This window comes from Mucilaginibacter psychrotolerans, assembly GCF_004519315.1.
GTDB lineage: Bacteria > Bacteroidota > Bacteroidia > Sphingobacteriales > Sphingobacteriaceae > Mucilaginibacter > Mucilaginibacter psychrotolerans.
In genome coordinates this window covers 57,672-219,153 of record NZ_SOZE01000007.1, presented here as the reverse complement: position 1 = coordinate 219,153, position 161,482 = coordinate 57,672, and the positions used below count along the sequence as shown (strand labels likewise).

At 47.0% G+C, this 161,482-nt stretch carries 138 protein-coding genes (1 of these 138 running past the window's edge); 98 read left to right on the top strand and 40 right to left on the bottom strand.

From position 1 onward, the window contains the following. Positions 1–3,420: methylmalonyl-CoA mutase family protein (locus E2R66_RS09820; RefSeq protein ID WP_134737919.1), on the bottom strand; the 3,420-nt coding region annotated here is incomplete at its 3' end. A gap of 165 nt (positions 3,421–3,585) precedes the next feature. Between E2R66_RS09820 and E2R66_RS09815 the strand changes: the two genes are divergently transcribed. Beyond that, positions 3,586–3,927 carry a hypothetical protein gene (locus E2R66_RS09815; RefSeq protein ID WP_134737918.1) on the top strand — a complete coding sequence of 114 codons (342 nt, stop codon included), beginning with the start codon at positions 3,586–3,588 and terminating at the stop codon, positions 3,925–3,927. Positions 3,928–4,066: 139 nt separating this feature from the next. Here the strand turns inward: E2R66_RS09815 and E2R66_RS09810 are convergent, their stop codons facing one another. After that, positions 4,067–4,459 (bottom strand): DoxX family membrane protein, encoded by a 393-nt coding sequence (locus E2R66_RS09810; protein ID WP_158288367.1) that lies wholly within the window; start codon positions 4,457–4,459, stop codon positions 4,067–4,069. Positions 4,460–4,627: 168 nt separating this feature from the next. On the opposite strand from E2R66_RS09810, the gene E2R66_RS09805 reads away from it, so the two are divergent. After that, complete coding sequence (locus tag E2R66_RS09805; protein WP_133230099.1) at positions 4,628–5,734, top strand: acyltransferase family protein; 1,107 nt, start codon at positions 4,628–4,630, stop codon at positions 5,732–5,734. Positions 5,735–5,788: 54 nt separating this feature from the next. Beyond that, positions 5,789–6,751: a TIGR01212 family radical SAM protein gene (locus E2R66_RS09800; protein WP_133230097.1), complete on the top strand. Its 963-nt coding sequence runs from the start codon at positions 5,789–5,791 to the stop codon at positions 6,749–6,751. A 100-nt stretch (positions 6,752–6,851) separates the two neighbouring features. Here the strand turns inward: E2R66_RS09800 and ispF are convergent, their stop codons facing one another. Both ispF and porV read right to left on the bottom strand, forming a co-directional pair. Continuing rightward, positions 6,852–7,334, bottom strand: a complete 483-nt coding sequence (gene ispF, locus E2R66_RS09795; protein WP_133230095.1) for a 2-C-methyl-D-erythritol 2,4-cyclodiphosphate synthase — start codon at positions 7,332–7,334, stop codon at positions 6,852–6,854. A gap of 2 nt (positions 7,335–7,336) precedes the next feature. Beyond that, a complete protein-coding gene (gene porV / locus E2R66_RS09790; RefSeq protein WP_133230093.1) occupies positions 7,337–8,497 on the bottom strand; it encodes a type IX secretion system outer membrane channel protein PorV in 1,161 nt (386 codons plus the stop codon). Positions 8,498–8,713: 216 nt separating this feature from the next. On the opposite strand from porV, the gene E2R66_RS09785 reads away from it, so the two are divergent. The 17 genes from E2R66_RS09785 to sov all read left to right on the top strand — a co-directional run bounded on the left by E2R66_RS09785 (position 8,714) and on the right by sov (position 34,025). Next, positions 8,714–10,363, top strand: coding sequence for an SUMF1/EgtB/PvdO family nonheme iron enzyme (locus tag E2R66_RS09785; RefSeq protein ID WP_133230091.1), 1,650 nt, complete (start codon positions 8,714–8,716; stop codon positions 10,361–10,363). A gap of 292 nt (positions 10,364–10,655) precedes the next feature. Continuing rightward, complete coding sequence (locus E2R66_RS09780; RefSeq protein WP_204985899.1) at positions 10,656–11,438, top strand: M15 family metallopeptidase; 783 nt, start codon at positions 10,656–10,658, stop codon at positions 11,436–11,438. 24 nt (positions 11,439–11,462) lie between these two features. Next, complete coding sequence (locus E2R66_RS09775) at positions 11,463–12,584, top strand: hypothetical protein (protein WP_133230089.1); 1,122 nt, start codon at positions 11,463–11,465, stop codon at positions 12,582–12,584. A 21-nt stretch (positions 12,585–12,605) separates the two neighbouring features. After that, positions 12,606–13,814, top strand: coding sequence for an amidohydrolase family protein (locus E2R66_RS09770; RefSeq protein WP_133230087.1), 1,209 nt, complete (start codon positions 12,606–12,608; stop codon positions 13,812–13,814). A 309-nt stretch (positions 13,815–14,123) separates the two neighbouring features. Beyond that, entirely contained in the window at positions 14,124–14,399 is a 276-nt protein-coding gene (locus tag E2R66_RS09765) for an acylphosphatase (RefSeq protein WP_133230085.1), read from the top strand. 25 nt (positions 14,400–14,424) lie between these two features. Further along, the gene (locus E2R66_RS09760) at positions 14,425–15,927 is read left to right on the top strand and encodes a lipopolysaccharide biosynthesis protein (protein WP_133230083.1); all 1,503 of its coding nucleotides are present in this window, start codon (positions 14,425–14,427) and stop codon (positions 15,925–15,927) included. Continuing rightward, complete coding sequence (gene dut, locus E2R66_RS09755; protein ID WP_133230081.1) at positions 15,924–16,358, top strand: dUTP diphosphatase; 435 nt, start codon at positions 15,924–15,926, stop codon at positions 16,356–16,358. Before E2R66_RS09760 ends, dut begins: the two co-directional genes overlap by 4 nt. A 5-nt stretch (positions 16,359–16,363) precedes the next feature. After that, the gene (locus E2R66_RS09750) at positions 16,364–18,106 is read left to right on the top strand and encodes a tetratricopeptide repeat protein (protein WP_133230079.1); all 1,743 of its coding nucleotides are present in this window, start codon (positions 16,364–16,366) and stop codon (positions 18,104–18,106) included. Continuing rightward, a complete protein-coding gene (locus E2R66_RS09745; protein WP_133230077.1) occupies positions 18,084–18,875 on the top strand; it encodes a DUF4292 domain-containing protein in 792 nt (263 codons plus the stop codon). Before E2R66_RS09750 ends, E2R66_RS09745 begins: the two co-directional genes overlap by 23 nt. A gap of 18 nt (positions 18,876–18,893) precedes the next feature. After that, complete coding sequence (locus tag E2R66_RS09740; RefSeq protein ID WP_133230075.1) at positions 18,894–20,216, top strand: murein hydrolase activator EnvC family protein; 1,323 nt, start codon at positions 18,894–18,896, stop codon at positions 20,214–20,216. Between the two features lie 55 nt (positions 20,217–20,271). Further along, the gene (locus tag E2R66_RS09735) at positions 20,272–20,754 is read left to right on the top strand and encodes a Sec-independent protein translocase subunit TatA/TatB (protein WP_133230073.1); all 483 of its coding nucleotides are present in this window, start codon (positions 20,272–20,274) and stop codon (positions 20,752–20,754) included. A 36-nt stretch (positions 20,755–20,790) separates the two neighbouring features. Then, entirely contained in the window at positions 20,791–20,970 is a 180-nt protein-coding gene (gene tatA / locus E2R66_RS09730) for a twin-arginine translocase TatA/TatE family subunit (protein WP_133230071.1), read from the top strand. Between the two features lie 105 nt (positions 20,971–21,075). After that, entirely contained in the window at positions 21,076–22,500 is a 1,425-nt protein-coding gene (gatA, locus tag E2R66_RS09725) for an Asp-tRNA(Asn)/Glu-tRNA(Gln) amidotransferase subunit GatA (RefSeq protein ID WP_133230069.1), read from the top strand. Positions 22,501–22,561: 61 nt separating this feature from the next. Next, positions 22,562–23,857, top strand: coding sequence for a lytic transglycosylase domain-containing protein (locus E2R66_RS09720; RefSeq protein WP_133230067.1), 1,296 nt, complete (start codon positions 22,562–22,564; stop codon positions 23,855–23,857). 101 nt (positions 23,858–23,958) lie between these two features. After that, complete coding sequence (locus E2R66_RS09715; protein ID WP_133230065.1) at positions 23,959–26,265, top strand: NADP-dependent malic enzyme; 2,307 nt, start codon at positions 23,959–23,961, stop codon at positions 26,263–26,265. Between the two features lie 3 nt (positions 26,266–26,268). Next, entirely contained in the window at positions 26,269–26,853 is a 585-nt protein-coding gene (gene ruvA / locus E2R66_RS09710) for a Holliday junction branch migration protein RuvA (protein WP_133230063.1), read from the top strand. A 23-nt stretch (positions 26,854–26,876) separates the two neighbouring features. Beyond that, positions 26,877–34,025, top strand: coding sequence for a T9SS outer membrane translocon Sov/SprA (sov, locus tag E2R66_RS09705; protein WP_240049275.1), 7,149 nt, complete (start codon positions 26,877–26,879; stop codon positions 34,023–34,025). Between the two features lie 137 nt (positions 34,026–34,162). Here sov and E2R66_RS09700 read toward each other — a convergent pair whose 3' ends face one another. Continuing rightward, positions 34,163–35,974, bottom strand: a complete 1,812-nt coding sequence (locus tag E2R66_RS09700) for a hypothetical protein (protein ID WP_133230061.1) — start codon at positions 35,972–35,974, stop codon at positions 34,163–34,165. A 149-nt stretch (positions 35,975–36,123) separates the two neighbouring features. Here E2R66_RS09700 and miaB point away from each other — a divergent pair, with 149 nt between their 5' ends. From miaB to E2R66_RS09655, 9 genes are all read left to right on the top strand, one after another. Further along, complete coding sequence (miaB, locus tag E2R66_RS09695) at positions 36,124–37,572, top strand: tRNA (N6-isopentenyl adenosine(37)-C2)-methylthiotransferase MiaB (protein WP_133230059.1); 1,449 nt, start codon at positions 36,124–36,126, stop codon at positions 37,570–37,572. 47 nt (positions 37,573–37,619) lie between these two features. Further along, positions 37,620–37,988, top strand: coding sequence for a four helix bundle protein (locus E2R66_RS09690; protein WP_133230057.1), 369 nt, complete (start codon positions 37,620–37,622; stop codon positions 37,986–37,988). 68 nt (positions 37,989–38,056) lie between these two features. Then, complete coding sequence (locus E2R66_RS09685) at positions 38,057–39,307, top strand: sigma-54 interaction domain-containing protein (protein WP_133230055.1); 1,251 nt, start codon at positions 38,057–38,059, stop codon at positions 39,305–39,307. A 13-nt stretch (positions 39,308–39,320) separates the two neighbouring features. After that, positions 39,321–39,836 (top strand): LptE family protein, encoded by a 516-nt coding sequence (locus E2R66_RS09680; protein ID WP_133230053.1) that lies wholly within the window; start codon positions 39,321–39,323, stop codon positions 39,834–39,836. Positions 39,837–39,857: 21 nt separating this feature from the next. Further along, positions 39,858–41,630, top strand: coding sequence for a hypothetical protein (locus E2R66_RS09675; RefSeq protein WP_133230051.1), 1,773 nt, complete (start codon positions 39,858–39,860; stop codon positions 41,628–41,630). Between the two features lie 12 nt (positions 41,631–41,642). Continuing rightward, complete coding sequence (gene secG, locus E2R66_RS09670; RefSeq protein ID WP_133230049.1) at positions 41,643–41,999, top strand: preprotein translocase subunit SecG; 357 nt, start codon at positions 41,643–41,645, stop codon at positions 41,997–41,999. 221 nt (positions 42,000–42,220) lie between these two features. Further along, positions 42,221–42,517 carry a co-chaperone GroES gene (locus tag E2R66_RS09665; RefSeq protein WP_133230047.1) on the top strand — a complete coding sequence of 99 codons (297 nt, stop codon included), beginning with the start codon at positions 42,221–42,223 and terminating at the stop codon, positions 42,515–42,517. A gap of 115 nt (positions 42,518–42,632) precedes the next feature. Then, entirely contained in the window at positions 42,633–44,270 is a 1,638-nt protein-coding gene (groL, locus tag E2R66_RS09660; RefSeq protein WP_133230045.1) for a chaperonin GroEL, read from the top strand. Between the two features lie 392 nt (positions 44,271–44,662). Further along, positions 44,663–45,448, top strand: coding sequence for a mechanosensitive ion channel family protein (locus E2R66_RS09655; protein ID WP_133230043.1), 786 nt, complete (start codon positions 44,663–44,665; stop codon positions 45,446–45,448). Positions 45,449–45,587: 139 nt separating this feature from the next. On the opposite strand, the gene E2R66_RS09650 is transcribed toward E2R66_RS09655, so the two are convergent. Then, a complete protein-coding gene (locus tag E2R66_RS09650; protein ID WP_133230041.1) occupies positions 45,588–47,225 on the bottom strand; it encodes a S8 family serine peptidase in 1,638 nt (545 codons plus the stop codon). Positions 47,226–47,247: 22 nt separating this feature from the next. After that, entirely contained in the window at positions 47,248–48,789 is a 1,542-nt protein-coding gene (gene amaB, locus E2R66_RS09645; protein WP_133230039.1) for an L-piperidine-6-carboxylate dehydrogenase, read from the bottom strand. Positions 48,790–49,026: 237 nt separating this feature from the next. Between amaB and E2R66_RS09640 the strand changes: the two genes are divergently transcribed. The 4 genes from E2R66_RS09640 to E2R66_RS09625 all read left to right on the top strand — a co-directional run bounded on the left by E2R66_RS09640 (position 49,027) and on the right by E2R66_RS09625 (position 52,548). Further along, the gene (locus E2R66_RS09640) at positions 49,027–50,430 is read left to right on the top strand and encodes a tetratricopeptide repeat protein (RefSeq protein ID WP_133230037.1); all 1,404 of its coding nucleotides are present in this window, start codon (positions 49,027–49,029) and stop codon (positions 50,428–50,430) included. 480 nt (positions 50,431–50,910) lie between these two features. Next, on the top strand, positions 50,911–51,669 hold the full coding sequence (locus E2R66_RS09635) for a phosphosulfolactate synthase (RefSeq protein WP_133230035.1): 759 nt from the start codon (positions 50,911–50,913) through the stop codon (positions 51,667–51,669). A 46-nt stretch (positions 51,670–51,715) separates the two neighbouring features. After that, on the top strand, positions 51,716–52,225 hold the full coding sequence (locus E2R66_RS09630) for a hypothetical protein (RefSeq protein WP_133230033.1): 510 nt from the start codon (positions 51,716–51,718) through the stop codon (positions 52,223–52,225). Positions 52,226–52,299: 74 nt separating this feature from the next. Next, positions 52,300–52,548 carry a hypothetical protein gene (locus E2R66_RS09625; protein WP_133230031.1) on the top strand — a complete coding sequence of 83 codons (249 nt, stop codon included), beginning with the start codon at positions 52,300–52,302 and terminating at the stop codon, positions 52,546–52,548. Positions 52,549–52,610: 62 nt separating this feature from the next. On the opposite strand, the gene E2R66_RS09620 is transcribed toward E2R66_RS09625, so the two are convergent. The 9 genes from E2R66_RS09620 to E2R66_RS09580 form a co-directional block, all read right to left on the bottom strand. Then, entirely contained in the window at positions 52,611–53,411 is an 801-nt protein-coding gene (locus E2R66_RS09620; RefSeq protein WP_133230029.1) for a carboxylesterase family protein, read from the bottom strand. 109 nt (positions 53,412–53,520) lie between these two features. Continuing rightward, positions 53,521–54,870, bottom strand: coding sequence for a glucoamylase family protein (locus E2R66_RS09615; RefSeq protein ID WP_133230027.1), 1,350 nt, complete (start codon positions 54,868–54,870; stop codon positions 53,521–53,523). 17 nt (positions 54,871–54,887) lie between these two features. Then, the gene (locus tag E2R66_RS09610) at positions 54,888–56,558 is read right to left on the bottom strand and encodes a glucoamylase family protein (RefSeq protein ID WP_133230025.1); all 1,671 of its coding nucleotides are present in this window, start codon (positions 56,556–56,558) and stop codon (positions 54,888–54,890) included. Between the two features lie 358 nt (positions 56,559–56,916). After that, positions 56,917–57,750, bottom strand: coding sequence for a LamG domain-containing protein (locus E2R66_RS09605; RefSeq protein ID WP_133230023.1), 834 nt, complete (start codon positions 57,748–57,750; stop codon positions 56,917–56,919). Positions 57,751–57,770: 20 nt separating this feature from the next. Beyond that, a complete protein-coding gene (locus E2R66_RS09600) occupies positions 57,771–59,255 on the bottom strand; it encodes a RagB/SusD family nutrient uptake outer membrane protein (RefSeq protein WP_192901957.1) in 1,485 nt (494 codons plus the stop codon). An 11-nt stretch (positions 59,256–59,266) separates the two neighbouring features. After that, a complete protein-coding gene (locus E2R66_RS09595; RefSeq protein ID WP_133230021.1) occupies positions 59,267–62,284 on the bottom strand; it encodes a SusC/RagA family TonB-linked outer membrane protein in 3,018 nt (1,005 codons plus the stop codon). A gap of 261 nt (positions 62,285–62,545) precedes the next feature. Beyond that, complete coding sequence (locus E2R66_RS09590; protein WP_133230019.1) at positions 62,546–65,434, bottom strand: triple tyrosine motif-containing protein; 2,889 nt, start codon at positions 65,432–65,434, stop codon at positions 62,546–62,548. Positions 65,435–65,813: 379 nt separating this feature from the next. Continuing rightward, positions 65,814–66,773, bottom strand: a complete 960-nt coding sequence (gene trhO, locus E2R66_RS09585) for an oxygen-dependent tRNA uridine(34) hydroxylase TrhO (protein WP_133230017.1) — start codon at positions 66,771–66,773, stop codon at positions 65,814–65,816. A gap of 150 nt (positions 66,774–66,923) precedes the next feature. After that, complete coding sequence (locus E2R66_RS09580) at positions 66,924–69,407, bottom strand: DUF5686 family protein (RefSeq protein WP_133230015.1); 2,484 nt, start codon at positions 69,405–69,407, stop codon at positions 66,924–66,926. A 275-nt stretch (positions 69,408–69,682) separates the two neighbouring features. Between E2R66_RS09580 and kbl the strand changes: the two genes are divergently transcribed. From kbl to E2R66_RS09510, 14 genes are all read left to right on the top strand, one after another. Continuing rightward, the gene (gene kbl / locus E2R66_RS09575) at positions 69,683–70,873 is read left to right on the top strand and encodes a glycine C-acetyltransferase (protein WP_133230013.1); all 1,191 of its coding nucleotides are present in this window, start codon (positions 69,683–69,685) and stop codon (positions 70,871–70,873) included. Between the two features lie 49 nt (positions 70,874–70,922). Next, the gene (locus E2R66_RS09570) at positions 70,923–71,207 is read left to right on the top strand and encodes a DUF6364 family protein (RefSeq protein WP_133230011.1); all 285 of its coding nucleotides are present in this window, start codon (positions 70,923–70,925) and stop codon (positions 71,205–71,207) included. Further along, on the top strand, positions 71,197–71,613 hold the full coding sequence (locus E2R66_RS09565; RefSeq protein ID WP_133230009.1) for a type II toxin-antitoxin system VapC family toxin: 417 nt from the start codon (positions 71,197–71,199) through the stop codon (positions 71,611–71,613). The genes E2R66_RS09570 and E2R66_RS09565 overlap by 11 nt, the downstream gene beginning before the upstream one ends. Beyond that, on the top strand, positions 71,613–72,650 hold the full coding sequence (gene pheS, locus E2R66_RS09560) for a phenylalanine--tRNA ligase subunit alpha (protein ID WP_192901956.1): 1,038 nt from the start codon (positions 71,613–71,615) through the stop codon (positions 72,648–72,650). Before E2R66_RS09565 ends, pheS begins: the two co-directional genes overlap by 1 nt. After that, positions 72,647–73,138, top strand: a complete 492-nt coding sequence (locus E2R66_RS09555) for a Rieske (2Fe-2S) protein (RefSeq protein WP_240049274.1) — start codon at positions 72,647–72,649, stop codon at positions 73,136–73,138. Before pheS ends, E2R66_RS09555 begins: the two co-directional genes overlap by 4 nt. A 3-nt stretch (positions 73,139–73,141) precedes the next feature. Beyond that, positions 73,142–73,723, top strand: a complete 582-nt coding sequence (locus E2R66_RS09550; RefSeq protein ID WP_133230005.1) for a TetR/AcrR family transcriptional regulator — start codon at positions 73,142–73,144, stop codon at positions 73,721–73,723. Between the two features lie 66 nt (positions 73,724–73,789). Then, positions 73,790–74,857 (top strand): AAA family ATPase, encoded by a 1,068-nt coding sequence (locus tag E2R66_RS09545; RefSeq protein WP_133230003.1) that lies wholly within the window; start codon positions 73,790–73,792, stop codon positions 74,855–74,857. Positions 74,858–74,865: 8 nt separating this feature from the next. After that, positions 74,866–75,528, top strand: a complete 663-nt coding sequence (locus E2R66_RS09540) for a DUF4276 family protein (RefSeq protein ID WP_133230001.1) — start codon at positions 74,866–74,868, stop codon at positions 75,526–75,528. A 184-nt stretch (positions 75,529–75,712) separates the two neighbouring features. Continuing rightward, positions 75,713–77,029, top strand: a complete 1,317-nt coding sequence (gene creD, locus E2R66_RS09535; protein ID WP_133229999.1) for a cell envelope integrity protein CreD — start codon at positions 75,713–75,715, stop codon at positions 77,027–77,029. 74 nt (positions 77,030–77,103) lie between these two features. Continuing rightward, positions 77,104–77,841 carry a ferritin-like domain-containing protein gene (locus E2R66_RS09530; RefSeq protein ID WP_133229997.1) on the top strand — a complete coding sequence of 246 codons (738 nt, stop codon included), beginning with the start codon at positions 77,104–77,106 and terminating at the stop codon, positions 77,839–77,841. Between the two features lie 499 nt (positions 77,842–78,340). Continuing rightward, complete coding sequence (secA, locus tag E2R66_RS09525; RefSeq protein ID WP_133229995.1) at positions 78,341–81,649, top strand: preprotein translocase subunit SecA; 3,309 nt, start codon at positions 78,341–78,343, stop codon at positions 81,647–81,649. Between the two features lie 215 nt (positions 81,650–81,864). Continuing rightward, entirely contained in the window at positions 81,865–82,338 is a 474-nt protein-coding gene (locus tag E2R66_RS09520) for an SPOR domain-containing protein (RefSeq protein WP_133229993.1), read from the top strand. Further along, positions 82,331–83,515, top strand: a complete 1,185-nt coding sequence (locus tag E2R66_RS09515; RefSeq protein WP_133229991.1) for a M20 metallopeptidase family protein — start codon at positions 82,331–82,333, stop codon at positions 83,513–83,515. Before E2R66_RS09520 ends, E2R66_RS09515 begins: the two co-directional genes overlap by 8 nt. 103 nt (positions 83,516–83,618) lie before the next feature. Continuing rightward, positions 83,619–84,548, top strand: coding sequence for a hypothetical protein (locus E2R66_RS09510; RefSeq protein ID WP_133229989.1), 930 nt, complete (start codon positions 83,619–83,621; stop codon positions 84,546–84,548). Positions 84,549–84,683: 135 nt separating this feature from the next. Here E2R66_RS09510 and asnS read toward each other — a convergent pair whose 3' ends face one another. Both asnS and E2R66_RS09500 read right to left on the bottom strand, forming a co-directional pair. Continuing rightward, entirely contained in the window at positions 84,684–86,120 is a 1,437-nt protein-coding gene (gene asnS / locus E2R66_RS09505) for an asparagine--tRNA ligase (protein WP_133229987.1), read from the bottom strand. A gap of 106 nt (positions 86,121–86,226) precedes the next feature. Next, positions 86,227–86,709, bottom strand: a complete 483-nt coding sequence (locus E2R66_RS09500) for a DUF6252 family protein (protein ID WP_133229985.1) — start codon at positions 86,707–86,709, stop codon at positions 86,227–86,229. A gap of 205 nt (positions 86,710–86,914) precedes the next feature. Between E2R66_RS09500 and E2R66_RS09495 the strand changes: the two genes are divergently transcribed. The 6 genes from E2R66_RS09495 (at position 86,915) to E2R66_RS09470 (ending at position 92,272) form a co-directional block, all read left to right on the top strand. Continuing rightward, complete coding sequence (locus tag E2R66_RS09495) at positions 86,915–87,775, top strand: DMT family transporter (RefSeq protein WP_133229983.1); 861 nt, start codon at positions 86,915–86,917, stop codon at positions 87,773–87,775. Positions 87,776–87,817: 42 nt separating this feature from the next. After that, on the top strand, positions 87,818–88,138 hold the full coding sequence (locus E2R66_RS09490) for a type II toxin-antitoxin system HigB family toxin (protein ID WP_133229982.1): 321 nt from the start codon (positions 87,818–87,820) through the stop codon (positions 88,136–88,138). Between the two features lie 5 nt (positions 88,139–88,143). Then, positions 88,144–88,524, top strand: coding sequence for a helix-turn-helix domain-containing protein (locus tag E2R66_RS09485; protein WP_133229980.1), 381 nt, complete (start codon positions 88,144–88,146; stop codon positions 88,522–88,524). Positions 88,525–88,580: 56 nt separating this feature from the next. After that, positions 88,581–90,527, top strand: a complete 1,947-nt coding sequence (gene dnaG, locus E2R66_RS09480; protein WP_133229978.1) for a DNA primase — start codon at positions 88,581–88,583, stop codon at positions 90,525–90,527. A 273-nt stretch (positions 90,528–90,800) separates the two neighbouring features. Then, positions 90,801–91,169: a YraN family protein gene (locus tag E2R66_RS09475; protein WP_133229976.1), complete on the top strand. Its 369-nt coding sequence runs from the start codon at positions 90,801–90,803 to the stop codon at positions 91,167–91,169. 2 nt (positions 91,170–91,171) lie between these two features. Then, entirely contained in the window at positions 91,172–92,272 is a 1,101-nt protein-coding gene (locus tag E2R66_RS09470) for a glutaminyl-peptide cyclotransferase (RefSeq protein ID WP_133229974.1), read from the top strand. A gap of 312 nt (positions 92,273–92,584) precedes the next feature. Here E2R66_RS09470 and E2R66_RS09465 read toward each other — a convergent pair whose 3' ends face one another. Continuing rightward, complete coding sequence (locus E2R66_RS09465; RefSeq protein ID WP_133229972.1) at positions 92,585–93,463, bottom strand: CPBP family intramembrane glutamic endopeptidase; 879 nt, start codon at positions 93,461–93,463, stop codon at positions 92,585–92,587. 169 nt (positions 93,464–93,632) lie between these two features. After that, positions 93,633–94,604, bottom strand: coding sequence for a GlxA family transcriptional regulator (locus tag E2R66_RS09460; protein ID WP_133229970.1), 972 nt, complete (start codon positions 94,602–94,604; stop codon positions 93,633–93,635). Positions 94,605–94,775: 171 nt separating this feature from the next. Here E2R66_RS09460 and E2R66_RS09455 point away from each other — a divergent pair, with 171 nt between their 5' ends. From E2R66_RS09455 to E2R66_RS09445, 3 genes are read left to right on the top strand one after another with little or no spacing between them, the layout of a single operon-like run. Continuing rightward, positions 94,776–95,345, top strand: coding sequence for a dihydrofolate reductase family protein (locus tag E2R66_RS09455; protein ID WP_133229968.1), 570 nt, complete (start codon positions 94,776–94,778; stop codon positions 95,343–95,345). 53 nt (positions 95,346–95,398) lie between these two features. Next, positions 95,399–95,770, top strand: coding sequence for a DUF805 domain-containing protein (locus tag E2R66_RS09450; protein ID WP_133229966.1), 372 nt, complete (start codon positions 95,399–95,401; stop codon positions 95,768–95,770). Positions 95,771–95,821: 51 nt separating this feature from the next. Next, positions 95,822–96,136 carry a DUF805 domain-containing protein gene (locus E2R66_RS09445; RefSeq protein WP_133229964.1) on the top strand — a complete coding sequence of 105 codons (315 nt, stop codon included), beginning with the start codon at positions 95,822–95,824 and terminating at the stop codon, positions 96,134–96,136. A 157-nt stretch (positions 96,137–96,293) separates the two neighbouring features. Here E2R66_RS09445 and pgi read toward each other — a convergent pair whose 3' ends face one another. Then, complete coding sequence (gene pgi / locus E2R66_RS09440) at positions 96,294–97,940, bottom strand: glucose-6-phosphate isomerase (RefSeq protein WP_133229962.1); 1,647 nt, start codon at positions 97,938–97,940, stop codon at positions 96,294–96,296. Positions 97,941–98,205: 265 nt separating this feature from the next. Here pgi and E2R66_RS09435 point away from each other — a divergent pair, with 265 nt between their 5' ends. From E2R66_RS09435 to E2R66_RS09415, 5 genes are all read left to right on the top strand, one after another. Beyond that, positions 98,206–98,637: a hypothetical protein gene (locus E2R66_RS09435; RefSeq protein ID WP_133229960.1), complete on the top strand. Its 432-nt coding sequence runs from the start codon at positions 98,206–98,208 to the stop codon at positions 98,635–98,637. Positions 98,638–98,813: 176 nt separating this feature from the next. Next, a protein-coding gene (gene prfB / locus E2R66_RS09430; protein WP_133229958.1) for a peptide chain release factor 2 occupies positions 98,814–99,906 on the top strand; the annotation gives its coding sequence in 2 pieces (ribosomal slippage) (positions 98,814–98,873 and positions 98,875–99,906; 1,092 coding nt in all). Between the two features lie 173 nt (positions 99,907–100,079). Further along, complete coding sequence (locus tag E2R66_RS09425; protein WP_133229956.1) at positions 100,080–101,831, top strand: sensor histidine kinase; 1,752 nt, start codon at positions 100,080–100,082, stop codon at positions 101,829–101,831. A 3-nt stretch (positions 101,832–101,834) separates the two neighbouring features. Further along, positions 101,835–102,596, top strand: coding sequence for a LytR/AlgR family response regulator transcription factor (locus E2R66_RS09420; RefSeq protein ID WP_240049273.1), 762 nt, complete (start codon positions 101,835–101,837; stop codon positions 102,594–102,596). Between the two features lie 34 nt (positions 102,597–102,630). After that, complete coding sequence (locus E2R66_RS09415; RefSeq protein WP_133229952.1) at positions 102,631–103,545, top strand: alpha/beta hydrolase; 915 nt, start codon at positions 102,631–102,633, stop codon at positions 103,543–103,545. 99 nt (positions 103,546–103,644) lie between these two features. Here E2R66_RS09415 and E2R66_RS09410 read toward each other — a convergent pair whose 3' ends face one another. The 3 genes from E2R66_RS09410 to E2R66_RS09400 form a co-directional block, all read right to left on the bottom strand. Then, entirely contained in the window at positions 103,645–104,325 is a 681-nt protein-coding gene (locus E2R66_RS09410) for a LytR/AlgR family response regulator transcription factor (protein WP_240049272.1), read from the bottom strand. A gap of 4 nt (positions 104,326–104,329) precedes the next feature. Then, positions 104,330–105,859: a sensor histidine kinase gene (locus E2R66_RS09405; protein ID WP_204985897.1), complete on the bottom strand. Its 1,530-nt coding sequence runs from the start codon at positions 105,857–105,859 to the stop codon at positions 104,330–104,332. 220 nt (positions 105,860–106,079) lie between these two features. Next, on the bottom strand, positions 106,080–106,937 hold the full coding sequence (locus E2R66_RS09400; protein ID WP_133229950.1) for a transglutaminase-like domain-containing protein: 858 nt from the start codon (positions 106,935–106,937) through the stop codon (positions 106,080–106,082). A 53-nt stretch (positions 106,938–106,990) separates the two neighbouring features. On the opposite strand from E2R66_RS09400, the gene E2R66_RS09395 reads away from it, so the two are divergent. Continuing rightward, a complete protein-coding gene (locus E2R66_RS09395; RefSeq protein ID WP_133229948.1) occupies positions 106,991–107,776 on the top strand; it encodes an O-methyltransferase in 786 nt (261 codons plus the stop codon). A 102-nt stretch (positions 107,777–107,878) separates the two neighbouring features. Here E2R66_RS09395 and E2R66_RS09390 read toward each other — a convergent pair whose 3' ends face one another. Then, complete coding sequence (locus tag E2R66_RS09390; protein ID WP_133229946.1) at positions 107,879–109,015, bottom strand: BamA/TamA family outer membrane protein; 1,137 nt, start codon at positions 109,013–109,015, stop codon at positions 107,879–107,881. Positions 109,016–109,130: 115 nt separating this feature from the next. Between E2R66_RS09390 and E2R66_RS09385 the strand changes: the two genes are divergently transcribed. The 21 genes from E2R66_RS09385 (at position 109,131) to E2R66_RS09285 (ending at position 131,781) form a co-directional block, all read left to right on the top strand. After that, positions 109,131–110,111, top strand: coding sequence for a deoxyhypusine synthase family protein (locus E2R66_RS09385; protein ID WP_133229944.1), 981 nt, complete (start codon positions 109,131–109,133; stop codon positions 110,109–110,111). A gap of 252 nt (positions 110,112–110,363) precedes the next feature. After that, entirely contained in the window at positions 110,364–111,635 is a 1,272-nt protein-coding gene (locus E2R66_RS09380) for a c-type cytochrome (protein ID WP_133229943.1), read from the top strand. A 45-nt stretch (positions 111,636–111,680) separates the two neighbouring features. Beyond that, positions 111,681–114,770 (top strand): TAT-variant-translocated molybdopterin oxidoreductase, encoded by a 3,090-nt coding sequence (locus E2R66_RS09375; protein WP_133229942.1) that lies wholly within the window; start codon positions 111,681–111,683, stop codon positions 114,768–114,770. Positions 114,771–114,792: 22 nt separating this feature from the next. Next, positions 114,793–116,262: an NrfD/PsrC family molybdoenzyme membrane anchor subunit gene (gene nrfD / locus E2R66_RS09370; RefSeq protein WP_133229941.1), complete on the top strand. Its 1,470-nt coding sequence runs from the start codon at positions 114,793–114,795 to the stop codon at positions 116,260–116,262. Between the two features lie 2 nt (positions 116,263–116,264). Then, positions 116,265–116,801, top strand: coding sequence for a DUF3341 domain-containing protein (locus tag E2R66_RS09365; protein WP_133229940.1), 537 nt, complete (start codon positions 116,265–116,267; stop codon positions 116,799–116,801). Continuing rightward, a complete protein-coding gene (locus E2R66_RS09360) occupies positions 116,794–117,375 on the top strand; it encodes a c-type cytochrome (RefSeq protein WP_317130764.1) in 582 nt (193 codons plus the stop codon). Before E2R66_RS09365 ends, E2R66_RS09360 begins: the two co-directional genes overlap by 8 nt. An 11-nt stretch (positions 117,376–117,386) precedes the next feature. After that, positions 117,387–118,646 (top strand): quinol:cytochrome C oxidoreductase, encoded by a 1,260-nt coding sequence (locus tag E2R66_RS09355; protein ID WP_133229938.1) that lies wholly within the window; start codon positions 117,387–117,389, stop codon positions 118,644–118,646. Between the two features lie 47 nt (positions 118,647–118,693). Beyond that, a complete protein-coding gene (locus tag E2R66_RS09350) occupies positions 118,694–119,875 on the top strand; it encodes a cytochrome c oxidase subunit II (RefSeq protein WP_133229937.1) in 1,182 nt (393 codons plus the stop codon). Positions 119,876–119,894: 19 nt separating this feature from the next. Then, complete coding sequence (locus E2R66_RS09345; protein WP_133229936.1) at positions 119,895–121,784, top strand: cytochrome c oxidase subunit I; 1,890 nt, start codon at positions 119,895–119,897, stop codon at positions 121,782–121,784. Positions 121,785–121,928: 144 nt separating this feature from the next. Next, on the top strand, positions 121,929–122,990 hold the full coding sequence (locus E2R66_RS09340) for a COX15/CtaA family protein (RefSeq protein ID WP_133229935.1): 1,062 nt from the start codon (positions 121,929–121,931) through the stop codon (positions 122,988–122,990). Then, positions 122,987–123,883: a heme o synthase gene (gene cyoE, locus E2R66_RS09335; protein ID WP_133229934.1), complete on the top strand. Its 897-nt coding sequence runs from the start codon at positions 122,987–122,989 to the stop codon at positions 123,881–123,883. The genes E2R66_RS09340 and cyoE overlap by 4 nt, the downstream gene beginning before the upstream one ends. After that, positions 123,880–124,464 carry a cytochrome c oxidase subunit 3 gene (locus tag E2R66_RS09330; protein ID WP_133229932.1) on the top strand — a complete coding sequence of 195 codons (585 nt, stop codon included), beginning with the start codon at positions 123,880–123,882 and terminating at the stop codon, positions 124,462–124,464. The genes cyoE and E2R66_RS09330 overlap by 4 nt, the downstream gene beginning before the upstream one ends. Positions 124,465–124,471: 7 nt before the next feature. Further along, entirely contained in the window at positions 124,472–125,185 is a 714-nt protein-coding gene (locus tag E2R66_RS09325) for a cytochrome c oxidase subunit 3 (RefSeq protein ID WP_133229930.1), read from the top strand. A 21-nt stretch (positions 125,186–125,206) separates the two neighbouring features. Next, positions 125,207–125,554, top strand: coding sequence for a cytochrome C oxidase subunit IV family protein (locus E2R66_RS09320; RefSeq protein WP_133229928.1), 348 nt, complete (start codon positions 125,207–125,209; stop codon positions 125,552–125,554). 1 nt (position 125,555) lies between these two features. Beyond that, positions 125,556–126,260: an SCO family protein gene (locus tag E2R66_RS09315; RefSeq protein WP_240049271.1), complete on the top strand. Its 705-nt coding sequence runs from the start codon at positions 125,556–125,558 to the stop codon at positions 126,258–126,260. A gap of 94 nt (positions 126,261–126,354) precedes the next feature. Further along, on the top strand, positions 126,355–126,930 hold the full coding sequence (locus tag E2R66_RS09310; protein ID WP_133229926.1) for a DUF420 domain-containing protein: 576 nt from the start codon (positions 126,355–126,357) through the stop codon (positions 126,928–126,930). A 13-nt stretch (positions 126,931–126,943) separates the two neighbouring features. Next, complete coding sequence (locus tag E2R66_RS09305) at positions 126,944–127,219, top strand: hypothetical protein (RefSeq protein ID WP_133229924.1); 276 nt, start codon at positions 126,944–126,946, stop codon at positions 127,217–127,219. Between the two features lie 47 nt (positions 127,220–127,266). Beyond that, complete coding sequence (locus E2R66_RS09300; RefSeq protein ID WP_133229922.1) at positions 127,267–127,929, top strand: DUF2461 domain-containing protein; 663 nt, start codon at positions 127,267–127,269, stop codon at positions 127,927–127,929. Between the two features lie 19 nt (positions 127,930–127,948). Continuing rightward, the gene (locus E2R66_RS09295; protein ID WP_133229920.1) at positions 127,949–128,776 is read left to right on the top strand and encodes an OmpA family protein; all 828 of its coding nucleotides are present in this window, start codon (positions 127,949–127,951) and stop codon (positions 128,774–128,776) included. A 280-nt stretch (positions 128,777–129,056) separates the two neighbouring features. After that, complete coding sequence (locus E2R66_RS09290) at positions 129,057–130,733, top strand: ATP-binding cassette domain-containing protein (protein ID WP_133229918.1); 1,677 nt, start codon at positions 129,057–129,059, stop codon at positions 130,731–130,733. Continuing rightward, positions 130,726–131,781 carry a glycosyltransferase gene (locus tag E2R66_RS09285; RefSeq protein ID WP_158288366.1) on the top strand — a complete coding sequence of 352 codons (1,056 nt, stop codon included), beginning with the start codon at positions 130,726–130,728 and terminating at the stop codon, positions 131,779–131,781. The genes E2R66_RS09290 and E2R66_RS09285 overlap by 8 nt, the downstream gene beginning before the upstream one ends. Here the strand turns inward: E2R66_RS09285 and E2R66_RS09280 are convergent. The 5 genes from E2R66_RS09280 to E2R66_RS09260 are packed head-to-tail and all read right to left on the bottom strand — an operon-like array spanning position 131,769 to position 136,131. Beyond that, positions 131,769–132,872, bottom strand: coding sequence for a glycosyltransferase family 4 protein (locus E2R66_RS09280; protein ID WP_133229914.1), 1,104 nt, complete (start codon positions 132,870–132,872; stop codon positions 131,769–131,771). The genes E2R66_RS09285 and E2R66_RS09280 overlap by 13 nt on opposite strands. A gap of 15 nt (positions 132,873–132,887) precedes the next feature. Next, entirely contained in the window at positions 132,888–133,853 is a 966-nt protein-coding gene (locus E2R66_RS09275; protein ID WP_133229912.1) for a GNAT family N-acetyltransferase, read from the bottom strand. Next, positions 133,828–134,223, bottom strand: a complete 396-nt coding sequence (locus E2R66_RS09270) for a polysaccharide deacetylase family protein (RefSeq protein WP_133229910.1) — start codon at positions 134,221–134,223, stop codon at positions 133,828–133,830. The genes E2R66_RS09275 and E2R66_RS09270 overlap by 26 nt, the downstream gene beginning before the upstream one ends. Further along, on the bottom strand, positions 134,223–135,386 hold the full coding sequence (locus E2R66_RS09265) for an amidohydrolase family protein (RefSeq protein WP_133229908.1): 1,164 nt from the start codon (positions 135,384–135,386) through the stop codon (positions 134,223–134,225). The genes E2R66_RS09270 and E2R66_RS09265 overlap by 1 nt, the downstream gene beginning before the upstream one ends. Next, positions 135,373–136,131 carry a class I SAM-dependent methyltransferase gene (locus E2R66_RS09260; protein ID WP_133229906.1) on the bottom strand — a complete coding sequence of 253 codons (759 nt, stop codon included), beginning with the start codon at positions 136,129–136,131 and terminating at the stop codon, positions 135,373–135,375. The genes E2R66_RS09265 and E2R66_RS09260 overlap by 14 nt, the downstream gene beginning before the upstream one ends. A 239-nt stretch (positions 136,132–136,370) precedes the next feature. Here E2R66_RS09260 and E2R66_RS09255 point away from each other — a divergent pair, with 239 nt between their 5' ends. The 5 genes from E2R66_RS09255 (at position 136,371) to E2R66_RS09235 (ending at position 142,131) form a co-directional block, all read left to right on the top strand. Next, positions 136,371–137,873 carry a B12-binding domain-containing radical SAM protein gene (locus E2R66_RS09255; protein WP_133229904.1) on the top strand — a complete coding sequence of 501 codons (1,503 nt, stop codon included), beginning with the start codon at positions 136,371–136,373 and terminating at the stop codon, positions 137,871–137,873. A 9-nt stretch (positions 137,874–137,882) separates the two neighbouring features. Continuing rightward, entirely contained in the window at positions 137,883–138,626 is a 744-nt protein-coding gene (locus tag E2R66_RS09250; protein ID WP_133229902.1) for a class I SAM-dependent methyltransferase, read from the top strand. Then, positions 138,623–139,663 (top strand): radical SAM protein, encoded by a 1,041-nt coding sequence (locus tag E2R66_RS09245; RefSeq protein ID WP_133229900.1) that lies wholly within the window; start codon positions 138,623–138,625, stop codon positions 139,661–139,663. The genes E2R66_RS09250 and E2R66_RS09245 overlap by 4 nt, the downstream gene beginning before the upstream one ends. A 192-nt stretch (positions 139,664–139,855) precedes the next feature. Continuing rightward, on the top strand, positions 139,856–141,316 hold the full coding sequence (locus E2R66_RS09240; RefSeq protein WP_133229898.1) for a B12-binding domain-containing radical SAM protein: 1,461 nt from the start codon (positions 139,856–139,858) through the stop codon (positions 141,314–141,316). Further along, positions 141,313–142,131 (top strand): class I SAM-dependent methyltransferase, encoded by an 819-nt coding sequence (locus E2R66_RS09235; protein ID WP_133229896.1) that lies wholly within the window; start codon positions 141,313–141,315, stop codon positions 142,129–142,131. Before E2R66_RS09240 ends, E2R66_RS09235 begins: the two co-directional genes overlap by 4 nt. Here E2R66_RS09235 and E2R66_RS09230 read toward each other — a convergent pair whose 3' ends face one another. The 8 genes from E2R66_RS09230 to E2R66_RS09195 form a co-directional block, all read right to left on the bottom strand. Beyond that, a complete protein-coding gene (locus E2R66_RS09230; RefSeq protein WP_133229894.1) occupies positions 142,132–143,052 on the bottom strand; it encodes a hypothetical protein in 921 nt (306 codons plus the stop codon). Positions 143,053–143,262: 210 nt separating this feature from the next. Next, positions 143,263–144,591: an O-antigen ligase family protein gene (locus tag E2R66_RS09225; protein WP_133229892.1), complete on the bottom strand. Its 1,329-nt coding sequence runs from the start codon at positions 144,589–144,591 to the stop codon at positions 143,263–143,265. Next, positions 144,551–145,684, bottom strand: a complete 1,134-nt coding sequence (locus tag E2R66_RS09220) for a DUF1972 domain-containing protein (protein ID WP_133229890.1) — start codon at positions 145,682–145,684, stop codon at positions 144,551–144,553. Before E2R66_RS09220 ends, E2R66_RS09225 begins: the two co-directional genes overlap by 41 nt. Then, positions 145,681–146,760, bottom strand: coding sequence for a glycosyltransferase family 4 protein (locus tag E2R66_RS09215; RefSeq protein ID WP_133229888.1), 1,080 nt, complete (start codon positions 146,758–146,760; stop codon positions 145,681–145,683). The genes E2R66_RS09220 and E2R66_RS09215 overlap by 4 nt, the downstream gene beginning before the upstream one ends. Further along, positions 146,757–147,707, bottom strand: a complete 951-nt coding sequence (locus E2R66_RS09210; protein ID WP_133229886.1) for a glycosyltransferase family 2 protein — start codon at positions 147,705–147,707, stop codon at positions 146,757–146,759. The genes E2R66_RS09215 and E2R66_RS09210 overlap by 4 nt, the downstream gene beginning before the upstream one ends. Further along, positions 147,700–149,376 carry a hypothetical protein gene (locus E2R66_RS09205; protein WP_133229884.1) on the bottom strand — a complete coding sequence of 559 codons (1,677 nt, stop codon included), beginning with the start codon at positions 149,374–149,376 and terminating at the stop codon, positions 147,700–147,702. The genes E2R66_RS09210 and E2R66_RS09205 overlap by 8 nt, the downstream gene beginning before the upstream one ends. A 133-nt stretch (positions 149,377–149,509) precedes the next feature. Further along, complete coding sequence (locus E2R66_RS09200; RefSeq protein WP_133229882.1) at positions 149,510–150,925, bottom strand: oligosaccharide flippase family protein; 1,416 nt, start codon at positions 150,923–150,925, stop codon at positions 149,510–149,512. A gap of 2 nt (positions 150,926–150,927) precedes the next feature. Beyond that, complete coding sequence (locus E2R66_RS09195) at positions 150,928–151,737, bottom strand: glycosyltransferase family 2 protein (protein WP_133229880.1); 810 nt, start codon at positions 151,735–151,737, stop codon at positions 150,928–150,930. A 278-nt stretch (positions 151,738–152,015) separates the two neighbouring features. On the opposite strand from E2R66_RS09195, the gene E2R66_RS09190 reads away from it, so the two are divergent. The 10 genes from E2R66_RS09190 (at position 152,016) to E2R66_RS09145 (ending at position 160,216) form a co-directional block, all read left to right on the top strand. Then, the gene (locus tag E2R66_RS09190; protein ID WP_133229878.1) at positions 152,016–152,663 is read left to right on the top strand and encodes an RNA polymerase sigma factor; all 648 of its coding nucleotides are present in this window, start codon (positions 152,016–152,018) and stop codon (positions 152,661–152,663) included. Continuing rightward, on the top strand, positions 152,660–153,952 hold the full coding sequence (locus tag E2R66_RS09185) for a hypothetical protein (protein ID WP_133229876.1): 1,293 nt from the start codon (positions 152,660–152,662) through the stop codon (positions 153,950–153,952). Before E2R66_RS09190 ends, E2R66_RS09185 begins: the two co-directional genes overlap by 4 nt. 1 nt (position 153,953) lies before the next feature. Continuing rightward, entirely contained in the window at positions 153,954–154,505 is a 552-nt protein-coding gene (locus E2R66_RS09180) for a YceI family protein (protein WP_133229874.1), read from the top strand. 20 nt (positions 154,506–154,525) lie between these two features. Further along, positions 154,526–155,470: a DUF5777 family beta-barrel protein gene (locus E2R66_RS09175; RefSeq protein WP_133229872.1), complete on the top strand. Its 945-nt coding sequence runs from the start codon at positions 154,526–154,528 to the stop codon at positions 155,468–155,470. Between the two features lie 22 nt (positions 155,471–155,492). After that, positions 155,493–155,918 carry a QcrA and Rieske domain-containing protein gene (locus E2R66_RS09170; protein WP_133229870.1) on the top strand — a complete coding sequence of 142 codons (426 nt, stop codon included), beginning with the start codon at positions 155,493–155,495 and terminating at the stop codon, positions 155,916–155,918. Positions 155,919–156,040: 122 nt separating this feature from the next. Next, positions 156,041–157,024: a DUF2157 domain-containing protein gene (locus E2R66_RS09165; RefSeq protein ID WP_133229868.1), complete on the top strand. Its 984-nt coding sequence runs from the start codon at positions 156,041–156,043 to the stop codon at positions 157,022–157,024. Continuing rightward, positions 157,011–158,081 carry a DUF4401 domain-containing protein gene (locus E2R66_RS09160; RefSeq protein WP_133229866.1) on the top strand — a complete coding sequence of 357 codons (1,071 nt, stop codon included), beginning with the start codon at positions 157,011–157,013 and terminating at the stop codon, positions 158,079–158,081. The genes E2R66_RS09165 and E2R66_RS09160 overlap by 14 nt, the downstream gene beginning before the upstream one ends. Next, entirely contained in the window at positions 158,068–158,565 is a 498-nt protein-coding gene (locus E2R66_RS09155; RefSeq protein ID WP_133229864.1) for a GDYXXLXY domain-containing protein, read from the top strand. Before E2R66_RS09160 ends, E2R66_RS09155 begins: the two co-directional genes overlap by 14 nt. A 253-nt stretch (positions 158,566–158,818) precedes the next feature. Further along, positions 158,819–159,457 carry an START domain-containing protein gene (locus E2R66_RS09150; protein WP_133229862.1) on the top strand — a complete coding sequence of 213 codons (639 nt, stop codon included), beginning with the start codon at positions 158,819–158,821 and terminating at the stop codon, positions 159,455–159,457. A 66-nt stretch (positions 159,458–159,523) separates the two neighbouring features. Next, a complete protein-coding gene (locus E2R66_RS09145; RefSeq protein WP_133229860.1) occupies positions 159,524–160,216 on the top strand; it encodes a hypothetical protein in 693 nt (230 codons plus the stop codon). Here E2R66_RS09145 and E2R66_RS09140 read toward each other — a convergent pair. Both E2R66_RS09140 and E2R66_RS09135 read right to left on the bottom strand, forming a co-directional pair. Beyond that, positions 160,213–160,434, bottom strand: a complete 222-nt coding sequence (locus E2R66_RS09140; RefSeq protein WP_133229858.1) for a hypothetical protein — start codon at positions 160,432–160,434, stop codon at positions 160,213–160,215. The genes E2R66_RS09145 and E2R66_RS09140 overlap by 4 nt on opposite strands. Positions 160,435–160,556: 122 nt before the next feature. Next, positions 160,557–161,482 carry the 3' portion of a sensor histidine kinase gene (locus E2R66_RS09135; protein ID WP_158288365.1) on the bottom strand. 163 nt of this gene lie beyond the right edge of the window, so 926 of the gene's 1,089 nt are visible here — the last part of the coding sequence; the start codon falls outside the window, past its right edge; its stop codon occupies positions 160,557–160,559.

The window sequence follows — 161,482 nt, the reverse complement described above, 5'->3', positions numbered from 1 at the left end:
GTACTGCCCCCCAACCTCGTAAAGTGCATGGCTTATTTGCCCAAGGCTGCAATATTTGCAGGTTTCCATCAGGCTTTCGAAGATGTTTTCTCCGGCTATGGCACGCTGTTGTAATTCTTTTAATAAAGCGGGAGCCTTTTCTTGATTCCGTTTCTGGAACAAGTGCAGGGCTTCTATCTGGTACTGTTTTTCTTCTTCGGTAGCGCGTATCACTTCCGTTGGTATCAGCGTGGGTGAGCCTTTTTTGTTGAGGAAGGTATTTACACCGATGATGGGGTATTCGCCGGTATGCTTTAGTGTTTCGTAGTAGAGGGATTCTTCCTGAATCTTGCTGCGCTGGTACATGGTTTCCATGGCTCCAAGCACACCGCCACGGTCGTTAATGGCTTTGAACTCGGTTAACACGGCTTGCTCTACCAGGTCGGTTAGTTCTTCTATGATGAACGCTCCCTGTATCGGGTTCTCATTTTTAGCGAGGCCCAGTTCGCGGTTAATGATGAGCTGTATCGCCATTGCCCTGCGGACAGATTCTTCCGTTGGCGTGGTTATCGCCTCGTCGTATGCATTGGTATGCAGCGAATTGCAGTTATCATAAATAGCATACAGGGCCTGTAGCGTGGTGCGGATATCGTTGAAATCAATCTCCTGCGCATGCAGCGAGCGTCCGCTGGTTTGGATATGGTACTTCAGCTTTTGCGACCTGTCGTTCCCCTTATATTTATTTTTGATAGCCTTCGCCCAGATGCGCCTCGCCACCCTGCCGATAACGGAATATTCCGGGTCGATGCCGTTGCTGAAGAAGAACGAAAGGTTGGGCGCAAAATCATCAATGTGCATACCCCGGCTGAGGTAATATTCTACGTAAGTAAAGCCATTACTCAGCGTAAAGGCGAGTTGGGTAATCGGATTTGCACCTGCCTCTGCGATGTGATAACCCGAAATAGATACCGAATAAAAATTCCGAACTTTTTCCTTAATGAAGTACTGCTGTATATCGCCCATCATCCGCAGCGCAAATTCGGTACTGAAGATGCAGGTGTTCTGCGCCTGGTCCTCCTTTAAAATATCCGCCTGCACCGTACCGCGCACAGTGGCAATGGCGTACGCTTTTATCTTTTCATAAACATCTGGAGGGAGGATTTGGTCGCCGGTGAGGCCGAGGAGCATTAAACCTAAACCACTATTTCCGGCAGGCAAGTCGCCCCCCTGATATTGAGGACGGATTAGATTTTTATCATCGTACAACTCCTTATACTTCGCTTCCACCAAATGCTCCAGTTTGTTTTCGGCGATATATTTTTCGCATTGTTGATCGATGGCGGCGTTCATAAAAAAGCCGAGGAGCATTGGAGCTGGTCCGTTGATGGTCATGCTTACGGAGGTGCTGGCATGGCATAGATCGAAACCTGAGTAAAGTTTTTTGGCATCATCCAGCGTGGCAATGCTTACGCCCGAGTTGCCTATTTTGCCGTAGATGTCCGGGCGGATGTGCGGGTCTTCCCCATACAGCGTAACCGAATCGAAAGCTGTGGATAATCTGTGTGCGGGCTGCCCCAGCGATAAATAGTGGAAGCGCTTGTTAGTGCGCTCGGGGCCGCCCTCGCCGGCAAACATGCGGGTAGGGTCTTCGCCTTCGCGCTTTAGCGGGAATACGCCTGCCGCGTAAGGAAATTCACCGGGGACATTCTCGGTAAGGAGCCAGCGCAGAATATCGCCCCATGCCTCGTATTTGGGCAGGGAGATCTTGGGGATGCTGAGTTGTGAGAGTGAGGTGTAAAATAAAGGTTGTTTTATTTCCTTATCGCGTACTTTATAGATGAAGTTTTCTGCTTTGTATTTAGCAACAGTTGCGGGCCATTCCTTTAAAAGACGTTTGCAATCCGGGTGCAGGTGGCTTTCGAGGTGGGTGTAAATGTCCCGTAGAGTCGCAATATTTTGCGTCTCGATACCTTGCATTGTGGGAGACACAAAATATTGTGTCTCTACTATTTTGTTTCCCTCTTGAGAGGGGTTAGGGGTGTGTTCCGTCAACAGATCCATAGTTCCTTGAACCTGAAATAGCTGCTGCGCTATCTTGCATTGCTCATTCACCCATTCGGTGTAAGTGGCGCTGCTTTCGGCAATTTCTGCCAGGTAACGTATCCTATCCGGCGGGATGATATAGATTTTCTCCGATTCGTTTTCTTGGTTCTTAATTCTCGACTCTTGATTCTTTAAAAGATCAACACTCGTTTTAGCCTGTACCGTTTTCATGATCGCTACAAAAAGCGTGTTCATGCCCGGGTCGTTAAATTGTGAGGCCATGGTTCCGTAAACGGGCAGGTCTTCGTCTTTGGCATCAAATAGCACATGATTGCGCTTATATTGCTTCTGCACATCGCGGATGGCGTCTAAAGCGCCGCGCTTATCGAATTTGTTGAGGGCCACCAGGTCGGCAAAATCCAGCATATCAATTTTTTCCAGCTGGGTAGCTGCACCGAATTCGGGAGTCATCACATATAAAGATAAATCGCAGTAGTCGGTAATCATCGTGTCTGATTGTCCGATGCCGGAGGTCTCCACAATAACCATATCGTAGCCCGCCGCTTTGCAAATATCTATGGCCTCCTGTACATGCTTGCTTAAAGCGAGGTTAACCTGCCGCGTAGCCAGCGAGCGCATATAAATACGCGGATTATTGATGGCGTTCATCCGTATCCTGTCGCCCAATAACGCGCCACCCGTTTTTCTTTTAGAAGGATCTACCGAGATAATGGCCAGCGTTTTATCCGTTTCTATCAAAAACCGGCGCACGAATTCATCTATCAGAGACGACTTGCCCGAGCCGCCCGTACCTGTAATGCCGAGGACTGGGGTATTAGTGGCGGTAGCAGTTGCAGTTGGCAGTTGTATTGCCTTACCGTTTTCGGCTGTAGTTATGAGCTTGGCAATCGACCTGGGGTCGCCTGCTACCGCTTCTGCCACTTCAACTTTTTCGCTAAGGTCAAAATCACAAGCCTGCATCATATCGTTTATCATGCCTTGCAGGCCCATGGTGCGGCCATCATCGGGCGTGTAAATACGACTGATACCGTAGGCGTGTAGTTCGGTAATCTCGTGCGGCAAAAACACGCCGCCACCACCACCGAAAATCTTGATATGCTGTGCGCCACGCTCGTTAAGCAAGTCGCGCATGTATTTAAAGTACTCTACGTGGCCGCCCTGGTAGCTGGTGAGCGCAATGCCCTGTACGTCTTCCTGTATAGCACAGTTCACCACCTCATCTACGCTACGGTTATGGCCAAGGTGTATCACCTCGGCACCGGTGCTTTGCAAAATGCGGCGCATGATGTTAATGGTGGCATCGTGCCCATCAAAAAGCGAGGCGGCAGTTACGAAACGGATCTTATGCTGAGATTTATACGGCGCTATGCTTTCCATGCAGGGCAATTGGTTTGCAGGTAAAATTAGTCAAATTTTGCCGAGGCAAAAACTATGCGTGCATAATAAAAACGCAAAGCAATCTCCCACGGAATTTATTTTCAATACCCGTTAAACCTATTTGCAGGCAGTCGCTCTAACAACAAAACAGCAACTGTTGTGCCTATGAAAAACCTGTTACTTTTATCCTCAATGGCAATGCTGCCTTTCTTAGCTATTGCACAAACCGATGCCCTGCGTACCGATACTGTTAAAACTGTTGAAGCCTATTGCGCCGTGATGCCCGTTGGCAAAGTGTTCAGCAGCCGTATAGAACTGGAGGCCGATTACGGTAAACCTGGCGTTGCTATAGATAATAGAATTACAGATGAGCGTGGCCGCCCTTTAAACTTTGGCTCGGTGGTAGAAGCACTTAACTATATGGCCCTAAAAGGCTGGCTGTTCGTAAATGTTTATAGTGATAGCCACGGTCAGCATTACCTGTTACACCGTAGCGCGGCCCGATAAATTCAACCCTACATCCTAAACACCTATATCGCAACATGAATGCCCCGTTACTATTGCAAACGCTTTTCCAGTGAAGATGATTAAGGCTGGCGAGGAATAGCGCGCGCAAAAGTAACAAAATGCAAAAAGGCAGTGGTCATCAGGCCGCTGCCTTTTGTATAAACATGCTTTTATAATATTTCCAATACCCCCAGCCCAAAAGCAGGTTGGGTAACAGCAAAATTGCGCCCATTTGCCACGCCTCTGGCGCCAATAGGGTATGGAACAGGAAAACATTCAAACTGATAGGGAACAGTACCACCGCCGATAGCGGCGCATAGCGATTGATCAAAAGCGAAAGCCCGCCCAGTACCTGTATCGTTTTTTGCATGGGATAAAAATAGCCTGCGGCCACCAGGCCTGCTTTGAATACGCCCGCCGCGCCCGGATGCAATGGCGGCTGATAGGGGATGAAATGCAGGAAATAATCAAGGCCGAACACGAGGTATAAGGCACCCAGCAACAGGCGCGAGATCAATACGGTAATTTTCATGAGAGCAATGCTAAAATGATATACTCCAAAATTTGATAAATACATTGGTATTGGCAAACGATTGTTGGCTTTAGCCGGATTTAAAGACTCGTTTTAGGTTTAAACACTGCTTTTCCATTGCGCAAGCATTGATTATCCGATTTTTTTTATGCTACTTAGTGTGCATTAATGGAGAGAGATACCAATACTTTATATATTATCAGGTTTTTTGCGGCACTTGTGGTGGTACTGTTCCATTATACCCCCGCTGGGCTGCAGCAACATATCACCTTCCTGATAAAGAATGGGGGCGAGGCTGTTAACCTCTTCTTCTTTATTTCGGGCTTTGTGCTAACGGTTTCCAATGCCCGCTTTTTTAGTAACAAGCAAAGCCAATTCAATAAAAAAGATTTTTACATAAAGCGGGTGGCGCGTATTTATCCGCTGTATATACTTGCCTTGCTACTACTGGCGGCTTTTCATTACGGTATAAAAGCCATCGATACGCCATCTGTTAAATACCGTCTGCCTTTCGAGGTGGTCGGTATACAGCGCTGGCTGTACGCTGGCTCGTTCAATTACCCTGGCTGGTCGGTTTCCTGCGAGTTTTTCTTCTACTTGTTTTTCCCCTTTATTGCGCAATACCTTCGCGCCAGTCGCCAGGCATTTCCCAGGTTGGTATGGCTGTATTATTTTGCGGCTGTTTTTGCCACCTACATGCTGTCGGTATCGGTAAAGGCCGACCTTCCCTCAGTAGAAAAAAAGCTTGTGGTTGCTCTTTATTTAAACCCATTATTTCTGATATCAACCTTCTTGTTCGGGGTATTGGCAGGCAAGTGTTTTTTAGAAAACAGCATTGCGTTTTTTACACGCGGCCGCAATAACTTCATAGCCGGCATTGCCTCGTTGGCTATAATAGTATTGGCCAAATACTATGCGCCCAATGGTTCGGCCTTATTAAAAGGGGGGATTTTGGCACCTGTTTATTTTGTGTTTATACTGGCCATAACCAGCTTCACCAAAAAGCAGGCGAGGTTTGTTACCGGGGGGGCATGCGTGTTTTTAGGCGAGATAAGCTACTGTATGTATATTGTGCAATACCCCGTATATGTGTTTTACACGCGTTACATTCAGCAGGTAACATCATTTGCAAGCCTGTTCAACTACACCATTGCACTTATTTGTTTCAGTAGCTTAGTGCACCTGGCGGTGGAAAAGCCGTTGCGAAAACTAATAACTGCTTATTACTTAGGCTCGCGCAAAGCGGAAGAAATTGCTGCGGCACATCCATTGTAATAGGCTGTGGACGGCCAAACCGGCCAAAACCAATTATTTTGTACCTTTGCAGGAATGCAAGTAACAGAACCTCAAATACCACAAACCGAATCTCCCTGGGAAAAGGGCTACAACAACTACGGCCCTTGGCTAAAGGAGAAGTACAAGGGTCACCGCGTGTTTAAGGTTATTGTTGATGGTGGCTTTACTTGCCCCAACCGCGATGGCAGCAAAGGCTACGGCGGCTGTACGTATTGCAATGTAGATTCGTTCACGCCATCTGTTAGTCGCAATGCACCAACCGTGCGCGAGCAGGTAATGCAGGGTATGGAGCGCGCCCGCAATGGCAACAAAGCCGATAAATTCATTATTTACTTTCAGCCTAATACAAATACTTACGCCCCCGCGCATTATTTAAAGATGCTATACGACGAGGCGCTGAGCTACGGCACCGAAGACATCGTGGGCCTAAGCGTTGGCACCCGGCCCGATTGTATCGATGCCGAGAAAATCGCATTGCTGGAAAGCTATACTGACCGCTTTGATGTGGACCTGGAGATGGGTATGGAAAGCATTTACGATGAAACCCTTAGCCAGATAAATCGTGGCTGCAGTCACGATGAATTGCTAAAGGCTCTTAAACTCACCGAGAACACTAAACTGGATGTTTGCGTGCACACTATCTTCGGTTTCCCCTGGGAAACTAAGGAGATGATGCTGAAATATGCCGACGAGATAAACCGACACGCACAGATAAAATTTGTGAAGTTTCACCACCTGCATATTGTAGAGGGTAGCGTAATGGGCGTAAAGTACAAACGCGAGCCATTCAAGCTTTTTGGGCTAGATGAATATGCCGAGTTTTTATGCGAACTGCTACCCTTGGTGCGCCCGGATATCATTATCCAGCGCCTCTTCGGCCTGAGCGACCGCGAACTGCTTATCGCACCTAACTGGGGCCTCAAAAAATCAGAGATACAATACTATATCGACCAAAAGATACTAACCCGCGGCGTAGTGCAGGGAAGTAAGATTTGATGTGAGATGATTTATGCTTAGTCATTTCCAGCATCTGCACACCTGCACATTTGAAATCTGCACATCTATTCTATCGGCTGCATATCTATAATCTGTACATCTAAACGCGCTCTATCAAACACACTGCATAAGCTACAACGCCTTCTTCGCGGCCTATAAAGCCAAGGGTTTCGTTGGTGGTAGCTTTTATGGAGATATCCTCTACATCAATGCCCGCTGCTTTGGCAATGTTGGCCTGCATGGTGGGGATGTGTGGGTTTATTTTTGGCGCTTCCAGGCATACCATGGCATCTATATTACCTATCTGCCAATTTTTTTCGGCTAATAAGGCTACCACGTGCTGTAATAATATCAGGCTGCTGATACCTTTCCAGCGGTCGTCTTTATTAGAGAAATGGAAACCGATGTCGCGCAGGTTAGCCGCGCCTAAAAGGGCATCGCAAATAGCGTGCAGCAATACATCCGCATCAGAGTGGCCGTAGGCACCACTGGTATGCTCCAGGTTTACACCGCCCAATATAAAGGGATGTTGTGCTTTCAGTTGGTGCACATCAAAACCAAAACCTACTTTTATTTTAGCCATTATTATTTTAAAGAGCGGGTACCGCCAAAGCTGGCCGATAAAGTGAAACGAAGGGTATTAGCCAGCGGACTGCTTTGCTGGCTGGCTGCCAAATAAGCAAAATCGAAAGTAAATGCCTGGTATTTAAGCCCTACGCCAAAGGTAGCATAGCGTTGTGTGCCCTTACTGGGGTTGCCGTAAAAATAACCGGCGCGCAAAGCTATCAGGTTATTATACCAATACTCCAGCCCGGGCGATAAGGAAATTTCTTTCAGTTCTTCGCTAAAGCCGCCGGGCGCATCGCCAAATGATTGAAATATGCCTGCTGGTACCGAAACATCGTCGTCTTTGCCTGATGTGATGTTGCCATCGCTATCGCGCAATGGCGGGGTAGGTACCAAAAGCTTATTAAAATCTAGCGTGGCGGTAATTTTGCTCGCATCATCCAGTCGCCAGGTATTGGCAACACCAAGCTTTAAATTGGCCGGCAGGAAGTATTTGGCACCCGCATCGCTGTAAGCAATTTTAGAACCGATATTGGATATGTTTGCGCCAAAGGCGAAGGTAGAGCTATCGCCATAATCCTTTTTATAGTATAACGATACCCCTGCGGATATAGCATTACCCGCCTTGTTTTGTACCGTGTTTCCGCCGGATACGAATGCAGCGTTATCGAAATTGGAATTGATATACCGCATAGTTAAGCCGAGCGAGAAATTGTTGCCAAACTTGCGCGCAAAAGAGGCATCCAGGGAGAATTCGCTTGGTTTATAAGTGCCCTGGTCGTTCTGGTCTCTATCTATCAATTGTATGCTACCCAGGTTAAAGTAACGCAACGATGCGCCGAAGGTGTTGCGGTCATCAATTTTGTGTGCAAAGCTCAAATAAGCCAGGTTAATATCGGGCACTAAATGGCGCAGCCAGGGGCTGTACGATAAAGCGATATCGTTACTGGTTTCCATAAAGGCAAGCTTGGCGGGGTTCCAGTAATTGGCATTTACATCTGGCGAAAGGGCCACCCCCGCCTCGCCCATAGCTCCCGAACGCGAATCCGGCGTTATATTAAGGAAGGGTACGGCCGTAGACCTATTGATGCTGCCATCGGTACCTGTTTGTGCCGAAGCCACTACCGGAAGCATTAATGATACGTATATAGCAAATCTCTTAGTGTACAGATACTTCATCGGTGCAATTTAGTTCTAATATTTAAAATAATAAAACTAAGGTTTCGTTAAGCGTTTGGGTTAAAACCAATAATACATCAAATTATTGTAACTCAACAAATAATTAATCCGTTTAAACGATTAGTATTTAGGCATCGATTTTAAAATTGATGTTTATTGCGCCGTTTTATTGTTGATTTTTATTAGATTTACCTCCAAATAGATATTTTGTAAAGTATGAAACCACTTTTTACTAATACTGCTTTAGTGTTGTTGGGTTTAGGCACATTGCTGAGCAGCTGCGGTAATAAACCACAATCGCAAAAAACGGGGATGACCTATAACGACCGTAGCAACGGAGGTTACCTGCGTTTTAAGCAAACACATCCTACCCCGGGCCCGGGCCTGGTACCCATAGAAGGCGGTACTTTTGTTTTGGGCGGCAGTGCCGATCAGGACGTTACCTATGATTACAATAACATACGCCGCAGAGTTACCGTGCCATCGTTTTATATGGACGAGACCGAGGTAAGCAACCAGGACTGGCTTGATTATCTGCACTGGATAAACATTACGTTCCCCAACGATGGCGAATTATACTATAACGCCCTGCCCGATACCCTGGTGTGGCGCAAACCATTATCATACAACGAGCCCTACGTAGAGAATTACCTGCGCCACCCCGCTTTTCAGGATTACCCTGTGGTGGGTGTTAGCTGGGATCAGGTGCAGGATTACTGCGTTTGGCGCACCGACCGTACTAACGAGAATATACTACGCGAGAACCAGTACATGACCAGCTGGAAACAAGCTGCAGGCAAAAAAGGTGCGACTACCGGTGGCCCTGGCTTGAAAGATCCTTTCAATACCGATATTTACTTAAACGGCCAGATACGCGGTGCCGGTATAGATGGCAAGAACATGCCAAAGGATATCAACCCCAACGCAGCAGCCGGTAACGGCAAAGGTGGTCCGCGCAGGCCCGTACGCATTGAGGATGGTGTTTTGAAACAAGGCTACCGCCTGCCATCTGAAGCGGAGTGGGAATACGCAGCATTATCGCTTGCAGGTAACACCGAATTCGAAAACATCAACGATGGTAAAGTTTACCCGTGGAACGGCCTTGGTGTACGCTCACCTAACCGCAAAACACGTGGTTTGATATTAGCCAACTTTAAACGTGGCGCCGGCGATAACGCGGGTGTTGGCGGTGGCTTGAACGATAAGGCAGATATTACAGCACCAGTACGTTCATACGAGCCTAACGATTTTGGCTTGTACAATATGGCCGGCAACGTAAACGAATGGGTAGCCGATACTTACCGCCAGACATCGTTTGATGAGGTGGAAGATTTCAACCCGTTCCGTGGTAACGAATTTACCAATAAGCGCCTTGCCGATCCGGCTAAGGGACTTTATGCTAAAGACAAATACGGTCGCCCTATTAAAGACCCGGCGCGTTCTAACAAAAAACAAAAATACAGCGACATGATAGCGCAGCAGCAGGGCCTAAATGGCGGTGGTGTTGCGGGTGGCAACCCAGCCCCCGGCACAGGTGCTACCGTGCCATTGACTACGCCAAATACCATCAAATACAGCGGCAAAGCTTACAACCCCGATTTTCGCGGTGCGGCCGACTCGGTGAATGTTGCCCTGTACGGTACCACTACACTGGTTAACGACCACTCGAAGATATTTAAAGGCGGATCGTGGAATGACCTGGCGTTTTGGATGAACCCGGCAACCCGCCGTTTTATGGATGAGGACGAAAGCAGCGCCGAGGTTGGTTTCCGTTGCGCCATGACCATGGTTGGCGCGCCTGAGATACACCCCGAAGGCAAACCGCACCTGCCGGTTAAAAAACCAAAACCTTACAAAGCCAGATAAGATATTACGGGCATATACCCCAAGCGAGCCGTTCCTGCATACAGGAGCGGCTTTTTTGATTTCGGGCGGTGCATAAACAATACGTGTTTTCTGAAAAAAATTACCGTGAAAACACCTGTTATAGCGTCTTTTTTAATCCCTAATTTTAGTTGTTATTTAAGTTTAACCGTTTGTATTGCAAAAGGTTAAATGCCCTGGGCGATGTAGTGAGATCGCCTACCTCAAAAATAACATACAAAGGCAAAAGCAGCCGGTGCTTATACCGTTAACCTATTTCTTAAAACAAAAAAATATGTCTAAACTAACATTGATCAAATTGGGGAGCAAAGGTGCTGAGGTAGAGGCCTGGCAGGATTTTTTGATAGGGCTGCATTTGCTCGGTGCGCCGTCTGACGGCGATTTCGGGCCGAAAACCCTTGCCGCCACTATCAAATTTCAGGCAGACCATGGCCTTAACCCCGAGGGGGTAGTGGGTAACAGGACTTATGGCGTTGCCTTACAATTAGACTTTAACGGCGTGCAGGACCCCAGGCCCGGAGTGGAGGGCGCAAACTGGCCGCCTAAGCCTGCGTTTCCGCCTTTAGTAACCAATGCCGACCGGCAGGCTGTTTTTGGAACTTTTACCTATGTGCCCGCTCCCTTACCCGGCGACCCGGAGCATATTAGGGTAACTGATAATTGGGCTAAAGAAAATATCAAATCTGTACCCATCCCGCAGTTAAAGAAGATAAATGGTGAAAGCCATATTGAGTTCCACAAACTTGGCGCTGCACAATTGACCAGTCTTTGGGCTGCATGGGAGGCCGCCGGGCTATTGCATTGGATACTCCGTTGGGATGGATCTTACAACCCAAGGTTTGTGCGCAAAAGTCATACTACGCTCAGCAACCATGCATTCGGTTCGGCTTTTGATATAAATGAACCCTGGAATGGTTTTGGGAAGCAACCCGCCCTGGTTGGCCAAAAAGGCTGCGTGAGAGAATTGGTGGCTATTGCCAACGAGAATGGGTTTTACTGGGGTGGTCATTTCAACAGCCCCGATGGTATGCACTTTGAGTTAGCGAAGATATTATAACACAAACCAAATAAACCTTAAACCATGCAATCTGTGTATTTAGATACAGCAATAGCCACCGTATTTGTGGTGCTGCTGTTTAGTATATTAACGTACTCTATACAAGAGTGGCTGGCCGCAGTGCGGCAGCTTCGGGGCAAGATGCTCGAGAAGGCCATTTTTGAAGCCTTTAACGATTCGCTTAACAAAAGCTTCGGTGTGTTGATTTATGAACACCCCAATATCGATCTGTTAAAAAGGAATCAGGACTCGTTGCCGGCCTACATGCCGTCGGCTAATTTTGCAACTGCTTTAATTGATTTGATCAGCAGGGAAAGCACTACGGTTTCTTATGTGGTTAATGCCGAAACCAAATTACTTGAAGAAAGGGTTGCCGGGTTTTCAAACATTCCGTATGATAACTTTAAGGCCGGCGTCGAAACGCTGAAACACAGCGACCTGAAAGTGCTTTTGCAATCGTTTTTACTGAGCACGAATACCTACACCGATCTTCAAAACACCATCGAAATTTGGTTTAACCAGTATATGGACAGGGTATCTGGCTGGTACCGGAAAAAAACAAGCTACACCGTGGGTGTTATTGCCGCCCTGTTGGTTTTGGTGTTTAATTTTGATGCCATCTTCCTGGTGAAAAGGATATATAATGATTCTAACTTGCGCGGTACACTGGTAGCTGATGCCACTAATGCTGTTAATCATCCTGATGAAATTAATGCTGTTTTAGGAAAGAGCGTAGAAAAACAGATAAGTGTTAACGATGCTGTTTGGCAGGCGAAAATTAAACTAGCTGATAGCACTCACCAGGGCAACCCGGATACGCTGCGGGCACTAAACGCAGCCTGGCTTGCCGAACGTAACAAAATTGCCGACTCGGCAAGGGTAGCTACTCAAAAACAAATTAAAAGTGAAATCGAAACCATCAATGGACTGAATTTACCTATCGGCTGGAAAGTTGATGACAAAGGGATCGACTTCGCATCAACCTTCCGCACAAAAGGTAGGCCGGTATGGTCTATACTGGTGGGTTGGGTGCTGGCTGGCATATTAATATCTTTTGGCGCGCCTTTTTGGTTTAACCTGCTCATAAAACTGGTGCCACTTAGAAAAGCCGGCGTTAAACCGGCGGCAGAAAGTTCGAAAAAATAACCTCTTTAAAGCAACAACACTATGGCTACTAACCGTATATATAATGTCCATACCCACATTTTTGATTTTAAATGTGTGCCATCGGGCTTTTTAACTAATTATTTGCCCCGGGCCCTGGTAACTGTATTAACGCCTTTGTTGCGGTGGTATCCTACTGCCTGGCTGCTATCGCGCGTACTTGGCCTGGTACCCGTACGAATGGTGAAGAAATACAAAGCGTTTTTGGCTGTCGGTATCCGCAATACACCGCAGCTGATATTTGAGGATATGGCGAACGCCTATACCGACGAAAACGTAGGCTTTGTTGTATTGCCCATGAATTTTGAGTACATGGGCGGCGGGGTGTCTCCGGCAAACTATGCCACGCAGCTGCAGCTGGTGGCCGATGTAAAGCGGGCCTACCCCAACAAATGCTTCCCCTTCCTCGGTGTAGATCCGCGAATGGGGAGCGCGATAGAGGTGCTCAATTTCGTAAAAAGCTATTTCGAGCCATCTTTCAGGGGATTTCAGGGTATAAAGCTTTACCCTGCCCTCGGCTTTTTCCCAACGGATGAACGGTTAGAGCTGATGTACGCTTATGCGGAAGAAAAGGGCATCCCGGTGCTTACACACTGCACACGTGGTGGCGCTTTCTACGCAGGCCGCACGGTGCCGCCAGCGCTTTTACAGTACCGCACGTTCAACCCTACACCGGTAACTACTGCCTGGCATAACCAGCCCTTTTATAACCAACTAACTACCTTGCCTCCCAAAGATTCCTGCGACGCGTTCCTGGATCCGGTGAACTATTATGACATATTGCATCGTTTCCCAAACCTTAAACTTTGCTTTGCCCACTTTGGCGGCGACGACGAGATACTGAAATTTTTAAAGAATCCGGCTGCCAGCACGGGTAATATAGTTACGGGTTACAACATAACGACCTCGTGGTACTATATCATTAAAGATTTGATGGCCAAATTCCCAAATGTGTACACAGATATATCCTATACTTTGTTCGACACCGAAACCAAAGATGGTATTGTAGCCGCAATTAAGAGCGATCTGCAATCAGCCATTGGCTCCAGGATATTATTCGGGACGGATTTTTTCCTCGCCTTGCAGGAGAAGGACGAAAAATCTTTATACACCGAATTCCGCACGGCATTAGCCAGTGGGCCACTTTGGGATCAGCTAACCTACATAAACACCAAAAATTTCCTAAGTACTTCGTTCTACACCATGCCATAACCTGGCAAAAGGTAAGACAAAAACCGGGGCACTATTCACAAGGAACCGTTTACCTACAAGCATTTATTCTTAAAAAAAACGGCATATACGGGCACCACATCGGCGGCCCGTATTTTTTTATGGCTTGCCTCAAAACCGTTAATTTAAAGGGAGTATGTTTAGGCCTCTCTGCAAACATGGGGGGGAATGAAGCTGTTTTAGATTGCTTTACTTTGTAATACCGGCAGTATTGGCTTATTTTGCAACGCGTGATTGTTTAGCAACGCGGTTAAGCATCAGACAGGCGGACTCAGTAATTAATCCTATTAAATGAAAAAACATCTCGATATAACTATAAAAGGCAAGGTGCAGGGCGTATCCTTCAGGGCAGGTGCTAAAGCCGTAGCCGATCAGCTTGGCGTAAAGGGCATTGTACGTAATATGCCAAATGGGGATTTATTTATAGAAGCCGAAGCCGATGATATGATGATGGAGATGTTTTTGGAGTGGTGCCACGAAGGTGCCGAGCATGCCGTGGTTGCCAGCGTAGAAACCCATGCTGGCGAATTAAAAAACTATCGTAATTTTGAGATAGTAAAAAGATAATTACGCAACCTTAAGCAGCACCCTATTGTCAACCGCAAAAAAATTCGCCGGGCAAACCTTCGTTTATGGTTTAAGCACCATTGCCGGCCGGGTACTCAGTTTTTTCCTCACCCCAATATATACCCGCACTTACGCAACCCGGGTTTACGGCATATTTGGTAACCTGTACAGCTATGCATCCATGCTCAGCGCCCTGCTGGCTTTCGGTATGGAAACCACCTTCATGAGGTATGTAAACAAACGGCCCGAGGATAAGCAGGTTGTTTACAATAATGCGTTCGGTGCCATATTAATGATATCGCTCACGTTTTTGGTGCTTACCTTCCCGCTGGCCAGCCTTATTGCCGGCTGGATTCGTATAGATGCCTCCACGCCGCTGCCCGAGTACATATTATTCATCAAATTTTTTATCGGCACGCTGGTGGTCGATGCCCTCAGCGTGATACCGTTCGCTAAAATACGCGCCGATGGCCGCCCCGGCCGTTATGGCATGCTCAAGTTTGTAAACGTGCTGATGTTTGTGGGGCTCAACCTTGCCTTTATATATGTGTTACCGGCTATCGTTAAGCATAACTGGTTAGGAGCGGGCATAATTGCACCCTGGTTTAAGCCGGGCTGGATAGGGTACGTTTTCCTGTCGAACTTTATCGCCAACTCAATCACCGCCTTAATGCTGCTGCCCGAATTTGTAAAGCTTCGGCCGAAATTTAGTAAAACATTGATGGGCGAGATGCTGCTCTACAGCTGGCCCATTCTCATCGCTAACTTTTCCTATTTGGTAAACGAAAATCTGGATAAGATACTGCTGGGCAAGCTATTGCCTATCAAGCAAAGCGCAACGCAGGTGGGCATTTATACGGCCTGCGCTAAAATATCCATCTTCTTAAGCATCTTCGTCAACGCGTTCAGGCTGGGGGCCGAGCCCTTCTTTTTTAGCCATGCCAAAAACAAAAATGCCACGCAAACCTACGCCCGTATCATGCATTATTTCATTATTGCAGTTTGCTTGATATTCGTGGCCTTGGTAGCCAATATCGAACTGCTGAAGTATTTCATCAAAGGCAAGGATGCCACGCAAACTGCCTTGAACTGGTCGGGCATTGGAGTAATACCGGTGCTGTTGTTTGGTTATGTAAGCCTGGGTATTTATATGAACCTATCGGTGTGGTATAAATTGACCGATCAAACCAAATATGGTCTATATATATCGGGCATCGGCGCGCTGGTCACCATCGTGCTCAACGTCATATTCATCCCGTCGTACGGCTACATCGCATCTGCCTGGATTTCGCTGGCAGCATATACCACTATGATGGTGCTATCGTATGTATGGGGGCAAATACATTATCCCATCCCATACCTGCTAAAAAAGAACCTGGCGTATATCATCGTGTCGGTTGCGGTCGTTTATATATCATTCAGCCTGTTCAAGCGCAACCTGTTCATCGGCAACGGGCTGCTGATTTTATTCGGCCTGGGCACATTATACATCGAACGGAAAGAACTAAAAGCTATATTTAGCAAATGAACATCAAAGTAATCAACAAATCGGCCAACGCGTTGCCTGCCTACGAAACCCTGCATGCTGCGGGTATGGATCTGCGTGCCGATCTGGAGGAGAGCATCACCCTGAAACCGCTCGAACGCCGCCTGATTCCCACCGGCCTTTATATAGAACTACCCATAGGTTACGAGGCCCAAATACGGCCGCGAAGCGGTCTGGCCTATAAACATGGCATAGGCATCGTCAATTCGCCGGGGACTATAGATGCAGATTACCGCGGCGAGATCAAAGTATTGCTGGTAAACCTGTCTGATACCCCCTTTGAGATAAACACCGGCGACCGCATTGCCCAGATGGTGGTTGCCAGGCACGAGCAGGTGCAATGGCAGGAGGTAGGCGAGTTGAATGAAACGAGTCGTGGTGCCGGCGGTTACGGGCATACCGGTAAAAGCTAAACTAAATGAAGAAGGCAACGCTGTTGATTTTATTGCTGGCAGGCACAATGCCCACGCTGTATGCTCAAAAGCAGAGCAATAACACCAGCGTGCCCGGCAAACGCCTTAGTGCGATGGACAGCCTGAGGGTGAAAGACCTCTTCTTCTCGGCCATCCGCCAAAAAACGATAGATAATACCAGGCTCGCATCCGAATTGTTTAGCCAGGTGCTGGTGATAGATCCGAACAACGATGCCTCGATGTATGAGTTGGCTAGGCTGCAAAAGAGCCAGAATAATTACCAGGCGGCCGAGCCCCTGCTTGAACAGGCAACCACCCTAAGCCCCGATAATGAATGGTACTGGCTGGCCCTGGCCGATAGTTACGAAAAAACCAACAATATCCCCAAGCTACAGGTTACTATGGATCAGCTGATACGCATCAGCCCCGATAAGCCGGCCTATTACCTGGAAAAAGCCAATGCCTATTTCCTGCAAAAAGATTATCCCGAAGCACTGCAGCAGTTAGCAAAAGTAGAAACCATAACCGGCCTTACCGATGAACTGCAAATGACCCGGCAGCGTGTTTACCTGGCCCAGGGTAAAATAGATAGAGCCGCGGATGAGCTGCTAAAACTCATTACCGCCGACCCCAACCAGTTGAGGTATTACTTGCAGCTGGCCGAGCTTTATAACTCAAATGGTTTAAACGATAAGGCCATTGCTATTTTGAATAAAGCCGCCGCCCTGCCGCAAACTACTAACGGCGCAACAGGCGGCATGCTGCATATGGCCCTGGCCGATGTTTACCGCGATAACAAAAACCAGGAGCAAAGTTTTGCCGAGCGCCGCATAGCCTTTGCCAACCCCGATGTAGATATTGAGCAAAAGATACGCGTGGTGCAATATTACGTGCCACGTTTAACAGACCCAAAGATAAAGCAATCCGTTTTGGAGCTTGCGCGCCTGCTTACCGTGGCGCACCACGATAGCGATAAGGCCTATGCCATATATGGCGATATGCTGGTGCAGGATGCCCAGTACCGCGAAGCTAAGCCTGTTTATAAAAAATCGGTGGCTATAAATGCGCAATCGTACCAGGTGCATGAGCAATTGGTGCGAATTGATATGGCCGAGAGTGATTTCGAGGGGGCCATAAAAGATGGTGAATACGCCCTTAGCTACTTCCCCAACCAGGCCTGGATGAATTATTTGGTGGGCGTAGCGTGGCAGCAAAACAAAAATTACAACAAGGCGCTGGGCTATTTGAAGAACGCCGCAGGCCTGGAATCCAGCGATAGAGACATGCTTTCGCAATGCTATTCGGTAATAGGCGATTGCTATCATGCTATTAGCAACAACAAGCTGTCTGATGATGCATACGATAAAGCATTGACCTATAACCCCGATAATGCGTTTACGCTGAACAATTATGCGTACTATTTGTCGTTAAGGAACGAGCAGCTGGATAAAGCCGAGGCAATGTCGGCCCGTAGCAATACGCTGCAGCCGAATACGGCCTCGTTTGAAGATACTTACGCCTGGATATTGTTCAGGCAAAAGAAATACAGCGAAGCCAAAACGTGGATAGAAAAATCGCTGCAGCACGATAAGGACAATAGCGCGGTAAAGACCGAACATTACGGCGACATTTTATATTTCAATGGCGACGAGGCCGGTGCCCTGAAAAACTGGCAAAAAGCCAAAGCGCAGGGAGGCGCATCGCCTGCAATAGATAAAAAGATAAATGACAAAAAATACACTGAGTAAGATAACCCTATTACTTTTGTTGATTGTAGCGGCAAGCTGCAAATCTAAAAAGCTGGTGGAGGTTAGCCGCCCTACAAAAGATACGGCAACGGTAGTACCCAACAACAAAGCCGAAAAGCTGGCGGATATACGTTCCAGGCAATCTACCTTCAATACGTTTAGCGGTAAGGCCAAAACCAAGCTGGATATCAACGGCAATGATAACGACTGTACCCTCAACATCCGCGTAAGCCGTGATCAAAAGATATGGGTTTCTATTACCGCTATTGCAGGCCTTGAAGTTGCCCGTGCGTTGATAACGCCAGATAGTATACAAGTAATAAACCGTTTTCAAAGCATTTACCTGAGCAAGCCATTTAGCTACATACACAGGTTTGCCGGCAGGCAGATAAGTTTTAAAACGCTGCAAGCCCTATTAGTAGGAAATGCAATAGACGGCTTGCTTAACCAGGATGCCCTGCTTACGCCGGATGGCAGTAACACCGTTATTACCGGCAACCTGCAAGGTATGGTGTATAAACTACTGTTGGGTCCAGATATGAAAGCCACTCAAACCAACCTGGCTAACGAAGCCGCAGGGCAAACTTTGGAAGTTGCCAACAGGGTATTTATACAGGCCGATAACCGGATAGTGCCATCGCAGATTGATATTGCATCGGCTGTGCCGGGTAATAAAGTATTAGTAAATTTACGTTATACACAAGTGGAGTTCGATCGCGTTTTAGAGTATCCGTTCAGTATTCCAAAAAGTTACGAACCAGCTAATTAAAAATCCTATTTTTGGTAGATGAAATTTTTTAGAGTAGCCGCTGTTGTTATCGCTGTATTTATCGTATCGGGCTTTTTTGGGCAAAGCGCATTTGCGCAAACCAGTGCCGAACTCAAAAAGCGTAAAGATAAGCTAACCGAGGAATTGCAGCAGCTTAACCAGGAGTACGAAGCAACTGCCAACAATAAAAAGGTTTCGTTAAAGCAGCTCAATAACCTCAAGATACAGATAAACCTGCGCCAGGAAAAGATACAGAATATCAATGCCGAGGTGCGAAATTTAGATAATCAAATCTCTGAGAGCAATAATACCGTACATAACTTACAAAGTCAGCTGGATCAGCTGAAGAAAGAGTATGCAGGTATGGTGCTTTTTGCCTACCGTAACCAAAGTGCCTATAATAAGCTGATGTTTATTTTCGCATCAAAAGATTTTAACCAGGCTTACAGGCGTTTGAAGTACCTGCAGCAGTTTGGTACCTACCGTGAACGGCAGGCCGGTTACATACAAGGAACGCAAAAGGAGCTGGGCATAAAAATAGTACAGCTTGATAAAAATAAAAAGGAAAAAAGTACGCTGCTTACCGAGCAGGAAAAAGAAAAAAACGAACTTGGTAAAGCTAAACAAACGCAGGTAAAAGTAATATCAAGTTTAAGCCAGCATCAGAACGAGCTTAAGCAGCAGCAAAAAGATGTACAGGCAAAAATTGCCAAAACCACCCGCGAAGTGAATAGGGCCATTGCCCGCGAGATAGAGGATGCCAGGCGCAAGGCCGAAGAAGATGCCAGGCGCAGGGCCGAAGACGCCGCACGTATAGCGGCGGCAAAAGCCAAAGCCGACAATGCGCCGGCACCCGTAGCAAAGAAGCCGGTGCCTGCAAAACGTACCACCGATAGTGAGGCATTAAATGCAACACCGGAAGCAGCCAAACTGTCTAACGACTTTTTGGGTAATAAAGGCCGCTTGCCATGGCCGGTGGCAAACGGGCAGCCGATACACTATTTTGGTATATATACGGAAGACGGCATACGTAATGAGAACAACGGCTGGGAAATAAGGGCAGCTGCTGGTGCGGGCGTAAGGGCGGTATTTGATGGCGAAGTGAAAAAGGTGATGGACATAAGCGGGACATATTTGGTTATAATTAACCATGGTGAATATTTTACCTCATATTCGAACCTCCGTACCGTGAGTGTTTCAGCGGGGCAAAAAGTAAGTACCAAGCAAACCATAGGCACGGTGGCAACCGATCAGCTAAGTGGAGAGTCATCTATTAACTTTACGCTAAATAAGGGGAGGACATTTGTAGATCCTAAAGTATGGCTTACCCCGGCAAACTAAAATGCACGCGATAGCGTTGTAATATATATATTTGTAACCTTAATTGTGAGATAAGATGTTAAGCACAGTTTTTTTATTCCTGAATATCGGCTCCGGCGAGATGATTTTGATCGTTTTTGCGGCGCTGATGCTGTTTGGTGGCGAAAAACTGCCCGAAATAGCGCGTGGCCTTGGTAAAGGTATCCGCGATTTTAAAGATGCCTCAGAAGATGTTAAGCGAGAGATAAACAACCAGATAAACAATTACGAGGACAAAAAAACCGACCTCAAAAAGTCGCTGGAAGAAAAAAACGAAGAAAAACAACCCGATCCGGCTCAACCTGCGTATGTACCCATAGAAGGTACCCTACCTGCTTTTGAGGGCCACTCTGCTACCGATGTGGTGGCAGACGAAACACCGGACTATGTACACCCTGTTTATGAAGGCTTGCCTGAAGCAGAGCATACTACTGTTGCCGCGCATGATAATGGCTCATCCATAAACCTTACTAAGGCAGAAGAGCCCGTTAAAAAGACTATCGAAGAAGAATATAAATAGTAATAAAAATATTAACGTACATAAAAACTTAAAAAAATGGGATTAGGCGCACCGGAAATCATTCTGATCATTATCGCGATACTGATATTGTTTGGAGGTAAAAAAATTCCTGAACTGATGAAAGGTTTGGGTAAAGGCGTAAAGGAATTTAAAGACGCTCAAAACGGCGAAAATACTGCATCAACTTCATCGTCTGAAGAGAAGCCGAAGCTATAATTTAAGAGCCAATATCTACCAACCAGCCTTACCGCTGGTATGCTTATAAAACTTATCTGTTGAAATTGTTATGCTTCAACGGATAAGTTTTTTATTTTAGGCCCCATGTCTAAAAATTATTCCTCTTACGCAGATGTTAAGAGAGGTTTGCAAAACGGTGAGCTAACGGCCGAAGGCCTGGTAAAAAATTATCTGAAAAAGATAAAGGCAAACACCCGTTTAAATGTTTTCAACGAGGTGTTTGAGCAGGATGCGCTGGCATCGGCAAAAAGTATTGATGCCCGCATCAAAAGCGGCACTGCCGGCAAATTGGCCGGTATGGTTATAGCCATTAAAGATAATATCTGCTACAAAGGTCATAAAGTAAGTGCATCCTCGCGCATACTGGATAATTTCACTTCTATTTATTCATCAACTATTGTAGAGCGCTTACTTGCGCAGGATGCCATTATTATAGGTCGCGCCAATTGCGATGAGTTTGCCATGGGCGCATCTAATGAGAACTCGTTCTATGGCCCTGTCAAAAATGCTGCCGATGAAACCCGCGTATCAGGCGGTTCATCGGGCGGCTCGGCAGTGGCGGTGCAGGCGGGCATGTGCCATGCGGCCATTGGTACAGATACTGGTGGTTCGGTAAGGCAGCCGGCATCATTCTGCGGGGTGGTAGGTTTCAAACCTACTTACGGGCGCATATCCAGGCATGGCATTATTTCTTATGCGTCCTCATTCGATCAGGTGGGTACGTTAACTAAATCTATTAGCGATGCAGCTCTGCTCTTCGAGGTAATGGCCGGTCCCGATGATTTCGACAGCACCTTGTCGCACAAGCCTGTGCCAGCGGCAGCAGAGCATACCACCGATAAGGGCAAAAAGAAGATCGCCTATTTGCAGGAAGCATTATCGAGCCCAGGCGTAGATGCCGAGGTGAAGAATACACTGATAAACGCCATAGAAAAACTGCGTGCCGATGGACATACCGTTAAAGCCATATCCTTTGAGTACCTGGAATACCTGGTGCCCACCTACTATATTTTGGCCATGGCCGAAGCATCTAGTAACCTCGCGCGGTATGATGGCGTGCATTACGGCTTTCGCAGCCCCAACGCTACCGACCTTACTAGTACCTACAAGCTATCCCGTTCAGAAGGTTTTGGCAAGGAAGTAAAACGCCGCATTATGCTGGGTACATTTGTGCTGAGCGCGGGCTACTACGATGCCTATTACGCCAAGGCCCAAAAAGTGCGCAAACTCATTAGGGAACAAACCCGCAAGATACTGCAGGAGTACGATTTCCTGCTCACCCCAACTGCTCCCGAACCTGCCTTCCCGATAGGGAAAAAAGAGAAAGACCCGGTGGTTACCTACTTGCATGATATTTTTACCGTACAAGCTTCGTTGGCTGGTCTGCCTGCTATCTCGTTGCCGGCGGGCAATAACAGCAAGGGTTTGCCGTTAGGTTTGCAACTCTTAGCCGGTGGGTTTGCCGAGGAGCAATTGTTGAATTTCTCCGAATATTTCTCGGAGCTATAGGAAGTTTATACTTTAGTAAATAAATCTACCGGCAAACCTATAGCCCGGCATAACCCGCTTTATGAAGAAGTTCTTTACGTTGATTGTTTGCGTGGCGTTATTCCTGTTAATTAAGGTTGATTGCGCGGATGCACAATCCTTCAATGCGGATACCTCTGCTTTGCTGCCTATAAAAGAAGTAACCTCATCTAAATACCAGGATGTGATTTTCAAACGCCGGCTGGATTCTATGCAGCGCGATGTGCCCATGGATTACAATGTTTACGTGCAAGGCTATATAGACAACTACCTGAGCCGCCGCGACGAGATGGCACGCTTGCTGGGTCTCTCCAAATACTACTTCCCCATTTACGAAAGCGCTTTTGTAGCAGCGGGCGTTCCCGATGAGATAAAGTACCTTTCTATCGTAGAATCGGCACTTGACCCCAACGCGGTATCGCGGGTGGGAGCAGCCGGTCCATGGCAGTTCATGTCGGAAACGGCCAAAATATACGGCCTGAAAATGACCGACTATGTAGATGAGCGCCGCGACCCTATCCAATCGAGTGCCGCCGCTGCCGCCTACCTGCGCGATGCCTACCAGCAATTCGGTGATTGGCTGCTGGCCATAGCATCATACAATTGCGGTAAAAGCAATGTAGAGAACGCCATGGCCAAAACCGGCGCTACGGATTACTGGTCTATCCGCCAGCTGTTGCCCGCCGAAACCCGCGGTTATGTACCTGCTTATATTGCTGTAAGCTATATCATGAATTATTATAAGCGGCACGGCATCATTCCGCAACCTACCACCATAGCCCTGCAAACCGATACGCTGCTGGTGAATAAATTTGTGCCGATGAACCGTATTTCCGCCGCGCTTGGGTTGGATATTAAAGAAATGATGGTGTTAAACCCATCGTATCGGCAGCTCATCGTAAACGGCACCACTGCCGAGCCCCGAAGGATTATAGTCCCCCAAAACCGTAAAGACCGTTACGCTATACTGACTGATGCTATCAACAATCCTAACGCTGTGATACCGCCGTATCACCCGGTGTACGTACCGCCTCCGCCAAAACCTAAGCCGGTACTGGTGGCGCAAGCAAAGCCACCGGTTACACAGACTGCTTCACCGCCAATCACGCAGCCTGCGCAAACAGCAGTCACCACAACAACACAGTCGGCGGCTTTGGCTGCTGCGCCTCGTAATATACCCGCCTTCCATATAACCAAACTGGGCGAAACCCTGGTAGATATTGCCACCAAATATGGCATACGGGTAGAAGATTTGATGCTATGGAACAAGCAGTTGGGCAACAACCGGAATATTAGGCTTGTAGCCGGGCTCACCGTTAACCTAAACAAAAACCAGTGATATTCAGCGCTCCGGTTACCGGCCAATGCGGAATCGGGTTTTTTATTACCAGCTTTCAAAAAAAGTAATCGTAGTTTTGGGGGCTTGAACCAGATAAGAAGATGAATAAACCAAATCGTAAACAGGACGCCCTTAATTACCACTCCAAAGGCCGCCCCGGTAAAATACAGGTAGTACCAACCAAGCCTACCAATTCTCAACGCGACTTGACTTTAGCCTATTCGCCAGGTGTTGCAGAACCCTGCCGCGCCATTGCAGAAAACGTTGACGATGTATATAAATACACGGCAAAAGGCAACCTGGTAGCGGTTATCAGCAATGGTACCGCAGTGCTTGGCCTGGGCAATATTGGTCCGGAGGCCAGCAAGCCGGTTATGGAGGGCAAGGGCCTGCTGTTTAAGATCTATGCGGATATCGACGTGTTCGATTTGGAGGTTAACGCCAAAAGCGTAGACGAATTTGTAACCATAGTAAAAGCCCTCGAGCCAACCTTCGGCGGGGTAAACCTTGAAGATATATCGGCACCAACTTGTTTCGAAATAGAGCGGAGGCTGAAGGCCGAGATGAAAATCCCGGTGATGCACGATGATCAGCACGGCACGGCCATCATATCCGGAGCAGCGTTGATGAATGCCTGCGAGATACAGGGCAAAAAGCTGGATAAGATAAAATTAGTGGTGAACGGCGCGGGTGCCGCTGCGGTTTCCTGTACAAAAATGTATCTGTCGCTGGGTGTGAAGAAAGAAAATCTGGTGATGTTCGATATCAACGGGGTATTGGATACCAACCGCACCGATCTCGACGATATACGCATGGAGTTTGCTACCGAGCGCAAGGATGTTAAAACCCTTGCCGATGCCATGAAGAATGCCGACGTTTTCGTGGGCTTATCCGCAGGCAATGTGGTTACCCCGGCTATGCTGTTAAGCATGGCCAAAAACCCCGTAGTATTTGCCATGGCCAACCCCGAGCCGGAGATACAATACGATTTGGCTGTGGCCGCCCGTAAAGACATTATTATGGCTACAGGCCGGTCCGATTATCCTAACCAGGTGAACAATGTATTAGGCTTCCCCTACATTTTCCGCGGGGCGCTTGACGTAAGGGCAACCGCTATTAACGAAGAAATGAAGATTGCCGCAGTACATGCTATAGCCAATATGGCTAAAAAGCCGGTGCCCGAAGCGGTTAACTTAGCATATAACATCACCAACCTGAAGTTTGGCAGGGATTACATTATTCCCAAGCCGATGGACCAAAGGTTGATAACCGAAGTGTCTTCGGCAGTGGCCAGGGCCGCCATGGAGAGTGGCGTTGCCCGTAAGGCTATTACCGATTGGGACGCTTATAACGAAGAATTACTATCGCGCCTGGGTACCAGCAATAAGCTGATGCGCGATATTACCAACAAGGCCAAGCAGAACCCGAAACGCGTTGTTTTTGCTGAAGCTGATACTTACAAGATACTTCGCGCAGCGCAAATAGTAAAAGACGAAGGTATTGCAACGCCGATTTTGCTGGGTAATATCGAAAAGATAAAAGCCATCATGCGCGAGAACGAATTGGATTTGGGCGACGTGCAGATGATAGATACACGCGACGATTGCGACCGCGCGCACGATTTTGCCGACTACCTTTTCAAAAAACGCCAGCGCCGGGGCATCACCAAAAACGAGGCAAAAAAACTGATTGTCGACCGTAACTACTACGGAGCCTGTATGGTACAATTCGGCGAGGCCGACGCGCTGATATCCGGCCTTACCAAAAACTACGTAGATACCATCAAACCCGCCCTGCAAATCATCGGCACAGATGAGGGCGTAAACCGGGTGGCGGGCATGTACCTGATGATTACCCCAAAAGGCCCTGTATTTTTTGGCGATACTACGGTAAACGTAAACCCAACCGTGCAGGAACTGGTAGATATAACCGTGTTGATAGAAAAAGCAGTATCGTACTTTATACCTAAGCCTAGAGTAGCGCTGCTTTCTTATTCAAACTTTGGTTCTAACGAGGGTGCAATACCCGAAAAAACCCGCGAGGCGGTGCGCATACTGCACGAAAAATACCCCAATATGGTGGTAGATGGAGAGATGCAGGCCAACTTTGCCCTAAACGCCGAACTATTGAAAGAGAATTTCGAGTTCAGTACGTTGACAGGTAAGCCCGCAAATACGCTTATTTTCCCTACATTAGAGTCGGGTAATATTGCCTACAAATTATTGCAGGAAATTGGCGGGGCCGAAGCCGTTGGCCCTATTTTGCTTGGCCTTAAAAAGCCGGTGCACGTTTTGCAATTGGGTAGTAGCGTAAGGGAAATAGTGAACATGGTTACCATTGCCGTGGTTGATGCGCAGGAGAAAAGCCGCGCGGAAGCGTCATCAGCCAAGGCACGAAAAATTAAATAGTATATGTACGATTATATTGATGGGAAGCTGGCGTTTAAAAGCCCGGCGCATGTTGTAATAGATGCGGGAGGGGTGGGGTACCATATCAATATTTCGGTAAATACCTTTTCACAACTCCCGGCCGGGGAGCGCTGCAAGCTGTTTGTTTGGCTGCACGTGAAAGAAGATGCCCACACCCTTTATGGCTTCGTAAGCGAGGGAGAGCGTAAGCTTTTCCTCCACCTGGTTTCTATATCCGGTATTGGGCCAAATACCGCCCGCATGATGTTGTCGTCTATCACGCCCGATGAGATACGCAACGCTATAGTGCAGGGCAATGTGCCGCTCATCCAGCGGATAAAGGGCATCGGCCCGAAATCTGCCCAGCGTATTATTTTAGAGCTGCAGGATAAGCTGCGCAAAGAGGGCCCGGATACGCTTACAGTAATAACAGGGTTAAAAACGGTAAAAGAAGAGGCACTTTCAGCCCTTGTAATGTTAGGTTTTGTACGTAATGTTGCCGAGAAGACACTGGACAGCGAGATCAACAAGAACGGCGGTACCTTAACCGTTGAACAGCTTATTAAGCTGGCACTGAAAAGTTTATAAAAACGATAAAATTGTGATACCCCTTGGTTAGAAAACTTACTTGTAAATTTTTTATAGGTACGCTTTTGCTATCTGCTTTTTGCGGAACCGGGGAACTATTGGCCCAGCAGCAAATACCCGGACAAACTACCATTGCCCGCCCGGGTAGTACCCAGCCGGGTGCCCAACAGCAACAGCCCGGCCAGCAACGCCCCCAGGCGCAAACGCAGCAGCAAACCAATAACCCCGTCGATACCACCAAACCAAGAAATACCACACCCCTAAGCGGCGCGCCCAAGCTAACCAAAACCCGTAACCAGCTGGCTTTGGATGGGTACTTTGATACCGACCCGCCTGGAGTGGTGCGCACCGTGGTGTATGATCCGCTCACCAACACGTACATTGTTTACAAAAAGCTGGGCAATTTGAATTACGGTTTCCCGCAGTACCTTACTGTTGCCGAGTATTTAAAACTGCAGCAAAAAGGCGTGCAGCGCGAATACTACCGACAACTGGCAGATAACTATGCCTACGATTCGCAGCAGCCAGGTTTTATACCGCAGATAAAGGTGCGCAGCAAAACATTTGAGCAGATTTTCGGCAGCTCTAACATCAACATTCGCCCGCAAGGTTCGGCAGAAGTGATTTTGGCAGGGCAGATAAACAAGAACGAGAACCCGCTTTTTAATACCCGCCAGCGCAGCCAGTTCAACTTTAATTTCGACCAGCGGATACAGCTGAACGTTACCGGCGATATTGGCGATAAGCTGAAGATAAGCACCAATTACAATACCGAGGCGCAGTTTCAGTTCGAGAACCAGATAAAGTTGGATTATACCGGCCACCCCGATGAGATCATCCAGAAGATAGAGGCCGGTACCGTAAGCATGCCACTGAATACCTCGCTTATTACGGGCAGCCAGGCGCTTTTCGGCGTGAAGACTAAACTGAAATTCGGCAAGCTGGATATCACCACCATCCTGTCGCAGCAGCGTTCGCAATCAAAAAATATTACCATAACCAACGGCTCGCAGCAGGGTAATATATCCCTCACCCCAGCCGATTACGAGGCCAACAAGCACTACTTTTTATCGCAATATTTCCGCAATAACTATAACCGCGCGCTGGCCAATATCCCCATCATCAGCTCCAACATCAACATCACCAAGATAGAGGTTTGGACAACCAACCGCACCAACGTAACCACCGATAGTCGCGACATACTGGCCTTTTTGGATTTGGGCGAGAACAGGCCATACAATCCCACTGTACAAGGCGGTGCGGGCTTTAGTGGCTTGCCTGCGGGTTTCAGCGGGCCTGGTTTTACCCAGCAATCCAACAATTTATTGGCAAACCTGCCCGCCGGTTCCCGTGCCACCAATTCCAATGATGTGGCTAATTACTTCCGCGCAACGGGTGCAACCGATAACTACGCCAAGCTTACCTACGCCCGCAAGCTCACCGAAAAGGAATACACCCTGCATCCGCAGTTGGGTTATATCTCGCTGAATTACCCTTTGAATAACGACGAGGTTTTGGCTGTGGCCTACCAATACTCATATAACGGGCAGCAATACCAGGTGGGCGAGTTCAGTAGCGACCAAGCCGTTGACCCCGCCACGCCGAAGGTACTCTTCGTGAAATTATTGAAGAACGAATTGCTGAAAACCAATCTGCCTACCTGGGATTTGATGATGAAGAACATCTACTCGCTGGGCGCGTATGGTATCAGTTCGAATGATTTTAAACTGAACATCAGTCGCCTGGATGATAAATCGGGCATCGAGAAAACGATAATGGATGAGGGTACGAACACCAAAAGCAAGCGGTGGCTGCAGCTAACGAGCGTGGATAATCTGGATCAGCAGAGCGATAAGCGGCCCGATGGCTTCTTCGACTTTTTGGAGGGGATAACCATTGATTCGCAGAATGGGCGCATTATGTTCCCGGTGCTGGAGCCTTTCGGCTCCGACCTCGCGAAGCAATTTACCCCCGGCGAGGCCGACCTTGCCGCGCGGTATGTGTACCAACCCTTGTATGATTCTACCAAAACCATCGCACAACAGCTTTTCCCCAAGCTGAACAGGTATTTGATAAAAGGAACATACACCTCAACCCAGGGCTCTGAATACCAATTGAATGCTGTGAATATACCGCAGGGCTCGGTGGTGGTTACGGCAGGCAATTTAAAATTGAATGAGGGGGCGGATTACACCGTCGATTATAGTTCGGGCCGTATTAGGATATTGAATCAGGCACTGCTTTCCTCGGGCCAGCCCATTAATATCAAGTTGGAGAATAACGAGCTTTTTGGCGTACAGCAAAAATCGCTTTGGGGCACCCGGCTCGATTACCGCGCAAGCGATAAGCTTGCCCTCGGCGCAACCTTTATGCACCTTACCGAGCAACCTATTACGCAGAATGAGTTGGTGGGCGAGGAGTCTATCTCCAACAGCATCTTCGGTTTCGATGCCAATTATACTACTACATCACGCTTTTTAACCCGGCTGGTAGACAAGATACCGCTAATTAATACCAAGGCACCATCTACTATCAACCTAAGCGGCGAGTTTGCGAAGCTGATGCCCGGCAGCCCGGGCGCATTGAACTTTGCAGGCTCGAAGAACGGTACTTCGTATCTTGATGATTTCGAGAACAGCCGTTCGGTTATCGATGTGAAAAGTGCCGTGAGCTGGCAAATATCCGGCACGCCGCAGATGTTCAACGAGTCGCAGCTGTTTAACGATTTAAGCTACGGCTTTAACCGCGCGCGTTTGGCGTTCTACAATATCGACCCTATATTTTATACCAACTCCGGCAATATCCCCATTAACCGCACCGACCTATCGAACCATTACGTAAGGCAGGTGATAGAACAGGAAGTGTTCCCCTACAAGCAATCGGTAACCGGGCAGCCGTTAACTTTGGCCACGCTGAACATGGCTTTCTACCCAACAGTACGCGGGCCATATAACTATACCACCACGGGCATCAACAGCGATGGTTCGCTGCAGAACCCTAAAACCCGCTGGGGAGGTATGTTCCGTAAGCTGGAGACCAACGATTTCGAATCGTTGAACGTAGGCTATATCGAGTTCTGGGTAATGGACCCATTCATCTATAAGCCCGCATCGCAGGGCGGCGACTTGTTTTTTAACCTCGGCAGCGTATCTGAAGACGTGCTGAAAGATGGCCGCAAGAGCCTAGAGAACGGCCTTCCTATTGACGGCGCTACCGATAAAACCGACGACACTAACTGGGGCAGGGTATCTAAACTGCAGCCGGTTATTAACGCTTTTGACAACGACCCCAATTCGCGCGCATTGCAGGATGTGGGCTTAGACGGTTTGAACAGCACTGATGAGCAAACGAAGTTCTCCAGCATAGTAAACCAGGTGAAAGCTGTATTGAGTCCGCAGGCCGCCGCCGCTTTCGTAGCCGACCCATCATCTGATGATTATCGCTATTACCAGGGCCCTGATTTGGACCAGTCGCGCGCAGGCATCATGGAGCGTTATAGCCGCTACAATGGCACTGAGGGAAACTCCAAAACAGCAGAGCAATCGCAGGCAGAGCTTGGCCTGCAAACCTCAGCATCGACCTCCCTGCCCGATGGTGAGGACATCAACAAAGATAACAACATGAGCCAGACAGACGAGTACTTCCAGTACCGGGTGTCTATCCGCCCGCAGGATATGCTGGTTGGCCAAAACTACATCAGCGATAAGGTAACCTCCAACGTAAAGCTGGCCAATGGCCAAACGGAAGCCGTTACCTGGTACCAGTTCAGGATACCGATAGCCGATTACCAAAGCAAGGTAGGCAACATACAGGATTTTAAGGCCATCCGCTTTATGCGCATGTTCATGACCAATTTTGCCGATACTTCGGTACTGCGTTTTGCTACCCTGCAGTTGGTACGTGGCGAATGGCGCAGCTTCAACGCCGCTAACAATCCTTTGAATGTAATTGCCGACCCAGCCATACAAAATCCAACAAACGATAACTCGGTGCTGGATGTGCAGGCGGTGAACATTGAAGAGAACGGTAACCGCACGCCTATACCTTACGTAGTGCCGCCGGGCATAAACCGCCAGCGCAACTATAACAACCTGCAAACAGATACCAAGCTGAACGAGCAATCCTTATCGATAAAGGTTACCAACCTGCGCGATGGTTACTCCCGCGCCGCGTTCCGCACATTTTATAATGATTTGCGTTCGTACAAAAAGATTCAGATGTTTATCCATGCCGAGGGTGACCAGTTGGTGGATAATGACCTGAACGCCTTTATCCGTTTGGGGGTAGACTATCAGGATAACTATTATGAATACGAAGTACCTCTGGCTATAACCCAGCCCGGTACCCGCGACCCTGGTGCCATATGGCCCGCCGGCAACGAATTGGATTTGCAGCTGGACCTGTTAACCAGTGCCAAACTGGCCCGTAACAACGCCAAGTTGAATGGCTTGCCATGGCCATTTACTACGCCGTTTGTCTATACCGACGGGCGCAACAAAGTAACCATAAAAGGCCAGCCCGACCTCAGCCGTCTGCGTACCATTATGGTGGGCGTGCGTAACCCTTATAAGGGAAGCAATGCGGGGTCGGATGATGGTTTGGATAAAACGGGAACGTTGTGGTTTGATGAGCTGCGGTTGACAGATTTTGACCAGCGCGGCGGATGGGCGGCAACTGCAAGGGCAGATTTTGCCCTGGCAGATTTTGCCAACATCACCGTATCGGGGAGTAAAAGTACCGTTGGTTTTGGTTCGCTAGATTCGCGCGTGAGCGACAGGAGCCGAAGCGATAATCAGTTGTACGATATATCGGGCAGCGTGGAACTGGGCAAATTCTTCCCGGCCAAAAGCGGTATCAAGATACCGGCCTATATAAACGTGAGCAACGCAGTAGCCACCCCGCAGTACGACCCGCAATCGCCGGATGTGGAACTGAAGAAAACCCTCGCCGCTGCACCCACGTCGCAGGCCCGGGATTCTATCCGCAATGTATCTATCGATTACACCATGCGCAAGAGCATCAACTTTACCAATGTGCATAAAGAGCGAACGGATGCCAACGCGCCGGTACGTGTTTATGATATTGAGAACTTTAGCGCCACCTACGCTTATACCGAATATACACACCACGATTTCATTGTACAGAGCGATCTTGCGCGCACATATCGTGTAAGCCTGGCTTATAACTACAGCAACCAGCCTAAATATTATTCGCCTTTTGAAAAAATTATCAAAAGTAACCTGCTGGCTTTGGCAAGGGATTTTAATTTCAGTCTGTTGCCATCCAGGCTGAATTTCAGCATCAATTTCGACAGATATTATTCGGAAAACACGTTGCGGAACAACGACCCTAATAACTATATACCCATACCCACCAGTTTCAATAAAAATTTTAATATTACCCGTGTTTACGGTATCGGCTGGAATTTATCCAAATCTCTGCAGATGGATATTGATGCTACCAATTTATCTGTAGTAGATGAACCTGCGGGCCGCATCAACGGGCTGAAGCGGGATACCCTATGGGAGAACCTAAAAAGGCTTGGCCGCACCACCAACTATAATCACACCATCAACTTTAACTATACCACGCCGATAAATAAAATACCGGGTATGGATTGGACGGCCCTGATAGCCCGCTACAGCACGCACTTCAACTGGCAAACCCAGCCCGAATTTGCTATTAACAACCCCGACTATAACGTTGGTAACAGTATCCAAAACTCGCGCACCATACAACTGAACCCAACGCTGACGTTCACCACGCTTTACAATAAGTTTAAGGCATTACGCAAAGGCACTGCGGATAAAGGTGGCATTGGCGGCGTGCTGCTGGGCATATTGACGGGCATCAAAAACGTAAGCGGTACCTACACCCGCACCGAGGGTACCTTTTTACCTGGCTATTTGCCGCAATCGAATTTCTTTGGGCAGGATTTTACGTATGATTCGCCGGGCATTGGCTTCCTGTTGGGCAGCCAGGCCGATTTGCGTAACCGTGCCGTTGCCAATGGCTGGATAACCAGCGATACGCTGCAAAACCAACCCTATGTGCGCACCTTCAACTCCGATTTGCACCTGCGCAGCATTATAGAACCATTTAAAGATTTGCGGATAGAACTGATAGCCTTTAAAACGCAGGACCGTAACTATCAAACCAACTTTAAATATCTGGCCAGCAGCAATAGCATAGAAAACCTTAGCCCTACCACCTCGGGTACGTACAGCGTATCGATCTTATCATTGGCTACAGCGTTCTCTAAGTCCACAGGGGTTAGTAATAAATCGACCACCTTCCAGCAATTTTTAGATAACAGGGCGGTAATCTCTAAACGCCTGGGGGCTGCAAACCCTAACTCGGGTGTTAGTACCACAGACTTTGCCGATGGCTACGGGGCCAATGCGCAGAATGTATTGGTGCCGGCATTTTTAGCCGCTTATATGGGTAAAGATGCAACCAGTGTTTCGCTTAGCCAGTTCCCCTCTACACCTATACCCAATTGGCAAATAACCTACAACGGACTAGGCAAGATTGCCTTTCTTACCGAGATTTTCGATTCCTTTGATATTCGCCACGGTTACCGTTCTTCGTACAACGTAAACGGGTATACTACGCTGCTGCAATACCAGGAAGCCAATGGCGGCGTAACATCGCGCGATGCCAATGCCGATTTCCTGCCCTTTTACCAGATGACGCAGGTGAGTATATTTGAGCAATTTGTGCCGCTGCTGGGCGTGGATGTACGTTTTAAGAACAGCATGACCGCCAACCTCGAGTTCCGCAAAACGCGTTCACTGGCCCTCAGTTTACTGAACAGTCAATTGGCCCAGCAAAGCGAGAATATCGTGGTGTTAGGTTTTGGTTACCGCCCTAAGAATTTCAAGATGCCGTTTGGCTGGTTTGCCAGCAAGGCCAACAACGATATCAACTTTAAGCTGGATGTGTCCATCCGCGATAACAAAACGCTAATATACCGCGCTGACGTGGAGGAGGCAGAGGTATCGTCGGGTTCCAAGAATATCACCATGCGCCCATCCATCGATTACGTCATCAACCAGCGTTTCAATCTCAATATCTTTTACGACAGCAATATTACCAAACCTTATACCTCGCAAACATTTAATACCTCGTTTACCAACTTTGGGATTAACTTGAAGCTATTGTTGCAGTAACGCTCCTCACCGCTGCGAGGAGCGGCAGAAGGCATAGAGCGGGGGCTACGTAGCAATCCCCGTTAAGCAGTGCCGCTCTGCATATCCGAACTACTTGCCAATAGTTGCCGCGCTATCGCTCGTAGTGACTCGATGGTTTATCCTTTCTTCTTCTCTTCCTCGTTCTTCTTTTTCAACGCCTCCTTAAACTTCTTATCCTCTTCTTCCTTCTTTTTCTTGGCATCCTTCAGCAAATCTTCCTGTTCTTTGCGGGCGTCATCGGCATTTTGCTTGTTGAATTTGTCTTCCTGAGTTTTGCCCACGCCTGCGCATGGTTTCATGCCCGCCAAAATGGTTTGCCAAACGGTTTTAAAGAAAGGGAAGTTTGCAGGTCGGATGAACGCCACCTTTGCCAGTCGCGGCGTATTGCCGCCATCGTCCGGGTTATCATGTTTGAGGATGAATGTATTTGCCAACGTGGTGATGACGGATTTTTTGGTGTAATCTTTCCGCAGCACATCTACCTGCAAATTATTGTATAACAGCGACACCGTCCCCGTAGAAGTTTTTTGTGTGCTGTGAATATTAAAATCGAGGCTCTTTACTCTTCCGGAAGTGATTTTGACCAGTGATAAGGGCATCAGTGAAGGGTTGGCCTCTGCCATATCAATTGGTCCAAGGTACCCTTTGTAACTGTAGCTGTAAGCCGCATCAGTTAAATTAAAGTTGAAGGATATGTTGAACTTTCCCTTTCCCATAAAATAGCTGCTGACGTTGGCGGTTGCGATTTTGTTTTTCTGGAGCTTTTCTGCTTTGTTGGTAAGGTTGAGGAACCGGGTGTTGATACGGTTAAAACATATCATTCCCGTTTTCATGGGCACTTTGTTGAGTTGCTTGTAGGTTACGGCAAAATTTTTCAGGTCGAGCGTATCGATGTTCAGCTTTGCTTTGATGGCATGGCGGATGGCCCAGTTGGGGAAGGTAACCAACCTGTCTGTTGTTTGTAACTTGCCGTTATAGTTGCTGTACACCTCAAAAAAACCTTTATACAGGGTGATTTTCGATACATCCAAATCATGTTTTTCACGGTAGTTCTGGTAATCGAATTTGTTGAATATGGCCGAATCTATCCTCAGGGTAAAGCGGTCGTCCTTTACGGTATTGAAGAATTTAACATGGTCTGCGGGTTGTAAGTTTAGGCCGGTAATAATTAAGCGGGAAGTTTCTGTAGATAGCTTTACGGACTTAATTTTGAAGTTGTAGAGCCCATTTGCCGATTTACTGCTGTAATTGAATAACTCGGTAGTAATGTCCTTGCAAAATAAAAACCTGCTCGTGTCTTTTTGCGTTGCCGAGTCTATCAGCATGCTGGTGGCTTTAAGGTTGAGTTGCTTAAACTTCGATATGGCTACTTTAGGCCCCGAGTAATCTTTATACTTCAACTTTACATCGTTCAAAAAAATCTCGCCCACGTTAACCAACTTAAGCGATTTGGATATTTTTTGCCAAAGCGTGCGGTTATCTTTTCTAGCCGTATCGGGTTGGTTGACATGGTAGCCAATCTCTACTTCGGGAGCGTTCAGGGTTATCCTGCCGATATTCAGCTCCTTTTTTAAATATAGCTTAAGCAGCTGCATGTGCGATACCACTAAGCGGTTTACCTGCAATTGGTACAGGCTGTTCGGTGCGGTGCCTTGTTTTTTCTTGAGATTGTAAACACTGGTATCTACACTCAGTTTGATATCGTAGAGGGTGGCGGTGCCGCGGAGGATGTGCAATTCGGTATTGCCGATATTTATACAGTAGAGGCTATCGCTACTTTTAAGTACCTCGGCTTTTATCTTATCGGCCAATTTTGGCGCAAAGTAGCTATTGGCGAATAGTGCGGCTATAATCGTAACGCCGAACATGGCGAGCAAAGCAATTAGGGTGATTTTTTGCCAGCGGTGCTTTAATAGTTTAAAGGACATTTCCAGTGCGATTTGTTTTACCTTCTATTATCCTCCAATATCAGAGGCATTTACTTAACAATAAAATATTCATTTTGTTAGTCGCTGACAAACTGTCACATCATTAACTAAAATTTTGTATTTTTGCCCTTCAATTTTTAAGGATGACGATGGATTTGCTTATACTGGATAAGGCACATGACGAGAGCAGGCAGGGCGAGGCTTTGGTATTGAAACCTGTTGGCAAAAATAACGGGCGCAAGCTTTATATAGAAAGCTACGGCTGCGCCATGAATTTTTCTGACAGCGAGATAGTAGCTTCGATACTGGCCGACAGCGGGTTTGAAACAACCGGCGATTTCAACAACGCTGATGTGGTTTTCATCAACACCTGCTCTATCCGCGAGAATGCGGAAGTACGCGTGCGTAACCGCCTAAAAGAATTCGCCGGAGCAAAATTCAAAAACCCGGGCATGGTGGTTGGCGTATTGGGCTGCATGGCCGAACGCCTTAAAGCTAAATTTTTAGAGGAAGAAAAACTGGTAGATGTAGTAGTAGGCCCAGATGCCTACCGCGACCTGCCAAACCTGATAGAGCAAGTAGATGGTGGCCAGCGCGCTGTAAACGTATTGCTTAGTCGCGAAGAAACTTATGCCGATATCAGCCCGGTGCGCCTGAACAGTAATGGTATCAACGCCTTTGTTTCCATTATGCGTGGCTGCGATAATATGTGTTCGTTCTGCGTGGTGCCATTTACCCGTGGCCGCGAGCGTAGCCGCGATGCGGTTTCGATAGTAAAGGAATGTACAGATTTGTTTAACCACGGCTACCGCGAGGTAACCTTGCTGGGGCAGAATGTGGATTCGTACAAGTGGAGTAGCCAGTTGGCAGATAACAGTGATCAGTTGGCAGTAGTAAGCGAAGTGAAGATTGTAAACTTTGCCAACCTGTTGGAAATGGTTGCTTTAATTAACCCGGATTTGCGGGTTCGTTTCTCCACTTCACACCCTAAAGACATTACCGACGAGGTGCTTTACACCATTGCCAAGTACGATAATATCTGCAACTATATACACCTGCCAGTGCAAAGCGGCAGCAGCCGCATACTAGAGCTGATGAACCGCACTTACGACCGCGACTGGTACATCAACCGTATCGACGCCATCCGCAGGATAATACCGGAGTGCGCAATATCAACCGATATGATTACCGGTTTTTGCACCGAAACAGATGAGGAGCATAACGACAGCGTAACCATGATGGATTACGTAAAATACGATTTTGCCTACATGTTTAAATACAGCGAACGACCCGGCACTTTAGCCGCCAAACGTTATGCAGATGATATACCCGAAGCCGTAAAACAAGCGCGTTTGGCAGAAATAGTAGCCAAGCAGCAACAGTACTCGTACTACCGCATGCAGGCACGTTTAGGCCGTGTAGAGAAAGTGCTGATAGAGGGCTTCTCTAAAAAATCGAACAACGATTATTGCGGCCGAAGCGACCAGAACGCGATGGTGATATTCCCGGTAACAGAAGGGTACAAGCCAGGCCAATACGCGAATGTGTTGGTGGAGAGGACTACATCGGCAACGCTGATAGGAAGAATAGTGGAATAGAAGCAAGAAGTCAAGAATCAAGAAGCAAGAGAAAAAAGCAGAAAGTCATGATTAGGCACAATTTCAAGAACTTGAAGATTTGGCAGCGGTCTATGGACTTGACGGATTTAACTTTTGATTATTGCAAAGGCTTACCTATTGATGAACGGTTTAATCTAATCGATCAGCTTAACAGGTGTTCTTGTTCTATACCATCAAATATTGCGGAGGGCTCCGGTAAAAGGACCAAAGTGCACTTCGGTGAATTTCTGACGACTTCACTTACATCTTCCTTTGAGGTTGAGACGCAGTTATTAATATGCGAGCGGCGAAAATATGGTTCAAAAGAAAAACTAAATGAATGTTTGGAATTAGTTGTAGAACTTCAAAAAATGAGATATGCTTTCAGAGAGCGCATTATGAATGGAGACGACTAAATCGAATCACGATGACAGAACAAGTCTTTTCTTCTTGCTTCTTGTTGTCTTGAATCTTGCATCTAACTATGGAAATACAAGAAATTAAAAATCGCTTCGGTATTATCGGCAATTCGCCGTTGCTTAACCGGGCCATCAATATAGCTAACCAGGTATCTCCAACAGATATTTCGGTTTTGATAACTGGCGAAAGCGGAAGTGGTAAGGAGGTGTTTTCGCACATCATCCACCAGATGAGTCCGCGCAAACACGGGCCGTTTATTGCCGTAAACTGCGGCGCTATTCCCGAGGGGACTATAGATTCGGAACTCTTCGGGCACGAGAAGGGTGCCTATACCGGTGCCGTTGGCGAGCGTAAAGGCTACTTTGAAACCGTAAATGGCGGTACCATCTTTTTGGATGAGATTGCCGAGATGCCCTTAGGCACCCAGGCCCGTTTGCTACGCGTTTTGGAATCGGGCCAGTATATCCGCGTGGGTTCCTCTAAAGTAGAGAAAACCAACGTGCGGGTGATTGCTGCGACGAACGTAGATGTTTACGATGCGGTTAAAGCAGGTAAATTTCGCGAGGATTTGTACTACCGTTTAAATACCGTACCCTTGCGCATACCACCACTGCGCGACAGGAAAGAAGATATCTTCCTGCTGTTCCGTAAGTTCACGGCCGATTTTACAGATAAGTACCGCACCCCGCCAATTCAGCTGGACGAGGATGCGCAACAGGTTTTGATCAACTATACCTGGCCGGGAAACGTGCGCCAGTTAAAAAACATGGCCGAGCAATTGGCTGTGCTGGAACGCGACCGTATTATTACCGCAGCAACGCTGCTTACCTACATTCCGCACGAAACAGGCCGCAGCAACCTGCCCATGCGCCTGGATAATCAACCCAAAGAAGATTTCTCCGAGCGCGATATCCTGTACAAAGTATTGTTTGATATGAAGCGCGATATGGTGGAACTGAAAAAGTTGGTTGCCGATATCATCGAACATGGCGGGGTGAGCGTTAACCATCAAAATCATTCGCAAACGCTTACGCAATTGTACCGCGATATCGAATTACCGCAAAGCAATCATCAGGAACCACAGTTTACTTTGCAAAAGCCGGTAACAACAGGCATCAACAGCAGCACCGCCGATGCCTATAACATTACGCATGATGCTGAAGAGGTGGAAGAGTCGCTCTCGTTGGTGGATAAAGAATCGGATTTGATACGCAAAGCCCTCAAAAAGCATAAGGGTAAACGCAAGCTGGCTGCAAACGAACTGGGTATTTCAGAAAGAACCTTGTACCGTAAAATAAAAGAGTTAAATTTATAGTTATCATAGGTATATGACTAAAAAACTATTTTTATTGTCGGTTGCGGCAAGCCTGGTAATGCTGTTCAACTCCTGCACGGTGTCGCTCAATGGCTCAGCCGTGCCTAAGGAACTTAAAACCATTAACATACAATATTTCGAAAACACGGCCCCACTGGTAGTAAACACGCTTAGCCAGAGTTTTACAGAAGCATTGAAGAATCGCATACGCACCCAAACCAGCATCAGTATTGTAAGGGGTGAGGCTGATGCCACTATCTCGGGAGCTATAACAGGTTATAATTATGCGCCGATTTCGATACAGGCAACCAATAACAATACTGCGCCAATTGCCGGAGCCAGCCGCCTAACCATAACCGTAACGGTGAAATTTACCTACGATAAGGATAAAAAGCTTAGTTTTGAGCAACCGTTCACCAAATCGAAAGATTTTACGGGCGACCTTTCTTCGCAGGAGCAGGCTTTGATTGCGGAAATCAACAAGCAACTCACGGACGATATTTTTAACAAGGCGTTTAATAATTGGTAAGCATTTTGTAGTTTTAGCAAGGTGGAGCAAAATATAGATAACAGGCATAAGGAAATTTTGTGGGACCTGCTGGCGAACCCGGCCGAGAACGGCCAGTTATATAAGCACAATTTAGAGCGGCTGGTGCAGGATAACCCGCAAAGCGGCCTGTTGCAGGTGATGTACGCACGGTCGGGCCAAACACCCGATATACGAAGGGCGTCTGCCTATTTCAGCCCTAAAACGCTCTATAAGATACTCCACGATGCCGATGACCTGCTGCCCGTAGCACGTGAGCGGATAAATAAAGGCCTCATTAGCGTGCACACTGCCGGGCCTGAAAACTACTTCAACAGCGGCCCGGCTACTGAGTTGGAAGACTCCTTTACCCGCTCCATCAACATCCCTACAAATTATCTTGGTGAACTTGTTTCAACGCCATCTCCTTTAGATGCCGTGCAGAACCTGCCCGCATTTGAGGAAAGCAAAGCCGAGCCGGCAACAGAAAGTATCTTTCCATTCTCCGCGCCTTCACCGGAGCAATCGCCGGTTGATATTAATGAATCTGGCGTTCCGCCTGCCTTACCCGCACACGAACCTGAATATACAGAGGTACTTACTAGTTCGCAAAGTTCGGCATACCAGGATGACGACGACGAGTATGACAACCCCTGGGATTTTTCGAAATTGGATGAGGTTAAACCTGTAGCGGTTGATACCCCGGCACATCCGGAACCCGTTGCAGAGCCAAAGATTGAGCCAGTGTATTTCACACCTGCAACCCCCGCTTTGCCGATTGAGCCAGTCGCTCCAATTATCCCACCCGGGGCAGAGCAATCGCCTGCTGTACCCACACAGCCAATAACGCAGCCAGTAGATGTATCTTCATTTGATACTTATGAGCCTGAGAATGTTTTCCATAAGCAAGACTATGTTGCAGATGAAATTTACAACGAGATAGTAAGCATAGATGATATAGGCGTAGAAAGCCTCAGTAATAAATTTGCCGAAGACGAACTACCCGAAGATACCATAGTAAATGCAGCGGATGAGGACGTAGCCGCCCAGCAATGCTTTATAGATGCCGAAACGGAGAAGCTGATTTATGGCAACATCGCCGCTACAGATTACCTGTCATTCGATAAAAAGCTTGATGAATTGCGCACTGGCGGTACAGCATCGAAAGATGAAACTCTTGCTGAACCGCAGTCGGTTGTTACAGAAGCCCTGGTTGCCGAAGCCTCCCTCGCAGCAGCGCAACAGGCCGAACCTGCAGAAAAAGAGCAGGATATTGTTTCTAAATACAACGATGATACCCTACCCTACAGCTTCATGTGGTGGTTGGATAAAACACGTAAAGAGCATGCCGCTGCTTACCAGCCCTACGCGCCGCCTGCACAAGGCAACACACCAAATAATAATGTTTCTGCCTCAAGGTCGGCTACCGACGAACTACAGCAGCAGTATTTTGCCAATATCTTCAGTCTTACATCTGTCAGCAGTATAGGCGATATTGAGCCGCCGAAAGTAGAATTCGACCCAGGCAAAAAGGAGGATGTAATAATAGAGCGTTTCATACATACCGATCCGCAGATAAAGCCGCTTTCGCCCGATAAGCTGGACAACGAGAATAAAGCCAGGAAAAGCGCCGAAGATCAGGATGCTATGGTGACCGAAACACTGGCCCGCATTTATGGCGACCAGATGCTATACCATAAAGCCATAGCTACTTATAAAAAATTGATGTTGAAAATCCCGGAAAAAAAGCTTTACTTTGCAGCCCAGATTGAACAGTTAGAAAAGAAAATCAATTAATAAATAAAACAAATGTACTTATTCTTAATTATCCTCACCATTATTATATGCGTGCTTTTGGGCCTTATCGTATTGATACAGAACCCTAAAGGCGGTGGCTTGTCATCAAATTTCGCAGGCTCTTCTCAATTGATGGGCGTGCAAAAAACCGGCGACTTTTTGGAGAAAGGTACCTGGGCATTGGCTATCAGCATTATGGTGCTTGCGCTTGTTATCAACGTATCTGTAAAGGGTGGCGTTCAAAAATCGCAGGATCAGGGCCTTACTAAAGAGCAAATCCAAAAAATGTCAAAACCGGCTACTTCTGCACCACAGCAACAGGTTTTGCCGATCGGCCCAACTGCACCAGCTGGCACTAAGAAACCGTAATATTAACCAAGATATTATCAGGAGGCCCTGGATTTTTTCCAGGGCCTTTTTTGGCTAATTACGGGGCTGACACGATGACACCCCCATGTTAAACCAGTGTTACGGTAGGCAGAGCGACCAACATAAATCTGACAATAAAACAGGAAAGGCCGCATTGGCATAATTGATGTGAAAACCATCAGTGAAAACTTAAAATTATAATTTCAACAAATAGTATTACTATGTCATTAAACATTAAACCAAGTGCAGACAGGGTGGTTGTACAAGCCGCTGCTGCCGAAACTAAAACTGCGTCGGGCATCTACGTACCCGAAACAGCTCAGGAAAAACCACAAAAAGGCACTGTAGTTGCTGTTGGCCCCGGTAAATATGCCGACTTGTCTGGCACGTTAATCCCAATGTCCGTTAAAGTTGGTGATGAGATCCTATACGGCAAATACGCCGGTACCGAAGTTACAGTTGACGGTAAAGAGTACCTGATTATGCGCGAATCTGATATTTACGCGGTATTTAATTAAGTTGTAAAAGGTTAAAAACGTTTTAAAAGTTAAAATCAGTAACATCAACTTTTCTAACTCTTACAACTTTTCTAATTCTTCTAACTAAAAATCAAATCATTCAAAAATTAAAATAATGGCAAAACAAGTTAAATATAATGTTGAGGCACGCGACGCTTTAAAACGCGGTGTTGATATACTGGCTAATGCAGTTAAAGTAACATTAGGCCCTAAAGGCCGTCACGTAATCATCGATAAGAAATTCGGTTCTCCGGCTATCACCAAAGATGGTGTAACCGTGGCTAAAGAAATCGAGTTGAAAGACCCTATTGAAAACATGGGTGCGCAAATGGTTAAAGAAGTAGCTTCTAAAACTGCTGATATTGCAGGTGATGGTACTACAACTGCTACCGTTTTGGCCCAGGCTATCGTAACTGCAGGTATTAAAAACGTTGCAGCCGGCGCTAACCCAATGGATCTGAAACGTGGTATCGACAAAGCTGTTGCAGCTGTTGTTGCCGACCTGAAAGCTCAGAAACAAGATGTTGGCGACGATTTCGGCAAAATCAAGCAAGTGGCTTCAATCTCTGCAAATAACGACGAAGTTATTGGCGAGATGATTGCTGATGCGATGAAAAAAGTAGGCACAAGCGGTGTTATCACCGTTGAAGAAGCAAAAGGTACCGAAACTGAAGTGAAAACCGTAGAAGGTATGCAGTTCGATCGTGGTTACCTTTCTCCTTACTTTGTAACCAACTCCGAAAAAATGGAAGTTGAGTTAGATAATCCATACATTCTTATCTACGATAAAAAAATCTCTTCGATGAAAGAGATTCTGCCTATCCTGGAGAAACAAGTACAAACAGGCAAACCATTGTTAATTATTGCTGAAGACCTTGATGGCGAAGCACTGGCTACTTTGGTGGTGAACAAAATCCGTGGCTCGCTGAAAGTTGCTGCTGTAAAAGCACCGGGCTTTGGCGATCGCCGTAAGGCAATGTTAGAAGATATCGCCGTATTGACAGGTGGTACCGTTATCTCTGAAGAAAGGGGCTACAAACTGGAAAGCGCTGACCTGAGCATGCTTGGTCAGGCCGAAAGGATTTCTGTAGATAAAGACAATACAACTATCGTAAACGGTGCCGGCGATTCTGATTTGATCAAGGGCCGTGTAAACGAAATACGTGCGCAGATAGAAACCACAACTTCTGATTACGATAAAGAAAAACTGCAGGAGCGTTTAGCAAAATTAAGCGGCGGTGTTGCTGTTCTTTACATCGGTGCTGCTTCTGAAGTAGAGATGAAAGAGAAGAAAGACCGTGTAGACGATGCTTTACATGCAACCCGTGCGGCTGTAGAAGAAGGTATCGTTGCAGGTGGTGGTGTTGCATTCATTCGTGCAATTGCTGCTTTGGCCGAACTTAAAGGTGCCAACGAGGATGAGAACACGGGTATCCAGATCATCCGTCGTGCTATTGAAGAACCGCTTCGCCAAATTTGCCAGAACTCTGGTATCGAAGGTTCTATAGTAGTGCAAAAAGTTAAAGAGGGTACAGCCGATTTCGGTTACAACGCACGCACCGATGTTTACGAAAACTTAATTGGTGCCGGTGTTATCGACCCAACTAAAGTAAGCCGTGTAGCATTAGAGAACGCTGCGTCTATCGCATCGATGTTGTTAACCACAGAGTGTGTGTTAGCCGACGATCCGGAAGACGAAAAAGGCGGCGGCATGCCACCTATGGGCGGCGGCGGCATGGGCGGCATGATGTAATGCCCCCTAACCCCCCTGTAGCGTGTCGCAATAGCTTTAGCGACGGCGCAAAGAGGGAATAGAATTTTAAAAACCCTGTCTGTTTTTGCAGACAGGGTTTTTATTTGCACAATTTTCTGTACGGTCCAATTGCCCCCCATAAATGGGTAGGGCAGTAGGTTTAAGGTGTTTGGCCTTTCAGAAATCGCTGTATGTGAAATTTTCGTAACTATATTATTATTCGAGGTTTTAGGCACAGCGTTTGAATAAGGCATAGTACTATGAAAAATCTAAAATCTAAAAAAACACAAATACACAGCCGCATAGTAGAGTGGGTGCTGTTTAAAGGCCCGGAGCTGTTCGTGGCGATATATAGCTAATCAGCAAAAAATCCTTAATTTCGGCCCCTGTCTATGGAGCTAAAAGAATTCTATCATAAATTTCATGTTTGGGCGGTTGATAACGGGCCGAAGGTTGTTTTCGGTTTGTTTCTGTTCTTTGTCGGCCTTTGGTTCATCAGGATTTTCCGTTCGCGCATTACCAGGCATATCCATGCTACCGGCGTTCACTCTTCCTTACAGCCTTTTTTCTTAAGCCTTACTGTCACCGCGCTTTATTCGGCCCTTATTTTCACGGTATTAAACCTCATCGGATTTCAACTGACCTTCATGAGCACCATCATCGGTGCTTTTGGTGTTGCCGCTGGTTTGGCGCTATCGGGTACGCTTCAAAATTTTGCGGGAGGGGTATTGATACTGATGCTGAAACCTTTTGAGATCGATGACAGCATAGTTGCACAGGGCCAGGACGGGAAGGTAACCTCTATACAGATATTTTACACCGTGTTGCTTACAGCAGATAATAAAACGGTTATCATCCCCAATGGTAAGCTGTTTAATGAGGTAATCGTAAATGTTACCCGCGAAGGTAAACGTCGCCTTGATTTTGAAATAAAACTGGGCTACGCAGCCAATGTAACACAAGTTAAGCAGATTATTAATGATGCTATAAAAACCATTCCCGCCATTTTGCCAGAACCAGCAACGCGCGTAGGCGTGGTTGCCCTGGAAATTGATGGCGTAAGATTTACCATAAATGTTTGGGTAGAGCCGGCCAACTTCCTGGCCACCAAAATAGAGTTGCAGGAGCGCATTGTAATAGGTCTAGCCGAAGCAGGGGTGAAGCTGCCGGGGGTATAATTGCACGGCGATAATGCCATAGCTGTTACAGGTTTTCTAACTACCGCAAAAGCATATATATGCAGAAAGCCGACCTCCAATAAGGGCCGGCTTTCTGCATTATGTTTATTGCAATTTGTGCTAGCATGCAACCATTGGGTTATATCGCCACTCTTTCGCCTTTTAATTTTGATGCTGCAAGCAATGCCCTGTAAGCGTTTACGATGCCGCCGGTTTTGGATAGAGTAGTAAAAGCTACTTTATTTTTAGTGCCCGGTTTAAGCACCATGGTGCCGGTTAGAGGCGTTGCCGATTCCAGCAGTACCTGTTTCAATTGTTTTGCACTTAGGCTTGGGTAATACTCTAAAACCAATGCTGCAATGCCGGCGGTGATAGGCGAGGCAAAGCTGGTACCATCTGCAGTGTTGAATTCAGCATCGGTATCAACTGAAGTAACTTTTACGCCAGGCGCAAATACATCCACATTGCGTTGGCCGTAATTGCTGAAGCTGCCTGCAAGGTTCTCATCAAATTTAGCCGAAGATGCACCAACGCTTATCAGATTATCCGCATCGGTACCCGTGCCATCGGCAAAAATATCGTTAGGGTACTCGGGGGTGGCATCCATATCCAGATTATCATTGCCAGATGCCTGTATCAGCAGCACATCCTTAGATGCGGCATATTTGATGGCAGCATCAACCCAATCTTTATGCGGCGACAGCTTTTTGCCGAAGCTCATGTTAATGATTTTTGCACCGTTATCTGTCGCGTAGCGGATGGCGTTGGCTATATCCTTATCATACTCGTCGCCATTGGGTACGGCTTTAATGGCCATGATGCGCACGTTATCGGCCACGCCGTTAAGGCCATAGCCATTGTTGCGCACAGCGGCTATCAGGCCTGCTACGCCCGTACCGTGCGATGCATCGGCAAATTTAAGGATGTTGCTGCCGTAGGGCTTGCCATCCTGCACGTTGGGGTCATCGCCTACAATGCGTTTACGGGCATCCAAATCAGGATTAACATCGTTATTTAGTTTGGCCAGGTACTCGCTCAGATCAGTTATGATCTTGGCATTGGTAGCACCGCCGCCCTCCTGATCAAAAACCGATTGCCAAACATATTTGCTTTGGGTAATGGTATCGTTAGTGGTTTTGATTCTTGGAAGGTCTTTCACAGTAAAAGACGCGTCCGGTTTTAAGCCCAGTGCACGTTTAATATAGCCGCTGGTAGCCATCAGCGCGTTCATAGCAGGCTGCAGCTGCTCAATCTCGTCTTTAGATTTCTTTACCGTGGTTTCGTAGGTAAGTTTCACTTTCTCCCAGTAGGCAAAGTCTTTTTCACTGCCCGCAGGTGCGCTCACCAATTTGTCATACTTTTCTTTCAGTCGGTTGTACTCGCGCACTTCCTCGGTAGTTTCGGTAAAATCGCACTTGCCGCCGGGGCCGCCCAAAAAGTTCCAGCCATGTATATCGTCTACATAGCCGTTGTGGTCGTCATCTATGCCGTTGCCGGGAATTTCTTTGGTATTGGTCCAAAGCACGGGTTTCAGGTCGGCTTGCGCGGTATCAATACCGCTATCTATGGTGGCTACTACCACTTGCTTGCTTTTTTTGCCGGCCACAAACAGGTAAGCTTGCTTGGCGCTGATACCGAAAAATCCGTCGGTCTTCAGGTCCATCAGGTGCCAGGCTTTTGGCGGTTCGGGAGCGGATACCTGGGCAAAGCCGCTAAAATTGCTTAAGAGTGCGCCGCACAATACCGCGCCGGAGAATAATCTGCCAAATTTGTGCATAGATCTATACAGGGATTAAATGTTAAAGGTCGAATTTGATGCCTTGTGCTAAAGGCAACGTTTTTGAATAGTTAATAGTATTGGTTTGGCGCCTCATGTACACTTTCCAGGCATCCGAACCCGATTCGCGGCCACCGCCGGTTTCTTTTTCCCCGCCGAACGCGCCGCCTATTTCTGCGCCGGATGTGCCGATATTTACGTTGGCAATGCCGCAGTCAGAACCCGCGTAAGACAAAAATGTTTCTGCCTCGCGCAGGTTTTGTGTCATGATAGCGGATGATAGGCCTTGCGGGACGCCGTTCTGCAATTCTATCGCTTCTTCGATGGTTTTGAATTTGATGAGGTACAATATAGGGGCAAAGGTTTCGTGCTGCACAATCTGGTAATGGTTCTCCACCTCGGCAATGCAAGGCTTTACATAACAACCAGACGAGTACGCATCGCCGTCCAGTTTACCGCCTTCTACCACGAAGTTGCCGCCCTCGGCCTTGCATTTTTCTATCGATGCTAAATACAACGTAACCGCATCCTGATCGATCAGCGGGCCCATGTGGTTGTTCTCGTTAAGCGGGTCGCCAATTTTTATTTGTTGATAGGCATTGACCAGTTTCTGTTTAAAAGCTTCGTAAACATGCTCGTGGATGATAAGCCTGCGTGTACTGGTGCAACGCTGCCCCGCCGTGCCCACCGCACCAAATACTGCGCCGATGAGCGACATGTCCAAATCGGCATTTTCGGTAATAATGATGGCGTTGTTGCCGCCAAGCTCCAGCAGGCTTTTGCCCAAACGCGCGCCTACGGCTGCGCTCACGGCCTTGCCCATGCGGGTTGAGCCCGTTGCCGATACTAATGGCACGCGGGTATCGTTGGCCATCAGCTCGCCAATTTCGCGGTCGCCAATTACCAGGCAGCTTACGCCATCTTCGATATTATTTGCTTTAAAAACGGTTTGTGCTATATGCTGGCAGGCAATGGCCGTCAATGGTGTTTTTTCTGATGGTTTCCAAATGCATACGTCGCCGCAAACCCAGGCCAGCATAGCGTTCCAGCTCCAAACCGCTACCGGGAAATTAAAGGCCGATATAACGCCCACGATTCCCAGCGGGTGATACTGCTCGTACATGCGGTGCTCTGGCCGTTCGCTGTGCATGGTAAGGCCATACAGCTGCCGGCTAAGCCCCACGGCAAAATCGCAGATATCTATCATCTCCTGCACTTCGCCGTAACCCTCTTGCAAGCTCTTGCCCATTTCGTAGCTTACCAATGTACCCAGCTCTTTTTTGTTGACGCGCAATTGCTCGCCTATCTGCCTTACTATCTCTCCGCGCTTTGGCGCAGGTATGGTACGCCAGGTTTTGAAGGCTTTGGCCGCACTTTCCACAACGGCGTTATAATCCGTAGCGGTGGCCATTTTAACTGAAGCTATCTTCTTGCCATCCGTAGGCGAGAAGATGTCTTTCACTGCAGCATCAGGGCTGCTGCCCCAGTTGCTGCCGGTACTAAATGCCTCATTTATGTTATTTATATGTAAATGATGGAGTATATCCGATATTATTAGGCTCATAATTATTACTTTTGTCAAAGGTAAAAATCTTTAGGGCAAATCAGATCAACCCGCCGGCCCACCCGCTCAAATGCTTCCTATTTATTATCAGGCACTTGTATGAGTGGGTGTTGGGAATGTGCGTATGTTGAAAACTTATTTGTTTTAAAGCTGCTTATTGTTGTAATTTAAACACATGTTTTAAGCCTTGCGGGATTAAGACCTCCCAGGGGATGTGTGTTCTGCAAATAAACTTGAATGGAAGAAGAATTTGAATTTGGTTTTACCGAAGATCCAAAGTTTTCGGTAGAACGCTACGAGGAAATGATCCGCAACCATGATCAGTACTTTTTTGATGCGCAGGCTTTTGAAAACATTATCGACTACTACATCGAAAAGAACGATCCGGCTAAGGCCCTGCAGGTATCAGAGTATGCACGCAATCAGCACCCGTTTGCGGCTGTCTTTCTCATAAAACAGGCGCAGCTGCTGGTGGTAACTAACCGCTCTACAGAGGCGTTTGCCGCACTGGACAAGGCCGCTATGCTGGAAGCGAGCGATGCCGATATTTACATTATCCGCGGCAATCTGTACGAGAGTATGGAACGCAATACCGAGGCATTGGAGAACTACGAAAAAGCGCTTGACCTGGCCGAAGAAACCGACGAGATACTACTGCATATCGCCTACGTTTACCAAAACATGGGCGATTACGATACCGCCATTACCTACCTTAAGCTATGCCTTAAGCAGAATATGGAAAATCAGGATGCCCTGTACGAACTCGCCTTTTGCTACGACGTGCTGGACAATCAGCAGGAGAGCGTGCAGTTTTATCAGCAATATATCGATAACGAGCCGTACAGCTACGCCGCATGGTACAACTTGGGCAACGCCTATACCAAGCTGAGCCTGTTTGAGAAAGCAATCGACGCTTATGATTACGCCATACTTATCAAAGACAGCTTTGCATCGGCCTATTTCAACAAAGGCAATGCGCTGGTGAACCTGGAAAAATATGCAGAGGCGATAGATGTTTACCGCGAAACTTTCGAGTACGAGCAACCTAATGCCGATACATACTGCGCCATTGGTGAGTGCTACGAAAAGCTGGAGCAAATGGACGAGGCGCGTTCGTTCTATAAAAAATCGGTTAAGATGGATCCTAAGCTGGCTGATGCCTGGTTTGGCATAGGTGTAACATTGGATTTTGAGGAACGCTATTTTGAGGCCCTGCACTTTTACAAAAAGGCGTTGGATCTTGACATTGCCAATGCCGACTACTGGTTTGCCATTGCCGATGCGGAGTATAAACTTGGCCACCTGCCCGAAGCAGAATCGGCCTATGAAAAGGTAGTGGAGCTGAACCCGCTGGATGTGGATGCCTGGTTGGATTACTCGTCTATACTTTACGAGCAAAAACGACTGGCGAGTGCTATAGAGGTCATTTCCTCGGCAATCAAAAACAACCCGGAGGCAGCAGAACTTTACTACCGCATGGTGGCTTACCTGTTTGCCAAAGGCGAATACAACGAAGCTTTGAACTTTTTGGAAATGGCCCTTACTTCGGATCCGGAGAAGCATTTCATCCTATTTGATTACCTGCCCCAGTTGCAGGATAATAAAGTGATTGTGGATATTATTAATAGATACACTAAGTAGATTCATTGATGTGCAGATTTCAGATTTGCAGATCAATGTCATTTACTTAAGCGATTTCGAAGTGCGCCATAGGTGCAAAAGGTTGGTAGCTAATCGATAATCAGCTACTCGCATGCCATAGGTATGCTACATCGCCAGTATTGTGCCTACGGCACAAAGGTGGTTTTTGCTTGTTTGCTACCGACATTTGGCCCCGATGGGGCCGGGGCTTCCTTAAGTAAACGACATTGATGTGCAGATGATGGAAAATCATCTGCACATTTTTTTTGACTTAACATTTCCGTAATCTGCACATCGTTAAGCATCTGCATATTCGAACATTTGAAATCTGCGCATTGTTAAACTTGTGTTAATTTATCAATAAACCTGTGCATCCTAAAAAATCTGCACATCTGAAATTTGCACATCTGCACATTCAAAGCTTACCTTTGCGCCATTAATACTTTTAGTTATAAGCTATAACCCATTGCGCATCTGTATATGAACTACCATATAAACAACCTGCCCGAACGTACCTCGAAACCCCGTAATAAAGGCCTCACCATGGTAATGGACAAGGGTCTTAGCCTGCGCCAGGCAGAAAATTTTATTGAGATGGGTGCAGGTTATACCGATCTTGTAAAACTGGGTTGGGCAACATCCTACGTATCGCCAAACCTGGATGCCAAGCTGAAGTTGTACAAAGATGCCGGTTTACCGGTTTATTTCGGCGGAACGCTGTTCGAGGCGATGATTGTGCGCGGGCAGTTTGATGATTACTGCCGCATATTGGATAAATATCAGATGGAATATTGCGAAGTGTCTGATGGTAGTATTACCATAGAGCACGACGAGAAATGTGAATACATCCGCAAGCTGAGCAAGCAGGTTACCGTAATATCTGAAGTGGGTTCTAAAGACATTCAAAAAATATTTGCTCCCTATAAATGGATAAAGCTGATGAACGCCGAAATTGAAGCTGGTAGCTGGAAAGTGATTGCCGAAGCGCGCGAGAGCGGCAACGTAGGCATCTACCGCGATTCGGGCGAGGTAAGGCAAGGGCTGGTAGATGAAATACTCACCCAGATTCCCGAAGAAACCATTATTTGGGAAGCACCCCAAAAAGCGCAACAGGTGTGGTTCATTAAACTTATCGGTGCCAATGTGAGCCTGGGCAACATCGCCCCGGCAGATATCATCCCGCTGGAAACACTCCGTTTGGGGATAAGGAGCGATACATTCGAGCATTTTTTGAAGTAGAAACATAATAAATAATTATTCACTTTTGTAACTTTTATCACCGATTATGGGACAAGAGATTACAGCAATACTTACCAACCAAAAACTCAGCATACCCAAAGTTGTAGTCCATTTCCAAGAAGGTGAATGTTTGATTATTCCTGTAAACTTGGGCTTTTCTGCTACGAGCGAACTTATTCAGTCTGCTGCTAATTTTGATAGTTGGACTGATTTTATAGCTTTTGTTAACGATAATGAAAACGGGCGTAAGAGAGATGACGACTCATGGTCAATAGAAGACCTTATTGCGCTCATTCGTTCCTTGGGGCTTCACACTTTTATAATTGAACATTATTCGGAATGGGCAGGCATACCTGCTGACTATTGTTTTGCTGCTGTTATAGAAGATAGTGTTATTCGAGAGTCCATAGTTGATGGACAAACTGATTGGGTTAACTCATCCCGAATAGAATCATACTACGGCTTAATGGGACTATCCGGATACTGGGTGGCAAATGAAGATAGGTATTTTAGTTTCCGCCAAGCAGCCAGGAGTTATCGCAAATTGAATAATTGACTTCGGTACAAAGCCTTTGCTATCATTCAAACAACCCACTCCTCCGCCTGTTATCCTAAAAAATAACAGAACACATGAGCGAGCCCAAAGATAAATCCCCAATACAACACCCAACCGGCGAACCAAAAGTAGACGCCGCCGAACAGGACATAATCACCAATAACGAAGAATCTAACAAAATCGTCAATACAGATGATGCTGTAGCCGATATGGATGGTATTGAAACTACGTTGAGCGAGGATGAACCATCAACCGCCCTCAATGCCGACCGCGACATCACCAATAGTGAGGACGCAGACGGCGATGAACCGGTGGTAAATTAAGTAGCATTGATTTAGCGAAGGCTTTACCGAACAACGGCCCCGAATTTCCGGGGCCGTTATGATTATTTGCTGTGCGAGAATAGCCAGGGTATCAAATCGGGCTCGGCGAAGGCATCATCCCAGCTGTTGTGGCCATCATTTGGATACACAGTGTATTTAGGGCTTGCGCCGGCTTCTTTAAGCGCCGCTACCATCACGTCTGAATGGTCCGGCGGAACTACGTTATCCTTGGCCCCGTGGAAAATCCACATGGGTACTTTTTTGGCATATATAACGGCATTGTTGGTGTTGTCGCCGCCGCAGATGGCAAATGCCGCAGCAAACGTTTTGGGCTTACGCCGAAGTATCTCGAAGGTGCCCATACCACCCATAGACAGGCCGCCGATGTACACCTGCTTTTTATTGATGTAGGGCTTTTCCAGCATTTGGTCTACCAGGGCCAGCAACGCGCTCATGGCCGCGGTAGGTTCGCCACCTTCCTGAAAATGAAACTGCCGTTTGCCTAATGCGCCGGTATCAATTAATACGTTGCTCCAATAACTGTTTTTTGGGCACTGCGGATACACCACAATTGCCGGGTACTTCTTGCGGATAGTATCATCCAGGAACAGTTTTGGCCCGTATGCCAGCTGTATATCGTTATCATTGCCGCGCTCGCCGGCACCATGCAGCACAAAAATGAGCGCGTATTTTTGTTTGGAATTGAATTTTTTGGGGAACAGAATGCGGTAGGGCAGCGTATCTGTTTTGTTGATGAACGAGCCCCTGTCAAAAGCAGAGTTTACCTGCCCAGTGGCTAAAAAAGGCGATGCCAGGCATAATATGCCCAGCATCGCTATAAATAATATCTTCTTTAATGTCATCAGTATCAGTTTAAGGTAAGCCGAAAGGCATATATCAACGTAAACGTAAATAAATTATGCTTTATTCCCGTCTTGCGTCAAAATATTTCCGGTGTGCCTTATACCAATTCTAATTTTTGCCGATATACGGACTTTGAAAATCGAGCTTTTTGAGGCCCTGCTGCACTTCCGGGGCACTCATGAAAAGCTTCCAGAGCAAGCCGCTGCGGTAGTTTTCTATCATTACTACCTCCGGCCCCTGGTCTATCGCCAGGTACGATTTTCCGTACCAGTCTTTCTGCTCGCTAAAGGCATCGGTAAAGCCATATTCGCCCCAAATCTTATCGCCTAAATCGTAATAGAAATGGCGCAGCGCCTGCATCGAATATTTAGGCGTGTATGGGAATGCCGATATAGCCGCTGTTGGCGTTATCACCCCCAAATCGTTGGTGGGCGAGTGGGCGTTGTAGCCCTCGTAGTTATCGCTGGCGGTAAGGCCCCAGCAGTTTTCGCCATAGCCCTTAAACTTCTTGGGATTATCCAGGCAGTACGCACGGTTGATGAGCGTATGATTGAGGTTTTGCTCCCAGTAATCGGCGTAGCGATCTTTAAGCCCCGTAGGATTAAGACCCATGAACGAGTATTGCGAAAAGAACAGCGGACCACCGTAATCAAAACCCAGCGGCAGCCTATAACCATAAAAGGTTTGCCCGTTTTTAAAGAAATCGCTTTGCGCCCAGCCACGGTGGTAAACATCGGCACTAACGGGGTAACGCTCGCCACTTTCGGCCAGGATGTAGGTGATCAAGCATTCGTTGAAACCACGAATGGGGAAGTTCATCACCCAGCCGTTGTTAGGGCTCCAGTGCCAGTACAGGTTATCGCGGCCACCCTGGGTGTACCAGTTCCATTCTATTTCGCCCCACATCCAACTGATCACATCGCGTATGTGGCGTTCTTTTGGGGTGTTGGCCGTAAAGTATTGCTTGGCGCAGATCAAACCCTGGAACAGGTACGAGGTTTCTACCAAATCGCCGCCATCATCTTTACGGCCAAAGCGGATGGTTTTGCCCGTTTCGCCGTTGAGCCAATGCGGGAACACGCCGTGGTAGGCATCAGCCTTCCATAAAAAATCCACCATTTTGGTCATGCGGTCAACCGCCTGCTCATGCGTAACAAATTTGCGGTGGTCGGCAGCAATCAGCGCCATAATGCCGAAACCGCTGCCGCCGGTGGTAACAACTTCGTTGCCGTAATCGAAGGCTACGTTGCTGCGCTCGCGGGCCAGGCCGCTGGTGGGGTGGCCAAAATCCCAAAAGTAACGGAACGTTTGGCGCTGCACCACATCCAGCAGGGCGCTATCACTCAGGTTTTTGATAATGCCTACCGGCTTTATGCCATCGGGCACCTTAATGGCTTTTTGGGCAAAGCTGCCTGTTGCCATTAGCGAAAGCAACGACAGGAGGTATAATTTCTTCATTTCTTCGGTTTATATTGTTATAAATTGGGGCTGGTAAAGCCAAGCCCTTTCATGCCGGTTTTAATTTCGGGGCAACTCATAAATAAGTTCCAGAGCAGGCCGCTGCGGTAATTCTCTATCATTACAATCTCGGGCCCCTGGTCTATAGCCAGATACGAGCTGGCAAACCATGGGTTGGTAAGGTTGAACGCATCTTTGAAGCCATAATCGCCCCACATTTTATCGCCCAGTTTGTAGTAAAAAAAGCGAAGAGCTGCCATCGACTGCGTGGGCGTATAAGGCAGGGAGGATATTGCCGCCGTAGGTGATATTACCCCAACATCGTTTGTGGGCGAGCTGGCTGTATATCCATTTTCGATATCACTTGCGGTGAGGCCCCAGCAGTTGGCACCATAACCGGTGTTGCTATTAGGGTTGGCCACGCAGTAATTGTAATTGATGAGGCTATGCGCCTTAGCCTGGTCCTCGTAATTGGCGTAGGCATCGGCCAGGCCGGTTGGGTTTATGCCCAGGAAGGAGTAATGCTCAAAAAACAACGGACCACCCTGCGCCATGCCTAAAGGCAGCTTTACGCCATAGTAGGTATTACCGTTTTTAATGCTGCCGTTACTGGCCCAGCCGTTATCATAAACTTCCTTGGGGATGCCATGCGTTGGGGAGGAAGCCGCGAGCGCATAAACTACCAAGGCTTCATTCCAGCCGGTAATCTTCATGTTAATGGCCCATCCGTTGCTGGGGCTCCAGTGCCAGTACAGCACGTTTTGGCCGCCCTGCCTAAACCAGTCCCACTCTACGTTATTGTACAGGGTGGTGATATCGGCACGCAGGGTAGTTTCATCGCTACCTGCACCGCTGTAGTATTGGCGTGCGGTAAGCAGGCCCTCCATCAGGAAAGCGGTCTCTACCAAATCGGCACCGTTATCTAAATTACTGAAGGGTTGTACCGCCCCCGTTGCGCCGTTTAGCCAATGCGGGAACGCGCCATGGAATCTAACCGCCTTGGTTTTTAAAAAGCCTACTATCTTTTGCATGCGCGCCAAACCATCGGCACGGGTGATAAATCCACGGTTTACCGCCGCTACCATGCCCATAATGCCGAAGCCGCTGCCGCCGGTGGTTACCACATCGCCGCTGGTGTTGCGTTCGCGGGCCAGGCCGCTGGTGGGGTGGCCAAAGTCGTAAAAGTATTTAACAGTTTGTTTCTGTACCAAATCAAGCAAAGCATCGTCGCTAATCACAGGGAACTTATCTGCCGCATCTATAGCGGTAGTAAGGTTTACATCGATGCCTGATTGCAGGTAGCCACCCTTGGTTGATTTTAGCCCTGTAGCTACGCTAAGGGTGTACTTGCTGATATAGCTAAGCGTGGGCGATACAATAACCGTACTATCGGCATTTTCGTACGTAACGGTGTAGGGTATAGCAGTGCCTGCTTTATCTTTCAGGGTAACAGCTGTGCCAACGGTGCTTTTATCTAAAGCCGCTAAAAAAGACAGCTTGATCGTTGGCGTACTATTTACGTTGACGTAGGTAAAGCCACTATAGGTGCCGTTCACTTTCAGTGTATTGAAACTAAAAGATGTGGTAACCGGTGGCACGGGCGGTGCCGGCGTAGGCGAACTGCTTTTACCACAAGCAAAAAGCAATAATGATAAGTACAACCCCACATAAATCCTCAAATCTCTCATCTGTTTCCTGTTTATTAGCCTGGTAGCAAATAGTGTTCAAAATAGCTCGGTAAGTCCGCGTCGCGAGTTGACTCACCCCTGGTACGCTTCGCTGCCCGACCCTCTCTGCTGCGCAAAGAGGGTTTTAGCTTCAATTCGTTTCACCCTTACTTCTTCACCATCTTTGCAGAGCAGAGAGGGTCGACGCACGGTAGTTCCGTCGGGCCTGCCTGTCGGCAGACAGGGTGAGTCAAATATGCGAGCGATAGGAAGCGAACTTTTCTGTTTTCGAACACTAAGCCTGGTAGCCTGCGTTAAAAAATCATAAAAAAAGGCTGCCCGGCTGTTACGCCGGGACAACCTCAAACTCAATCAAATATTACTTTCCTCTGCCTTCGAGCTTAACCAGCGCACTGATGTCTGCCGCGCTCAAGGCTTTATTATAAACACGTACTTCATCAAGCTGGCCGGTAAGGAAGCTTGCCCATGGCTCTGAACCATGCGACGATGTTTGGCTCGGGCTGGTCATGAACTGAACGGTGCCAAATACAAACTTGCCAACGTTTTTCAATGCCAGCGGACCCGCGAGACCATCAAGCGTACCTGCTTTTAAAAGCGATCCGTTAAGGTAAACGCTAACTGTTGAATTAGCCTGATCGTAAGTAACGGCCATGCTGTTCCATTTATCAAATAGATTTACGGCGTTATTAATTTCAAGCGTCCGGTCGTCTGTTCCGTTAAATACGTGGATGCGGAGCTTGCCTGCATCGTTAGTACTGCCGTTTTCAATAAAAAATTCAATGTTACCCCAAAAGTTGGTGGTATTGGCCAGCGAAAACAGGCCGATGATGCCGTTAGATGGTGCCGGGGTTTTAAACCACTCGGTTACGGTAAAACTGGTAAGGCTGTTTACCGAAGCAGGCGGCGTGCCTACAATATAGCCATTGGTAGCGCCTTGCAAAGCCTCACCCTTTATGCCGGGGGTGTAACCAATGCCGGTAGCGGTACCCGCGGTGTTAGAAACGCTATCTACAGCATTGCCATTGAATGCGTAGTAGGCTACCAGGTTTGAAGGCGCAATCTCCTTGCTGCTGGTGTACCCGCCTATAGATAAAGGCGGGGCATAAGTAGAAGGATCGAACTTTTTTTGGCATGCCGATAGTCCAATCACCAATGCAGATACGGCTACCAATTGATATGTTATTTTTTTCATGACGTTCTCTTTTGAATTGATTAGTAACCTGGGTTTTGAGTTAACACGCCTGCGCTCAGATCTATTTCTGCCTGTGGCACCGGCCAAACTTCGTTTTTGCCTGCTTTCCAGCCTTTAGGACCAAATACCGCAGTACCGCGACCCTGGCGGATAACATCGAAATAACGGTCGAATTCCATAGCAAACTCTACGCGCCTTTCTTTCCATATGGCTGCCTGCAAGGCTGCTTTATCGGTAGTAGTAACCTTTGGCAATATGGCTGCGTTGCCTGCACGTGCACGTGCCCTAACCAGTTCCAGTGAGGCAATGGCCTGCGCGCTGTTGCCGGTTTCGTTTGCTGCTTCGGCATTCATCAGCAATACATCAGCATAACGTATAACGCGGATGTTTTGCTGCACACCCTCGTTGAAACCGCTTACCCACATGCTGAATGGCACGTATGATTTTTGGTTGTACATAGGATTATCGCCTGTAGCCGGTATGGCATCACCTTCGGGCGTGGTTTCTCCACGGAAAATGATGGTTGCATCGCGGCGCGGATCGCCTGCCTCGTATGCATTAGCCAAATCCTGGGTGGGTACATTAAAACCCCAGCCACCGCCGTTAGAACCCCTTACGCCCTGCACCTGGGAGTACTGCGAGTTTGACGCATCGCCGTTGCCCGGTACCAGGTCGCTTTGTATCTCGAATACTGATTCGGAATTGTTTTCGTTGTTGGTGCGGAACAGTTGCTCGTAATTAGGGAACAGCGAGTAACCCAGGCCCATCACCTGGTTAGTAAGCGCCAGCACATCGGCCCATTTTTGCTGGTACATAGCCACTTTAGCATGCAAAGCCAGCGCAGCACCCTTGGTTATACGGCCAGCATCAGCAGCGCCGTAGCTTTGTGGTAGTGTTGCAGCGGCATCGGTCAGGTCCTGCTCAACAGCGGCCCAAACCTGGGCTTTTGGCGTGCGTGGCAGGTTGTATTCAGTTGCATCTTTTGGCACATTAAGGCGCAATGGCACATCGCCAAAGGCACGCACCAGCCTGAAGTAGGCGTAAGCGCGGATAAACTTGGCTTCGGCCAGGTAACGGTTCTTCAGGTTGGCATCCATGCTAATGTTAGGCACGTTATCCAATACCTGGTTGGCAAAGTTGATAGTTTGATACTGCCCGGCCCAGAAATCGGCAATTTGGCCATCGGTAGATGATGCTGTATAGTTATCGAAGTTGTTGAAGAATGATGCATCGTTCACGCTGCTTCCTTTTTCGGCATCGTCAGAAGGTACGCTTTCTATAGCTATAGGCGCAAAAGCGATGTTCTTCCATTCGCGCAGGTTAGCGTACATGGCGTTTACGGCCTTGGTAGCGTCATCCTGCGTTTTCCAGAATTGTACGGCCGGCGTTGCTGCCTGGCGCGGTTCATCAAGGAATGATTTTTTACATGATGGTGCAGTAATTAATACTGCTGCAAAAAGCGCTATACCTGTTACCTTTTGCATATTATATTTTTTGAAGTTCATCTTTGATTCAATTAAAAAGTAACGTTTACACCAAAGTTATAAGTTGCATATAACGGATATACGCTATTATCAATCCCTGCGTTTGTAGGTGCTCCGCCAATTTCGGGGCTAAAGCCGCGGTATTTGAAGAAGCTAATAGGGTTTTGTGCGTTGGCAAAAAACCTTACCTTTTGCATAGCAGCCTTTTTAGCCAATGCCGTTGGCAGGGTGTAACCCAATTGGATATTCCTGATCCTTACGTAAGCACCGCTTTCTACATAGAAAGAGTTTGGTGCCGAGTTGGTGGTTGAGCCAACGTTTACCGATGGGTAAGTATTGGTGCTGTTAGCGCCTGTCCAGCGGTGGTCGTAAAAATCTTTGCTGAAGTTTTCGTTACCGAAACGGTAAGCAATGTTGGCATTGTAAATGCTTACGCCTGCTACGCCCTGTGCATCTATAGCCAGATCGAAGCTTTTGTAGTTGAATGAGGTGTTTAAACCGAAAGTGTATTTGGGGTTAGGGTCGCCAAGCGATATACGGTCTTTACCATCAATGATGTTATCGCCATTTTGATCTACGTATTTAAAGTCGCCCGGTTTAGCGCTCGAAGCTTGTGCCGAAGAAGCAACTTCAGCTGCAGTTTGGAATATACCCGCCACTTTGTAGCCATAAAACTCGCCGATTGGGCTACCCAATACTGTACGGGTTGATAAAGCGCCGTTTGCAAGGCCGCCACCACCTGCATAAATAGGGTTGGCACCCGTTACGGTTGATAATACTTTGTTTTTGTTGTAACCAACGTTACCGCCTATAGTATAGCTGAAATTGCTGTTTACAGTGCCTCTCCAGGTTGCAGAGAACTCTACGCCTTTGTTCACAAAATCGGCCTGGTTACCTACGATGGATCCCGAACCGGTACCTACCGATGACAGGATAGGGATAGCGAAGATGGCCTGTTGGGTTTTACGGTTGTAATAATCCAGCTCAAAGGTTAAACGGTTGTTGAGTACGCCAGCCTCTAGGCCGATATCAGTACCTACGCCGCGCTCCCAGAAAATGGTTGGAGGCACTACCGAGTTAACGCTTGCACCAGTATAAGGCGAGCCGCCGAAAATAGCAGTAAGATATGCTGCCTGTGTTACGCTCAAAGTAGTTGGGTTGAACGGTACGCCCGAGTTACCCACTTTACCCCAGCTGGCTCGTAGTTTAAGGTTATCAAATACCGTTTGGTTTGCCATGAACGGCTCTTTGCTTATTACCCAGCCTGCACCCACCGATGGGAAGTAGCCCCAAACGTTGTTGCCGTAAAACTGCGAAGCACCATCCTGCCTGATAGAGGCATTTAGCAGGTACCTGTCTTTAAACGCGTAGTTTACGCGGGCAAAGTAAGATAAAGCAGTGTTTAACGAACCGCCATCGGTTACGTTACGGCCGGTGGTGTTACCTAACGAAAGGTAGAGGTCGGCATCTCCATTGCTGTATGGCACATTTTGTGCGCTGGCATTAAAGTTGTATGATTTGTAACGCTGTGCGGTATGGCCCAATAACACGGTCAACCTGTGATCCTTAGCAAATGTATTCTCGTAGGTTAAGGTGTTTTCCCATATCCAGTTGCGGGTTTCGGTACGATTTACCGATAGTACGCTCAGGTTGTTGCGCTGCGCAAGCGTTGCGGTGTAAACCGGGGTATAGTTGCGCACTTCGGCCTGGCCTATATCTCCACCAAAGCTGGTGCGTATCTTGAAGTGCTTCAGGAAATTTACCTCGGCATATGCGTTACCGGTAAAGCGGTAGTTCTGCGAACGCTGGTTGTAAAAATCGAGCGTGGCCTGCGGGTTAAAGTTGTTACCGCCACCCAGGTTATAGTCGTTAGGGTCGCCGTAGCTGCCATCAGCATAATATACCGGCAACACAGGGCCCGCAGCATACAACTGGCGGAAGATGCTGTTGGGGATATCGTTGGATTTGCTGTATAAGCCGCTTACGTTATAGCCTAATTTAATAGCGCTAAAAGGGGTGTAATCGTTGGTTAAGCGGGCGGTGTAGCGTTTGTAATTGTTACCCTTAACGTTACCATCCTGATCCAGCATACCTATCGAGAAGTTATACTTCGATTTTTCGGTACCGCCGTTGATAGACACGTTGTGATTGGTTACGAAAGCATCCCGTAAAACCTGCTGGTACCAGTTGGTACCGGTGCCGTAGCTGTTTACATCGGTAAATAAGGGTGCACCGCCGTTAGAAACGGCCAGTTCGTTAATGGCTGTTGCATATTCGGTTGCATTGGCCATTTTTACCTGGTTGGTAACGGTTTGCCAGCCCGCGTAGCCATTGTAATTTACGGTAGCGGTGCCGGTTTTGCCACGTTTGGTGCTAACCAGCACCACGCCGTTTGCTGCGCGGATACCGTAGATAGCGGTGCTTGATGCATCTTTCAGGATACTGATGTTCTCGATGTCGCTGGGAGCTAAAAAGCTGATATCATCATACCAAACGCCATCTACCACGTAAAGTACGTTGGTGTTACCGTAAATAGTACCTGTACCGCGTATCTTAATTTCCGGCGAAGCGCCTGGGGCACCTGAGTTGGTTATCTGTACGCCGGCTACTTTACCCTGTAAAGCAGATACCGGGTTTACCGAGGCTTGTTTGGAAATTTCCTCGCCTTTAACTGATGCTACCGAACCGGTTACATCAAGCTTGCGTTGCGTGCCGTAACCTACTACAACTACCTGGTCTAGTTGGGTTGATGAGGGCTGTAATAAGATAGCAATGCTGGTTTGCCCGTTTACGGCAACCGATTGTGTGGTGTAGCCTATATAGGAGACTTGTAAAGTTGCGTTAGACGCGGCGTTTACTGAAAAAGCGCCATTGACATCGGTTTGGGTACCTGTTGTTGTGCCTTGTATCCCTACACTTACGCCAACCAGCGGCTCGCCGGTTTTAGCGTCAGTAACTTTACCTTTTACGATAATGTTTTGCGCTAAAGCGAAAGTTGAGAAAAAAGTGAACAATAGAAGTAACCCCGAGATAGTATAAATTCTCTTCATAGTGGGTAATGATTTGTAAGTACTTAGATTAATTGGTTTTTTTGACAGGACGAAGTTGCGGAGTTAATACATTTTTAACAAATAATGTTCCTCTACATTATTACATCAACGCTACAATGCTTTCTCAAAAAAGTTTCACAAAAAATATAAATAGTTGATTATTATGAATTTATGATGAACATAGTGTACAGAATACATACTACAGCAACTTCTTAAAACGGCAGGTTGCGGTATAGGTGTATGAGAGGTAATGATGTAGTGTTATAGCTCGATGAGAAACTCTACAAGGTTCTTATCATGTTCTAAATTGAGCTTTTTACGCAGCCTGTAGCGTCTGATTTCTACCCCACGGAGCGAAATATTCAGGAGCGAGGCCATTTCTTTACTGCTCATGTTCATGCGCAGGTAGGCGCACAGTTTTAGATCATTGGGTACCAGGTCGGGGTGGTCTTGTTTTAGTTTTTTGAAGAAGTTTTCGTGCGCCTCGTTAAAACTACTCTCGAAGATGTTCCAGTCGCGCTCGTCGCTCATGCCTTCGTCAATTACTTTGTGTATTTTCTTCAGTTGCTCTTCGGGCAGCTTTTTGCCGGCGCTATCTTTAAAGTTGTTTATCTCTTCACTTATCTTTTGCAGCAACTCGTTTTTGTAAACGATATTCATGGCGCTGTTGGCCAGCTCGCGGTTCTTGCTGGCAAGGTCGGCCTGCAATTGTTCGTTTTTAATGCTAATGATATGTTGCTCATTGGCAATGGCTTCCTGCCGCAGAAACTCTTCTTTTTCGCGCTGTAGTTTCTCCTGTAACTCTACCCGGTGTCGGCGCAGTTTAAGGCGGTAATAATCGCGGATGGCGTAATAGGCCAGTATGAGCATTATAATATAGAAAACGTAAGCAAGTTTGCTGGCGTACCATGGAGGTGAAACCTCGAAAGTAAACACGGTGATATCAGACAATATCTCGTCGTTTATTTTGGCCCTTACTTTAAAATGGTAGGTACCCTGATCCAGGTTGGTGAAATCTTTTTGGCCCTGTGTACTCCATTCCGACCATTGCCGCGAATACCCCTCCAGATAATACTGAAATTTTATTTTGGCCTGTCGGTAGTAAGGCAGGGTGTAAGAGATGCGGATGTTGTTTTCGGCATGGGGTACTTGCAGGTTATCCAGCATACCGCCGTTGTCTGCCATCAACGAAACCAAATCGGTAATGTTCTCAATTTTACGGATAAGTACTTTGGGGCTGTGGATGCGGCTTTGGAGCCGGGCATCCTCATCGTTCAGGATAACGAAGCCATCGTCTACGCTGATGAGGTAAATGGAGTTGTTGATTAGGTTGATGTTTTCGTAATGCTGCACCATTTGCCCGCTCAGGATACTGAAACGGTTAGAATCGATAGACAGCTTACCCGGCGCAGAAAGATCGGCCAGGGAAACGCGGCCATCGTTGATGAACCAATACTTTTTGCCAATGGCGGGTATCAGTTTGCCCGATGCGGCGAAGGTGCCCAACTTGGTATTGAGCTGTTTGTATTTCTCAAAGTGGTCGGCAATATCGTCATACACATAAAAGCCCGCGTCGGATGAGAACACCACGCGGTTATCCAAGTTGAATACGTTTACATTATAGCTGCCCGGCAATCCTTGGTGTTCGTCGTAATATTTTACCGAGGTAGCCTTTTTTAAGTCGGCACTTAAGGTGAGTTTGTAAATACCTTTATATGCGTGGCTCACCCATACCTGCCCCTTGTTGTCCTGCTCTACGTAGCGCGAGGGCTCGCCAAAGCCTGCTATCTTATGATCGAACACCCAGTTGCCCGCAGCATCCTTGCGATATATCACCAGGCCGGTATAGGTGCCTTGTATCAGTTGATAGTCGTTGAGTTTTTTGATGGTCCAGCCGCCGTTTATGCTGGATATTTTGCTGATGGTATTGCCGTTTACCTGGTAGGTGCCATCGTTATGGCCGCAAAGCAGGCGGCCATCTTGTAGGGAAAGGTCCCACACCTGGCCCTGCGAGCCGGGGATAAGCTTAAAATCGAAAGACTGGAACAGCCGCGGGTTACCTGGTATTACCCAATCACTGTAAAACAGCCCCTGGTTGGTACCCAGGTATATTTTGTTGTTGAAAATAATGCTGGAATACACCGTGCCGAAACGCCCCGTTTTATCAAAATAAAAGTATAGCGGCGAGTTTACCTCAATACGGTCGATACCGTTATCCAGGCCAGCCCAAATGTTTTGCTCTGCATCGGTATAAAGGCTTAAAACGGTATTGTTTTGTAAACCGCTCGATTTGTTGATGTGCTGTATAACGTTGCCGGCGGTGTCTATAATGACAACCCCATTGAGAATACTGCCATAGGCAAAGTATTTGCCGGGTATCTGCACGCCGTTGTTAAGCTGGTAGGTTTTCAGGAAATCGTTCGCCTGGTTGGCCCAGGGGGTAATCTGGCTTCCGTTGTAAACAAACAAACCATTTTTTGCTGTGCCGATAAGGAAACAATTGTTCTTAAAGGGCAGGATGGAAAGCACCCCGCTGTTGCCCAATATCTTGCTGCCGGGAATGAACACCAGTTTGCTTCCTTTCAATTCGAACAGGCCCTCGTCTACCTGCTCTATAAAATAGCGTGAGTTACATTTAAGCAGGAACAGGAAAGGTTTGGGGGCTTTTACTACAGTTATTTTGCCGCCCGCGTAGATAAATATAGACCCGAAGGATTGGAAGATGACCCGGTTGCCATCTACATATATCTTCCATATCTCTTCGTTGAGGAGTTGCTTGGCGTTTACCAATCCAATGAGGGAGTGGTATTTTAAAAAGCCGGCCTTATTATCTTCCCAATAGCCAAACTCGCCAAAACCGCCTGCGTATATTTTGCCCTTGCCATCGGCAGCAACCGAGCGCACAATCTGCCCGTTGGGCATATGGTAAAGCTGCCAGTATTTGCCATCGAAGGCCAGCAGCCCCTCGGCATTGCCAAAGTACATAATACCATGCTCATCGCGCGTTACCGACCAATTTTGGTTGCCACTTTGGTACTGCGCCTTGGTATAATTTTGCACATAAGGCACCCCGATGCTTTTGATATCTGCCGCAAAAGCGGCAATATTCATGAAGAGCAGGGTGAAAGCCAGCAGGACGTTTTTGCGCATAGATGATTGATAGCGATAGGTAGCCGCCAAATATTTGTACGAAAATACAGTTTTGGGATGGAATTAAACGAAATAAGCTATTAGGGTAGCTGTGCAACCTTCCGTCTGTTGAAACAGACGGCAATTAAGGTGGGTTGCGAAATATAGTATAGCCACAGATTCACCTTCATTGCCGTTCCATTTATGGAACGTTGGTTGGAAACAGACGGCAATTAAGGTGGGTTGCGAAATAATAGTATAGCCACAGATTCACCTTCATTGCCGTTCCATTTATGGAACGTTGGTTGGAAACCGACGGCAATGAAGGTGTGGAATGTGAAATATAGTATAGCCACAAATGTACCTTCATTGCCGTTCCATTTATGGAACGGTTGAGTATTTATTCCGCTAATTGCATCTTCCCTTTTTTAGCCACATTTACCGGCTGGGGTACTTTTACGTAATAACCCGTACCATCATAAACGCGTTTACGGGGGTGCGCTTTACAGGCATCGCTGCAGCAGCCATCCATGGCGGTGCCGCAGTCGTCGCACTGGGTAAAGTGCTCGTTGCACTCGGGGTTGGCGCAGTTGATCATCTTTGGCGTGGTTTTGCCGCAGTTGAGGCAGGTAGAGATCACTACCGGGTTCACGCTGTTCACATCAACCGAAAGGCGGTTATCGAAAACGTAGCATTTGCCCTCAAAATCTTCGCCGCCGGCTTCTTTGCCATATTTGATAATGCCGCCGTGCAGCTGGTACACATCGGTAAAACCCTCGTGCAACAACAGGGCAGATGCTTTTTCGCATTTGATACCGCCGGTGCAATAGGTGAGTATCTTTTTATCTTTATACTGTGCCAACTCGTTGATCATGGCCGGGAAATCGCGAAAGTTCTCTATATCCAGCGTAAGGGCATTTTTGAATTTTCCCAGGTTGTGCTCGTAGTTAGAGCGCACATCAAGCACCACCACATCGTCGCGATCTTTCATAGCCAAAAACTCTGCGGGCTCTAAATGCTTGCCGGTTTGTTTCTGCGGATTGATCACTTTAGGATCGCGCAGGCCCGAATGCACAATCTCCGATTTATAACGGCAGTGCATCTTCACAAAGGAAGGCTCGTCCACCTCGTCTACCTTGAAGTCGATACCGGCAAAGCGTGTATCTGCATGGAGGGTGTCCATATAAGTACGGCATGCTTCGGCAGTGCCGGAGACGGTGCCGTTCAACCCCTCTTCGGCCACAATAATGCGACCGGTTAAACCTAAGCTTTTACAGAATTTTAAATGATCGGCAGCAAATTGCTCGGCATTGGCTATTGTTGAATAACAATAGTATAGTAGTGTGTTGTATTTTGCCATAATCCATCGATACCGCTGCAAACGGTGTTAAATGAGGCGCAAAGATAGGGATTTTAGAGATTAGTTGGTTGGAGGTTAGAGGTTAGGAAGAAAATATCTTATTTCGGCAATCTTACTAACCTCTAACTTCTAACCTCCAGCCTCTAACGCTTACCTTATCCCGTAAAATATCCTAATGCCCTGCAGGTACTTTTTATTGCCCGCGTAAGAGATGCCATAATCCACCCTAAAGATAAGACGCTGCACACCCACGTAAAACTCGCGGTAGTTGGGGTTGCCCTTGGTGGTTAAGAAGTTGGCACCTATTATTTCTTCTAATTTCAGGCTGCGTAAAAAGGATACTTTGTTCAATATGGAGCCTGCGAAATTATGCTGGTAATGTGCTTCCAGGAAACCGCCGTTAGTGCTATATGTATAAAACGGCAGGAAGTGGAAGCTGCCGATATACGTTGGATCGAACGTGGTGCCCTGGTTACCTAAGTAGTGGTAGTAATCCATAAAATACAGGCGCTTATTGTTGAAATAGCCGCCTGTAGTAAGTTTAAAAGCCGAGTATCCCGCCAGCCCGATGCGGATATTGTACTGCGAAACATCTGCGGAGGCAAAATCATAGTTCACATCAGACCCCAACACACCCTCGAAGCCCTTGTGATAAGTCACCGTAAGCGTTGGGTACTTAGATGGCAGATTGAATTTGCCTGTTGGGCGGGTAATGTATTGCTGATCGAATGTAAAGGTAGCCGCCGTAGTAAACGATAGCGCCTGGTTTTCGGGGAATAAGAAAGAACGGTCATCCGGCGGGGTACCTGCAGGCGCTAAGGGGTTGTTGGAAGTGAACTCTTTGTCCTTAACATCTACCAGGTGCCCCAAATTGGTGTTGTATAATTGCGTGCGACTGGAATAGTTGAGGCTTGCGCTCCATAAAACGCCGTTGGCTACTTCGCGTTGATAGCCGAAGGCACCGAAATGCGAACGGTAATATTTTACGTAGTTGTTTTCGCTCAGGATGGTACTCAACGTGTTAAAATATAGCGAACGCGTACCCACGTTGTTCAGATCCAGCACGTCGCTGCCAAAATTTACCCAATATTTGGAGTTATGGAATGGGTCGTCGCGGTACTCGGCCAGCATATTGGTACTGAATATTTTGTTGGAGAACCCGTAGCGCAGTGCCGGGGTTACCGCAAAAGAATGGAAATCATCAATAATATGGGTGTAGCGTACCTTGGCGTTTATTCCGAAACCTTCCACCGTGTTATAATAAAACGTTTGCAGGAATGGGTAGATATACAGCGAATCCTTTTCGGTACGGTTGCTGGCATTATAACCAAATATTAGGTAGCCGGGGTAGTTGATGCCGTTTTTGGTGTGCTGCAGGGTATCCAGATAGGCTTCGGTTTTATGGTAGGCAGCCGCGCTGTCTTTTTTCTCGTAATCGCGGATTTCTAAGGCGGTTAGGGGCACGGGCCGGTTGGCAACCCAGTAAGCCGGTGTTTTTAAATTGGAGGCGGTATCTATGCGCAACACTTCGCCGGTGAAGAAGCCGTCGGGGTAGGCGGGTTCCAACTTATAGTTATTATAGATGCCCTGGTAATAGCCGCCAAATTTAAAGCCAAGTACCGAGCCCTTGAAATTAAACAGCACCGAAACCGGCATCCACACGCTATCGGTAATGGGGATGTATTGCTGCCTTACCTGCAAGGTATCTACCAAATTAAGCGAGTTGCTTTTGCCCCGCAGCATCAGGTCTACGCTGTAGATGCGCCAATCGCCCTCTACTATGTAGATGTTGCCCTTGAAAAGCTGGCCATATTCATGCTTGGGGATAACCTCAATCTTATCTATAGTTTGCCCGTTTTGTACGGTGCTTCCAATGAGTTTGTAACGGTAGAAATTGAATGCGTTAGATGCCAATGGCGATACGTAGCCTCGCGTACTAAGGCCGGGTATGCTAAATATGTTGTGGTAAAAATTAGCCTGCAGGTCGGATGCTTTGTTGTAGCCGAAGGCTGTGTTGATACCCGCGTTGCGCGAAGCGATGGTGATTTCTTTTACTTTATCGGGCGATTGGTAATTGAAAGCAGATAAAGATTCCGATTGGTACAATATGCCACGACCCAGCGAATCGAGATCCAGCGCACGGGTAACTGCCGCACTGCGCAGGGATTTTGGTGTACTCAATAATTTTTGCACGCCTTTGATATACACGGCGCAGGAGTAGCCTTTTACCTCGTTAAGGTGGGTTTCGCGTTTAGCAATCACCATACGCATAATGGTGTCGCCCGGGTCCTGGTTATTGCGCCATTTATCAGACACCTGGCTAAAGCGGAACTCCTCGTCCTGCATCTGCACATTATGTGCCTCGTCATGGTCGGTAATGGTGATAGTTTCTGCTTTTACGGCATAACCGGCAAGGCGGTAAACTACATTGTAGGTACCCGGGCTAAGCTTAAAGTGATAAACACCTTCCTCGTTGGCAGTAGTACCATAGGTAGAGCTACGGATATATACCGATGCAAAGGCAACCGGTTCGTTTTTTTGCCCGGTGATTTTGCCCGACAGGATATATTGCTGCGCATAGGCACCTAAAACGGTTGACAGCAAACAAACAAGTAGAAGTAAGTATCTTTTCATTGTGTTTAGTTTTTAAGAGTCCCTTCCATGCTTTTGCAATAAACGCTTATAGCCTCACATATATCCGCTTCTTAGAAGAGGACTTGATATGTACTTGCTCTTAGCCTTCTTTTTTGACGAAGGGTTGGGATGAGGCTGTAGATCAACAGGGAACTCTCGTTACTAAATATTTTTTTTACCAAAATGTTTGTTTACAGGCTTAATATATTAAAAATGTTGCAGGTAAGCGGTGGTTTGGCGTTTATGTTTAATTTTGCAGCCTAAACAGCTATTTCATGTACACTACATTGCAACCGGTATTACAGCAAGAACTTGCCGATATAGAAGCCGCAGGATTATATAAAAGAGAAAGAATTATTACCTCGGCGCAGGGTGCGGATATCACCGTGCAAGGCGGCCAGGAAGTGATCAACTTTTGCGCCAACAACTACCTTGGGCTATCCGGTAACCAGCGCGTTATCGATGCCGCAAAAGCAGCTATGGATACGCATGGGTATGGTTTATCATCGGTAAGGTTTATATGCGGCACGCAGGATATACATAAAGAGCTCGAAAAAAAGATAAGCGAATTTTTGGGTACAGAAGATACCATCCTTTACGCGGCGGCTTTCGATGCCAACGGCGGGGTGTTCGAGCCCTTGTTCAACGACCAGGATGCTATCATATCTGATGAGCTAAACCACGCCTCCATCATTGATGGCGTGCGCCTTTGTAAGGCCCAGCGCCAGCGCTATAAACACGATGACATGGCCGACCTGGAAGATAAGCTGAAAGCCACCCAGGGCCTGCGCCACCGTATCATTGTAACCGATGGGGCATTCTCTATGGATGGTACCATTGCCCAACTGGATAAAATTTGCGCCCTGGCCGAGCAGTACAATGCTTTGGTTATGATAGATGAGAGCCATTGCAGCGGCTTTATGGGCAAAACCGGTCGTGGCACGCACGAGCATCATCATGTAATGGGCAAGATTGATATCATCACCGGTACCTTAGGTAAAGCCCTTGGTGGTGCATCCGGCGGGTTTACCTCCGGCAGGAAAGAAATTATCGATATGCTGCGCCAGCGCTCGCGCCCGTACCTGTTTAGCAATACGCTTGCACCAGCTATCACAGGTGCTTCTATAGCGGTATTAGATATGCTGAGCGAAACCACCGATTTGCGCGATAAACTGGAAACCAATACCCAATACTTCCGCGAACAGATGACCGCTGCGGGTTTCGATATCAAGCCAGGTGTGCACCCCATAGTACCTGTAATGCTTTACGATGCCAAACTGGCACAGGAATTTGCCGCGAAGATGCTGGAAGAAGGCATTTACGTAATTGGTTTTTACTACCCTGTGGTACCGCAGGGCAAGGCCCGCATCCGCGTACAGATTTCTGCCGCACACGATAGGGAGCACCTGGATAAAGCTATCGCAGCGTTTACCAAGGTGGGTAAGGAACTGGATGTTATCAAATAAATGTTACGTATAAGTTTTTTATATTTGTACGTATAAAAGAGAGATGGCTATGGAGAATATCAAATTAACGCTTAATGTTAAAGCCGATTCTTTGCGAACCGTTAAAGAATATGCGAAACGCCGCCATACCAGTTTATCTAAAATTGTACAGAAGCTTTTTGATGAAATTGTAGAGCAGGAAGAGAGCGAAGATGCCTTTCTGAACAGACTAAAGCAAGAACCAGTTGCGCCGGAAATAGCAGCCCTAAGGGGGATATTAAAAGGTAAAGTGCCCGATGATGTTAACCTATGGGACTATAAATATGAATATTTGAAGGAAAAGCATGGCCTCTAAAATATTTGTAGATAGTGATACGCTATTAGATTTTCTATTAGATAGATCGCCGTTTGCAGACTATAGCCAATCTCTAATTAGCAAGGGCCTGCAAGGCACTATGGATTTGTGTACGTCGACATTGATTTTGGCGAACGTTCATTATTTGGTTTCGAAAAATATTAACAGGCACGCTGCCCAGATCGCGATCAAAGAAATATTAACTTTCGCAAAAATCCTTGCTTTCGATGAAGGGCACGTTAAGGCGGCTTTAGATAGTGGACATGTGGATTTTGAAGACACCATACAATTCTATATAGCTTTTACAAATCAATGCGACTTAATCATCAGCCGTAATATTAAACACTATAAGAAATTTGACATCCCGGTATTAACTGCCGAACAATTTTTAAGAACAATATTATAATGCAATCAAAAATAGATCAGTACACCGATGAGATAAAGGCTTTTACAGCTGCTAAGGCGGATGAATTGGAAGCTTTTCGTATAAAATTCTTAGGTACTAAAGGCATCATCAAGGATTTGTTCGAGCAGTTCAAAACCGTTAGTGCAGATGAGAAACGCACTTTTGGCAAGGTGCTTAATCAGTTTAAGCAGCTAACCGAAGCACGCTACGAGGAAATAAAAGAATCGCTCGTCTCTGCAACGGTAGATACTAAATCCGAAATCGATTTGACGTTGCCCGGCGATGGGCTGGAGATTGGCTCGCGCCATCCGCTGTCTTTGGTGCGTAACGAGATCATCGATATTTTCAAACGCCTGGGCTTCATAGTAGCCGAAGGGCCGGAGATTGAAGACGACTGGCATAACTTCTCGGCCCTTAACTTCCCCGAAGAACACCCTGCCCGTGATATGCAGGATACCTTTTTCGTACGCAAAGGCGACCAGGAGAATGGCGATATTGCCCTGCGCACACATACCTCATCGGTACAGGTGCGCATGATGGAGAACGGAAAACCGCCGTTTCGCGCCATTATGCCCGGCCGCGTTTATCGCAACGAGGCTATCTCGGCGCGTGCGCATTGCTTCTTCCACCAGGTAGAGGGGCTTTATGTGGACGAGAATGTTTCGTTCTCAGATCTGAAGCAGACGCTTTACCATTTTGTGCAGGAGCTTTATGGCGAAGGCACCAAAGTGCGTTTCCGCCCGTCGTACTTCCCGTTCACCGAGCCGTCGGCAGAGATGGATATCTCGTGTACCATTTGTGGTGGCAGTGGCTGCAATATGTGCAAATACAGTGGCTGGGTAGAGATATTGGGTTGTGGCATGGTAGATCCCAACGTTTTGGAGAACTCTGGCATCAACAGCAAGAAATTTACCGGCTTTGCATTCGGCATGGGTATGGAAAGAATTGCCAACCTAAAATATGTGATAAAAGATTTGCGTTTATTCTCTGAGAACGACGTTCGTTTCTTAAAGCAATTTCAAACAGAGATCATATGATGATTAATAGTGCGAGGAGAATGGTGAGTAGCGAATGGATTGCGTGGTCAATAAAAGCCATTCACCGCTTAATTGCTCACTACTTATCATTAATATTATTTGCCGTGTTGGTATTGGTGGGTTGCGGCAAGCAAGAAAATGTAGTCCCCAGCGTGCCGGTAAACTTCCGTGCATCTAGAACCGATCCTCGTTTTTCCGCACTTAACAGCATAGGCGGTTCGGTAGTCATATCCGGATACGGCGTTGCGGGCCTGTTGCTTTACAAACAGGCAGATGGCACTATAACTTGCTATGATCGCTGTAGCAGCTATCAGCCGGAGAAACTTTGTGCCGTAAGTCCCGATAATACCGGCTTTACGGCTACCGACCCATGCAGCGGAGCAAAATTTTCCCTATCAGATGGTAGCCCGGTAAAAGCACCAGCTACCAAATATCTCAGGTCCTACGTTGTAAATGCCACACAATTTGAGATATTTGTATCAAACTGATACATGGAGGCCGATAAAATTAAAGATAGTATTAAGCGGGCAGCGCAGGATCTGTTCCGAAAATTCGGTTACCATAAAACCAGCGTAAACGAAATTGCCAAGCGCGCAAAAATTGCCAAGGCTACCATTTATAAGTACTTTGAGAGTAAGGAAGCCATTTTGCACGTGCTGCTGATGGATTATATTAAGCTGAGTGTTGATGAACTCATCAACACGGATATCCCCGAAATGGATGAGGAGGCCCACCTCAATAACCTCATCATGAAAACCTGCCGCCTTTCTTACACCGTTTGCAACGAATTTATCGGCTGGGATTTTATCCGCGAAAGCACCAACTCGCAGGATTTTTTAAAGAACCTGAGCAACGAGCTGGAAGACCTGCTGGTAATGAGTTTTACCCAGCTGGCCGGCATACGCAAGCACGAAACCTACCCGCAGCGCCTGCGCTTTCTGATCAAATGCAGCAAAAGCATCGTATTTAGCTTTGCGTTTACCTCGGTAAGCGATAGCGACGTGCGAAAAAACTTCGTATCCTTTCAAAAGGAGATATTGCCTTATTTGGTGAAGGCGGCGATATTGGTTTAGTTTTAGCATTTGCCGATAATAAATCACTATTTTAGCTTTAGTTGGGAAGTTACGTCTTCGATTTGTATGGATTACATTGAAATTAAAGGGTATAAATCAATAAAAAACTGTCGGGTTGAATTTGCTCCGATAAATATACTTATTGGCGCAAATGGAGCTGGGAAAAGTAATTTTCTTTCTTTTTTCGAATTTTTGAATCGTCTTTATCATCAGAAGCTAACTGAGTATGTTGCGCTTTCAGGAGGAGAGGAAAAAATGTTACATAAAGGTAGCAAGGTTACTGATAGAATATATTCTAAAATTAAATTTGGGTTAAATGCGTATTCATTTGAAATAAAAAAAGGCGAAAATTCTTTCATCTTTACCTCCGAGGGATTATGGTACGACAATAACCCCTATGAGGATAATCCAATAAACATTGCCGACTATAATAATGAAGCAAGGATTAAAAGTTATCCTAAACCTCGTGCAAATTATATCAGAAGATATTTAAATTCTTTTACAAAGTATCATTTTCACGACACAGGGAAAAATTCTCCGTTTTCTCAGCTAAGCCATATTGAGAACGATGTATATTTTTTGTACGAAAAAGGTGAAAATCTTGCAGCTTTTTTATTCAATATTCAGCAAAAGCAACGACTAGTATATAATCGAATCGTAAAGACGATTCAAAGTATAGCTCCTTTTTTTTCTGATTTCTTTTTTCAGCCCAACAGTGAGGGTTACCTCCGACTACAATGGCAAGATAAGTATAGTTCGAATGTTTACGGGGTATCCGACCTATCAGATGGAACTATTAGGTTTATCGCATTGACAACTCTTTTCTTGCAGCCCGAATTGCCAATGACAGTAATTATCGATGAACCTGAGCTAGGATTACATCCTTTTGCAATATCCAAACTTGCGGGAATGATACAGAGCGCCGCTTCTAAAAGCGTCCAGGTGGTGATGGCTACACAATCAGCTGATCTTGTAAGTCATTTTGAAGCTCAAGACATAATTACTGTAGACCAAAAAAATGGTGAAAGCATATTTATGAGGCTAAAGGAAGAAGATTTATCAAATTGGCTGGACGAGTACAGTATTGGAGATTTATGGCAGAGAAACATTATAAAAGGCGGTCAGCCAAGTTAAATTAGGTTATGAAAAGAATCATAATCATTTGCGAGGGTCCAACCGAAATGGAGTTCTGTAAAGATGTTCTAAGCCCTTTCTTCAATTCAAAAGATATTTTTTTACAGACTCCCCTTATAAAAAAATCGGGCGGAGGCATTGTACCGTGGAGCAATTTAAAACGACAAATTGAGACCCACTTGTCACAGGATACTAATGCTATTGTGTCTACATTTATTGATTATTACGGAATTCTCCCGAGATTTCTCTTCCCTGAGTGGCAAAACGCACACAAATTAGCCGACAAGTATAGGAGGATGGATTTGCTGGAAAAGGGCATGTCAGATGATATCTCTGGTGTTATAAAGAACAGGTTCATACCATACATTCAATTACATGAATTTGAAGGATTGCTGTTTAATAATCTCCAGTCGTTTGATAATCAAATCGGGTCGAAAGATTTTCTCAATCGTCGAGAATTGGAAGCAACAATCTTACAGTTTCCGAATCCTGAACTCATTAACGATTCACCAAATAACGCGCCTTCTTATCGATTAAGAAGATTGATTAAGGGCTATAATAAAATAGTTTTCGGAAGCATCCTTGCTGAGGATATAGGTTTGAAAAGGATGCGAAAAAAAAGCGTAAGATTTAATGCTTGGTTGAAAGTTCTTGAAAATCAATGGCCATAATTCCGGCGAACTCGAGGAGTTTCGTGTAAAATTTCTTTAATAAATATTTGGAAGAGTGAAATCAATTCTTTTACTTTGTTATTCAAAGTACTTTAAAAGCTATTCATTGAGTCGCTAAAATACATCGGCGATTATTTTTTAAATATATACTTTGAATTGCAAAGAACTTTTTAAATATAAATATATGATAGACCAACTGCAACCTCCACCCCAAAAATGGTACGAAAATTCCATCCTCATCAAATTAACCGTAATCACTTTGATTATCCTGGCGCTGCTTATCCCATCATCCTGGATACAAAACCTGGTAGACGAGCGGGAGGACATTCAAACGAAGATGGGCAGTGCGGTGTCTGATAGCTGGTCGGGGAGCCAATTGATACAGGGCCCGGTTTTGGTTATACCCTACAACAAATTACCTGGTGCCGCATGTAACGCTACAGGTTACATTTACCTGCTACCGGATGATGTACACATTAAAGCAAACCTAAAAACGCAACCGTTTAAGCAAGGGGTTTTTGATGTAACGGTGTATACCTCTGCAACCGGGGTGCAAGGCAACTTTGCCCAACCCAACCTGGCCAAATTGGGTATAACTCCCGGGCAGGTGATGTATGATAAGGCACGTTTACTATTTGGTATAGCTGATATTAAAGGGCTTTTAACTAATCCTTTGGTGAAAATACAAGGGCAAAATTACACACCGGAACCTGCATCAAGCGACGTAAATCCTTTTGTGCAATCATTGCAGGTGGAGTTTCCTTTACCGGTTAACGGCAACATTGCATTCAACTATAACCTCGACTTAAAGGGCAGCAATGACATCAACTTCCTGCACCTTGGTAAAACTACCGATGTACAGTTTAAAAGCGACTGGCCAACACCGCAATACAATGGCCGTTACCTGCCGGATACACGCGACAGTACTTCAAACGGCTCGGGCGCAAAATGGCATAGGCTGTATTACAACAGGCCCTTTCCGCAGCAGTGGCTTAATGATAATTCTGTGCTGAGTAACCCCAAATCAATTGCCGAAGCCACTTTTGGCGTGCGGCTGCAACCGCCGGTAGATGAGTACCGCAAAGTAACCCGGACCAACAGGTACGCTACACTCATTATCCTGCTTACATTCGTCTCCCTGTTTTTAACAGAGCTGATACGTAAGCAACCTATCCACCTGTTTAATTATACGCTGATTGGCGCAGCCATGATTGTGTACTATATACTGCTATTGTCCTTTGCGGAAAAAATTGGTTACAACTACGCGTACCTTATCTCATCTACAGCTACAATAGGTTTAATCTCTTTCTTCACAGCTTCGTTGCTTAAGAACAAAGGAGCCGCAGCGATGTTCGCGCTTATTCTGAGCGTATTCTACGGCTTCATCTTCATCATTATACAACTGGAAGAGTATTCGTTGCTGGTAGGGGCAGTGGCCTTGTTCTTCATCGTAGCGGCATTGATGTATTTCTCCCGTAAGATAAACTGGGACAACCATTAAATATTTACCTAAACCTTATTACCCAACCCTTCACCCGCATGCACCAGCATGCGGGTGATTTAAACCAAAACAACATGCATACAAGCAATTATTGGATTGGGCATTTCAAGACAAATGCCCGGGAAAAACGCATCGACTGGAATTTATTTCCCTCGTTAAGTGCCGAAGAAGTGAAAATTATACTGCCATCGCTGCAGGCCTGGCAATTGGGAGAAACATCGGAGGGTAAGCATTTAATTGCGGCTTCAACCAAATACGCCAACAAAATAGGCGACCCGGATTACGTGGAAGCTGTAAAGCTTTTTATAAAAGAAGAGCAAAAGCACGGCAATAACCTTGGCCGGTATCTTGATGGCATCGGGAAAACGCGTATCAGAAAGGATTGGGGCGATACACTGTTCAGGAAAGTGCGTTATTACAACACCAATATGGAAATATGGACGCTGGCTGTTATTGTAGTGGAAAGCACGGCGCAGATTTTTTACCAGGCACTAAAAGATGCTACTGACTGCGAACTGTTGCAGGCGATATGCACCGATATATTAATAGACGAGGCCTATCACATCACTTTCCAAACCGAACGGCTTGCAACAATTTATGAAAGCAAACCCGAATACTCCAAAGCCTGGCGCAACCTCGCGTTTAAGTCGTTTTTCTTTTTAACCTCCTGCATGGTATGGGCTGCACACCGTACCTTATTTAAAGCCGGCGGCAATACGTTTAATTCATTTACCAGGAAAATGATTTTTAAGTACAGAAAAACCATTAAAACGATAACGGAAAAGCAACAAAAAGAAGTGTCGTGGGAATAATTTAAATTAATTCAAAATACCGTTTTGGTTTTCGGTTCAAATTTTATTATGTTTGCATAGTAAAATCTACTGCCATGAGTGAAGAACTATTAGAATTTTCTGAACTGATAGATGAGCAATTCGAGATGGAAGACATCGCTATCGAGGTTTATATCGATAAACTGCTCAGCATCTTTTTATAAGCATTTGCTGCCTGCCCGTAAAGGCCTTTTGTCTCGGATAATAGGATATGCCTTATGTCCTAAAGGCAATATTGCGCATATCTGCACAGCTGCAAATTCTTGTTGTTGACTTAATATTCGGCTAGCTTTTTAACCAATCAGCCTTTGCGCCTTCGCGTCTTTGCGTGCCAAAATATCCCCTGATTCATCTGCACATCTGAAATCTGCACATCTGCACATCATTTTCAGCCTCAAAGTCGTACCTTTGCCTGTCAATTTGACTTTATAATTACGATGGCGCAATTGTTGCGTTTGCCGTAGTACCATAATACAATAACATGTTAGACTTTTTTAGTAAGCTTTTCGGAAGCAAATCAGAACGGGATGTAAAAAGCATACAGCCTATAGTTGAAAAAATCAAGGCTGAATTTGCCAAATTGGGCGATTTGAGCAACGATGAGCTTAGGGCTAAAACCATAGAATTCAAGGAAACCATAGCCGCAGGGCTCTCCGGCATCGATAGCGAGATACAGGCCATTAAGGCCCGTACCGAAACCGAGCTGGATATGGAAGTAAGCGAAAAGGTGGAGCTTTACACCCAGTTGGATAAACTGGAGAAAGACCGCAACAAAGAGCTGGAAGACATCCTGATCAATATATTACCACAGGCATTTGCCGTAGTAAAAGAAACTGCAAAACGTTTGGCATCAAACCCAAGCATAGAAGTTACCGCTACCGATTTCGACCGCGAACTGGCGGCTAAAAAGAATAACGTTGTCATCAAGGGCGATAAGGCTACCCACAGCAGCACCTGGCTTGCAGCCGGTAACCCGGTTACCTGGAATATGGTACATTACGATGTACAGCTGATAGGCGGTATTGTATTGCACCAGGGTAAAATATCTGAGATGGCAACGGGTGAAGGTAAAACGCTGGTAGCCACGCTGCCTGCATACCTAAACGCACTGGCTGGCCAGGGCGTACACATTGTAACCGTGAATGATTACCTGGCACGCCGCGATAGCGAGTGGATGGGGCCCTTGTACGAGTTCCACGGCCTGTCGGTAGATTGTATAGACAAACATGAGCCAAATTCTGAGCAACGCCGCAAGGCTTACCTGGCCGATATTACTTTTGGCACAAATAACGAGTTTGGCTTTGATTACCTGCGTGACAATATGACACGCAGCCCCGAAGAACTGGTGCAACGCAAGCTGCACTACGCCATGGTAGATGAGGTGGATTCGGTATTGATTGATGATGCGCGTACGCCGCTCATTATTTCGGGCCCTATTCCACGTGGCGACGAGCACGAGTTTTACGAACTGAAACCACGTATAGAGCGTTTGGTGAATGCCCAGAAAGCTTATGTAAACACTGTATTGAATGAGGCCAAGAAGGCTATTAATGAAGGCAAGACCGGTGTTGACGATGGCGGTTTAGCCCTATTGCGTGCACACCGCGCGCTGCCAAAGAACAAAGCACTGATCAAATTCCTGAGCGAGGGCGGTAATAAAACCGTATTGCTGAAAACAGAGAACCACTACATGCAGGATCAGGGCAAGGATATGCCTAAGGTTGATGCTGAACTGTTCTTCATTATCGATGAGAAGAACAACTCAGTAGAGCTTTCTGAAAAAGGTATCGAACTGATAACGGCATCTGGTGAAGACCCGGGCTTCTTCGTGATGCCGGATGTAGGTTCTGAGATTGCACGTATCGAAAAATCTGACTTACCCGCAGATGAGAAAATTGCGAAGAAAGATGAGTTGATGCGCGATTTCTCTATCAAATCAGAGCGTATCCACTCGGTAAACCAATTGCTGAAGGCTTACACGTTATTTGAAAAAGATACCGAATACATCCTGGATGAAGGCAAGGTAAAAATTGTAGATGAGCAAACAGGCCGCGTGTTGGATGGTCGCCGCTACAGCGATGGCCTGCACCAGGCCATAGAGGCTAAGGAAAACGTGAAGGTGGAAGATGCTACCCAAACCTTTGCCACCATTACCCTGCAGAATTACTTCAGGATGTACCACAAGCTTTGCGGCATGACGGGTACCGCCGTTACCGAAGCAGGTGAGTTTTGGCAGATATACAAGCTGGATGTGGTAGAGATACCAACCAATACGCCAACCAGCCGTGCAGATATGCAGGACTTGGTTTACCGTACCATCCGCGAAAAATACAATGCCGTTGCCGATGAAATTGTAAAATTAACCCAGGCGGGCCGCCCGGTACTGGTTGGTACCACTTCGGTAGAAATATCAGAATTACTAAGCCGTATGCTTAAGCTACGCGGCATAAAACATAACGTACTTAACGCCAAGATGCACCAGAAGGAGGCCGATATTGTGGCTGAAGCAGGGCAGGCAGGCACCGTTACCATTGCTACCAACATGGCTGGCCGTGGTACGGATATAAAATTAGGTGCAGGGGTGCAGGCATCAGGCGGTTTGGCCATTGTAGGTACCGAACGCCACGAAAGCCGCCGTGTAGACAGGCAGTTGCGTGGCCGTGCCGGTAGGCAGGGCGACCCGGGTTCTTCTCAGTTCTTCGTATCGTTAGAGGATAACCTGATGCGTTTATTCGGCTCGGAGCGTATCTCAAACCTGATGGTGCGTATGGGTATCGAGGAAGGTGAAGTGATACAGCATTCCATGATATCCAAATCTATCGAGCGTGCGCAGAAAAAGGTAGAAGAGAACAACTTTGGCATACGTAAACGCCTGCTGGAGTATGATGACGTGATGAACTCGCAGCGTACCGTTATCTACGCAAAACGTAAGAACGCCTTGTTTGGCGAGCGCCTGGAAGTGGATTTGAATAACACCGTCTTCGATGTTATGGAAGATGTGGTTACCGAATATAAAGAAGCCAACAACTACGAAGGCTTTAGGCTGGAGGTTATCCGTTTGTTCTCGGTAGATATCGACACTACGCAGGAAGAGTTTGTAGCTACATCGGTAAATAAGCTGGTTGATAAAACCTTTGCCCAGGTAATAGAGTTTTACAAGCGTAAAGCCGAGCAGGTTGCACAACAGGCTTACCCGGTATTGAAAGACGTTTATGATACACGTGGCCAATATGTAGAGAACATTGTAGTGCCGTTTACCGATGGCGTGCATGGTCTGCAGGTTGCTGTCCCACTGAAAAAAGCAATTGAGAACAAAGGTGCAGAGGTGTTCAAATCTTTCGAGAAGAACGTAACCCTTTACCTGATAGATGATGCCTGGAAAGAGCACCTGCGCGAGATGGACGAGCTGAAGCAATCGGTACAGAACGCCGTTTACGAACAAAAGGATCCATTGTTGGTTTACAAGTTCGAAGCGTTTGAATTATTCCGCGCGATGCTTTCTAACGTGAACAAAGAGCTGGTGAGCTTCCTGTTCCGTGGTGGTATTGCGGTACAGCAGGAGCCTGAGCAGGTAAGGGAAGCAAAGCCCGAGCCTAAGATGGATCTGAAGAAGATGCGTACCTCTAAACCGGAGCTGATCAGCGAAGCCAACGGTATGCCAATGGAGGATACCCGCGAGATACAAAAGGCAACACCTGTAAAGGTAGAGCAAAAAATAGGCAGGAACGACCCATGCCCATGCGGTAGCGGCAAGAAGTTCAAAAACTGCCACGGCGTGGGGATGAACTAAGAGTCCCACCCAAACCCTCCCCTGAAGGGGAGGGCTTAAGAAAAAAAAAGACCCGTCATTGCGAGGAACGAAGACAACCGACCAACGGGAGCTCATTAATACCTTAAAGAAAAATTAAAGTATTAATAATCTCCCAATAAGCATATCCACTATGCATAGCTTAGAGATTGCTTCGTTCCTCGCAATTACGGTTAATGGATAAAACAAATACCCCCATGAAAAGAGCAATATTTGATCATAAAGCTATGTTAAGCCTTATCAAATGTTGCTCTTTTTTTATGTTGCTTTTTTTGTCTGCAAGTGCATCGGCGCAAACAAAAGGCAAAGTAGTGGTAGTGCGGTCGGCTTTGTTTGATACTTTGCTGGCCAAACGCGCCCTGCTCAACAGGAATGGCGGCAGCGTTAATGCCGGTGGTGCATACACTTCAAATTATGGCTACAGGTTGCAGGTGTATAGCGGCACCAGCCGCAATGCAGCTTATGCTGCCCAGGCTAAATTCAATAGCGAGTATCCCGAAATACGCTCGTACATGAGTTACCACGAACCCTACTTTAAAGTAAAGGTGGGCGATTTCCGCACGCGGCTCGAAGCCGAAAAGATGAAAGCCGCGCTGCAGTCGTTATTCCAGGCTATGTTCATCGTTTCAGAAAAAATCATTCCCCCTAAAACCGTTATCAATAATGATTAAGGAAAAGATACAGCAACTATCGGCAACTATTTTTGATGATGTGGTAACTACCCGTCGCCATTTGCATGCGCACCCCGAGCTTTCGTTCCACGAGGTAGAGACCTCTGTTTTCGTGGCCAACAAGTTAGAGGAGCTAGGACTCGAATACCACAAAATGGCCGATACCGGCTTAGTGGCCCTGATAAAAGGGGACTTGCCATCTGACAAGGTAGTAGCCCTGCGTGCCGACATGGATGCCCTGCCGATATTGGAAGCCAACGATGTGCCCTACAAATCGCAGAATCCAGGTGTAATGCACGCTTGCGGCCACGATGCGCATACCTCGTCGTTATTGGGCACGGCCAAGATATTGACGGAATTGAAAAGCGAGTTCGGCGGTACAGTTAAACTGATTTTCCAACCAGCCGAAGAAAAACTGCCAGGCGGCGCCAGCCTGATGATCAAAGAAGGCGTATTGGAAAACCCCAAACCACAAGCTGTATTGGGCCAGCACGTAATGCCGCTGATAGATGCCGGCAAGGTGGGTTTCCGCGCGGGTAAATACATGGCTTCAACGGACGAACTATACGTAACCGTGCGCGGTAAGGGCGGCCACGGCGCGCAGCCGCAACAGAATGTAGACCCGGTAATTATCACCGCACATATATTAACAGCCCTGCAAACTATTATAAGCCGTTCTGCCGACCCTAAGAGCCCTTCGGTGTTGTCGTTCGGCAAGGTGATTGCCAATGGCGCAACCAACGTTATCCCCAACGAGGTTTACCTGGAAGGCACCTTTCGCACCATGGATGAAAAATGGCGTAGCGAGGCCCATATCAAAATCAAAAAAATGGCCGAAGGTATTGCCGAAAGCATGGGCGGCAGCTGCGAGTTCAATATTATGCGCGGCTACCCATTCCTCATCAACGAAGAAGTGCTTACCGCTGCAACCCGCGGCCACGCCGAAGATTACCTGGGCAAAGAGAACGTGCTGGATTTGGATATATGGATGGCGGCAGAAGATTTCGCCTATTACTCACAGGCGGCAGCTAGCTGCTTTTACCGCTTAGGCACCCGCAACGAGGCCCGTGGCATTACCTCATCGGTACATACCCCAACCTTCGATGTAGAGGAAGATGCCTTTAAAATAAGCACCGGGCTGATGGCTTATTTGGCCGTGAAGCAATTGGGGAATTAGTCTTTAGTCCATAGACGATGGTCCATAGTCCATGGAAGAATGCAATTTTGTATCGATGATTTCTTAACCATTGTCTATGGACTATCGACCATGAACAAATACCATGAAAAAACTCCTCTTCCTTTTTACCTTCACCCTTTCTGTCATCTGCTCGCAGGCGCAGCAAATCGACCGTTATAACCCCGATACGTTGCGTACCATCGTTATCGATTCGGCGGTGAACATCCGTTCGCACCGTTTGCGGGCGCAGGATTTTATAGATGCGGTAATGCAGGATACCAGTTTTTACCTGGCTTTTCAAAATATGAAGGGCTACGCCTTCACTGCTGAGAATCGTGTTTTTACTTACAACAAAAAGAATAAGGTGGAGGGTAAAATATACCGCAAAATATTCCACAGCAATGTTGCGGGCACGCACAAACTACAGTATTTAGCTAAAGCCGATAGCGGCAACGTATTAAAGAAAAACGGCAAGTACCAATTATATACCGTGGAGATGTTCGATTACATTTTCATGAACGCCTATAACTCCGATTTTGTAAAGGCCGACGCTGCACCCGGAGAAACAAAAGGCAAAAACGAAGGCTATAAAGCGAAACTGAAAACCTTGATTTTTACCCCCGGCCGCAGGGTAAGTGGTATTCCTTTTATCAGCAGTAAAACGGAAATATTTGGAGATGATTTGAAGCAGTTTTACCGCTATGAATTTGCGCGCGGCAAGTACCTGGATACTATCCCCGTTTATCGCTTTAAGGTTATCCGCAAGCCCAGCAGCAGCGTGGATGATGTGATGATACAGGAAATGACCACCATTTTTGATGAGCGTACCTTCCAGATATTAGGCCGCTACATCGATATGAAGTACAGCAACATGTTCTTCGATTTTGATGTGCAGATGAATATCGAGCTCAACTACTTCGGCGGCGAACTACTCCCCACCAAAATTACCTACCAGGGCAACTGGGACATCCCCCTCCACAAAGAAGAACGGGCGAGTTTTTTGATAGTGCATAAAGATTATAAGAAAGAGTAGAAGCCCCCTAACCCCCTGAAGGGGGAACAAAAGTTCCATAACGAAGAAAGCCATCTTAAGGATGGCTTTCTTCGTTATCAAGGATTTCACTATGCTGATCAGAAACTCCCCCTTCAGGGGGCTGGGGGGCTTCGCCTAAAATTCCGCATTCTTCGGGAACCTTGGGAAAGGGATCACATCCCGGATGTTACCCATGCCGGTTACGAAGAGCACCAAACGCTCGAAGCCCAGGCCAAAGCCGGCATGCGGACAAGAGCCGAAGCGGCGGGTATCCAGGTACCACCAAAGCTCATCTTTAGGGATGCCCAGTTCGTCCATACGGGTGGTGAGTTTATCCAGGCGTTCCTCGCGCTGTGAGCCGCCGATGATTTCGCCGATGCCCGGGAATAGGATATCCATCGCTGCAACGGTTTTGCCGTCCTCGTTCTGGCGCATGTAGAAAGATTTTATCTCTTTAGGGTAATCGGTTAGGATTACCGGTTTTTTAAAGTGTTTCTCCACCAGGTAACGCTCGTGCTCCGATTGCAGATCGGTACCCCAGCCCTCTACCGGGTAAACGAATTTTTTCTTTTTGTTAGGGGTAGATTCGCGCAGTATTTCGATAGCTTCGGTATAAGTCAGCCGTTCGAAATCATTGTTCAGGCAAAATTGCAGTTTGTCTAATAGCGACAGTTCCGACCGTTCGTTTTGTGGTTTCTGCTTTTCTTCTTCCAGCAGGCGCTGGGTTAAAAACTCCAGGTCCTCCTTGTTTTTATCCAAAGCATAGCTGATGACGTATTTTAGCAGTTCCTCGGCAAGGTTGGCGTTATCGTGGATATCGTAAAAAGCCATCTCCGGCTCTATCATCCAGAACTCCGCTAAGTGGCGGGTGGTGTTGGAGTTTTCGGCACGGAAGGTTGGTCCGAAAGTATAGATATCGCTCAAAGCCATAGCACCAAGCTCGCCTTCCAGCTGACCGGATACGGTTAAGTTGGTGGATTTTCCGAAGAAATCCTGTTTGTAATCCACTTCGCCGGTATCGGTACGTGGGACGTTGTTCAAGTCGAAATTAGTAACATGGAAAGCCTCACCCGCACCCTCAGCGTCCGACTGGGTAATAACCGGTGTATGCAGGTAAACGAACCCTTTCTCCTGGAAGAACTGGTGCACGGCAAACGATAAGGTGTTCCTCACCCGGAATATCGCCCCGAAAGTATTGGTACGGAAACGCAGGTGGGCGTTCTCGCGCAAAAACTCCAAAGTTTGCTTTTTGGGTTGCAAGGGGAACTCATCCGGGTTGCAATCGCCCAATATCTCTATCTCGCTGGCAATAACCTCTACCGACTGGCCCTGGCCCAAAGAAGGGGCAAGCTTGCCGGTAATGCTTACCGCAGCGCCAAAAGTGATGCGTTTAAGCAAAGCAGGGTCGGTGTTTTCAAAATCGACCACGATTTGCAGGTTACTATTGGTAGAACCATCGTCCAAAGCAATAAAACGATTAGAACGGAACGCCCGTACCCATCCTTTTACCGTTACATCCGTGCCGGTTTCCCCGCTTTGCAGTAGTGCCTTAATCTTTATCCGCTGGCTCATATAGAAATATTTTGAGCGGCAAAAATACGATTTATCATCGGTTGGATGAACCCTAAATTGCAGAAATTAAGCGTGGACTTACCGGTCAACAGGCTAATAACGCAGCCTATTTAGGCAGGTAAACATGGAACATGCCATTGACGAACTGCACCTTTTGCGGGTACGCTGAGGTAGGGTTGGGATAATTCCTTTTAAGCGTAAGGCTATAAGTACCGCTAGCCAGTCTGCTTGTTTCGTTATAGTCGGTTACAGTTAACGTACTGGCAGCGGTTTCGTCAACAATATATTCGCTGGTAAAAACATCACCTCCGATCGTTGTAAAATAAAAAGCCTGTGTGTTTTGAAATGTGTATATGCCTTCACCTGTGAATTTTAAGCGCATAATCAGCCGCTCTTCGGTTTTAGAGCCAATGATTAACAGGGTATCCGTTCCTTGTTTTTCGGCGGTGGCTTCGCCGGTCCATTTTACGGTGTTCTTGTCGGCGCCAATGTAGGGGGTTATAGGCGGCGGCACGCAGCAGTTATGCTTAGTGCATGCGGCAGTAACCAGGCATAAAAAAATTAAGGCAAGTAGTGTAAGTTTTTTCATAAGTGGTGTTTTAGTGGTGTTTTTATGTTATTACGGCCTGTTAGGGCGTAACGCTACAGAGCCATAATTCTTTATGTATTATCATTGTGTTATTTAAGATTAACTCCTGCCTGATTAACTTTCCTGGTATTATTTTAATGGGCTTGCTTTCAACAAATCCTTTAATCAAGCGAATCATGGTTCAGACTTTCCGTAAGTTTGCCGCATGAATCCCAGGTTAAGCCTTATCATAGGCATATTGTGCATATCCTTTTCGCCCATCTTCGTTAAATTGGCGGGCGTATCGCCGCTGGGGGCCGCCTTTTATCGGGTGGCTGTTGCCTGGGCATGCCTGCTGCCATATTGCATTATCAAAAATAAGTTCAGGATAGAGAGGAAACAATTGTTCATCTCCATAGCGGCTGGTGTGGTTTTCGCATCGGATATTGCGGTTTGGAACATTTCCCTGCTCAAAATAAGTGCAACGGTGTCCACACTCATTGCTAACCTTGCGCCGGTATGGGTAGGGTTAATAGGCTACCTGCTGTTTAAGGCAAAATCGGGCAGGCAGTTTTGGATAGGTACGTTCATCGCTATTATAGGCATGGTGGTATTGGTGGGTTATCAGCACATCCTGCATTTAGAATTTAATGCCGGCATTTTGCTGGCACTGCTGGCCAGTTTTTTATATGCCAGTTATATCCTCATCACCAAAAACATCATGGCGGGCATAGATGTGTTTACGTTTATGTTTTACAGCATGCTGAGCTCGGCAGTTTTCCTACTGGCGGTAAGCGGCTTCACGGGCGATAACCTTATCCATTTTCCCATGCGGGTTTGGCTTTGCTTTATCGGCATGGGCCTTATATGCCAGTTGGTGGGTTGGCTCACCATCAATTATTCGTTGCGCTACATGGAATCTACTAAAGTAGCCATCGCCCTGCTTAGCCAAACGGTATTTGCCGGTATTTTGGCGGCATTTTTATTGAGCGAGCATTTGTCCGTTAATGAGATCATAGGCAGTTTAATCGTATTGGCGGGGATTGCGGTGACGTTTTTGAAGGGACAAGAGAAAATTAAAGCTTAGTCAAAATAGTTTTCTAATAGAAAACTTATTATATTTGCTTAGATGAACATTATCACCAGGCGGACACTACTTTATTATATAGAACAGTATCCGCTGGCGGCTAATTCTTTAAAAAGTTGGTATGATGAACTGTTGAAGGCGGGTTTTAACAACTTTAATGAATTAAAAGAAGTTTACGGTAACGCCAGTATAATACCTAATATCCGGATTGTATTTAATATTAAAGGAAATTCTTACCGACTAATTGTATCTGTTCGTTTTGAAACGCAGGCGTTATACGTAATTTGGTTTGGTCCTCATGCTGCGTATGATAAAGTTGATGCCGCCAATGTTAAATTTATTACTAATCCGAACAAAAAATAACACGCATGAAGACAGTAAATTGGAAGGTTTTAAAAACCGAAGCGGAGTATGATAAAGCGCTCGAAAGAACGATTGAAATTTTTCATGCTGATTTGAATACACCGGAAGGTGAAGAACTCGATTTATTGTTGCTTCTGGTTAAAGATTATGAAGACCGTCATTTCCATATACCTTCACCCGACCCAATTGAAATGATAAAACTAAAGTTGGAGGAAAAGGGCCTTAAACAAAAAGACCTCGAACCGATTATTGGTTCAAAAGGATATGTCTCTTCTGTTCTATCAGGTAAAAAAGAACTCACTTTGAAAATGGTTAGGGGATTGCACAAGTTTTTGGGTATCCCGGCAGAGATCTTTTTAGCGGATAATACTAAGCCGGTTCATTAATCGTGTCCGATTTAGTCGCATAGCTCTTATATTTGTCCCCCACTTATTTTTTACCCATGATCACCAAGCCCACCATCGACCGCATAATGGAAGCCACAGATATTGTGGAGGTGATTGGCGAATTTGTGCAATTAAAAAAACGCGGGGCCAACTACGTAGGGCTTTCGCCCTTCGCTAACGAGCGCACCCCTTCCTTTACCGTATCGCCGGCTAAGGGTATCTTCAAAGATTTTTCATCGGGCAAGGGCGGCAGCGCCATTACTTTCTTAATGGAGCTGGAGAAGTTCACCTATCCCGAAGCCTTGAAATGGCTCGCCAAAAAATACGGTATTGAGATAGAAGAAACGGAGATGTCGGCCGAGGACAAAGCGGAGGACAACCGCCGCGAGAGCCTCATGATCGTAAGCGGCTATGCCGCCAAATTTTTCCACGAAAGTTTACTGGAAACCGACGAGGGCCAAAGCATAGGCCTCAGCTATTTTAGAGAGCGCGGTTTTACCAACGATACCATCAAAAAATTCGAGTTAGGCTACTCGCCCGATCAATGGGAGGCCTTTAGCGGTGCAGCCATCCGCAACGGTTACCAGGAAGAATTCCTGGTAGAAAGTGGTCTATCGGTAAAGCGCGACAATGGCACGCTTTACGACCGATACCGCGGGCGCGTGATGTTCCCCATCCACAGTTTTACGGGCAGGGTGATTGCCTTTGGCGGTCGCACACTCAAAACGGATAAAGCAGTACCCAAGTATGTAAACTCGCCCGAAAGCGAGATATACCATAAATCGAACATCCTTTACGGGCTGTACTTCGCCAAAAAATCCATCCGCGAGGAGGATAACTGCTACCTGGTAGAGGGTTATGCCGATGTGCTGTCGGTTTCGCAGGCGGGGATTGAAAACGTAGTGGCTTCATCGGGCACCTCGCTTACGGTAGAGCAGATAAAGCTCATCAGCCGCTTCACCAAAAACATCACCATTTTATACGATGGTGATGCGGCAGGCATCAAGGCGTCGCTACGCGGGCTGGACATGATATTGGAGCAGGGCCTCAACGTAAAAGTAGTTTCCTTCCCCGATGGGCACGACCCGGATTCGTATGTGCGCAAGTTGGGCACCAATGCCTTCAAAAAACACATCGAGGAAAACAAAAAGGATTTCATCCTCTATAAAACCACCCTGCTGCTTAAGGATGCCGGCAACGACCCGATTAGAAAGGCCGAGGTAATACGCGAGGTGGTGGAAAGTATTGCCAAGATACCCGATTCTATCAAAGCATCGGTGTTCATCAAAGAATGCAGCAGTATTATGCAGATTGATGAGCGTGCCTTGCTCTCCGAACTGAATAAGATGCGCCTGGCCAAGGCCAAGAAGGATAGTCAGCAGCAAAACAACCGCCATCATCAGCAGCAATACGACGATGTGGCGCCGCCCGATGAACTGCAGTACCTGGAAGGGTTTACAGAGCAGAAGCCCAAAGAAATTGACACCCAGGAAAAGGAAATAGTGCGCCTGCTGTTACTTTACGGCAATAAGATGATTGATTGGGATGGTATTACCAATACCTACATCGGCCCTTTTATGATGGTGGAACTGAACGACGTGGAATTTGATGTACCTGCCTGCAAGCAATTCGTAGAGATTTACCGCCACGAGGTGGATAACGGCGTACTGCCCGAGGAGCAGCATTTTATACATCACCCGGATAAAGACATTGTAGATTTGGTGGTGAACCTGCTAGCCTCCAAATACACCCTGAGCGAGAACTGGTACGAGATGCACAAGATACTGGTGCCCGATGAGCAGGCCAATATGAAGGCCACCATCCTGGGTGCTATCTTCCACCTCAAAATGCACAAAGTGGGCAAGATACTGGAACAGCTGCGCAACGAACTGCAAACCGCCACCAGCGATGCCGACCAGGATATATTACTGAACCAGTACATGCACATGAAAAAGGTGGAGAAAAGTATATCCGATTATTTAGGTTCGGTGATATTGAAGTAAAGGTATTATGAAGCATTTATATTTTGTAATTTTTGCTATAATCCACCTTTTGATTGCAACATATACTTCCCGGGATTTAACCAATTTGGTCTTTGTAACCCCAGCGTTCACCATAATCTTGTTCGGTGGGTTTGGCTTTTATTTCCATCCTGCTATAAAAAATAAATTCGTGAAAGACCTCGGCTGGGGAATGTTATATGGAAGTATTTTATCGTTATTCATTGAGGGTTTTTTGATCGTCTGTATGTACAACTCTATGAGGGGAGTCCATTAATGGCAACCCACAATGACCTCGGCCGCAAAGGCGAAGCTATTGCCAAAGCCCATCTGGAAGCCAACGGCTACGAAATAATGGACGAGAACTGGGTGCATGGAAAAGCCGAGATTGACCTTATCGCCTATAAAGACAAAACCATTATCTTCGCCGAAGTAAAAACCCGCACGGGCACAGGCTTTGGCCTGCCCGAGGATTTTGTAGATGCGCGCAAGCAGCGTTTGCTGGCTGATGCCGCCGACGAATACATTTATTTGATGAATCACCAGGGCGAAGTGAGGTTCGATATAATATCTATCCTTTTCGACCGTACTAACAACTATAACTTAAAACACATAGAGGATGCCTTTTGGCCCTCAGCCGATTGAATATGAACAAAAGGATTATTTATTCTGCTGCCGCTGCCCTGGCCGGAATTATACTGTTAACCATAGGCTTTAACGGCTGCAAAAATAAAGACGATAGTGCTGCCGATATTACGATTAGTCCGGAAGCGGGTACTACCTATAAATCCGGCGATGCGGTAAGTTTCAGCGTAAAATATCCTGCCTCGGTTAAGCCCGATTCGGTAGTGTACATGCTGGAGGCCCAAAGGCTCGGCTCGGTGAAAGATTCATCGGCCCTTACCATCAAAACAGATACGCTTGTACTGGGTGCACGAGTAATAACCGCCAAAATATACCAGGCCGGCAAGGCTGATGAGGTGACTACCAACATTGTACTGCTGGCCGCTAAAGCGCCCGAAGAACTCACCTTTAAAGTAGAGAAAGTTTTCCCGCATGATACGGCTACTTATACCGAGGGCCTTCTATACCAGGATGGTGCCCTGTACGAAAGCGGCGGCGGCTACCTGGACCCTCCGCCCGGCCAAACCAAAGAAACCCAATCGCGCCTGAAAAAGGTAAACCTGCAAACGGGCAAAGCCGAACGTATGATTATGATAGACCCTAAGGTTTTTGCTGAGGGTATATCCATTGTAGGCAATAAACTTATCCAGCTTACTTACCTCGAAAAGAAGGGCTTTGTTTATGATAAGGATACCTTTAAGCTGCTCGATACTTTCGATAATAATATCGGCATCGAAGGGTGGGGTATGTGTTTCGACGGCAAAAAGCTGTATATGGACGATAAAACCAACCGCATCTTCTTTTTAGATAAAGATACCTACCGCCAAACCGGTTTCATTGATGTTTACGACGATAAAGGCGCGGTAAACGAAGTGAACGAACTGGAAATGATAGACGGCAAACTATACGCCAACGTGTACCAAACCGACAATATCCTGGTGATAGACCCTAAAACCGGAGCAGTACTGCAAAAGATAGATATGAAAGCCCTGTACCCCGAAGCCCAGCGCAACAAGAATGCCGACGTATTCAACGGCATAGCCTACGATAAAGCCACCGGCCGCATATTTGTAACCGGCAAAAAATGGGATAAGCTGTTCCAGGTGAAGTTTGTGAAGAAATAGTGGGTAGTTTGCAGCCACAAACCTCCCAAGCTTGCTCAAGTGTTCACGCGCCGCACTGTGAACACCGTGAACGCTTTTATGTACATGTTAATCAGGGTTTTGTAAATTGCTGCTTGGTGACAAAATCGTGTCAGTGTTGTTGTTTGACACTTTGCAGTGTGTAAGCCGGAAGTTAAAACTTTCAGGATGCCGCAAGCGTTACCGGCTTGTGGCCCGCATGCAAGGTAGCCACAATGTAAACTATGCACTGCGCGAAATGCAAAGCCGCTCTGCTAAGTGGCTACAAGCCGGGAGGTTTGCGGCAGCAATGCATTACAACTCCTCCTCGCCATTAACCTTTTCCTTCATCTCACCGGGCAATAGCCGCTCGTTGGTCTGCTCTAGTACAACATCCAGATTACGCCTGCCTAAGATATAAACACCAATGGCTATCACCAAATAGATAAGCGCCAGTATAGTCCAGGCATTTTGTATCTGTGCCTCATGCCCTTCGCCTACGCGGCTCTCGAAGAATGCCTGTGGGAAATCTACCGATGCATGGGCAATAACCAGTACGAATACGTTACCGCCAACCCTGTCCCACAGCCAGGTAAATATCACCGAAAGCGCAAAAACGATTACAATGAAGGGTAGAACGATGCGCCATCCACTAAAAAATAGGGGCAGGTGCCATAAGGCCCATATGGCAAACACCATCAGCATGGCTTTTTTCAGTGATCGGCCTTCGGCCAGTTTAGGTAGTAGCCATCCGCGCCAGCCCAATTCTTCGCCAAGGCCTAATACCAGGCAGGCGCCGCCAATGTGCATCAACAGCAACATAGGGCTAACAGCCACAACATATTCTGCCAGTTGACCTGGCGAAAAGCCTCCTGCTATAAATGCCAGCAATGTTATGACAATACCCGCCAGCGGGAGGGATATCCACCAGATGATATGATCGGCATGGGGTTCAAGCTTGCCCAGGTACGCTTTAATACCAAGGGTACCATCAGTAATGCTGATGACGATGAGGCCGGCTAAAGCCGGGCCAAAAACCACCAACGTTTTAGAAAAGTAATTCAGTCCCAGTTCCGAATCGGCGAATAAATCGTTCAGCACAAATAACTTCAACGGCAATCCTATCAGTAACGAAATAGCAAATGCTATGACGATAAAGCATGTGATCTGATATTTAACAACAAAAGCTTTCAACCAGGGGATTGGATTTTAATCGGTCTAATATATGATTATACCATCATATTGCTACGATAGCATTTAACGCGATAAATATCTGCTTATAAGTGTTTTTACACAAATGTTTTATTGCACATATTCGACCGCCGCTACATGCATACGCACTGCACCCCGTTTAGTTACAGCTTTATGCCACTTTATTGTACTTGTTGCGGTATTCTACAGGCGATAGGCCGGTTATCTTCTTAAATACCGTCCGGAAAGATTTGGTATCGGTATAGCCAACATCGTACATCACTTCGTTGATGTTTTTGCGGGTGCTTTCCAGGTGTTTCTTTGCGGCTTCTATTTTTACGCGTTGTATATATTCTACCGGAGTATTATTGGTGGCCTTTTTAAACCGGCGTTCAAAGTGCCGCTTGCCTATGGCGTATTTATCGGCCAGGCCCTCAACAGAAATGCGCTCGGCAATATTGGCTTCTATAAATTCCTGCGCTTTTTTTATCGGTTCGTCCTCGTGCCCTTTTTGCCCGTTGAACATAATAAATGGCGATTGGCTCTTACGGTCAATCTCCAGGGCGAACATCTTGGCGGCCATAATGCTCATTTCGCGCCCGGCGTGCTTTTCAACCAGGTAAAGCAGCAGGTTCCAGTACGATGTTGCGCCGCCGCTGCTGTATAGCCCCTGCTGCTCGGTAACTATCCGGTCGTCAACCAGCGTAACATCGGGGAACATGGCGCGGAACTGCTCTGCAAAACGCCAGTGGCTGCTGCACTCCTTGCCCTTAAGCAGGCCCGTAGCAGCCAGCAGGAAAGCGCCTACACAAAGGCTGGCTACCTCGGCACCGCAGCTATATTGCTGCACTATCCAGGGCATAAAATCTTCGTTCTTTTTTATTGCCGCAACCATATCGCCACCCATCGCAGGGATGATGATAAGGTCGGTTTTGGGCACATCTTTCAATACTGCATCGGTATGTACCGAAAATAAGCCGCTATGCAGTCGCACTTCCGGTGATAGCCCTATCAGCTGCACTTTAAACAGAGGAGGTTTACCGGCTGCTTCCAAAAAGTCGTTAATGCCGGTAAACATTATACGCGGGTCGGCAATGCTTGCCAAAACAGCGTCGTTGGTAATCAGGATAGATACGTGCTTCATTTTATGGCTATTGCTTATTGGGTGGCTAAAGATACACCATGGCAAAATACAAAATAATTACCAGTGGAGCTAAAGTCGCAAACAGCCCTTAAAAAAGTCTTTTTTGCACCTTAGGCTATAGGGGATGCTGCGATACCTTTGGGATGTAATTAAAATAAGTAAATAGCGCGAATGCGGAAACTTATCGTATCGTTGAACCTGAGCCTCAACGGCTGCATGGCCGACCCGGACGGCGGGCTGGAATGGCATCACAATCATTGGAGCGAGGAAATGGCGCGGGCACTTACGCAGCAGCTGGCCGATGCGGATACTATTTTGTTGGGGCGGATAACGTACCAGGCTATGGCCATACACTGGCAGGCAGGCATAGGCGATAATTTTAGCGCGAGGCAAGAAATGGATTTTGCTGATATGATGCGTAGCTGCACCAAGGTAGTTGTTTCGGGCACATTGGCCAATACGGGCTGCTGGCCCAACACTGTATTGATTAATGGTGATTTGGCAGATAGGGTGACGGCTTTAAAACAGCAATCCGGCAAAAACATCATCGTGTTTGGCAGTGGCACGCTGGTTGATGCCTTGGCAAGGCTGGGCTTGGTTGATGAGTACCGGCTTTGGCTGCACCCGGTAATTATAAGCGTTGGCCGCCCATTATTTAGTGAATTGAGTGCAAACCTGCAATTAATGGCCAAACAAGCGTTTGAAACCGGTGTATTGTTGTTGTGTTATAGGCCGGTATGAAAAAATCAGGTGCATTTTTTGTAGTTTAGCCAAACCTAATTCAAAGCCACAATATGTTCACCAATCCTTTTGTTTTTTACGGGCGCATCAGGCGCATGGAGTACGGCCTAAGCATATTGATTTATGTTGCCGGATTGTTTTTTATCATTGTACAGGCTGCAGATCATCACAAAGAGATGTACTGGTTTGCGCTTTTCCCGCTAGCCTGGTTCAGGTTTGCACAGGGGGCCAAACGCTGCCATGATCTTGGCAACAGCGGTTGGTTTCAACTGATACCTTTTTATTCTTTTTGGATGCTGTTGGCCGATGGTAACATTGGTCCCAATCAGTATGGCGAAAACCCTAAAGACAATAACTACCCCAATTACCCCGGCGGCGGGCCTTACCATTACCCGGGCGGCGGTGCGGACAAATATGGCAGGTAGCTTTTTTGCAGAACAGGAAAATTGTAAATTAGCAATCCCTAAACATTTGCTATGCACAAGAATCCATTCTCGCTACAAGGCCGCATCCGCCGGGCCGAATATTGCATCAGCTGCTTCGCTTATCTTTTTGTTTATTATTTCATCTGGGGAATGGGCGACGGGCGAGGGGGCGATACCTTCATGATTGCCGTATCCATACCTATACTGTATTTCGCCCTGGCCCAGGGCGTAAAACGCTGCCACGATATCGGCAAAAGCGGCTGGTGGCAGTTTATCCCTTTCTACATCTTCTGGCTCATGGGTGCCAGAGGCCAGGAAGGTCCCAACCCATACGGCCCCGACCCTAAGGTAGCACCGTATGAGTAAGCAGATGCCAGTTTTCAGTAGGCGGTTTTCAGTGGGCAGTTTGCACACAACAAGCAGATAGCAGTCGGCGGTTAAGGTTGTAGATAATTTTTGAATTAAAAACAATGTTTATCCTTTAGCACTTGCCCACTGCCCACTACCCACTGCCCACTGGCACCTACCTCCAGGCCTTATATTGATTGATCAAGCCATTGGTAGACGAATCGTGCGAACTGATTTCTTCGTCGCCTTTTAACTCTGGCAATATTTTACCGGCCAATTGCTTGCCCAATTCAACGCCCCATTGATCGAAACTGTAGATGTTCCAGATAATGCCCTGAACGAAAATCTTATGCTCGTACATGGCAATCAGCGAACCTAAGGCCCTTGGCGTTATCAATTTAACCAATATGGAGTTGGTAGGGCGGTTACCCTCAAATACTTTGAAAGGCGCAATCTTGCTTATCTCTTCTTCCGATTTTCCGGCTTTCTTCAGTTCATCAATAACCACTTCTTCGGTTTTGCCGTTCATGAGAGCCTCTGTTTGGGCGAAGAAGTTAGAAAGCAGCATCTTGTGGTGTTCGCCCAGCGGGTTATGCGATTGCGCGGGAGCAATAAAATCGCAGGGGATAAGCTTAGTGCCCTGATGTATCAGTTGGTAAAAAGCATGCTGACCGTTGGTTCCTGGCTCGCCCCAAATAATTGGGCCGGTGCTGTAATCAACATGTTTGCCGGTGCGGTCTACATGCTTACCGTTGCTTTCCATATCGCCTTGTTGGAAATATGCTGCAAAGCGGTGCATGTATTGGTCGTAAGGCAAAATGGCCTGCGTTTCGGCTTCGAAGAAGTTATTGTACCAAATGCCCACCAAGGCCAGTATCGCCGGGATGTTCTCTTCCAGCGGAGCGGTTTTGAAATGGTTATCCATGGCGTGCGCGCCATCCAGTAATTCGATGAAATTATCGAAGCCGATGCTCAGGGAGATAGATAAGCCTATGGCGCTCCAAAGCGAGTAACGGCCGCCAACCCAATCCCAAAACTCGAACATGTTTTTGGTATCGATACCAAACTTAGCCACACCCTCGCTATTGGTAGATAGCGCAGCAAAGTGCTTGGCCACATCTTCATCTTTACCGCCGCTGGCAATAAACCAGTCGCGGGCGCTGTGGGCGTTGCCCATGGTTTCCTGCGTGGTAAAGGTTTTTGAAGCTATTAAGAACAGCGTAGTTTCGGCATTCACTGTTTTCAGGGTTTCTACGATATGTGTAGCATCCACATTGGATACAAAGTGCAGGTTGAGGTGGTTTTTGTAGGCCTTCAATGCTTCGGTAACCATCACCGGGCCCAAATCAGAGCCGCCAATGCCTATATTCACCACATCGGTAATCGGCTTGCCGGTGTAGCCTTTCCACTCGCCGTTGATAATAGCATGGCTAAAGGTTTCCATTTGTGCCAGTACACGGTTCACGTCGGGCATCACATCTTTACCTTCCACCAATATCGGGGTATTGCTGCGGTTGCGCAGGGCAATGTGCAGCACCGGGCGGCCCTCAGTAACGTTTATGGGCTGACCAGAAAACATGGCGGTAATTGCATCATCTAGGCCACATTCGCGCGCCAGTTGTATCAATAGCGCAAGGGTTTCATCATCTATCCGGTTTTTAGAATAGTCGACAAGGATCTCTTCAAACTGTAAAGAAAATTTTTCAAACCGTTCTGCATCAGCATCAAAAAGTTCTTTCAGATTTTTTGAAACGATGTCGATGTAATGGTCGGCTAAATATTTATACGATTGGGTGGCGGTAAAATCGGTATTTGGTAGCATGGCGGAATAATTTTTGGTAAAAGTAACAAGTTAATTTTGCGGCTGTAAACTAAAATGAAATTTATGGCATAAAGGTGTTATTTAGCGCGTTTTGCACATCAATTACTTAGTGTTGATATGACACTGTTTTCAATTGTCATTATTTTAACATAATTAGCAAATATTTTTAAAATTGGAAACAAATAAATGATATATTTGCTTTGCTGATAAGTTAATCGCTTATTTATCGCCAAATCATCAATACGCTATCTAAAAACTTACTTTTATGTTCGAAAAACTGTTTTTGCTCGTAAAAAATAACGCCGGGACGGCTGTTACCAACAATCCTTTAATTGCCGAAAAATATCGCGAGGCGGTTTTGAATGACGCTTCGAGTTCGATAATAGAGGTAATCAAAGCCCATATAGAGAGTGGTAAGATAAAAGATTTGGTTAAGTACTTCCAAATTGCAGGCGTTTATGATAATCCACTTATCAATAAAGCGGTGAATAAGTTTGCCATAAAGTTGGATAAGTATTATGACATTAGCTCGGCCGATGCGAAACAAATTTCAAACGAACTCATCCGTCCGGTAATGCTGGAGTTGATCCGCCAAAGCAAAACCGAACAAAATAAAGAATTTGCCCTAAATACCCTGCTATCAAAAATAAGCGGCCATGTAGCCGATATGGGCCTGCTGCTTACGCAAATGGCGTAAGGAAGTTAAAGAAGTTAGAAGGGTTATAAGAAGTTAGAAAGGTTGCAAGGCGAGTGCCTTTGCAACCTTTTACGTTTTGAGCACATATACTTCCAATTTTGTCGCCTTAACTTTTCTAACCTTTTTAACCTCTCCAACTTTTCTAACTTTAACCAACCTTTAACTATCTTTGGCGCATGACTAAAGAGAACTTACAGGATTTAAGGGATAGAACAACTTCCCTGAGGAGGCATCTTTGACATCGATACCAAACTCGATGCGATGCAAAAGGAACAGGAAATAACCATTGGCCCAAACTTTTGGGATCATCCTAAAGAGGCCGAAAAGGTACTCGCTTCCATCAAAACAAAAAAAATATGGACCGACGCTTTCCAAAAGGTAGTAACGGCAGTGGAGGATACGGGCGTTTTGTTCGAGTTTTTCCAGGCCGGCGATGCAACCGAAGCGGAAATGAAGGAGCAGTTTGATGCCGCGACAACCGCTGTAGAGGAGCTGGAATTCAAGAACATGTTGAGCGCCGAGGAAGACCAGTTTAACGCCGTGCTGCAAATTACCGCAGGCGCCGGCGGTACCGAAAGCTGCGACTGGGCCGGCATGCTGATGCGCATGTACATTATGTGGGGCGAAAAAAACGGCTACAAAGTTACCGAGCAGGATTACCAACCCGGTGATGTGGCCGGCGTAAAAACCGTTACCCTGCAGTTGGAAGGTGATTTTGCTTACGGATACCTCAAAGGCGAGAACGGTGTGCACCGACTGGTGCGTGTATCGCCATTTGATGCTAACGCTAAGCGCCATACCTCATTTGCCTCGGTATATGTGTACCCATTGGTAGATGATACCATTGAGATAGAGGTGAAGGATGCGGATATTGAATTTGAAACCTTCCGCGCGGGCGGTGCAGGCGGGCAAAACGTAAACAAGGTGGAAACCGCCGTACGTTTGTACCACAAGCCATCGGGCATCATCATCAAAAACCAGGAATCGCGCTCGCAGTTACAGAATAAGGAGAATGCCATCCGCTTGCTTAAATCGCAGCTGTACGAAGCCGAGATGCGCAAGCGCGCCGAAGCATCAAGCGCGGTAGAGGGCAATAAAAAGAAAATTGAATGGGGGTCGCAGATACGCAACTACGTTTTGCATCCGTACAAACTAGTGAAAGACCTGCGTACCGATCACGAAACTTCTAACGCCGCCGCCGTACTGGATGGCGATTTGAACGAGTTCTTAAAATCGTACCTGATGGAATTTGGCGGGCCGAAGAACTAAAGCGGCCGCTACTGATATGTTTTACGATAGCGATAGGCCTTAAAAACCTGTCGCTATTATTGTTTAGTTACCAAATTCTAAATGCTAACAGCAGTACACTCGTTGTGCGTTGATAGGCCTGTTGCACAAACGCATTTTTGTGATGTAATAAATTATACACTTAAACACACATCATGAAGAGAACAGTATTTACGCTATTATTTATCTTAACAATTGGCTGGGGGCTTGCTCCGGCTGCTGTGGCGCAAAAAATGCCGCCCGGCTCATTTGGAAATCAAATTGTGTTCGATTTAGCGATATCAGACTCATTGCGTTCTATGGGGTATATTAGTTCGAGTTTTGGCATAAATGATACCGGTTTAGATGCAGTAGCTTACAGGCCCACTACTACGAAAGACCAAACTATGAAAACGCCCCTGATGCTTGGGGTTAAATTAAACCCTGCGCTGATGAATTATACCATGTCTCCTGTAAGGGCATTTTCTAAAAACTACACTGCTTACCATATTTCAGATAACTCCAACGGTGTGCTGCTGGCCTTAGGTATAACAAAAGATAATGTGGGCAATTATCGTTACAGGGTAGTGCTTAACGATAGCGCGGAAGTGGTGCACTGGTCAAAAATTCCCCGGCTGGAACAAAAGTACGGCGCCGGCAAACCTTACGGATTTATAGGTAGTTTTAACTACCCGGATAAACAGGCGCTGGTAGAGGTTGTGAATATTAACGACTACAGGCTTAGGGATGGTGTCATCTTTGATTGGAGGAAAAACCTGAAACCTGTAATTACTAATATCAGGTTTCAACCACATTTGCCTGCCGGGCAAGCTCGTACCCAATATGGGATCGAACAGATGAAAATACAAGCTCCGCACGAAATAAAATACGATCCCACTACCGGCACCCCCACGGCTATCAGCTTTTATACCGATAGTGTAAATGTTGTGAGTATGCTTGTTAAGGACCACGAAGCAGTGGCTTACAGCGTTATTTTATATAAAACAGAAAACGGAAAACAACAATTTTTTACCGGCGCCGAGGGAAATCCTTTAGGGACGGAGTTTAAATTCAATTTCACAAATTACCCGGTAGGGGATTATGAAATAATTATCCGCCCGCAAGGCGCGGGAGGGTTTAACCTGCAAGATCAGCAATTGCATATCAAGCTTAAAATATTGCCTAACGCGGTTTTAGAAAAAAAAGCATCATTAAAACAGCTCCTGCCCTACGTGGTAGGGGCAGTTGTCTTTTTCGGACTGCTGTTTGGCGGCTATTACAGGCGCAACCAGGTAAAGCTGCTAAAGGCAGCGCAGGCAAAGCAGGTTACCGGGCTTAAATTGCAATCCATTCGTGCGCAGCTGAACCCGCATTTTATGTTCAATGCTTTAACATCTATTCAAAATCTCATTAATAAAAACGATATAGCCGGTGCCAATCATTATCTGGCCAAGTTTGCCGGCCTTACCCGGCAGGTGCTTGCTACCGGTGGAGAAGAATTGCTGAGCCTAAAGGAGGAGCTAAAGCTGATAGACGATTATTTGCAGATGGAGCAATTGCGCTTCGGCTTTAAATATCATATCACAGCAGGCGATGATTTGAACCAGTCGAACATAGAAGTGCCTGCCATGCTGTTGCAGCCCTTTGTAGAAAATGCGGTTAAGCACGGGGTGGCAATTTTAAAGGAAAGTGGGGTGATTAGCCTATCGGTTACACGCAACCAACGGGACCTTGTTTTTACCATAAAGGATAATGGTAGCTGGATAGGCACAACCAATGCTGATGAAAATAGCGGCTACGGATTGAAATTGAGCCAGGAACGCATAGTTTTACTGGGCCAGTTGTTTAAAGAGCAGCCCGTAACATTAGATATACAAAAGAATGCACCGGGGACTGTAGTGAGCATTCGTTTAACCAACTGGATTTAATTTATGCTAATGGATATACGCAGCATTATTGTTGATGACGAGCCTAACAATGTAGAAAACCTGCAGCAGATTATCAAAATACACTTCCCCGAAATTTTTGTGACTGCCGTAGCAAACGATGCAGATAACGCCATTGCTGCCATAAAACAGCATCGGCCCAACCTGTTGTTTTTGGATATACAAATGCCCGGGAAATCGGGCTTCGATGTGCTGCGGGCCTTTGATGAAATTGATTTTGAGGTTATTTTTATCACAGCCTACGATAAATATGGCATCCAGGCCATCAAATTTTCGGCCTTGGATTATTTGCTAAAACCTATCGACGTTGATGAATTTAAATTGGCGATAGAAAAGGCCAGGCCAAAAATAGCCGGCAGGCAGCAAAACCAAAGCATCGAAAACCTTTTGCAGTACATTAAGGCGGGGCAAAACGATACGCCTAAAATAGCCCTGCACACGCTTACCGAGATCATGTACGTGAAAATTACGGACATCGTAAGGTGCGAAGCATCAAACAACTATACTACGTTTTACCTTGGCAGCGGCGAGCAGGTTTTGGTGTGCAAAACACTTAAAGAATTTGCTGATATGCTAAAACCTCACCAATTCATACGCACGCATCAATCGCATTTGGTTAACCTGCATTTCGTAAAGAGCTATTTAAAGGAGGATGGCGGCACGCTGCTGCTGGCAAATAAAACCAAGGTGCCTATATCGCGGCAGAATCGCGAAATGATAAAAAACGCGCTGGCTAAAAGTTTGTAATGAAAAAGGTATAATTGTAATTCAGTAACCAATTATGAAAACTCTTTTAGCAGCCTCCATTCTAATGATTTCAACGATAGCAGCGTTTGGACAGGAACAAAAACCGCTTCTTCTATATCCCGCAGGTGTACCTAACTCCAAACCTATCCCGGCTCGTTATATAGAAGCTATAAACGAAACCAGTTGGATAACCAAGGTGAGCATACCCACTATTACGCCTTACCTGCCCGAAAAAGGCACGGCCAACGGTGCGGCCATAGTGATATTTCCGGGTGGTGGTTATGGTGGTTTGGCCAATAAACACGAAGGTACCGATATTGCGAAAGCGTTTAACAGCATAGGGGTTACGGCATTTTTGGTGAAGTACCGTCTACCATCGGATGAAATAATGGTTGATAAAACCATTGGCCCTTTGCAGGATGCCCAGCGTGCGATACAAATGGTAAGGCAGGGCGCAGCGGGTTGGGGGGTAGACCCTAACCGCATAGGAATCATTGGCTTTTCTGCAGGGGGGCATTTAGCATCAACCGCCGGTACGCACTTTGATAAGGTGGTTATCGAGAATAAGGATAACATCAGTGTACGCCCCGATTTTATGATGCTGATATACCCGGTGATATCGTTCGGGCCGAAAGCGCATGTGGGCTCGCGCGAGAACCTTATCGGTAAAACGCCTTCGCAGGCCATGATAGATTTTTACTCCAACGAAAAGCAGGTAACGGCTAATACACCGCCAACCTTTTTGATCCACGCCCAGGACGATGGCGCGGTACCTGTTGAGAATAGCCTGATGATGTACGAGGCCCTAACCAACGCCAAAGTTAAGGTGGAGATGCACCTGTTCCAGAATGGTGGTCACGGTTTCGGTATGCCAAACCCCACTACTAAGGAAAAATGGTTCGATTGGGCAGCCGCCTGGATGGAAGCTAATGGGTGGTTGAAGAAGTAACAAGATGGCAGCCCCCTCCTCCCCCTAAAGGGATAACTTTTGAATTGCAACTGTCTCGGCCAAGAACTTCGGTTCCCCCTTTAGGGGGTTAGGGGGCTCTTATTTCACCGCCGCCAAATTCTGATAATAACTACTCCCTACCGGCAGTATCGCGCCATTTACAACCAACTGGTGCCGCTCTATTTTCTCCACTTTGTTTACTGCGGCAATGAACGAGCGGTGGATGCGGATGAACTGGTCGGCAGGCAGCAGGTTCTCTACTTCGGAGATGGTCATGCGGGAGAGTAGCTGTTTATCCTTCAGTTCGAAGTTTACGTAGTTGCCTGTGGCTTCCAGGTAGCAGATGTCATCGAACAGTACCTTTACCTGCTCATACCCTGTCTTCAGGAACAGATAATCTTTTTTATCTTCTTTGACGTTGCGGAAGTTGTACAACTCGTAAGCCTTATTGCATGCCTTGGTAAAGCGCGCCAGCGAGAAGGGTTTCAGTAGGTAATCTACGGCATCCAATTCAAAACTGGTTACCGCATGTTCGGTATAGGCGGTGGTGAATATCACCAGCGGTTTTTTGCTGAGGCAGGCCAGCAGGTCGATACCCGATATGTCCGGCATTTTGATATCCAGGAACAACAGGTCGATGGGGTTGTGTTGCAGGTATTCCATAGCCTTAAAGGCATCAGTAAATTCGGCTTTCAATTCTACGAACGGAACCTTGGCCGCATGGGAGCGCACCACGCCAAGGGCCAGGGGTTCGTCGTCGATAGCTACTGCGGTTATCAAAATATCAGGCCAGATTAAGGGTTAAATGTATGAAAAATTCGCTGGCATTCTCGCGGATGATCAACTCGTGTTTGTTATTGTACAGCAGCTTGAGGCGTTGTTTTACATTCACCAACCCTATGCCGCTTTTTCCTTTTTCGGGGTCGTTATCCGGCCGGGTGTGTATGCTGTTATGCACGTCGAAGTAAAGCTTGCCCTCTTTGGTTTGCAGCGTTATTTTGATGTGCGATGGTTCGCGCAGGCTAATGCCATGCTTAAAGGCATTCTCTATAAAGGGTATCAGCAGCATTGGGGCAATTTGCAGCCCCAGTATATGGTCCTCAATCTGCACCTCAATCCGGATATCCGGCGAGGTTTGCGTGCGTAATTTTTGCAGAGCGATGTAGTTGTTGAGGTAATCAATCTCGCGGGTGAGCAATATTTTTTCGTGCATGTTTTCCTGCAGCATAAAGCGCATCATATCGCCCAGCCGCTGTATGCCTTCGCCGGTGCGGTCGGCGTTTTCCTGTAAGGCGGTGCCGTATAGGGTATTCAATGCGTTGAATAAAAAATGCGGGTTTATTTGTGAGCGCAAAAAATCGAGGTTGGCAGCAGATGTGCCGAGTGCAGTTTTAAGGTTAAGTATTTCGGCTTTACCGGCTAGCCGACGTTTATAACTAATCCACGAGAAGGGCGCTACCACCAGCAATTGGAAGGCGGCATTGAAACAAGCAGTAATACCTACTTCTTCGCCCCGGTTTAATACTAAAGCTAAAATAAACAAGGCCGGTATGGAAACCGCAGCAGTTACGATAGCTACCTTAAACCAATAGGTAAAAAAACGTTTGTTAATGGCCAGTGTAGTAGGGATGAGGCTGTAAGTAGATAGCCCATGTACGCCTATCGCTACCGGTATCGTTAAGAAAAACAGGCAGATAACACCTGTATTGGCATCAACCAATAGCAAGCCAAATATCAGCAACATCCAAACCACCAAGGCAATAATGCTATCGCGGGTGAGTACCTTGTATTCCGATTCTATCTTCTCGGTATTGTTGAGCAGGTAATTAGCAACGTGTTTTATTACACTGTACAGCGTTAGCATCATCATTACCCATACGGCATAAACCAGGTTTGTTTTAAACACCAGGTTGTACACGTACCCTGGCGATTTTTTGTAGAACAGGTAACCCTTAAGCCAGGTATCAGTGATGCCGCAGAAGAGCCAAATGGCACCAAATAAAGCAACAGCCAGCAGTATCATCAAAGTGGTTTTCCGCTTTTCTATCAACGAGGGGATGATGACGAAGTTCCAAAGCAAAAAGGCAAGGAAGTACAGCGTGTACCGCGCCACCATCGGGAAGAAATAGTATTTAGAATAGGAGTAGTGCAGGCCATACTCGTTAAACATATAGCGATAGGGTGTCCATACTACGTTTACGTTACTATCTGCCACGCGGGCGAGCAATAGTAGGAGTATAAACCCATATATGCCGGTAGCGGCATAGATCTCTATTTTTTTAATGTCGACGGATTTTCTGATGCGGGTGATCATGGTGATAATGAATTATGCCGCAAGATAAGCCCGGCCAAAAAGCTCCGGAAGCAAATGTGACGAAAGGGCTGTTTGGTGGGACGAAGGGGGAGGAGAAGCAAGAGATAAGAATCAAGAGACAAGACCAGAAATAAGAAAGGAATTAGGAGGTTGATAGCCACAAAAAAAAGATGAGCTCGTGTCTTGATTCTTGGCTCTTGATTTCTTGCCTCTTAAAAAACTATTCCAGTATCCCCAGTAGTTCATTCAATTCATCCACCTTCTCCGATGTGCCTGCATGTTCGTAGGCGCTGATGAGGTTGCGCAGTACGCGTTTGATGATATCGGTATTGGAGCAGGGCTCATAAAATTGCTTATCGAATTTAAGATTCAGCTGTTTCAAAAACATATCTACGTCGCGCCTGCCGAAGATGAACCCCTTGTTGAATGCGTTGATGTAGAACAATATGCCTCCCTCGAATTCAGTTTCCTGGCTTTCGTCCATGTAAGCCAAAATGAAGTGTTGTGGCAGATTTACGCCGTAAACGGGGATGTCCAGCTTTTGGGCTATGATGGAGTAGATAATGGCCAGCGATATCTGGTTGCCTTTTTTGCTTTCTAAAACCTGGCTGATGTAGCTATTCTGCGGGTCGCGGTGGTTGCCGGTATTGCCGCTGAAGCCGTGGATGCTGTAAAAGATATGGTTGATGAGTTTTACCTGCTCTACCGGGCTGCCCTCGTGCATCATCTGTAACCAGATATCGCGTTTGATGGCTTCTATCTGGTTAATCACCTTTTGTTCGTCAAGGTCGGGATATTGGTAGCGGTTGATGATGAGGATGCCCTGCAAAAGGTCGAAAGCGCCGCCATGGAACCATAACTGTAGATCGTTTTTTACCGTGCCGAATTGTATCTCATGTACCAGGTTGGCAATGCGTTCCTGTTGTATGCTGTCGAAGGCTTGCCCAAAGGCGTTCTCCAGATATTCGATGGCCTCGGGGCCGTAGGAGAGGAGTTTTTGATGCACATGGTTGTATATCTCGCTGTCCGGGTCGTCCAGCAAACGAATTAAAGAGTTTACTTCTGTAGAATTTATCATATCTCTATCCGCTAAAATACTAAAGTTTATATACTTTTACGGAATTTAAACCTATGCTCAATCTAACGTTTGCTAAGGATTTCTTGTTTCACAGGTTCAGGTCAAAAAACCGTCACGGCTTGCATTCGCCGTTCGTTTACAAACTGGTAGATGAAGTTATTTACGATTATAAGCACAAGCCCGCTTACGATAAAATAGAAAAAGAGCGCGATAATCTGCTTGTCGACGACCGCGTTATCAACGTAACCGATCTGGGCGCAGGCTCACACCTGAACAAAAACCGCGAGAAAAAGATAAGGGATATCACCATCAACGCCCTCAAATCGCCCAAGCTGGCGCAGTTACTTTATCGTTTGGCAGCTTTTACCAAACCCAAAAGCATCGTAGAATTGGGCACCTGCCTGGGCATCACTACTTTGTATCTGCACGAGGCCGCCCCCAATGCCAAAGTATATACCTTAGAAGGTTGCCCCGAAACCGCTAAGGTGGCGCAGGAGGTATTTAACAGTTCGGGCTTGCGCAACATCAATCTAGTCACCGGTAATTTCGATGATACGCTTGGTGGGGTATTGGACAAGCACGATAAATTGGATTTCGTTTACATCGACGGCAACCACCAGCGCGTAGCCACGCTGAACTACTTTGAGCAATGCCTGCCCAAAGTGCACGAAGATACCATGCTGATATTCGACGATATATACTGGAGTGAGGGCATGAAACAAGCCTGGGCGCAAATAAAGGCTAATCCCCAGGTTACCGTAACAGTAGATTTATTTTGGATAGGACTGGTGTTTTTTAAAAGCGGCCGGGCGAAGGAGGATTTTAAAATCAGATTTTAGATTTCAGATGTGCAGATTTTAGATGGAGCTGCATTGTGTTTCCCATCTGCACACCTGCACATCTGAAATCTGCACATCTGTTTTCGCATCTGCACATCTGGCCTAAAACGCTTCCCCCAGCGCAATATAAAGCCCGCTTAATCTTGGCTCATTAGCCCTTTTCTCACCTATGCCATAATCCACCCGTATGCTCAAGCCTTTCTCCGTATCGAAGAAATAACGCAGCCCGCCGCCGTAGTTGGGTTTAAATTCGCTGAAGCTAAAGTCGTTGTTCCATACCTGTCCGGTGCCAATGAAGCCAACCATACCAATTCGGTTGCTGATGCGGTAACGCAGTTCGGCCTGCCCTGCCAGCAGATTACGGTCGCGGAAACGGCCATTATAATAGCCGCGCATCATTTCGTCGCTGCCTAGCGCAGGCATCAAATAAAATGGCGACTGACTACCGGTCAAACTCTGTTCCTGTATATCGAAGCCCAAAACAAAATGCTTGCTTAGCGAGAAGAACTGCGCGTACTCTACATTTAGCAGCCCGCCGCTGTAATCGCTGTTGCTCCCTATGCCTTTCATCAAATCCAGGTAACTGGTTATTACCGCACCTTTGGTGGTGTAAGTATTGTTGTTACGGCTATCGAAAACTACTGTGGGGCCGGCGTATAGTGTTGTGCCGCCGTGGCGGCCCTGCAGGCTGGCATCGGTTTCAAATATCCCGGCTTTATCGGCATCGTTAAAACGGTAATCAAAACCACCGGCCGCCAGCCCTATGTAAAACTTGTTTCCTACGTTTTTTTTGCCGCTCAAGGCCAACTTAAAGCGCTTCACACCAAGGCGATCTGCATTGCTTTTCAGGGTGTTATTGCCTGTTCCATAAAAATCAACCGGGAAGTTGATATACGATACAGCAGCTATGAAGTGATATTTGTTTTGCGGGGTCCAGTAACTGGTGCTCAGGCTAAAGCGGCTTTGCCCTTTAGTGGTGACGGTTGCATAGGCAAACAGGTTTGATACCCGGGTTTCGCGGTGCGCCGTATCGGTATAAAAGGATAGGAGGCCCGCGCCGCCGAGCTCTACGCCTGTTTCGGGCGCGGTACTTAATACAGGCAGTATCACAAAACTACTCTTCCTGGTGGTATCCTTATCAAAATACATCTTGCGGATAAATTTGGGTAGGAAGCTGTTCTGGGCGAGGGAAGGCTGCAAAAAGGCAGTTAACAGTAATAAAAGGCTAAGTTTTTTCATAAAGATATCGCCGTTAAAGGTAGAGCTTAGGCGTTTGTTTTATCCAATTTTCAAATTAAAATTCTGTTAATGTCAAAATACCTACTTTTGCGCCATAATTAGCATCAATAAAAATATGAGCACAGAAAGAGGCCCTATATCGCAATTTATCGAAAGGAATTACCTGCACTTTAACGCAGCGGCATTAATGGATGCAGCCAAAGGTTACGAAACCCACCTTACCGAGGGCGGTAAAATGATGGTTACCCTGGGTGGTGCCATGAGTACTGCCGAATTGGGCATCTCGCTTGCCGAAATGATTCGTCAGGGTAAGATCGACATCATCAGCTGTACAGGTGCCAACCTGGAAGAGGATATCATGAACCTTGTAGCGCACTCGCACTACAAACGTGTGCCAAATTACCGCGACCTGAGTCCGCAAGACGAGTGGGACCTGCTGGAGAACCACTACAACCGCGTAACTGATACCTGTATCCCCGAGGAAGAAGCATTTCGCCGTTTGCAGAAACATATTTATAAAATTTGGAATGATGCTGATACCGCCGGTGAGCGCTACTTCCCGCATGAGTATATGTACAAGATATTGCTTAGCGGCGAGTTGGAGCAATACTACGAGATAGACCCTAAAAACTCCTGGATGCTGGCTGCTGCAGAGCGCAACCTGCCGATAGTAGTACCCGGATGGGAAGACTCTACTATGGGTAATATATTTGCGTCATACGTTATCAAAGGCGAGATAAAGGCAACCACCATGAAAAGCGGAATAGAATACATGGCATGGCTGGCCGGTTGGTACCCCGAAAACTCTACAGGAAAGGGGATAGGCTTTTTCCAGATAGGTGGCGGTATAGCAGGCGATTTTCCGATTTGTGTTGTTCCGATGTTGTACCAGGATATGGAGATGCCCGAGATACCGTTTTGGAGTTACTTCTGCCAGATATCAGATTCTACCACCTCTTACGGCTCGTACTCGGGTGCTGTACCTAACGAGAAAATTACCTGGGGCAAACTGGATATTAACACGCCAAAATTCATTGTAGAAAGCGACGCAACAATTGTTGCACCACTCATTTTTGCCTGGATATTAAAACAATAATTATTTTTTGAATTAAATTCAAAAAATAATTGCGCGGCGATTTTTTAAGCCGTGGTTAAAAAAGCCCTTTTCCGTATGTTTAAGGGCTTTTTAAACTTGTTTAGAACGATTATAAATTAGATATTACTGTCAGGAATTTGTCAGCCATAGCTTAATAAATTTTACTTTTGTGGCTGAAAAAGTGGGTAAAAAATTCTTCTTTACGTCAGTTTATCACATTAACTACATAATTATTTAGCATAAATACACTTTATGAGAAATATCTCATTCATTTTTAAACAGTTCTCAAAGTCGGTTTTACTGGTTGCGGGTTTAGCACTTTGCGGACTAACTGCAAATGCACAGGCCGACCCCGCCAAAGGTGAAGCGATATTTAAAGCCAAATGTACAGCTTGTCATAAGATCGATGTTCGGATGACCGGCCCGGCGCTTGGCCCACAGTTGGAAGCAGAAACCGACGACGCTTACCTTACCAAGTGGATCCAGAACAACCAGGCGTTGATTGCTGCGAAAAACCCTAAGGCACTCAAAATCTACAACGAGTACAATCAGGCAGGAATGACCGTATTTGCGGAATTGACCGATGCCGATGTTGCAAACGTTATAGCTTATGTGCGTGCCGACTGGAAAAAGCTTAAAGAAGACAAAGCTAAGCCAGCCGCTGGTGGTGCTGTTGCTGCAGAGCAAGGCCCAAGTGATCTGGTGATATTCGGTCTGTTAGGCGTTATCGTTATCGCGTTTATCGTGATTCTGGTGCTGAACAAGGTTATCGCAACGCTTGAGCGTTTATTGCTTAACAAAAGCGGCCTGCTTGTTGACGAAGAAGAAGAGGCTGAAGAAAAAGTAAAAGGCGATAAGTTAGCCCTTGTTAAAAAGGCACTCAAAAACAAAAAATTAGTTTTCTTTATAGTGCTTTGCGGTACCATTGCCATGGGCAGCTGGAGCTGGGTTACCATGTGGAACACCAATGTTCATCAGGGTTACCAACCGGTACAGCCTATCAAATACTCGCACAAGCTGCATGCCGGTGCCATGAAAATTGAGTGCCAGTATTGCCATACCGGTGCATTCAAATCTAAGAACGCCTCTATACCATCGTTAAACGTTTGTATGAACTGCCACAAGGCCGTTAAGACCGAATCGCCGGAGATACACAAAATTTACGATGCTTTGGGTTACGATCCGCAAACTCAGAAATACGATAGCACCAAAGCACAGCCAATTCAATGGGTACGCATACACAACCTGCCGGATCTGGCTTACTTTAACCACTCGCAGCACACTGTAGTTGGTAAAATAGAATGCCAGAAATGCCACGGCCAGATACAGGAAATGCAGGAAGTTTACCAATACTCTCCGCTCACCATGAAATGGTGTATCCAGTGCCACAAACGCACCGAGATAAGCGGTAAAGGCAACGGTTACTATGATAAGATACTTGCCGCTCACGATAAGATCAAAAAAGGTGAAAAAGTTACGCCAGCTATGCTGGGCGGCCTTGAGTGCGCAAAGTGCCACTATTAATAATAAACGGATTTAGAACTTAGCATTACAGTTTATATAACTTAAATGGATAGCAATAAAAAATACTGGAAAGGTTTAGAGGAACTAAACAGAACCCCAGAATTTGTTGAGAAAAATAGACATGAGTTTGCGGAGCCCATCCCAATTGAAGAAGTTTTAAGCGGGGGCGGCTTATCTGCAAAAACGCCTCGCCGCGACTTTCTGAAGGCGCTTGGTTTTGGTGTGGGCGCGGTTACTTTGGCTGCTTGCCAAAAAGTGCCGGTTCACAAGTCTATACCTTACCTGGTTAAACCCGAAGAAATTACGCCTGGTATTGCCAATTACTACTCTTCAACTTATGAAGGTAGCGCGATATTGGTTAAAACCCGCGAGGGTAGGCCTATCAAAGTAGAAGGTAACCCCGGCGACCTTTTATCGAAAGGTGGCTTAAGTGCACAGGCGCAGGCTTCGGTACTTGAATTGTATGATAATAGCCGCGCGCAGGGCCCGTTACTTAACGGTACTGCTACAGGCTGGCCTCAGTTAGATAAATTTGTTAAAGACGAGCTTGCAGCTATCAAAGCAGGCGGCAAAAAGATAAGCCTGGTTACGTCAACCGTACACAGCCCTTCTACTTTAGCAGTTATTGCCGATTTTATTACCGCATTCCCTACTGCAAGTCATGTTACTTATGATGCTGTATCTTATACAGGTATTATTCAGGCAAACAAAAATAGCTTTGGCAAAGCGGTAGTGCCTCACTACAACTTTGATAAGGCGAAGGTTATCGTGAGCTTCGGTGCCGATTTCCTGGGTACCTGGATATCAGGTGAGGAATTCACTACGCAATACGTTCAAAACAGGAACAGCAAGGCACTGGAAGAGAAGAAAGACATGTCTCGCCACATTCAGTTCGAAAGCGGTATGAGCCTAACTGGTACCAACGCCGATGTGCGCCTGCCAATCAAACCATCTGAAGACGGCCTTGCCATTATCAACCTGTATAATGCATTGAATCCGGCAGGTGCTTTGCCTGGTGCAAAAAAACTGACCAACGCAAATGCAGATAAGGCAATTATCCTGGCTGCTAAAGAGCTTCAAAAAGCGGGTGCAGGCAAAGCGCTGGTCGTTTCGGGTTCTAACGATGTATCTGTACAAACTGTAGTAAACGCCATCAACTCATTGTTGGGTAGCTACGGTTCTACTATCGATTTAGATAACCCATCACGCCAGTACGCCGGTAACGATACCGATTGGTTGCAATTTGTTGCCGATGCCAAAAGTGGCGCGGTAGACGCGGTTTTCTTCCTTGATGCCAACCCTGTTTACGATTTTTATATCGCTAAAGATATCGAGGCTGCCCTTAGTAAGGTACGCCTTAAAGTAACGTTCTCTGATAGGGCCGACGAAACTGCTGCCCTTTGTAATGTTGTTGCGCCAAACCACCACTACCTCGAGTCGTGGGGCGATGACAGCGCGGTTGAAGGGTACTACACTATTGTACAGCCAACCATCAACCCGGTTAACAACACCCGCCAGGCTGAAGAAAGCCTGTTGGTGTGGAGCGATAACGCAGTTAAAAGTTACTATACCTACCTGCGCAACAACTGGGATAAAAATCTGTTAGCAAAAGGCGGTTTATCCGGCCAAAAAGGTTGGGAAGCCCTGTTGCAAAAAGGCTTCATCAATGCAACGGCTGTTACCCCTGGTACCTACAACTTTACATTGAGCCTGGGCGGCGTAGCGCAAACTATTCTAAACAATAGCAGCAAAGTAACAGCCTCCGGCGATGGTGGGTTCGAGCTGCAGGTTTATCAAACCCCTGCAATGCGCGATGGTAAGAAAGCCAACAACCCTTGGTTGCAGGAGTTACCAGATCCGGTTTCTAAAGTAACCTGGGATAACTTCGCGGCCATGTCGCCTGCGGACGTTAAGAAAATGGGTCTTGATGAGTTCCAGGTGATCAGTATAAAAGGTGCTAACGGTTATTCGGTAGATTTGCCGGTACTTTCGCAACCTGGCCAGGCAGTTGGTTCTATATCAGTAGCTGTTGGTTACGGCCGTACTGCTGCCGGTTTAGTAGGCAACAATGTTGGTAAAAACGCATATCCTTTCTACAACCTGCTTAGTGGTACATTCCAAACGGTATCGGCAGTCACTGTAGCAAAAACAAGCACTATATTCCCGCTTTCGCAAACGCAAACGCACCACTCTTTTGAGGGGCGTAACGTTATACGCGAAGCTACCCTTGTTGAATATCAAAAGGACCCTGCTGCAGGCAGCGGTAAAGAAGGCGAACACGAAGGGTTTTATGATCTTTGGGAGAACAGCCCACATGATAAACCGGTTTATGACTGGGTTATGGCTATCGACCTTAACGCCTGTACAGGTTGCGGCGCTTGCGTTGTAGCTTGTAGCGCAGAAAACAACATTCCTGTTGTAGGTAAAGACGAAGTTGGCCGCCGCCGTGAAATGCACTGGATTCGTATCGACCGCTATTATAGCTACGAGCAAAACGGTGATGCCAAAACAGATGGCCGCACCGGCATGGTAACCAAGGAGAAGGACATTGATAAATTGGTGAACTTTGATAACGTTACTGTTGTTCACCAACCAATGCTTTGCCAGCACTGCGACCACGCACCTTGCGAAACCGTGTGCCCGGTATTAGCTACCACGCACTCATCGGAAGGTTTGAACATGATGGCATACAACCGTTGTGTAGGTACACGTTACTGCGCAAACAACTGTCCGTACAAAGTGCGCCGTTTCAACTGGTTCAACTACTGGAACGATAGTCGCTTTGATAACTACCTGAGCAACGAGCATACTCAATTGGTATTAAATCCTGATGTTACCACCCGTTTCCGTGGGGTAATGGAAAAATGTTCAATGTGCGTACAACGTATTCAGGCTGGCAAGTTGAAAGCCAAGATAGAGAAACGCCCCTTAGCAGATGGTGAAGTTAAAGTGGCCTGCCAGCAAACATGCTCTGCAAACGCCATCGTTTTCGGTAACAGGAACGATCCTAACTCAGAAGTTTCTAAAGCTTTGAAGAGCGAGCGTACCTACTACGTACTGGAAGAGTTGAACGTAAAACCGGGCATAGGCTACCAGGTAAAAGTAAGGAACACATTATCAGAATTACAGGCTTAATTATTACAAGAGATTTATATATATGGCATCTCACAGTGAATCAATAATCAGGGAACCGTTAATTACGGGCAGGGACATTACCTATGCCCAGATTACTAACGAGGTATTAAACCCTGTAGAAAATAAACCTAACAAAGCCTGGTGGATCGGTTTTACCGTTGCTTCCATGGGCGCGCTATTATGGGTTGTGGCTATCAGCTATACCTTTTGGTTCGGATTAGGTGCATGGGGCTTGAATAAAACAGTAGGATGGGCCTGGGATATCACCGGTTTCGTATGGTGGGTGGGTATCGGTCACGCCGGTACGCTTATCTCAGCTGTACTCTTGCTCTTCCGTCAAAACTGGCGTAACTCTATTAACCGTTCTGCTGAGGCGATGACCATCTTCGCGGTAATTTGCGCGGCTACTTATATCGTAGCGCACATGGGCCGCCCATGGTTAGCGTACTTTACCTTACCGCTGCCAAACCAGTATGTGCTTTGGGTAAACTGGAACTCGGCACTGATGATGGACGTGTTCGCGATATCAACTTACTTCTCGGTATCATTGGTATTCTGGTACACCGGTTTATTGCCAGATATTGCTTCAATCCGTGACCGAGCAACTGGCTTACGCCGCCGTATCTATTCGGTAATGTCGTTCGGTTGGACAGGTTCTGTTAAAACCTGGCAACGGTTCGAGACAGTGTCTCTAATATTGGCCGGTATATCTACGCCGCTGGTACTTTCGGTACACACCATCGTATCTTTCGACTTTGCTACATCTCTTGAACCGGGATGGCACACCACTATATTCCCGCCATACTTCGTTGCCGGTGCAATCTTCTCGGGTTTTGCCATGGTACAAACGCTGTTGCTGGTTACCCGTAAGGTTTTAGGATTAGAAAATTACATCACGATGTTCCACATTGAGTCGATGAATAAGATCATTATGCTTACGGGTTCTATCGTAGGTGTGGCTTACATCACCGAGTTCTTCATCGCATGGTACTCAGGCGTAGAATATGAGCAATATGCTTTTATCAACCGTGCAACCGGACCTTACTGGTGGGCATACTGGAGTATGATGAGCTGTAACGTAATCTCTCCGCAGTTATTCTGGTCGAGCAAGTTGCGCAGGAGTATCAAGTTCTCCTGGTTCCTCTCCATCATTGTAAACATCGGTATGTGGTTCGAGCGTTTCGTAATTATCGTAACCTCATTGCACCGCGATTATATCCCATCGAGCTGGGTGATGTTTTATCCAACCTGGGTTGATGTTGGTGTGTTTATCGGTTCTATCGGGTTATTCTTTACCATGTTCCTGCTATTCATCAGGGTGCTGCCGTCAGTGGCAATGGCTGAGGTGAAACTTTTGCTGAAGACAAGCAGCGAGCAGGCTAAAAAGAAACTGATACTGGAAGGCCATTTAGAGCCGGCTGAGGTTCAGCACTACAAAGAATCGTTAGTGAAGTTTGACAGTATTGACATGTCTGATTACGAAAAAATATAAAAATGAGTAGCACAAAATTTATATTAGGCTTATTTGATGATCCCGATGATATGATGCACGGGATAGAGAAGCTGCAGAAAAATAGCGTCCCTATTTACGATGTTTATACCCCAATGCCTATCCATGGTATCGAGGCTAAATTGGGCATAAAAGAATCCCGGCTTGGTTACGCTGCATTTTGCTTCGGCTGCCTGGGCGCAACAGTAATATTCAGCATATTGTATTATACGCTGGTACACGATTGGCCAATGGATATTGGTGGCAAGCCAAATTTTGCAATGCCCAACTTTGTACCGTTCACCTTTGAGTGGACCATCTTATTCACCGCATTTGGTATGACGTTTACCTTTTTTGCCGCCACCCACCTTTTCCCGGGCCGTGCGCCAAGGGTGATGGACCTGCGTGCAACCGATGACCGCTTCGTTATCGCGATAGACGCAAAGGGCAATATACCACATGACGATATTACCAACTTGTTAAAAGAAGCAGGAGCTGTAGAAGTAAAGCATAACGACAGAAAATATGTTAGCTATGAATAAATTTAGAATATTGGGCACAACGGCCATCGTTATTGCTGCATCGATCGTGTTCACATCGTGCAAGGATAAACGCAGCACCGGTTGGGAATATGCTCCCAATATGTACGAACATACCGCATACGACCCGGATCAGCCAAATAAAAACTTTAAAGACGGGAAAACCGCGCAAGTGCCGCCGGCTGGTACAACGCCAATTGGTTTCAGGAGATTTGATTTCCCTAACTCTCGTGAAGGGTATGATAACGCAAGTGCCAGCTACCACCTGGACAGCCTGATTGCACAAACACCTGGTCATTTGGCTGAAGGTAAGAAGTTGTTTACCACTTTTTGCTCTCCGTGCCATGGTTTAACAGGGCAAGGAGATGGTTTGGTAGTACAACACGGTTACCCGGCTCCTCCTTCTTACTCTACAGGGCAATCATCCCGCGGTGGTGCCATGAAAGACCTTACTGATGGTAAAATTTATCATACTATAACCTACGGTGTAAACTCTATGGGTTCGTACGCTTCGCAGATAGCGCCTGACGATCGTTTGAAAATAGTTATGTACGTTCACCAATTACAAAAATTATAAGATTATTTTTAATGAAGACTCATAATAGTTTTGACGAGAAATTTGAATTCGAGGGCACAGCCAAAACAGGGAGTTTGATAGCTCTTGCAATTGGTTTGGTTGCTATAGTTGCCGGCTTTTTGATGGGCGGCGACCATGTACAGCGCATGTTCAGTAATTTGCTGTTGATGTCATACTACTTTGTGTGCGTATGTACTTGCGGCGTATTCTTTTTATCGTATCAGTACGTTGCGCAGGCAGGTTGGTCTGCGTCGCTCATCAGGGTACCGCAGGCATTTGCCAAAGTGTTGCCTATAGCGAGCATATTATTGCTTGTTGTTGTTAGCGCAGGGTTGTTCACGCAGCACGAAGTTATACACGAAGGCAAGAAACACATGGTGCCATACTTATATGCATCATGGGCAACACATGGCCTTACCGTTGTGGGTAGCGAAAATTACAACGCAGTTATAGCTGGTAAAGCTCCCTTTTTAACAGTAGGTTTCTTTTACGGTGTTCTGGTAGCGTTTTTAGCAGCCTACAGCTACTTTGGTTATGCATTAACAAAATGCTCAACTGATGAAGATACAGAAGGCGGCATGCGCAACTACAATAAGAGCTTCGCATTGGCTTGTACTTTTCTGGTAATATTTGGTTTCACCTTCCCGATATTTGCATTCGGTACCATCATGTCGCTCGAGGCACACTGGTTCTCTACCATGTTTGGTTGGTATAACTTAGCAGCAATGCACGTAAGCGGTGTAGCTATCATGGCTTTAACTATTATCCTGCTTCGGAAGAAGGGTTATATGCAATGGGTTACTTCAGATCACCTGCACGATTTTGGTAAACTGATCTTTGGTTTCTCTATCTTCTGGACCTACGTATGGTTTGCACAGTTCTTCCTTACCTGGTATGCCAACATACCAGAGGAGTCGGTATATTTCTACAAGAGGTGGGAACCTGAGTACAAATTCTGGTTCTGGTTGAACATTGCCATGAACTTCCTGGCTCCTTTATTATTGCTGATGTCTCGCGATGCAAAACGTTTGACCAATCGCATGATGTGGACTTGTATATTGCTGATTGCCGGTCACTGGCTTGATTATTACCTGATGATTATGCCTGGAACTGTGGTGGAGAAGCGTGGTTTTGCTGTTGAAGAGATAGGCACGTTTGTAGCTTTCGCTGGTTTATTCACTTTCCTGATGTTAACACAGTTAAGCAAATTCAAATCGCTTATACCTAAGAAGCATCCTTTCCTGCAAGAGAGCCTGCACCATCACATATAATAATTGTTAAATTTGCACGAAATACAACAATCATAAAAACCAATAAAATGGGATTCAAAAGTTTATTTAGTTCTAAAAAAATGCTCGCGCTTTCGGCGGCTTTCCTGCTATTCGGCACCAACGTGCTGATGGCTCAGGATGCAGCAACCGGTGCCGCAGCAGATGCAGCCAAGCCCAATGTTTGGCTGGGTGCAGCTTATTACGTGCTGCTATTTGTTATTGTATGCTTTGTTGTAGGCATTGTTGGCAAAATATTGCGTGTTTACGATCTTACCCAACAAATACAAAACAAAAAGGCGATCAACTGGGATAATGTTATGGGTGCTTTGTGCCTTATCTTCCTGATAGTGGGTGGTTATGGAGCATACTGGTCATTAACTGTACAGGGTTCAATGATATTACCGGTATCTGCATCTGAGCATGGTGTGAAAATAGACGAAATGTTCTGGACAACAACGGTTTTAACGCTTATCGTGTTCGTAATTACGCAGATATTGTTATTTACATTCTTGTTTCGTTACCGTTACAATGCTAAGCGTCGCGCGCACTTCCTTCCGCATGATAATACTATCGAGAAGGTTTGGACTATCGCTCCGGCAATCGTATTGACTATACTGGTTATCTTCGGTTTCTTTACCTGGCAAAAAATCACCAATAGCACTGATGCTAAAGGTGAGCATTCGCTAAATATCGATATCACCGGCCACCAGTTTGCATGGGAGCTGCGTTACCCTGGTGCCGATGATAAGTTGGGCAAAACCAATTATAAACTGGTAAGTGGTGTAAACAAAGTGGGTGTTGATTTTAAAGATAAATCTGCTTACGATGATTTGCAGGTAGATACCATGTACTTACCTGTGGGTAAAACTGTAAGGTTGAATATCCACGCGCAAGACGTTATACATAGTGTTTACATGCCACATTTCCGTGTACAGCTGAACGCGGTACCGGGCTTGCCTACCTACTTTAAATTTAAGCCAACTATGACTACCGCAGCAATGCGACGCGAAGTAGGCGACCCTGCTTTTGAGTACCTGGTATATTGCAATAAAATATGCGGCGGTGCGCATTACAATATGAAGAAGGTTGTACGCGTGGTAGAAGAAACAGAGTACCAGGCTTGGTTAGCACAGCAAAAACCTTACCTCACAGATCAGATCAAAAAGGATCTGAAGTATGCCGTAGTAAAACCGGCTGAAACACAAAACAGGTTAGCGTTAAACAATTAATTCAAAAAGATTAGCGAGTATGTCAACATTAGCAGTTCAAGATCACGGAGCAGTTCATCACGGCGAAGATCACGGACATCACCATCACGATACGTTCCTGACCAAGTACATCTTTAGCCAGGACCATAAAATGATTGCCAAGCAATTCCTGGTTACAGGTATCACTATGGCGTTCATCGCGATGATATTATCGATATTATTCAGGATTCAATTAGCATATCCTGATAAAGCGTTTCCTTTGATGGAAACATTGCTTGGTCGTTTTGCACCAGGTGGTCGTTTAGATTCTAACTTTTACCTGGCACTGGTTACCATACACGGTACCATCATGGTATTCTTTGTCCTTACCGCAGGTTTGAGCGGTACCTTTAGTAACTTGCTTATTCCATTGCAACTGGGTGCGCGCGATATGGCATCGCCGTTCATGAATATGCTATCATACTGGTTCTTCTTTGCAGCTAGTGTGGTTATGCTATCATCCTTCCTGGTACAAAAAGGCCCTGCAAGTGGTGGGTGGACCATCTACCCGCCGTTATCGGCTTTGCCTAAGGCTATGCCGGGTTCGGGTATGGGGATGACTTTGTGGCTCATTAGTATGGTGCTCTTTATCGCATCATCGTTAATGGGCGCTATCAACTACGTAAGTACCGTATTAAACATGCGTACCAAAGGGATGGACCTTTGGAAAATGCCTTTAACTATATGGGCGTTTTTCCTTACCGCTATCCTGGGTATCCTCGCGTTCCCGGTACTGGTTGCAGGTGTCGTATTATTAATATTCGACCGTAGCTTCGGTACTAGCTTCTACCTGTCAGAAATTGTTATTGGTGGTAGTTCTGTGCAGCCTTTCGAGGGTGGTAGCCCAATCTTGTTCCAGCACTTGTTCTGGTTCCTGGGTCACCCTGAGGTTTACATCGTAATTATGCCTGCGATGGGTATTTCATCCGAAGTGATGTCGGTAAATTCGCGTAAGCCAATATTTGGTTACCACGCCATGGTTTACTCTCTTATAGGTATTACGGTATTATCGTTCATTGTATGGGGTCACCATATGTTTGTAACGGGTATGAATCCTTTCCTGGGCGGTGTGTTCATGATCACTACGCTGATCATTGCGGTACCATCTGCAGTGAAAACATTCAACTGGTTGGCTACGCTTTGGCGCGGTAACATCCGCTTCACTGCGGCAATGCTATTTGCTATCGGCATGGTGTCGTTCTTTATCTCTGGTGGTTTAACAGGTATATTCCTGGGTAACGCTGCGCTGGATATCAACTTACACGATACTTACTTTGTAGTTGCCCACTTCCACCTGGTTATGGGTTCAGCAGCTATATTTGGTATGCTTGCCGGTGTTTACCACTGGTTCCCTAAAATGTACGGTCGTGTAATGAATGAAAAGCTGGGCTACCTGCACTTCTGGTTAACCTTTATAGGTGCTTACCTGGTGTTCTTCCCAATGCACTTTATGGGCCTTGGTGGTGTTCCACGTCGTTACTACGCATTTACCGAATTCGTAGAATGGAATAAATGGCTTTCTGTAAACGTATTTATTACATGGGCGGCTATTATGGCAGCGGTTGCACAGGTTGCTTTCGCGGTTAACTTTATCTATTCTATATTCTGGGGTAAACGCGCAACGCAAAACCCTTGGCAGGCAAACACCCTGGAATGGACGGCTCCGGTAGAGCATGTTCACGGTAACTGGTACGGAGAGATACCAACCGTTTACCGTTGGCCATATGATTACAGCAAGCCGGGTGCAGAAGAGGATTACATCCCGCAAACTGTTCCGCTTTCGCAAACCATGAGCTCTAATGTTCAGCACGATTTTGAAGATAATCCTGCAGGTTTAGATGCTTATGCCAAATTTACCGCCGCTAAAAAGAGCAGCGAAGAAGTAAAATAGTTTTATACTGAATCTTATTTTTTAGGGTAATTATCAAGTTCTAAGTTTAAAGTCAGAGGTTCTAAGTCGGGTTTTAGACTTAACACTTCTGGCTCCAAACTTAGAGTTTTGGAGAGTTACCCTAATTTTTTAGGTATATTTTGAATGAGTAGTAACGCATCCGGGAGCCGATTTATTAAGATAAACCTGTTGACTATCATCTCGCTGTTCGTATTGATACTTGCAGGCGGGGTGGTGCGTAGCAGCGGTTCGGGAATGGGATGCCCCGACTGGCCAAAGTGTTTCGGGCAGTACATTCCACCAACAGATATATCCCAACTGCCCATCAACTATAAGCAGCAGTACGTAGATAAACGGGTAGCCAAGAACCAAAAGTTTGCCAAATTGCTCGATGTTTTTGGATACAGCCAGTTGGCTATGCGCATCCGCAACGATCGCTCGATACTGGTGCCCGAAGAATTCAACAGTGCCCGCACCTGGACGGAGTATATCAACCGCCTGATAGGTGCTATCACAGGTATTTTCCTGCTATTGGTAGCGGTGTTCTCTTTCCGGTATTGGCAGAGTAATAAACTGATACCGATACTCAGCGTGCTTAACGTGCTGTTGGTAGGTTACCAGGCGTGGTTAGGTTCTATAGTGGTATCAACCAATTTGATCGCCTGGATAGTTACCGTGCACATGCTGCTTGCACTGGCCATATTGGCTATCAGTATAGCAACTTACCATATGGCAAGGGTTGAAGGGCGCTATAAGCTAACACCAAAGCCTTTTATCGTTATAATTACTTTTTTGGTACTTGCGTTGAGCATTTTGCAGATAACATTTGGCACCGAAGTGCGGGAAAAAATCGATGCCGTTGCCAGTCATTTAGAAGGCAGCTACCGCGATAGCTGGACAAGCAGGGCCGGGGAGATATTTACGCAGCACAGGGATATGGCTATATTCGTTTTGCTGTTGAACGTTGTGTTGTATGCATTGATACGGCGTACATTCACCAGGCACTCTATGCAACAACAGCTAATGAGCTTTACGTTTTTAATGCTGATGCTACAGATTGTAACGGGTATTATACTATCATACTCGTCGTTACCGCCATATGCACAGGCAACGCATATTATATTGGCAAGTTTAGTTTTTGGCGCACAAGTTTATTTGTTGTTGAATTTATTTAGTTCGGTTAATTTACAGGGGGCACGTAAGTGAAGTGGGGCGACTTTAGCAAACTGATAAAGCTAAGGCTAACCTTTTTGGTTACGTTTTCAGCGTCGATATCGTTCATTATAGCCGTTAAAGCCAACGGAGGCGACACTTGGGGTTCGCTTTATAGCGGCACCATGTGGGCCAACTGGGTCAAACTGGTTATCGGCGGTTTTCTGGTTACCTCGGCGGCTAATTGCTTCAATGAGGTGATAGAAGTAGAAACGGATAAACTGATGAAACGCACTATGGACAGGCCAATGCCTGCCGGGCGCATGACAACCGGGCAGGGCCTTGTTTTAGGACTGGGCATGGGCATGATGGGGACGTATTTGCTGGGCAGCTTAAATATACTTACCGGCTTGTTATCGGTGTTCTCTATACTGTTGTATGCTTTTGTTTACACACCGCTAAAACGTAAATCGGCAATTGCGGTATTTGTAGGTGCTATACCCGGTGCATTACCGGCTTTGATAGGTTATGTTGCAGGGCAACCACACGGAAGGATAGACGAGATAGCGCTGATACTGTTCAGCATACAATTTATATGGCAGTTTGTTCACTTTTGGGCAATAGCCTGGGTGCTTGATGATGATTACAAACTGGCCGGTTTCCGTTTGTTGCCAACCGGCAAAAGGGATAAAGCCAGCGCAGCAATTACCTTTGTTTTTGCCATTATTATGGTGCCGGTGAGTTTACTGCCCACTATATACGGCTACGGCGGGTATTATGTGGGGGGCGTGTCGCTGGCCATGAGCCTGTTGTTTTTATACCAGGCGTTTAACCTGCTGCGCAAAACGGATGTAGCGGCAGCGCGGACATTGATGTTTGGCTCTTTTTATTATTTACCGGTAGTGCAATTAATGTTTTTATTTGATTTTATAGGAAAGGTGAAATGATGATGGCTAATATAGAACAAGAAGATAAACTGCAGCTGGCTCCCAAGAAATTCAACATGTGGATATTCATATTCACTTCGTTTATGCTTTTTGCGGCGCTTACAAGCGGCTTTATCGTTTACAGCGGGGGCCACGGCACCGGCATTAATATTAAATTGCCGGCCATATTTACGTACAGCACTATTCTGATAGCGTTGAGCAGCGTAAGCATGTACCTGGCATCCAAGGCAGCACGCGAACTGCAGTTACAAAAGCAAAGGCTCTTTTTATGGGTTACCATTTTGTTGGGCGTGGCCTTTTTTGCACTGCAAACTTATGCATGGCTGGTACTGTTGCCGCAAATGGGTGTATTTTTCATTAACCCTAATGCGTCGCAGTCATTTATATACGTATTTGTATGGATACACCTGGCGCATATTTTAGCAGGGGTACTGTTATTGGGCAACACCCTTTTGGGCGCGTACCGCAACAAGCCACAGGTTAAGAATTTATTCGGAATGCAGATGTCCTCTATTTTTTGGCATTTTGTCGATATTATATGGATTTATCTGTATGTTTTTTTACTTTTGAACCAATATTAACAAACACATGAGTGCACAAGTATCACCAATCGACGAGGTAAAAACCACTCCCTGGGCAGGCGGAACCTCCCCCTTCAAGGCAGAGTATGGTAAAATAATGATGTGGTTTTTCCTCCTATCGGATGCGTTTACCTTTTCTTCGTTATTGATTTCTTATGGAGCGTTGCGTTTCAGCGCTGATAGCTGGCCCGCAGCCGACCTTATATTCCAATCGGTACCTGGTACCTCTATTTCTCACGGCGCTCCGCTGGTTTTTGTAGGTATCATGACCTTTATACTTATCTTAAGCTCGGTAACTATGGTACTGGCGGTAGAAGCCGGCCACCGTATGGCCCGTAAAGAGGTTACCTGGTGGATGCTTGCTACTGTGTTGGGTGGTTTTGCGTTTCTTGGCTGCCAGGCTTTAGAGTGGTCGCACCTGCACCACGAAGGTTTTTGGTGGGGAAGCATCCCAAAAGAATTAGGCGAGTACTTTCACAAAGGTGCCCACGAATCTACTACTTACACGCAGCAATTTGCCAACCTGTTTTTTACCATTACCGGTTTCCACGGTTTCCACGTATTTAGTGGTGTTATCATTAACATTATCATCACGGTTAACGTATTGCTGGGTACCTACGAAAAACGTGGTAGCTATTTAATGGTTGAGAAAGTTGGCCTTTACTGGCACTTTGTAGACCTTGTTTGGGTATTTGTATTTACCTTCTTCTATTTAGTTTGATAATTTAACCTGATTAAGCATATGTCATCAGAAACAACAGAAGTTCACCACGAAGAGCACGGCGAACACGGCGGAATGGATAAAAAAGCTATCTTTAAGATAGCTGGGTATTTGAGCCTTATCACTGCGGTCGAGTTCATTATAGCACTTTGGGCAGTGCCGAACGAACATATCCCCATGCATTGGGCAAACCCTATATACATCGTTTTAACGTTGTTTAAAGCATTTCTTATTGTTGCATACTTTATGCACCTTAAGTTCGAGAAAGTTGGCTTAATGCTGGCGATCATCGTACCTATCCTGTTTATCATAGGATTGATACTGGTGCTTACTAACGAAAGCCATTACTGGGTTCCATTTATCCGGTAAAGTGGGAAAGCGTAAAGCAGGCATCCTAAAAAAGATAATAGTCCTGGTAATGATATTGGCATTACCGGGATTTTTATATTATTTGCTAACCGTAAAAGGCAAAAATCGTTACAAACCCCTGCCGTTTTACGGCAGTAAACAAGTAGCTAAAACAGGCCATAAGTTCCACGGTAAGTTTATAGCCGATACCATTTACCACAAGCTGGAAGATTTTAAGCTTACAGATCAAAACGGTAAACAGGTATCGTTCAAAAACTTTGATAAGAAGATATTTGTAGCAGCCTTTTTTTATACCCGCTGCCCGGATGTTTGTACTAAGGTGAACAGTTTTATGGATAGCCTGGACGTAAACTATCGTAAGAATGCTATGGTGCAGCTGGTATCTATAACAGTAGACCCGGAGCATGATACCCCGCTTGTATTAAAACAATACGCAGCTAAATATAAGCCAAGCAATAAATGGCTGTTTTTAACCGGCGATACTACCACCATATACAACCTGGCCCACAACGGCCTGCTGCTTAATGCGGCCAAGGTTGGCGAAGGGAACTTTGTGCTGGATGATAAGATGGTACTTATCGATGCCGAAAAGCGCATCAGGGGCTATTACTCCGGCAGTACACGGGCAGACGTTATGCGCCTGAACGACGAGATAAAAGTGCTGGTTTCTGAAGAATTGCGCAAGGTAGATAAAGCACTCTATTAAGCTTTAGAACTTAGCAGCTATCTATAAGAAATTGGATTAAAAAGTAACAAAGAGTCCTGGCTCTCCCGGTCCTGATTCTTGCATCTAAAAAGAAATGACAGATAAATTCATATTCCGTTTCGTTGCGGGCGTTACTATTTTTGTAATAGCCGTGGTGATAGTGCTCAACCGCCACTTAATACCCGGCCCGGCGGTACCACCTTCATTTACCCCTTATTTGCCTTTGCTTAATGCCATACTCAATGGCACCTGTAGCGTGCTGTTGCTGATATCTTTATATTTTATCAAACAAGGTAACATCATTGTTCACAAGAGGGTTAATATCCTTACATTTTGCTTGTCGTCGTTATTCCTGGTATCGTATATCCTGTTCCATTACTTAATGCAGCACGATACGCCTTATGGCGATACCAACGGCGACGGTCTTGTCTCGCCCGAAGAAAAAGCGGCTGTTGGCGGCCTGCGTACCCTTTACCTAAGCATATTGGTGCCCCACATCATCCTGGCAGCGGGTGTATTGCCTTTAATTTTGCTGAGTTTTTACCAGGGACTACAAATGCAGGTACAAAAACATAAGAAACTGGTAAGATGGGCGTTTCCTATATGGTTGTTCGTCACCGTATCCGGAGTTGTTGTATATTTGATGATAAAACCGTACTACCATTTTTAATCGCTTCAAAAACATGAAAAAGGCTTGTTATTTATTCTTTGCGATATTTTCTTGCATTACGGTATTTGGCGTATTGCCCGCTGGTGCCCAGTGCGCCGCCTGTACAGCAGCTGTGGAAACGAGCTCGCAGGGTGGTAGCCATGCTACTGCTGGCCTAAACGCCGGTATCATGTATTTGCTTGCCGCACCTTATTTGGTAGTGGCCGTTGGCGGATACATCTGGTACAAAAAATACCGCCGCCGTAACGTAGTGCTCGACCTGCCTAACGAAAAATTGAATCTTAATTAAGGCCTGCGGCAGTTGAGCCGGCTGTCCTAAGTATTTGAATCAAGAGGATGATCCAACCCCAAACGCTTGGTTTTTTAACCGACCTTGTAGATAACAATAACCGCGAGTGGTTTCAGGCCAATAAAGAACGGTACGATACTGCGCGTGAAAACCTTATCGCCTTCACTACCGAACTCATTAGCAAGGTACATCAGATAGACCCCGGTGTGAGCGCCGATCTCGACCCCAAAAAGAGCGTGATGCGCATTTACCGCGACATCCGTTTCCGCAAGGATAAAACGCCTTACAAAAATAATTTCGGCATCAGCATACCCTCGCACGGCTTAAAATTAGGTGGCGCTGAATATTATTTGCAGATACAACCCGGTAAATCTTTTATAGCCGGTGGTTACTGGATGCCTGAAGCAGAACACCTGAAAGCCATACGCCAGGAAATTGACTACAACGCTGCCGACTTAAAGAAGATCATCGACGAACCCGAATTTGTAAAACTGTTTGGCGACTTTAAGAAACAGGAGCAACTGAAGACCGTACCGCGGGATTATAGTGCCGATAACGAAAATATTGAACTGCTTAAGTTGAAGAGCTTCGTGGTGTTTCACCCGCTTAACGATAAGCAGATTCAAAGTGCGGATGCCGTTAAGCTGATAGCTGGCCTTTGCAGCAAAATATACCCGCTGAATGCATTTTTGAAGAACGCCATAGGTTAACGATCATAAACTAAGCAACATGAAAATCAAACACCTTTTATTAGCCGCAACCTTGATGATGGCGCTGCATTCCTGCGTGGTATTATCGCCCAAAAAGTATAAAGCATTGCTTGCCCAGCGCGATTCGTTGACCACCAGAACGGTTACCCTGGAGACTGAGAAGGCCCAGCTGATGGCAGATACCGCCCGCCTGCACAACCAGATTGCTACGCTAAACGGTAACTACGCGGCACTGGATAGAAAATACAGCAGCCTGGATAAAAACTATAATGCCACCACATCGCAGGTGAGTACCTTATCGAGTGACCTGCAAAAACGTGAAGCCCGCCTCAAAGAAGTAGAAGAAATTTTGCGCAAACGCGATGAGGCAGCCAATGCCCTTAAAAACAAGCTGCAAAGTGCGTTGCTAGGCTTCCAGCAAAGTGGTCTGAGCGTGGATATACGCAATGGCAAGGTGTATGTATCGTTAACAGATAAGCTGCTGTTCCCTTCGGGCAGTATAGTGATAGATGATAAAGGCAAACAGGCACTAAAATCATTAGCCGCCGTTTTAAACAAGGATGCCGACATCAACATAGCCGTAGAGGGCCATACCGACGATAAGAAGGTGAAAAACCTGGGCCAGATAAAAGATAACTGGGATTTGAGTGTGCTGCGTGCCACATCGGTAACGCGCTACTTAACCGAAGTAGAACTGGTAGATCCGCACCGCCTGACGGCCACGGGTAAAGGCGAGTTCCAGCCGATAGATACCGGTGGTACATCTGAAGCACTCTCCAAAAACCGCCGTATAGAGATAGTACTTACGCCAAAGCTGGATGAGTTGTATAACCTCATTACCAAATAAAGGCTTTTACCCAATCAAAAAATCCTCCTGCAAAGGGGGATTTTTTGATTGAGTAGATTTGATTTGCCATTGTCATGCTCCCATCGTCATGCTTGTTTCAGTATACCCCACACGGCAGGTCTACGGCACGCAAGCGGCTTAGCATGGTGGCAGCTACTTTTATGATGGGGTTGAAATAAATCAACTTAACGTCTAATTAACGTTCAGCATCCATCCCCCCGTAATTTTTAAGCAACCATTACCAACTATTTTACGTAACCAATGTAAAAATCCCAAAGCTTTGAAACGCATCATTAAAAGTATCTTCCTAATCCTTTCCCCGCAGGAAAAGGGCAGGCTGCATTGGCTCATTGCTTTTGATGTGCTGGTGGCCTTGCTGGATATTGCTTTTTTGGGCGCTTTATTGCTCATTATCAATTTCTATACGCAGGCATCGGGCAGCAGCAAGCTTAACTGGTTGCCTCCACAACTGGCAGATAGGGAATCCTTGCTGCTTATTGGCATATTCCTGCTACTGTTTGCGCTGAAGAATGTGCTTGGTTTTGTGGTGCAAAAGGCGCAGCATCACTTTTTTTACGCTGTAGCCTCGCGCCTTTCTAAACGCAATATGCTTAACTACCTGCGCGGTAGCTATACCCAATACATCCATACCGATTCATCGGTGCAAACCCGGCGCATCAGCCACCAACCTATCGAGTTTGGCCACCATATCCTCACCAATTTCCAGCAGATGATATGCCAGGCGGTGCTTATCATATTCACCATTGCGGCTATCCTGTTTTATCATCCCTCTTTGTTCCTGATATTGTTTGTACTGTTGCTGCCACCAGTATCCCTATTGGCATGGTTTGGCCGCCGCAAACTAAGGGCGCTGCGCGGGCGAATAAAAGCCGCCAGTGCGCGTTCTATAAAACATGTAAACGAGGCGCTGGCCGGTTACGTAGAAAGCCGGATATACGAAAAGGAAGATTTTTTTAGCAACCGCTACGTAGCCGACCAGCAACAGCTGAATAATACCATTGCTGCCCAGCAAACCTGGCAAGGCCTGCCCTCCCGTTTAATGGAGGTATTTGCGGTAATGGGCTTTTTTATACTGATTGCCGTTAACAAATATACCGCCAACGCGCCTGCGGTAAACCTGCTCACCATTGGCGTGTTTATGGCGGCCGCTTATAAGGTGATACCTGGTATAGTGAAGATAATGAACAGTGCCGGGCAAATGAAAACCTACGAGTTTATCCTGGCCGATTTGATAAACGGTACCGAAGAGGAAGCCCAGCTCTCTGGTACCTCAACGGTAGAAACCATCCGCTCGGTGGAGTTCGATAGCGTGGACTTTAACTATAAAGAGCATGCGATCATCCATGATATCAGCTTCCGGCTTACCAGGGGCGATATGGTGGGCATCTCGGCAGGATCTGGCAGGGGCAAAACCACCATGATCAACCTGCTGCTTGGGTTTTTACAGCAGGATGCAGGCGAAATATGCATCAACAATACAGTGTGCGATGCAGCGGCGAGGCAGGGTTATCAGCATAAAATTTCCTATGTAAAGCAGCAGCCCTTTTTGATCAACGAATCGGTGCTGAAGAATATTACGCTTACCGATGATGATTTCGACGAGGACAGGCTGCGCTATGTGATTGCTTTTTGCGGCCTGGATAGCCTGCTGAAGGCCTATCCCGGCGGCATTTGCAAATTGATTAGTCAGGACGGCAAGAACATCAGCGGTGGGCAGCGGCAAAGGCTGATGCTGGCGAGGGCACTGTACCATCATTTCGACCTGCTGATACTCGACGAGCCCTTCAGCGAACTGGATGCAGAGGCCGAACACGAGCTATTGACCAACCTGCAGGGCCTGGCCCGGCAAGGCAAGATAATTATACTGATAACCCATAACCGCACCAGCCTGGAGTTTTGCAGCCAGGTGATATCGCTTGATGAGGCCTATGCCTGATGCCCTGGTGATACTTAGCCCCGGTTTTGCAGCAAGCGAGGCCGACACCACTTGCCTCCCTGCTCAGCAGGCTTTTGTGCTGGCACTAAAGCAGGAATGCCCCGATCTGGATATCATCATCCTGAGTTTTCAATACCCCTTTAAACGAAGCGAATACTTATGGAACGGCGTGAAAGTATTTGCGTTCGGTGGGAAGAGCAGGAGCGGTTTGTACAGGTTACTAACATGGCTGCGGGTTTGGTTGCGGTTGCGCAAGCTGCACAGGCAATACAGTATTATTGGCCTGCTGAGCTTCTGGCTTGGCGAAGCCGCATTTGTGGGCAGCCATTTTGCCCGACTTAAGGGCTTGAAGCATTACAGCTGGCTTTTAGGGCAGGATGCCAAAGCAGGCAACAAATATGCCCGTTGGATAAAACCACGTGGCGATGACTTGATAGCCCTATCAGATGCCTTGCGCGCCGAATACCAAAAAAATTACGGCATTGCACCGGCGTATGTTATACCCAACGGGGTACTGCCTGGCTCTTTCCCTGATACCGGCGGGGAACGGGATATCGATATTTTAGGTGTCGGCTCATTGATTCCATTAAAACGTTATCATTTATTCGCGGAACTGATACATCAACTGAAAGAAAGCCAGCCCAACATCAAGGCAGTAATATGCGGCGATGGCCCGGAAATGCAAAACCTGAAAAATTTGATTGAAAGGCTGGGCCTTGGCGATAATCTGGTTTTAAAAGGCGAATTACCGCATCCACAAGTATTGGCGCTGATGCAGCGCAGCCGGGTGTTTATGCATACTTCCGAATACGAAGGCTTCAGTACCGTTTGCCTGGAAGCATTGTTTGCAGGCGCACAAGTAGTAAGTTTCGTAAAGGCGATGGATGCTCAGATACCTAACTGGCATGTAGTGGGTACTAGTGCTGAGATGCTGGCTGCAGTTGTAAGCATCTTGCAATATGGCCACCACGACTGCAAGCCAGTAATTCCCTACCCGATTGCCGATAACGCAAAGGCAATAATGCGCCTGTATGGTTATAAAGATTGAGCTATCTGCGCAATCTGCCTGGCTATGGCCTCGAAAGAAAGGTTGGTTCGGAAGTAATCGAGGCTGCGTTGCCGCTGTTGGGGTAAATTCATCTGCCGGGTTTTGTGCAGTGCATCCAGCAGGGCTTTGAGGTTGCCGGTTGGGTAAAGCAGGCCGCAGTGGCCGTTATTGGTAATCATCCTGAAGGATAAAATATCCGTCACCACGGGCACGCACCCGCATGACATGGCCTCGCAAACGGATGCACCGCTCCCCTCGTAATGCGAGCCGGATAGGATAAAATCGGCACTATTGAACCAGTACAGTAAATCTTTATGGGGTATGGTGCCAACTAATATCACCCTATCGGCAAGGCCAGGCACAGCTGCCAGCAATGCTTTTATAGTGCCCAGCAACTCTTCGGTTTGGTAAATCATATATAGCCTGGCTTGTGGCTCGACAGCGGCAAACCGCAGAAATGCGCTCACTACCGTCAAAGGATCTTTATTAGCGTTAAGCCGGCCAACCCATAAAAAAACAGGGTTGCCGCTAACGCCGGTTTGCTGCCGGGCAATCTCCCTGTCAATAGGGTAGAACACCGAGGATACCTCCATCACTTCGTGTATTTTATTTACCGAGGCCAGGTTGCCTGCTGCCACCCATTCTACGCCCATAGCATATGAGGCAAACAGGTAGGCATCGATGCCTTTATCGGCTATTTTTTGGAGTAACTTCTTTATACCTGTAGCGGGCCGCTCGGCATGGTTTTGTACGATAATTTTTATGCTGCGCCCGAGTATCAACCTGAGCAATAACACTTGCTGGGGCGAATTGAAGCTGTGTACCACCACCACATCCGGTTTAAGGCTGCGTATAAACTTGTTCAACCCCCAGGGGAAATACCGTAGGGATAGTTTGCCGTAGCGCATGAAACGGTAATCGACTCCACTGCTGAAGTGCTGACCATCGTAATCGATCTGCTCAATACTAATGACCTCATTCTCTTTGCTCAGAGCCCCCTGTATGCCCGAGTAGACGTTGATGCGTTTGAGCCAGGCCTGGGGCTGGCTAAACTGGCCTGTATAAACATAGCCGACGAAAACATATCTCATAGGCAGGCTAAGGCGTTAAAAAATATCGATATCGGCAAAGGTAAAGGTCAGTTTCTCCGGCGGGATGCCTGAACCGAGGTCTTTTATAGCGATAACGAACGATGGTATGGGCTCCCCATATGCCCTTAGCAAGCTGTGCAATTTGCTTTTGGTATTCACCTGGAACTGCATCTGGCTAAGCCCCAGTGTTCGACAAAGCTTTTGCAGCCCCGACATGACGGTTTCGAAATTATCGGCGTAGCCGCTCATATCGCCAACTATCAAGCCATTCTGTATCTTAAACCAAACGAGCGCATGGCCAATTTGCAGGGTGTAGGTATCCGAGTAGTTTTTGTAGGCCAGGAACTCCGCGTCGCGGTAAACGCCGCCGTAGCCTTCTGCCAGTACCGAATTGGGGATACCGTTTTTAGGTTGCCTGCGCCGCATTGCCGTTTTGCAGTACGCCGTGTAAAGGCCCTTCAGCTTGAGTTTGCCGGCTGCTTTTTCCAGAGGGAGACCTTTTACCGGGATGGTAAAACGTTGCAGTGCACCTGCTTCCTGCCATCCCAGGCGGTTGATAAAACCTGGTAAGGAATTTTGGTTGGGGAAGCCGAATATAAGCCTGATGCCTTCTTTTTTGCATAGCGCATAAGTGCGTTTGGCTAATTCAACAAATAGCCCTTTCTGGCGATGGTCTGCGTGCGTCATGGTATCTGCCGATTGCGCAGCCAGAACTAGTTTGCCCTGGTGTTCTATAAAACAAGGTATTACCCCGTAAAAAGCAACGGGCAGGCCCTTATCATCATACGCCAGGAAGCCCGTATAGGTAACCACGGTAAAAGCGGTGTTGTATTTTTTCAGGAAGTAATCCTGTGGCAATAGTTTACCATAGATGGCCATGTGCAGATAAGAAAGACAGCTTAGCTTATCTACATTGAACCGCTCGATGCGGTATTTACCATCGAAAGTTTTACGGTCAGTAGGTGCTTTTAATGTTTGCATTCATTTGGTTTGTAATTGAGATAAAAGGGTTTATGGTAAGCCGTTCCCGCATCGTGGGGGCGGCGCGGTTGTCGGTATGCTTAAAGTCGGTAGCCAACAATTGCGTATAGCCTATTGTTGTAAACAAAGGTACATTTTTTTCCTGGTAGCTTCCATACGGGAAAGCGAGGCTATTTACCGGCTTTTTAGAAAGGCTTTCGAGGTATTTCAGTGGCTCCTTTTGGCAGATGCCATGGTACACCAATGTGCGGCTGCCCCGGGCCTTGATAAAGCGGGCAGCATCTATCCCCATCAAATGCTTTGCATTGCCCCACAGGTATCGGGCTTCGTGCCTTGTTTTGGTCAGTATTTTCTTCAGTACGCTTATCATTAGGCGGCTGGATCTGATGGATGATAAACCGGGAATTGTGCATCGGCCTTGTATTGGCGTATCTCTGCCATCAGGCCCTGCACATCGCCTTGCACATATTTAATGCTGCTGGCCACGTACAGCTTGCCGAACTCGTTGCGTGAAATATCGGTCAACTGGTGGTAAAGGCTCTGGTCGAACAAGCGTATACTGCCCTTATGCATTACCATTAGGATATCTTCGGGTTTGGTGCCGTAGAAATTATCCAGCGGAGCGCTATCGGGCCTGGCTTTTACGATCACCAAATCGGCATCCCAACCAAGGGCTATGCGGCCGCAATTAAGTCGCCAGGTTTCGGCAGCTTTATGGGTAAGGGCATCGTAAAGTTCTTCATCCTTAAGCATTCCCGTGCCACGCGCCGTGCGAACATGCGCCCATATATCCCAATCGCCGGTGAGGGTAGAATCGGTACCGAACAAAATGCGCGTATGTTTCTTGAGGTGCTGCACCGGGGCTGTTGCGCCGAGCAGGAAATAGTTGGATTGCGGGCACCAAACCAGCGCCGCGAATGATTTTGCCAGGGTCGGCGTAAGTGCCACGCCATGTATGCCAATCAACTTGCGGTGCAATAAGTTCCAGCTAATCAATTGTTCCACCTCATGTCGGGCGGCGGTATCGGTGCCCTCTCCTGTGTGTATGGCTACGGGGACAAGCATCTTCAGTGGGTTGTTCAGCCGCCTTTTCCAATGCGGTTCAAAATGTACGGAATGCAAATCTTGTGTAGCCTCGAAAATGCTTAGCAGCTTATCGCCCGTTATTTGATGCTCGCCATGATTTACCACCGTAGTTACGCCGCAAAGCAAATTTTTATATATGCCCCATTTCTCGCGCAAGTACTGCGGTATCTTTTGTACGGCAGCTATCTCTTCCGCATAAGCCTGATGGATATGCCTGCCCCATTCGGTGTAGTTGGCGTATTTTTGAGTGCCCAGTTTTGGGAAGAGGTTAAAATCAAGATGGTCGTGCGAGTTGATGAGGCCGGGGAATATAAGCCCGTTAAAAAACATGGCTTGCGGGCAGTCCCTGGCAGCAAGCGGCACATCAGATATTGCCGCTATCTTGCCCTCCTTCACCCTGATGCTCACGGTTTGCCCGTTGATTAGCTGCACGTTATTCAGTATCATTCCCCCTCCTCAAATGCATGCCATAAATTATCGGGAAGCCTTTATAGGTATCGTAAACGTGCAGGGCGTTTTGCTGCTCGTAGTAATGCCGTACCGATTCGTTGATTGTCAGTTCCTCCTGGGCTACCAGCCTGAAACCATGGGTCAAAAGCACCTCTTTGATGGTGCTGGTAAGGTGCACAAAATTTTGGATGGCGATGGTTGCATTATCATGCCTGAACGTCCGTTTGCCACCGAAAGCCAGCGTGCTGGGGTGGAAATCGGTAATCAGTATATCGGCCTTCGGCTTCAAAATGCGGCACCAGGACTGCAAAGCTTCGCCAATATTTTTAATATGCGCAACAGTGAGCATTGATACGATGGTGTCGTAGCTTTTGGCGGGGATATCCTTAAAAAAATTATCGGTTATCTGGTAGGTTTCGGCACCGGGGTGCTTCTGCTCCAGCCGGCGCAACATGCCCGATGATACATCGAAGCCCGTAAGCTTTGTGGGTTTCGCATCCAGCATCCGCTGCCAATGGCGACCTGTTCCGCAGCCAATGTCGGCTACCTTTTTTTGGTGGATAGGCAGGCCTTGCAGCAATTTGCAAAACAGGGCCTCATCCATATCCAGCATCAGGTTGCCCGGCTGCTCGTCGTAATTTTTCGACCATATATCATACGCCGTTACCGAGTCGCGCTCGCTGATTTGCGAATGGAAAAGGTGTTGTTTGACGTAGTTTTTCAGCGCGTTTATGACCATCATTTTAAGTATTGCCGGGGTATTTAAGATTACGCGGACCTTGTAAAAAAGGTTGCCAGCCCTGTTTATTTAATGGTGCAGGCAACGCGCTTAAAATTGTGGGCGTATTGTTATTGTGCGGGTGATAAGAGGATAAGAAACAAGTTTTTGTTTATATGGGGGCTCCGGTTTAAAAGTGGTGAGGGTAGTGCCCCTCACCACCCCGGGGATTTTTCATTTTAACGTACAGCAGCGCGTATTACATGAACCAGATATTACTATTCAACCCAAAAAGTTCCATAAACAAGTACCGCATACCCAATTCTATCCTGAATATTGCGGCATCGGTAGAGGGTAAATATGGATGGATAATTGTAGATGGCAACTGCGAAGCCGACCCTTTGGTCAAAATTGAAAATTACCTGCAAAACCAGGGCGTAAAATACCTGGGCTTTACGGTAATGCCCGGCCCGCAGTTGAGGCAAGCCATCACCATAGCCAAAGTGGTAAAGGCCAAATACCCGCATACCAAAATGATATGGGGCGGCTACTTTCCATCCAACCAGCCCAATGCCGTGCTGTACTCGGGCTATGTAGATTTCATTATCAACGGCCCTGGCGATCATGCCTTCCCCGCCTTGATCGACGCGCTGGAAAACGGTACACCCTACGAATTCATCAAGAACCTGATTTATAAAGCCGAGGACGGCCGCATACACAAAACCCCCAAGGAAGATTTGATAGACCAGGACGGGCTCCCATCCTTGCCCTACGATAAGTTGGCAGCGTTTTACCCCATACCCAAGTTTTTGGGCAAAACCTACCTGGGCGAGAAAACACTGGCCTACCACTCCAGCATCGGCTGCCCGTTCACCTGCTCGTTTTGCGCGGTAGTGCCTATTTACGAGGCGCGCTGGAAAGCTAAATCGGCCCAAAAGGTGTATGAGGACGTAAAATACATCAAGGATAAATGGGGGGCGGATGCGATAGAGTTCCACGATAATAACTTCTTCGTATCAGAGAAACGGGCCGTAGAGTTTGCCCGGCTGATCAAACCCGAGAACATGACCTGGTGGGGCATGGCAAGGATAGATACCATGCACAAATTCAAGGATTCTTCGTTGAAGGCCATCCGCGAATCGGGTTGCAAGATCATCTTCTTCGGTGCAGAGAGCGGCAACAACACCATACTGGAGCAGATGGATAAAGGCGGCACCCAAACAGGCGAGCAAATCATCGAGTTTGCGGCACGTTTGAAAAAGTTCGACATCATCCCCGAATATTCCTTCGTGTTGGGTACGCCCGCGCCCACGCAGCAGCAGGTGCAGGCACAGATTGATTTCGAGATAGATTTCATCAAGAAAGTAAAAGCCGTAAACCCCAAAACCGAGATTGTGATATACACCTACAGTCCGGTGCCTACCGAAGGTTCTGAATTGTACAAGCAGGTGCTGGCCAGTGGTTTCAGGTTCCCCGAGACCTTGGAAGATTGGATAAGCCCCGCCTGGGAGAGTTTCGACTTACGGAAAAACCCGCTTACGCCATGGCTTACGCCCGAGATGATAGATAAGATACGGAACTTTGAAACCGTGCTAAACGGCGTGTACCCCACCGTAACCGATATACGCCTCAATTGGCTAAAACGCAAAGCCATTAAACTGGTAGCCGGGTTGCGTTATAAAATAGATATTTACCACTATCCATACGAGATAAAGCTTTTGCAAAAAGTATGGCGCTACCGCCAGCCCGAAATACAAGGTTTTTAATTATTGAAGATGCCCTTGCCCCAAAACACTCCGTCGTCCATTGAAACCAGCACCGATTTTGAGATGCTGTACCTTGCTGTGCGCGCCCTGGAGGGAAGGATTTACTCGGATAAGGAATTGCTACAACTGCCCGAGATAACAACATCGCACCGGCATTATAAGGAATGGCAGGTAAGGAGAAGGTCGGCAGGCAGGTTAATAAGCTATCTTACTAAAAAAAATAAGCCGCTGTATATTTTAGAAGTAGGCTGCGGCAACGGTTGGCTGGCTGCAAAGCTGGCGCAAATAAAGGCTGCCAAAGTTATCGCACTTGATGTGAACCGCACCGAGGTTGCCCAGGGCGAGCGGGTGTTCAAAAAACAGAACCTGCAGTTTTTTGCCGGAAGCGTGGATGACGGACATTTTAAAGGCGCAAAGTTCGATATCATCATTTTTGCGGCATCTTTCCAATACTTTTCGCCGCTGGCGGATACCATCCGAAAAATGCAGCAGCACTTGGCAGATGCCGGAGAGATACACCTCATCGACAGTAATTTTTATTCGGCATACAATGTAGACGATGCCGTGTTGCGCACGCAGGAATATTATTCGGCGATGGGTTATCCGCAGATGGCAGGGTTTTATTATCACCATACGCTTGATGAATTGGCGGCTTTTAACCCTAGGGTGCTGAGTACCCCCCACAGCTTTAGGAACCGTTTACTGAAACGCAGCCCACTTTATTGGGTACGAATTAACAAGGAAAACACATGATAGGGCAGGGCTTATACCACACTTATAAGCGTTACCGCACGCTGCAAACGCACCGGATACAGGCATTGCCTGTTGTAATCCTGATGCCGCATAGCGCCTGCAACTGCCGCTGCGTAATGTGCGATATTTGGAAAGACAACAAGAACCTGAAACAGCTTACTGCGCAGGATATTAGCGGATTGCTGGGTAACCTGCGGCAATTGGGCACGCAACGGGTGTTGATGAGTGGCGGGGAAGCCCTGTTGAATACGAATTTCTTTACGCTGTGCAGGCTTTTGAAGATGCAGGGCATGAAGATAACGCTACTCTCCACGGGCTTGTCGGTAACGAAGCATGCGCCGGAAATCGTTAAATGGGTAGACGACCTCATCCTATCCCTGGATGGCGATGAGGCCCTGCACGATGCCATCCGCGATATCCCGGGAGCCTTCCGGAAGCTGAAAGAAGGCGTGGAGCAACTGCGCGCCATCAACCCGCACTACCCTATAACGGCCCGCACGGTTATCCATAGGCTCAACTTTCGTAACTGGCCGGCTATTCTAAGGGCGGCCCGCGAGATGGGCATAAACCAGGTAAGCTTTTTGCCCGCCGATGTGAGCAGCCATGCCTTTAACCGGCAAGTAGCCTGGAGCGAACCCAAACAGCACGAAATTTTGCCCTGCGAACGGGAGTTAGATGAATTTAAAGCGGTAGTTGAACAGGTGATTGCCGGCAATTTTCCGCCGGGTTTCATTGCCGAACCACCCGAAAAACTGAGGGATATTCACCGTTATTACGCCGCTTTTTACGGACATAACCCTTTCCCATTCAAAAAATGCAATGCGCCCTGGGTATCGGCAGTGATAGAGGCCGATGGCAGCGTGCGGCCTTGTTTTTTCCACGAAGCGACGGGCAATATTCGCGATAATTCGCTTACGGAGATATTGAACGGCCCTGCCGCACTCGCTTTCCGCAAAACCTTGAACATGGGCAGCAACCCTACCTGCGAAAAATGTGTTTGCTCACTGAATCTATCGCCCCTAACGAAGCTTAACTGAGATGGATAACGTGCTTATAAACGAACAAAATAGACCCCCTCTTTGCGCAGCAGAAAGGGGGCAGGGGGGGAGTCTACCGGCGAACATGGTATACCGGCGATTGACTCACCCCGACATCGCTATCGCTTGTCGACCCGCTCTTTTGACGAAAAAGAGGGTGAAGCGCTTTTTGTTTATGAGGGGGACGGAAATATGAGCAGCATATTATTCAGTCATTCATACTTCCTCCGGTTCGACCCGAAGCAATGGGCGCTGGGGCAACCCTATGCGCCCCTGGGCACGTTATACGCCGCTGCGCTTATGCGGCAGAACGGCTACAAAGTAAGTTTATTCGATACCATGTTCTCGGCAGATGCTGATGAGGTTATCCCGGCGCTTGCCGAAAGGCCCGGCTTTTTTGTGATATACGACGACGGCTTCAACTACCTTACCAAAATGTGCCTCACCAACATGCGCGAGGCTGCTTTCAAAATGTGCAAGCTGGCCAAAGCGCAGGGCTGTACCGTAATTGTATCCAGTTCAGACGCTACCGACCGCTATGCCGATTACCTGGCCGAGGGTGCCGATTTCGTTATCATTGGCGAAGCGGAACACACCCTGCTGGAGTTGTGTAACCATATCAAAGCAGGCGGCGTTGATTATGCCGGCATTTTGGGTTTGGCTTATAAGGCGGGAGATAAGCTATTGAAAACGCCCTCTCGCCAGGTGATAAAAGATTTAGACAGCCTGCCGCTGCCCGCCTGGGATTTGGCCGATATGGCTAAATATCGCGCTATGTGGCAGCAAAGCGCGGGCTATTTCTCAGTAAATATAGGCACTACGCGGGGTTGCCCTTTTAAATGCAACTGGTGCGCCAAGCCTATTTATGGCAACCGCTATAACTCACGCAGTCCGCAAAACGTAGTAGAGGAAATAGTGCTATTGAGGCGGAATTATGGGATAGAACATATCTGGTTTTGCGACGATATTTTTGGCCTGAAACCAGGTTGGGTGCTGGAATTTGCCCGCCTGCTGCAAGAGCAACAAATCACCATCAGGTACAAAATACAATCGCGGGCGGATTTGCTGGTAGAAGAGGAGCTGGTGACCGCACTCGCTCAATCGGGCTGCGACAACGTGTGGATAGGCGCCGAAAGTGGCTCGCAAAAAATATTGGATGCCATGGATAAGGGCATCACCATTGCGCAGATCGGAACCGCCACCGCGTTGATGAAACAACACGGTATCAAACCCTCGTTCTTCATCCAATTCGGCTACCCCGGCGAAACCAAGGACGATATAGCCCTCACCATCGCCATGATCAACCGCTTGCTGCCCTTCGAGATAGGCATATCGGTATCGTACCCGTTGCCGGGCACCGTATTTTACGATAGGGTGAAAGCCGAACTGAAAAAGAAGACCAACTGGACCGACTCCGACGAGATGGCACTGATGTTCGCAAACACTTTCCCCGCGCCCTATTATAAGCAGCTGCACCGTTATGTGCATCAGAACTATCACAAGCATCTGGCTTTGAGCAACCTGGTCAGACTGTTCAAAAACCCGGCGGCGTTGACGAAGCAAGGCCTGAAAAAAGCGCTTTCGGTGCTGTATCATACGCCGCGAACTTATATGGAAAAACTGAAGCTGAATCGCCTGGAACGTGCCTTATGACAGAGACCATCCACAACGAGCAACTGGCTGGGGCTGCCTTCAGCAACCAATCGGCGGTGTTTGATGATTTGTATAGCGGCGATACCATCATCGCCTACAAACGCCAAAGGGTGCGCAGCCATGTATTGCAGTATCTGAAACCCGGCGGCAGTATATTAGAATTGAACAGCGGCACTGGTGAAGATGCCCTGTTTTTTGCGCAGAATGGATTTAAGGTGCATGCTACCGATATCTCCGAAGGCATGCAAAGCCAGTTGAGACACAAAGTGCAATCAGCCGGGATGGCTGGCAACATAACTAACGAGCTATGTTCTTTCAACCACCTGGAGCAACTTAAAGAACGTGGGCCCTATGACCTTATCTTCTCCAACTTTGCAGGCCTCAATTGCACCGGCGAACTGGATAAAGTGCTGGCCTCATTTACCCCATTGCTAAAGCCGGGCGGTATGGTAACACTTGTTGTCCTACCCAAATTTTGTTTGTGGGAAATGTTGCTGGTGTTTAAAGGGAAATTCAGGACGGCATTCCGCAGGTTTTTTAGTGCGAAAGGACGCAAGGCGCATGTAGAGGGCGTGTATTTTGCCTGTTGGTATTATCCGCCATCGTATATCAAAAAGCATTTAAAAGAAGAATTTGACCTATTGGGTATGGAGGGGCTTTGCACCATTGTTCCGCCATCTTACATGGAAGGTTTTGCGGAGAAGCACTCCGGGCTATACCGCTTTTTGGTGAGGTGGGAGGAAAAGCTGAAAGCAACCTGGCCCTGGAATTTAATCGGCGATTATTATATCATTTCCTTGAAAAAGAAAGCCTGATTATTGCGCTACACGCTCCTCGGTTTGCTGCAACACTTGACTGAGTTTTTGCTCGTAGCGGTTCATCAGGTGCTCCTGAAAATTGAGTGGATCAGGCTTGGCGAAATGCTTGCCGGTAGCCATGCCCAGTATCAAGCCGCGCATATTTAGCTTTTTAAGGGTGGTTTTCTTATTCCATCTGCGGGAGGTTATGCGCATCAGCATGTTGTCGAGCAAATCGCCGAGGCTGTTATTCAGCCCCCATTCTGCAAGGCTTTTCAAAGGGTAATTCTTTAAAGGCTTTGCCGAGGCTAACCGCAGGGTTTTATTGGGGAGTAGCGCGCGGGTCCAGGTGTTGGCGGCGTAGAATTTCTCGAAGGTTACATCGCCTTCCAACGGTATCAGTGTATCGGTTTCTATGGCCGTATAGATGTTCCTTTCTGCAATTTGCAGTTGCTGCTCATCTATATAATAGTTCATGCAGTAATGGTGTTGCCGGTTCACCAAAAAAGTAAGCTTTTTAAAGCAATGCATCAGCGTACGCGCCACCCAAAGGCGGTTTTTGGCGGTGATGATGAAGAGGTCGATATCCGATTTCTCATCCGCGAAGTTCTTGGAAAGCGAGCCGGAAATCCCAATGCCGCGCACATACGGAAATTTGATGAGGAAGCTGCCTACATCCCGGGCTTTAGCAATCAATTCCGCAGCTTTTTTATTGCCCTTATTGCGGCGCAGGATAACCAGGTAATCGTTTTTTAGCGAGTAGTATTTATCTAGCTGGTAAACCATTTTGCCGGCAATCAAACAATTCAGCGCATCGTTGAAATCGTGCCGGCAATGCCGCTCGCCCATGAACAGGAAGATCTCGCCATATGTCAACGGGTAATCGAACATGTCGAAATACGCAAGGGCAGCTAATATGTTTTTTTGGACGGGTGACACGATGCTATTCTAGATATGTTTTATGACCTGTTTTACAGGGTTTGTATCTGCTTATTACTATAGATATGACGGTGCAAAAGCTTGTTAGGTTGCCTGTAAATAAACTATTTATGCTGATGCCAGGTAGTGCGGATTGCCAATAATCATCGAATAGGTAAATCCCGGGGATCCATTAGAACGGGGTAGCAGACATTCAACTACCATGCTTTTTTAATTTTGCATATGTGGTGCCGTGATCAATTCGGGAGGACCGTATGTATGAGTTTTCCGCCTCCTATTGACCGCCGCCCCCGTTTGCTCCTGACCCGAATACACCAGGAACGAAAAGAAAAGCGAATAGAAAAAGATACCTTTATCCACATCGAGCAGGTTCTCTGAAAAGGATACCGTGGCGATGATGAGCATAAAACTGAACAACAATACATCACCGCTACGGATAGCTTGCCGAAAGCCGAAATACAAGGTAAAGAGGTACACTAATAGACCCGCCAACCCCGCTTTTATCAGCAGGCTAATGAACTCGCTATGCGCATTTAGTCCCGCCAGGTACGAGCGGTAGAAATGATGCCCAAAGAATTCTTCCTTCAACAGCCCAATCTCTGTGCCTGCGCCATGGCCAATTACCGGCGATTTTGCCGCCAGCTTTAAGGCAAGTTGCCATCGCGCTAGCCTGGGGTCGAACAGTTCATCGGCTTTGGCTTTACTCAGGTCGGTTTTCAGATCGGTGATGTATCGCTCCTTAAAATTATCCATATGGTAAATACCCACGATAAGCAAGGCCGATACCGATAGCGTGACAGCAGCATAGCGTAGGCGAACTTTCCCTCTCAACAAGAAAACGGGTGCGGCTATGTTGATGATGACCAGCAAAGCAACCGATACCGATTTGGAACTGAGCTGGATGATGCCCGTAGCTAACACAACGGTGCACCAAATGCATAGAGCCCGGTAGCCTGCGGACTTTGTCTTAATCAATTCTGTTAACATGTATGCCAGCGCAAGGGCAATTTGCATGGAAAAAAACGTGGCGTGTATCTCCAGCGGGCCTGCAAAGTTATGGTTGGTAAAATCGGCAGAATATATAGCCGATAGTGGGAGATGATAAAAACGGATAGCCCGGAATGCCTGCAGGTAAAGGTACAGGATGGCCACCGTACTACCCAACGCAAAGGTTAACAACAGGGGCGCGCGGTATTTCTTCAGGTTGATTGGGTTGAGACAGAATACCAACGGGAAAAGCAGGATGGTAATCTGCTTGCCCCATTCGGCAAAGGCTACAGGCTTATTGATGCTGTAGATAGTAGCGGCCACGGTTAGGAAGAATATGGAAGCCAATGCGAGGTTAGGCCGGGTTATCAATGGCTTTACTTCTGCCCGTTTTAAATGGATAAGCGTATGCAGTATGAAGCTGATGAGTATCAGGTGGCTGTAGAACATATCATAAGGCAGGCTCAGCAGCAGCAAAGCCATATGATAATAGCTGATGCGGTTGGCAAGGCTATCCCCGCGCGGGAACAATTCTTTCAAAGTTGTGGGCATGGTAGCATTCCAAAATAAATTCCTCGTACTCGTCAATTATCTTCTCCCAATTAAACTGGTATTGTATTTTGTGCAGGTTGTTTTTTACCATGGTGCGCTCGGTATCATGCCTTTGCACATTCTCCACCAGGCGGCGCACCTCTGTGGCATTGTCAAAGTAGAAGGCATCGCTTTGCAGTACCGATTTATTGAAAGGGTTGTTATGCGCGGCAATGAGGGCCTCGCTGGCCATGGCCTCGAGTAAAGAAGGGTTGGTGCCACCCACGCTATGCCCATGGAAATACAGGTAGGAGTTGTTCTGCAGCGAACGCACAGCAGTATTATCGAATATCGAGCCTTTGAATTGTATGCGGCTATCGTTTTTGAACCGGTGGGTAATGTATTTACCAAACCGGTTGCTCGTATCGCCAAGGACCTTAAAGTTTTTGGCAGAAGCGCTTTCGTTGAAACCCTCCAGTATGGCTTCGATATTATTTTCCGGCTCCATACGGGCCATCAGCAAAAAATAATCTTCCTTTTGGGCATCTGTTTTATCCAGTTGCTCGCGCTCTTCTTCCGAAAATAAATCTGCTCCGTAAGGGATGTACCGGCTATCGATGCTGTACTTATCCTTAAGGTAGCTGCTGATCACTTTAGAATCGGCTATATAGAACTGGCTATACTTTACGGCCAGTTTTTCGGCATATTTCAAAAAGCGCTGCACAGGTTTAGCGTATTTGGAGCGTTTCCACTCCAGCCCATCCATATTGGTGATGATAGCGCTGTTGGGCGGATACATGCGGCCCCAAACCGAACTGCTGGTATAGCCCATTAGCAGCACCACATCAAAGTTGCGGGTACGGGCATCGCGCAGGCAATTAAAATCGTAGGCGAACTGGCCGGCGGTGCCTATCAGGTACTCAGGGTCGTAACAGTGTACTATATTCACCCCGTTCCAGCTGCTTGCGGTATAGGGGTGGTTGTGCGAATTATAAACGGTTACCGCGTGCCCCTTTTGCACCAATCCAGCCGAAACATATTCAGAGATATGCTCAAACCCTCCGTAGTAATTCGGTATGCCCCGCGTGCCCAATATGCCAATTCGTAATTTCATGCCGGTTGTGCTATTTGATATGCTTTATAGGTTTGTATCGCCGCCTGTTGCCAGGTAAATTGTTTCAATATCCGTTGCCGCAGGCCTTCGGTAAAGGCGGCCTTGCTTGCCTTTTCTACTGCCGCCAGTATGCTTTGCGGTTCGGCGGGGTTGCAGTAAAAGGCATCGTTGCCAAAGTACTCGCGCGTATCGCCTTTGTCGCTGATCACGATATTGCAGCCCATGGCTGCGGCCTCTACCGAACTTAGTCCCGTTGTTTCGAACCAGCTGGGTAGTACGTGTACCCTGGCTCTGCGGTAATAATCTACCAGCTCCGCCTGCGGCATATGGCTAATGAAGCGTACATTACCTGCTGCCATCGCCAGGCATTCGCGGTAATACGCCGCATGGTTGGGCGCGTGCGCACCTATCACAAGCAGGGTAAAGCGCGTATGGTTAAGCGCCTTTATCAGGTTCTGCTGATTCTTGATGCCCTCTATCCGCGCCACGCAAAGCACCAGATTGTCATCCTTGCCCGATAAACCATCGTTATGGAACAAGCCCGGATTGACGCCGTTCGGGATGACCTGGTATTGTGGTCTGTGTTTATAAGCTTTGATGAGCCTCTCATATTCAGATACCGAGTTTGGTAGTACAAGGGTTGCCTCACGCAGTATTTTTTGGATGCTTTTACGCTGGCCGAGCCACAGGTAGGAGATACTGCTGAGGTGGTCCTTCCCCAGCAGCCAGCGGGCTATGGTCTTTACGTATTCGATAATGTTGCCCGGCAAAAGCCCCAGCAGCGCACGGATGCCTTTGGCCTGGTGCTTATCGTACTCGCTATAATCGCACAGGATGGTTGATACCACAAAGGGTTTCCGCGCTTTTTGGCTGTGGTAAAGTATATCTGCCGGGCGTATGATGTTGAAAAAATGCAGCAAATCATACTCCTGATAGGCGATAACCTCGTTGGCTAATTTGATGTCTACCTGCAGACCCAGTCCCGCAAGGTGCTTTGCCGTTTGCATCACCTGTACCGTATCTCCGCCGGGGACCGTGTGCAAAGTCGACCGGGTGATGAATGCTACTTTCATCATCTGGCGAGGTTGATATGCAGCCAATTGATGAATGCTTGCGGCAGGTAGCTGATGGTATAAAGCAGGTAATTATCCAGCCGCAAGGGTTGCAGGGCAATGGCCCTGGCCATATGACTGCGGGCCTTTTTGGGCTGGTAATTGTTCACCAGGAATTTTTTGCCGCAGAGCGCATAATAAGCTCCCTGTTTGTTTTTGGGTGAGTATTGCCTGCTGCCTATCTGTTGCAGCTCGGCACCCTCCTGGGCAGTAATGCGCTGGGTTTTGAGCGAGGTGTTCTTTATCGACCGGAATTTTCGGGTATGCCATTTCTCATCTATCGTTACGGATTCGGGGTTAAGTCTAACGTTAATCAGGGGCTCGCGCAGGTTGCAGGCCTTTTGGGTTTTGAGCAGGCGGGCCCATAAAAAATGGTCTTCAAAAGTGTAAGCGTGTTCGTTATAACCGCCCGCCGCAATAACCGCCTCCTTTTTATACATTACGCAGGAGTGTATCATAGGGCATACGTCGAATGGCAGAGCGGTGATTTGGTCGCTGCTGTAAGCCGCAAGTTGGTGGGTAAACAAAAACTCGCCGTGGGTATCCATATAATCCGCCTCGGAACCTACGATGCTGTAGCCGGGGTTTGCCAGCATAAAATCGTATTGGGTTTGCAGACGTTGCGGGTAGCAAATATCGTCGGCATCGAAACGGGCGATGTAGGCTGCGCGGGCATATTTAAGTCCTTTGTTGAGGGCAGCAGCAACACCCTGGTTGCTTTGATGGATAACCACGATGCGCTCATCGGCGAAGGCACCGATGGCTTCCAGCGTATTGTCGGTAGAGCCATCGTTTACAATCATCAGTTCAAAATCGGTAAAGGTTTGCGTCAGTACCGATGCGATGGCTTCGGCGATGTACTTGCCGGCATTATAGGCGGGCATCAATACGGTGATCTTAGGTTCAGGCATAAGCTGCTGCTCCTTCCTGCGCTTCGGCCGTTTCTTTAATGTTGAGGAATAGCAGCAATTCGAAGAATACGATGATGGATAACTGCTCGAACCAATAATCTACCAACAGCACTGCCAACATTAGCGCCAGTATGGGTAAGCCGTAGCTGAGCTTTTTGTAATGCCGGGCAAAAAACCATACGTAATAAATGGCAAAGGCCAATAGCCCCAGCAGGCCGTACTCTGCCGCTAACTGGTTGTAAACCGAGAACGGACTGTTGGTAAGCGAATGGAATCCCGTTTGCTTGCTAAAAAAATCGAGGTACACATCCAGGTGGTTTTTCAGGAAATCGGGGCTGATGTAGATATATTGATGCGGGTAGCCACCGGCAATGCCTAAGCCGGTTGCCCTGAATGCCAGTTTCGACGAGAAATTACCCATGCCATCGCCTGCAAGCATCCGGGCGGGATGCTGCAACAGGAACCTGCCAGTTTGCAACATGCTGATGGCTTTGCCGGGCAGTTGCGGCACTTTTACCGTTTTGGCGGAGATAGGCAAAGCGGCATCGTGTGTGCTGATGAAGCGGATAAGCGGCTGTTGCGCTGCCTGCGGCACCTTGATGCTTTGGAAGCGGGCGGTGTGGATACTGTCTTGCGGCAGCGTAATGCGCCCTTCCTCGTTGCGGATGATTGGCTTTACGGCTACCAGGGGCGGCTTGTCTTTAGTGTCTTTGAGGTATTGGGCGGCGCTTAGGCTATCCAGGTAAAGTTTGGCGGTTTTCTCCTTCCTTTCGTCGGGGGTGAGTACCGAATCAGGGCGTTGGGTGAGGGGCAACGAGGCGGCGGTTGGCTGCACCCTAGCCGGATGACGCTTTTGCTTTTCGAAAGTGTTTTTGATGGTTTCAGCAACGTAAATATTGTTCTGTGGCGATACCTTCACCATGAATACGACCACGAACATGAGGCAGATAACGATGAGGCTTTTTTGGGCGCGGTTGCTGTAGAAAACAAACAGCCCGGCGAGTATCAGTAATAAAGTGATATTGATAAAATTGCTTGCGCTGAGCAGCAACGTTGCCATGCAGGCCAGCACCATCACAGGTTTTTGGCGCACTAAAAAGTAAATAACGCCCATGGCATTCAGCGCGGCGTTGGTGGTAGAGGTATCGAAGCTGATGCCCTTGATATAGTCGCCCGTGCCGATGAAATATTTTTGGTAATTGCCCTGGTAGGTATAAGGGTTTATAGCGTGCGTTTCCCATATAATGGCCAGCAGGTTGCCTGCGGATACCACTATATTGATGATAAAAAACAACAGCAGCGTACGGTGGATGGTTGCAGCATCATGTTTTTCTACGGACAGTTTTACCTGGTGCACCGCCAAAATGCACAGCAGCCAGAAAAACACCCCCGTGATGATGACGATGATGTAATTGATGTTTTGATATCCCCGGTTGATGAAAAGCCCCGTAAGCGAAAGCACAATGATGAGCGGATAAAACAAGGGCAGCCGCGAATTTTTAAAGCTGAAGCCGAATTTAAAATCGAATTGTAACAGGTAGATGATGGCGATAGCCGGGATTTTTATAGCCAGTTTTACGTTGAGGAAGAGCAGCAGCAGGGCCAACAGTTTCCAATCGGCATAGCTTTTCCATTTTTGCAGGTAGGGGTAGGGTAGGCTGGCGGCCATTATTGTTTGCGTTGTTGTTTGGATTCGGATGCGGCATACGTGGTGCAATAGCTCCCCGACCGCCCCGGTTTGCTATAAGCATTACGCCACGGATTGGGGGATGGTTGCCTGCGGGATGGGAGCTTAGCGATAATTATGCGCTGAACGCAATTCGCGCTGTTTTGGCATCGCCCGCTTTTAGCTGCCTGGTGAGGAATAGCAGCAGTACATAAAATAAGGCAGCAACTATTAAGCTAAGCCAGCAATTAAACCCAAATTGGCTTACCGCAAAGCCGCTAAGCAATGCGCAAGCCATGCAGATGATCAAATTTCGCCACACCGCATTCAACGGCGCAATGCGGTTATGCACGAGGTAAAAAATAGCCTGCGCTACGCTGGCAGCCAAAAAGCCGAAAGCTGCGCCGGGGTTGCCAAAAAGCGGTATCAGCCCCACATCTAACACTGCATTTACCGTGAAAGTGATGATGAAGCCTTTCAGTATCAACTTCATTTCGCCTTTGGCGAAAAAAATGGTCCACAAAAAGTTGTTGAGGTATAAAAATGGGATGCAGAGCGTTAGGATAAAAAACGTGAGGCTGTTTACGGCCCCGTATTTGCCGCCGGTTACCGCATCTATCAGCGGCGACCACAGCACGTTCAACACTAAACCCGTAAAAGCGGCTATAACCATTTCGGCACGGAAAAGATTTTTAAGCGCTGTAGTGTCTACAGCATCATGCTTAAACATTTTGGTAAAGCGGGGTATAAGCAATGGTGCGATGGCCAGCAACGGCAGTGTGCTCATCTCAAAAACTTTGTAAGCGAAACTGTATTCGGCCAGTTTTACGGCCGATGCCATCAGGCCGATGAACACCCAATCGAAGCGGGCCATGGCCGAGGTAAGCAGGTTTACCCCGGTTTGCGGCAGGGCCTCGCGCAGCAACGCAGTATATTTTTGCTTGTGCCAAATTAAACGGAAGGGCAGCCTCGTGCTGCGGTTGAAAACAATGACGGTGATGATCAGCTCCAGCAAATCCCCTGCAATGAAAATAATCGCCGCGTTGTGCAAGCTGATGAGATGCAGTATGGCCAGCACCGTCAACGCAACGCATCTTACCAAATTAGATACCAGCAACATGCCCGCTAATAAACTGAACCGCTCCAGCCCGCTGGCCGCCTGTTTGAAAGGGGTACTGAAATAGATCATCAGTTTGCCCGCGCCCACTAATAAAAGCAATAGGAAGAAGCCCGTGTTTGCCGCACTCAACCAATAAGCCAGCAAAAGCAACCCATAAAACAGCAACCCCGTAAGCACTACATGCGAAAGGTAAAGCGAGACCACTTCGCCGGTATCCTCGCCCGAGGCAATCTTGCGAATGGATACCTGGTCGATGCCGAAAGACAGCAGGTTAAAGGCCATCATGAGTATAGCCAGGGCCAGGTTCAGCATGCCAAAGCCGCTTTTATCTAGCCCGGTAGAGAGCAGGTAAAAAATAGCCAACCCGGCCAATTGGTTAATGGCCAGTTGCAAAGTATTTGCCGAAAGGTTTTGGAAGAGCTTACTTTTCAAAATTAGCGATATTCTACCGCCAGCTTTTTGGGTACCGGTGGCTTATCCGAAGGTAAATATTTACGGCTTTCCAAAAGCTTTAGGTGCTGATATTTAAGTCGCGTGTTTTGATACATCGTCAGTGCAATATCCAGGCCCTCCGGTCCATCTAAAAAACCAAGCCGCAAAATGTAGCTCATCACAAAACCAAAAACCGGCGAAAGCCGACATTTAAAAAAGCCGGCCTTTTTACCTTGGTTGGCGTATTTGGCCGCGCTTAGGCGGGCGTAGTGTACAGCCTTTTGGCGGCACTCGTATATGTTGTTTACCGAATAATGGTGCAGGTGTCCGTCCAGCTTCAATATCTTCACCCCGGCAGGCAGCAGCAAGGTTTCGTGTACTTCTGTTTCTGACCATCTTACCAGGCGGCGGTTGAACAGGCGGCGGTGATGGTCGCGACCCCAGGTGCCGTACCTGATGCGCTTTTGCCCAAAGTACGAGCGGAAGGCGATATCGTAAACTACGTTGGGGTCTTTAAGCATTAGCCGGTGTAGCTGCCCTACCAGTTGTCCGTCGGCCACTTCGTCGGCATCAAGGCTCAATATCCAATCGTAACGGGCCAGGGTTATGCCTTTGTTCTTGTTGGCACCGTAGCCGTCCCAGTCCTTGTGGTAAATGCGGCAGTTAAAGGCACGGGCAATGGCGATGGTGTCATCGGTACTCCCATTATCTACTATGACGATATCATTGCTGATCAGGCTGGCCATCTCGAGACAGCGGCCAATCATGGCCTCTTCATTCCTGGTGATAATTACAACGGAAACCGGTATCATGCAAAGATATTCTATAGATTGACGGATACTATCAGCCCGCGGCAGCGGTTGGCCGATGCGTGGCTTTATCCATATATCGTTTGAGAAGCAGGTGGGGTTGCCTTGTTATTTCCCGGCAGGAAAATAAATATCGGATGCCTTTATTAGGTAATGATTAACGTGTTTTAAATCAGTAATTTAAATATTTTTTAAATAAACAGGCAACCTTTGGCCATCGGGCATCGTGATGTAGGAAGATTAGGTTAAATTTAGAGGCGCGTAAAAATTTAATTCCCGGCATGGGCGACGAAGAGCTACATCAACTGATACAGGGCTGCATAAAGCAGGACCGGAAATGCCAGAAGATGCTGTATAAGGCATTCTACGGCTTTTCTATGGGGATATGCCTGCGCTATGCCAACGACCGTGAGGAGGCTGCCGCGGTAATGAACCAGGGGTTTATGAAGGTATTTACCCACCTGCAACGATTCGATACTTCGCGGCCATTCAAGGCCTGGCTGGGGCGCATTATGATGAACGTGTCAATTGATTACTACCGCGCAAACCTCAAAATGGCCTATACAGACGACCTGGAAAAAGCTGAGCATTTAACCGATGGCGAACTGGTGGACAGCAACCTCAATTACGAGGATTTGCTGCGGATGGTGCAGCAACTGCCGCAGGCCTATCGTACGGTGTTCAACCTGTTCGCCATAGATGGATACTCACACGAGGAGATCGGCGATATGCTGAACATCAGCCCGGGAACGTCTAAATCTAATCTGCATAAGGCGAGGCATAAATTAAAAGTAATGATTTTGAAAGCAGAAGATGCAGCCAACAACAAAGGGAACAACTACGGCGGGGGGATGAGCTATAACCCCATTGTAGCCATGTGCGGCAGCGATATCAAGAATGCTTTTTTTAACAATGGTATCAGGAGATGAAAGAGGGGCAGGATAAAATAGATAACTTATTTAAAAAGCGGTTGGAAGACCCCGCAGGCAACCTCGCCTACAACGAGGATGATTGGGATGCGATGGAGCAAATACTGGATAAAGGCAAAAAGCGCCCTTTTATAGTGTACTGGCTGCCTGTAGTTAGCGGCATAGCGGCCATGTTGCTGTTATTTTTGGGCTGGTGGTTTTTTAAACCCACGCAAACAACGGTTAAAAAGGATGATACTGTAGCGGTGAAACCTGCCGTGAAAGGTACTGATACCACGAGGATAAATAAAACGCAAGCCGTAACGGTTAGTCCGCAAAACAGCGTGGCGGTTAATGGTACATCGGCACCGGCAAGTAACACGGGGAAAGATACGAATTACCCATTGTACCAAAGTAAACACCGTGCACCAACCAGGAAAGCGGGCGCGGCAGTAAACACGGGCGAAAGGATATTGGCAAACTTCGGCGTAAAAACTCAACCGCAACCGCAACAAAATACATTGCCTGCTGCGGGGCAAAAGGATACTGTGCCAGCTTTGCGGACGGATATGGTGGCCGTGCAACGGGATACTACCCCGCCAACCAGGTTAGATGCAGCGAAAGCAGATGATAAACAACCTGTGATTGCCGGAAACACTCCTGCGCAAACGCCTGATAAGCCGAAAGTGAAGGTTAAGTCGCTTAGCCAGGGCAGGCCTCAGTTTGCCATTAGCGTGCTGGCTTCGTCAGATATCAACGGGGTAAACTCGTTTCAGCAGAGTAAGGTAGGCAGCAATTTCGGGGCGATGTTATCAGTTAGCGTAAAGAAATGGACCTTTACAACAGGGGCGATGTATGCTATTAAACCCTATGCAACCAGTTTTGCCAACTATACGACAGCGTACAAGTTCAAATCCGACCCAACCATTGTTACGGCCGATTGCCGCATGCTGGATGTGCCTTTGAACATCGGCTACCAGGTGTATCAAAACCGCAAGAATAAGTTCTCGTTGGGAACAGGCGTATCATCGTACTTTATGCTGCACGAGAACTATAAATACACCTATAGCTCCACATATGCCAACGGCCCAACCAGCTATACGGTTGCCAACCCTAAAAACTATCTGTTAAGCGTAATAAATGTAAACGCCACTTTCGAGCGGCAAATCAATTCAAAATTCAGCCTTAGCGTGCAGCCGTATATGAAACTGCCCATCAAGGCGGTTGGCTACAGCCAGGTAAACCTGCATACCGCAGGGGTGGCCGTTGGCTTTAACTATAACTTCAATTCATTCACCAAACCAAAGTAGCATGAAGTACATTGGCCTTATTTTACTTGCCTGGTTAAGCATCAAAAACCAGGCAGGGCAGGACCTCTATGCCTGTAAAAACGCAAAAATCAGTTTGTTTTCAACCGCCCCGCTAGAGGATATCTCGGCAGTGAGTAACAGCGGCACATCGGTTTACAACCCCGCCACCGGCGATTTAGCCTTTAGCGTTGCCATCCGCTCGTTTCAGTTCCCCAAATCGCTGATGCAGGAACATTTCAACGAGAACTACATGGAGAGCGATAAGTATCCCCGTGCTTCCTTCAAAGGGAAGATACAGGAGGCTATCGACATCACCAAGAACGGCAGCTACCCGGTGAACGTTGCCGGCGAACTGGATGTGCACGGCGTGAAACAAACCCGCACCATCCCCGGCACGGTGGTGGTAAACAACGGGACGGTCAGCATGTCGGCAGAGTTTATGGTAAAATGCGTCGACCATAAGATCGATATCCCCACTCTGGTATTCAAGCATATTGCCGAGACCATCAAAATGAATGTATCGGCTACGTACATGGCAGTAAAGAGCAACTAAAAAACCCTATAACAAAAATCATGAAAAAGTTAATACCCCTGGCAGCCTGCGCCTTAATAAGTACCGGGCTGTGGGCGCAAACTACGCCTGCAAAAAGCGGCAACGCAGCCGATTCGCTGTTGAACAGCATGAACGCCGACACGAAGGCCGAACCCGTTATCGCCACCTTTAAATCTACCCGGCTGATACTGGGCGCCACTACCGAAACTGTAAAAAAGAACAACCTCAACTTTTTGGTGATACACCGCTTCGGTGACATTGGCGGCTCGCAGGGCGGGGGTAAAACCTTTTTCGGGCTTGATAACAGCAGTGATATCTATATCGGTTTCGAATACGGCGTAAGCGATAACCTGGATATCGATTTCGGCCGCAGTAAATTTGCCCAGCAGATAGACCTTGGGCTTAAATACGCCATGGTACACCAAACATCAGATGATGCCACGCCTTTTGCCGTAACCCTTTTGGGCAAGGCAGGGGTAAAAGCTTACGAGGCCAACAATGGCGAGTTCCCCACTTTTGCCGATAGGTTTGCCTATGTGGCGCAGGCCATCATTGCACGCAAATTCTCGTCGAACTTCTCGCTGCAGGTAACCCCAACTTTCGTACGCGACAATTCGCCTTTCCCATTCCTTGCGGGTAACGAGCGCAGCTTTTTTGCCATGGGTATAGCCGGGCGACTAAAAGTTACCAAACGTATGGGTATAGTAGTTGATTATGCGCACCCCTTCTCATCCTTCCGCAGCAATGCCAACGGCGATAACGCCTTTTACGACCCGCTGGGCATCGGCATAGAAATAGAAACAGGTGGCCACGTGTTCACTATTGTGTTCAGCAATGCCAAGGCCATCTCAGAAACCAGCTACCTAAGCGCCAGCCAAAGCGATTGGGGCAAGGGGCAGTTCCGTTTGGGCTTCACTATATCGAGGATGTTCAGTTTCAACAAAAAGGATAAGAAGGCTTATTAACCCTACTAATAAATATAAAACCATGGAAAGACAGGAATTCTTGGCCAAGCTGGGCATAGGCCTGGCCGCCGTTTGTACAGGATGCAGTTTAGTATCCTGCGGCAGCAACCCCAAAAACGAAGACCCAAAGCCCACCAGCGATGGTAACCTATTTACCGCCAACCTAAGCAGCGAATTGCTGAACATAGGTGATAGCAAGGTAGCCAACGGCGTAATATTGGCACGCATTGCCGCTGGTAACTCAGCCGATGCGTTTTCGGCAGTGCAGGTAGCCTGCACGCACGAGGGCACTTTCATTAATTATAACACGGCATCTGCTGTGTACATTTGTCCGCTGCATGGCAGCAAGTTTAGTCAAACCGGCGCTGTATTGCAGGGCCCGGCAATAGCCGCTTTGAAGAAATACAATGTAATCATTGATGGTACAAGCCTTAAGGTAAGGGCGTAACGTAATTGTTGTTGTTTGATAAGGGGCGCAGCCTATTCCTGATAAAGGGTAGGCTGCTTTTTTATTGTTGCCGGGTATCCGCAAATAAATGCTACATTAGTTTCTGTAAACCTAAGCTATATATGGAAAACCAGCGTGCAACACGCAAGCAAATACACATCATCAGCCGGTACAGCAACTGGCACGCCGCAGGCATTAAACGTACCTTAAGGGAAGAGGGCATTTACGCCGACAAAGCAAAATGGGCTAAGTTCATTGATGTGGCCTTACTCGGGCTGGGGATAGCTTTCGCGGTGGCTGGCATCATCTTCTTTTTTGCTTTCAACTGGCACAACCTGCATAAATTTGCGAAGCTTGGCATAGTGCAAGGCCTGGTTATCACGGGCGTTTTAGTGTCGCTTTTTGCCAACCTGAAACCTGTGGTGAAGAAGCTCATCCTTACCGGCGTATCTTTTTTGGTGGGGCTACTATTCGCGGTATTCGGGCAGATATACCAAACCGGTGCCGGTACTTACGATTTCTTTTTGGGTTGGAGCGTATTCATCTTCATCTGGGCCATAGTGGCGGAGTTTGCACCTTTATGGTTGGTACTTACCTTGCTCATCAACACCACTATTGTTTTATATAGCGAGCAGGTAGGGCCAAGTTGGTCGGCCACTACGCTTTGTTTGATATTGTTTGCCCTAAACGTGGCCATAATAGCTTTGGCGCAATGGTTTTACCGTAACTACGCCGATAAAGTCCCGGTGATCCTTTTCAGCAAAATAGTAGCATTGGCTGCCGCCGGCTGCATTACTATCAGCATTGTCAGTGGCATATCTGTCAACTATTACCAGGCTACTCCGGATACGCTTTGGCCGGCGCTGTTATCGATGGTGTTGGTGTACGGTTTTGCCGCAAATTATAGCGTCCGGAACAAGTCGCTTTATTACCTGTGTATCATTCCGCTGAGCATCATTATCATTATTACATCGTGGATTATGAACCTGTTTCGTGAAGATTCCGGCGGAACTTTTTTCCTCATCGCTATTTTCGTGGTTTTTAGTATCACCGTACTGGTAAATACGCTCATTACCTTAAATAAAACCTGGCATGCAAACCAATAACCACACAGATGGGCTGATAGAGCGTTTATCAGAGCTACATGGCGAAGAGTTGGCCATTAACAGGGAAGCTATTGATAAGGAACTGGCGGCCGATGCCGAGGCCTACCAGGGCCTGGGCATTAAATTGCTGTCTATCGGTGGTGGTTTGCTGGCCACTTTTTTCTTTTTGGGTTTTGTGGGCCTGGTGCTGACCCAGGCATCCGAAGCCTCGATATTTGTTGGGTTGTTGATTATGGCGGGAGCCATCTGGTTGAACAAAACATCAACCAATACCATTTTAGATACCGTTTTAATAAGCTCTTACCTGGCCAGCTTTGGCATGATTGCTTTTGGTATGGTGCAGCTGCATGTAGATGCCAACGCCATTGCAACCGTATTGTTGATATTGGCGGTGATTACCTGCGTGGTTACATCGGGGTATATGCACAATTTCTTTTCGGTGCTGGTGGCTTCGGGTTGTTTGTTTGCCTTTGTTTTGATAAACGATGCTTATGAAATAACGCACTTGCTTACCCTGCTGTTGGCCTGGAGCTACGCCTGGATGTGTTTGAACGAAACAGATCTGATAGCGCAAAATCCGCAGCTTAATGCCCGCTACATGGCTTTGCGCAATGGCCTGCTTTTTTCGTTTATCGCTATACTGGCCTACCTGGGCGTTGCTGATTTTCGCAGCAGTTCCTTACAGGATAATTTCATATCAGGGCTTATCATTATTGCGGTAACGGCGTTTGTATTATATGCCATAGTGCGGGCTCTTGCGCTTAGGGCAAAAGATAAGTTAATGGTTTACGTGCTTGGCGGCATTTTGCTGGCATCTACGGTGTTTGCGCCGGCTATTTGCGGGGCCTTGCTTATCGTTTTCCTCAGTTTCCATACCGGCCATCGCACGGGGATTGCAGCCGGCCTGGTGGCTTTGGTGTATTTTACCGGCCAGTATTATTACGACCTTAGCTACACCCTGCTCATCAAATCGGAGATAATGATGGCTTCGGGTGCGCTGTTCTTTCTGGCTTGGTTTATCCTAAAAAAACAGTTGAAACGTTATGAGCAAAACTAAGTACATCATCATATTCATCAACCTGCTGCTGTTGCTGGGCTATTTCAATTGGAGCATTGTCGCTAAAGAAAAAACGCTGAGCGCAGGCAAGCGGGTATTGCTGGAGCTAAAACCTGTAGACCCGCGCTCGATTATGCAGGGCGACTACATGAGCCTCGCTTATAAAATAGACGATTTGCCGCCGCACGCAAATATAACCAAAAGAGGTTATTGCATAGTTAAGGTGGATGCACATGGCGTTGGCCAAAAACTCCGGTTACAGAATGAGTTGAAACCCCTTGCACCCGGCGAGATGGCCATTAAATACTTCTTTAGCGGCAACAGTTATTTCGCCAATATACACCTCGGCGCGGAAGCATACTTTTTTCAGGAGGGGCAAGGCAAGCGTTTCGAAGCCGCCAGATATGGAGCATTAAAGGTTGATGATGCAGGCAACAGCGTTTTAGAAGGGTTGTATAACGAGCAGTACCGGCTTATTAAATAAGTTTTGGTGTTTTAGGGCGGTTGTATCAGAATTAAAAGCGAAGTTAAACAACAAAGTAAAATTCCTTGGGACTTTGTGGTAAGTTTTACCACAAAGCACGTAAAAGCGAGAAACACAGAGATTGCCTGAAAGGTTTATACTTTTGGTGATAAATCCCCTGCAATTTGCCTGTGGTTTGTCATAATTACCTGCTGCACTTACGCTATATATGTTATAACCTTAAATTTGCTGCCTTTATAATTGAGGCCCACCAATGCATAAGTACATAGCCATTTTTTTACTCCTGTTCAAGATATCCCCCGCTGCGGCTCAATACGACTGGAAACTGAAGACCGAGAAAGACGGCATAAAAGTGTACACCAGCCTGGTGAATGGCTCGAAATTTAAGGCCATTAAAGTAGATGCCGAGCTGGATGCCTCGCTATCGCAGCTGGTAAAGGTGTTGCTTGATGTAAAGGGCTGCCCCGACTGGGTCTCGCACACTAAATCGTGTACGCTTATCAAACAGGTGTCGCCTGCCGAGCTTTATTATTATTCGGAGATTGACGTACCCTGGCCCGCTACTAACCGCGATTTTGTTGCTCACCTCACCGTGCGCCAAAACGCCGAAACCAAAGTAGTTACCGTTGATGGCCCCGCCGTAGCCGGTTTTGTGCCCGTAAAAGATGATATCGTACGGATTACCGCCTCAAAAGGTGAGTGGGTGATTAGCCCCTTAGCAAAAGGCAAAGTAAGGGTGCTTTACACCCTAATGGTAGACCCTGCCGGCAATATCCCGGCCTGGCTCATAAATCTGCTGGCCACGCAAGGCCCCATGAATAGTTTCCAGGGCTTGAAAAAGCAACTGCAAAAACCCGAATATGCGCAAGGGGCGAGTTTCATCAAAGATTAATAAGTGCGCTTTATCAGGTGTAACCTTAGTTGGTAAAATGGTGTCTCAGGCCATTATCACCTTATCATGCGTATCAAACTTTCGTTCTCCTATATTATTTCTTTCCTGCTACTGGTATTGCTGATGCTCGAACTGCACGAACTTGTACATATCACCACGGGCCGCATCATCTGCGGCGCCTTTGGCACCCGCGACTTCAACGTGTGGCAGCTATGTGCCGATTGCGAAAAAGCCCACCCCTTATCCTGGGTGGCTACCCTCGCTGGTCCTGTTTTTTCTTTCATGCTGATGTGGCTGGGGATGTATTGGCTGTATGCTGCAAATGCCAAAATGCGGGCCTTGGGTTTTGCGTTTATATTCGCAAACATTCCTTTCGGGCGCATCAGCCAGGCCATGATGGGCGGCGGCGACGAGATGCTGGTAACGCGGCACTTGCTTAAAGACATTTTAAGTCATGGGCAAATGGTATGCCTATGTTCGGCTGTTTTGCTGGCATTGGGCTTGCCGCCAATTATGAAAGCTTACCGTAGTATCACTAACAAATATACCTGGCTGTACTTATTGGGTTTTTTAACGTTGCCGCTGGTGTTTATATTAAGCTACGTGCTAACCTTGCTTAATTCACTACTGAATGACGGTTTGCTGGCTACACCTTGGGTTATGGGTACACCGTTGCTGATAACCTTGCATACGTTGCTTGCCGCGGTATTATTTACGCTGTTTTACAAACGCCTGATGTTAATTGGCGTAGGTGCTTAATCTTCCGGACTTGCGGGTTTGGGTTTGGTGTTTGCCTTAAGCATCACTCTTCCTTTTTTGGTTAAGGTGCAGGCCGGCGAGCGGTCGTTCTCGGCACCTTTGGCAATATCTATCAGGTTGTAGGCCCTCAAATCTTTAAGGTCTTCCTTGCTGATGTGGATAGCCATGCCTTTTTCGGCAATAACTTTAAGCGCTGCAACTACCTCGTCGTGTTTCATGGTGTTTTATTTACGGGGCAAACCAATGTTTGCATGCAATACTCAAATATATCACATTATAAGCAACAAAGGTAAACTTTAAGCGTATTGAAGGGTAATAAAGCTGTAAACATAAAGCGGTTTTATGCGAGTTGCAGTTCCAGCATAGCCGAAAATATCGCGCCATCGTCGGTAATAACCAGTTGGTGCTTGCCGGGATACAAAATATCCAGTCGCCGTTTGAGGTTCTTGAGGCCGATACCTTCGCGGGCCTCCGCTGCTTTCTCGCCCTTTTTTACATCGTTGATAATGGTGAAGTAAAGCAACCGCTGATTTGTAGAAAGATTCAACACGATGTTGATCACAGATTGGCCCACCCCATCGGTGCCGTGTTTAAAGGCATTCTCTACCAGGGATATCAGCAACATAGGGCCGATGTTGAGGCCAGGATGGCTACTGTCCAGCTCCATTTTTACGCTTACCTCATCGCCAAACCTAAGCAATTGCAATTCTATATAGCTTTTGAGGTAGGCTATTTCTTTATCCAGCGGTACGCGGTTGTCGTCGCTTTCGTAAAGCATGTAGCGCATCAATTGCGAAAGGTTCATGATGGCAGGCTCTATCTTGTCGGATTTTTTGCGGGCCAATGAAGTGAGGTTATTCAGTACATTGAACAAAAAATGCGGGTTTATCTGCGAACGCAAAAAGTTAAGCTCGGTACGCAAGTGTATGGTTTCCCGCTCTTTTACCAATTGCTGGCGTGCATTGTTATCCAATATAATGCGGTAGCAAAAGCTGCACAGCAAAGCAATAAATGGCGAAAGTATGGGCATGAACATGCCAGGTCCGCCCCGCATCGGTCCGAAATTCATTTTTTGCCCCGGGTGCAACGATTGTTCCCAGCGTTGCCGGGCCAGTTCTTCCGCAGCCGTCTGTGGCGGCAGTCCTCTGAAGATGAACCAGTAAACCCAGTAACAAGCCAGCAGTGCTGCGAGCAGGCAAAAGTAGGTGAACCATCCGCGTTTTTGGATCAAAGGATACAGCAGGTAAGTATTGATGTAGAACAGCG

Bases quoted from the DNA above. Each gene is read 5' to 3' on its own strand.
- E2R66_RS09815 (WP_134737918.1), top strand. From the start codon at position 3,586: ATGAAAAACCTGTTACTTTTATCCTCAATGGCAATGCTGCCTTTCTTA.
- E2R66_RS09810 (WP_158288367.1), bottom strand. From the start codon at position 4,459: ATGAAAATTACCGTATTGATCTCGCGCCTGTTGCTGGGTGCCTTATAC.
- E2R66_RS09805 (WP_133230099.1), top strand. From the start codon at position 4,628: ATGGAGAGAGATACCAATACTTTATATATTATCAGGTTTTTTGCGGCA.
- E2R66_RS09800 (WP_133230097.1), top strand. From the start codon at position 5,789: ATGCAAGTAACAGAACCTCAAATACCACAAACCGAATCTCCCTGGGAA.
- ispF (WP_133230095.1), bottom strand. From the start codon at position 7,334: ATGGCTAAAATAAAAGTAGGTTTTGGTTTTGATGTGCACCAACTGAAA.
- porV (WP_133230093.1), bottom strand. From the start codon at position 8,497: ATGAAGTATCTGTACACTAAGAGATTTGCTATATACGTATCATTAATG.
- E2R66_RS09785 (WP_133230091.1), top strand. From the start codon at position 8,714: ATGAAACCACTTTTTACTAATACTGCTTTAGTGTTGTTGGGTTTAGGC.
- E2R66_RS09780 (WP_204985899.1), top strand. From the start codon at position 10,656: ATGTCTAAACTAACATTGATCAAATTGGGGAGCAAAGGTGCTGAGGTA.
- E2R66_RS09775 (WP_133230089.1), top strand. From the start codon at position 11,463: ATGCAATCTGTGTATTTAGATACAGCAATAGCCACCGTATTTGTGGTG.
- E2R66_RS09770 (WP_133230087.1), top strand. From the start codon at position 12,606: ATGGCTACTAACCGTATATATAATGTCCATACCCACATTTTTGATTTT.
- E2R66_RS09765 (WP_133230085.1), top strand. From the start codon at position 14,124: ATGAAAAAACATCTCGATATAACTATAAAAGGCAAGGTGCAGGGCGTA.
- dut (WP_133230081.1), top strand. From the start codon at position 15,924: ATGAACATCAAAGTAATCAACAAATCGGCCAACGCGTTGCCTGCCTAC.
- E2R66_RS09750 (WP_133230079.1), top strand. From the start codon at position 16,364: ATGAAGAAGGCAACGCTGTTGATTTTATTGCTGGCAGGCACAATGCCC.
- E2R66_RS09745 (WP_133230077.1), top strand. From the start codon at position 18,084: ATGACAAAAAATACACTGAGTAAGATAACCCTATTACTTTTGTTGATT.
- E2R66_RS09740 (WP_133230075.1), top strand. From the start codon at position 18,894: ATGAAATTTTTTAGAGTAGCCGCTGTTGTTATCGCTGTATTTATCGTA.
- E2R66_RS09735 (WP_133230073.1), top strand. From the start codon at position 20,272: ATGTTAAGCACAGTTTTTTTATTCCTGAATATCGGCTCCGGCGAGATG.
- tatA (WP_133230071.1), top strand. From the start codon at position 20,791: ATGGGATTAGGCGCACCGGAAATCATTCTGATCATTATCGCGATACTG.
- gatA (WP_133230069.1), top strand. From the start codon at position 21,076: ATGTCTAAAAATTATTCCTCTTACGCAGATGTTAAGAGAGGTTTGCAA.
- E2R66_RS09720 (WP_133230067.1), top strand. From the start codon at position 22,562: ATGAAGAAGTTCTTTACGTTGATTGTTTGCGTGGCGTTATTCCTGTTA.
- E2R66_RS09715 (WP_133230065.1), top strand. From the start codon at position 23,959: ATGAATAAACCAAATCGTAAACAGGACGCCCTTAATTACCACTCCAAA.
- ruvA (WP_133230063.1), top strand. From the start codon at position 26,269: ATGTACGATTATATTGATGGGAAGCTGGCGTTTAAAAGCCCGGCGCAT.
- E2R66_RS09700 (WP_133230061.1), bottom strand. From the start codon at position 35,974: ATGTCCTTTAAACTATTAAAGCACCGCTGGCAAAAAATCACCCTAATT.
- miaB (WP_133230059.1), top strand. From the start codon at position 36,124: ATGGATTTGCTTATACTGGATAAGGCACATGACGAGAGCAGGCAGGGC.
- E2R66_RS09690 (WP_133230057.1), top strand. From the start codon at position 37,620: ATGATTAGGCACAATTTCAAGAACTTGAAGATTTGGCAGCGGTCTATG.
- E2R66_RS09685 (WP_133230055.1), top strand. From the start codon at position 38,057: ATGGAAATACAAGAAATTAAAAATCGCTTCGGTATTATCGGCAATTCG.
- E2R66_RS09680 (WP_133230053.1), top strand. From the start codon at position 39,321: ATGACTAAAAAACTATTTTTATTGTCGGTTGCGGCAAGCCTGGTAATG.
- secG (WP_133230049.1), top strand. From the start codon at position 41,643: ATGTACTTATTCTTAATTATCCTCACCATTATTATATGCGTGCTTTTG.
- E2R66_RS09665 (WP_133230047.1), top strand. From the start codon at position 42,221: ATGTCATTAAACATTAAACCAAGTGCAGACAGGGTGGTTGTACAAGCC.
- groL (WP_133230045.1), top strand. From the start codon at position 42,633: ATGGCAAAACAAGTTAAATATAATGTTGAGGCACGCGACGCTTTAAAA.
- E2R66_RS09655 (WP_133230043.1), top strand. From the start codon at position 44,663: ATGGAGCTAAAAGAATTCTATCATAAATTTCATGTTTGGGCGGTTGAT.
- E2R66_RS09650 (WP_133230041.1), bottom strand. From the start codon at position 47,225: ATGCACAAATTTGGCAGATTATTCTCCGGCGCGGTATTGTGCGGCGCA.
- amaB (WP_133230039.1), bottom strand. From the start codon at position 48,789: ATGAGCCTAATAATATCGGATATACTCCATCATTTACATATAAATAAC.
- E2R66_RS09640 (WP_133230037.1), top strand. From the start codon at position 49,027: ATGGAAGAAGAATTTGAATTTGGTTTTACCGAAGATCCAAAGTTTTCG.
- E2R66_RS09635 (WP_133230035.1), top strand. From the start codon at position 50,911: ATGAACTACCATATAAACAACCTGCCCGAACGTACCTCGAAACCCCGT.
- E2R66_RS09630 (WP_133230033.1), top strand. From the start codon at position 51,716: ATGGGACAAGAGATTACAGCAATACTTACCAACCAAAAACTCAGCATA.
- E2R66_RS09625 (WP_133230031.1), top strand. From the start codon at position 52,300: ATGAGCGAGCCCAAAGATAAATCCCCAATACAACACCCAACCGGCGAA.
- E2R66_RS09620 (WP_133230029.1), bottom strand. From the start codon at position 53,411: ATGACATTAAAGAAGATATTATTTATAGCGATGCTGGGCATATTATGC.
- E2R66_RS09615 (WP_133230027.1), bottom strand. From the start codon at position 54,870: ATGAAGAAATTATACCTCCTGTCGTTGCTTTCGCTAATGGCAACAGGC.
- E2R66_RS09610 (WP_133230025.1), bottom strand. From the start codon at position 56,558: ATGAGAGATTTGAGGATTTATGTGGGGTTGTACTTATCATTATTGCTT.
- E2R66_RS09605 (WP_133230023.1), bottom strand. From the start codon at position 57,750: ATGAAAAAAATAACATATCAATTGGTAGCCGTATCTGCATTGGTGATT.
- E2R66_RS09600 (WP_192901957.1), bottom strand. From the start codon at position 59,255: ATGAACTTCAAAAAATATAATATGCAAAAGGTAACAGGTATAGCGCTT.
- E2R66_RS09595 (WP_133230021.1), bottom strand. From the start codon at position 62,284: ATGAAGAGAATTTATACTATCTCGGGGTTACTTCTATTGTTCACTTTT.
- E2R66_RS09590 (WP_133230019.1), bottom strand. From the start codon at position 65,434: ATGCGCAAAAACGTCCTGCTGGCTTTCACCCTGCTCTTCATGAATATT.
- trhO (WP_133230017.1), bottom strand. From the start codon at position 66,773: ATGGCAAAATACAACACACTACTATACTATTGTTATTCAACAATAGCC.
- E2R66_RS09580 (WP_133230015.1), bottom strand. From the start codon at position 69,407: ATGAAAAGATACTTACTTCTACTTGTTTGTTTGCTGTCAACCGTTTTA.
- kbl (WP_133230013.1), top strand. From the start codon at position 69,683: ATGTACACTACATTGCAACCGGTATTACAGCAAGAACTTGCCGATATA.
- E2R66_RS09570 (WP_133230011.1), top strand. From the start codon at position 70,923: ATGGAGAATATCAAATTAACGCTTAATGTTAAAGCCGATTCTTTGCGA.
- E2R66_RS09565 (WP_133230009.1), top strand. From the start codon at position 71,197: ATGGCCTCTAAAATATTTGTAGATAGTGATACGCTATTAGATTTTCTA.
- pheS (WP_192901956.1), top strand. From the start codon at position 71,613: ATGCAATCAAAAATAGATCAGTACACCGATGAGATAAAGGCTTTTACA.
- E2R66_RS09555 (WP_240049274.1), top strand. From the start codon at position 72,647: ATGATGATTAATAGTGCGAGGAGAATGGTGAGTAGCGAATGGATTGCG.
- E2R66_RS09550 (WP_133230005.1), top strand. From the start codon at position 73,142: ATGGAGGCCGATAAAATTAAAGATAGTATTAAGCGGGCAGCGCAGGAT.
- E2R66_RS09545 (WP_133230003.1), top strand. From the start codon at position 73,790: ATGGATTACATTGAAATTAAAGGGTATAAATCAATAAAAAACTGTCGG.
- E2R66_RS09540 (WP_133230001.1), top strand. From the start codon at position 74,866: ATGAAAAGAATCATAATCATTTGCGAGGGTCCAACCGAAATGGAGTTC.
- creD (WP_133229999.1), top strand. From the start codon at position 75,713: ATGATAGACCAACTGCAACCTCCACCCCAAAAATGGTACGAAAATTCC.
- E2R66_RS09530 (WP_133229997.1), top strand. From the start codon at position 77,104: ATGCATACAAGCAATTATTGGATTGGGCATTTCAAGACAAATGCCCGG.
- secA (WP_133229995.1), top strand. From the start codon at position 78,341: ATGTTAGACTTTTTTAGTAAGCTTTTCGGAAGCAAATCAGAACGGGAT.
- E2R66_RS09520 (WP_133229993.1), top strand. From the start codon at position 81,865: ATGAAAAGAGCAATATTTGATCATAAAGCTATGTTAAGCCTTATCAAA.
- E2R66_RS09515 (WP_133229991.1), top strand. From the start codon at position 82,331: ATGATTAAGGAAAAGATACAGCAACTATCGGCAACTATTTTTGATGAT.
- E2R66_RS09510 (WP_133229989.1), top strand. From the start codon at position 83,619: ATGAAAAAACTCCTCTTCCTTTTTACCTTCACCCTTTCTGTCATCTGC.
- asnS (WP_133229987.1), bottom strand. From the start codon at position 86,120: ATGAGCCAGCGGATAAAGATTAAGGCACTACTGCAAAGCGGGGAAACC.
- E2R66_RS09500 (WP_133229985.1), bottom strand. From the start codon at position 86,709: ATGAAAAAACTTACACTACTTGCCTTAATTTTTTTATGCCTGGTTACT.
- E2R66_RS09495 (WP_133229983.1), top strand. From the start codon at position 86,915: ATGAATCCCAGGTTAAGCCTTATCATAGGCATATTGTGCATATCCTTT.
- E2R66_RS09490 (WP_133229982.1), top strand. From the start codon at position 87,818: ATGAACATTATCACCAGGCGGACACTACTTTATTATATAGAACAGTAT.
- E2R66_RS09485 (WP_133229980.1), top strand. From the start codon at position 88,144: ATGAAGACAGTAAATTGGAAGGTTTTAAAAACCGAAGCGGAGTATGAT.
- dnaG (WP_133229978.1), top strand. From the start codon at position 88,581: ATGATCACCAAGCCCACCATCGACCGCATAATGGAAGCCACAGATATT.
- E2R66_RS09475 (WP_133229976.1), top strand. From the start codon at position 90,801: ATGGCAACCCACAATGACCTCGGCCGCAAAGGCGAAGCTATTGCCAAA.
- E2R66_RS09470 (WP_133229974.1), top strand. From the start codon at position 91,172: ATGAACAAAAGGATTATTTATTCTGCTGCCGCTGCCCTGGCCGGAATT.
- E2R66_RS09460 (WP_133229970.1), bottom strand. From the start codon at position 94,604: ATGAAGCACGTATCTATCCTGATTACCAACGACGCTGTTTTGGCAAGC.
- E2R66_RS09455 (WP_133229968.1), top strand. From the start codon at position 94,776: ATGCGGAAACTTATCGTATCGTTGAACCTGAGCCTCAACGGCTGCATG.
- E2R66_RS09450 (WP_133229966.1), top strand. From the start codon at position 95,399: ATGTTCACCAATCCTTTTGTTTTTTACGGGCGCATCAGGCGCATGGAG.
- E2R66_RS09445 (WP_133229964.1), top strand. From the start codon at position 95,822: ATGCACAAGAATCCATTCTCGCTACAAGGCCGCATCCGCCGGGCCGAA.
- pgi (WP_133229962.1), bottom strand. From the start codon at position 97,940: ATGCTACCAAATACCGATTTTACCGCCACCCAATCGTATAAATATTTA.
- E2R66_RS09435 (WP_133229960.1), top strand. From the start codon at position 98,206: ATGTTCGAAAAACTGTTTTTGCTCGTAAAAAATAACGCCGGGACGGCT.
- E2R66_RS09425 (WP_133229956.1), top strand. From the start codon at position 100,080: ATGAAGAGAACAGTATTTACGCTATTATTTATCTTAACAATTGGCTGG.
- E2R66_RS09420 (WP_240049273.1), top strand. From the start codon at position 101,835: ATGCTAATGGATATACGCAGCATTATTGTTGATGACGAGCCTAACAAT.
- E2R66_RS09415 (WP_133229952.1), top strand. From the start codon at position 102,631: ATGAAAACTCTTTTAGCAGCCTCCATTCTAATGATTTCAACGATAGCA.
- E2R66_RS09405 (WP_204985897.1), bottom strand. From the start codon at position 105,859: ATGATCACCCGCATCAGAAAATCCGTCGACATTAAAAAAATAGAGATC.
- E2R66_RS09400 (WP_133229950.1), bottom strand. From the start codon at position 106,937: ATGATAAATTCTACAGAAGTAAACTCTTTAATTCGTTTGCTGGACGAC.
- E2R66_RS09395 (WP_133229948.1), top strand. From the start codon at position 106,991: ATGCTCAATCTAACGTTTGCTAAGGATTTCTTGTTTCACAGGTTCAGG.
- E2R66_RS09390 (WP_133229946.1), bottom strand. From the start codon at position 109,015: ATGAAAAAACTTAGCCTTTTATTACTGTTAACTGCCTTTTTGCAGCCT.
- E2R66_RS09385 (WP_133229944.1), top strand. From the start codon at position 109,131: ATGAGCACAGAAAGAGGCCCTATATCGCAATTTATCGAAAGGAATTAC.
- E2R66_RS09380 (WP_133229943.1), top strand. From the start codon at position 110,364: ATGAGAAATATCTCATTCATTTTTAAACAGTTCTCAAAGTCGGTTTTA.
- E2R66_RS09375 (WP_133229942.1), top strand. From the start codon at position 111,681: ATGGATAGCAATAAAAAATACTGGAAAGGTTTAGAGGAACTAAACAGA.
- nrfD (WP_133229941.1), top strand. From the start codon at position 114,793: ATGGCATCTCACAGTGAATCAATAATCAGGGAACCGTTAATTACGGGC.
- E2R66_RS09365 (WP_133229940.1), top strand. From the start codon at position 116,265: ATGAGTAGCACAAAATTTATATTAGGCTTATTTGATGATCCCGATGAT.
- E2R66_RS09360 (WP_317130764.1), top strand. From the start codon at position 116,794: ATGAATAAATTTAGAATATTGGGCACAACGGCCATCGTTATTGCTGCA.
- E2R66_RS09355 (WP_133229938.1), top strand. From the start codon at position 117,387: ATGAAGACTCATAATAGTTTTGACGAGAAATTTGAATTCGAGGGCACA.
- E2R66_RS09350 (WP_133229937.1), top strand. From the start codon at position 118,694: ATGGGATTCAAAAGTTTATTTAGTTCTAAAAAAATGCTCGCGCTTTCG.
- E2R66_RS09345 (WP_133229936.1), top strand. From the start codon at position 119,895: ATGTCAACATTAGCAGTTCAAGATCACGGAGCAGTTCATCACGGCGAA.
- E2R66_RS09340 (WP_133229935.1), top strand. From the start codon at position 121,929: ATGAGTAGTAACGCATCCGGGAGCCGATTTATTAAGATAAACCTGTTG.
- E2R66_RS09330 (WP_133229932.1), top strand. From the start codon at position 123,880: ATGATGATGGCTAATATAGAACAAGAAGATAAACTGCAGCTGGCTCCC.
- E2R66_RS09325 (WP_133229930.1), top strand. From the start codon at position 124,472: ATGAGTGCACAAGTATCACCAATCGACGAGGTAAAAACCACTCCCTGG.
- E2R66_RS09320 (WP_133229928.1), top strand. From the start codon at position 125,207: ATGTCATCAGAAACAACAGAAGTTCACCACGAAGAGCACGGCGAACAC.
- E2R66_RS09310 (WP_133229926.1), top strand. From the start codon at position 126,355: ATGACAGATAAATTCATATTCCGTTTCGTTGCGGGCGTTACTATTTTT.
- E2R66_RS09305 (WP_133229924.1), top strand. From the start codon at position 126,944: ATGAAAAAGGCTTGTTATTTATTCTTTGCGATATTTTCTTGCATTACG.
- E2R66_RS09300 (WP_133229922.1), top strand. From the start codon at position 127,267: ATGATCCAACCCCAAACGCTTGGTTTTTTAACCGACCTTGTAGATAAC.
- E2R66_RS09295 (WP_133229920.1), top strand. From the start codon at position 127,949: ATGAAAATCAAACACCTTTTATTAGCCGCAACCTTGATGATGGCGCTG.
- E2R66_RS09285 (WP_158288366.1), top strand. From the start codon at position 130,726: ATGCCTGATGCCCTGGTGATACTTAGCCCCGGTTTTGCAGCAAGCGAG.
- E2R66_RS09280 (WP_133229914.1), bottom strand. From the start codon at position 132,872: ATGAGATATGTTTTCGTCGGCTATGTTTATACAGGCCAGTTTAGCCAG.
- E2R66_RS09275 (WP_133229912.1), bottom strand. From the start codon at position 133,853: ATGCAAACATTAAAAGCACCTACTGACCGTAAAACTTTCGATGGTAAA.
- E2R66_RS09270 (WP_133229910.1), bottom strand. From the start codon at position 134,223: ATGATAAGCGTACTGAAGAAAATACTGACCAAAACAAGGCACGAAGCC.
- E2R66_RS09265 (WP_133229908.1), bottom strand. From the start codon at position 135,386: ATGATACTGAATAACGTGCAGCTAATCAACGGGCAAACCGTGAGCATC.
- E2R66_RS09260 (WP_133229906.1), bottom strand. From the start codon at position 136,131: ATGATGGTCATAAACGCGCTGAAAAACTACGTCAAACAACACCTTTTC.
- E2R66_RS09255 (WP_133229904.1), top strand. From the start codon at position 136,371: ATGAACCAGATATTACTATTCAACCCAAAAAGTTCCATAAACAAGTAC.
- E2R66_RS09250 (WP_133229902.1), top strand. From the start codon at position 137,883: ATGCCCTTGCCCCAAAACACTCCGTCGTCCATTGAAACCAGCACCGAT.
- E2R66_RS09245 (WP_133229900.1), top strand. From the start codon at position 138,623: ATGATAGGGCAGGGCTTATACCACACTTATAAGCGTTACCGCACGCTG.
- E2R66_RS09240 (WP_133229898.1), top strand. From the start codon at position 139,856: ATGAGCAGCATATTATTCAGTCATTCATACTTCCTCCGGTTCGACCCG.
- E2R66_RS09235 (WP_133229896.1), top strand. From the start codon at position 141,313: ATGACAGAGACCATCCACAACGAGCAACTGGCTGGGGCTGCCTTCAGC.
- E2R66_RS09225 (WP_133229892.1), bottom strand. From the start codon at position 144,591: ATGCCCACAACTTTGAAAGAATTGTTCCCGCGCGGGGATAGCCTTGCC.
- E2R66_RS09220 (WP_133229890.1), bottom strand. From the start codon at position 145,684: ATGAAATTACGAATTGGCATATTGGGCACGCGGGGCATACCGAATTAC.
- E2R66_RS09215 (WP_133229888.1), bottom strand. From the start codon at position 146,760: ATGATGAAAGTAGCATTCATCACCCGGTCGACTTTGCACACGGTCCCC.
- E2R66_RS09210 (WP_133229886.1), bottom strand. From the start codon at position 147,707: ATGCCTGAACCTAAGATCACCGTATTGATGCCCGCCTATAATGCCGGC.
- E2R66_RS09205 (WP_133229884.1), bottom strand. From the start codon at position 149,376: ATGGCCGCCAGCCTACCCTACCCCTACCTGCAAAAATGGAAAAGCTAT.
- E2R66_RS09195 (WP_133229880.1), bottom strand. From the start codon at position 151,737: ATGATACCGGTTTCCGTTGTAATTATCACCAGGAATGAAGAGGCCATG.
- E2R66_RS09190 (WP_133229878.1), top strand. From the start codon at position 152,016: ATGGGCGACGAAGAGCTACATCAACTGATACAGGGCTGCATAAAGCAG.
- E2R66_RS09185 (WP_133229876.1), top strand. From the start codon at position 152,660: ATGAAAGAGGGGCAGGATAAAATAGATAACTTATTTAAAAAGCGGTTG.
- E2R66_RS09180 (WP_133229874.1), top strand. From the start codon at position 153,954: ATGAAGTACATTGGCCTTATTTTACTTGCCTGGTTAAGCATCAAAAAC.
- E2R66_RS09175 (WP_133229872.1), top strand. From the start codon at position 154,526: ATGAAAAAGTTAATACCCCTGGCAGCCTGCGCCTTAATAAGTACCGGG.
- E2R66_RS09170 (WP_133229870.1), top strand. From the start codon at position 155,493: ATGGAAAGACAGGAATTCTTGGCCAAGCTGGGCATAGGCCTGGCCGCC.
- E2R66_RS09165 (WP_133229868.1), top strand. From the start codon at position 156,041: ATGGAAAACCAGCGTGCAACACGCAAGCAAATACACATCATCAGCCGG.
- E2R66_RS09160 (WP_133229866.1), top strand. From the start codon at position 157,011: ATGCAAACCAATAACCACACAGATGGGCTGATAGAGCGTTTATCAGAG.
- E2R66_RS09155 (WP_133229864.1), top strand. From the start codon at position 158,068: ATGAGCAAAACTAAGTACATCATCATATTCATCAACCTGCTGCTGTTG.
- E2R66_RS09150 (WP_133229862.1), top strand. From the start codon at position 158,819: ATGCATAAGTACATAGCCATTTTTTTACTCCTGTTCAAGATATCCCCC.
- E2R66_RS09145 (WP_133229860.1), top strand. From the start codon at position 159,524: ATGCGTATCAAACTTTCGTTCTCCTATATTATTTCTTTCCTGCTACTG.
- E2R66_RS09140 (WP_133229858.1), bottom strand. From the start codon at position 160,434: ATGAAACACGACGAGGTAGTTGCAGCGCTTAAAGTTATTGCCGAAAAA.